This window comes from Vibrio sp. 1249-1 (assembly GCF_033340495.1).
Genome location: NZ_JAWOWJ010000002.1, coordinates 346,028 through 576,713, shown reverse-complemented (window position 1 = coordinate 576,713; position 230,686 = coordinate 346,028). Strand labels below are relative to the sequence as shown.

Below are 230,686 nucleotides of genomic sequence, written 5' to 3'. Positions count from 1 at the left end.
AAAGTACAATCAAATTAAAAAGAAACAATATATGAACTTTGCAAGAGAAGAAGAGGAAACCCTCTACCCTTCGATTCCAAAGGGTGAGTTTGACAAAACGTTATGGAACAAACTTGTCGTATCATCGTTTGGCCCGCAGAAAAAGTACAAAAACCCGCACTTTGTCCGTAAAGCCGATTTCTAAATAAACACCCCTAAAGTGAGGGGTGTTTATTTATACGTTAACTCACCAGTCGTAAGTTAAACTTGCAATAACATTTTGTCGGTCGCCATACCAACAAAAGCCATCACATGTCGCTATGTACTTTTTATCCGCGATGTTTTTAGCTGCGACTTGTAGCTTGTAATCGCCGATTCGATAACTGACCGTCGCATCCATTAAGAAATAACTTGGTACTTTTAGTCTCTCTTCATTGTCTCCGTATGACTCACCTGTATAGCGCGCGCCTAAGCCAACAGCAAAGCCATCAAGAGGTCCATCAAAGAAACGATAATGTGCCCAAGCTGATGATACGGTATTCGCCACTTGGGAAGGTGTTTTGCCAACCCATGCCTTATTGATGTCTTCTTTTATCTCTGCATCAACGTACGCAATGTTCCCGATCAATGTTAAGGATGGTGTCACATTAGCTACAGCTTCAAACTCAACGCCGTTATTTTCTATTTTTCCTATTTGCGTTAATTCACTCAAGTAGATACGAGCCAAGTTTTCTTTTGTTGCCCGATACGTTGCAATATTGAAATAGCCATCAAATGAATCCGGTTGGTATTTCATACCGATTTCAAATTGATCACCGCTTTCAGGCTTCGCTGGCTTACCATTGCTGTCTTCTTGAATAATTGGATCAAAGTACTGAGAGTAACTAAAGTATGGCGTGAAGCCAGAATCAGAAATATAAGCCGTTCCCACGCTAAACGTCCACTCTCCATTATCGACTTTCGTGCGAGCACCCGTGGTAACATTATGTACTTCATTACTTGTATCGTCGTAACGTGCGCCCAATAACATCGCCCATTTATCGTTGATCAGCATATGATCTTGAAAGTAGACGCCGAGCTGCTGATTATCGATTTTCGTTCTTTGCTTATCGGTTTCGCTCAATGGTTGTAGCGTATTCGGATCGAGTAACATTATGTTATCCGAATAAGTAGGATTAAATACATTAAACCTAGGATCGGGCAAAGCTCCCATTGGTGTGTTTAATAATGCATTACCATTAGCAACGATAGGGTCATTGGCAAAATCTTTACCATCGATACTGATCATTTGAAAATCTATGCCCAACATCAAGTTATGCTCAACACTTCCCCAATTTACTTGGTGCATCAAACGATTATCGATATTAAAAGCATCAGATGAGCCATCTTCTGTTGAAGCACCCCGAAGTATGGTTTTGCGTTCATTTGATGGGTCCAAAGCCGGCCCCAACGCAGGCACGTCAGCCGAGTAAACGTACGAATACATTTGTCTTAGCTTAACATCCATTTCGCTGTAACGAGCTGCTTGAACAAATGAAGTGGTATCATTAAATGCATGAGAAAACTCATAGCCTAAAGACACCTGCTCACGCTCAAACGTCTCCCAGTTAGGATTGCCTATCGCTAAACTATCACTGATCTTTCCATTTTTGTTTGGCGTTAACGTTCCTTCAACTGGCAAAAATTGCAGATAAGGATCTGAGTCGTCTTTTTGATAGCTCGTTAGAAAGGTAATTTCAGACGTCTCATTAAATTTGTACGTCATCGATGGAGAGAGAAGAATGCGCTCTGCTTCTACCCCACTAATTCTCGTCCCATTTTTTCTCGCTAACCCTTGAAAGCGGAAAGCTAGCTGCTCACTCACCTCAGAGTTTACGTCAAGAGAAAGTTGTTTACGGTCTTCAGAACCGTACTCCAAAGATACAAGTCCTGACCCCCCATCAAATTGAGGTCGCTTACTGACAACATTGATAACCCCACCTGGAGGGTTTTGCCCATAAAGAACAGACGCTGCACCACGTAAAACTTCAACCCTCTCTAACGCAAACGGATCTATTTGCCAACTATAGAAGCCAGAAGAATATAAACGGGTACCATCTTGATACAACCCGCTGTTCGCCTGTTTAAAACCACGAATAATAAACCAATCTTGCTTGTTATCTTCGCCAAAATAGTTAGTTTGAATGCTTGGTGTGTACTGTAGCGCGTCAGAAATGCTAATAGAGGCACGATCATCCATTTGCTCTCGCGTAACAACAGACACCGCTCTTGGAGTCTCATTGATGGCAATATCAGTTTTCGTCGCTGCCCGACTCTTCGCTCCAAGATAACTAAAATCAGGACCAACTGCACTGTCTTGCTGCTGTCCAATCACAACTATATTTTCATCTTCCTGAGCCAAGACATTTGGCGTTGATAAAGCTAATACAACCGCCATCGACGTTGGTGTCAGCATAAACTGCCGAGTCATATTCTTCTCCTTTTTGTCGGCAGCCAAACCAACCCTTCATGACTTCAGCGACCGCTGAAAGAAAAGCGAGTTACGGCATCGCCAGTTGTTTCCGTAAAAGACAAACCAGAGGTTTTGCATAAAGCACTCGCATAGGTTACGAATGCCACTACGAGTGCTTATTTGTATAAGTACTTTCTTGGTTGAGGCTTAGCTCATTTCTATAAGCGGCGTAAACCCCACATTAAATACAAACCGCCAATGAGAGACGCCATAAGCCCTGTTGGTATTTCTTGCGGGTAAAGGACCTGTCGTCCCAACCAGTCAGCCAACAACATCACCCCTGCCCCCAGTATCGCGGCGCATAACATGTGTTGTGACGCTTTGTTAAAACCAAATAAGCGAGCTAAATGCGGAGCCAACAACCCAACAAAGCTAATCGGGCCAACAACCAATGTCGCACTGACCGTGAGACAAGCAACTAAAAGAAGCAGTATTGCGCGTGAACGATCAACTCGAATTCCAAGTGCTTTAGAGGAAGCGGCACCGACAGGAAGAATATCTAGCCATCTTACGCAGAGAAAACTCAACCCTATAAAGACAAGCGCAGATAAAGACAATGGGAGTAACGTTTCAACCGAGACATAGTAGGTAGACCCAGACAACCAAGCCAATGCTTGATAACTTCTTGGGTCACCAGTGGCTAGAATAAAGCTCTGTATTGCATTCATCAGTGCGGTTATCGCAATACCAGTCAACAAAATACGCTCCGGCTGAAAGCCTGACTTACGGTTTAGCAGCACAATGACTAATACCGTCGCTAATGCGCCTACGAGCCCGCCTAGAGAAAGAGTGAAAATTGACGAACCAAACCCAGTAAACATCGCGATGATCAATCCCATCGCTGTCCCTGAACTGATACCGATCACTTCAGGACTTGCCATTGGGTTTCCACTTAGGCGTTGAATCATGGTTCCAGCAATCGCCAACATTGCCCCCGCAATTGCTGCTGCAAATAATCTAGGTGCGCGCCATTCCAAAAAAATCCAATTTTGGCTAGCAATTAAGTTTGTCCACCCTTCATTTTGCACAGCAACCGTGGCAAAAAGGACAACGGAAATTAACGTACCGATCAACGCCAATGAGATCGCTTTAGGGTTTAGCTTGTAAACATGTTGACGGTGTCGAGTTAACACTGTTTGAGTATGGCCCTGCGTCTTTTGTGATAAACGAGGTAACAGCCATAACAGTAACGGAGCGCCCAATGCAGCCGTTGCTGCTCCCGTTGGTATAAAACTCGCCATTAGCCCTGGCAGTTGCTGAATAACCAAATCGGTTAAAGTCAATAACATGGCACCAATTAGCATTGATACCCAAAGCTTATGCTGGACTTTATTGATACCTATCAATCGAGTAATCGCTGGCGCCGCTAACCCGATGAAACCGATGATTCCTACGGCAGAAACCACCCAAGAAGTGATTAACACCGCAAGCCCAAGACAGACAAAACGCAACTTAGCTAGCGAGACACCTAAACTCTTGGCACCTTGCTCGGAGAGTTCCAACAGACTTAACGGCTTTGCAATCACAAATGCAACGACCGTAGCAAGTGCGATTCGAGGGGCAAGATACGAGAAATCTCCCCATCCACTCTGAACAAGCGAACCGGCTCCCCATATCATTAACCCATTCAGCTTTTCGGTATTCATCATCAGAATAACCGTACTTAATGATGCAAAGTACAGGTTTATCACTAACCCAGAAACGACGACAACCGTTGGAGATAACGCTCGTCGCCATGACAACAGCATCACCAACCCCATCGATATCACACCGCCGATGAGAGCAACCAAATTAGGCGCGATATCCAACATCCAAGGTGCGAATAGCGTTGCTAACATCAAAGCAAAACTTGAACCGCTCGCCACACCAAGTGTCGTGGGTGAAGCGAGAGGGTTACGCAGCACTTGCTGCATCAATACCCCAGCAACCGCTAATCCAGCACCAGATATAATCGTGGTGAAGACTCGAGGCCACCAGCTAAAGTGAAGTAAAACTGAATCGATAGATTGAAAGTTAGGCTCCCATAAACTGCTTAGAGCTAACGAAAATGAGCTTACTTGGTACAATTGGAAAGCACCAATAGAAAAGGTAAATGCCGAAAGTAACACCACAAAGCTTAAAGGCATCGTTTTCATTGTGTTAACTCCTCGACCTTACTCGCCGTAACTAACTCTGCGAAACGGAGGGCTGAAGGCATAGAACCAAAACTCCAAACGGGCGCGACTTGCATGACCTTTTCACCAGATTGTTGAACAACATATTGCCAAAATGGGTCTTGAGAGAGCTGCTCCGCTCCACCATAAGGTAATGGCTCTACGATAACGATTTGAGCTTTTATGCCAGCTAACTTGTCGATGCCAACTAGGCTGAAGCCCCAGCTATTCGTCTTTTCATTCCATGCATTACTCAGCCCAATCTTTTCGATAGCCTGGGAGTAAAGACTATTTTGACCAAAAACACGTACGTGCTTTGTATCCATAAACTGAATCATTAGAAGTGGCGGCTGGCCTTTATTTATACGCTGTTTTAATAAAGACAAACGTTTTTCATATTGTTGGATAAGCGCCTCTGCTTCCGCCTCTCTTCCCAGCTCTTCACCAAACCTCCGAGTGAAACTGGTAAGTACCGACCAATCCGTAATCCCGCTTTCATATAAGTCAATGGTGGTAACCGGGGCGATATCAACTAAGCGATGCTTCATTGAGGAGAAGTACGGGGCAATAAAAATACGATCAGGTCTGAGCTCGTAAATGCGCTCTATATTGGGTTGAGTTCTTAACCCTACATCCTTCGTTTGAGGTGGTAACGGTGGCGATTTTACCCAAGCATCGTAATCTTGCCCTTGAGCAACGCCTACAGGTACGACCCCTAAAGCCAACATCGTTTCAGTTTGTGTCCAATCAACCGACATCACCCGAGGTGATGCGTCAGCTAGTGCTTGAAAAGAACTGACCAAAAGCGCACTAAGTGAGAGAGCGAAAGAGAAATGTTTAAGTCGAGTGTTTGTACTGCTCATTATTCCAACCTTTAGCTTGGCATCGCCACCGGATAACCCGCAGGGTGGTCAGAGATCATCATCTCTATCCCATATATGTCCCTCAACTTAGGTTCAGTAAACACCTGTTCAACATTGCCTTGTGCAATCAAATCACCTTGATGTAATGCAACGATGTAGTCGCAAAATCGTGCAGCCAAGTTGATATCGTGTAATACGATAATAACGCCCAAACCCAGTTCTTGACTGAGTTTAGAGATAAGCTTCAACATATCTACTTGATGGCTGATATCTAGCGCAGACAAAGGCTCATCAAGAAGCAAATACTCGGTTTTTTGGGCTAACAGCATAGCTAGCCACACACGTTGACGCTCTCCTCCAGATAACGTGTCCACTAAGCGATCTGCGTATTTTAGTGTGCCTGTCATCGCCATTGCTTCTTCAACAATGTCGTGATCTTTCTTACTCAAACGTCCAAGTAAACCATGCCATGGATAACGACCAAAACCGACTAAATCTCGACCTAAAATACTGTCGGTCACCGGAAGATGCTGAGGCAAGTAGGCAATATGTTGGGCGAATTTTTTCGCTGAGAGATCGTTAATGCTCGTTCCATGCAGAACCACGTCACCAGCTGTGTATTGCTGTTGCTGTGCCAGCAACTTTAACAATGTGGATTTTCCTGAACCATTGTGTCCAACAAGGGCGTATGTTTTTCCGGGTTCAAATGTCACATCAAACGCTTTTAGCAATGACTTGCCTTCAATCTCAAACTGGAGTGCTTTAGCTTCCAACATCCCTACTTCACCTAATAGCCATTTACGAATAACAGTTATTCAAAGCTCTCATTCGTTGATCACGTTTGCCGTTCTTATTCAACAGAGCGATTAATAAGGGAGGTTTTATATAACAACAAAGATACAAATGCAAACCGTTGTCATTATCATTACATAAACAAGATCATTGAGAGAATTGCTAAGTGTTAGTGATAATTTGCTCTGCTGAACTTCATTAGTAAATTATAGGCAGGTCAACGAGAGCAGCGGTCTCCCACTGCTCTCGCATAAATTTGAACGAATACTGCAGCGTATGAAGAAATGAAAAATGCCGCAGTGAATACATTAATGACGAGCGTCAGCGCCAAACTCTACTTCTTTATAGATATCGGCCAGCGACTTTTTACCTTGTTTGTCTTTGGCTGAACGCTTTTTCTTAGTTTGATAATGGTATTCTTGCTCCTGAAGTGCTTGTTCGTGCTCTTTTGCTGACTCAACAAACTCAGGATTTGCAAGTGCTTGTTGGCGTAAGCGGTTTACTCTTTCAAGGGTTTCCCACAACATACTTCACCTCCAAACTTATTACTGTATATAAAAACAGTATTGTTTAAATATTCCTCCTCGTCAACATTTCAACTTTGTTACTGCTCTTCACATTAACCCCAAGCCTGTATAGTGCTCGGGATATTTGTGGATGATTTGCTTTATATAACCTTGATGCTCTCGCAGAGCATCAACACATTCTCGAGATAACCACCCCTGATATACCCATTTTTCAAGTTCTAACAATGCGTATGGGATGGACCACGCTTGTCTATACGGATGGTGCGTTGTCATAAAATCAAAGGCATTCGCGGCAGCCGTAATTTGGGCGACTATTGGTATATCATCATTGGTTAAACCATAAGGATAACCAGTGCCATTTAAATTTTCGTACTGATAAATAATCATCTGCAAAAACAAAGTCACACTCGGGTGAACCGGATTTCCGATACGGGCAACTATGTCATCCGCTGAATCGATACAACGCTCAATATGTTGAATCAATATCGCCTCTTGTTCTTGAGAGTAATTTGTTCGGCGGCTAGCAATTTCAACTGGCAGCTGACTATCACCGAGCGCATGGAACTGAGCAAAAATACCAATATCTTCGACCATTTCGTCATTCAGGTGATAACGATCCGCTAACTGCGTTGCGATAATTTGACTGTAGTACTTCATGCGTTTGGTATGCGCGTAATACTCAGGTGAATAGCCTGGCATCATACATTGCATTCGGTTCGCTAGCGTTTCTATCGCATTGACTACTTGAGTTTCTGATTCAACCGCAAATTGAATCATTTCGAAATAAGGTTTAAGACCATTCAGCGCTTCTAAACTAAACGCATCACGTTGAGTGGAGTTCAAAAATACAAAACCAGTAAAAGCTTTATTGTCATAACAAGGAATAGCAGCCGACGACTGATATCCGTGTTTGAGTAAAATTTGAACCCGAGGACAGTGATTAATATCATGAAGGTCTTCGACGATACGAGGAACCGCGTTTTTAGAGGCAATATTGAGGTGGTGGAGTTTACGGAATGCTGATTCGTGATGGGCTAGACACCAAGTGTCGAACTCACTTTCTGCAAATGATTTGAGCACATCTTGGTCTGGGTGATATTTTGCAAATGACACCCTATCAATACATGGCAAGTGCGCCTGCATCCTGCCTTTTAGCGTTTGCAGTTGCTCGTTAAGCGGTTTTGCAAACGGGTAAAAACTCCGGTGCGCCATGCTTCACCTCCACACCAAAGCAGAGAAACAAGAAAAGCTCATTGTGTTGCAAATTCAATGGTATTTTGAGCGGTTTTCTCCACTTAAACTATCGATATACCACAACTTAAGTGTACGAAATAAAAGCACATTTCTACCAATTTTTTCACCGGATATCTTACGGTAATTTGATCCAGATTAAAAAAGCCAACGAGCAAAACTCGTTGGCTTAACAATACTGATTGATTACGATGGATTCAGTAACTAGAGGTTATTCAAAGAACGTTCTGAACAACTAGCCTAGAGCAGGAAGCACACCCAGCGTAATTAACACCTGAGCGAATACGATGCCAGTGCCAGCGATGCCCGTTATCACTAGCGCACCTTGACCACCTGCGACGCGGTACTCCCCAGTAAAATCATCCGATTTACGAACCTTGATCACCATAACCAAAGGCAAAAAGATGGCTAAAATCGCTAAGGCAATCGCTGCATAGCCCAAAGCCATAATAAAGCCTTGAGGATAGAAAAGTGCGAAGCCTAGCGGTGGAGTAAACGTCACTAGTGCCGCAATCAAACGATTAGGCTTATCGTTACTTCCTTTGATGGTATCACCCAAAAATTCGAATAGACCCAAACTCACGCCAAGGAACGATGTCAACAATGCCAAGTCAGCAAACACACCAACAATGCTACCCAAATTTGATTGGTGTACTGTCTGAGATAGTTGACCAATCAGTGCGCTCAACCCTCCGTTCTCAACAAGCGTACTTTGGCTAACCACACCCAACGTCACGATTTGCCAAAAGATATAAATAACGAGTGGAATCGTCGAACCAATAATAACGGCTTTGCGTAAAGAAGAAGTGTCACCGTCTAAGTAATTCACAATTGCAGGTATACTTCCGTGGAAACCAAACGAAGTAAAGATCACCGGAATCGCCGCTACAACAAGGCCTTGTTCGATTGGCATACTTAACAAGTAAGATTCCGTAACGTTTGGAGCAAGAAAAGAAAGCACCGCAACCATCGCAATGAGCTTCATCGCGAACAGGACTCGGTTTACTTTATCGACCGTACCGGTACCCACTGTCACAACTAAAGTCACAATCAAGGTAAAGATTATCGTTGATGTAGGCCCTGAAATATCGAGGTCAAACCATTGTGCAAGGCGGTCTCCGAACTGAGCACCACCGCCAGCGATATACGCTGCACATAATGAGTAGAAAAGAAACAACATCGCAAAACTTGCCACCCACTTGCCTTTTTGACCTAGGATCTGTTTCGCCAAAGTATGAAGTGTAGCACTACTCTCCGCATGTTGATGAAGCTCAAGCATAAGCAAGGCAGTGAAAGCCATCAGAGCCCATAAGCCTAGCATGATGATAATAGAAGTTGAAAAACCAATGCCGGCAGAGGCAAGTGGAAGCGCTAGCATACCAGCGCCTATTGTAGTGCCCGCAATAATTAGCGTACTACCGAATACTTTAGAACGACTCATTGTATATTAATCTTTACACTTTATTAGAAATTATCAGTATTAGATCGGGCAACGGCGGACCGAAACCAACACCATATTTGTATTGCCGTCGATATTGTAGGATCTTTAGCAGAAGATCAAGCAAAGTGTAAGGATAAAAAACCACACATGTAAACTATAATTTACACCTTGCTGATATTTAACAATAACTGTGTGCATTCTTCCCTGTTCATGAACTTGGGAACAGGGTAATTCCAGTGCGCCTCTTTCAGAATTAAATCAACAAGCGCATCAGCATCTTCACGTTGAATGAGCGCACTGGTTTGCTCAATATCAATAGTTGAAAACAAGGACTCCAGATTCGCCAAAAAATGCTGAGCACTTGCGTTACCTAACTGCCCCTCGGCCGTCAACTCATCGAGCTTTCTTAGTTGAGGCTCAATCTCTGATAATGAAAAGCGCAGCACAGGCAACAAGGCTAATCCGTTTGCCATACCATGAGGTATTCCATATCTCGCACCGAATGTGTGAGCAAAGGCATGAACATAACCCAAACTCGCTTTGGTAAATGCTAAACCCGCGTAATAGGATGCCATAGCCATTTTATGACGAGCTTCGACATCATCCCCTTGCATCACAGCCCTAGGAAGATATTTAAAAATGAGTTTAATAGCGGCAACCGAATAAGCCATCGTTTCTTGAGTAGCGTTTTTCGATACATAGGCCTCAATAGCGTGGGTTAATGCATCAACGCCAGTATCAGCCGTGATCTTAGGAGGTAAACCAATCATTAAATTCGCATCTAAAGCTGCCATTAGTGGCACCAACTTTGGATCCATTAAAGGGGTTTTAATGTGTGAGGAGGGATCTGACACGACCGCAGCGATAGTAACTTCACTTCCGGTTCCAGCCGTTGTTGGAATAGCAAAAAGCGGCGCTGGCATTCGCCATACCTTCAATAGTCCAGCTAATTTTTTTATTGGCCGTTTATTGGTAACTTTCGCAGCGATGACTTTTGCACAATCCATTGCAGAGCCGCCACCCAAAGCTAATATGCCCTCACAATGAAAACGATGATAAGCCTCTAGACCGCTCTCTACCTGATCATAGGTAGGATCGGGCTTAACTTGCGAGAAAACATCTAACTGTAAATCGAGTTGTGCTGCAGCCTCAAGCACCTTATCTACAATACCGACTTGGACTAACCCTTCGTCGGTAACTAACAAAACGCGTTTAAATCCCAGCTCGGTCATCGATTCTAATAGCTCATTCATCGAACCAGGGCCGGAAAACAAGGTTGGTCTCGGCATAGGAAGGATAAGGGCTGCTATTTTTAACCCTGCGGTGTAAGTCCGATATAAACGATGCTTCAACATACGAAATCCTTTTCATTTAGAGCTATCATTCTAGCTACTTTTACTACCTATGCTTACTTTGCAATCACACATTTTCAATAAACTTATCTCACTAAAAGGGCTAGCATCGCTGGGAAACCGTACCATTTTATTATCTTCCCTCAACGACATGAGCTACAGAGAAAATGTTTTCAACGACGCTCTATTGTCATGTAGTTAACAAGCTGCTTTCCCTATTACTCTGTTAGTTACAGAGCAAGCCTCGAAGAAGTCTTCTTATTTTTTGCCTTCAAAAGCAACAATATGAATTCTGTTAATCAGACATCAATACCGTGTGTCTCTGGTTGAGCCCGAACACGATCTACAAAAATAAAAATAAGAATGCGTTACATCATGATTTATTGTCGTTTTCAAATAAGTCAACAAGAGCAACAATAATCTTTCAAAACTTATACTTAGTTCAAATATCTGACTCTTAACCATGAGCTTCAGGTGATATTATTATGCAACTAGGATTATTATCCCGCCCATAATCAAAACTATGTCTAAACGCCCACCTTTTTGGGGTCTATTCGCTGTCGTACCCAATTTTTCCTATCACCTTCTGATTTGGGTTTAGCGTGGGCTAATTAGCAATGTCGGTATAAACCATGAATCATTCTTGCCATTCCCATACGGACATGGGCTTTGAAGTCGATCTGAAACAAGCACTTATCTGGGTTGCTCGAGCACTCGACTATGTCGGTGTTGATGATACGCACCATAGCCATCGTGTCGCTTACATCGCTTACCAATGTGCTCGGGTCATGAACTGGGAACCAGAAAAAGCGGAGTTTTGCTACTTCGCAGGGATGATCCACGATTGTGGGGTCTCCGAAACACAAGAACATAAAATGTTACTTGAGGAGTTGGTGCCACAAGATGTAAAAACACATTGCTTAAGAGGATACCGAAGCCTCAAGCAGTGTCGTTTGTTGCGTCAGTTTGCTACACCTGTTCTTTACCACCATACACATTGGAGTGAATTAAAATATCTTGATTTACCGCCTTTTGAAAAAGAGGTCGCTGCCCTACTCTATTTAGCCGATCGTCTCGATTTTATGCGTTCCAAATACGTCATGAACTGCCACTGTGACATTGTCACACTTCATGAAGAACTAATTGCAGAATGCATCATGGCAAACGCTGGAACTTTGTTTAATCCAGACATGGCTAAGGCAATGGTTAAGCTCGTTATGACCGACGCATTTTGGTTCGCGATGGAGTCTGAAAATATAGAAACCATCGGATTAAACTTTAAAAGCATTGATTGGCTTCAAAAACAGCTCACCATCCAAGATATGAATAGTTTGGGAATGTTTATCGCTCGAATTGTTGACGCAAAAAGCCCATTTACTTATCAACATTCGCAAAAAGTGGCGGAGTTATCTCGGTATCTAGCCATCAAGCTTGGGTTTTGTGAGCACGACCAAGAGATGTTATTTATTGCTGGGTTGGTGCATGATATCGGAAAGTTAAAAACACCAGATGAGATTCTTCATAAAGAAGGCTCTCTTAATAAACAAGAGTATACGCGTATTAAACGCCATACAATTGATACTCAGCTCGCATTACACAAAGTGTTTCCCAACGCTAAAATAGCGGAGTGGGCTTCTAATCATCACGAGCGTTTGGACGGTTCTGGCTATCCTTATCATAAAACAGGAGACGAACTCGATGTACCATCGCGTATTGTCGCGGTTGCCGATGTTTTTCAAGCTCTGTCTCAGGACCGGCCCTACCGAGGACGAATGGCTCAAGCACAAATCGCCGCGATTATGGGTGAGCAAGTCGCTAAACAAGAACTTTGTTCTGACGTCTATGCAGTGCTAGAGCGAAACATGACCGAGTGTTACGAGCTATCAACTAATGTTTAATCGATAAAGGGCGTATCTACGCCCTTTGCTGATTTTATGCTGGTTGCAAACCAATCATTTTGCAATATCAAGTACATTGTCTCGCACACCATTGATTCTGAACCAACCTGCAATACTGAAACGCTCAGCATTGGTCGGTAAAACCTCATGCGGGAATTGCTCAGATAAGAATAAAAGTAAGCGTCCTGATTGAGGAGGGATGGTTGCTATCTTATTATCATTTAGATCGTAAACCACCAATTCACCTGCATCCTTTTCCGTCCAAGATTCGTTCATGTAAAAAACGGTTGTCAATCGACGGTTTTCATTGCCCTTAAAACAATCTAGATGCTTTTGGTAGAAATCCCCTTCCTCGTACTTGGCAAAGTGAGCTTCATACTCAAAAAGTCCCAGAAACAAGTGACGGTTCACTTCTTGGCGTATTTCTTCCATCTTATCTAAGTAAGAAGTAACCGCGTGCCCCATATTGGGCGATAACCATTGAATTTTGTCACTTCGAATTGACTCAATACGTGTCACATCGTCATTACGACCAATACGCGCTTTTTTCCAGTTACTTGGAATGCAGTCTCGTAATTGAGCCACTTCTTGTTCAGAAAGAAAATCATCCCAGATGTAGTAGCCATGGGTTGCTAACGCATCGATCATTTTATCCATTATTGTCGTTCACTCATATTAGTTGGGCGGTCTATATAAAAAATCTTCAACCCCACAACAAATGCGATTTTTTGTCGAAACGACAACAAAATAAAAAGAGAGTAAAAATAGGTGATGACGAATATAAAAATGCCGCTCATATGAGCGGCAATATCTTTTATTATTGACGAGCTTCTAATCTGGTTGGATGAACTCGCAACGGACTAAGACGTTTAATAGTCGGGCGTTGTTTGTTTTTTAACTGGATATGACAAAGTTCCAGAATTAAGCCGAATGCCATCGCAAAGTACACATAACCTTTGTTGATATGAATTTCGAAGCCTTCTGCCATCAATAAACCACCTAACAAAACGAGGAATAACAAAGCAAGTGTCTTAAAACCAGGGTAACACGACACCAGGTTATTGATTTTTTCGGCTGTCATGACCATCACGATAGCAGACGAAACAATCGCTGCGACCATAAGTGGGACATCACTTGTCAAACCAACGGCGGTTATCACCGAGTCCATCGAGAATACAGCATCCACGGCAACAATCTGCAACAGAACTACCGCTAAACCAGTACGGGCGTGAGTTGAGTGAGCCGACTCGTTGTAATTTAACCAACTCCACAACTCTTTCAGGCTTTTAGCCAAGAGGAATGCACCACCCGCAATCATGATAACGTCTCTTCCGGTAAACGCATGGTTCGCCAAAGAAAATAGCGGTTGAGTCAGTTGCATGATCCAAGAAATTGAAAACACTAAACCAATACGAGCAATAACAGCAAGACCAATACCAAGGTTTCTTGCCAGCTTACGTTGGTGCAGCGGCAGTCTTTCACATAAGACAGAGATAAAAACGACGTTATCAACGCCTAAGACAACTTCAAGCGCAAACAAAGTGGCGAAAATAGCCCAAGCTTCTGGTTGCATAAAAAGTTCTAGCATGAGCATGTCTCCAATAATAAGAAGACATATGGTGAAGGGTTTTGTCGACTAAAGGGGTCGTCCATTAATTATTTATACCTTTGTTACTGAGGGATCATGAGTAAATCACCAAACAATCAACAAAACAATATCTATTTTAATTAACAAGGAACAAGTTTAATTCGTGTACAAATCAATCAACTCCTCCAAATTGATTAAAATTACATAGAAGCTTTAGAATTGAATAAATGAAAGCATTAAAGTCCAACAAAACTAAGATAAATTTCTAGACTTATAAGCACCATCAACCCTTATGCAACCCATTAAATGCATTGAGCTCAAAGAGAAACAGGCGTGTTTCCGAGATAAACAATAGTAAAAATTTGTTTCATGCTGATATACTGCCAAAAATCATAAGAAACCATGCTATTTATGGACTACATTGCTCTTTCGCGTATAAGCCTTAAACATCTAACTGTTTTACATATGTTGTTAACCACTCACAGCGTCACACTTGCGGCAGAACGCTTGTGTGTAACACCATCGAGCGTCAGTAAAACGCTCGGACAGTTGCGCGAAACGCTAAAGGATGACCTTTTTTATCGTGATGGCACTCGCTTAGTGCCGACAGCATTTGCGCTGCATATAGGCCCATCAATCCATGGCATACTCTCCAGTATGAATGGGTTATTACATCAAGGCTCTTTTAATCCGGCTTACTATCAAGGTAGTTTTTCATTAGCAATGCGTGAAAGTTCGTTTGAGCTCTTTGCGCCAGTTCTACAGCATCTGTCCCAACAACTGAGCAATCACGCGCACTTGAACGTCCATGCGAAAGAGGAAATGAGCTTCGATGCATTAGCAAGAGGTCAAGTGGATTTTTTGTTGCTTCCTCACGATCTCAGCCAACCACCCACACAAAATAAAGACTTGGTCTGGAAAACCATTTTGAAAGACGAAATGGTTTGCTTAATGAGAGCATCGAACCCACTCGCTGAGCAACCCCTATCTGTTGAAAGTTACCTTTGTGCAAGACACATCGGTATTCATGATAAAGATCTGTCACAACCTTATTTTGAGCAAAATCTCACCCAAAGGCATTCAAAGCGAAACTTGGCCATGCGTGTAGCCGACTTTGGTTCAGCTGCGGTGATGTGTCAGCACTCGGATTACTTGTTCACATGCTCCAAGCTTTGGGCAAGAGCGGCAATGCAAGCAAAAGGTTTGGTTGAACAAGCTCTTCCATTCGATTACGGACAGGTAGCCTACAGCCTCGTTTGGAACAAAGCGAGCTTAAACGATCCCGCTTTAAAATGGTTACAGCAACAATTACTCGACGCCTGCGCCATGTTAGATGCCTGTGATGCGTAAGTATAGATAAACAACGGTACTACGTGAGTACTGTCGGCACTGTGATAGGGTTACTCACGTAGCATCGAAGCTCTGATTTTAAGCGTTCGATATCATGATGAGAGCACATATCCCAAGTTAACGCCTCCCCCACTACTCCGTGATGCTGAAAGGCATTTAAACGGATAAGCACCGATTCAGGAAGAGTACTCAAGTAACGTCCAATTGCTACGATTTCTATATCTAAATCACTTTTTTGGGGAATATGCAGTAAGCGGACCTCGTACAATTTTTCGTGCTCAACAAGGTACTGAAGGGTTTTAAATACACGATGATTATCACGCCCAGTTAGCCACTGATGCGTCTCCGTCTGCCACGCTTTCAAATCGATCATTGCGCCATCCAGAAAAGGTAGAATACGCTGCCAACCAGCAACCGCTAAAGAACCGTTACTGTCGATGAAACAAGAGAGGTGCCGTAATTCAGGATCTTGTTTTATCCCTTTAAACAGCTCAATAATGAAAGGAAGTTGTAAGGTAGATTCCCCACCGGATACAGTAACACCACTGATGAAAAAGCGATGTTTGCGTATCAAATCGAGCATTGTTACTACAGAGTAGTCAGTAATTTTTGGATTAGATTGGTTCTGACATATCTCTATACAATGATCGCAGTGGGTGCACTCCTCTTTAAGCCAAACAACGTTGTTGTTTTCGTCGAACTTCAATGCGCCTGCTGAACATTCACTCACACACTCACCACAATGATTACAATGGTTTATCGTGTGAGGATTGTGGCAGTTCAAACACTGATAGTTACAACCCTGTAGAAAGATGACTAGACGATTTCCTGGCCCATCAACACAAGAGAAAGGAAGGATACGAGTGACTTTTGCCAAAAGGCTTCCACTTCGTCTAGACATCTTGTTCTTTCCTAAACCGAACTTATGCCTGCGTGTAAGTCGGTGTTACTTCATGACTCACCACACGTGGCGAGCGTTCTAAAATTTTGGTATTTTTTGCTGCTTCTGCACCTAGAAACGTCGTGTTGGTTCTCGAACCTTCTTTATCATGTTTCGCGACATCTGAAAGTTTGATCATGTAGCCTGTCACGCGAATTAAGTCATTTGAAGTGACATTCGCGGTAAACTCACGATAACCAGCATTTAGTGCCCCTTTACATAAATTGAACATCGCTTCTGGGTTAGATTTCACCGTTTCATCAATCGTCAAAATATCGCTGATACCCGCACGATAATACTGATGATGCTTCGCCGTTGCTTGTACATAAGTGACAGGGTCTGGCTCTGCACCATAAGGCAGACGTACACCTGGCGTAACATCATGATCTAAGCTAATGCCGCCTTGTGCATGTAAGAGCGCTTTGCCATCTAAACCATATTTCACCGGGGTTGAGTCCACCAGTTTAGCCAGTGTTGCTGAAACATCATGAGCAAAAGTATTTGCTCGATCATTTTTTCCGTATCGCCCTATTTGCCCTTCTTTTTCAAATAGAAGGTTTACCGCTTCGGCCATGCCGTAAACGCCATACATTGGCGCGAAATAGGACTCTTTTATCAACCCTTCTTGCGTCAAAAAGCCTTGAAAGAAGTTCGATTTTTCATGCAAGTGCGTGCTTCTTGCGTTTATGAGCTCGACCATTAATCGATGGTAAGAAGGCAACGCACTGTTTAAGAAGTCGTTACAGTCTGATGCTCGTTTTGCAACTTCTTTTAAATTCATTCGCACCAATGTGTTCGAGCCACCTGCTAATGGAAGCGAGTTGTAGCAACTTACAATACCAAAGCGTGAGCCGTTGTAGGCTTTCGCGTGCATTGGGTAATTGGCGATATGCGGTTTACTGCATTCACAAATGTTCTGTGTCGCTTGACGAAGTAAATCATCAGGTGTAACTGTCTCGTCGTACATAAAGGTGAGATTCGGTGCGATCTGCTTGAGCTCCGCATCTACTTTTAAAACAGTGCGACAAATAATGTTGTCTGTCGGTCCGACATTCACATGCATAAACGCATCTGGCAATGTGCGATCCAGCATGATCCAAAAATGTTTTAACTTTTTGTAAATCTGGCTCTCTGTTAGGTCGCCTATGTAAGGCAACAAGACATCATCTAACTGACCTAAGTAAACCGGAATGTTCGTTACCGAAGGAACATGATGGTAAATGATGGTAAGCATATTCAGCGCATCATCGAAATCATCAGCCGGAGACAACTCTAAATAGTCTGAGCCTTGCGATAGAAATTTAGCGTAATCAGGCAACACATAGCGAGGTTTAAACGGTGCATGACCTTCAAACATATCGCAGATGATGCCTTCATCCATTGCTTGTCTCAGTGATGGAGATACGGTCATATAAGGAATGTACGATTCCGCCTCTAAAGCTAAAAAACTCGACTTCTGTTTTGGAGAAAGACGGACGTCGGTCGCGATATCTAGCAAACGTTGTTGTAGTTTAGAAAGGCTTGTCATCTAAGATATTCCTACAAAGTAACCACAAGCCCACAAGACAAAATACGAGCTCTACCCCTAAAGAGTAACGTGATTTTACTCCTGCTTGGCTGTTGCCACTAATGAAAATAAACAAAACGTCTATTTCCATTCTGGAAATAAGACAAAGCTAAATTAGCGCATTCCAACTTACTATATGGGAAAACCTAACTGCGTACCGAAGTCTGTCTTATTTATCGGTTTGCCGTCGACAACATCACGCCTGCACCAATAAATACTCCACCAGTCAAACGATTGAACAACTTCGCTCTTCCAGCGACAAACAACCAATCGGAGGCTTTTACCCCTAACAATGCATAAAATGTTAGCCAGCTAAGCTCAAAAACCACAAATGTAGACGCGAAAATCGCGTATTGAGACAGTAGCGGTGCGGAAGGTTCTATGAATTGAGGAAACAAAGCGGTGAAAAAGACTATCGCTTTGGGATTACTAGCGCCAACAATGAAACCACTAGTGAACGCGCTAAACGCTGTCGCGGAACTTTGAGTCGTTGCCGTTTTATTAAAATCTGTCTGAGATGAGCGCAACGCTTGAATACCTAACCAGATTAAATAAGCGGCACCACACCATTTAATAATATTAAAAACCAACTCAGATGAAGCAATGACAACTCCCAGCCCGGTAAATGAGAGCGTAAGGATGATCGTAATCGCAGACAAACTGCCAAGCGCAGTCATGAAAGCAATACGAAACCCACTACTCACTCCTTTACTCAAACACAACAGTGAGCTTGGTCCTGGTGAAGCTGTGAGCACGAGAATGGCAAGAGTGTAAAAAATCCATGTATCTATTTGCATTGGCATCCCTTCCAGCAAAATGAGGTTTATAGCCCATTGTGTATAGAACTATTTTATCGCCCGGTTTCTATCCATGAAGCCGAGGTCTTAATAACCATCTTGCATCTAAACAACTTAGAAAAAATTAATAGATAGTTATGCAAATAAAATACGATCTACATGCAAGGATGTAAAGCCTGTTGTATAAGCTTATCTATTTCTCTTAATCATAAAAAGGCTTAGGATCGATCTCTAACGATGAAGGTGCTATCGCTCTTTCAATTTTATACGCACTCGTTTTTAAATCCACCATCGTGACATCAATGTATCGTTTATACTTGCGGGAGTAGAAACATTTCACTTCTGGCTTTAATGCTTGAGATTCATTTGAAGACCAAACAATACCAACACGCCCATCGTTCAACTCGACAATAGAGCCTACGGGGTACATCCCAATGCAATTAATGAATTTGTAAACTAAGTCGGCGTCTAAATGAAATGGCGTTAGACTCAACAAGATTTTAAACGCTTCGGCAGAACTCATGCCTTTTTTGTAACAGCGATCAGCCGTTAGCGCATCGTAGATATCTACAATACAGCTCATACGGCCGTGAATTGGAATCTCCTCCCCCTTCAAGCCTCTAGGATAACCATTGCCATCTAACTTCTCGTGGTGCATCAAACAAACATCACGGCTTACGTCACTAAGTCCTTTTACGTGAAGGATAATCTCACCTGCGAACACTTGATGTAGCTTCATATGTTCAAATTCTTCAGGCGTTAGCTTCGCTGGCTTGTGCAAGATCTTATCATCGACTTTAATTTTACCTACATCATGAATAATGCCACCTACAGCAAGCTGTTTTAGCGTTGGCTTATCCAAGCCCAAGTACTTACCGAATGACACTAAAAGACAAGCGACATTGACGGAGTGTTCCAATAAGTAAGAGTCTTTTTTTCGGAGTGCAGAGACACACTGCAACGCATCTGAGTCAATCAAAACACTTTCAATGACATCGTCAGCCCAAGCTTCTACTTCATCAACTTCAATGATTTTTCCTTCAAAAGTTTGATTCAATAGTTTCTGCGCCAAATCTTTTGCTTCGGCGATCAGCTTTTTGGCTCGCTTGTGTTGGATGTCTCTCGAACGATAAGTTCGTTGACCCCTCTTAAAATCTGAGTGTTTCTGCTCTCTCGTCTCTTTAGTGGCATCAGTTGATTCATCTACAGGCTTGAAGACACACTGCTGCGAAGATAATGTTTGATCTACCCAAACATACTTTACGCCACTTGTAGCAAGCTTCTTAATGCCTTCAGGGCTAGATATCCGCCCTGCATTGGCTAAATTGACGCGCTTGTTGTGCTCTATCGCGGTAACAAACATACCAACGCCGATATCAGCGAGCGCAATTTTGATTGAATTTTTCGGATCGTACTGCATATAAAGAAGGCTTACTCGATATTAACGTCCGCATTATAAGAGATTTGATTACTTGGCGTGATAATAAATTTGAATTGATTATAATTAATGAGCATCCTGTCAATTAATAATCGGTCGCGCTCATTAAGTCCTTTTTGTTATTATGGTTTTATCCAAGATAACATATATACAAATGACGTTAGAAAACAGCACATTGATACCGACACAACTGAAAATAACTTTAGGATAATTATTCATAAATATTTATAGATTGCGGACGGCATCAATAACTGTATTTTATAAATGATTTTTACTGTTGACTATTTTTTATAAATGTCGATGATTAGCCGCCTAATCTTAGTATGTTATTAACCTAGTAGCGCATAAAATGATAGCCAAACAATTTGAACTGACACTTTTGTGATTGTAATGTACGCCAGCAGATCCACTCTATGTTATCAACCCCAACACTCATCTCTGATGCTAAAAGGCTCGAGGAGGAAATATCTTGACCACCATATTTGACCAACAAGTCTCAGATAGTGACCGAGAGTTCCTAAAAATCGTCGAAGAACGATTCATTCATATCTTCGATGTATTTAACGAAGGCCTCTTTTACATGGATGAGTTTGGCACCATGGTATTTTATAACAAGGGCTTTTATGAGCAGCTTGGTATCAACGCTGGTCGAATCAGCTTAGAGCAATGGTTAGACCTTGTTCACCCTCTCGATCGAGAAAGACTCTCCACTCGGGTCGATGCTCACATCATTACCAACAACACGAGGGTCACAACGACCTACCGCGTGCGTAAACCCAATGGACAGTACGTCTGGATTGAAGGCGTAGCCATGACCAAAGAAACAGAACATGGTCATTATATGGTTGGTAGCCACCGTGATATTTCTGAACGCAAGCTGATGGAAAGCTACATTCATCAAGTCGCATTTCATGACAATGCGTCAGGTATGGCTAATCGCGCCCATCTCTTGCTGGATATTGAAGATAGTGTGCGAGCCACCGATTCTTGTGCATCTATCTGTTACATTCAGATAGAAGAGATTAAATCTTACTTAAATCAATATGGCAGCGAGTTGGTCGATGGGTTAGTGGAAAAATTGCTACAAACTCTCAGTCACCTACCTTCTCCAAATAGTTCTGTATATCGCGTACATGATGATGACTTTGCGATTTTGATTCACGATGAATGCTCGGTAGAAACGCTGCAAAGTTATGCCGAAAGTTTAAAGGAAACCTACCACGAGGCAGTGATTGAAGAGGGCCAATACTTAGGAAGTAACATTAGTATTGGTTTGTATCCTTGCATAGATCCAAGTCACTCAGCAGAGGAAATATTACGTAAAGCAGCACGAACTTGTCAGTACGCAAGCGAGCAGAATAAAGACCGTGTTGCGGTTTACAGTGAGAAAACTCAGCATGCCGTAGACCGTTATTTCTTTATTGAACAAGGTCTAAAAAGTGCACTAGAAAAACAGACATTAAGCGTTAAGTTTCAGCCAATTATTGACGCCAAAAGCTCAAAAGTGGTGAGCTTCGAATCTCTGGTTCGCTGGCGTAGCAAAGAGTTTGGCGAAATTTACCCAGACGAATTCATCCCCGTCGCAGAGAACAAAGGTTTGATTGTCGAGCTCGGATATCAAGTCTTTGCCAAAGCGTGTGAATTTATCAAAAACTACCGTGAGCGTTACCAAAACCAAGTTCGCGTCAACGTGAATGTTTCTGTACTTCAGTTAATGAACAGTGAATTCCCTGCGCGAATTAAAGCCATGGCGGATGAGGTTGGTGTCGATCCTGAGTCTATTGTGTTGGAACTAACAGAAACGTTTATTTTGGATAATAATCAGACAGCCATTGCCCCTCTGAATACCCTCAGGGAACTAGGATTTGCACTCTCTCTGGATGACTTTGGATCTGGTTACAGTTCATTAAATAGCTTCTTCGACCTCCCGATGACACAAATCAAAATTGATAGGTCGATGGCGTGGAAAACACTAACCAACCGCTCTTCACAAGAATATCTGAAGTTTCTTATCACTATGTGCCAGGAAAATAATATTGAAGTAGTGATTGAGGGAATTGAAGACGCCAAAATGTGTGAATTTTTTACCGAAATGGGCGTCGATTATCTGCAAGGTTATTGGTTCTCTAAGCCACTTTCTGTTGCCAGTGCAAGCCGCTATTCGTTGAGTTAAGCATACTATAGCAATATTCCGCACGGCCACGTTAAACATGCTGAACTATTCACTATAGATTTCAGACACTAACTGGCCGTGACGAAAACAAGCTTAATGTCCCCCGATTAACGTAGACGTTCAAACACCACACTCTGATCTAAATGTTCGTGATACTGAGTGTAATCTAAGCCCACATCAAAGATATATTGGGTCACCAGGTTTCTAACGCACTCTATTAATTGGCTTGCTTGCCATGGTTTTTCAAAGTAGCGGTCAATGCCTGCGGAGTTGATCGCATTAATCGTATCGGTGTGCGTCGCTTGCCCGGTAAGAAGCACTTTCCTCGTAAAGCCAAAACGACCGTCCTTTGATACATCGGTCAGCAGCTCTACTCCCGTTTTACCTGGCATCACATGATCGGAAATAATCAATGCGATCATCTCGCCTTCTGCATCAAATTCATCCATCAGTTCTAGAGCCTCACCTGCTGATTCGCAGTCTTCGACATTCAACCACTGATTTAACGGCTCTAAATCTTGTAGAACCGCGCTTAGTACCTCTCGTTGGTCATCAACGCAAATTACATTAAGCTTCTCCATGTTCACCCTCTACTGGTAACTTGATTCTAAAAATCGTTTTTTCACTGTCGCTCTTTACTACAATAGAACCGTTATATCCGGCGATAATGCGCTTCACAATCGACAGACCTAACCCTAAACCAAACGACAATCCCCCCTTTTTAGTGGTGAAGTTTGGCCGGAAAATTTTTCTACGTGTCGCTTCATCAATTTCTGGTCCGTTGTTAGCAATCGTGACCAAAATTTTACCCTTACTCTCCCGAGTATGTATTTCGATACCGGGTTTCTCCGTTTCACCAAGTGCATCGCACGCATTCTTTAATATATTTACCCAAACTTGGACGAGTTCGGTTTGAGAACCAATAAAAGCAGGTAAATCCGCAGGGCTAAAACGAACACTCACTCGTCTTAAGTCACTTTGCAATAGAGCCAAGGCGCGATTGATTGAATCATTGATGTTAATCGCTTCATCCAAGTCGATATCCGTGCGCCCCAATTGTTTTACGGATCGTACAATGCCAACGGTATGTTTAGAGGCAATGCGTAAGTCATGGAGATCTCGTCCCATTTGCCAGAAACGTATCGCTTCTTCTGGTCTTTTTAGCCAATGTTCCGAAAGGAAATTATTTGGAACGGCACGTGCAAGATCACGAGCAACCTCCTTGGTTAAACCGTAGTATTTTTCGAAGTGGCGCCCCCGCTTTCTCGCTTCGCTAGAAGAGACTTTCTGCCCTTGCATTAAACCAAAATCAAAAAATTGACTCGCTTCCGGATGAACTTCTTCAAGCAGTTCCATGATAACTGTCTCTAGCCGTTCTGATTTACTGCTTACAACGCCTATCGCATTGTTCAACTCATGAGCAATACCCGCTGCAAGCTGCCCCAACGTTGTCATTTGCTCTGCGGTATGAAGCTTTTGTAGTGCTTTTTCTTTAGCCAATGCCTCTTGCATTGCGCGCCGTTGACGACGAGATAATTCGTTAACCATCACAGGCATAAATTGTGTCGTCAATGGTCCGTATGTCGCCTCTTCCACGGCGGGCGTATCGCGCTGTATCCAAGCCAATTCAACATCGGTTTGAGCAATCACTGTCGAAGAGGCAGTCCACGTACCAGAAAAGAAACTGTGTACGCCAATAAACGCACCTTGAGACGCAGAAAATACCTGGATCGGTTTCTTGTCATCTTCCGCGTAATAGCCCGCCAGCTCTCCCGAAAGCACATAGTACAAGCGATCGTTGTAGCCTGCTTGCTCAATAAGCACCGACCCGGATAAAACCGTTAATCGGCGTTCAAGGTGATTAAAGTAGCGTTGTACTAACGCGTCTAACTTCGTTTCGTACATGGGTTATCCAATATGCCCAACAGTATGTAAAATCCACACCATCACAAAACTGAGTAATACGCCAATCACGCCTAGCACGGCACCGATACGAGCCATTTGGCTGCTCTCGACATGCCCTGTTGCATGAGCTAACGCGTTTGGTGGCGTACTGATTGGTAACGACATACCGAGTGAAGCGGCAAATGTCACGACCAAGATTAGAGTAACTTCACCGCCGAGAGGCGTTAGCGAAGCCATAGAAGTACCCAGCGCAGCCATAATCGGCATCAGCAAGTTTGCGGTGGCTGTATGCGACATAAAGTTTGCCATTAACAAGCACAAGAAAGCCGCACCAAACAAGACAACATATGGCGAGAACTGATCAAACGGTATGCTGTGTACCACCAGCTTCGCAAGCCCGGTTTTATCTAGAGCAAGGCCCAGAGCAATACCGCCTGACACCAACCAAAGCACATCCCAAGAGATTTTCTTCAAGTCTTCTTTGTTGATGATGCCCGTCAAAGAGAACACTGCGACCGGAATTAATGCTACTGTGTAAGAATTCATTCCATGTGCAGAACCCATCAACCAAAGAATAATCGTGCCGGCAAAGGTGACGTAAACCATTATTGCTTTGGGTGTTTTCAAAAACTTGCTTTTAATGTTCAGATCGATGGTGGTTTGTTCGGCTTTATACAAAAAGCCAATCAGAAACCAGGCTAACGCCATCATCACAATAACGAATGGCACACCAAATACCATCCATTCACCAAACGTAATTAAGTTGTCACCAACCAAATATTTTAGGGCGATGGCATTCGGTGGCGTGCCGATTGGAGTACCAATGCCACCAATGTTGGCCGCAACAGGAATACACAAAGCGAATGCAATTCGACCTGGGTCTTTAGGCCCGAAAACTGCTATCACAGGGGTTAAAATGGACAACATCATCGCTGTTGTTGCGGTGTTTGACATAAACATGGAAAAAACAGCTGTGATCAGCATCAACCCCAGCATAACGAACTTTGGTTTTTGTCCAAATGGTTTGAGTAACACTCGGGCTAAGTTGACATCTAACCTGTACTTTGTCGCCGCCATAGCCAAAAAGAAACCGCCGAGGAAGAGCATGATAATCGGACTAGCGAAGGTCGCCATTATCTCGTTATATTGTAATAGCTCACCAAAATGTGGCTGCCCTTCTTGCAAACGAAAGAGCACAATACCTTTATTTGATACAAGCAATAGCTCTAGGACAATGATCACAACCGAAGTGGCGTAGATTGGAATTGGCTCGAATACCCAGCAAAGTGCGGCAAGCAAGAAGATTGCAATCACTCTTTGCTGGACGATAGTAATGCCATCAAATGGGAACGCAGAGAGAGGCATTAACCAAACAAGCAATGGTATCAATGTTGGAACAACGTATTTGAGATAAGGGCGCATAGTACTACTTCTCTTCCTGAGATGGTTAGCCAGACACATTTGGCGTTTGGAACGCTATTACCCGCCGCAAAACCAAAACTTTCAGACTGTTTTTAAGCCTTCAGAGACGAAATGCGGTAATGGCGTTCCAGAGAAGATTATGTACACTGTTTTCAAACAAAACGTTGGTGCGAGATCAATGAACTCGTTTTCACATTGGAAAACATTTTATATCTGTGTTCAAGCTCACTAAATGCTCACTATTTAAGTTAAATATACTTTTCCATCATAAAGTTAGTTAAGGTTTCTCCCCTAACCTCAACACGTTGTCGAGACTTAACTGTGAAACCCATTTTCTCGTAAAAAGGTCGGGCGGTAATACTCACTTCAGAATACAGTCGTTTTATCCCCTGTACTTTCGCCTGTGAAAAAAGAAAAGACATCAAATCACGACCAACACCTTGTCCTTGGTATTCATGATGGCAAAAGAAATGATCAATCAAGCCGTCACCTTGCAAATCACAATAGCCAACGACCTGCCCTTCTATCTCCGCGACGTACGGTTGAATATCGTCCATTTTTCGTTGCCACACATCGAGGTCAAAATCTGATGGTGCCCAAGCGGAAACTTGTGATTCCGTATAATCGCGATGATTAATGATTCGCACAGTATGGTAAAAGAGTGCCCACAGTGTTGGGGCATCCTCGGTGCGATAGCTGCGTATTGAGAGCATCAATTTCCTCATTCCTATTCAATAAATACTAAGCATTAACGCAAAGTGATACTAGTGAACTCATCATTTTCAATGCCAATCACTAAAGGCTTCCCAATCTGATCACTGTTCATCAATACGGTTGTATTCAGCTCTCGTCTTGATCTGCGTATATTGCTTTTTCTTATGATATGAATATTCACAATATAATCGGAATACTCCTTTGTGATTCCGCCGGAAAATTCTACGTGCTCACTTTCATTGTCTCGGACAACATGAAATTTTCGATTGGCTTGAATATCAGTACTGATGGAGGAGTCACCATAGTTCAGCACAACGGACGTTGGTTCGCTATCTTGATTGGCAAAACAGCCAAATGCGAACATGCTTAATGCGAGTATACTTTTTGATTTAAACATTAATTATTCTATTTCTAGTTATTTTTCTGCTATTTGCATGACCAAACAGCACTTGTTCTGTGAGCGCCTATTTTGCCATAGCTGAACGCTGACTCTAAACGCGCAAAAAGATGAGCGATGAAAATTCCGTCCAAAACAAGCAAATGTGAGACAATGTGAGGGTCCCAAACTCACTCAACCAGTCAAAGGCCACTGTAAACCTCTGTTTTTTATGCTTTTAATTCATGTGACCGTGTAAGGAATACATACAACCTCTTACTTTTTCATACGCAACTAGACGAATCGTTCGAGAAATACGGCATCGTCTATGCCACATGTTACAAATCGGCTTACCTTATTATTACGTATGAACTGGAATTATGGCACTAACTTCCCTCTCTCTTTTAATAAGGAGAGGAGTTCAACAATCAGACTTGCCACGTTTTTATAGCTAAAATCAATAGAGCGTTACCAGCATCGGTTGGTCTAGGAGCAATAAATGAAAGACCCTCTCAACTTTACTCACCTTGTAAAAATTTGGCTCATGTCAATCGTGGTTATGCTGGGTGGATGCACTCAAGGAGATTGGCGTACCGCAAGCAGAGGACCTGCGGGTATCGCACCCGATCCTTCCAATGTTAAGCATGCTGTGATTGAGTTTTACGCCGCAGACGCGTTTGGTTGGCGAGGCTGGTTTGCCGTTCATACATGGTTTGCAATAAAGCCTGAAAATGCGAACGAATATACAGTGTATGAAGTAGTCGGCTGGAGAGTGAATCGCGGACAACCCGCTCTATATCAGTACCAAACTGGGACGCCAGATCGATATTGGTATGGTGCAAAACCAGAAAAGATCCTCTCCATACAAGGTGAAAAGGCCCGCCAGCTTATCCCTAAAATACAAAGTGTTATTAACCAATACCCTTGGGCTGAAGAATATACGCTGTTTCCAGGGCCAAATAGCAATACATTTCCGGCTTGGGTGGGTAAACAAATTCCAGAATTAGAGCTGAACTTGCCGTTTCGCGCAATTGGTAGCGGTTACGCCAGCGATTAACAGCAAAGATTAGTCACTGGCTCGTTTTATGTTCAGCATAAAGCGCAATATCTATTGTGCGTCGTCACCCAACTCCGTTCTATTTCTTCCATTATGTTTCGCTTTATACAGTGCATTATCGGCGTCTTTCATTACCGCTTCAATTGGTGTGTCATTGCCTTTCCAGTGAGAAACGCCCAACGAAACCGTGACCTTACCAACCACCTGAAAGTCATGTTGTTCCACGTTGTGTCTAATACGCTCTGCAACATCCATAGCGTGGTTTACGTCTGTTTTTTCCAAAAACATCATAAACTCTTCACCGCCAGAACGACACAGGTGATCATTAGAGCGAGCTTGGTCTTTCATTAACTGCGCAAACTCTCTAAGTAAGTTGTCACCCACGTCATGGCCATAGTTATCGTTTACGCTCTTAAAGTGGTCAATATCTAGCGCCAAAACAGAGAACGCGGTATTTTCCTGCTTAAACAAACCAAGAACTTTGTCTAATCCACGTCGATTCAATAATCCAGTCATCGAATCTGTTAATGTATCCAGTTGCAGCTTATCAATGGTTTTTGACACGATACCAAATGCTTTAAGAAAACTAAGCTTCAAATGTGAGACCTCAAAATACCAAGACTTAACCAGTTTGAGATCATCGATAGATGATGAATGTTCTTCGACACCTCGCACAGCACCCGCTAACTGCCAAAGTGGTCTAGAAATAAGAAGGGACAAGAACCAAATTAGCAACAAAGTTAATAAACCAATTGGAATCGACTTAAGGAAAACATTCCACATCTGTTCATCTAGCACAGATAACGTCATCGATTTCGGGCGCTGAGCAACAATTCCCCATCCTGATGACTTTACTGGCGCATAACCAGCAAGCATTTCGACGCCGCGAGAGTTAACAATTTCTTTGTTGCCGCTCTGCCCCATCGTCACCGCTTTGATTGCCTCATTATCGTCGATTACTTCACCAACCCTCGATTGATCTGGGTGATAAATCAGAGTGTTACTCTCATCGACAACGTAAAGGAAAGAACCATCTTTGTATGCGTGCTGGCTGAGTAACTCTGCGAGAATATTTTCTTTTTCTAGATAAATAGTGCCGCCGATATAACCTAAATATTCATTAGATTGAGAAAATATAGGGTATGAGATGGTTAACAAGTAATTTCCAGCGGGCGATATAAATGGTTCAGTAACAACTGGTGCTTGAGCGTTTAAAGATTGGCGTTTTCTTTCACCCACTAACCTTACACCTTTCACCTGAAGTGTTTCAGGTGATACGGAAATAATAACCCCTTTTGCATTAACGACAACCACAGAGTTAAATGATTTGGTTTGCGTTCTTAATCTCTCAGCCTCTTTATCAAGAAGCTGAGCGTCATGCATCTTGTCTTTTAGCACGTTCGCACTGTATTTTAGCTGCGACATTGAGCTTTCTATGAAAGAGTCTGTCATTTCAGACATTTTTTGGGCGTAAACACGGTTTGATTCTAACGTGTTATTGATGATGAGATCCCTTTGAACACGATAAATCGAGTAGAATGCGTTGATCAAAGTGACAAGCACACTGAACACACATAGGGTGACAATAAGATTTCTAAGATTGAGTTTTTCTTTTCTTCTAAAAGACATTGCCAATGGCCAACTTTGAAGGCTTTCTATATGAATGAGCGTATAGGTTATATGAAATTGATTTGATTTTCAGGTAGTAAGTTGGGATCAATGTTAATATTTGCTCACATTAAAGAACACTTTATGAGCTAAAAAGAGAATTCAGTAGCACGATAAAGAAACCGTGCTACTTTCATATTTGGCGTTTAAGAGGGTTTTGTCTCTGTCATCGTTTTTAATATATCCACAACTAGCTGATGATCATCTAACTGCGGTAAACCCGATACCGTCACAACCCCAACCAAACCAGACCCAGAAAGCCGAATTGGGAACGCGCCACCATGAGCACAGTACTCACGAGCATCGAGATGAGGCTGATTTTCGAAATCACGTTGCTTTTGCTTGTTGTACAGAGAAAGATAGTAAGAGCTGTGGCCATACCTTAATACTGAGTTTCGCTTCCTACGGACCCAATCTACATGATCAGCGCAGGTTCCTGCCATCGCGTATTGAAATAGCGTTTGTCCAAAGCCGTAAACCTCAATAGCAACAGCCGCGCCGCGAGCTTCAGCCTCTTCTTTTAGAGCGAGGCCGATAGACCACGCAATATGGTGATTAAATTCCGCCAACTGAAGTTCATGCTCTTGCAGGGCCACGAGTTCAAGCGTCAAACTCATGGTTTCACCTGAATCGTTTTACCCGTTTTACTGCTTTCCAATGCCATCTCAATCAGAGCGATATTCTGTACTGCCTGAGCGGCAGGAACTGGGTTATCAGTGCCCAAACGAATGGCATCTGCCACACCAACAAAGTAAGCTTGGTACGCGCCTCTCTCCGTTTTGATAGTTTGCGCACCGTCTTCGTCGTAACGGACGCCGTATAACGCCTCATCTTCTTCCGACCAAGCATCGTTTTCCGGCAAACGGCCTTCTTTTAAGTAGCCCTCTTGAGGATCTAATCCGAACTTTTCATATTTAGCTTCCGTACCCAATACTTTGTAGCGGAGATTCGGCTCTGGGCTATACAAGTTTGAATGCAAGTGCACAATATGCTCAGGGTAATGAAGTATCAAGTTGTAATAATCAATCGTTGTCGCACCCGGGCGCATCATTCGACATTGTGCGTCTATCGCATCTGGCAAGCCAAACAACACCAATGCTTGATCGAGAAGATGAGGAGCAAGGTCGAATAAAATACCACCGCCATCTTGAGCCTGCTCTCGCCAGCGTTGACGAACTTCAGGGCGGTAGCGATCAAAGTGCGACTCAAACAGCTTTATATCACCTAACTTACCTTGTTCGATAAGAGATTTAACCGTGAGAAAGTCTCCATCCCAACGTCTATTGTGAAAAACGCTCAGCACCAGACCTTTCTCTTCGGCTAATGCGATAAGTTCATTACCGTCTTCTATCCGAGTAACAAACGGTTTCTCGACGATGACGTGTTTCCCATTGTTCAACGCACGCTTTGCAAGTTCGTAATGTACGTCATTTGGCGCAGTAATGATTACGAGCTCTGCATCACTATCATCGAGTAAAGTATTCGCATCAGAAAACCACTTAGCATCTGGCCAATCATTTTGAACCGCCTCCTGTTGACGAGAGCTTATCGCGCTCAGCGTTAAATTTGGTAGCGATTTAATGAAGGGTAAATGAAACGTTTTTGCTGAATATCCGTAACCAATCACAGCGGTTTTTACGGGATCGTAAGCCATTGTAAGATTCCTTATTTCGGTGATACAACAATACATTCAATATCATTGTGATCGAGGAGTTGTTGAAAATCTGATTGAGGGGGATGGTCTGTAATAATGATGTCGATCTTTGACAAATCACATACGTGGTGGAAATTGTCGCTACCAATTTTTCGGGATTCACAAACGACGATGACCTGCTGAGCTTGAGCAATCATCGCTTGTTTCATTGTTGCTTCTAACAAACTATTTGTTGTCAGCCCTCGGGATGACAATGCACACACGCCAATGAACGCTTTGTTCACGTGATAATGCTGCATTTGCTGCTCTGCTTGCGCCCCTAAAACTGCTCTGGCATAAGGGTCAAAGTGTCCGCCTAAGAAATGAACGTCCATTGTGTCGTTTGTCTCAGCAGCAGTCAGCACATCAATGCTGTTAGTAACGACGTTGAGCTTGTTTTCTCCATAACGCGCTTTTCCTGCATAGAGTGGGAGCAGAGACAAAATGGTGCTGGTATCAATAACAAGATGGTCGCGCTCATCCAACAACGCTGCGGCAGCTTGAGCTAGTCGATGTTTAACGTCACTCACGGGTCGACTCGCGTATGCCTCGGTATGGGAAGAGATCGGCGCAAGCATGACACCACCTCGTATTCTTTGTAACCCAGGTTGCTGACTCAACTTAACTAAGTCTCGACGAGCTGAATCTCGCGAGATAGCAAAGTACTCACAAACTTCAGACAACGTTACTTTATTTTGCTGATCCAGCTTCGCTCTGAGCGCTACGAGTCTTTCTTCTTGTGTCATAACTTAAATTCACTTAAGTGATTTTAAGTAAACTTGCCACAATGATAGAAAAATTACCAACAAAACCACTTACAACCAACTCAATTGACCAAAAGTTAACCAAAGATAAATGAGCAGCAAGGCAAAACTTCCTAGGACGGTACGTTCACTCAAGCCCACATAGTTAGGCGTATGAAGTTTATTTATACCCGTTTAAAACAACTGGCTCATCTAGGCCTAACTTCACTCTATTTATTTTAATAAGCGCTTTTGGTAGTGGAATAAACCCAGCATTTCGTACCTGTTGTGTATTGTTGTCGGTTGTAAGGAGTTCAAATAGTTTTGATTTTGTGATTTTCTGATTGGTGTCGAATTGTTTATTTATATAAACGTAATAGACCACGGAAAATGGATAGCGAAGAGAATAGATGCAATCTGTGCTCAAAGAGCATGAGTCATCGTTATGATGAACAGAGAGAGCCTTGTAGCTCGACCACTGTTCTGAGTATTTAAAATCGGAGTATCGCATATAAGCTTTGGCTGAAAAGTCGTCGCTTAAAGCCCGTTTCAATCGGTCTTCATCAAGCATTTGAATCGATGATTGACAACCATTAGAGCTCACATCTGGGTTACTTAAACGCATCTCCCCGAAAGCATACGTATTTGCATCACAGCGTTTCAATTCACTAACGGAAACACTATCTACCGTACTCTTTTGACTATTGATTACGACAATAGCGTTTGCCATTAAAAACAAACGTGTAGGCCTGTGGCCTCTTTCTCGTTGAAATCGGGAGATGTTTTCATCTGACCATTTCTTAGATGTGATTGCAATAGAGGCTCCGTCATTTAGCATGTCGTTAAAACCACCAGACTGAGATGCAAGCGCTACATTTACACTTGGCTCATCTATCAATGTTTCTATCGTTTCTAATATTTCTGGTTCGACAAAAATCGATGTTCGAGCCTCAGAGTCAGCAAATGCCAGCGGTGAAATCAAACATGACGCTAGAGCAAAGAAAGGCAATACTTTAATTTTCATAATTCAACTCCAACTTCGAATTAGGTGTCAACTCGCTGTCCGAACTAAATATAGTCCACGCTTGTTCAGTACTTTCAGCTTTCGTGTTTACAACAGCAATTGTGCGCCTTTCCCGTTTTTTTAGTTGTACCGTCAATGCCGTATTCTGATAAAACTCTTGCTCTTCAATTCGATTGTCTTGAATGCCGTTTCTCACTAGCAATTCTCGTATAGCTGCCGTCCTTTTCTTTGCCAACGCTTTGTTGTATTCGAGTGACGCTTCAGGGCTTGTGTCTCCTATCAGTATGACTTGCGCATTTGGGTTACTCTGAAGCAGTGCTTTCAACTCGCTTAGCGGCATATCATGAGATGGCGTTACCTGATGCTCATCCATCGCAAAGAAAAAGCTGATCAGGTGTGTCTGCGAGTCGTTGACCCAATTCGCACAGCCTTCACTGTCAACAACCACACCTTTTGGCGTATCTGCGCAGTTATCTCGTTGGTTTATCACGCCATCACTATCATTGTCTTTAAGGTCGTTGTACTGGTAAGTGGTCAACGTCGTATTCGGTGATTCAGCACAGCCTGCTAACATGAAAACTAGAAGACTCGTCACTGCGAATTTATCCATTATTGTTCTCCTTCCAGTTCTCTGGATACTCAACTCGCAACGCATAAGTCAGAATCCCCATCGAGTTGAATAAACGGTAAGTGGCAACCAAATGATCGTACTTTGTTCGGGTGTAGTTCCGTCTCGCAACAAACGTTTCAACTTTGGCATCTAATACATCTAACAAACTGCGTCGCCCTACATTGAACTGCTGGATGTACCCTAATTCAGTTACTTTCGCCGCATCAACGTTGACTTTTAAAAACTCCATTTGCTGTTGAAGCAATGTATGTGCGTCCCATGCCAGCCTTACACCTTCATTCGCATCTAGTTCTGCATTTGCTCGAATAGCCCTCGCCTCCTCTACTCGCCAGGCAGATGACTCCACTCGGGAGTCTGTAGAAAAGCCTTTAAAAAGATCGTAGTTGACCGTCAGCATAACCTTTGCATCTTCGTTAATGCCTTCAATATTATCCACGTTGTCTGTTTTGTTGGCTGACAGCTCAAGCTTGAGCTCTGGGTAGTAATCCCCCTTTTCTCTTTTTACTTCATGTCGAGCCGCCTCTAAATCTTTCATCGCCGACTGTATGGATGGGTGCAACCTAACCGCTTGTTTGAGTGCTTCGTCAAGCTTATTCGGAAGCAATTCCTGCGGGTAAACAGGCTCAACTAAGTTTTGCGGCGCTCGACCAACCAAACGTACAAATCTTGTTCTAGCATCGGAAAGATTGTTTTGGGCGGCAATCAATGAGGACTGTGTTGTCGCGACACGCGAAGAAACCTGCGCTAAGTCGGAGTTGCTGGTTAAACCTTTTTCTTTTTTATCTAGAATGAAACGGTAGATCTCTTGGTGTTCATTTAGGTTTCTTTCTGTCAGTTTCATCAACTCTCGGGCATGTAAAACATCCACATACGCTCTGACAGTATCTAATGCAACATTTTCCGCAGATGCCAATAAGTCCAAGCGTTCAGCTTCAGCCTCGTAAGATAGGCGATCAACATCAGCACTTGTTTTAAATCCATCAAATAACAGTTGGGAGATTCTTACGCCCATCTCCGTTCTTTCTAATGTTCTATCTTCACTGTCGATGTAGTTTCCGTTGTTATATCGAGTACCTTCGTACCCTGCTGCTGCATACAAATTAACCTGAGGAAGAAATGAACCATTTATGGCATTTCGGTCTCGTACCATCGACTCATAGCGAGAATAGCGAGCAAGCAAACTGGGGGAGCTATCGAGAGATAACGTAACTGACTCTTCTAAAGTCAAAGCGTTTGGCGACGATGATACTGCAAACAAGACCAATAACGTTGATTTAAGCCGCATCTTATATCCTTATGTCTATCTTTCTCTGAGCGAATTCTCTTTCGCACGTAATATAGGTTTTAACCAATAATTCAGTACTGTTTTTTCTCCTGTAAGAATGTCTACCACAACCTGCATTCCCGGGATGATCGTAAACTTATCATCAACCTTGAAAGTAACGTTGGCACGGTAGTAGGCATTGCCCTCTTCATTTTGAAGTGCATCGGCGCTTACGTAGGTCACTTCTCCTTCTAGGCCTCCGTAAATGACAAAGTCATAGGCAGACAACTTTACCGTTGCCGGCAGGCCAGGCCTTATGAAGGCGATATTCTGAGGAGAAATTCTCGCTTCAACGATTAACGTGCTATTACGAGGGACTATTTCTAAAATAGGCTCACCCGGCTTAACCACACCTCCGATGGTTCTGACAAAAACATCTTTGATGGTTCCATCGACCGGAGAAAGTAACTGCGTTCGATTCAACTGATCCGCAATCGCCTGACGACTTTCATTGAGCTGCGCTAGTTGCGTCACAACTTCATTGAGCTGCCCTTGTGCCTCTGCCCTAAAAGCAAGCGCAGTACCACGATAATCTGCGATGGATTCAGAATACACAGCCCTTTGTTTTTGGGCAGCAGCTTGTGAACTCGCGATGTCTCCTTTGAGCTTTATAACGTCTCTATTCAGTTTTAATAATTCCACTTCAGCTACCGCGCCACTAGAAACCACCTCTCTCAGCATATCTCGCTCTTTCGAGACAATAACCAGACTGCTTTTTAGTGTTTGAATGGTATTCAAGGTATCTAGATAAGCTTGCGATTGTTGCTCAATTCGCAATTTAGCCTCCTCCAGCTCAGACTCCAGTTGGCTCAACCGCTCAAGATAGTTTGCTTTGGCATTCAGATAGGCAGAGTGGCCGGTCATCGAAATATCAAATGTCTGAGGCTCGATACTCACTTGTTGTTTCCAATCCAGTTGGAGGCTATTCACTTTTACCGTTTCTAATTCAATTTGAAGCCTCTGCTTTCTGGCGAGCAAAGATTCAACTTGTTCAGAGGTCTCCGAATAGGTCGACTTAAACCTTGTATCATCCAGAATAGCGATGGTTTGCCCCTTAGTGACGCTTTCACCAGGCATGACAAGTAACTCCTTTAGAATGCCTCCCTCTAAGCTCTGAATCGTCTGAACAGACAAAGTAGGAACAACCTTTCCTTCGCCGACAACCACTTCGTCTAACCTCGCCCACGAGGCCCAAATAATCACACTTAGCACTAACGCGGCAGACAACCAAATCAACGTTCTCGAACGGTTTGCTAAATGAGCATTACTCCAACGAACTGTGCTCATCATTGACCTCCTTCGCGTACAATTGATACTGCGCGTACTCTGTTCGTTTTCGCGTTAGACTGTTGTTTAGCAAAAATTTCTTGGGGCGCTCCTTCCCTCAAAATTGTGCCTTTATCAAACACAACAATTCGATCACAAAGCGATAATAAGGAATGTTTATGAGAGCTAATAATCATCGTCGTCGAGTGCGGCAACGATTTAAGAGCATTAAACAACGCATTCTCAGCTGGCTGGTCTAAGGAACTGGTTGGCTCGTCTAAAATTAATGCTGCAGGGTTTCGATAAAACGCTCTTGAAATCGCTACAGCTTGCCTTTGCCCCCCCGACAAATAACGCCCTCCTTCTCCGACTTGCGTTTCTAGACCATGAGGAAGGCGGCTCATGTACTGGTTCAAACCCGATAATTCTATCGCACGGCGTAATCGTTCTTGATCAATAACATGATGTCCTAATACTATGTTTTCCATAATGCTGCCGTATATAAGATGCGAATCTTGGCCAACCCAACCCGTTTTCTCTCTTATCAATTCGGCGGGCCAAAGCTGACTGTCAATGTCATCAAAATAAACGCTACCCTGTAAGGTACTGAGTTGATTGGTAATAATAGAAAGGAGTGTAGACTTTCCTGCTCCTGCACTACCAATAACGCCAACGCGTTCGCCTTGCTTGATAGTAAGATTAATATCTCTCAAACATGGCATATCAACATCTGGGTATTGGAAGCTCACGTTTTCTAAACGTATATTCCCTGCAAATTCGGCAGACGTAATGACCTGACTGCGTTGCACCTCCTGAGGTAAAGACATGATAGAATTTAAGCCTTCAACCGCTGTTTTTGTCTGTTGATAGCGAAGTAACAGCATAGCTAACTGGTTAATCGCCCCTGCAGCACGACCGCTAAGCATGACAATAGCAATGAGCCCCCCCATGCTGAGCAATCCCTCAGAAATTCTGTACACGCCTGTTACAAGTAACATTACGGTAATTATCTGCTGGCTAGATTGAATGGAGTAAGCAACGATATTCGAATAGTTTCGCGATTGATTTTGCCAATCAGAAAGCATGGATACCGTTTGCTCCCAACGCTTTTGTGCTTCTCCCGTAGCGTTATTTTGCTTAATCTCTTTTAAAGAGGACAATGAATCAAACAAGTGAGCTTGTCGCTTCATGGATAGTGCAGCACTTTCCGTATGTGATTGTTCTATTTTTGCTTTTACCGCAAAGCCAAGGATCAGCAGGATAAACATGACGGCAATAGGTATGAACATCATTGCCCCACCTAGCCAACCGATTAAGACTAAAAATAACAACGTAAATGGGAGATCAACTAAGGTCACAAGAGATGCAGAAGTAAAAAAATCGCGAACACTATCAAAATCTTGTAGTTGTCGAGCGAATGCACCGACTGATGCAGGACGGTGTTCAAGTTTCATCCCCATAACTTTAGAAAAAAGTATCGAAGAAAGCTTGTTATCGATGTACTTACCCGCGGTATCAGTGACAACTCCCCTTGCTTTACGCAATAGCCAATCAAAAATAATGATGACGGAGACACCAGCGACCAAAACCCATAATGTACTGAAAGCTTGATTAGGCACTACACGATCGTAAACGTTCATAGTGAAAAGCGGAATAACTAGCGCTAGCGTATTGATAAGGAAAGAGGCAATCAAAAGATCTCGATACCACGGAGACATTTCTTTCACTACGGCGAAAAGCCAATGTTCATTATAATCCGCTTGAATAGAACTTATCCGTTTGTCCAGCTCTGGACGCATAGAAACTTGCCATGCTTGAGGCTGGAATTGATTATGCAGTTCCTTGCTCGTGACGTATTGCGTTTCACCTTGATCTTCACTAAATAACGTGACTTGATAATCGCTGTTATGTCGCTCAGATATAATAGCGGGTTGTAACGTCTTCCTATTGATTACCACCAATGGAAAGCTCAACATTGCGGTGGATTTTAAATCGATTAATGTGAGTTCAAGATCGGCTCGCTCAGCGGCTCTGATGAATAAGTCACTATCCAATCTACCCTCAACAAGAGGTAATCCAGAAAGCACCTTTTTTGTATGGTGTCTAACCTCAAAATAACGCATCAACCAAGTTAACGATTGCCCCCAAGGATCGTTAGTCAGCTCACTTGATGAGGATGAGTGATGCTTCATGACATACCACCTACTAGCAAGTTGTTGTCATCAATCATCTTCTGTAAGACATTTTCTTCGGCTACGCCAGTCGAGTCACCTTTGTAAAGCTGATCGAGAGTGACGCCCTGCATAAGAATCTGTTGTTTTGTCCCCGTCTCTTCTGGTTTTATGTGAAGCGTTACGCCATCATCATTCTCTGTTAAATCGAGCTTATTATCGACTTCTGTTATCGAGGTAGCGGTGATTATCGAGGCGATGTCAATTGTGTCATTATCATCACCAATAACGGATATTTGGAAATCGTTGATCACATCGTACGAGGGCTTTAACTCGTTACCGAGCCCTGAACTGTCAAACTGGAATACATCGCTGCCACTTCCTCCAATAAGCAAATCATTAGCATCTGTCGCAAGTAATGTTTGGCCCCCTTCTTCCACTAAGGTAACATTGACTACCTGAGCAGAACCTTCTGCGACAGTGGCGCCCAGTGTTGCAATCGGTTTTATCGACAACGTAAAATCACTTGCACCGCTAAACCCGCCAACGATGGAAAGATCAGCGACATCCTCTTGATCAACAGCATAAATGCCGTTCAATCTTTCACCATGACTCAACTCTAGATCTGTTGGTAATCCGCGAATCTCCACACTTCCAAACTCTTCGGGTGCAGGGTTGACTAAATTCATGCTCAACCCTAAAGGAATACTCCCAGACGCTTCAGACACAATAGACTGATAATCGGCCGTTAGTGTTGGCTCATCAGCTTCAGGGGTAACAACAATGGTTAGATCGGTGGTTTGCACATCTCCAAAATCGGTTTCGAGTGTCTCTGACACTATCGCTTGATCAAACGTTCTAACATTGAGAGCAACATCCATCGTTCCAAATGCATCCTTCGGAACGAACTCCAAACCTGACACTTCATTTGCTCGCACTAATACCGTCGCCACGGCATTGCCCGCGTCATCGAAGGTAAAGGATGAGAATTGAGTTCCAATACGAATCCTACCTAAGCCTTCCAATGCAGAGGGTTCAGAGCTTGCTTTGATCAACATCGACACTTCTATATATTCGTTGCTATTTGTTTCAAAACCGCTCGCTAAAAAGTCAATCGAAATGGAATCACCTTCATCTCCAGTGAACGTGTTAGAGGTTGTATTCAACGATACATCATCGCCAATCGGTTTTACGCCGACGTTGAACTGAGAAGTGGTATAGTTATAGTCGTTTGATCCAGACTCTTGGGTAATAGCTTGCAGTGTTAATGAAATATCCCCACTAAAATCTAGTGGCGGTAGAAAGTAAACCTTATCAAGTTGTGCTTGAGTTAGCTGCCACTCCTTGCTCTCACCATCCGTTGAACCGTTATCAGGGAGTAATTCGAACGTCCCATTATTGTCCCAAACCAACACGGCTCCGACTGGCACTCCTGTCATGACCAAAGACATCGACTCAGAACCATCTTGATCGATTAATGATGCAGATAAGTTTCCTAAATAAATATAATTATCTTCATTACCAACTACGTCTTCTGTTTCCAGAACCGCTTTATCAACCACTGGGGCAATGGTAACGGTAACTTCTGTTGATTTAGTTTGAGTATCTTTCGCACTGTCAGTACTTAAACAACTTCCCGTGACTTCATCAGTAATGTTTGCGTCAACGGAAATAACAAGCTCTCCACTGTAGTTTTCAGGTGGGATTAACTGAATTTCGTTTAGACGCGTAACATCTGTCACTACCCATGTTCCATCACCGTTGTCAATGAGTAGGCTCGGGTCCACGGCAGTAAACCGCGCATTCTCGTCAGACACCGATAAAGAAACCCAATTGACACTTTCAAGGCCAGTCGCTGCGTCACCTTCTCCAGTAATGGACTGCATTGGCCCTTCACTATCGCCCAATACAAGAGCAAGATTCAGGTTGGTTATAGTATCTTCTTGAACCGTAACTTGGCTTGGTGCTATCGCGATATCATCGACAACAGGAGAGATTTGTACCGTAATGGTCTGAGCGGTTGTTTTCGAGTCACCATCGCATGGGGCCGTTTCTGTCACTTCTAAATTGAAAGTAATGCAACCAGCAAAGTCCTCATCCACGCCAGTAAGCGTCAAGGAAGACAATCCAGCGCTAGAAATTGAATAACCCAACAGATTGCCCGCATTATCATAAGCAGGTATCACACCTTCGCCAGTAAGCTCGACTCCTTCAGGTAAAGAATCTGCGGCGACAAAGAAGGAAACTAAGTTACCATCACTACTCGCCACATCAGGGTTTAAAAACGCCCCAATTGAGACATCTTCACCTTCTTTACCTACAATATCCCCACTTTGAACGCTTCCCGGTTCACCAGGATCAGCACACTGGTCTCCATCTCCTTCATGGCCAGTAATTTGAATTTGGAACTGACCTGTGATGTATTGAGCATCCGTTCCATCTCGAACATACGCTAACACATTCACATCAAGTATCTCTGTGTTAGATGGGCTATAAATCGATGCGCCAGCAAGCAAATCTTGAGCGGTTTCCAACATGCTATCACTTGTGATTCCTTCCATTGGAATCAGCCAGTTCCCATCGGCATCTTGAGAAGCACCATTCGGATGAGTAACAATGAGGTCTTGACCCTGCGGTATCTGTAAAACGATGTAATCGAGATACTCTGAACCATCAATATCCGCTTCTGTAAATGTAATGCCTCCACTCACGTCAACAGCAGACCCATCCGTACTTGTGAATACTTCAGTCGCGCCTTCTAAACGTGTTTTGTCAATATCTTCATTACCAATATCCACTTTTCCAGAAACCAAGACGCTCAAAGAGCCATTGATTGCCTTTACATCAGTCTCCATCGTAGGAGACGTGTCTGTCACTTCGTACTGAACTTCCAGGCTAAATGTCCCACTTAGGTCTTCATTAGCTTTTACAGTGATTCGTCCACTGTTTAACAACTCAGATAATGTTGCCGAGCTACCATCGAGTAGTTCATTGAGTTCTAACGGTAAATTACTTTCCTCTACTGCATTACCATCAAAGTAAAGTGTTAAGCCATCTGGAATGGATACAATGGTGTATCCTGTCAAGGACTCACTAGAATCTATATCTTGATTAACGACAGGCTCAAGATTTAGTGTGATGAAATTGTCCTCAATACCATTGCTTTGTAATTCTTGACCGTCAGTTTGATCAACAATAGGTGAGATTTCCATTTCCACTTTAAGAGGGGTTTCAGCAGAATCACCATCCGGCTCAGTTGAAACGACGATAACATCCATGCTCAGTGTTCCACTAAAATCTTGCTCTGTTTTGAGGTAAGTGTTTTCAAGAACAGCATTCGAGACCTGATAAACTGGCCCAGTTATTGGGTCCACGTAAGCAATTGGAAGAACAATAGGGTCACCATTTACATCTGTCAGTTGTGTTCCCAAAGGGATGTTCTGAAGCAAAATATTAATTTCTTCTGATAGATCGTCGTCTGATGTCTGGATGATAAAATCCAGTTGTATCAGGTTATCTTCGTCTAACGTAGAGAGATTACTAATTACTTTAGTCGCTTGATCATATTGCCAATTCCCCTGTCCACCATCTAGGACCATTGGTTCATCGACCACGCCTTTTAGCTTAATGTCAATGGTTGCAGATTGGCTCTCGGCGGTTTCATTAAGAGGTGCTAAGCCATCAATAGTCGACTCTGTTGAAATGGCGGTTACTTGAAGGGATAGAGATTCAGTAAATGAGCTGATATCCGATTTTGGTTGAAGTAACGCCTCTGAATTGGCTAGAGCATTGGAGGTCACTAGGTAGGTATTAATACCGATAAGCGTAATCCCAGCTCCGACAGGCAATGTCCAACCATCTTGAACTTCTATGCGATAAGACAGAGACTCCGAGCCATCTGTGTCAGTGAGCCGCCCTAGGATGTACTCTTTTAAGTCAATCGCTTGGTCTTCAAGCCCCTGAATGTTTTTAACGGTCAGCGTAGGCACATCGGCATCTGGAGATATATCGATAACAACTTGCTCAGTGATCTCCGCTGTTTTATCTTGCTCATCGGCAAACACACTACCCGACTCAGTCGTTACTGCCGTCACATCAAAAGTAAATCTTCCGGCTAAGTTTTCGTTAGATGTGATTTCAATTTGATCTAACTCGGATTGGCTATACGCTTTCCCTTCCTCAATAGCACTTCCGTTAAGTGTTAATATAAGTCCATCTGGAATATTCGAAATTTGGTAGTGGAGCGTTTCAGAACCGTCTTGGTCAAACTTTTCAGCAACAATATTGAGTGAAAGTGATTCAGCGGAATCTTCAACACTTTGATAAGAAAAGTCCGAATCATTAGACCACTCTGGCAAATCTGCAACCGGTAAAACGTTAACATTTAACGTGTTATTGCCTTGTAATACAAAACCATCTGGTTCGACATCAGATACGATTAATGCAGACACTGCTAACGAAACTTTGATAGTGTTGCCCGACAGGTTTAGTGCTGGTTGATAAGTGAGATCACCATTTGGAACAGTGAATATACCCACCCCCATTAGCTCTGTACCAGAAAGACTAATAAATCCGTCATTATCATCATCTTCAAGGCGCGCTCCGTCTAAAAACAGAGCCCCTCCTTGTAGAGATTCAATAGAGATCCTTATCGCTTCAACACGCTCATTATTCTCCGTATCCCCAGGAGAAACTCTAATCGGTAACGCGACTGGCGTAGGGTCTCCACTATTATTCGCGCCATTATCTTCTAACGTATCTACATTAACGGTTCGAATAAAGCCCCTGGCATCATCAAGAATTAATTGAGCTTCACTGCTTGCTTGGTCACCGTCTGCATCCGTCACAGTTATCGTTAGATCATCAAGCAAACCACCTACAGGCGTATTAACAATAAGCTCGGTAGTTAGCGTAAATGTCCCATCTTGAGCAATAGTCAGCGTTCCATATTTTAAGTTACCATCACTACTATTGATTAAATCGATGGTCCAAGCATCATCGCTAAATACCGAACTCGCCGTATCGTATGTTTCACCTGCATAGGTCAAACTTGAAATCAACGTGCCATCTGAACTGATTAAGTCGGCATTATTGCTAAACCAGTTTCCCGAAAACTCATCCCCCTCGGTAAGTTCAATTTCTATTGGTGAGCTTGTGTCTTCGGGGATATCATCCACTACACTTACGGTATATGTCTCAGCTTCAGACTGGTCGCCATCCTTATCAACGGCATAAATTGAAAAACTGAGTTCTAATGTGTTGTCGTCCGCTGGAACACCGTCAGGTTCATCGTGTTCAAGTGCACGGTATAGATCAAACTCGACAGTCCCATCGGTATTAAATCTAATTCTAAAGACGTCTTGCTCGCTTTCATCTCTTGCATATAACCAACCATTCGAGTCCGGTGAATCAAGCGAAACCAGGCTACCACTACTTGTTTTATAGCCGAGCGCATTGAACATATCGATATTCACGCTCACACTGGCGATAGAGTCTGAACCTTGTAATAGCGTAATGGATGGTGACGAGCCCTCGATGCCAGAATCAAGCGAATCATCATTCAACCCGCTTTCATTGACTGTGATTCCCTCTGTAATTACTAGTTCCGGAAACAAGCCATCATAGACCAGTATGTTGGACTCCGTAGAGATCTCGCTTCCATCAGAATCTCTCGCCACGATGGGCATAGAGATCGACAATTGCGTCCCATCACCTAAAACATGGTCAAGCGAGTGATAAAGCTCTACAGTTACATTAACGGTAGACGTATCATTTGATGGCAAAGAGAAGTCACTAGGTAACGTGACCCTAAATACAACGTCTCCAGTGTCTGAAATTGCGTCAAAGCTTCCATCATTGTTATCGTACCAAGTGACAGCCTCTCCGTTATAAGTAACAGCATCACCAAGCGTAGTTTTGACAGTATCTCCATCATTTATGTCAACACCCAGATACACAATCGGATCGAATGATGACGTAACTATCACATCCGTATTCGCTATGGCTGAAACCCCATCAGGAGCAATGTTTGTATCGACAGGTGTTTCGGTTAACTCGACATTGCCGCTATTGATTAGCGCTTGTCCATTGTCGTTATCTATCACATTAATGTCTAAAACGACCGACGTGTTATCTTGGTCTGAGTCCATTGCAGTAACAACGAGAGGTACGTTTGGATCAGTATTTTCTTGTTGGTCGAGAGCCTGAAAAAGCTCAAAGGAGTAGGTAATGTCGCTATTTGCATCAATAGGTAATGAAGCATTGAGGGTAGCTTGAAAGATGGGAATCTGAGTTTGCCCATCTTCGTCAAGAATATAACCATCAAGTGTTTTGCCATCCGCAGAGACTTGATAAAGCACAACTTGTTCACCACTCGTCAACAAGGGTTGTTCAGAGACGATGAACGACAAAGATTCGAGGTAATCACTGCCAACCTCAACTTGAAAATTCCCTGAGCTCAACACACTTCCATTTGCGAGATCAGATTCTTTTACTTCTACCCCATTCAAATTATTTAAAGTTGGGTCTGCGCCATCCTTTAGAACATAGTCAATTTCATTCTCTACAAGCGGTGTGGCATCTAAATCTACGCCACCAATGGTCAACGGGAAAGTGACCGTATCACTGCTATTGAATTGATCGATAGGGTGCTCAAGAGTAAGCGAAATTGAAGCTAATACATCGTTACCCGACTCAACGCCACTCAATGTTAACGTAAATACAGTGACACCATTCGCAAATGCTGTAATTTGCTTTCCGCTGGAACTTAACGTGTAGCTAAGCTCATTATCAGAGACTGAGCTTGTAAGCCCTAATGCTTCTAACTTAGTAATAGATGACCCACCGAAATACAAACTACTCGGATCAGGGTTGTCAGATCCCGCGACAATATTGACAGTTCCTTCAAAGTTCAATATCGGGCCATCCAAAGGGACTTCTGTTACGTCTATAGTCGCATTGCCTACGTAACCTGCTTGTCCATCAGTAATGTCAATGGTCGCGTTAGCCAAGCCATAGTCTTGGGAGTCATCTGCAGCTAAATAGCTGAAAGAAACACTTTGCTCGACCGAATGATCTAGGTTTCGACCTGCATCAAACAGCCAAGAGCCATCAGAAAATACGGTTAATTCGCCTTTTTCTAAATTAAAACTTACGGATCCCCCCTCTAGAATTGACTTCTGCTCCCCGCCAGCCTCTACAAATTTCACATAAAGTGTTCCATCAAGATCAATATCATTTTCAAGAACATTGCCCGTAATTGTTTGATCTTCTACGACTGAGTATGTGTCATCTCTAATCACCGGATCAGAGTCATAAATAGTAATCGTTAACGGTGCCACAACCGTCTCTTGTGTACCGTCAGCATCACTTTGAATGCTTTCAACCAATACGTTAGTCACCAGCTCATCTTGACCTACACCATGATCAATCGCTTCATAAAAAGTAATTTGAACCGTACCATCATCATTGACCTCTGCAGAGAAAACTAATCGGTCGTCAGTCGATGTTCCTTGTAAGCTCAACCCATCTTCTGCAACAACAACATTTATAGATTGACCGACCGATGTAAGCGCGCTCAAACTTGGTTGCTCTGCATGCAGTGCTGGCACACCATTTTCTATGTTGATGGCTGCCGAGCTGCTTTGCTCACCAAAAAATCCAACGATGTTTTCAGAAAATACCGTTGAACCGGGTAGCACTATTGTCGGCATGGTATCGACCGCATGGTTGCCGGCGGCATCCAACACTTCAGCTTCAATGGTCCACGTGCTGTTTAGATTGAGAGTGTTTACGTCAATTCCGGTTACTGTCCACGAACCTGATGCATCAACAAGGCCAGTAAAATTCAGCGTGCTGTCTCCGTCACTTACCCGAATCATCACTGCCAGACCTTGCTCTACACCACTGGTTGTCCCTCTCATTTCCGTGACTATACCCTCACGGAAATCATCAATGGCAAGACCACCGCTAATATAAAAATCCGTATCGATATCAATGGTGGGAGCAGTGGCATCTATGGTCGTAGCCTCATCCATTGCTTTCGCTTGGTTGCCCGCCACATCATTCACGGAGGCAGATACGGTTAACGCCCCATCGGCTAACGTGGATAAGTTCGCCCCTTCGACTTGCCACATACCATCAACGACAACGGCATTGAACGAGAGCATCACCCCTGAGCTGTCTTGAACCGTGACAGAAACCGTCTGACCATTTTCAACATCACTGACTTGCCCTGACAAAGTGACAGATTGGCGCTCTTCAATGTTTAAATAGCCGTCTCCGCCATCGTCAACGTCCACCGTCACACTTGCGAGCGTATCTTTGATGATGGTGTTTTCACTGGTTGCAGGGTTGCCCGCTATATCTATACTCTCAGCAACAACGGTCAGCGTACCTTCAGACAATCCAGAAAGGTCAACGTCGTCCAGAGACCAACTTCCACCAGTCACCACCGTTTCTAAGTTTATGATCGCTCCTAACGAGTCGGTTACCGTAACTTGGATACGCTGGCCATCTTCAATGTTTTCAATCGTTCCTTCGAGGCGAGTAGTCGCGATTTCGTACTGATTTAAATACTCATCCCCTCCACCATCAAAATTGACGTTCACCGTTGCAAGCGTATCTTTAATGGTCGTATCGACGGCGTTCAGGTTATTGCCATAAATGTCAGAAACCACAGAAGTCACCGTAAGCGGCCCTTCAGCAAGAGAAGACAGATCAACGCCTGATAGGGTATACGCCTCATTCTCTACGGTCGTTGTAACAGTAATGGAATTATTGAGGCTGTCGGTAATGGTGATAGTAACAAGCCACTCATCGCTTATCTTGAGTGCGTCACCTTGAATCGTGACACTAGGAACTTCAAACTGGTTTTCGTATCCATCGCCGCCATCAAGAATATCCACCGTTAAAGAGGCATCATCGTTCAAACCTTCAATTGCCTCTAAGGTAATATCCAATGTTACGGAGGTGGTGTCACCGTCTGAATCTGTTGCATTAACTAACAATGGTATATCCAGGATTTGATCTTTTGACAGATCGAAAGAGCGATATAATTCAAAGGAATACTCTATTTCACTACTCGACTCTAAAGGTAATGTGGATAATAGTTTCGATTGAAAAATATTTACTTCAACCCCACCTTCTAAGATATAGCCAGTAATTGTCGTACCGTCATCAGACAGCCGGTAAAGCAACTCACTTTCACTACTCACTAATGTGGGCTGGTTTAATTCGCTAAATCGAAGAGAGTCAACATAATCACTCCCGATATCGAGTTGAAGGCTCCCAGTCTTAAAGATTGTCCCACTTTCTAGATTAATCTCCTCCATTGCAACAACAGTCAAGTTGCTCAACGTAGGATCAACACCATCTTTCAACACGAAATCAATTTCATTCTCTACAAGCGGTGTGGAGTCTAGATCTGTCCCTCCAATGGTCAGCGGGAAGGTTACCGTATCACTACTATTGAATTGATCGATAGGATGATCAAGAGTAAGCGAGATTGAAGCTAGTACATCGTTACCCGACTCAATGCCACTCAATGTTAACGTAAATACAGTCACACCATTGGCAAATGCTGTGATTTGCTTTCCACTGGAACTTAACGTGTAGCTAAGCTCATTATCAGAGACTGAGCTTGTAAGCCCTAATGCCTCTAACTTAGTAATGGATGCCCCACCAAAATACAAACTAGTCGGATCAGGGTTATCAGAGCCAGCAATCACATTAACACTGCCTTCGGTGGTTAATAATGCCTCTCCCAGAGGTACTTCTGCTGTGTTTATAGTAGCGCTGCCTACATAACCCGCTTGGCCATCTATAATGTCGATAGTTGCGGTTGCTACACCGTAATCTTTTGAATCATCGGCTGCGAGATAATCAAATACGATACTTTGCTCAACCGTGTGATCTAAGTTGCGACTGGCATTCAACTGCCAAGAGCCATCTGAAAATACGGTTAATTCACCCTTATCTAGACTAAAACTTACTGAGCCACCATCAGGGACAGACTGGATCTCTCCTCCGGCTCTGACATATCGAATGTACAAGTCACCATCAATATCAATGTCATTCTCCAGTACATTGCCAGAAATGACTTGGCCTTCGGTTACACTATATGACTCATTTGCGATCACTGGGTCGGCATCACTGATGACGATTTCTAGGGGGGCCACAACCGTCTCTTGTGTACCATCAGCATCACTTTGAATGCTTTCAACCAATACGTTAGTCACCAGCTCATCTTGACCTACACCATGATCAATCGCTTCATAAAAAGTAATTTGAACCGTACCATCATCATTGACCTCTGCAGAGAAAACTAATCGGTCGTCAGTCGATGTTCCTTGTAAGCTCAACCCATCTTCTGCAACAACAACATTTATAGATTGACCGACCGATGTAAGCGCGCTCAAACTTGGTTGCTCTGCATGCAGTGCTGGCACACCATTTTCTATGTTGATGGCTGCCGAGCTGCTTTGCTCACCAAAAAATCCAACGATGTTTTCAGAAAATACCGTTGAACCGGGTAGCACTATTGTCGGCATGGTATCGACCGCATGGTTGCCGGCGGCATCCAACACTTCAGCTTCAATGGTCCACGTGCTGTTTAGATTGAGAGTGTTTACGTCAATTCCGGTTACTGTCCACGAACCTGATGCATCAACAAGGCCAGTAAAATTCAGCGTGCTGTCTCCGTCACTTACCCGAATCATCACTGCCAGACCTTGCTCTACACCACTGGTTGTCCCTCTCATTTCCGTGACTATACCCTCACGGAAATCATCAATGGCAAGACCACCGCTAATATAAAAATCCGTATCGATATCAATGGTGGGAGCAGTGGCATCTATGGTCGTAGCCTCATCCATTGCTTTCGCTTGGTTGCCCGCCACATCATTCACGGAGGCAGATACGGTTAACGCCCCATCGGCTAACGTGGATAAGTTCGCCCCTTCGACTTGCCACATACCATCAACGACAACGGCATTGAACGAGAGCATCACCCCTGAGCTGTCTTGAACCGTGACAGAAACCGTCTGACCATTTTCAACATCACTGACTTGCCCTGACAAAGTGACAGATTGGCGCTCTTCAATGTTTAAATAGCCGTCTCCGCCATCGTCAACGTCCACCGTCACACTTGCGAGCGTATCTTTGATGATGGTGTTTTCACTGGTTGCAGGGTTGCCCGCTATATCTATACTCTCAGCAACAACGGTCAGCGTACCTTCAGACAATCCAGAAAGGTCAACGTCGTCCAGAGACCAACTTCCACCAGTCACCACCGTTTCTAAGTTTATGATCGCTCCTAACGAGTCGGTTACCGTAACTTGGATACGCTGGCCATCTTCAATGTTTTCAATCGTTCCTTCGAGGCGAGTAGTCGCGATTTCGTACTGATTTAAATACTCATCCCCTCCACCATCAAAATTGACGTTCACCGTTGCAAGCGTATCTTTAATGGTCGTATCGACGGCGTTCAGGTTATTGCCATAAATGTCAGAAACCACAGAAGTCACCGTAAGCGGCCCTTCAGCAAGAGAAGACAGATCAACGCCTGATAGGGTATACGCCTCATTCTCTACGGTCGTTGTAACAGTAATGGAATTATTGAGGCTGTCGGTAATGGTGATAGTAACAAGCCACTCATCGCTTATCTTGAGTGCGTCACCTTGAATCGTGACACTAGGAACTTCAAACTGGTTTTCGTATCCATCGCCGCCATCAAGAATATCCACCGTTAATATAGCATCGGGATTCAACCGCTCAGGAGCCTGAGTCTCAGAAGTTGGGTTCTCTCTTTCTTGCACTGCTGGCCTAGTAACATAGCCATTAGAAACGAGTTGCTCAGGTAAAACAGCGCGAATATAGGCAACAAAACTTAACCCACCAGAAGACTCACTAAAATCTCGAACGCTCTGATTAAAAGTGGATTCAATACCGTTTTGAGATGCAATTAAAAGATCATTCGAACTCGATTCATCCTCACTTGTTGTATCTTCATTAAATGTAATATCGAGAATGTCAGTATTAAGAACAACCACCTCTACTTCTGGAACTAATTGTTCGTTGGGCAACATTTGGATCCAAGAACCGTCACTTAAAACCGCCCAAAGAACATTACCGATTTGAATGTAGAGTATTGGCTGCATAATTCGCCCCATATGAAACAACGAACTTTAAGTATGGTCGACGAATATGACTGTTCAAATGAAACTAGAAAAAACATGGCCCTAAATGGCTCTAATGAGATATTGAACCAAAAACATACCTCATGTATGCGAGAAAGAGCCATTGGGGTAAACTACTTCTGGCGTAATCCATCCACTGGAAATTGATTGAAATTCCCCTTGCTACAATCGGGCTCATATCCAAATGGAGCAGGGAAAGGAATCGTATCGCAGCTTGTTGAAACGGAAGATTCAAACTTTACTCTCTTTCCTATCATGATAGGAAATAACCATGTGGCATTATTTCTTAAATCAAACTCCTCTTTAGGGTCATCAATCAAATTGTATATTTCAGGGATCTGTAATGGGCGCCCTTTCTCCGGCATGATATCTTGATCAATAAAGTGCATCTTGTAATTTTCCCACTTATAAGCGTAGGTTTCAGAGCCATTGTTAACGATAAAACCATCTCGATTAGACTTTTCACTATCTCCCTTTAAAAAGGCCCACTGATCAATACTATCTATTGTTCTATCGCTTGGTAATTTGTATCCACCGACATGAGAAAGTGAGGCAAATAGATCCACAACATGGATAATTTCATCACTCACTCTGCCCGGTTTGATGTGGTTAGGCCAAGAGGCAATAAATGGTGTTCGGAGAGAGCCTTCAAGAGCCGTAAAGTACGCACCACGCCATGGTCCGCTAGAGCCTTGGTATGGCATATGCCACTCTGGACCGTTGTCAGAAAACCAAATCACTAGTGTATTGTCTTTAATTCCTGCTTTTTCTATTGCACCAATAACTTGCCCAGCTCGAAAATCTATCTCAGCTAACACATCTGAGTAATTTCCTTTGCCTGTTTTACCAATAAAATCAGGATGAGGTAGCGTCGGTAAATGTGGTTGAGTAAAAGTAATTACAGAGAAAAATGGCTTATTCTCTTTCACATTTCGATTTATAAAATCTGTGGCATGTTCAACTAGCTCACTGTCAATCGTTCTACGTGAGTCCAAATTATATTCTTTGACCCCTTTAGGATCCTGCCCTGCTCTAGCTGAAAGGATTTGAGGTTTAGGTAATATAGCTTTATAACCGGGTTGAGAGCTATATTCTGACTCATCCGTCGTATTTGCAATGCCATACCATTCATCAAAGCCTTGATCCGTTGGAAAGCGCCCTTTTTGGTCTCCCAAATGCCATTTCCCGTAAAGGCTCGTGTTATATCCTTGTTCCTTAAACTTCTCTGCAATGGTTATCTCCCAGTTCACCATACCGTAAGGCACTCCCCAAACAACCTTATCTGTCCCAGACCTAAGCGCTCGCCTCCCCGTCATGAATGAGGAGCGAGTTGGCGTGCATTGCGGTTCCACATTAAAATTAGTAAGGCGTACACCTTCTCTAGCAAGTTGATCTAAGTTTTTAGTTTCAACACCTCTGGTACTCCCATAGGAACTTAGTTCTCCCCACCCAAGGTTATCAACCAACATTACTACGACATTTGGTGTCTCTTCCGCAACCACTTCTAACGGGATACATAGAAACAGGATAGTTGCTAGTTTATTTTTCATAGTGTCGCCTTTCATTGAAATTTAATCCTGTAAGTGCGTCTTATCACACTTAAAACACACTAAAGTCTAGTTCATGTTAATTAACATTTTTGAAAAACAGGGATTACTTGGAAGCAACAAAAAACCTCTACTATATTCAACTAACTACATTGTCTCATTTGGTGTCATCTCACTCGACTTCGCCATGATGAACACAATTAGTAACGTTATATAACGATAATGGATTCATTTATCGCGGAGGATTTTCATGCGAAACTCGATTAAAAAGGTAATGGCATTGGTCGGTACATTAGCTGCGTCCACAACCTTTGCTGCCGATAAGCCCAACATCCTTGTGTTCTGGGGTGACGATGTAGGTGTATACAACATTAGTGCGTATCACAATGGTATGATGGGAGGGAAGACTCCTAACATTGATAAAATCGCCAATGAAGGTGCCATTTTCACAGACGCTTACGCACAACAGAGTTGTACTGCCGGACGAGCCTCATTTATTCTGGGTCAACATCCGTTTCGTACCGGTCTATTGACTATTGGTATGCCCGGCGCAAAAGAGGGTATTCAATCGAAAGATCCTACTATCGCAGAGTTACTTAAAAATCACGGCTATGTGTCTGGTCAGTTTGGTAAAAACCACCTTGGTGATCAAGATGAGCACCTACCAACTAACCATGGGTTTGATGAGTTCTTTGGTAACCTATACCATTTAAACGCGGAAGAAGAGCCTGAGTCTGAGTTTTATCCAAAAGATCCAGAGTTTCGTAAAAAATTCGGACCTCGAGGCGTGTTGAAGGCGACTGCGGATGGCAAAATCGAGGACACAGGTCCCCTTACTCGTAAGCGTATGGAAAACGTAGACCGAGAGTTCATGGATGCTAGCTTGGCATTTATGGAAAAAGCAGTAAAAGAAGACAAACCATTCTTTATTTGGCATAACTCAACCCGTATGCACGTCTGGACACATTTGAGTGAAGAATATCAAGGGAAGTCAGGTTACGGCTTATACGCCGATGGCATGATGGACCTAGATGATCAAGTAGGTGTCATGCTTGATAAACTTGAAGAGCTAGGCGTAGCAGATAACACCATTGTTGTTTTTAGTACTGATAATGGCGCTGAGAAATTTACCTGGCCAGATGGTGGTACTACACCGTTCAAGGGCGAAAAAGGTACGACTTGGGAAGGCGGATTCCGCGTTCCGATGATGGTACGCTGGCCTGGAAACATTAAACCAGGAACGGTTATCAACGATATCTTTTCACAAGAAGACTGGATGCCAACTCTACTAGCAGCTGTGGGCGAACCTGATGTGAAAGAAAAACTATTGAAGGGTCATAAAGCAGCGGGCAAAACCTTTAAAGCACATTTAGATGGCTACAACCAACTTGATCTGCTGACTGGTAAAGCTGATGAAGGCGCACGCAAAGAAATCTTTTACTTCGATGCTGGTGGTAATTTAAACGCCGTTCGTTATAAAGACTGGAAGATCCACTTCAGTATTATGGAGGGTGCCATTAATGAGGCATACCGCAAAACACCTAGTTGGCCTTTGATTGTAAACCTTCGTATGGATCCATTTGAGGTCGGTCCAGATGCAGCACTTTACGTCAGACATTTTTACGCTGATCAAATGTGGATGTTCGTTCCTGCTCAAGCTATCGTGCGTAAGTTCCTAGAGACATTTAAGGAGTTCCCTGCAACGAAAGGTAGCTCGTTAAGTATTGAAAAAGTGGTAGAAACAATGACACAGCAACCTAGAAACTAGACCCTAGGTATCGAAGCTACTGTGGAATTAACTAAGGCCTCAATTGTGAGGCCTTTTATTTCGTTGCAATTGTTTGGTTGCAGCAATTTATGGTCAAACAAAGATTATCATTTAGTGCTCTCTTTAAACACTTGATTCCAATCTTGTTTCATATCGACAAATAGCCAACCTTGCTCTTCACCTACTTTAAACGATTTATCTAACTTACCAACATGAGAATCTTTATCATACGCCCATTCGCGCTTGTCATCCGTGTGATGGATAATCGCAGAAAATCTTGGACCTGAACCTGCTTTCGTCCACTCTAACATCTGTAAATCACCATCAGAATTACCAAACGCCATGACCGGACGTTTGCCAATGAAGTTTTGGATCGTCACAGGCTTTACTGCTTTGTCATTGACGAAGTCTATTTCCGGCATGCGTTGGATGGTAGGTTTTCCATCAACACTTTGATATTCCGCCTTTAACGTCGTTCCCACGATGTTTTGCGTTGGAATGCCGTATACGTCCGGCGCCCAAACGCGCATAAATTCAATTCCGCCTCCAGAAACGATGTAGGTCTGATAGTCGTTCGCTCTTAAATAGTCGAGCAGTTCGAGCATAGGTTGATAGACCATTTCAGTGTATGGTCTACCCGTTGTTGGATGGACAGCCGTTTTCAACCATTCCTTAACTTCTTGATGAAACTGTTCAGTAGACATTCCAGAATGGGTTGCCATAACAAGCTTCATTACACCTTCGAGTCCTTGTTTACCAATCCCCTCCATGTCACCTTTTAATGCGGAAGCAAAGGGTTCGGTTGTCTTCCAATCAGGATGCTCAGAGGCCATTTCTTTTACTCTATCGATCGCAAAAAACAACTGTAGATAAACAGGCTTTTCTGCCCAAAGTGTTCCATCATTATCAAACGTCGCGATTCGTTGGCTTTCAGGAACATAGGAATCCGAACCTTGGGTCGTTGTTTTCGTAACAAACGCCACAATAGCTTGCTTAGCGTCAGTGTTGTTCCATGACGGAAGTGGATCTTGCATATCAGCAGCAACAGCGTAACTAGACAGAGCAAAACCTGTTGCTAAGACAATCGCCTTTAACTTTATAGCCATCTTAATTCCTTATATTGAGGTGCTAGGTGCGAATCCAATCAAAAGTATAGTTCAATTGAAACAGGCGCATATTGAACTGAAATATGCAACGGCTACCAAAAAGTGACAATGTCACTAATCTAGTCCACTATTTTATTAAAATAGAAACATGGAATTTAACGATTAGAGTTTAAATTCATTGGCTTCAACTGATGTAGGGGCACTTTTACGTCCCTTTTTCTGATTGAGCTCTTCAATAACATAGTCGGGAGCGACCTTCGTTAGCTCTGTTAAACAGTCATCCGTTTTAGGGTTGCCGTATCTAACATAGATGTCACACACGGCATACAATTGTTCTGGAGCACCGGATATCAAATACGCTTGCTCAAAAGCGTTGACAGACTTCTTCAAGTCTAACTCTTCTTGCAGAACACCATTTAAGTACCAAAAGTAACTGTTCGTCTTTGCCATCGTCGCAGCTTTGTCTATTTCAAACGCCGCTTCTTTCTTTTTGTCTAATCTAACCAAAGCGAGAGATTTAGAATAATGCAGCGAGGCATCTTCTGAATTTAGCTTGATACCCTCGTCAAGCACGTTGATAGCTTTTTGGTCTAGCTGTTGCGCTCGGAAGTTGTCTGCGTAGCTTAACCAAACTTGAGGGTTGTTTGGCTCAAGCTTAGTTAACTCTGGGTATATCAGCGCCGCTTTATCCCAATCACGATGCCAACGGTAAACGTCTGCAAGTAATAACTTGGAAACATTATCGTTCTTACTGGACAAGTGTGCTGTCAGCTCTGAAACAGGCCCTTCAAGTGACTGCTGTTGCTCTGAACTCAAATTGGCGTAATCTCGAACGAGGTTAATCGCTGCTGTAATTCGCACCATGGCGGCGTCATCACTCAATAATGGTGAAATCAAACGCCAACGGTGCTCAATCATATATGGCTGTGCTCCCACAATCGCAGCTTCGCGAATACCTGCATCTTCATCCTGCAACCCACGCGCAACTGCAACCAATGCATTTTGGCTTGGATAGTTGGCTAACTCACGTAAAGCATCAATACGTTTTTCTGAAGACAACTTTTTATTTTGCGAATCATAAGACAGCTTTTCGACTCGTTGCGCCGGTGTCATTTTCGCTTCTTGTGGAGTGACAACCGTTGTCGGCGATACTTGATCTGGGTCTAGCAATGTTGTTTCTTGTGCCACTGCTGCTTGACTCGCAGCAATGCCGATCGAGATCACGAGTAATGATTTAGAGAGCAGCTTAATTTTTTGCATTCAATAACCTATATTCTTTCATTTCCGGGCCTGTAGCAGGCGTAGTGACTATCTTAAAACTTCGTTTCAAACACAGTCTGTGTTTGAGTAGCTTGCTGGCGTAGAATCTGTTCACTGTATTTACCGTGAACAACTGGGTTACCTGTCGCTCGTAAGATGTACGCCATCGACTGATCAACATGGGTAAAAAACTTCTTCCAACCCGCGCAGAGATAATTAAGACCAGGCTCACCTTGCCTAGTACGGATAAAACGGTTTTTGGGACATTCTCCAAAACATGCAAATTGATAATCACATTGAAGGCACTGTTGGGGCAGCGTACGACTTTTAGCAAACCCAAATTTCTGCTGCTCAGAGCTATAAGCGAGCGTATCGAGCTTTTCGTGATGAATGTTTCCAACCTTATATTCTGGGTACACGTAATGATCACACGCAAACACATCACCATTAGGCTCCATTGCTAAGCCCTTCCCGCAGATTTCACCTAACGTACACAGTGGGTTTTTTCTGCCCATCCAGGTTTCGATACTGGCTTCAAAGTACTGCACAAACACGTTGCCGATATCGTGTAAAACCCATTCATTGAAAATCGCGATCAGAAAATTTCCCCATGCTTCATCCGCAACGCAAAAAGGCTCAACAACGGCATCTTTATGACCTGGGATCAACCGTTTATCTCCTTGCTTTAGTTGCTCGTTTGGCTCCCAAGTTTGAGGGGCGGTTGTTCTGAATGTTTTCTGCTCAACTATTGGAATAAACTGCATTTGAGGGGAGCGTACTTCATCTCGCAAGAATCGGTACACTTCAAGTGGGTTACGGCTGGTCAAGTTGTTAACACAAGTGAGCGTAGCAAACTTTACTTCGTGCTTATGTAATAGTTCAACCGCATTCATGACTTGCCGGAATGTGCCTCTACCAGCTCGGTTTGTTCGATAAGCGTTATGCATCATTTCTGGACCATCAATGCTTAAACCGACGAGAAAGTTTTTCGCCTTTAAAAACTCACACCATTCATCGTTAAGCAGTGTGCCATTAGTCTGGAGATCATTGGAGATCGTAATGCCATCGGGACGGTATTTATTCTGTAGCTCAACAATTGTCTTGAAATAATCCAAACCTAGCATTGTCGGCTCACCACCCTGCCAAGAGAAAATAATTTCAGGTGTATTTTGTCCCGCTATATATTGACGGATATAGGTCTCTAGCGTTTCCTCATCCATGACTGGTGAGCAGCCTGGCTTGTACTCAAGTAAATCTTGTTTGCTTAGGTAATAACAATAGGTGCAATCGATATTGCACACTGCACCGATAGGTTTCGCCATGACATGTAATCGCTTGGATGCTTTTCCATTGAACTGCGGACCTTGAGTTATGTGCATTCATCACCTTCTTAGTTGCTAGCCTGTGCCCAACGGCGTTAAGACTAATCATTAAGTTAATCGCCTAGTGTGATGATAATGTTCAATTATTCGTGGCGCTTGTTATAGTGTGTATAACTGTTTTTCATAGACTTGCCTGATAAAATTCTTTGATCATAAATGTTGATGGAGCTCCCCTATGAAGCATTCCAAAAGTAATACTCTTTACCTTGGTGCCGCTATTTCGATTTCGCTAATTATGACTGGATGTGCAACAACACAACCTAGCCCTCTTGCTCAAAAAATCGATCAAGATATGGTTCTTATTGAAGGTGGACAATTTATGATGGGCTCGGATAATCCATCAGCAAATAAATCCGAGCACCCGGCTCGCACCGTTCGCGTGGATGATTTCTATTTGGCAAAATTTGAGGTAACCCAAGAGTTATTCGAATCGGTTACAGGCTCTTCTCTGAGTTATTTTAGAAACCCAAATACGCCCGTGAATAACATTAGCTGGCAACAAGCCAATTATTTTATAAAGAAATTGAATGAAAAAACGGGAGAGCACTATCGTTTACCCACCGAAGCAGAATGGGAGTTTGCAGCGAAAGGGGGGAATCTAAGTCAAGGATTCACTTACGCGGGGTCTGATGATATTAACGACGTTGCCTGGTATGCCAGTAACTCAAACAATAAGGCACACAAGGTAGGTCAGAAAAAACCGAATGAGCTTGGCTTATACGATATGACGGGTAATGTTGGTGAGTTTGTTATTGATGCGTTTGATGAAGGCTATTACAAATCAGCACCAAGTGATAATCCGGTAAACGCAAAAGATGAAAAAGAAAGCCTTGCACACAAGTCTGTACGAGGTGGTAGCTTTGCCTATAATGCTGACGAATCCGAAAACTATCGTCGCGATTTTGCTAGCCAGTCAGTCATCATGTCCGACATGGGGCTGAGATTAGCGAAAGACGCTGATTAAACTAAGCAAGAAAAAAGTGGAGCGATAAAAGCTCCACTTTTGGTAATTAGCTCCTATTGACCCCGACAATAGAGGCTTTAAGCTGATCAATAGCTTGTTTAGGTGCATATTGACTAAGCTCTTGTATGCACCTATCGAAAGCAAAAGCGACAGCACCTTTTTTATGATTTCTCGCTAGAACCTCGCATTGAGCATACAAGTGCTGTGGATTGCCACCGACTTCAAATGCTGTTTGCAACGCTTTACTGGCTTCTAGAACATCGCTTTTTTCTAGAGCTAGACCGTACACGTACCAATAATGAGCATTAGTTTCACCAATTTCTGCGGCGCGTCTAAGTAGCTTTTTCGCATCATCAGCTTTGCCTTGACGCAACAAAGAAAGACCTGCGCTGTATGGTAACGTGCTGGATTTAGGTTGAGCTTTCATCCCTTGTTGTAGCACCGTGAGCGCAGCTTCTTCTTTACCTAGGTGACGATACAAATCTGCTAGGTTAACGTAGCTATTTTCGAAATAGGGTTCGATGCTGATCGCTTGTTTATACAGCTCGGCCGCTTTGTCGATTTCACCTAAGCTGCGGTACACATTCGCCAAATTGGTTCTTCCGAAACCACGATCGGCATTAAACTCTTGAATTTCCATGTACTCTTCTAAGGGCAATTTAATGATATCTTTTTGTAAAGGGGTCATTTGTTCGTAGTTCGCTACCAGCACCGAGGCAGCTTCCGCTCTCACTGAAAGCACCGGGTCACCAAGCAATGGCTCTAGAATCCGCCACCGATCATGAAATTCATAACCAGACGAGCCTGAAATTGCCCCTAATCGAACCATTTCATTCTCATTCTTAACGGCCCTAGCCAAAGATACTGTTGTATTTTGGTCAGTGTTGCCCCCCATTCTCTCCAGGGCTGAGGCGCGAATAATGTCTTTTAAAGACGAATCCTGAGCAGAGTATGCCAACGCATTTGCTGCTCCTTGATGACCAATTGAATCCGCATAAAATGCGACAGCAAAATGTTGTTGATTACGATACTTCGAATTCGGGTACCATTCTGCTATCTGTTCATCGGCCCATTGATTGCTTTTATCTTCATGGCATGACATGCAAACATTGGGCGTTCCAATGTGTTTGCTCAAATCCGGTCGTGGAATATGCCAACTGTGGTCTCTACGAGGATCGACTTGCATGTAAGTCGTTTCTGGCATGTGACAAGCCGTACATTGCGATGCTTCAGATCCAGCCTTATGAAAGGTATGCTTTTCAGGTGTATATTCCGATGCAATATGGCATTGCGAACATACTGCCTCTTCTGGGATCGTTAACTCTGCCGTGTGTGGATCATGGCAATTAGTGCACGTGACCCCCTTCTCCGCCATTTCAGATTGAAGAAACGAACCATAAACATAATCTTCGTCGTAAATCTGTCCATCATGATAGTAGAGTTCAGGTGTTATAAGACTTAAGCGATATTTATCAAAAAAAGAACCTTTAACATGATCACCTGTTTCATTTAACTGGGTTCGGCGACTATGGCATTGAGCGCATGTTTGCACTTGATTGGTTGCTTCAATTGATTTCGGCTGTAACGTACTATGGCCTTCCTCAAACACCCAATCCGACACTGCTTTAGACAAATTTCGATCAAAGCCATAATGGCCGTCATGCTCAAAAGAAGTGCCAGCATTTTTGTATTTCTTGGCCAGTTCTATGTGCTGACTAGCGGGACCATGGCATGCTTCGCATCCCACATTAATCTCTGACCATGAGCTGTTGTAAGTGTTTTTGTCAGCGTCGTAATTCTTCTTTAGGTTCGTTGAATGGCAATCAGCACACATGAAGTTCCAATTTTGCCCGGTATTGGTCCAATAGAATTCATCCGTTGTTGTCGTTTCTGGATAAAGATGAAACCAACGCTGTCCCCCTTCAACTTTAGCTCTTGTGTCCCAAGCAAAAGGAATAAGCTGCACGCGGCCATCTTCAAACTCGACCATGTACTGCTGCAGTGGCTCCCAGCCAAATGTATAGCTGATCTTATAGTCATGCCATTGCCCGTCAGAGCCTTGAATGTTGACCCAATATTCGCCGCCTTTTTTAAAAAACCGATTAGGCATTCCTTTGTGCGTTACAACATGGTTATCAAAATCACCACGTACAGAGGTTGTACTTGCATGCTTCATGGCCATATCGTGATGTGACCCCTTCCAAGCCTCCACCTCGTTTTGGTGGCACTCTGCACAAGCTTGTGTGCCAGCATATTCTGGATTTAAGCCTGAAGGAATATTTGGTTTCTCTGTGAATAACTCTTGAGAAAAAGCCATAAAACTGACAACAACGTTGACCAGCAATAAAATGCGAAACCGGCCTGCCCACTGACTCATAGATATCCTTATATTTATAATGTACAACCTAAATCAATATAGACACTAAATCACTGGTTATACAAATAATTACAAGCAATACATAACGACTTTAGTATTGCTTTAGGACCGTAAAACAAGCGAGCATCCTATTGTTTTTCATTTCCATCCCCTCTTCTACTACGCAATAAAAATAAGGCTCTTCAGTGATCTAAATCTACTTTACGAATCTCTACAAACTAACAGGACAATCCTATTTCTTCTTAATTAACAAATAGTTACCACCCAACAATAACTTATGGTTATATCGAGTATAAGAGGATTTTTCTATATACATCATTAACTTATGCAGCAACTAAGCATAAGGCTCACTTGTGCTTATCTTTACTCTCAACAATCTGGAGTTTTTATGGCAAATCAATTGAGCAAAATCGCTGTAGGCGCAGGACTGTTAGCGGCGTCCAGTGCTGCTATGGCAGCCGACAAACCGAATATTCTGGCAATTTTTGGTGACGATATCGGCTACTGGAATATCAGCGCATACAACCAAGGTATGATGAGTTACAAAACGCCAAACATCGACCGTATCGCGAATGAAGGTGCGTTGTTCACAGATCACTACGGACAACAGTCTTGTACTGCTGGTCGCGCGGCCTTTATTACGGGTGAAGAGCCATTTCGTACGGGTTTGTTAACAATTGGTATGCCAGGCTCTGACCACGGCATACCTGATTGGGCGCCAACCATTGCAGATCTGTTAAAAGAACAAGGTTACATGACGGGTCAATTTGGTAAAAACCACTTAGGTGACCAAGATAAGCACTTACCGACAAAACACGGCTTTGACGAATTCTTCGGTAACTTATATCACCTAAACGCAGAAGAAGAGCCTGAAACTTATTACTACCCTAAAGACCCAGAGTTTCGTAAAAACTATGGCCCTCGTGGTGTCATTAAGTCTTATGCCGACGGTAAGATTGAAGACACTGGCCCGATGACACGAAAACGTATGGAGCACGCAGATGAAGAGTTCCTAGAGAGCTCTTTGGCATTTATGGAAAAAGCAGTTAAGGCGGATAAACCCTTCTTTATTTGGCATAACGCCACTCGTATGCACGTTTGGACTCGCTTGCAGGAAAAATACCAAGGTAAATCAGGTGTAAGCATTTATGCCGATGGTATGCTGGAACACGATGATCATGTAGGTGTTTTACTCGACAAGCTGGATGAGCTAGGTGTTGCAGACAACACTATCGTTATCTACTCAACGGACAACGGCGCAGAAACCATGACTTGGCCAGATGGTGGCGCAACACCATTCCATGGTGAAAAAGGTACAACTTGGGAAGGCGGTATGCGTGTTCCTCAACTGGTTCGTTGGCCAGGCGTCATTAAGCCAGGAACCAAGATCAATGAAATGATGGCACACCAAGACTGGTTGCCTACATTATTGGCAGCTGCTGGCGTACCTGATGTAAAAGAAAAACTGGCAGAAGGCTACAAAGCAAATGGCAAAGAATGGCGTGTGCATTTAGATGGTTACAACTTCATGCCATACTTTGAAGGTAAGGAAGAAAAAGGCCCTCGTGAGTCGCTGCTTTACTTTACGTCTAATGGTGAATTAAACGCTGTCCGCTGGAATGACTGGAAACTTCACTTTGCAACGCTTGAAGGGAACCTAAGTAACGCAGTTCGTTTTGCTCCGAACTGGCCTAAAATCATCCACCTACGTGCTGACCCATTCGAAAAAGGCCCAAGCGAATCACAAATGTACTTGCGTTGGATGGCTGACAACATGTGGCTATTTGTACCTGTACAAGACGTTGTGGGAGAGTTCTTTAAAACACTTCCAGAATACCCAATGCAACGTGGCACAGCGATGAACCCTGCTTCACTAAACTACGACTCTCTAAAAATGCAAGAGAAGCTGCAACAACTAGACAAAGTTGAACAAGAAATCAGCAAGTTTAAGTAAACTAAGTTAACGTTAGTTAATCAGTAACATAAGCCAGCAGACCATTCTGCTGGCTTATGTGTATCGCCACATAGGAACTTACTTAAATCGCCTGTTTAGCCTATACAAAGTGGGCATTGTGAGTACAAACTGAAAAACAAAAAAAGGAGAGCTAACCTGCTCTCCTTTGTATTTTAACCGTGGATAAACTAAGCCACATTAACCGATTTAGCTAAACTGCTACTTTGGAAAAACTCATCATGCAATGCGCAAATCGCGTGCTGGTATTCCTTATCACCGACAACAAATTGAACATTTACATTTCTCAATGATGAGTGCAGTGCAACTGGCGTAACGCCATTATTCATCAATGCAAGCACACCTTTCGCCAACGTCTTATTGGTATCAATTTGAGAACCGATGGCTGAGATAAGCGCGACCATACGGCCTTTAATCGAGGCATTCGGATAACGTTTCTCTGCTTTGTACAATACTTTGTTTAAGCTATCAGTACTGCCACCTAGATAGTAAGTAATAGAGTTCGCGTTCATCTCTTTACCAACCAAACTTACACGAGCATCGGAGATGATTTCCATCAATTCGTAACTAACGTTATCGGCTTTTCCTACCATTGCTTGGTCAAACAAATGCAGTGCAAATACTTTTTCTTTACCTGCGATGATCTCGACTTTGTCTTCTTCCGGACGATAGCTTGAAGAGATCAAAGTACCTTCGTGTTCAGGTTCGAATGTATTTTTAATCTGTAGCTCAATACCACTTTCACGCAAACCCGCAGCGGCATTTGGGTGAATCGCTTCCATGCCAAGGTTGGCAAGTTGGTCTGCTACGTCATAGTTTGTACTACCAATTGGTAATACTTTTTCAGGGCCAACAACGCGTGGGTCCGCTGAGCTCAAGTGGTACTCTTTGTGAATTACTGCTAAATCCGCTTTTGTTATTGCTGCAATTCGGCTAAATGTCATCTCACTATAACCTCGGTCATAAGTGTGCATTAGGCCCTCTTTACAGTAAGCATAACCTGTCACGATTGGCAGTTCTTTTGATACATCGATATCAGCAAACGCGTCACTGATCGACTCATCAAGGCTTCTTGGCGCTTGATTATCCCAACCAGACAGGTCAACGAACTTAGCGTTAATACCCATATTTTTTAGTTTTAGTGCTGTGTTGTAAGCACTATGTGCCTCACCGATAGACGAGAGAAACTCTCGAATTTGAGGCAAGTACTGGCGCAACGAAAATTGACCGTACTGACAGGTTTCTAAAATATTCGCGATACAGTTTTTCGCTTCAGCAATACGGGAGCGAATGAATTTATCCGCACGGATACGATTCATTGGGTCCGCAAAAATATTTTCATTGGTCAGCAACATACGGCTTTCAACGTACGCTAACGCTTCTTCCCATTTGTCGTCGCGTTTCGCGATAAGCTGATAAACGCCTGGTTTACTGGTTTTTTTACACTCGAGCAGCGCATCGGTCATACCACCGTATGCAGATACGACAAAAATACGATTGTATGGTGTTTTGGGACGAAGAATAATATTGTCGAGAACAGCATCAAATGCTGTCATTGATGTACCGCCGATTTTTTCTACGGTAAATGTCATGATAAGCCTTTTTTGATTGGTAACTTTAAAAAGAAAAAAGAAGAGATAGTAAAGTGTGGGGTGGCAAAGCACCCCACCATCATCTTTTAGTCAACGAGAGGATAAACACCGTTTTCATCGTGCACTTCAGCGCCAGTAATCGGTGGGTTAAACACGCACGCCATTACCATTTCTTTATTCTTATAAGCTCTCAAGTAGTGCTCATCGTGTTTATCAAGGATGTATAATGTACCTGGTTTGATTGGGTACGTTTCTCCACCTACAACTTCAATCTCACCTTCACCACTCATACAAAACACCGATTCAAGGTGGTTTTGATAGTGAATATGAGTTTCTGTATCTTCATAAATCGTTGTGATGTGGAAAGAGAAACCCATGTTGTCGTCTTTCAACAACATGCGGACACTTTCCCAGTTATCTGAAACAACACGTCGTTCGCTGTTGCGGCATTCATCTAGAGTTCTGACGATCATAATTAAAATCCTTATTAAGATGCTTGTTTGAAATGTTTCGCAGCGATAGTCTCTACTGCATTTTCAAAGATGCTTAGTCCTTGATCTAGCTCTGATTCGCTGATGGTTAGTGGACAGAAGAACTTCACAACTTCATCGTCTGGACCCGCTGTCTCTATCACCATTCCATTCTCGAAACAGTTTTTCGCAATTTCAGATGCCATGTCACCATTGATACATTCAATACCAACCATCATGCCGCGGCCTTTTTTCTGCACAAACATTTGTGGAAAGCGACGAACACAACGGTCAATAACTGCACTCACCTTGTCTGAACACTGCTTGATGTGTGTTTCAAAATCATCGTTTGCCCAGTAAATTTCTAGTGCTTTTGCAGCAGTAATAAAGGCGTGATTATTGCCACGGAACGTACCGTTATGCTCGCCTGGCTTCCACTGGTCAAGCTCAGGCTTAAGTAATACGACAGCCATCGGCAAACCGTAACCACCGATCGACTTCGATAGCGTCACGATATCCGGTTGGATACCAGACGGCTCGAAACTAAAGAAAGTACCGGTACGTCCACAACCTGCTTGAATGTCATCGACAATCACAAGAATGTCATTGGCTTTACAGATTTTGCTCAAACGTTGTAACCACTCGTTTGAAGCAGCATTTAAACCACCTTCACCCTGCACAGTTTCAAGAAGTACAGCAGCTGGTTTATCCATACCTGCAGAGTTATCATTTAGCATGGTTTCGAACAGCGCGAGACCATCTACGCCAGCGTAACCTTCAAATGGAATACGAGTGACGTTACTTAGGCTAGAGCCGTTACCTTGTCTGTGGTGCTGGTTACCCGTTGCAGCCAGTGCGCCAGCAGTACAACCATGGAAACCGTTAGTAAACGCAACGACGCTGTCGCGGCCTTTTACTTTTTTAGCCAGCTTCAATGCCGCCTCAACAGCGTTAGTACCTGTTGGGCCCGTAAACTGAACCTTGTAATCCAAGTTTCTTGGTTTAAGGATGTAAGTATCCAACGCTTCCAGAAACGATGCTTTCGCTTCTGAGTGCATATCCAAACCGTGAGTAATACCGTCCATTTCAATGTACTCAAGCAACGCTTGTTTTAGTACTGGATTGTTATGGCCGTAATTTAGAGATCCCGCTCCAGCAAGGAAGTCTAAGTATCGTTCACCTTGTTCTGTTTCTAGCCAGCAGCCTTTCGCTTTACGAAAAACGACCGGGAAATTGTTTGAATATGAGCGTACGTTGGATTCCTGCTTTTTGAAAATATCCATGATGAGACCGTTTTTAATTCCTATTGTTTGAGGATTATTTGAGAGGAATGCGATACAAATATTCTGTATCGTGTTTGCCTTTAAAGTGGGCTTCTTCATCCAAAAATGTGCTTACTTGGCCAGAATTGCCGTTCATCGCATCTAACTTTTTGAATAGTGCCCAAGAGGCTTTATTATCTTCCGTGATGGTAGTTTCTACCGATTTAACACCGCCTAATTCCTCTCGGGTGAGAAGTTCTTTCAACATGCGGAATGCTAAACCATGACCTCTAAAGCGAGGTGAGACTGCAACTTGCCAGACAAATAAAACGTCTTGCTCGTCTGGTTTCTGATAACCGGAAATGAAACCTGCGATTTCGCCTTTTTGCTCAACCAAAATACTGGTTTTGCTGAAATGCGTAGACTGTAGGAAATTGCAATAAGATGAGTTCATGTCCAATGGAGGACAGTCTGCAATTAAGCTGTAAATGTCGTCACCATCAGAGATTTTAGGCTCACGAAAAATCCATTTTTTACTTGAGTCTTCTCCAATCTCTGGATAAAGGACCCAAGGTGCTGATGTGATCATGTGAAAATACATATCCTTTGAGGTCTAATTAAATTTCCTTTTTATTATGGGCATCCCTCGCGACTAAAAATCAAATAATCCGCCTTTTTATCGGTATTTTTGTGATTCGCATCACAAAAACAAGCCTATTAACCAAAAGTTAAAATAGTTCGAGGTCTAATTTATTAAATAGTCACCTAAATGCGCAGTACAAAAAACAACCAGAATAAGACCATTTTCCATGCTGTTCATTTCTCAGAGAAAAATAGAAATCCAAAAAAAAGCGGCATGCTTTCGCATACCGCTTTTATCAATAATTTAATTGCTGATACTAGTTATTTTGATTTCTTAGAAACCGCCTTTGGACGAGGTTCATCCATCAAACCTTTTATCAAAGATACCGTTGCAACAAGCAAAACAATAGTAAATGGTAAACCAGTCGTCACCGCCATTGCTTGAGCAGCAGCTAGACCACCACCCAACATCAATGCAATCGCAACCAAACCTTCAAACGTACACCAGAACACGCGTTGTGGCGTTGGTGCATCGACCTTACCGCCCGCAGCAATAGTATCAATAACCAGTGATCCTGAGTCAGAAGAGGTAATGAAGAACACCACGACTAAGATAATGCCGACAAAAGATGTTATCTCAGCCAATGGCATAACATCTAACATGGCAAAAAGTTTTAAAGGTAGTTCTGCGTTAAACACCGCCTCGTAGCCATCATTAACGTATTGGCTAATTGCGTTACCGCCAAAAGCCGTCATCCATAACACACAAACTGAAGATGGGATAAGAATAACGCAAATAATAAACTCACGAACTGAACGACCGCGAGACACACGTGCGATGAACATACCCACAAATGGTGACCAAGAAATCCACCACGCCCAGTAAAACGCCGTCCAGCCTTGAGAGTAATTCACATCCTCTCGTCCAAATGGCATAGATAAGGCAGGGATATTAGCCACATAGGAAACGATGTTCTCGAAGAAACCAGTTAAAATCGCAATCGTCGGGCCAACAACAATAACAAATAGCAATAGCAGCGCTGCAAGACCCATGTTGATTTCAGATAAGATTTTCACGCCCTTATCGAGTCCAGCCACAACAGAGATTAAAGCGAGCGCAGTAATACCAATAATCAATATAACCTGCGTGGTATTGGTCATTGGGACATCAAACAGGAAGTTCAAACCCGTTGCGGCTTGAGACGCACCGTAGCCTAGCGATGTTGCTAAACCAAAAACCGTCGCTACCACTGCAAGAATATCGATAATATGACCAGTCCAACCCCATACACGCTCACCAAACAAAGGGTAAAAAATTGAGCGCATGGTGAGTGGCAAACCTTTGTTAAATGAAAAGATAGCCAGTCCAAGAGCCAAGAGCGCGTATATTGACCACGGATGAAGTGCCCAGTGGTAAATCGTCGCAGCCATCCCTAATGCCGAAGCTGCAGTTGCATCGCCCTCTGCACCACCTAGCGGTGCCCAGTCAGTACGTACACCATTCTCAACGCTCACGCCACCAATCGCAGAACTAAAATGGGACATCGGTTCTGATACACCGAAGAATACGAGACCAATGCCCATACCTGCAGCAAATAGCATTGCCAACCATCCGGCATAGGAGTAATCCGGTGTTGCTTCAGTACCACCGATTCGCACACGGCCCAATGGTGTGAAGATCAATCCGACACAGACAATGACAAAAATATTACCTGAAGCGAGAAAAAACCAGTCTAAATTGTGTAACAAACCCGCTCGTAGGTCTGCAAAAAACGGCTCTACCTGTTCTCGGAATAATAGTGTTATCACAACAAACATGACGATTGCTAAGCCAGAAATTGCAAAAACACGGTTATGAATATCAAGGCCAAATGGGCCTACCTTTAGCGCAACGTTATCCTGACCAATTTGATAGTCAGTATCTATTGCGTTTACTTTTCCATCGGGGCGTTGAATGCCACCGTTATTATCGGTGCTCACGGATAATCTCCTTAAAAATACGTGACCAAGTTTAAATTACTTTCGTCGGAGTTCGAGTAATGAAACGTCTTCATCACTACCAAGCACATGTTCATAAAACATTGTTCTTATAAGCGGTTACTCAATCCGCCATCATAATCTTAAAGCCCCCTATCTCTCATTGCATTTTATTGTTTTCACCATAAATAACGCCTATTGCCAAACCGAAGATATTGGCATGTTTCGATTAAAGTGATACTGCAGTTGTGCTTGAAACAGCTCCGCAGTTGCTAACGCATCCGTCAGGGCATGGTGAGGTTGATAAGCAGGGAGGCCATATCTTTCACGAGCGTGCCCTAATCGTACAGAACCGGGTTTCTTGCCTTTCAACTTATTGATAAAACCTCTGCATTCACGGCGCTGTATCGCATACTCAATATCTAACGTATCAACAACAGGAAACTGTATCCCCTCTCCGATGCTATTTAGCAAGGCGTTATTAAAGAACTGCCTTTCAATGTTCTTATAGTGAACGAGAACCACTTTGCCTGACAACGCATCCAATATTTCACCCAAGATCTGAGACAGCTGCGGCGCGTTTTTAACCTCAGAGTCAGTGATACCGTGAATAATGACAGACTCGTGGTTTAACTCTCTGTTTGGGTTAACGACCCAATGAGCAGAGCCATTACATTGAACACGATCAATAGTAAACGGCACAAGTCCGATCGTGAGAATGACATCCTCTTCCGAGTTCAATCCTGTTGTCTCAAAGTCTACCGAGACAAATGGCACTTGTTCAATTGGTGTTTCCCCATTAACCATTGGTGTCGAATAATAGCGTTTGAGCCTCTGGTCTTTCGCTTCTTTAGCGAGTTGTTTGAACAACATTGACCACTCTGGCGTCTGGGATGTATCCAACAACGGCTGTTCTTTTTCTACTTTTTTTGAGAACCACATTATTTGCTACTTCTCTGGTATCGAAACTTAATGAAGTTCTGAGCGTTACTTAGAATTTGAAATGCTGCTTTTAAGTTTCGACGTTCAAATTCAGACATGTTCTCCGGCTCAATATTGTTGTCTGGCTCTTCTCCATTTTCTATATCAAGGGCTTGGTGACGAATTCGAACCATGTAGATTAGCTCCATCGCATCCCTTAAATCCAAACCTCGACCTTTCGGTAAAATGCCAGCATCATTAATGTCATCTAAACGGTCGAAAGAGTTTTGCGATCGCGAACCGATTGCCAGAGAATGCACCCGTATTAAATCGGCCAACGGAGCCGTCCCCCTTCGCTTCAAGTTAATCGAGTTGCGATGACGACCATCTTTCTCCATCACAAAGTCTTTGAAAAAGCCCAGTGGAGGCGTCCTACGTATTGCGTTATACGCCATACAAGCAAGAAAGCGGTTATTTCTTTTCGCTCGTCTCACAATAAAGCTGCTTAATTGCTCCGCCCATTTCACTCGCCCATGCACACCGAGGAGATCAAAAAAGATATTACTATTTAACAATCTCTCAGGGGTTGGATTGTCTATCCAGTTTCCAAAGCATTCTTCCCATTCTGCACGAGTTTTTCGCCATTCTGGGTTGGTAGCCATAATGTCTCCAGTACAATAAGCATAGCCGCATGCCGCTAAACCATCACAAACAAATTTAGCAAACTTTTCAAAGTACTCTCCGTGAATCTCAACGTCATAACTGTTATCGAGAATAAGGGCGTTATCTTGATCCGTTACAATTAGCTGCTCATCCCTCGCCATTGAACCCATTGCGACTAAACAATAAGGAATGGGCGCTGGGCCGAACTCTTGCTCAGCTAATTCAGCGAGGCGTTGTTTGAAACTACTGCCTATAACCGACATGGCTCGACCAATCATGTGCGCGTTGGCATCTTCATTGACCATTCTTACGAAACAGTCTTTTACTTGTTCAGAAACCTGCTTGAGATCCTCGACACTGGTTTGCTGAAAAATAGAGCTCACTAGCAATAGGCTGTTCTGAGATTCGTAACGAACGATGTCCGTCATGCCAATAATTCCTATCGGCTTTTTATCTTTTAAAATTGGTAAATGATGCACGTTGTAACGCAACATGGTTAACATGGCCTCAAACACATAGGCGTTATAATCCAATGAAACCACGTCATAACTCATGACCTCACTCACTGGAATATTGGTATCAATACCTTGAGCTAGTACGCGAATGCAAAGATCGCGATCAGTCAATATTCCAAGCAGCTGTTCATCATCTTCTTCTGTGAGCTCCTCTGTCGGGCGAATAATGAGCAGAGAGGTGACATTTTCCTCTGCCATTAGTATCGCAGCTTCCTGAATTGAAGCCGTTGCCTCCAGAGTTACTGGATCTCTTGCTAAGATTTTACGTGCCTTAGCGGTGGTAAAGTCATTGCTTTCGGAGCGGCTAGATATTGCGCTTCGCAAACGCGCGCTATCTTCCAGTTCCATGTAGTCCGCAAAGTTTTCAAACTCATCACAAAGTTCATTGAAGATGTTTTCCGGAATACAGTAAACGAGAGTGTCTTCTATCGCTTTGGCTGGCATACGTACGCGGTTGTTCATCAACAACCCCATCTGACCAAACAGTCCACCAGCATCAATCCTGTTGTAAAGTTCACCTTTACGTCGATAAATCTCTACCGCCCCACTTCTCACCATATACAAGTCGCGGATCGTATCTCCGAAGTTAAGGATTTTTGTTCCTTGCCGAAAGTATGCAACCTCGGCATTGAGAGCAATTTTTCTAAGCTGCTCTTCAGGTAGGTCATCAAAAGGTGGGTACTGGCTAATGAAATTGAGCACTTCTAACTGTTCGGCTTCCATTTTTTATTCCATACGTTGCCTAAACTACAGCGATAAATATCACCCTGAGTGAAATCAAGCAATAAATAAATCTAAGGATAACAGTACCTAACCGATTTCACAGGACCAAGCCTTAACCAAAAATTAGAGCTCTAACCTTTTTATATGTAGAGTTCTAAGCTATCACAGCTTATATCTATGCAAGCGAGTTGAGTTGAAATGTACAAAAAAATTCAAAATAAATTCAACCCTACGTCAGGGAAACGTTATGGCGGATAAAAACACATCACAAGCAATTGTTTTAAATATAAAAAATAAGAATTGAACATACCTTGCTCAACGAATTCTCTATGCACGGAAGAACTAGTTAACCAACCCCCTTTCGTTGAAAGTTGAACTAAAATTAATTAGAGTACAAATCGTTAAACAGTTATAAACACACGAAAAAGGACAGATAACATGGATCCCATACTGGAAGTTAAGGGACTGTATAAAGTGTTTGGAGAAGACCCAGAGAGAGCCTTCTCGCTTATCGACAAAGGCGTCGATAAAGACGGTATTTTTGAACAGACAGGTTTAACAGTCGGCGTAAACGATGTATCTCTCACCATAAATGAAGGGGAAATTTTCGTAATCATGGGCCTTTCTGGCTCCGGGAAATCCACCCTTGTTCGACTTCTTAACCGGCTCATTGAGCCGACTAAAGGTAGTGTTTATCTCAAAGGAAGAGATATCGCCCACATCTCCGAGAATGAACTTCGAGAAGTTCGTCGTAATAATATCTCAATGGTGTTTCAAAGTTTCGCACTCATGCCACACATGACGGTGATTGAAAATGCCGCTTTTGGTTTAGAACTGGCCGGCATCGATGTTAATGAGCGTCAGAAAAGTGCCCTTTCCGCCTTAGAAAGAGTGGGTTTAGACCCTTATGCAGAATCTTTCCCTGACGAATTATCCGGTGGTATGAAACAGCGCGTTGGTTTGGCGAGGGCGTTAGCTTGTGATCCAGACATCCTATTAATGGACGAGGCGTTTTCCGCTTTAGACCCATTGATCCGTTCTGAGATGCAAGATGAGCTTATTCGTCTACAGAACGATGACAAACGCACAATTGTCTTCATTTCTCATGATTTGGATGAAGCAATGCGCATTGGCGACCGTATCGCCATCATGCAAAACGGTGAGGTTGTTCAGGTTGGTACACCTGATGAAATATTACACAGTCCAGCAAATGATTATGTCGAAGCGTTTTTCCGCGGCGTAAACATCGCAAGTGTCTTGACAGCAAAAGATATCGCGCGCAAGAAGCCAGCGGCTGTTTTTAAGAAATCGGAAAATGACGGTCCAGGCTCTGCGATGCAGATTCTGATGGATCACGACCGTGATTACGGCATTGTCGTCGATAAATCTAGCCGATATTCCGGCATCGTATCTCTTGATTCACTACGTTTGGCTCATAAAGAAAACCGTTCGTTAGCCAGTGCTCAATTACCGGATGAAGTTACTCTTCAGCCTGATCAGTCAATTAATGACATTTTGGGTCTGGTTGCTGGTGTTCCTTATGCCGTGCCTGTCGTAGATGAGAAAGGAACTTACTTTGGTGTCGTGACTAAATCACGTCTTCTACAAACACTAGATAAGGATTAACACGATGTCTTCAGAGCAAACTAACAATGATCCCTGGTCAAATACTGCTCCTGCGCAAGATGATCCTTGGTCGCAAGGTACAGAGGCCGCGCCAAGTAATGATTGGCTCAACTCAGAAACTGTAGAGCAAGCGCCATTCGATATTATGAACCCATTCCAAGATGCGGTTTTACCCCTCGATAGCTGGGTAGAATCCGGTTTGAACTGGCTGGTGGAACATGGTCGACCTGTTTTCCAAGCAATACGAGTTCCAATCGACTTTATTCTAACGTCGTTTGAAACTGCTTTGGTGTCTACACCTGCGCCTATAATGGTACTCATTTTATTTTTGCTAGCGTGGCAGTTTTCCAATGTAAAACTTGGTTTTTCTACTCTTGTATCCCTTGTTTTCATCGGCCTAATTGGTGCGTGGTCACAAGCGATGACAACGCTAGCACTGGTGTTAACCGCCGTTTTCTTCTGTTTGCTTATAGGGCTACCAATGGGGATATGGTTGGCAAGGAGCCAAACCGCTGCCAAATTTGTTAGGCCAATATTAGATGCAATGCAAACGACTCCCGCGTTCGTTTACCTTGTGCCAATTGTTATGTTGTTTGGTATTGGTAACGTTCCTGGCGTAGTAGTAACGATCATTTTCGCCCTGCCTCCCGTTGTGCGCCTGACTATTTTGGGTATTCAGCAAGTACCTGAAGAGCTTATCGAAGCTGGCCACTCTTTCGGGGCAAACAAAAAACAGATGCTTTATCGCATCCAGTTACCGTTGGCGTTACCAACCATCATGGCAGGTGTAAACCAAACCTTAATGCTGTCACTTTCTATGGTAGTGATTGCTTCAATGATTGCTGTTGGCGGCTTAGGCCAAATGGTACTTCGTGGTATTGGCCGACTTGATATGGGTCTTGCTGCCGTTGGTGGCTTAGGCATCGTTATTCTTGCGATTTTGTTAGACCGTATCACCCAGGTGTTAGGGGTTAATGCGGGCAACACTAAACTTCGCTGGTATCACACAGGTCCTGTTTCATACCTATTAAAACTGAAAACAAAGACGAACCAAGACGATCTAAAACTTAGGAGAAACATCAATGAATAATTCATGGAAGAAAGCGCTCTCTGTTGGAGCTCTAAGTACTATCGCATTTTCAACTTATGGTGTGGCAAGTGAACTACCGGGTGAAGGTGTCACTGTTCAGCCTGTTCAATCAACCGTTGCAGAAGAAACATTTCAAACGTTGATCGTAAACCGCGCACTTGAAGAGCTTGGTTACGATGTTAAACCGACCAAAGAAGTGGACTACAACGTAGGCTACACCTCTATTGCTAAAGGTGATGCTACTTTCTTAGCGGTTGGTTGGTTCCCTCTTCACGCCGATAAGTACACGATGTCTGGCGGTGATGATAAGTTCTTCCGTAAAGGCCAATACGTAAGTGGTGCTGCGCAAGGTTATTTGATCGATAAGAAAACCGCGGAAAAATATAACATCACGAACATTGGTCAGTTAAAAGATCCAAAATTGGCGAAGCTATTCGATGCAAACGGCGATGGCAAAGCGGACTTAACTGGTTGTAACCCAGGTTGGGGTTGTGAAATGGTTGTTGAGCATCAGTTGGATGCTTTCAAACTTCGTGACACAGTAACACACAACCAAGGTAACTACGCAGCGATTATCGCTGATACGATCTCACGTTACAAAAAAGGCGATCCGATTCTTTACTACACTTGGACACCGTACTGGGTAAGTGGCGTTTTAGTTCCAGGGAAAGATGTTGTGTGGTTAGAAGTGCCATTCTCTTCACTTCCTGGTGAGCGTAAGGACATTGATACGACACTAGAGAACGGTAAGAACTACGGCTTCGAGATGAACTCTATGCGCATCGTTGCCAATAAAGAGTTTACAGAAAACAACCCTGCTGCTGCAAAGCTGTTTGAAATCATCAAACTAAATATCAATGATGTTAGTGCTCAGAATATGATGATGAGCCAAGGTAAGAACAGCTCAGCGGACATCGAGTCTCATGTAAATGGCTGGATCAAAGCGAACCAGAAAAAGTTCGACGCATGGGTCGAAGAAGCGAAGAAAGCCGCAATGTAATCATGCCTTTATCAACCTCTAGAGCCAGTTGGTGTTATCAACTGGCTCTTTTTTTACACAAACGCCCCTCCCCCTTACATAGACATACCAACACTTACACTACTCGACCATAAACCCACATTATAATTCACGTTTATTTCACGCTTGCTTTGCTAAAAACAACACAACATAACAATTAAACTATTCGAATAAATATGAAAAACTTATCAAGGAGCTCTGTGTGGGGGCCTTTGCAGCCAATTGCTGCCTTTTCTTTGTTTTCGCTTCTATTTCTGTCTATCTCAAGAGTTTTGCTAGCTTTTTGGCAGATTGACCGTATTGACTCTCTAAACGACTTAATTTACATCCTAGGTCAAGGTTTGCGCGTAGATATTGCAACGCTTTGCTGGTTATTTATTCTTCCAGCACTGTTTTCAACCTTCATGCCATTAACCGGTAAGATGGGAGAGTGTTGGAAGCGAATATTACGCATATGGATGGTTTTAGGGCTTTGGGTGCTTGTATACATGGAGCTCGCAACAGCGCCATTCATTCAGGAATACGACCTACGTCCAAACCGCCTGTTTGTGGAATACTTAATCTACCCAAAAGAAGTCTTGAGTATGCTCTGGACTGGCTACAAATTAGAACTGTTTATTGGTGCGTTAGGTACAGTTTTAACCATCACTTTAGGTTGGAAGTGGAGTAAGAAACTGACCGATAAGGCGCAGCAGGTCAACTGGAAATGGCGACCACTATTGGCACTGTTCGTTGTTCTTTTTGGGGTTGCTGGTGCTCGCTCATCTTTAGGTCACCGCCCGCTAAATCCTGCTATGGTCGCCTTTTCTAACGATCCACTGCTTAACGACTTAGCACTGAACTCATCTTACTCATTGTTGTTTGCGGTTAATAGCATGAAGTCAGAAAAGAGTGCTGAGCAGTTCTACGGAAAAATGGACACTCAAAAGATGTTGGAATTAGTTCGCACTTCATCAACAAAGTCCGACTTCACCCCTTCATTACTCCCAACCATGAACAGTAACCCCGCGACTTACCAAGGTAAACATAAAAACTTAGTGATTTTGCTACAAGAAAGCTTAGGCGCCCAATTTGTCGGTGCTTTGGGTGGTTTGCCTCTAACACCAAACCTTGATGAACTCATGAAGGAAGGTTGGCAGTTCACACAAATGTACGCCACTGGTACTCGTTCTGTTCGTGGAATTGAAGCCGTAACCACGGGCTTTCCTCCATCTCCGTCTCGCGCGGTAGTGAAGCTGAGTAAAAGCCAAACGGGTTTCTTTACCATCGCGGACTTACTGAAAGCTCAAGGCTATCACACGCAATTTATTTACGGCGGTGAAGCCAACTTTGACAACATGAAAACTTTCTTCTTTGGTAACGGTTTTGATCAAATAGTAGAAGAAGACGATTATAACAACCCAAGCTTTGTTGGCTCTTGGGGTGTTAGTGATGAAGATCTATATAACAAAGCAAACGAAGAGTTTGAACGCCTTTCAAAAAGCGACAAACCTTTTTTTAGCTTAGTTTTTACGTCAAGTAATCATAGCCCTTATGAGTATCCAAAAGGCAAAATTGAGCCATACGATTCAGAATATATGACGCGTAACAACGCCGTTAAATATTCCGATTACGCTTTGGGCACTTTCTTTGAAAAGGCGAAAAAGTCATCTTATTGGGATGATACCATTTTCATTGTAATTGCAGATCATGATGCACGTGTTTCTGGCGCTAACCTTGTTCCAGTTAAGCACTTTCACATTCCAGCATTGATCCTTGGTAAAGGCATTCAACCACGTAAAGATGACCGCATAGCAAACAACATAGACATGCCGCCTACACTGTTATCTCTGATTGGGGTAGATGCTAAAACACCGATGATTGGTCGTGATTTAACGAAGCCACTGGCTCGCGAAGATGAACGCGCAATGATGCAATACGACAAAAACTTTGGTTATTTAACGCGCGACAATCTCGTTGTGCTTTCCCCTGGTGAAAAGATATCGACCCTGGCGTACGACTTTAAAGACCAAACCATGAAGCCGCTAGAGGTGGACGAATCTATTATCGAGCGTGCAAAAGCAAACGCATTATTTGCATCTAAAGCGTATCAAAACAACTGGTATTCTTCCAAACACACTCATTAATACCAATGATTCCGCTGATAAAAAGGAGCTAAACGGCTCCTTTTTCTTATTCTGTCACTTACCTTCGAGAATGTTCTACTGACAACTCCTGTCGTTCCTTTCCGTTAGATTGCCCCTACTATTTCTAATTGATTAAGGAACAAACCATGCTGACTATCAATTCATTCGTTCTCTACGTTGAGGACATCCACATAAGCCAAGTTTTTTATTCGAAACTGTTCGAACGCAAAGTCACGCAGTTGTCTCCAACCTTCGCCGCTATTCCACTGACCGAAGGCTTAACGTTGACACTCAAGCAAAGAGATAATCTTTCACCCTACAGCGGAATTAGAGGTGGTGGCACCGAGTTGTCTTTATCGGTGCCCAATAGTCATATGCTAGAGCGCATTTACAAGCGCTGGAAAGACCTAGGTGTTGAGTTTGTTCAACCACCAGCGACATCAGTGTATGGGTTAAATTTTATGGCTATCGATCCAGATAAGCATCGCATTCGCGTTTTCATAAATGAATAAAAATGCGTTAAAAATGCTTTTTACCCATTCCCAATGTGACTTCAATAAATTAGACTCAAGGAAACATCAAAAGCGGCGTAGTAATAAGAAGGAATGCCCATGAGCTCAAGTATGATCCTTAGCGAATCCCTAATCGAGAGCGGAAGAGATATCCCCCTCAAAGAACTGCTTTATGCAAAGCGCGTGCTGGATAACTACATGGCAGTAGCCAAAGAAAGTAGCCCGCTTGAGCTATTAACTGAGATGAAATCGGCAGCAAAGCAAGTAGAATACTTTACAACGACGAGTAACCCGTGTGAGGCTCGTAATGTCATCAGTCAGATGATTGATAAAATCGACACCGCGGAATCTTTTGCTTCGTTCAAAGCATTAGCAGGTAAGCCATCTCAAGCACTCAATGAACTAATTGAAGATCGAGCTCAGCTGATTAAACACGAACGAGAGCTCCTGCTCGCCTCAGGCTATGACGCCTCACGAATCTAATATACGCGACAGGCTAAAAGTCATAGCTAACAACGAAAAAGGAGCTCTTAAAGAGCTCCTTTTGCTTTTCAAAACCGGATACAAAAGACTTAAAGGCCGATATCTTCCGTTATTGCTTTGATTTGTTTGAGGTCCATTTTATAGACTTCAATCATTTGATCGACCTGACTTAGTCGTGAATTAGCTTCATCATGTTTATCACACGCGTCCGACTTCACGTCCCAAGATTTGCCTTCTAAAAATACGTCACACTCTTTCTTGAGTTTCTCAATCTTAGGTAATAATTTCGACCGTTCTTTCTCGAGAGACTCTAATTCTTGCGAAATTTTTAGCTCTTTCTGGAATACTTCGCGGGACCGCTCAAACATAGTCGCTTGCATATCCGCTTGACGACTCAACTTCTCATTTTCTGACTTCGTCGTGTTGATCTTATCTGCCTGCTGCTTCAATTGAGACTCTAGTGACAAGTTGACCTTCTCGACCTCAGTCAACTGCTTTTGCAACTTCTTAAGTGCTTTCTGATGAGCTTCATCTTTCGCGGCGAGTAACTCACTAACTTGGTTTTGTATTTCTTGGTCAAGCGCCTCTTCACGCACTTTTACTTGAGATGCCAACTGGGTTTTATCTTGCGTTAGTGCTTGATACTTTTCTTCTAATACGTGGTAAGTCGATTCCCACTTGTTCGCAGTGACAACCGATCCAACAAGGCCACCAAATGCCAAGCCTAACACCGCAGCGATTGCGATATAGATATGCGTACGTTTGTCACGCTCTTCAATGACAACTACGTCGTCTTGCTCTTCCATTTTGTTCTGAGAACTCACCGTATACTACTCCAAGGACTCTTTTACTTTGCTAGCGGATCAATTCCGCAAACATAATTGATGCTGTATAAATCAGAAATGCGCCAATTAATGTTATAACGGTCGCTTTTTGGACTTTTTCATTGGTTCGATAACGAAACAACACAAATGCTACTGCAATCAACACCGCAATGGCTAATAATCTGGTCATACCGCCTCCTTGTCCACTCATGAAAAACTGCCTAGGTCCGTAGACTGTTTCACAAAGGTTCATTGTAACCCATTTATACGTACCATAAGGTCAACTTAGCGTAGATTTTAAAATAAGTGCTCCGATTTTAATCAATTTTGTGTCCTTAATTGAATAACTTATGTCGTAACAATCGAAACACATTTATCGTTCTGAAGTGTTTTTGGGTTCCATTCCCTAACCCAATAAATTTTATTTATGCCGTGACTCGCACAAAAAGATTGGCAAACATACCTTCATGAAAATAGATGAGGTTATTTCATTAAGAATAAATTGACATAGGGTGTTGAAATGGACCAAAAACATGATAAAGTTCACACGTTAATGATGACCAGCATCATTAACTAACCTTTACTCATTTAATTGAGTAATTGTTCCGATGAAGACTGCAGGAGAGTGGTTATTAATCAAATTTTAACATTTGATTAGCATAACTCGCCGAAGAATTAACTATTTCAGGTGCTACCTAGGTAGCGGGGACTGTAGTTGGAGGAACCTCTGGAGAGAACCGTTAAATCGGTCGCCGAAGGAGCAAGTCTTGCACTCACGCAAGGTGAAACTCTCAGGCAAAAGGACAGAGGAGTGGAAAGTTACAACCTAACTATTTTGCTTGGCCTTCCCGCCTACAACCAATAGCTTAGTTCTTTTAGAGATCGTTGATCTCGTCCTTTCCCTCTTCTCCTTATTAGTTGTTTTATTAAGGGGAAATCATGAACAACCTACAATCTTTACTACAAACCATCGATAATTTTGTCTGGGGTCCACCGCTGCTTATTTTGCTAGTGGGTACAGGTGTTTACTTCACTTTTAGCCTTGGCTTGATCCAGTTTAAACACCTCCCAACAGCGCTAGCGATGGTATTCAGTAAAGATAAGTCATCTAATACTCAAGGTGACGTTTCTAGCTTTGCAGCTCTTTGTACTGCACTCTCAGCAACAATTGGTACTGGTAACATTGTTGGTGTTGCCACAGCAATCAAACTCGGTGGACCAGGCGCTCTATTCTGGATGTGGCTCGCTGCCCTTTTCGGAATGGCGACTAAATACGCCGAATGTTTGTTGGCGGTTAAGTATCGAAGAGTCGATGATAAAGGCCAAATGATTGGTGGCCCAATGTATTACTTGCAATACGGTGTTGGCTCAAAAGCTCTCGCGATCATGTTTGCAGTGTTTGCTTTGGGTGTTGCTTGTTTTGGTATCGGTACGTTTCCACAAGTAAACGCGATTCTGGATGCAAGTGAGATATCTCTTGGTGTTAACCGTGAGCTATCTGCCTTTGTACTAACTCTTTTGGTTGCTTTCGTAACTTTGGGTGGCATCAAATCCATTGCTAACGTTGCAGGAAAAGTGGTTCCTACCATGGCTGTATTTTATGTGTTGGCGTGTTTAAGCGTGATCATCATGAATGCAGACCAATTGTTCAATGCCGTTGAATTAGTGCTGGTTTCAGCCTTTACATCAACAGCAGCGACTGGTGGTTTTCTAGGTGCAAGCATCATGTTGGCAATCCAATCAGGTATCGCTCGCGGTGTGTTCTCAAATGAATCAGGTTTGGGTAGCGCGCCTATGGCAGCAGCAGCAGCGAAGACAGACTCTTGTGTTAAACAAGGCCTAATTTCAATGACGGGTACCTTTTTCGATACCATCATTATTTGTACCATGACAGGCCTTGCTCTAATCCTGACCGGTGCATGGCAAAGTGACCTTGCAGGTGCCGCGATGACGACTCATGCTTTTGCGGTGGGTTTAAATGCAGATACATTTGGCCCTATGCTCGTCTCAATCGGTTTGATGTTCTTCGCTTTTACCACCATTCTTGGTTGGAACTACTACGGTGAGCGTTGCGTTGTGTTCCTGTTCGGAACTAAAGCTGTGCTTCCATACAAACTGATTTTCGTCGGCTTGGTGGCATCTGGTGCATTCCTTCACCTCGATATGATTTGGCTACTGGCTGATATCGTAAACGGTCTGATGGCAATTCCTAACTTAATTGGTTTGATCGCACTGCGTCACGTCGTACTGGCAGAAACCAAACTGTTCTTTAGCTCAACATCGCAATCAGGTGAAGTTGAAGCAGTGAAAGCTTAGTGAAACGGCAGGTTTGCGGTCACAAACTGTCAGTCACAGAGAGCAAAGCACATTAGAAATGGTAAAAACATAAAGCCCGCTATTATTTAGCGGGCTTTATTTATCTTCGGTTAAATGGTTAATCTCTCAACCATTGATGCTCAACGTTTTCTCCACGTTCTTCAAAAAACTTCGCATTTTTTTGCTTGAATTGATCCGCTTTCAACTCTGATAGCGGCCAGTCTAAAAATGCTTCTGTTACAAACGAGTCGCCGACACCAACCTCAATCGATTCCAGATGTTTCCCGATGTAGCGATAAAAGTAGCCTTGCCCAAACGCATCGCACACCATAGGTACATGCCTGACACGTTGATGATTGACAGAGACCGAAGCCCAAGTCGTCGTTTTAGGTTCACAGGTTTGCTCTTTTACAACGTCGACCTCAAATTTATTGTCCATAGTTGTCGAAACAAAAACGACAATAGCGTCATGCAAATACACACGCCTGAGCAATAACTGTTTAGTGTCTTGAGTTCGCGTTTGTTGTATTCCATTAGCAAAAGGCTCGAAGTAGCCCCAGTGCCAAGACCAGATCATGCCGCGTTGCGCAAACTGTACTTGTGGCCACGTATGCCAAGCGACAGCGGCACCTATCCCCACAATAAATACAGCGAGTAGTATCAACAATCGATAAATATTACGCATTAAACGGGTTTTTCAATTAATAACTTCACACCAAGTGCGACTAATACTGCGCCCGTCGCGCCTTCCATCCACTTCATAAAGCTTGCATTCTTTAGTAGATTTTTAGCCGAGTTAAGCGCGCCAGCTAAACCACACTGCCAAACCATCGCAATAGCAAAGTGTACAGATGCCATCATCATTGATTGAAGCAAGGGTGAACCTTCTGGATTCACAAACTGTGGCAAGAAAGCCAAATAGAAGACCGCCGTTTTCGGGTTCAAGACGTTAGAAAGAAAGCCCTCTCTAAAAGAGCGCTTACCATTAAACACTTCGTGAATCTGCTCGGTCACGGTCAATCCATCTTTCGACGACATTAGCGCTTTTAAACTGCTCAAACCAAGCCAGATAAGATAAGCTGCGCCAATCATTTTTACGATTTGGAACAACTCTGCAGATTGCGCAAGAATCGCCGAGATACCAACCGCAGAAAAAAAAGCATGTACGAATAAGCCAAAGCAAATCCCTAGACTGGTTGTACATCCATCTTTTAGGCCCGATCGGCTAGTGTTACGGATAACAAGTGCAGTATCTAAACCTGGCGTTAACGTTAAAATCGTAATGGCAATAATAAATGCCTCGAAATTCAAAATATCCATATTATCGTGATAATTAATTGTCAATCCTTCATCAATACCGCCAATCCACAAGATTCGCAAGCTTCTTTTTTAAGAGAGCTATACAACTGGGTGAGTTTATGGACAATGGGTTGGAGTTAATTGTTAATTATTAGTAAATTAACGCAGGTTGCTTAGTGCAACACCATATGAAGGACCCGTTATCGGGTGTTTAGGGAAAGAACAAAAGAATAAGAGTAGTCACATGAACGCATTTACAAAACTCGTTGAACATTCCAAAAAAGTGGCAAATTTTGAGCATCTATCTGCCATCATAGATTGGGATCAAGCAGCGGTCATGCCACCTGGTGGCGCTGAAGCACGATCGAATGCCACGGCAGAGCTCGATGTACATATCCATTCTTTAATGACTCAACCGCACTTGGGAGAGCTTTTCGCTCAGGCAGAAGAAGAGACGCTGTCTACAAAAGAAAAATCTATCCTAAGAGAAATGAAGCGTGGGTGGCAGCAAGCTAACTTACTACCAGAATCATTAGTTCAAGCTCAATCTCTTGCTGGCTCCAAATGTGAACATGCATGGCGTACGCAACGTGGAGAAAATGACTGGGCTGGTTTTGAAAAGAACTGGGCTGAAGTCGTAAAGCTATCGCAGGAAGAAGCGCAAATTAGAGCCGAAGCAAATGGCACGACTCCTTATGATGCCATGCTCGATGTTTATGAACCTGGCACAACGTCTGCGTCGTTAGACATTCTTTTTGCTGACGTGAAAACCTGGCTTCCTACTTTGATCGATGAAGCGCTTGAAAAACAACAATCAGACAACATCTTATTGCCAACTGCACACTACCCTGCGGAAAAGCAAAAAGCGCTCGGTTTGGAAGTCATGAAACTGCTTCAATTCGATTTTGAACACGGTCGACTTGATGAGAGTACCCACCCATTTTGTGGCGGTGTACCGACAGATGTGCGTATTACGACACGTTATAATGAAAACGAGTTTGTCCAATCATTGATGGGGATTGTCCACGAAACTGGCCATGCTCGATACGAGCAAGGGCTACCAAAAGATTTATCAGGAACACCCGCGGGAGAAGCTCGCTCTATGGGTATTCATGAATCACAATCACTCTTCTTTGAAATGCAAATAGGACGAAGCAGCGCGTTTATCGATCACCTCGCTCGACTGGCTTCTAACCATTTTTCTGGTAGTGAATTCGAAAAAGACAATTTAGCCAAAATTTACACTCGCGTAGAAAAAGGCTTTATTCGCGTAGATGCTGACGAACTCACATATCCTGCTCACGTTATTCTTCGATATGAAATTGAGCGAGATCTCATGAACGGCGTAATCAAACATACAGATGTACCAGAACTCTGGAACGAAAAGATGAAAGCGTACTTGGGGCTATCAACCGAAGGAAACTTCAAAAATGGCTGTATGCAAGATATCCATTGGACAGATGGAAGTTTTGGCTATTTCCCGTCCTACACGCTCGGTGCGATGTACGCTGCACAATTTATGGCAGCAATGAAACAAACCGTCGATGTAGATGCGGTTATTCGTTCTGGCGACTTAGCTCCGATATTCAATTGGCTCTCGGAAAACATCTGGAGTAAAGGTAGCTTATTCACCACTGATGAGTTGGTAAAACAAGCCACGGGTGAAACACTGAATGCTAAACACTTTCAAGCTCACCTAAAAGATCGCTACTTATAAAGCGAAAAGAATAGAAAGTAAAAGCCCAAGGTTCGTACGTTCCTTGGGCTTTTTGTAGGCTCTCTATGTGTTATGCCAAGCTAGGGATGAGCCTAGGCTTGTACAAACAGTCCTCACCCTCTGGTCTAGTTTTAAACCGACGATGAAGCCACATATACTGACTCGGACTTGCCATGATTGATGTTTCAACTATTTGATTCACGAATGCGGCGGCGCGTTGATGATCCTCTTTCGGGAAACCTTCGACGGGCGCACTAATGGTTAGGGTATAGTGTCCGTCTTTTCCTCTTACCATCGTAAAAGGCACAATGGCGCAATCTGTAGAATCAACCAACAAACTTGTACCTGTCGTAGTACAAGCATTTTTAACGGCAAATAACGGTGCAAATGTCGAGCGTCGGTTACCATAATCGTGGTCCGGTGCATACCAAACCCGCTCACCCGTTTTAAGTGCTTCAAGCATGGCTTTGACGTTTTTACGATCAATCAGTGTACGATTAGAGCGAGAGCGTCCCTTATACTGAAAATAATCAAAGCACGGATTATTGTTTGGGCGATAAACACCGGTTCCAGACTTTTTAATGCCAAAAGCTCGAGCACCTAACTCTAGATTCATTGAGTGTACGGCCAACATTAATGCACCTTTGCCTGACTTCTCTAAAGCCTCTAGATGCTCCATGCCTTTTATCGTGACGTGTTTGTTTACCCGTTTATCTGACCAAAACCATGCCATTGCGGTCTCAAAAAGTGCGATGCCAGTATTGTCGATGTTGTCTTTTAGAATTGCTTCGCGTTGGCATTTTTCCATATGAGGGAAGCAAAGCTCAAGATTGCGTCTGATCGTAACTTGACGTTTTCTCATGAGTCGCATAGCTAAACGACCAATGTTGCGTCCCAAAGCTAGTTGAACTTTAAAAGGAAGGAGGCTAAGTAAGTACATCACGCTAATGATAATTAACGTTCCCCAGTAACGAGGCAAAAGAAATTCGGCCTTGAATGCAGGCTTTTTGTATTTGTTCATGTAAGTATTGTCAGATGTGCCCATCTATAAGTGATAAAAACAATGATAATGGACTGCACTTTTATCATTGATAACGCTAATAACATAAATTAAAGCGCGCGGATTCTATGGTTCTTCGACACACTACACAATAAGAACTTTGCAGAAATATGTAGGGAATGAAAAAGCAGTGAAGATGAGTCGCCACGTTAACATCTATCGGAGTGATTTATCTACTGCCCTTTCCTAAAGTTTGAAGAAACATAACTTTGTATTTTCAATGCGCTAAATAATGCCTGTTTTTCAATCACATAATGCGACCGTGATGAATGCAACAATAAGACATCATATCAATACTCGCCATTAGCGATTGAATTTGCACTAAAAAGCCGCAGCAATTTCTCGCTGCGGCTTCTTATTCACTTAACAAGTAGAGTGGCGTTATTCGTACCCTACTGTTTTGGATAATAAATTTACGATCAACACACCAGCGATGATAAACCCAATACCAACTAGGGCTGGTAAGTCTAGACGCTGTCCGTAAACAAAGTAACCAACCGTCGCAACCAAAACGATCCCAGCACCACTCCATATGGCATAAACAACCCCGACAGGCATTGTTTGCACTGTGACGGAAAGCAAGAAGAAAGCGATGCCGTAACCAATCAAAACGACTGTGCTCGGCATTACTTTCGTAAATTGCTCTGTTTTGGGAATATAAGAAGTGGCAATCACTTCACATACAATCGCTATCGACAGCGCCAACATTGGTGGCATAGAGACAAGCATTTTGAACATAAGGCATTAACGCTCAACAGAAATGTAACCGACAACATGTCCGGATAATTAGGCCGCGCATTATACCCAACTCATCTCACGATGGAATACCACTAACGATGTTTACACACCATCACTTTCGCTTACTTTTTGATGACCAGGTGAAAGGCTGACGTTTTGGTGCTGACGAGAAATTTCAAAGTAGATATGCATATCAATCGGCTCAGGTGTATTGAGTAGCATCTTACCTACTTCACGTTGGAAATGACCATAATTACCTAGCTCATCCGTTAGTTCTAGGAGCTCGTAAGAGGCTTCATCGGCAAACATTCCATACGCATACTGATAATGACTGATATCCTTGCTCTTATCATAACCCAGCTTTTGAAGAGCTTGATCAATCTCTTCCGGCGTATAAATGTCTTTATCACCAAACGAATGCAGTAGCACGCAAGGAACTTCTTGAGCGATGCTCTGAATCTTTGTCTTTCTCTTGAAAATACCGAACATAATGTCCTCCACTGACGATGTTTCCAAACATGCACATTAATGCAAAATGGTGAGCTGATTGTTTTTAGTATGGCTCATTAATTTGAGACTTCCTTACTACGAAGTCACCTTCACATATTAACGTGATCGCATAATTACCAGCAAATAGTACACACTGCGTTTCAAACCTATCTCATCAGAAACTCTGCTTTAGTCACAATTGTGTGACAACCCCGAGTACGGTTTACCATAATGTAAAGAGTAGATTGAAAAGTCGGATTTCGTATCGACATCTAAACTTAATTAAGTTAGCTTTAGAAGTATAGACGTCTAGATTGACTATGCTTAGGGAGAGAAAGTCGTGCCAATTAGAATTCCAGATCAATTACCAGCTACCGATGTATTAAGGACAGAAAACATCTTCGTGATGAGTGAAACGCGTGCAGCGAGTCAGGAAATACGTCCTTTAAGAGTGCTGATCCTTAATCTGATGCCAAAAAAAATAGAGACTGAAACTCAGTTTCTGCGTCTACTCTCAAACAGCCCACTACAGGTTAACGTCGAATTACTGCGCATTGATAACCGCCCGAGTAAAAATACGCCAACTGAACATTTAGACACGTTTTATCGCCAATTTGAAATGGTGCGAGATAAAAACTTCGATGGCATGATCATTACTGGGGCTCCATTAGGTTTGGTGCAATTTGAAGATGTCATTTATTGGGATCATCTCAAAACCATCATGGAGTGGGCAAAAGATCATGTGACATCCACTCTTTATGTTTGCTGGGCTGCGCAAGCAGGGTTAAAGCTACTCTACGATCTACCTAAAAAAACGCGTAAAGAAAAACTTTCAGGCGTGTATCATCATCAAATCCATCATCAGTTTCACCCTATCTTACGCGGATTTGATGACACGTTTTTGGCTCCTCACTCGCGTTACGCAGATTTTTCGCCTCACTTTCTAGAAGAGCATACTGACTTAGACATTTTAGCGACATCGGATGTCGCAGGTGTGTACTTGGCCACCACAAAAGACAAACGAAATGTCTTTGTCACAGGACACCCTGAGTATGATTCTCACACTTTACATAATGAATACATCCGAGATTTAAGCGAAGGTATGGAGCCCGCTATTCCTGTCAACTATTACCCAAACAACAACCCAGATAACCCACCAATTGCAAGCTGGAGAAGCCATGGACACCTCCTCTTTTTAAACTGGCTGAACTACTGTGTTTATCAGCAAACACCGTACGACCTCGATCACTTCAGTGAAGATGCTTTCACTAAAGACGATTAGCTTCAAAATAAGCAAACAAAGCACTCATCATTACCGAAATGTAATATGTGAACCAAGCCGCCATATGGCGGCTTTTTCATAACAGTTTGCAAACCTGATCGCATAGTGTTTTTTCCTCAATAGGCTTTTGCTAAGTAATTCATATCATGCAGAAAGATTCAGGGATGTAGGGATAAAGAATGAAAACAGCAAAGCTCGGTGCACTAATATTATTGTCTCAGTTTGCACTCGTGGGTTGCGTGACGGTGAAAGAAGATGGAAGCCCTGTCGTTAAAGCCGATCCTGTGGCAATGGCAGAATCACGTATCGCACTTGGCCTAGGTTATTTAGACGGCGGTAACATGATTCGCGCGCATGATAACTTACAACAAGCCTTAAACCACGCACCTCAATACTATCGCGCGCAATTATCTATGGCTCACTACTACGAAACGGTTGGTGAAGATATTAAAGCCGAACAGATGTATAAACGCTCTCTACGCCAACACACTAAAAACGGAAATGTGCTCAATAACTACGGTACTTTTCTTTGCAAGCGAGGTGACTTCGAAAAAGCCGATCAGATGTTTAATCGAGCCATTGAGCAGCCTTATTACTACCTTATTCCAGCGAGCTATGAGAATGCAGCTTTTTGTGCTCTAAAATCACAAGATAAAGACAAAGCGAGATACTACTTTACTAGAGCCATCGATCATGATCCCCATAGACCAAAATCGATTTTGCAACTCGCTAAAATAGAAATTGATAGCGGTGATTATACTGAAGCTAGAATTCGATTAATGAGATTCAATCAAATGTATGGCGTGAAGAAGCCCTCTTTGCAACTCATGATTCAACTTGAACGTGCAGCAGGCAATGAAGCTCTCGAGAAAAAGTATCAAAAACAATTGGAAAAATTTTCTTAGTACAAAATAGCGATACAGATGGCGCATTAGCTCACAGCCAATACAGCGCTTGACCAAGAATCCAGTGAATTCAGACTCACGGTGATACATTCATCCTGTACATAAACGTCAAATTCGGTACTATTTGAACGGAATAAGTGACCAAGTCACATTATAAAAAGTGCGCACACAACGAAATTTGTACATCATACTGTTTTTAAGATTGATTTCGGCACATTGATAAATACTAAATACTACTGACATGCACCAGAAGGAAGTTGAAGCCGGATGAAACCTGCCTGCACTCTGTTATTACTCACTTTGCTGAGTTCACCTTTTGTCGTCAGTGCACAAGAAAATATTGAGAAAACATTCACGTTTGGCATTGTGTCCAATAAAGCCCAAAGCAAAATCAAAAAAGCGACGCCCCTTACTCAGTATGTAACTGAAAATATGTCTGAATATGGTTACGCAAAAGGGGCAGTAAAGGTATTTAAAAATTATCGTCAGCTCGCGGTTGCGCTTGAAAATGGCACCGTTCAAATTGCAACGGCGACCCCCTTTAATGCGATGACCTTAGAAAAGGAGTCTAATAGCCAAGTTCTTGCTATACGATGGAAAAAAGGCCTGCAAAAATATCATACGGTGTTCTTTACTAATAAAGAGAGTGGCATTGAGTCATTTTCTGACCTGCGCGGAAAAACGCTTGTTTTCGAAAAGCGCACGTCTACCAGCAGCTATTACCTACCTGCGATTACATTGCTGAATCACGGAGAAAAACTGCAATACCTTCCCTCTCCTGATGACAAACCGGCCAAAGACAGTATTGGTTATTTATTCCTTGATGAGCAACTCGCTCAGTCAAATGAAATCAACCTATCTGTATGGGTATATAAACAGAGAGTTGCAGCAGGAGCATTCAGTAACTTCAACTGGAACAATCCCAAAGATTTGCCAGAGAACATGAAAGACAAACTCGCGATTTTTTCTCGTTCTGTTGAAATACCCAGGGATTTAATTCTCGCTTCTCCAAGCATGAGCCTAGAGCAACAGCGTAAAATCACGTCCATACTGCTTGATATGGATACAACTCACGAAGGCTCTCTCGCACTTAAAAAGTTTCAGAACACCAAAAAATTCAGCGCGCTTACTCCAGAAATGCGAGCCTCCTTAAGTACAGTGCGCAAGTCAGTTCACTTGTTACCGAAGGTGGATTGATGTTTCAAAAGCTCTCACTCGAAACCAAATACATTTGCTCGACAATGTTCGTTGTCTTGTTTGTTGTGGTGATAAATCTTGCGTTATACATGCACGGTTACGATGCGTATTCAAATAGCTTAACTCAACAAATCACGAACAACTCTCAAGAAAAAACAGAATCTTACGTTAAGCAAAAAGGGTTGGTTTATGCAGAGCTATTATCAAAACAGCTTTTTGATCCACTCTATACAGACAATATCAGTCAAGCGTATGAGCAAATTAAGGCAACATTGAGCCAGCCAGATGTCTCGAAAATACATGTTGTTGACAATGAAGGGCTAATCTTTCACGACGGTACTACTCAGCTAAGGATGTTTGCCCAACCTCATTACCGCTCTCCTTTTATTTTGAAAGCAATAGAAGAATCTAGAACTCTCGTTTCCTTTTCCAAGCATCAGTTGGAGATCGCAGCGCCGATTCAGCAATCAAACATTACTCTTGGGGCGGTGTATCTTGAGCTTAACTTGATACATCTACTGGAAGAGAAAGAACAGAACATTGAACAAGTCCAAGCGATTACCTCAAACGATAAACAGAAGATGTTTAACTTGCTGCTAACGATCAGTGGGATATCCGTTCTATTCGGTAGCATCATCGCTTATGCTTTGGGGCGGTCGTTAACTAAGCCACTCAAGCAACTAAAAGATCAATTTTCAGAGTCAAATACCCAAGCGCTGCCAGTCACCGACATACAAAGCAAAGATGAAGTGGGAGAACTTATTTCGGCGTACAACAAAATGTCAAACAAAGTGAACCGATACACCAGCCGAGTTGAGTTCATGGCATACCACGATATTCTGACTTCCCTGCCAAACCGAGAAAAGTTACTCATTGATATTCAAACGCAAATAACTGACCACAAATCTCCCTCACTTGCGGTTGTGTTTATTGACTTGGATGACTTTAAGCACATTAACGATAACTACGGACATAACATTGGGGATAAATTGCTAGGCCATCTTGCTTCAGAGCTTCAAGGCCGTTTGCCGAGTTATTTTAAGCCGCTTTACCGCCTTTCTACCATCGTAAGTCGAGTAGGTGCGGACGAATTTGTACTGGCCTTTCCGTGCTCGGACAATCATGAAGCTAGAGAAAAAGCACACGCTATTCATCGCCAACTACTCTCTCCCTTTAGTTTGGAAGAGAACGATATTCAAATTACGGCAAGCCTCGGAATTGCTGTGTATCCAGAATTTGGTTCAAACGCTGAGTCTCTTTTACAGCTATCCTCTCTTGCGGCGCAGGAATCTAAAAGACGCGGTAAAGACATTATGACGATATACGATTCCACGTTTGATGAAACGATTAAACAACGTTTATACATAGAACGAGAACTGCGTCGTTCAGTACGTGACTTGTCTCAATTCGAGCTGTGGTATCAACCACAATTTGATCTAAAAACCTATCGCCTAATTGGGGTCGAAGCATTGGTTAGGTGGAATCATCCCGAGAAAGGTTATATCAGTCCAGAATCGTTTATCCCGATCGCAGAGCAAAGTGATTTAATATTGGAGCTTGGAGAACATATCATTGAGACAGCAGTTGCTCAGCGGGCAATGTGGGCAGAACATTTCGGTACTGATTTTCACATCGCATTAAACTTGTCCCCAAGACAAATCTATCGCCAAGATTTAAGTCAATTATTTTCTAAGTATTTACGACGACATGATGTCGCCCCTCAAACCATTCATGTTGAAGTGACAGAGTCACTTTTTATTGATGATACAGAGAAAGCTCAATATGTGCTTAAAAAACTACAAAGTATCGGAGTGGAAGTTTGGCTAGATGACTTTGGCACAGGATATTCTGCCCTTGCCTACCTGCAACATATGGCTTTTGACGGGCTCAAGATTGATCGTTCATTTATCGCTCAAATTCGAAAAAGCGATCAAGACGATTCATTAGTTCGCGCGATTGTATCCATGGCTCACAACCTAAGAATGAAAGTAGTCGCCGAAGGCGTAGAAACTCAAACTCAACTCACACGAATGGAGTCTCTCCACTGTGACGTCGTACAAGGTTTTTTCTTAGGTAGACCTGTACCTGCCGAGGAATTGATTGCATTTGAATACCAACGAGGGAGTGGCGCTCAAAGCGTCAATCACTTTGCTTAGAACGCCGTTTTGTTAACTATTGCCGCTTAGCGCGTTAGTACTCGTAATGCAATATCGGTCACACTTCCCCACCTCATTAATATGAATTTTCTCTTAAAATCTAACATCTGAGATAAATAAACTACACTTTTCATATCAACTTCTTGGATATGGAAATGCGCGTGGTAGGAATCTTTTCTTGGAACAACCTGTCGGTAAAACAAAAGCTATTTGGGTTGGTTTTGCTGCCAATTTTATTGTTGCTTGTCCTCGCGGGTAAACATGTACAAAGCCTTTCTATCCAGGCTCAGGAACTACAAAAAGCACAGTTATTCTCTGTCTACATAGACCGCGTATCTTCGCTTTATCACCTACCGAATAACCCTGATGTAATAGATAAGCAACTAAAAACTCAGCAGATATCTCAATTGTTACGCGACACTGCAGCACCAGTATTCGGTGAAAACGCTGAGATACTAAACCAGTTGACAAGCTTTGAGGAAGCAACCCTCTCGATGCTCTCTTCGCAAAATCAAGAAGAAAAGTTAGATGCGGCAGAGTGGCGCGCTGATACGTTCAAAGAAATCCTCATGAGCTTAGACAAAGTCTATTTTAGAAATGTGAGTTATGAAACAAACACTCACCTTTCTTCTTTGATGCAACTTGAATGGTTGATGTTTTGGTCCACTGAAGAGCATAGATTAAGCGAATATTTGATTCGATCTTCAGAGGAAAATAACGAGTATGACCTCACAACACAGGCTTCTATCCAATCTTTAATCCAGAACCAACAACTATTTCTAGAGCGTTTTGTGACGCTAAATGCCAATCAACAACAAGTAGATCTGCTCATTGAGACGTTTACGGGTGAAGTCTTTATCAAAAGCCAAGAGTTTCGTGCTTATTTATTGCAACCAGCTCAACTCAAATCATTAACCCCGGATGAGATTGATGCGGGGTTATCTGCACTCAACAAACGCTTATCGTTATTACAAAGTGTTGACGACAAAATGGAACAGCAGCTGAGTGATGATATATCAAAGACAATCAACACGACGACACAGCACCGCTTTACCTTTATCGCAATGATGAGCCTTTTAACGCTGTTGGTCGTAAGTTTAACGCTAAGATTGGTGCGAAAAGTTACTGGAAACTTGAATCTAGTCCTCAAATTTCTCAGTAACGAAAGCAATGAACAAAGTAACACTGAAAATTCACCTCTTGCTCAACTAATAAAGGGTAAAGACGAGCTGAGTAAGTTTGCTCGAGAGGTAAAAAAGCTTAGTGATGAGCGGATGTTGTCCAGACTAAAGCTCACACAAGCTAAAGAAGATGCAGAACAAGCAAAAGATGATGCAATTAAGGCGAGTAAAGCCAAAAGTAGCTTTTTGGCCAACATGTCCCACGAGATCCGCACGCCGCTAAATGGCGTTATTGGTATCTCTGAAGTCTTATCCGATACTTCCCTGACTGCCACACAACGCGATTACGTCGATACGATTGAAACCTCCTCCCAACTGCTTTTGAGTTTAATTAATGACGTTCTAGACTTCTCAAAAATTGAATCTGGGATGTTGCTCATTAGCCCACATTCAACTTGTGTTCGAGAGTCTATCTATGACATTGCTTCTATCATTTCACCGAAAGCAAAGGAAAAAGGCATCGATGTGCAAGTCAACATTAGCCGTAACACGCCTTACCACGTAATGTTGGATGACCATCGTATACGCCAAGTTGTCATGAACTTCATGTCTAACGCGGTAAAATTTACCGAACAAGGCAGTGTAGAGCTATCGGTCATCACCCGCGAAATAAAAAATGGTGAAGCGGTCATCGAGTTTTCCGTTAAAGATTCTGGGATTGGTATTGATGCCCAGCAGCAAAAGAAAATATTTGCTCCATTTGCCCAAGAGGATAACTCTACTACCCGACAATTTGGGGGAACTGGACTTGGGCTTGCCATTAGCACGCAATTAGTTGAGCTAATGGGTGGAGAAATTCAACTTGAATCCGAGAAAGGTAAAGGCAGTCGCTTCTTCTTTGAACTAACGGCTCCTGTTGTGACTCAAGAGTTTAACGCTTATCACGCTCTGAATCACAACGACATATGGATTGTATGCAGCAGTACTCAACTAGAACAAAAACTGCGTAACGAGTTAAGTTTTTTCAACATCAATATAACACAGTCAGTAGATACCTTAAGTGCGTTGCCAACGTGGATTGATAACGAGCGCGTTATCGTTATTCATGTAGAAGCATCACCAAATGCAGCGGCGATGCATATCGATGAGATAGAAAGCCTTTGTAAACGAAACATTCGTGTCTGCCTCATCAAGCACCTTCATAGCCCACAATTCGACTTTAGAAACAGTATCAGCGCCTTGGTCACTCAGCCACTACTAGGGCAGCGCTTAATTAAAGCACTTGAAAGTTGTGCGGCAAATTTCTCGCACGCACAACAAGAGAGCATTTCAGCGCAACATGTTAAATCTTTGCCGAAAATTTTGGTCGTTGATGACAATACGGTCAATCAAAAAATCGCGGGGCTACACGTCACAAAAGCTGGCTTCGACTTTGATGTCGCAGTAAACGGACAAGAAGCGGTTGAGAAATTTCAACAGAATCAATACAGCCTAATTTTAATGGACTGCATGATGCCCGTAATGGATGGATTTGAAGCCACCCAAATAATTCGTCAAATAGAAGTAAAAGAAAAACGCGCTTTCAGAATTCCGATTATTGCTCTAACGGCAAGTGTGGTCGATGACGATATACAAAAATGCTTTGACGTTGGAATGGATGACTATGTGCCCAAACCGTTTAAAGCAGGATTGCTTAAAGAGAAGTTAGATAAGGCAATTGGGTTACGTGTTTCCAACACGACGCCTGCTGAACCACACCAAGAGAACACTACTCTCGATACAACTCATAAACTACCTGCGAGTTCAGAGCAACCAGAAGCAACGGTAACGCCTATTCGCTCCGAACGTATCTTGCTTGTCGAAGACAATAGAGTGAACCAGAAAGTGGCTTCTCTATTGCTATCTAAAGCAGGCTATCAATTCGAAGTCGCAGAAAACGGACAAATTGCAGTCGAAATGTTCCAAAAAGATGGAAAGTTTGATGTTATTTTGATGGATTGCATGATGCCCATAATGGATGGGTTTGAAGCTTCTAGGCAAATTAGAGCTTATGAAGCGAGTAAAGGATTAGCTAAGACGCCCATTATCGCATTAACAGCAAGCGTCGTTGATGATGATATTCAACGCTGCTTTGATTCAGGAATGGATGCCTACGTACCAAAGCCTGTGCGCAAAGAAAAACTGTTGTATCAAATTGAACAAGCAATGTAGGTGGATTCTATGAGTAGAAATCATTCTCGCGTTGCTTTTCCTTTGCGTTACATAAAACGCTATCTGTTTATTCTGATTGCCCTTCTTTCATTAAATTGCCAAGCTCTCGCTGCAGAGAGCTACGCCGTTTTCTCATTTAATGACGAATTCTCTCCGCTCACTGTCAATAAAGCGCGAAAGTTGTACAGAGGGAAGACGCAACTTTTACAAGGCCAGCGAATTGAACTCTCTGACTGGCCTGCGACATCAACAGAAAGAGCTGAGTTCTATCGTTATCTTCTCAACAAAAATTTAGCGCAAATGAACGCGCATTGGGCAAGCTTGTCTTTTTCAGGTAAAGCTAGACCGCCAAAAGTGATTGCACGCTCCAGCATTGATGACCTCATAGCATGGATGCAAGAGAAGCCCAATAGAATTGGTTATGCCCCAACATCGAGCGTCCCTAGTAATGCTCATGTTTTATGTGTGGTTAGCTCGGAGAATTGATATGAAAAAATATTTAACCATGTTATCGCTGAGTATCGCGACCTTTCCGAGCTCAGCCACGATTGAACTAACAGAACAACTTTCTTTAAGTGGTTTTGGCTCTACTTCGTGGGCAAAATCCGATAACCCAACTACGTTACTAGTTAACCGCTTTATTGGCGATGAATCTTGTTTCGATTGCGATACCACTTTCGGCATGCAGCTCGATTATTTTCACAAGGCATTTCGGGCATCCGCACAAGTCGTAAAGCGCCCGCAAGACCATTGGAGCTCGCCTCAGCTCGAGTGGGCGTATTTGGCTTATACCTATCAAAACATAGAAATACGAGGAGGACGCTTAAGACTGCCACTGTTTTTGATGTCTGAGTACAACTATGTCGGCCACGCTTTTACCCAAGCCCGCCCACCGAATGAGGTATATGACAGCATTCTAGGTATCACGGCTTATAACGGCCTATCTGCACGCTGGATTCATGACCTCAATGAGCAAGTCGTACTTACTGCCATGCCGTTTGTCGGGTTTAAAGACAATAGTGACGTAACCATCAATGAACGTACTGAATTGGAAATTGAGTCAAACAATACTGCAGGGATGAACTTAACGCTAAGCGGAGAGAGCTATCGTTGGAATTTTTCCTACCTCCACGGCGATTATGATCAAACAACGACGCTCTCTAACATTGAGCAGTCCACTCCCGGTGGCGGAACCACAATCATTGACCGTCTAGTTGAAACAGAAAAAAACAACACGATCGATCTGTTCTCTCTAGGGTTAAGATACGAGCTCGATAACATTGTGATTATGGTAGAAGGACAGACCAGCAATCTTTCCTCATCTTGGTACGCGACAACAAGTTATAATGTAAACAAGCTGACTCCTTATATTGTTTACGGTCAGCAGTTTAATAGTCGGGATAAAAAAAGTGGAGACAGTTTCTTACTCGGATTGAGATACGACCTAGATTACAACGTTTCCCTAAACGCAGAATGGCAAAGGTTCAACGCCTACAATAATAGCTCTGGCGCGTTTTCATCAGCCCCAAAGGATGACAGTGCGAGCCTTTATACGCTAATGCTCAACTTCGTTTTTTAATGTTTCTTACAGTACCAACTTCCACAACACTGGGGGCTGTTTGTTGTATTAAGAAGGCTTTTTGCAACACGTAACTAAACGCTAAACAACTGGAAGGGATAGAATCGATCAGATAGGTAAGTGGCAATCCAAACAGAGACAAAGGTTACTCTATTTCGGTTTATTTTGATTGCCTTTTAACCGCTTTTCTTTGCGTCGCAGTGCCCGGAAAAACTTTGACTCTTCGTGGTACCAACCAAGGACACTAATTGGAAAGCCCACGAGCATCATAATAAAAACATCCGCTGGGAGTTGTTCCCAAATGTCGCTTAAAGAATGCAGCTCTCCAAAAATGAACAAACCGATGACTTTACCAAGCAGTAATGCACAACAAATCATAAAGAAGGACTTTAATATATAGTGCCATTTGCCTTTTTTACGCTCTTCTCTCCAATAGGCATATTTATATTGTCGATCGTACATTCATCCCCCCCTAAAGTAAACTTGCCGTAAGTTTAAGCATCTCGATAGCGTAAAGTGCGTTGGCACCTCTTTAATCATAGTGCGTATCTAAAGTGAATGCTTGTCGTGGCAATAAGAAGGAGAGGTATTCTGTAGTAAGAGCTACATAATCTCTGAACGTTATATGTCTTGTGTCATTCGGATGATGCCTGATTTTGCTTATCGCTAGTGTTTTCTGAACACCCAAATCGGGCCGATGAGTAGAAACTGTAAATCCTCAAAAAACGACGGTTTTTTACCTTCAATCTTGTGACCGATAAATTGCAATATCCACAATACGCCAAACAAAAGCATAGAAATATGCAGAACGGGCAACATCAATACCTCTAGAGACCAAATAAGGCCAATGCACGCTAATGTGTAGCCGATCATCATCATGAATACGCTCAGAGACAAACGAAAATAGAAAACCCAAGTGGGGATCACCGCTACCCAAACCCAATTAAGTTCGAAGCCTAATAATGAAATCTGGGGAATCGACCAAATAAGTCCAACCACAGAAAGGTAAATACCTGGAACTGCGATTGTGTGAATCTTTTGGTTGATAGGGTTTTGGTGACTCTCACCATATTCTTTTAGCCATTCAGATAATGCTCGCATATCATTCCCCTTTTCCACCTTCTTATTCTTATATAGCCCGAGGATGAAAAAGGTGCGAATTTTTCCGTAAAGGCTACGAGCAACGAGCGACAAGACAACAGAGGCCAGTGCGTTGCCGATTACTCACCAAGCAACGCTCGTTGTGCTTTCGGCAGCTTGGCAACGACAAGAGCATAAGAGCGTTCACACAAATCTTGAATCAACCCATCCTCGACATCACCGTTAAAATAAACCGTTATCCAATGACGCTTATTTAAGTGATAACCCGGGATAATATCCGTAAACTGCGACGTTAAGACTTCTCCATCTTCTGGTTTTACTTTTACGCTGACATACTCCCGACCGTTTCTCTCTGCAATGATGGCAAACATCTTGCCTTTGATTTTGTATACAAGCGCTTCAGGCCCAAATGGGAAATCACTTTCTGCACACATGAAGGTACTTAAGTATTGTTCTAGTTCTTTGCTTTTCATATCCCCTACCTCCTTCTGCGTTCTCACTCAAATTGTGGCAATAGCAATTTTAACGCCTGGTTAACCTGCTCTTTTTCATTGCCTTCTAAACCATCCAATAACGATTGCTGAACGTCTACATGCTCCAAAATTAGCTTGTCAATTAAGGTTAAGCCTTGCCCTGTTAGTTCAACGGTGACGCTACGTCGGTCTTCTTTACTATGGGTTCTGGTAATAAACCCTTTCTTCTCTAGTTTATCTAAGCGATTAGTCATCGCACCCGAAGTGAGCATCATCGACTCTATTAACGCTGAGGGAGTAAGACAATATGGTGAACCAGCTCGACGCAGTGTCGCTAACACATCAAATTCACCCATTTTCAGGTCGTACTTCTTATGTAGCTCGGCGACCCTAGATTCCATGTGTTTTGCAATTCGCATTAGTCGACCCATTATTGCCATCGGTTCAGTGTCGAGGTCTGGCTTCTCCCTAGCCCACTGCTCTACCACTCTATCAATTGCATCCATTATTTCTCTCCAAACATCATATATTTTTTATTTTAACATAAAGATACTTTACAAAAAGCCACCTTGCCGATATCGTTACATTTAATTATCTCTACATAAAGATATTTAACATGAACATTTTACTTGCGATGATTCCTGCCTTTTTTTGGGGGACGACTTACGCTGTTACTCAGTTTACTCTACCGGACTGGCCTCCCGTTTTACTTGGCGCTCTAAGGGCACTGCCTGCGGGTCTTTTGTTGCTGGCAATAAAGCCCTCGTTTCCAAAAAGAAGTGAGTGGAAGGTGCTGCTTGTTTTAGGAACCATCAACATCGCTTGCTTCTTTGGTCTTATTTTTGTCATGGCGTTAACGCTTCCTTCTGCCATCTCTGGTGTTGGTATGGTTTCGGTCCCCGTTTTTGCGATGCTGTTTGGTTGGGCGGTCTACAAACGTCAGCCTAGTGGCATTCAAGCGATAAGCGGCGCAACTTTGATTGCTTTAGCTTGGTTCTTATTTGATCCTAGCTCTATTTCTCTCGACCCCGTGGGCTTACTTGCGATGATCTCCGCCATTATGTGCATCGTGATAGGAAGTAGCGTAACAAAGTCACTAGGTACAAAAATGCACTGGTGGACAGTGTTAACATGGCAGCTCATTTTGGGTGGCGTGATTATGTCTATCGCAACAAGTGTGCTGGCGATAAACAATCCAGAGCCATATGTTACGGTCGTTCAGGACGTATCCATGACGAATATTCTAGGGTTACTGTGGGTAATTATTCTGAACACCGCATTAGGGTATGGCATGTATGTATGGTTATTACAGCGGATGTCGGTCGTAGATTTTACCTTTGGTGGTATTGCAAACCCAGTCGCAGGCATTGTTTCGGGCCTACTGCTATTGGGGGAAACGTTCACTCCTCTGCAATACAGCTTAATGCTAGGAATGATCGTAATGTCATTACTACCTCAGCTCATTACGTCAATCAAAACGAAAAGAGCCGCACTCTCCTCCTAAGTAACGTTAATTCCTAACACTCTAGAAGTAATGAGAGTGTTAGGAATCCTCAAGTGCAACCCCATCAGCAGAAATCAGCGCTAACCTAGGCAACTGACACCTTTAAAACGGTACGTTTTGACATTATGGCTGTTAAGCGCTTGCAAGGTTAGTCAGGGGCTCTGGTTTAGCGTAAACATAACCTTGAATAAGGTAAATCGCATGCTGAGCCAGATATTCGACTTGAGCCTGGCTCTCTACACCTTCTGCAATCATCTCACATTCCGCTTTGTTCGCTGCAGACACAATTGAGTCCAGCACTTTCAATTTTTGGTCGTCAGATCCTATTGGATCAATGAACATTTTATCCACTTTTACACACCGGATGCCCAAATCTTGTAGGTAAGAAAAGCCACCATATCCGGTACCAAAATCGTCAATTTTGAACTTGTAGCCTTTATTCGTTAAATACAAAATCTCTTTTTTCGCGGCCTCAGTGTCTTTTACTGGTATTCTCTCGGTCAATTCAAAATGAATTCTATTAGAGATTGGCCAATTTAACTCCGACAGTAACTTCGTTAATACACCTGACTCTAAATGGGAGGAAACAATATTGATGCTGACCCACGTATGCTCGGGTAAGTCACTTAAGTCTTGTATGATTTTACGAATAAGCTGATTGGTCATCGGGATAATCAGGCCACTTTCTTCTGCAGCACCAATAAACATATTTGGTGGCACCATTCCATCACGCCGCGACCATCGAATCAGAGCTTCATATCCTACTGTCTTACCATCGCGACTATCGACAATCGCCTGGTAGTAAGGAATAAATTCTGCATTACTAATCCCATTTTCAATTAGACCTGTAATGGATTTTCTCAAGCTTTTACCAGATATGTATGCAAAGGCAGTCACAAGACCAGCAAGCACACTTACAAGACCGCCCCACAAAAGTACTCTTTCCTGAGCATAATTTTTAAGTTTTTCACCGCTGTATATCTTGATGAGCATGTTGGCTTGAGACTCTCCTGAAAAGAAAAACTCTTTTGAGAGTGCGCTTTCTTCTCCTGCAATATTCGCTTTGCCACGGCTTATCGTTAAATCACCAAATATTGGTTCATCATACTTAAACTCTACAAATAGGCAGTCTTTGCAAGGCGTTTTTATTACCTCGTTAACCCAACTGTTATCAAGCACCCAGAAAACTTCAACGTGTTCATTATCATAAATGACCATCCACTCTATTTGGTCATTCTGTTGCGGCAAAATAAGTGATGCGAAAAAGTTCTCATCCATCTGAAATCGTTCACTACTAGATGGGCGAGACACTTCACTACCAACCGTGGAACACGTTTTTCCGCCTTCTGTGGTCATCGCAATAAAACGAATGTAACGGTTATAAAAACGTGAGTCGCGTAAAGTTCTTACATCACTATCACTACAAGTAAAATCTAACTGAGCAATCTGCTTCACTATTGCTCCGTCCAAATAGGCAGACCTTTGATTTAAATAATCTACGTAAGCATCTATTTTCGACGCTTTTACCGAGTTGACGTAAAAGTTGGTTATCGAATGAAAGGCCACTACAAATATGGCGATGGGAACTAAGCCGAGTAAAATGGCATACCTTGTATACTTTGTTATCAAAGTTCGTCCTGCTAATCTGTCAAGCAACCTAAGTGGGATATGAATACTATCTCATTTTTATAGTCCAAAAAGTGAGGAATGACGCTCAATAAAATTATAGACTCAAGTGGCTTTCAGATGTCGGGATTTAGAATGCGAGCACCAAACCACACTCGAGGAGAACAAAGTAGCGACTAAGTGGAAAGTAAGGACGAACCCAATTGTTAAGTCATCCGTAATAAAAGTGACAACTTGGAGCTTAAGCAATACTTTTTAGATAGGCAGCAGATACGCTAAAAAACAAAAAGGAAACGATTGATGCCAACCGCTTCCTTGATTTGTTATTGCTATTTAAAAGCGCGTGAATTACGCCACTTCAAGAATCACTTTTTCCAACTTATCTAAGCCTTCGTTCAGTACGTCAGATTCGATGGTCAGTGGAGGTAACAGACGAATCACGTTCGCTTTTACTCCACAAGAAAGCAGGATAAGGCCGTTTTCTTGCGCTTTAGAAATCACCGATTTGGTCATCTCTTGTAGCGGCTTACCTGATTCTGGGTCAGTAAATTCAATCGCCATCATCGCACCCGTAGTACGGATTTCACCAATAGCAGGCACAGATTGTTGCAGTTTGGTCATACGTGCATTGACCACTTCACCGATGCCCATCGCTTTAGCACACAAATCTTCTTCTTCGATGATTTTCAGCACTTCAAGACCAGCAACACAACCGAGTGGCGAGCCTGCATAAGTACCACCTAAACCACCAGGCAGTGCGGAGTCCATTACATCCGATTTACCAACAACAGCTGAGATTGGGAAACCACCAGCAATGCCTTTCGCCATTGTCATTAGATCGGGTTCAATGCCTAGGAGCTCCGTCGCAAACATTTTACCGGTACGGGCAAAACCCGTTTGGATCTCATCCGCAATCAGCATGATACCGTGCTTGTCACACAGCTGACGCAAGCCTTGTGCAAACGCTTCAGGCGCTTTGTAGAAGCCGCCCTCACCTTGTACTGGCTCGAAGATGATCGCCGCAACACGTGATGGTTCAATATCACAAGCAAATAGATCGTCGATCGCTTGTAAGCTTTGCTCAACGCTGATGCCGTGAAACGCATTTGGGTAAGGCGCGTGGTAGATTTCGTTCGGGAAAGGACCAAAGCCCGCTTTGTACGGCGCAACTTTACCAGTTAACCCCATCGTCATGTTTGTGCGACCGTGAAAGCCGCCTTTAAACGCTATCAGGCCGCTACGGCCTGTATGAGCGCGTGCCACTTTTACGGCATTTTCGACCGCCTCGGCGCCAGTGGTTAGAAAGATCGCTTTCTTCTTAGTCTCACCTGGTACAAGTTCTGTCAGCTTTTCAGCCAGCTCTACGAATGACGCGTATGGCGTAACCATCGCACACGTGTGTGAGAAATTGTCCAGCTGAGCTTTTACCGCTTCGCTAATGCGCTTGTGAGAATGCCCGGTGTTAGTTACCGCGATACCCGCTGCAAAGTCTATGTATTTGTTGCCTTCGATATCCCATACGTAAGCGTTTTCTGCTTTCTCGACGTAAAGTGGGTACAGTGCGCCCATGCCTTGAGCGATAACTTGGCTTCTTCTTTCGTGTAGTTGTTGGTTTGTCATTGTTTTGTCCTTAATTAGTTGCCGCCAAAGCAGAGATATTTCACGTCCATGTATTCATCGATACCTTGTTTTGCTCCTTCACGTCCGATACCGGACTGCTTAACACCACCGAAAGGAGCCACTTCAGTAGAGATCATACCTTCGTTAATGCCGACCATGCCGTATTCGAGCGCTTCTGCGATTTTCCAAACACGGTGAATGTTTTGGCTGTAGAAGTACGACGCGAGACCGTAGATGGTGTCGTTCGCCATTTCGATCAGCTGTTCGTCGCTGTCAAAACGAATCACTGGCGCGACAGGGCCAAAGATTTCCTCGGAAACAATCTTCATGTCGTGAGTAACGTCTTTGAGAACCACTGGCTGCATAAATAGACCATCGAGCTTTTTAAGTTCTGAAACCGGCTTCGCGCCTTGCTCGATAGCACCATCGATCAACGCTTGAATGCCTTGCTTCGCTGACTCGCTGATCACCGGACCAATGTTGACCCCCTCTTCCAATCCGTTACCGACGTTGAGCTGCTGAACCGCAGCGTCGAACTTAGCAACAAACTCGTCATACACTTTGCTGTGTACGTAGAAACGATTCGCACACACACACGTTTGACCTGCGTTACGGAACTTCGACGCCATCGCACCCGCCACGGCTGCATCAATGTCGGCATCATCAAATACGATAAACGGCGCGTTGCCACCGAGCTCCATTGAGGTACGTTTAATGTCCGCCGCGCTTTGCTGCATCAGCACACTACCAACTTGGGTAGAGCCAGTGAAAGACAACTTGCGAATCAACGGATGCGAAGTGAAGATAGCACCGACCTGACGGGAGTTTTCCCCCAATACCACTTGCAGCACATCGCGAGGGATACCCGCTTGATAGGCAAGCTCTGCGACCGCAAACGCAGACAGCGGCGTAGATTCAGATGGTTTTACGACAAAGCTACAGCCTGCCGCTAAAGCTGGACCTGCTTTGCGCGTGATCATCGCAATTGGGAAGTTCCACGGTGTAATCGCACAGGCGACACCAATTGGCTGTTTGATGGTCACCAAACGCTTGTCAGCACTTGGGGCAGGAATCGTCTCACCGTAGGTACGTTTCGCTTCTTCAGCAAACCATTCGATAAAACTCGCGCCGTAAAGCACTTCACCTTGAGCTTCAGCCAGCGGCTTACCTTGCTCTAACGTCATCAAACGGCCAAGGTCGGCTTTGTTTTCTAACAGGAGTTGGAACCAACGATTGAGCATGCCAGCACGCATTTTTGCTGGCAGTGCCGCCCACTCTTTCTGCGCCACACTGGCACGTTCAATGCCATTTAAAATGTCGTTTTCGGTTGAGACTGGTGCGTACCCGAGGAGTTCTCCGGTCGCCGGATTAGTCACTGCAATGCCCTGTTGTGGATTCGCTACCATAAACGAAACAAGGCTTTGGTTTTGTATCTGTTGCATGGTCATTCCTTTTGACAACTCATCATCGCCGCTAAGCTAGCGGCGAGTTTATGTTTAAGCAGGGATCTGCTGCGTAATGCAGTGAATGTTCCCTCCGCCAAGTAAAACCTCTCTCGACGGTATCGCGATGATTTGGTACTCCGGCATCGCGTTTTGCAAAATATCGATCGCCATAGCGTCGGTCTCTTCGTCCAGCATCGGCAAGAACACATGCTCGTTGACGATAAGAAAGTTGGCATAAGAGGCACTTAGGCGTTCGCCAGCTTGTCGACTCATTCCCGAACTGGCGTCAATGCCATTGGCTTCGCGCTCGCTGTAATGCAACGGACCCGGTAATGGCAAACGGACAATTTCAATATTGCGCCCTTTCGCATCGTGCTGAGATTTCAGTACTTGTTCCGCTTGACGAGATAACGCGTATTGCGGATCACTTGGGTCATCGGTCCAACTCAGTACCACCTTACCCGGAGCGATAACGTGCATCAGGTTGTCAACATGGCCGTCTGTTTCGTCATTGAATAAACCATTTGGCAACCAAATGACTTTTTCGATACCGAGATACGCCTTTAACTGCTCTTCAATTTGCGCTTTGCTCAACTGTGGATTTCGCCCCGGACTAAGTAAGCACTCTTCTGTGGTGTAAAGGGTGCCTTCACCATCGGTGTGAATCGCCCCACCTTCAAGTACAAACGGTGCGCGGTAATGATCAATACCGATGATGTCGCACACCGAACCAGCGACAAGATCGTCCTGCTGCCAGTTGTCGTAAAGGCCGTTGTATTCGCCGCCCCACGCGTTGAATTGCCAACTAATCCCACGGCGCTCGCCCGCTTGGTTAACAAGCACGGTCGGCCCGATGTCTCGCATCCACGCATCGTTAAATGGGATTTCCACCAAACGTACATCTGAGTGAAGCATTTGACGCGCTCGGTCAAAGTTGTGCGAGCACACCGCCACACACACTTTGGTCACTTCCGCGATTAAGTTCGCGATTCTGGCGAAGGTTTCTTGCGCGGGTAATGCGTCATCACGCCAATTGTCTTTCCTTTCTGGCCACGCTAGCCAAACTTCACTAACCGGCTGAAACTCAGCCGGAAAATAGAAGCCATCCTGCGCTGGTGTTGTCGATAACTTCATTTTAACGTCTCTTTAAACAGCTAGTTTGCCAACGCTGGTGTAAAGGTCTGGACGACGGTCGCGGAACAAGCCCCACGCGTGACGCGCTTTCGCTGTCGTAGCGAGGTCGATTTCTGCGTAGATGATGGTTTCACCTTCACGCGGTGCTTCGGCAATTTTTGCACCAGTGTGGTCAGTGATAAAAGAAGAGCCGTAGAACGTCGTCTCGATACCATCATCGACTTCAGTGCCCACTCGGTTTGACGCAATCACTGGAACGAGGTTTGCTGCCGAGTGACCTTGCATTGTACGTTGCCAGTGGTCACGTGAATCCAGTGTCGAATCTTGAGGCTCAGAACCGATTGCAGTTGGGTAAAAAATCGCTTCCGCGCCGTGCAGAGCCAAGCTGCGTGCAAGCTCTGGAAACCATTGGTCCCAGCAAATGCCAGCACCGAACTTACCGAACTTGGTTTGCCACACTTTGAAACCGGTATCGCCAGGGCTAAAGTAGTATTTCTCGCTGTAGCCCGGGCCGTCAGGAATGTGTGACTTGCGGTAGTTATCTAATACCGTGCCATCGGCATCTATCATCACTAGCGAGTTAAAAAACGTGTTGCCCGCTTTTTCAAAGTAGCTGACTGGAATAACCACGCCGAGCTCTTTAGCCAACGCACTCATCTCTTTAATAAGACGACAATTCTCCGTTTCTTCTGCAAGCTCGAAATACTTTGCTTCCTGTTTTTTGCAGAAGTAAGGCGCAGCGAACAGCTCTTGCGGAAGAATCACGTTCGCACCGTTTTGTGCTGCTTCACGAATCGCCTTTTTTGCTTTGGCCAAGTTGTCTTCCAGATCCCAGCTTTTCGTCAGTTGAAGGGCTGCAAATTTCACCACTTTGCTCATTGGATATTCCTTATCTCTTAAATCGCCAGTTTGTCACGTAGGTTGTAGTAAGCCGCACCCATTGCCGTAAACGGAATTTGGAAGTGGCGGCCACCTGGGAAGGAGTAATGTTTCAGTGCAGCAAACGCATCGAAACGTTCAGCGTGTCCGGTCAATGCTTCTGCCAGCAACTTACCTGCGAGGTGAGTACACGTTACACCGTGACCGCTGTAGCCTTGTAGGTAGTAAATGTTGTCTGCAAACGAGCCAAATTGCGGCATGCGTGAGTAAGTCAGCAAGAAGTTACCCGTCCAGGTATAATCAATCTTGATGCCTTTCAATTGTGGGAAGACTTTCTCCATCTTCGGACGAATCAATGCTTCAATGTTTTCTGGGTCACGTGCGCCGTAAACCACGCCACCTCCGAATAACAAACGCTTGTCGGCGGTTAAGCGGAAGTAGTCAAGCAAGTAGTTACAGTCTTCAACGCAGTAGTCACTGGTCAGCACTTGTTTTAGCTGCTCATCACTCAAAGGCTGAGTCGCCACCACTTGTGTGCCACACGGAATCGCTTTGTTGCTGATGTTTGGTGCCAACCCACCAAGATACGCGTTACCTGCCAAAACCACGTACTTGCTCTTCACGCTACCTTGCGCCGTTTTGACTACTGGGTTCATCCCTTTGTCAATCGACACGACCGCCGACTGTTCGAAGATTTGGCCACCCAGAGAAATAAACGCAGCGGCTTCACCTAACGCGAGTTTAAGCGGGTGAATGTGACCACCGCGCATATCCAACAAGCCACCAGTGTACACTTTGGTCCCTACCGCTTGTTCTACTTCTCCTGCGTCAAGCAGAGTCAGTTGGTCGTTGCCGTAACGCTCCCAGTTCTTCTTATGCTCTTCTAGCCCTTTGAGTTGTTTACTATTTAGTGCCGTGAACAAACCACCTTGCTTGTAATCACAGTTGATGTCGTATTTGTCGATCAGACCACGGATGATATCGCCGCCTTCAAAAATCATATCGCACAGAGCTTTAGCTTGGTTTTGGTCGTAACGGCTTTCAATCACGTCAACATCTCGACTGTAGCTATTAACGATTTGGCCGCCGTTACGACCAGTTGCCCCAAAGCCCACTTTTGCGCTTTCTAGCACAACAACTTTAAAACCTTTTTCCGCTAGGTGCAGTGCAGAAGAAAGACCAGAGAATCCCGCACCGACTACACACACATCGCACTCGATGTTGTCTTGTAATTGTGTGTATTCCGGCATGTTTGGCACAGAGTGCGCGTAGAACGAATCCGTATGCTTGTTCATAGAACTATTCCTTTATTTATCGTAATCGTCAGCAGGCTTAAGGATGGAGGCGAATCCAAGTGGTTTTGGTTTCGGTGAATTTTTCAATCGCGTGGAGAGACTTGTCTCGACCGTTTCCGCTCATTTTGAATCCACCAAATGGAACCGTCATGTCACCTTCGTTGTAGTTGTTAACCCAAACCGAGCCGGCTTGCAGTCGTTTTGCTACGCGATGAACGCGGTTGATATTGCTACTCCAGAGTGCCGCGCCTAAGCCGTACTTCGAATCGTTAGCGATCTCGATTGCTTGCGCTTCGTCTTTGAATGGAATGACACACAGCACCGGACCAAAAATTTCCTCTTGGGCGACACGCATCTTGTTGTCGACGTTGTCTAAAATGGTTGGGGAAACAAATGCGCCCTGCCCATCGACATCGCCGCCACAACGTACGTTTGCACCTTCTGATTCACCTAACGAGATATATTCCAACACTTTTGATTTATGATCATGGTCGATAAGCGCACCCATGGATGAACTTGGGTCCATTGGGTCTTTTGGCGTGAACGCTTTCGACGCTTGAATAACTTTTTCTATAAACTGCTCTTTGATGCTTTCGTGAACAAGCAGGCGGGTTGCCGCGACGCACACCTCACCTTGGTTGTAGAAACACCCTGCGGCGGTGTCTGCTGCTGCGCGGTCTAAATCATCACAATCTTCAAACACGATGTTCGCGTTCTTGCCGCCCGCTTCTGCAAACACACGCTTTAGGTTGCTCTCACCCGATCTGACCATCAGTTGACCTGCAATGCGCGTCGAGCCTGTGAAGGCGATGCAGTCTACGTCTTGGTGTTTCGCCAGCGCGTCGCCAGCTTCATGACCAAAACCCGTAACGACTTGGAAAACGCCTGTTGGTAAGCCCGCTCGAGAAGCAAGTTGACCTAGGAATATCGCGGTGAGAGAAGATTTTTCTGACGGTTTTAGAATCACGCTGTTACCAGCCGCTAAAGCAGGACCAAGCTTCCAGCACGCAAGCCAAAGGGGGAAGTTCCACGGTACAACCGCAGCAACCACACCAATTGGTTGATGAGAAATAAAAGCGTGTACATCTTTTTCAGTTGGGGCAACTTCGCCGTATACTTTGTCGATTGCTTCTGCGTACCAGCGTAATGCACTCGCCGCGCCAGGAATATCGGTAGAGAAGCTGTGAGAGATAGGTTTACCAGTATCAAGCGTTTCTAGCAGAGCCAATTCTTCTTGGTTTTGATCAATCAAGTCAGCAAACTGTTTAAGCACTGCTTTGCGATGAGCTGGGCTGCTCTCGCTCCACTGACCGGATTGAAATGCTTGGCGAGCGTATGAAACCGCGAGATCAACATCTTCATTTTGGCAACGGGCGATTTCGGTGAATATCTCGTCTGTTGCTGGGTTAACTACCGGGATGGTTTGCCCTGTTAAAGCGGCACTGTATTCACCGTTAATGTACGCCCTGTTTTCGATGTTTAGATTGTTTTTTAGTTCAATCCATTGCTCTTGGGTTTTCATACGCTCTCCTTGTGGTCACACAAGGCAAGCCCCCACTAAAATGTGGTTGGCGTATGCGCACTTATCATTCGACAAGCCTTGTCTGTGTGATTTGTAAATCGATGGGGCTTCGTCGTATCAATAATGTACGACTCGCCCGCTGTTATGACATGAGATTGCCCTTTATATTCCAGAGTGATTTCACCCTCTAATACGGTGCCAATCTCTTCGCCTTCGTGTTTGATTTCTGCCGCACCAGTGGTTCCATAAGGTGCGTATTCCTCGATCAAGAATCCGATGACTTGATCTTTGTCACCATTCGTTACCAGTTTCATGGACACCGTCTCGCTCCCGATTTCCACAAGATCTGACGGCTTGATGACTACTTTCACTTCATCGTTCGAAGGTTGTTCAAAAGTGAAAAACTCTGATAACGATAAAGAAAATACATTAACGATTTTTTGTAGTGAGCTGACCGACGGGCTCACTTTGCCATTTTCAATGGATGAGATTGCACTGTGGGTAATACCAGCGCGCTCGGCTAGTTCCCTTTGTGACAATCCATGTTTTTTTCGTAACTGAACAATATTTTTACCAATCTCTTGATTGTCCATTCATACAGCTCCAAACGTTTAACGAGAGGTAGCCATCATAAATTCATTGAACAAAATTTGAGAGAAATGATTGGTTTTTGCTTCCCATTCTGGGTGCCACTGCACGCCAACGAAAAATTTTTGATTAGGAAGACTAAATGCTTCTACCAAGCCATCCGGGGCTTTAGCTTCTACTTGTAATAGAGGAGCAAGCTGATCGATGCCTTGGTTGTGTAGTGTGTTCACTTCAAAGAAGGTGGTGTTTTCCCAATGATTTTGCACCAGCCATTGTTGAAATAAGCTCTGCTTTTGAACTAGCACAGCGTGTGCTGGCGCGTATTTTTGTTCGAAATCTTCAACAGGCGCTTCACGATGGTCATTGAAGCCGGAGTCATGAACGGCTGGGTTTAACGAGCCACCAAGTGCGACATTCATCTCTTGAAAGCCGCGGCAAATACCAAGGCACGGAATGTTTTGGTCAACCGCATGACGAATTAACGTGAATGAGAGCTCATCACGAGCTTCATCTTTGTAGCTCTCTTCGTGCGTTGCATTGTATCGATGTGGCGCAACGTTAGAGTGGCTGCCAGGAAAAAGAAAACCATCACATATGTCTAGGATGGTGGTTACGTCATCGCCCGACATGTCGGGAGCCAACATAATCGGTAGTCCTCCAAAATCCTTTATGGCGCGAAGGTAAAAGTCATTGACCGCTTGTATCTGATAGCCACCCAACTCTTTAGCGCAGCTAACCACACCAATGATGGGTTTGTGTGTATCTGCCATGATATGTCCATGTTCAATTTATTTAACACAAACCCTACAAACCATGTACAAAATTATCAACACAGATGACCATTATTATCGTCACAACGTGATCTGACGCACTTTTTAGGCTTCAAAACTGAATATTTATGCTCATTATATTGAACAAAACAAAACCAACTGTTACAAAATAGTTAACAGAAAGACATAAGAACCAGCCGTTAAACATCAAAAACACAGTGTAAGTGCATGTTTAAATTAAAAATAACCTAAAAAACAAACAACTCGCTCAGAGTACTGTAATTTATTTGTTAATTTGGTTATTTCTAATTTCTACTCGTCAGGCTATTTGGAGAAGAAAATGGAATCGTATCTACAGGAAGTACAAAATTTTAAACAAAAATGGCCCGATATTGAATTTATCGATCTCATCTTTACCGATATAAATGCCACCCCAAGAGGAAAACGCATCCCGATAGATGCTCTAGAAAAACTGAATAAAGGTGTTGCCCTCCCCCTTTCGACCATCACCCTAGATACCAAAGGTAACGTCGTTGAAACAGCCGGGTTGGGAGAAGATCTCGGAGAACCAGATAACCTCTGCTATCCAATCAGCGGCACCTTAATGCCGACGGCAAAAGAACAAGTTGGTCAGCTACTGCTTAGTATGATGGATGAAACCGGGCAGCACCCTAACCCACTGTTCATCCGAAACATTCTCGCTTCTATATTGCAAACACTGCATGCTAAAGACCAATATCCTTGTGTCGCGCTCGAGCTGGAGTTCTATTTAATAGACAAAACCCGCGGCGAAAATGGCGAACCATTAACGGCAATTAACCCCACGAAAAAAACTCGAGAAAAAGATACCGAGGTTTACGACCTTGATGGACTAGATGACTACGCTGATTTCTTGGCCGACCTTAATCGAACTGCATTAGAACAAGGTTTAAACACTTCCGGAGCCCTATCTGAATCGGCACCAGGGCAGTTCGAAATCAACTTCAACCATTCTAAAGATGTACTTCGAGCATGTGATGAAATCATCATCGCAAAACGCTTGATTCGCCAGGTCGCTCATCAGCACGGATTTGACGCCACATTTATGGCGAAACCTTTTAGTGAGCAAGCGGGTAATGGCATGCACATTCATCTCAACTTGGTTGATACAGATGGTAACAACCACTTTAGCCAATCAGACGGTCAAGCGAGCGCCTTCTTCTATCAAACCATGGCAGCGATGCTGTCACAAACATCCGATGCCATGGCTCTAATCTGTCCTAACGTTAACTCTTACCGTCGCTTTGTTCCTGGCGCTTACGTCCCAACCAAAGCCGATTGGGGAGAAAACCACCGCGGTGTTGCGTTGCGTGTGCCTATCAGCGATAGCAAAAATCGCCGTATAGAGCATCGTATAGCAGGCGCTGACGTTAACCCATACATTCTCGCTGCAGTAGTACTTTCCGCAGTATTAGCGAGTGAAAGCTACACCAAAGATCAATGTCCACCGACTCTCAGTGATGATGCAATTGAGTTACCTCTGCGTATGTCAGAAGCTCTAGAGCGACTGGAGCACAGTGAGCTGGCTCAATACATCTCAAGAGACTTTATCGATTTGTATCTAGCTTGCAAACAGAGTGAACTCGCAGAATTTGAGCGAGCGATTACTCCATTGGAAATCGACTGGATGTTGCACTCGGCATAAACAAAGGAAATGAACTTTATGACTACGCAGACCAAGGCGCTGGATGCGCCTCTTAAAATCAACTCTCAACACATTATTGTTTCTTTAATCTCGGTTGCGACGTTTGTCTTTTTTACCACAATCGGTTTGAACCATGAGGAAGGCGAAGCCTACGGATGGATGAGTCTTTTACCAACGGCGTTGGTATTGGTCTTTGCGCTGACAACACACCGAACTGTGGAAGCCCTCTTTAGCGGCGCTATTGCCGGTGTTCTTCTGCTTAACCCAACTGAAGCGGTAGAACAGATTGTTGATATTTCCATGAGTGTAATGATGGATGAAACTATTGCTTGGATCATCCTCGTTTGTGGTTTGATGGGCGGCCTAATTGCTATTTTGGAGAAAGGCGGCAGTATCTTGAGCTTCTCCGACATGCTAGTCACGAAAGTAAAAAGCCGTAAGCAATCGATGCTGATGACCTTTGCTTTAGGTATTCTGATCTTTATCGACGATTATTTGAATGCGATTGCAATTTCTTCCTCAATGAAAAAAGTTACGGACGGCTACCAAATCTCGCGTGAAAAACTCTCATATCTTGTGGATTCAACCGCCGCACCTATCTGTATCCTCGTACCAATTTCCACTTGGGCAATTTTCTTCAGTTCTTTGCTAGAAGCAAACGGAGTAGCAGAAGCGGGAGATGGTATCAAAGCATACATTGAAGCTATTCCATACATGGCTTACGGCTGGGTAACGCTGGTGATTGTTTTGCTGGTTGCAATGGAAAAGATCCCAGATCTAGGCGCGATGAAAAAGGCAGAAAAGCGTGCGAAGAATGGTCAAGTTCGTCCAGACGGTGCAACAGATGTCGACTTTGGTCCCGATGTCTCTGCACATACCAACCCAACCATGGGCCTTGTCAACTTCTTGTTACCAATGATCGTACTTGTTGCCGCAAGTTGGTATTTTGGTATCGATCTACTTGCTGGTGTTTTCGTCGCGTTAATCTTTACTATTAGCTTTTACGGCGCACAAAAACTGATCTCGATGAACGACATGTTCGAAGCTGTTTATGATGGCATTAAGGTTATGCTACTGCCGCTTGCGACCGTTATTGGTGGTTTCATGTTGAAATCGGTCAACGACTCATTGGGCGTCACGCAGTATGTCATTGAGACCGTCAGCCCTTACCTGTCAGCGTCTTACTTCCCTGCGATTATCTTTATGATTACGGGCGCGTTGGTATTTGCAACGGCATCGTCTTGGGGAACGTTTGCAGTAGCGATGCCAATTGTTCTACCTTTGGGCGAACAGCTTGGTGTGCCTCTACACTTAACCGTTGCAGCGCTGCTTTCAGCATCAGCGGCAGGGAGCCACTCTTGTTTCTTTAGTGACTCAACCGTGTTATCTGCACAAGGTTCGGGCTGTACAGCAATGCAACACGCAACCACACAGTTTCCTTATGCGTTGATTGGTATTGTTGCAACCGCGATTTTCTTCTTCATCATCGGTTAGCCCCTTTATCTAATTGCAAAACCCTGCTCAAAAATAGCGGGGTTTTGTTCTATCAAGTCAAATAATCCTCTTAAAACTACTTTACGCCCGTTCAGTATAAAAATACTCAAAGATATACAACTGCACTCAATAAGGGTTTGGTAAACCTAATATTTTTGGTTTACGCTTAGCGAAGCGTTTATTGTGTAGCAAGGCAGCTTTTGAGTAACTAAAATGCCGCCTTAATACAGTGTTAACGGTTGGAGAGACATGAAAAAGTTAGCCCATGAGATATGGATATTTGACGGAGATCCCGTCCAATTCTTAGGACTCCCATACACCACTCGTATGACTATTGTTAGGCTTTCTGATGGTGGCCTTTGGGTTCATAGTCCAATTCAGTTATCAAATTCGATTAAAGAGCAAATCAACAATCTAGGCCAAGTGAAATACTTAATCGCTCCTAATCATTTACACCACTTGTTCTTATCTGAATGGGTATTTGCCTACCCTAGCGCAGAAATTTATGGCACAGATGAAGTCATTAAGAAGTGCCGTGATATACACTTTCACGCTTCACTTAACCAAGGCGGTAATGCTTGGAACTCTGAGATTGAACAAGAACTATTTTCTGGCTCTCCATTAATGGAAGAGTGTGTGTTTTATCATCGACCTTCAAAGACCTTAATTGTTACTGACCTCGTCGAGAATTTTTCTGGCCAGGACTTTAACTACTGGCAGCGGTTTGTGGCTAAAGGAGCCGGTATTCTTGCTCCGAATGGAAAAATGCCTTTGGATTGGCGCCTAAGTTTTATGTTTAGCAAACAAGAGGCTCGAAAACACTTAAATAAATTGCTGTCTTGGAAACCTAATATATTGGTTATGGCTCACGGTGAAATCGTCCTTGATAATGCAGACGAGTTCTTACAGCGCTCTTTTAAGTGGCTAGTATGAGACAACATTGAAAACTCACACAACAGAATAGACAAGAAGCTATTTTAAAACATTAGGCCCTTTTAGCTTAGTCTTAGGGACGAATTTACAGCACTACACGTTATGTTTAACGATAAGATTCCCTATTCCTCTTAATTGAGCATTATGCAGCAATTTAAAATTCCGTTAGAATTGCACTTCAAAAACTTCAATGCGAAGAATTCTGGACATTGATACGGACATAAGTTCAAGAGTTAACATAACGCTATAGCAATCTCTTACTAATAATTTGTTTCGAGACATTGGCATACTCCCGAAACAAACCCTTCTACTCTAAAGGTTTTGTTAATAACAGTTGCCATGCTTGTTAGTTATTCTCGTTAAACTCAGTATCTTGAAGTTGTTTGAATATATAAATTTAAAAAAAGAGACATAAGATGCACAAAAAACTCATCATTCTAAGCTTGCCTATTCTATTAGCCGCATGTGCGGCACCAAAGTATACGGTAGAAACAATCTCGAAAGAAAATCAGAGCAAGGAAATCACCATCGTAAAAGACAACGCCACGCGAGATGTTTTCTTAGATTCGATGCAAGACTGGTGTTTGGATACCGCCCATAAATGCACAGTCGTAAGCGACGGCACGCCTCCTGTTAGCTCTGAGCTAACACTTACTTACGTATCACGCTGGAGCTGGGATTTTAGAACATTTATCGCTGATGCTCAGATTAAAGCCTACAAAAATAACGAAAAAGTAGGACAAGTTGAATTTAAAGCACCAAACAGCGCGAATCCAGATAAATGGGGTAAAGACAACAAACGAATCATTTCGATGATGGATTTGTTATTCGGTAAACAAACCGTGAGTGAGGTTCAATCCAAGATTAAGCTGGGCGAAATGTAATGAGCCGAGCAATTGCCCATTTAACCAGCATCATATATTTGTAGATAAAGATAGGAATGTTTAAGTGACTGAAGTCAAAACCATTGGGCTTTTCTTTATAACCGCCATTGCAGAAATATTAGGCTGCTACTTACCTTATCTCTGGTTAAAGGAAGATAAGTCAGTTTGGCTTTTGGTACCAGCAGCGCTATGCCTTGCTATGTTTGCTTGGCTTCTATCTTTACATCCTACCGCTACTGGCAGAGTTTATGCTGCTTACGGTGGTGTCTATATTTTTGTCGCAATTCTATGGTTGTGGTGTATCGACGGCGTTCGACCAACGCTCTGGGACATAGTGGGGGTTTCTGTCGCTATGCTTGGCATGTCAATCATCATGTTTTCACCCAGAGCATCCTAAACGTAGCCGAGGGAAACCCTTACGCTTAGTATTTTGGCTATGTGCTAGATTTATTGATTAATAACATTATGACGTAATTGCTACATAGCCAAAGTACGCTTGGGCTTCACCCCAAAACAGCGCTATTTATAGGAGATACCAATGAACCATGCAGTGAAGGCAAGATTTGATGAGTATCCAAAACATGTGCGTATTCGGATAGAAGAGCTACGAAATATCGTCTTAACTATCGCTTCTGAATTAAAACTGGGGGAAGTTGAAGAATCTCTAAAATGGGGAGAGCCAAGCTACAGTGTGAAAACAGGTAGCCCGGTAAGGATGGATTGGAAACAGAAAACGCCTAGTCGTTATTATCTGTTCTTTAATTGCCAAACTAAGCTCGTCGACACATTCCGCGAACTGTATAGTGACTCACTTGAGTTTCAGGGTAATCGAGCAATAATTCTATCTTTATCCGCTCCTTTGCCAGAAGCTTCAATCAAGACCTGTTTAGAATTAGCATTAACCTATCAAAAGCGAAAGAACTTACCTCTTTTAGGTATGTAAGATCTCTTAATAAAACTATTTACGGCCGATTAACCATATTCAACTACTATACCTTTGTATCCTTTTTAATGCTTACGCAGTAAAGTTTTAGATTAAGTGGTCACGTTAATAGCGCCGTTACCAAACTAGTAATATCGAAATAAAGAAGAGTTTATGAAATCAAAAATCTTGTTCTTACTTATGCTTGGAGCTCATTTCAATGCTTTTTCAGCGACGAACTATCAAGTCAATGTGGTAGTAACAGAGCCTCAATCAACATTCATTTTTCCGACTTTTGAAATATCCTCTAAAGGAAAAAGCAAAACCAGTTTTGTCGACGGCTGCGCGTACTTAGGAACCCTTTCAGAACCGAGCAAAAATAGCATACAGCTTGAAGCTACCATGTCATGCAACCGAGATGGCGCTACGTCAAGGATGGAAATGCCGGTATTTGTACTCAACTCCGAGGGTCAAAGCGCGAGCTATGATCTTGTAGAAAACGGGGTCGTGATGTGGAAATATTCTGTAGAAGTTAAGCCGTCACTTAAAAAGTGATATATCAGAAATACTAAAGTAACAATCAGCACTATTAACCGCCGCTTAAGTGTAATAGGTATATTCTTTACGACTTAATGACGTTACTTGTTGCCGCAAGTCTCCAACTCATGTACAAAACAGCCCTAATTTTAATAGGAGATAAGTGGCATGAATTTAATTGTACGTCAGGTAACTTTAGGTGATGCTGAAGGCATTACAAACGTCCTCAATCCCATCATTATTGAAGGTTTATACACTGTATTAGATACGCCTTTCACACCTGAAGAAGAAAAAGAGTTCATTACTCATTTCCCAGAACGGGGCGTGTTTACAGTCGCTTTATCCGAAAATAGCTCACAAGTCATTGGTTTCCAAAATATCGAGCCCTTTGCACAATATACAAAAGCTTTTGACCATGTTGGCATAATTGGTACGTTTGTTAGTGACGGTGCTCGTGGCCAAGGTGTGTCTAAACAGCTTTTCAAATCGACATTCGAAGTAGCCAAACAAAAGGGTTACGAAAAACTATTTGCGTACGTCCGCAGCGATAATGACCGAGCGTTATCAGCCTATCTCAAACAAGGCTTCGAAATCGTAGGGACCGCGAAGAAGCATGCAAAAGTTCGTGGGAAATACGTAGACGAAGTCCTCATTGAGAAGTTTTTGTAGGTGTTAAGCCGCTAAACACTAAGCACGCATATAAGAACATTTGAACCAAGACTCAATTTCCGTCGTAACAATGTCTTTTCTAAAATAGGTTATTTGAAATGAAACTGACCTCGGAAACTGAGTCAAGAATAATAGAAATGGCATGGGAAGACCGCACCCCATTTGAGGCTATCGAATTTCAATTTGGTTTGAATGAATCCGACGTGATTCAGTTTATGCGTAGCCGGCTCAAATCAAGTAGCTTTAAATTGTGGCGTAAAAGGGTTTCGGGGCGCAATACAAAACACAACAAGCTACGAAACTCAGACATCATTAGAGGTTATTGCCCAACTCAATATAAGCCGCGATAGCGAACTGCACTTGGCATAAATTTTTATTACGAATCGCAACATTTATCGCCCTACCTTTGAATCAACTCCATGATTGGAGGGGAATAGTCACCACTTAAATCAACCTAGGTGTTTCAGGGCGATAATAAATTCCATGGGAGTCATATTCAGACGCCATCAAACTAATGATTCCACAGAAAAGATTAACACCAAACGCCCACTAAAAATAACTCAGATTAAGGCGTCATTTAACCCGTGTATCAATCTTCTTTTACCTTCTGTTTAGGCACTAGAATCACTAACCTTCTATTTTATCTTTGAAGGCACAGGCAAAAAGCTGCATGATTAAAAAGGAAAAATAGCTGATAACGGTTTAACAAGCACTCGGAGCTTGGAGGCAATTTTGAACAAATTACTTATGATATTTGCGTTGGTTTCTTTACCTTGCTTGGCCTCTGATGATGTTGAAGATCCCTGCAAAGTAAAAGGCGGTGGCGTTATGGCTGGTTATCAGTGTGTAGAAAAGAAAATGGAATCTGCAGATAAAGAGCTTAACGAAAGTTACAAGGAAGCAATCGCTAGAATAGGTGAGGAAGAAAAAGCACTAAGGAAAACATGGTCTCAGACCGAACTGGTAGAGCCATTTCGAAAGGCCCAAAGAGCTTGGCTAAAATACAGAGACGCCGAATGTGAATTTACGGGCCTGTCTTCCACACCCTCACCCTGGCAAGGTGTCCAGATTGAAGAATGTAAGTTAAGAATGACGTTAGAACGCGTCGAATACTTCAATGGTGTATACGTAGGCTAAACGGATTACATCTAACAAGGCACTTCAATAAGATTCGCAACTCTTGGCAATTTAAGTTTAAATGTACTCTGTGTTTAAGATGCAAGCGTTCAGGTTGTGCGTAAAGCTTATATGGGTGTGAAATAATTATGGAAAAAGACGATTTAGTTGGGCTAGTAGTTAAGTATTTCGAGAAAATAGATGCCGGTGATCCTAGCTATCTGGATCTATTCTCAGAGGATGTTGACTTTTTCTTTCCTAAATTTGGGCAAGCGAAAGGAAAGAGTGCCTTAGTGGAGTTTGGCAATAGGATTAGTAGCTCGTTGATTAGTATCTGGCACGACATAGACGGCTTTCAAATAACGACTGCTGGAAACAAGGTCATTGTTGAAGGACAGGAAGGCGGCGTAATGAGTGATGGTACCTCTTGGCCGGACAACAAAGTTTCCACAGGGCGTTTTTGTAGTGTATTTGAGTTTGAAGGAAAAATGATAAGTCGTATGTTTGTGTACGTAGATCCTGACTTTCCGAGTCGAGATTTTGAGAGAATTTCCGTGCTGTCAGGCGAGAGCAACGTGCGACAAACTGTTCAAGCCTGAATACTACCGTTACCGCATAGCATCTTTGTTATGCGGTAGTATTCGTAGTTAAGGTGTGTTGAGGGCTTTGATATCGCTTTACTCACACCTTATCAGTGCGTTAGCCACATTCCCTTACTGATAGAAATGCTACTTTCTTCAATCGTCCTGTATTATGATAATGAAAAAGATTGCATTAATTTTAAGATTAAAATGAACCAAAAATTTTTTCTAAAACTACTCCCTGTCCCTTTTCTTCTAGCCGGTTGCCAGTCTACGCAAAGCCAGCTACAGCCTATACCTGAAAACGTATTATCAAACCTATCGACTCAATGGGCAGTGGTAGAGGCCTGTTTTCATTCCGATGCTTATAGCTTAGAGCAATCGGTAAACTATCGAGAGGCCATTAACTATTCTTTTTCTACTTGGCTAGTCGATCAGTCCGATATCGATCAGTCGGTAAATGAAGCTCGTGTAGCGTTATCAGAATATCAGTCTCAGAATGATGGTTTAGGAACAACATGTAAGGATTGGCACCTACCCCTAGAATCTGGATTGCGAGAAGTTAACAATCATAAGAATCAAGTGGCGATAGACCAACAGCGAGCACATGAAATACATAAAGCAAACGCTTCTAAACCTGTGACGTATTCAACACCAGCATCTACTTCGACTAGTAATGTTGTTCACTGTTACAAATTGGAAGACGTTAGCTTGAATAAGAACATTCAAACCTTTAATGGAATGATATGCCCTATAGGCTGGCTTAAATATTATGGCTATTAATGTATTTGATTAATACAGGACTTAAGAATGAACTCTAAGTTTAATTTTTAGTTCAAGATTGGGTTTCTTGTTTACAATGTTATGTTTCCAGTTGGATTACCGTATTCGAATAGATTGACGAAGTTAATCAATATATGTGTATTGATGCTTACTTTTTATCGAGTTATCTTTGTTTGATAGCCATTAAAACGAGTAAGGAAACAAAGTGACTGTGTTAACAAAAGGCATACACCACGTAGGTTTAACCGTATCTAACCTAGAAGCAAGCGCGAAGTTTTTCACTGAACAATTAGGTTGGAGTGAAGTAAAAAGAAATCCAGACTACCCGGCAATATTTGTGAGTGATGGGCATATCATGCTTACACTATGGGCGACTAAGGCTGATGCCGCCACTCCATTTGACAGAAAAACGAATATTGGTTTGCATCACTTAGCTTTACTCGTAGAGACTGAGAAGCAACTCTATGAGTTGCGTGATCAATTTATGGCGTCGGGAATCGAAATTGAGTTTGGTCCCGAGCTTGTTAAAACAGGACCTGCAAAACATTTAATGTGTTACGACCCAAGTGGTATTAGGGTTGAGTTTTTCTGGGCGGGCTCATAAAACAAACATAACAAAGTTTTATAATAGGGATTTGGTACACATGGCATTGTTAGTTTGCACCGCCTTTGGTATTTAAGGTGCTTAGCAGAAGCTTGTGTATCGAATGCCCCTCCCCTCCTACTACAGATTTTGCGACTTACGAGTAAGTCCAAAAGGATAAATGTTATGTATAAAATCGGCGTTGTTTTATTTGATGATTTCACGGATGTCGATTTCTTTCTTATGTATGACTTGCTGGGGCGCACAACCGACAGTTGGACAGTAAGTATACTTGGAACTAAATCTGAACATCATTCCCACCTCGGTATGAAAGTTAAAACAGACGGACACCTTTCTGAGGTGACGAATCAAGATGTCGTTCTTATTACAAGCGGCAAACGGGGTATTCCAGCCGCTTTAAAAGATGCTGAATTTATGTCGGCGTTGAATCTTGATCCAAATAGGCAGCTAATAGGTTCGATTTGTGCGGGATCATTCATCCTCCATGAACTCGGTTTACTAAAAGGCAAGCGATTAACAACAAACCCAGATGCAAAGGCTGTTCTACAAAGTATGGGAGGAGATGTTCAGGATCTGCCTCTCGTGATAGACGGTAATGTAGCGACGGCCGGTGGCTGTCTTTCACTGATGTATCTAATTGGTTGGTTAACAGAACGGCTATTTGACTCAAACAAACGAAAAGCTATACAAAATCAATTGATACCTGCTGGGCAATTAGAGCTATTTGAAGAGCTTATTGCCACAACTATTCAATCAGCAGAGTTAGCAAGCTCGGATAACAAGGCGTTAAATAATCATTCATAACATGTGGTGTTTTACATTACGTTAGTTTTAGTGTTTAGGGTAAGTCACACATCAGTCTTGTGTGACTTACCCTTGAACATAACGCCACTTGGGGAAATTAACTTACAGGGAGTAAATCAATTGGTAAAAATGTACGGTTCTGAAGAGACAAGAGCGTTTTGCTGTAATTGTAAAGAAGTAACGCTACATCGGTACGAAAGCTTCTCTAAAGCGCAGGAAAAGACCGAGAAAAAAGCTAAAGGTTTCTTCTCTGGTCTATTTGCAGCAATAATTAGCTCATTAATGGAAGGCGAAGCGACTGGTGACTACAAATGTACAATATGCGGCACCAATCTTCACACGCCAGATAATTTAGATTAGTAGTCAGTGTCTCTAAAGCCACAGCAAGTGGCACGCAACATAATTTATAGACGGCTCTAGTGGGTTTGAAGTGTATGCACCTTATGCATTGCATTTAGGGTTTTGAGGTTGTGTTGCGGATCAGGTAGTGCGCTTTTATCTTTAACAAGGGGCTAACGCAGAGCAAAAACAAGGGACAAGAAAAGAAGTAGTTTTACTTGAATATCAATGAATTACAGACACAAAAAAGCCCACCAAAAGGTGGGCTTTTTTAAAATTTGGTGGGTCCGGGCGAACTCGAATCGCCGACCCCTACCATGTCAAGGTAGTACTCTAACCAACTGAGCTACGGACCCAAATTTTTATGTTCCTAACCATTCAATTCAGAATGGTGCGTCCGAGTGGACTCGAACCACCGACCCCCGCCATGTCAAGGCGATACTCTAACCAGCTGAGCTACGGACGCATTTCTCTGGAACGACGAGGATATTAGCTATAAGCGAACGACGGTGCAAGCACAAATTTACCAACTTTGAACCGTTTGGCGAAAATGTAAACTCAACACGCGTTTTCAGATGATTTTATCGACAAGGACTGAGCCTGCAGGGTTTAAAAGTGTGATCTATATAACTTTTATTATCTCACTTAATTGTCGTAAGGCACTTCACTGAGCATCCAAATCTGTAAGGTTTGCGATACCTTAGGGCAAGTACCGAACAAAATCTGATATTTAGGTTTAAATGGTTCGCCGATATAGGTTGTACGGATCAACTCTCCTGTTTTGACGTCTACTTGAGTGCTCACCCTGCCTTTGAAGTTTTGAAATATGACAAACTGCTCACTGTGGTAAACCATTTGCTCTCGGTAAAACAAGAAATGATCTTGGGGTGTCTCTGTCAATTCACACTCCAGTGGTTTCAAATTAGGTATCGCACTAGCATTCGATGCGATGAACAACGCCGATAAAATCCATCCGTATCGCATATGGCTGCCCTATTCTGCCCTCTTTTTCAAAGTATAGGCCCTGCCTTGATGAATGATACAAAAAAGGCTTTGATCATCTCTAATCAAAGCCCCTTGTTTCTGCTGGTTAATTGTCGTGTTTAGTCGTCCGCCTCAAACACAACGTTATAATTTTCGGTGTATGTACAATTCGGCTGACGGCTACAAGTAAAGAAACGTCTCCCTTTGAACTCACCTTGGCTTGCGGTTTTAATGATCATCGGACTGCCGCATTTTTTACAAAAACGCACTTCTTTATCGGGCTCAATCAAATCAATGTGTGCCGCAAGCAAACGACGTAATCGCCCAACTTGATAACTGTGCTTTATCGAAGCGCCGATTAAAGGCAGGTTGGCCGTCTTACAAACATGAATCAATAACTTTTGTCTTTCTATCTTACCCTTGTTTAGCTCCTGCCCATTATCCAATTCAACGATAACGCGCGGCTCTAGTGTCCTTGGGTCACAAATAACGTAATCAAAATAGCTTCGAGATATACGATTGTTCGCGACAAAAAACTGCTTCTTATTTTTGATTTCTTTTGGCGTAACCAAACTGGACATGTTTACTTTCGCGAATACTACGGCATGCTCCCCTACCGCCGCTCTTAACGCATTATAGAACGCACCCTCTTGACCTCTGAGCAGAGGGCCTTTCGAGCGATAAGGATAATCACGCGTGTCATCGTGCTTAATCACGTACTTTTGAATAACAAAGAAGAATAAAACCAGAAGAACAACAATGATAAAAATGTTGGTCATAAATAAAGTGCATCCAAAACAACTCGTTGCTCAAAGCGTAAATGGAAATGTTATGCAGAGCAACAAAACCTCGCAATTTTGAGGCGCCACGACGATAGCGAGAAACAGAAAATTTTGCTCACCAATAAAAACGAGCCAATCACACACTTGGATTGGCTCGTTTAAATTTTGTTAATACATTATGTATGCTAAGAATCAACTATTAGCGTCTGGCTGATTCTCTGGCATCGCATCAATAAAAGCTGGCAGTTGATTGCATGACTGCACAACAGCGTTAATGGTTGGATAAAGAGAAGTATCTACACCAAAGCGTTGTGCGTTATAAAATTGTGGTACCAGACAAATATCGACAATAGATGGCGAGCTTGTCAGGCTAAACTTGCAATCACCATTTAGTTTACGATGCTTCTGAAGTTTCTCTTCTAATGCTGTAAAACCTTTGTGGATCCAGTGATGAATCCAAGCGACTTTGCGCTCTGGTTCGCAAGCTAACTCCCCCTCTAAATACTGTAGAACTCTTAAGTTATTCAGGGGATGAATCTCCATTGCAATATCCTGAGCCAAAGCTAGCGCTTGGTATCGAAGCGGCGTTTGCTCGGGGATCACAGTGAAATCCGGGTAGTGTTCTTCTAAGTATTGAATGATCGCCAGTGACTGGGTTAACTGAACCTCCCCATCCACCAGCAAAGGAACCAGTTCAGAAGCGTTTAACTCATGGTACTCGTCACTGTGTTGTTCGCCACCATTGCGCACCAAGTGTACCGATTTTGAATCATACGATAACTCTTTAAGATTCAAGCAAATACGCACACGATACGCCGCCGATGATCGCCAGTATCCGTATAAAATCATGCTATCGCTCATATCGTCTCCCAACCAGCATTGTTAGTGCTTGAGATATTGGCTAACTTGTTGGTCAATCGAGCCGAATATGTTGTTGCCATCCGCATCGAACATTTCCAATCTGATTGAATCTCCAAACGACATGAAGTTAGTCGACGGCTTGCCATCACGAATGGTTTCAATCATGCGAACTTCCGCGATACATGAATAGCCAACGCCACCCTCCTCAATCGAAGTGCCATGTTCGGTGCCTTGCTTATTAGATACCGTGCCAGAACCTATAATTGCCCCAGCAGATAGCGGGCGCGTTTTAGTCGCGTGAACAATTAAGTCTGCGAAATCAAACGTCATATCGATACCTGCATTCGGGCGACCAAACGGCTTGTGGTTGTAGGTCGAGACCAATGGTAAATGCACTTTGTTTTCGTACCACGCATCGCCTAGTTCGTCTGGTGTTACTGCCACAGGAGAAAACGCAGAAGAAGGTTTAGATTGGAAAAAACCAAACCCTTTAGCTAACTCTGCCGGAATTAGCCCACGCAGTGAGACATCATTCACCAGCATGATCAAACGAATCGACTCCTGAGCCTCTGCAACACTCGCGCCCATTGGTACGTCACCAGTTACCACAGCCACTTCACCTTCGAAATCAATACCCCATTCATCACTCGCAAACTCGATGTTGTCACAAGGACCAATAAAGGCATCAGAGCCTCCTTGGTACATCAACGGATCCGTCCAAAAACTCTCTGGCATTTCAGCGCCGCGAGCTTTTCGAACCAACTCAACGTGGTTTACGTAAGCACTGCCATCAGCCCACTGATAAGCGCGAGGAAGCGGCGACTCGCAGTAGTGCTCTTCAAACTCTTCATACCCTGCAACCGTGCCATTGTTCAGTGCAACGTATAGCTCTTCCAGTTGCGGTGCTAGCGTATCCCAGTTATCAAGTGCCACCTGCATCGTCGGTGCTAAGTTCATGGGGTGGAAAATTTCTGTCGCTGGTACGCAGCGCGTTAAGTCTTTGCTCACGACCATCAACAAACCGTCACGAGTGCCATTTTTCTTGGTTGCTAATTTCATCCTTGCCTCTTACTTCTCTTGCCAGCTATAGACGTATTCTTTGTTTTCTACTTTTTCCAGCTCATCCGCAAACTGAAGTGCGTGACGCGTATCGATCATGACCGCAACTTCGTCGGTAAAAGTCTTCTTGTGCTCTCGCCCTGCTTTGAATGCTTTCGGGTGAGGACCATGCGTAAATCCTGCTGGATGGAATGTCACCATGCCTGCTTCAATGTTGTCACGGCTGAAGAAATCACCTGCATGGTAGAACAAGACTTCGTCATAATCGTCATTGTTGTGGTAGAACGGTACTTTGAGCGCTCCAGGATCACTTTCAATTGGACGAGGAACGAAGGTACACACCACAAATCCTGCTCCTACAAATGTAGTATGTGCAGAAGGCGGTAAATGGTAACGATGTGACATAAGTGGACGAATATCACGCCAGTTCACTTTTACTACCGCCAAATCACCATGCCAGCCAATCGCATCCAGCGGGTTGAATGGGTAAGTGATAACACTGACTTTATCGTGGCGTTTCACCTGAACCTGTGTTTGATTCTCAGAATATTGAGCACGGAACTGATCGTTGATCGACGGCGTTTCTAAAACCGCCGGATCAAACACCGCGTGGTTTCCAACCATGCCTTTTTCGGGCAATGTATAAGCCGCATCGGTGTTTTCAATCATCAGAATGAACATCGGCTCGCTTGGTTCTAAACGCCAGCTCGTTGAGCGCGGGATCATGACATAATCCCCTTCGCTCACTTTCAAATGACCATAATCACAGTAGAGATCTGCCGTACCTTGGTGGATGAATAGCAGTTCGTCGCCATCTGCATTTCTCACCAAGAAGTCCATTTTTTCATCCATACGCCAAACACGAACTTTACAATTCGCGTTGTGTAATAGATGCGGGACTGCCCAAGGGGTAATATGGCTGGCTTTTTCGACTAGATTAAAATCAAACGCTCGTGGACGTAGCTCGCCCTCCCACTCAGACCACCCCGTTGGGGCATGTTGATGATGAAAATGTGTTGCGGGGCCGAAGAAGCCACTTCGACCTGCCTCACGTTCATAAATTGCCTCTTCCGGGAAGTCAGCATGTGCTTGTTTAGAGCACACTCCCTCCCGATGAGGGAATGTGATCCATTTATGCATCGCTCAATACTCCTCGGCGAATTTGGTCTTCTTCTATCGATTCAAACAACGCTTTGAAGTTACCCTCGCCAAAGCCTTCATTGCCTTTACGTTGGATGATTTCGAAGAACACAGGGCCGATAACGGTTTGAGTAAAGATTTGTAGCAAGATGCCATCTTTCGTTGGCGCACCATCAATAAGAATCTGCAAATCACGAAGCTTGCTTACATCTTCGCCGTGGCCTTCAACACGCTGATCGACTTTCTCGTAATAAGTATCTGGCGTTGGCATAAAGTCCATGCCTCGCTCACGCAAGGTTTTGACCGTTTCGTAGATGTCGTCAGTGGTCAATGCGATGTGTTGAATACCTTCGCCATTGTATTCACGGATAAACTCTTCAATCTGTGATTTATCATCTGACGACTCATTGATAGGAATTCGGATTTTGCCGCAAGGTGCGGTCATCGCACGGCTGACAAGACCAGTCAGCTTACCTTCGATATCGAAATAACGAATTTCGCGGAAGTTACCAATGCGCTCATAGAAACCTGACCAGACATCCATGTTGCCTTGCTTAACGTTGTGCGTTAAGTGGTCGATTTCGTAAAGACCAACATTCGCTTTTGATAAACGCTCATCAGCATCATCATAAAAACGAAAATCGACATCATAAATGCTCTGCTTTCCATAACGATCGACAAAATAAAGCAAGCTTTCACCGATGCCATAAATAGCAGGAATGCTAAGCTCCATCGGCCCAATTTCCGTTTTATATTCTTTACCGCCATTCTCTAACGCATGCGCCAGAGCAACGGTGGCGTCTTTCACACGAAATGCCATGCCACAAACCGACGGACCGTGAACTTTGGCGAATCCCTCAGCTTGGCTATGCGGCTGCGCATTCACAATAAAGCTAATGTCACCTTGTCGATATAACCACGCTTCTTTTGAGCGATGCTTTGCAATCTCCGCAAAACCTAACGATATAAACAGATCTTTAAGCTGTTGAATGCCTTTGTTGTCAGCAGCGGTATATTCAACAAACTCAAATCCGTCTGTTCCTAGTGGGTTATATGCATCAACCATGACTTTCTCCTTGTCTCAGTAGCTTTTGTTTGGACTTATTTTTCTAACTTGGCGCAGGTCTTGAGAAATTGGAATACGTGGGGAGAAATCTTTATCTTGGCGATTTTTACGCATAATTGTAAAACATATGTTACACATAGCGAGCACATCGAACCCACTTTCGTAAACATCAAACAAACTGCTTATTTTCAATATATTAGATTGATGTTTTCGGCTTTACGCCACCACATAAAATGTAAACAAGTTGTTACTTTGGCATTTTATCTTGGCAACGTAGCTCAAAAAGCAAAAGGGGATGGAAAGTCTATTGCACCCTATCTCTATCCGATTTATTCATTTGATCCTGCAAAACATCAAAAGTAATGTTTCGTGACGCTTCATACAGTTCGAAAGGCTCATCGGTCAGAATCGTGTCATGGATACCCCTTTATTGATTCACCTCAGTTTTATTCAAAAGTAACTGTGCCATAAGTGGTGCTCTGTTCCCTATCGAGCCGAGCCACAAGGCTTCACGCTCGATCAGAAAAAGAGACATCTAATGACACACATCAATCAAGAACGCTTAGTTGAACACTTTTGCCAACTAGTACGTATCGACAGCGAATCAAAAAACGAAAAACAAATTGCAGAAACACTGGCAGAACAGCTAGGCAAGCTAGGCTTTACCGTACGCAAACTTCCAGTACCTGAGCACATTTCTAACGGTTTTAACGTGTACGCCCGTTTAGACGGCAAAAAAGACGGCTCTATTCTAATGAGCTGTCATATGGATACGGTCACTCCAGGTATTGGCATTGAGCCACTCATCGAAGACGGCGTTATCCGTTCAAAAGGCAATACGATTCTTGGTGGCGATGATAAATCTGGTATTGCTGCCATCATGGAAGCCGTTCGTTGTATTCAAGCGGAAAACCGTGAGCACAAAACGTTAGAAGTTGCTTTCACCGTGTATGAAGAAGGCGGTTTATTCGGTTCACAATACTTCGATATATCACACGTCACTTCAACGGAAGCAATCGTGTTAGATACGGGTGGCCCTATTGGCACCATTGTGACCGCAGCCCCAGGCCAGCAAAAGATCATGGCAAAAATCAAAGGTCGACCAGCACACGCAGGGCTTGCGCCAGAAGAAGGCATTAGTGCGATCATGGTGGCGGCAGATGCCATCAACCAAATGAAGCTGCTTCGCATCGACGAAGAAACGACAGCCAACATCGGTATAGTGAATGGCGGTCAGGCCACAAACATTGTTATGCCTGAATTAAAAATCGTGGCAGAAGCACGCTCCCTGAATGGCGATAAACTAGATGCTCAGGTCAATCATATGATCTCAACATTAGAGTCTGTCTGTGAAAAACACGGTGCAGAAGTCGACATTGAATCTAGCCGAGCCTACGACGCTTTTGTTATTGAAGAAAACCACCCACACGTAAACGCTATAAAAGCAGCGTTTTCAGAGTTGGGAATTGACGCCTTCACAAAAGGCACTGGCGGCGGTAGCGATGCCAACAACTTTAACAAGAAAGGTCTCACAACGGTCAATCTTTCAACTGGCATGGCAAAAGTACACACGACAGAAGAGTTTATCGCGGTAAGTGATATGGTCAAAATCACTGAGTTCGTGAAACATTTCCTAGTCAGTTAACGTCATGCCTTTTGAAGAGCAGACTGACTATCTTCCCCTTCTAGCCTGTGCTTGAAGGGGATTTTAATTTGTATCGAAGCAAAATTACTTCCCGTCATGCCAACTTGATATCAGATCTTCAAAGAAATTCCCCTAGCTCACTTTTTGAGACCAGACAGCTCAACACCTGACACCCTGTTACAGTAATGTTAAAACTCGATTGTGTAGACAATTTATACAATATACATTTTTGACATCTTTCAGGATGAAAAGAGTGAGACAAGGATGAAATTACCTAAGTTGCTTTTATTAGCGTCGATGATGAGTCCAATACTGGCAACATCAAGCTATGCCGCACCATATCCCGCAGGTGTGACCCTCGATGAGATACAAGAAATTACGCTAAACAATGGAGCTGAAGTTACTTCTATTGACCCAGCCAAGCAAGCCGCAGAGCCCGCTTTTAATCTCGGTCGAGACCTGTTTGAAGGTCTGGTCATTCAAGATAAGCAAGGTAAAACCATTCCTGGTGTTGCTGAGTCTTGGTCAGTCAATGACAACAATACGGTTTATACCTTCCACTTACGTGATGCAAAATGGTCAAATGGCGAAACGGTCACTGCACAAGATTTTGTCTACAGCTGGCAACGCTTACTGAATCCAAGCACTGCTTCACCCTACGCTTGGTTTGCGGCCATTCCAAATATCGAAAACTCGCAAGCGATTATGAAGGGCGAAGCCGAACCCGAGTCCTTGGGCGTGAAGGCGCTGGATGAAAAAACATTCCAGGTAACACTCGAAGAGCCTATTCCCTTCTTTACGAAACTATTAAGTCATCCAGTGCTTGCCCCCGTTCACAAAGCGACCGTTGAAAAACATGGCAACCGTTGGACCCAGCCTGAGCATATCGTTACAAATGGTGCGTTTACTGTCTCTGAATGGAAAGTTAACGAAAAACTGGTGATGGTTAAAAACCCACATTACTGGGACGCAAGCAATGTAGTGCTGGAAAAAGTCACCTGGCTACCAATTGGTGATGCAAACGTAGTGCTAAACCGCTACCTAGCCGGTGAGATAGACCAAGCGGTTTCCATTCCTGCCGCTCAGAAGAAAAAGTTAATTCAACAACGCCCACAAGAAGTGGCAAGCACCAGTGCGTCTCTTGGCTCCACATTCTATTACCTCAACACTCAACAAGGACCAACAAAAGACGTGCGGGTCCGTAAAGCCCTCTCATATGCCATTGACCGTCAACTGTTAACGAGTGCTATCTTGAGAAACGGTGGGGTTCCAATGTATACCCTTGTGCCACCTCAAACAGATGGTTTTAAATCTCACACTCCTGAGTTCGCAACTTGGAACCGTCATAAACGTATCGAAAAAGCGCAGCAATTACTGTCAGAAGCTGGATACGATAAAAGCAATCCGCTTAAGTTGACGTTTACCGTACCAACTTTCTCGATGGACGTAAAAATGGCAACCACCATGGCAGGCATGTGGAAAAGCCGATTGGGTGCGCAAGTCACGATAAAACAGCTAGAACCGAAAGTGTTCTACGCACTTAAAGAGCCGACCGACATTACTCGCGGCGGCTGGACGGCTGACTACAATGAAGCCTCTACATGGTTGGATATCTTCGTTTCTAGTGGCGAGTACAACGATTCTCGTTATAACAACCCGCAATACGACGAGTTAATGGCTCGCTCAAAGACCATGAGCAACCCATCAGAACTGTATCTACAAGCAGAAAGCATGCTGATTGAAGACATGGCCATTATTCCTATTTATCGTCCGGGTAACGATCAATACCTCATCAAGCCTTACGTGGGCGGCTACGAACTGACAAACCCTGAGTCGTCGTACTACCGCAAGAATGTCTATGTAAAAGCCCACTAAAAGCATGTTTTCGGTCTGAGTCGGCAAGTTCAATGTTTACTTGCCGTTCCTCATATCTCTCGGTGGAGAAGGCAACCTGAGCTCAGACCATTTTTTATTCATAACCGTTCGAAGTGATTTCGGATGACCAAAGGATGATGGATCATGATTTGGTACATTGTTAAGCGATTAGCTATCGCTATCCCCACGCTTCTATTCATCGCACTCGTATCATTTTGGCTGATGCACATTGCACCAGGGGGGCCATTTGATATGGAACGGCCTATGCCAGAGGTGGTACGTGCGAATATCGAAGCAAAATTCCATTTGGACCAGCCCTTCCTTACTCAGTTTTGGATTTACATTGGTAATTTCATACAAGGAGATCTCGGTCCGAGCTTCGTTTATCAAGACTTCAGTGTTACACAGCTCGTCGCACAATCATGGCCAGTTTCAGCAGTATTAGGCGTACTCTCCTTTTGTATTTCCGTTCCACTTGGCATGTTGCTTGGCACCATTGCGGCATTGAACCGAAATAGCCGCCTAGATTACGGCCTGATGACACTTTCGATGACTGGAGTTGTGGTGCCGGCCTTCGTTCTTGCTCCAGTTTTAGTCATGATCTTCGCTATTCAGCTCGGCTGGTTCCCTGCTGGTGGTTGGGAAGGAGGAAAGCTGGCTTTTCTTGTTCTTCCCGTGCTCAGCCTGGCGATTGGCTCCATTGCGAGTATTGCACGCGTCATGCGTGGCGCAATGATTGAAACACTCAACCAACCATACATTCGAACGGCAAAGGCCAAAGGTTTGTCCACAACCTACATTTTATTCCATCATGCTTTGCGACCATCCCTTATTCCCGTCGTTGCGATGCTCGGCCCTGCGTTTGTGTCTGTTGTGACAGGCTCGGTGATTATCGACATTTTCTTTGGTACAGGTGGCATGGGACAACACTTTGTGTCTGGTGCTCTCAACCGCGACTACGGCCTAGTAATGGGCATTACTCTGATTGTCGCTTCACTCACTATCTTCTTTAACCTTGTGGTCGACTTGCTATATACGATTATCGACCCTCGTATACGCGTTTAGGAGTACGGCATGTTAACGATCAAAAAACTGGATACACAAGCTCTTCAAGATCAAGTCGTCGACAATATTGAAGCCGTCGAAGGTCGCAGTCTTTGGCAGGATGCATGGACTCGATTTCGTAAAAACAGAGCCGCGATGACATCAGTGTATGTTTTGGCGTTCATTACCTTATGCATCACCTTCGGCCCCTCTCTTGCCGCTTTTGGCCATGATGAAATTGACTGGGAAGTGCTCATCGATCCATACGAGCTAGGAAAACCTTCACTGAGCAGTGGTCATTACTTTGGTACCGATGATCTCGGGCAAGATGTTTTCGCTCGCACGATGCAAGGTGGCAGGCTCTCTATTTTGGTAGGTTTTGTTGGCGCCTTAGTCGCCGTTGTTATTGGTACGATTTGGGGAAGTATTTCCGGCTATCTTGGCGGCGTTGTCGATAGCGTAATGATGCGCATTATTGAGGTGCTCGATTCGGTGCCATTTATGTTTATGGTTATCCTGTTTGTTACCCTTTTTGGCAACAACATCTACCTGATTTTTATCGTGATCGGAATGGTATCTTGGCTGGGCATTGCCCGTGTTGTACGTGGCGTCACCTTCGGTCTAAAAAAGCGAGAGTTCATCGAAGCCGCACACTCTATTGGGGTTTCTAAATTGACAATTGTCCGACGCCATGTTCTGCCTAATGTTCTTGGGATCGTGATGGTTTATTCCTCCTTAATGGTACCAGGATTCATTATGTTCGAATCGTTTTTGAGCTTCTTAGGGCTTGGTGTTCAACCACCAGACACGAGCTGGGGAATCCTAATTTCCGAAGGCGCAAAAACGATTGACGTTGCATTGTGGATGCTGCTTTTTCCCTCTCTGTTTTTAGTTGCCACCCTCTTTTGTTTTAACTTCATCGGCGATGGCTTGCGTGATGCTCTTGACCCGAAAGACCGATAAGGACAAACCCATGCTATCTATTGAAAACATGAACGTGCGCTTCGATACGCCAGATGGGCAAGTGCAAGCGGTCAGTAATCTCTCCTACTCGATTAAAGCGGGCGAAACTCTTGGGATTGTTGGGGAATCAGGTTCGGGAAAAAGCCAGTCTGTTTTCGCATTAATGGGGTTAACCGCGGATAACGGCGCCGTGTCTGGAAGCGCAATGTTCCACGGTGATGATTTACTCGCGATGTCTAAAAAGCAGCTCAACCGCATCCGTGCAGAGAAAATCGGAATGATCTTTCAAGATCCGATGACGTCACTCAACCCATTTATGAAAATTGGCAAACAGCTTTGTGAAGTTCTCATGATTCATAAAGGAATGACCCGAAAACAAGCAAAAATTGAATCGATTCACATGTTGGATGCGGTGCGTATTCCCTCTCCCGAAACTAGGATGAATCAATACCCTCACGAATTATCTGGCGGAATGCGTCAGCGAATCATGATAGCGATGGCCTTGTTGTGTAAGCCCGAGTTGTTAATTGCAGACGAACCAACCACCGCGTTAGATGTAACCGTTCAAGCTCAAATTTTGACGCTATTACGAGACTTACAACAAGAGTTCAATACGGCTATTTTACTGATCACTCACGATATGGGCGTCGTCGCCGAGATGTGTGATCGCGTATTGGTCATGTATGGTGGTCAAAAAATGGAGCAATCAGATACCGAGACATTGTTCGCTCAACCTGCGCACCCCTACACTCAAGGCCTGCTAAAGGCGATTCCTTCCATCACTGAAGATATGCCGCGTTTACCAACCATCCCAGGTAACCCACCAAGTGCGTTGATTAACCATCAAGGGTGTCCGTTTAAAGAGCGGTGCGAGCATCGAGAGACGCGTTGCCAATACGAAACCCCACGGTTTTCTCCATTAAACACGAGCCAGTCCATTGCCTGTCACGTTAAAGCACCCAGTGTTATCACTCCCATTCAAATAAAAGCTTAAGGAGGCGTTATGAATAAAAAAGAAGTCCTCATGTCTGCTCGTGATTTAAACGTCCACTTTCCTGTTTCACGTCATCTTATTCCAAGTCGACGTAAAATCGTGAAAGCGGTCAATGGTATCGACTTAGATGTTTACCGAGGTGAGACACTTGGCATTGTGGGGGAATCAGGCTGCGGAAAATCAACACTTGCTCGCGCCTTACTTCGCTTAATTGAACCTACACATGGCGAGTTGACTTGGAAAGGTCAAGACATGCTCGGGTTTAGTAAAAAAGAGCTTTCCTCTCGACGCAGAGAATTTCAGATGGTGTTTCAAGACCCATCCGCTTGTTTGAATCCGAGGTTAACCATCTCAGAATGCATCGCCGAACCACTGCTCACCCACGAGCCAAAGCTTAAACGGGCAGAGGTAGAAAAGCGTGTCATCGCTATGATGGATAAAGTGGGTCTCTTGGCGAGCCAGCGAAACCGCTATCCACATGAATTTTCCGGAGGTCAATGCCAGCGTGTGGGCATTGCCAGAGCATTAATTCTCAATCCAGATTTGGTCGTGTGTGATGAACCCGTTAGTGCACTAGATGTCTCCATACAAGCTCAGGTCATCAATCTTCTAGATGATCTTAAACAAGAAATGGGGTTAACACTGGTGATGATTGCGCATGACTTAAGCGTGGTGCGCCATATCAGCGACCGCGTTATGGTGATGTATCTTGGTAAACCTATGGAAGTAGGACGTTACGATCAAGTATTTGATGATGCTCAACACCCCTACACCAAAGCACTGTTATCTGCTGTCCCGATAGCTAATCCGCAATTAGCACGTGACCGTGAAATACAACTATTGCCCGGCGATCTTCCTTCTCCACTTAACCCACCGAGCGGTTGCGTTTTTCGTACTCGATGCCCAGAAGCAACAGAAGTATGCGGGCAACAGAACCCAATAAAAACAGGCTCGGAGCAGCATCATATCTATTGCTCAAATATGACTTTAGGAACCATTTAATGAACAATACTAACTCAGTAAACCAACGCCTTACGTTATTGCGTGAGGCAATGTCCTTTCACAACGTGTCTGCATATATCGTGACCAACAATGACCCACATAACAGTGAATACTCAGCGGATCATTGGTTAGCGCGAAGCTGGATTTCAGGTTTTACCGGCTCAGCAGGCGATGTCGTCATTACCCAACAAGGTGGTGGCCTGTGGACTGATGGTCGTTACTATATTCAAGCTGAAGAACAGTTACACGGCACAGGACTTGAACTGTTTAAAGCCAAACAACCAGAAACGCCGACAGTTGCCAAATGGCTGGCTACCACGCTACCAGAAAACAGTATTATCGCGGTTGACGGGCGCGCCATCAGTTACGCTTTTTATCAAGGCCTCAAACAAACCTTTGAAGCGAAAAACATTAAGATCATTCTCGACCTGGATTTACTCACACCGATTTGGCTTGAAAGACCACCTCGCCCAAGTGCACCCGTATTCGAGCACCCCACCGCTTTTGCTGGCGTTGACACTGAAAATAAGTTAGCGAGAATCCGTTCTTGGTTAACCGAGAACCAAGTAGATAGCTTATTAGTGTCAACGCTAGATGATGTCATGTGGACAATGAATATTCGAGGTGGTGATACGAATTACTGCCCAGTTTCTGAAGCCTATCTAGTCGTAGAGCAATCACTTGCGACACTGTTTATTGATAAAGCCAAACTGCCTCAAGACGTTGAAAGAGCGCTGACCGATCAGAGTGTACACATTCGCCATTACAACTACGTAAGTCAGTATTTGAATCAGCAATGTGAGGGATTATCGCTCGCTTTTAACCCGACCCACACAGACAGCTTATTGGTGAGTTCGATTGAAGGGAATGTGAATCTAAAGCCAATGGCTTGCCCTGTAACGGCAATGAAGGCCATAAAAAATGCGACCGAGCTAACTAGCCTAGAACAGGCATTAACAGATGATGGTGTGGCAATCGTAAGGTTTATGAACTGGCTCGAAGAGCAAGTTCCAAGCGGACTCGTTACAGAATTGTCTGCTGAGGCACAACTGAATCACTATCGCCGTCAAACCCGACATTATGTGAGTGACAGTTTCCGCACTATCGCAGGCTTCGCAGCTCACGGGGCAAAAATGCATTATGCCGCCGATGAAGAAAGCAATGCGGCAGTCAATGAAAGCAACTTCTTTCTCGTCGATTCTGGTGGCCAATACCTTGGCGGGACAACAGACATCACCCGTACTTTCCACTTCGGGTCACCGACCATTAAGCAGCGCAAAGATTATACCTTGGTGCTCAAAGCGGTCATCCGACTGACTCAGACTCGATTCATGAAAGGCTCTACGGGTGCCAATCTTGATATCATGGCGCGTGGCGTCTTATGGCAACATGGTATTGATTACAAGTGCGGCACTGGACACGGCGTGGGCATTTGCTTGAATGTTCACGAAGGCCCACAAAATTTCTCGCAAAGCCACCACGAGGTTGAACTAAAACCGGGTATGGTCATTACTAATGAGCCAGGCGTTTATCGCGAAGGTGAGTACGGGGTAAGAATAGAGAACATTCTTAAAGTTGTAGAAGTAGAACAAAATGAGTTCGGCACGTTTTACGGTTTTGAGACCATCACTCTTGCTCCAATTGCGACCAACGCCCTTGATTTATCAATGCTAGATCAAGCAGAGCTAGACTGGCTCAATCATTACCATTCACGAGTCTATCAAGCACTTAGCCCTTTTCTTGATACGCAAGATAAAAACTGGCTTCAACGCACAACCCAACTTATTGAGAAATAGGATATCAGCAAGCTTTATAACGTTTTCATTTTCATCTCAAACTCCTTGTTTGCCAGCCTTCGGGCTGGTTTTTTTATAGAGATAACGGCGTGAAAAACAAAAACGCCCCGCAATGTTAGCGAGGCGATCAATTAAATTAAAATGATGCAGTTAAAATGCCCTACTGACGACACTTCTGAGCATCAAAATCAACGACGATGGCGGCATTCTCAAAGTCACCAGAGACTTTAACGTAGCCCCAGTAGTTACTCTGATTTGACAACGTAATACACTCTCCATTACCAATATTATCTGACCACCCGTGAAGATTAGCACCATCCGGCCAACCAGAGTTACTGTATTCAAGCTTTAGGTTGCCCATACCGTTCCCCGTCGTTATCGCCAGATTTGAGCTCTCATTCACCGCTGGCACGCTCAGCCAAATGGTTTGTTGATTTGCCAAGCAAACAGGCTCTCCTGCTGTTAGGCGCCCACCGCTTACTTTACTTTGCACCGCGCAGTCTTGTGGCAATGTGTCATTACCGCCCAACGTTGAGATAACAACACTATGAGTGGCGGTTGCCGTCAAGCCTTCACTGTCTGTCACACTTAGACTGACCGAATACTCCCCTTCACTCCCATATTGGTGCGTCGGCTTGGTTTGTGTACTTGTCGAGCCATCACCGAAGTCCCATAAGACCCTGACGATCTTCCCGTTTGGGTCTGTACTGTTTTCACTGCTAAATGTAATGCTTTCACCGACTTTCCCCTTGTTGTTTGCGGTTATGACTGCATTAGGTGCACCATTTGAGACAAGGGCTTGCTGCCACTGCTCAAACTCACTTTGATATAAATTCGCCCATTGGGTGATCGTTGCTTTGTAATTGCTCCAATTCCCTTGGCGTGTTTCCACCAGCATTTGGTTTACGTCATCTTTATGATTTTCAAACATAAAACGTACAGCTAAGTACCCCCAACGATAAATTCGATCGACATCAAACCCATCATAAGTAGTCTCGAAAATCTCACTTAAGGTATATGTCGAGCCGTCTAAAATCGTCTCAAGTGCTGCTTGGTTGTCATTTTCTTGAGCGACATACTCTGCAATGCCTTCACTCCACCACACTATTTTTTCAGTTGGATGACTAAACCCTCCATAGAGATCAAATCGACCATCTAAGTAATGCACGTATTCGTGCTCTAAGTTCCAGACAAAGTGATCCGCGTTCGCATAAGAGGCTTCATAAGCAATAAAGTTGGGAATATTCCCCGGCTGGGAAGGATCGCCTTCCAAGTACATACCGCCATTGTCAGTACTAATATCGAAAATTGGCCCTGCGTACTTACCATAATCGGTGCTTGAATCGAAGATATTGACTTGGAGCTGAGTATTGTGGTCATCTTTTACTGGCTGTTCACCAGTTTCTAATGACTGATGAAAGTAACCCTCTTCGTAACCCATTTTAGAACATGCGGCCGCGTGTTGCTCTTGCGTCATATTCTGGGACAATATTCGAATTGTTGGACTACAAGTATAAGTTTGCGATAGCACTAAGCCTTTTAGCTCAGTTTCGAAATTACAAATTCCGAACTCACTACAATCTGCGTAATATGAGGCAGTGTCCGCCGCCGCAAGCCAAACCGCGTCACCCCGACCATACATTTCATACTGTTCAAAGATTCGACTCAGCTGACTCTTCACAACAGAACTCGCGTTACCCGTATACTTGGTTAAACGCCCGAGCTCTCGCCCCGCATTCGCGGCCATGAACTCATCTTCAGCACCGATTGATGATGCCCTCAGAGCAAAATCGCCTAAAGCTTTGGCAAGGTCCGTTTGGTTGCCAATTATTTGCACAAATTGCTCGTTCCACTGCCCACCAAACAAAATAGTGAAAACACCGTTAACTGCATTGCGCATATACCAGTGCTGGGCGTATTGATCATTCCAACGTGTAAGCCACTGGGTCACTTGCGGTAAGTACGCGTGCTGCAAGCCCGCACTATCCATAGTGATGATGACTTCACTAAGCACTTTGCCGTGACGGTCGCTGTTCTCATAGAAGTTTGCGTTATTAACAAACGCATCCACGGATTCTTTCACCGCTAGGGTAACCCATTCAATAAATGAGATGTTGTCATTGTAAAACTCGGCGTAATAACCCGCGCGCAAGTATAAGAAAAACGTTTCGAGTTCATCGCTCCCGCCACCTGTATACCCCTTCGCCAATGTCGTAGTGCGCTTCGCAATGTTGTACATATGATCGGAGCTAAATACCGACTCCTGAATCCGACTTTCAGCAGAGAATAACTGGTTCACGCACGTCGCGCCCTGACTTAAAATTTCGCTGATCAATTGGTTACTGCTTTCGGTAACCAATGCTTCCAAATCACAAGCAGTGCTCGACTCATCAAGGCTTTCAAGTGACTGTACTCGAGTTGCCTTGGAGGGCTGAATAGGGAGAGTTGCGGTTGGTTGGTATTCAACTCGATTGGATTCAACACCGTGTGTATGAGCCGAATGTGCATGTTGCTCTGTAACTTGAGAAACTGGCTCGCTTAACGCAAATACGCCAGTGCTGGTTAATGTTGTCGCAATCGCGACACTCAAAGTCTTCAGTTCCATCTAATTTCTTCTATATTGAGTTTTCCTTAAATGCATTACGTCTTTTGCATCGCCACTGCCCTTATTACTGCAAGAGCATCTCCATATAATCTACTCGCAAGACAAGATGAAACATTTTGTTAACAACTGAACGTGACGGTGTCAGTTTTTGGTACTCGAGTTGCCGTTGCACGAGCTTGCCAGAAATCGATTTGCTTTAGTAATATTGATCAACTAGTTGTTTATCTTTCCATTCAAATATCTTTTATTGCTCCTCACAAAAGCGATAAAATGGTTTCTTTTCTTTTTGCTAAACAACTCCTATGACCGACGCTGATATTGAGCTACAACATCTTTGGTTAGAAGTCCAAGCCGAACGCTGGCAAAACCTGCCACGCTTTTTATTCAGTTACTACTGCTACAAGCACAACCTTGTCAGTAAAACCAACAAAGTTTGCTGGGAGACGGCACGTGCAAGACTGCCCGCTTCAACATCAATAAAAGAGCGAAAAAAGGCGGTGGTTGAACCGTTAGTCCCTGAGGAAGCCGTGGTTGGGTTATTGAAAGCCATCAGCAAAGATGGGGAAATGACATTTGACGTGATGGGAACCACACTTGATACGTTTTTGCATTATGTTGTGATTAGCAAGGAAGAAAAAGCGCGACTTAAATCAAACATGCCAGCTAGTTGGTATCAGCAATCAAACAAGTCGCCTTTGGCACGTTTCGAGCAAGCTGGCATTAAGCTACCAAAGTGATATGTCAGTCATCGCTGAAGATACACAAAAAAGACAAGCGCCTACAATGAGGCGCATTTGGTCAAAAATTGAGGTGCCCCTAAACAAAAGTGCAAAGTGACCAACAAAGAAAAAGTTTGGTTACTCTTGAATGCCTCGAATGCGTACATTACGTCTACGCAAAACTTCTAATGTCACGAGCAAACACACCGACATAAAAATCAACAACGTAGCGACCGCCAATATGGTCGGACTAATTTGCTCTCGAATTCCTGACCACATCTGCCTCGGAACGGTTTTTTGTTCTGCCCCAGTCAGGAATAACGCCACCACAACCTCGTCGAACGAAGTGCCAAAAGCAAACAAGCCGCCAGATATCATCCCCGGACGAATCAGAGGAAAGGTAATGTGTCTGAAAGTATAAACAGGGTTTGCTCCTAAGCTAGCCGCCGCTTTTACCAAGCTATGGTCAAAGCCGCTTAACGTCGCAGTAACGGTAATGACGACAAAAGGCGTACCTAACGCAGCGTGTGCCAAAATGACGCCTAAATAAGTTTGTGATAAGCCAAGGCGTGTGTAGAAAAAGTACATCGCAGCAGCAGAGATAATGACTGGTACGATCATGGGTGAGATCAACAGCGCCATAATCGTATTGCGAAAAGGCAAGTTACTACTTGCTAAACCCAACGCCGCCAGAGTTCCTAGCCCTGTTGCAACGAGTGTCGCCATAAAAGCAATAAACGTGCTGTTTTTCAGCGCCAACAGCCACTGATCACTAGTAAACATTTCTTGATACCAGCGAGTAGAATACGCTGCCGAGTCAAGGTTTAACATCCCCTCGGTAAAAGTAAAGTAAGGCGTTGCATTAAACGATAACGGGATGATGGTCAGAATTGGAGCGATTAAAAAGAACAGCACCACTCCACAAAAAGCTAAGTAACCTGCGTAAGCAACTCGCTCTACTTTTGATGCATAGTTTGGTAATGCCATGGTTATCCCCCTACCTTAAGGTTGTTAATGCCAACCACACGGTTGAACATATAAAACAGAACCAGTACAACGAACAAAAGCAGTCCACCCAATGCGCCAGCCATCCCCCAGTTCAGTGATGTCTGCATATGATAGGCAATCATATTGGAGATCATCTGTCCGCTTCTTCCACCAACCAAAGCGGGCGTAATGTAGAAGCCAATAGAAAGAATGAAAGTAAGCAAGGCCCCCGCACCTATCCCCGGTAACGTAAGCGGCATATAAACTTTGATGAACGCAATGAAAGGCGTCGCGCCTAGAGAACGAGCGGCACGGAAATAAGTTGGGCTAATTCCTTTCATTACGCTATACAGAGGCAGGATCATAAAAGGCAACAGAATGTGCACCATAGACACCACCGTTCCGAAGGTATTGTGAATCATCTGAATTCGCTCAGAAGTAAAACCCGACCAAATAAGGAGATCATTAATGACCCCTTGGTTTTGCAGCAGAACAATCCAAGACGTGGTTCTGACTAATAATGATGTCCAAAATGGCAGCAGCACAATGATTAAAAGTAAGTTCGCGCTTATCAGGTAAATTGGCAAGCAGGTAAGCAACGGGGTACGCCATCACCAAACAAATTAAGGTGATTGAAATAGACATCCAAAAAGTTTTAAAGAAAAGGTCGACGTATATTTGGCGTTTTTCTGGTTGGGGTTCAATGTCTCCAAACTCATTCACTTGCAAGTCTAGCGCTGCAAGATAGTGACTGAATGTTAATGCGCCACTAAGATTCTTAAACGCCGCCCAATATTTAGGATTAGTCCATCGCTTATCCAGCTTAGCCAACTGTGTCACCGAGCTCGGCAGCGACGTCAAACGAGACAACTTTCTGCCGGTTTTCATGAGTAAACTGCGCATACCAGACTCTTCAATATTCATCCGGTTGGCTATTTTCGGCAGCTCTTTGCTTTGATAAAGCGCAAGTACTTCAACAGAGAATGCCTCAATGACTTCTTGATGAGGCTGACCTTGATAATCCCAACTTTCTAAGGCTTGAATAGTTTGTGGTAGTGACAGGGATATTTCTCGGTTATCCACGCTTCGATAAAGCATGTCGAGGATAGGAAAAGCAAACGTAAGCAGAATAAAACACACCAATGGCGTTGTGAGCATAATGGAGCGAAGCTTTTTTCGGCGCTCGGCCTTTTGCAACTGCGCTTTCAAATTGGTTTCTTGCTCATGAACTTGGCGTTCGATTTCCAATACAGAATCTAATGCGGTTAGCTCTCGACTCATGCTGCTACCTCGCTACTTTGAGTTTGTGTCCCATCAAGAGCATGGCAATCGTCACTTTGCCAACCAATACGACAAATTGAGCCAGGCGTTAACTGCAAGTGTTTACGATTATCGTTAGGTACTTTAACGATGAAGTGACCAACGCTCTCTACTTCGACGACCAGACGATAATGATCACCGTGATAAATCAATTCTCGTAGGACGCCCGAGACTTGGTTCTCACAAGACGCTTTCTCTGGTTGAATAACAATCTTTTCTGGTCGAATGGAAAGTGTTGTTCTCTGCCCTTGCTCAGAGACTCTGACAGGTTTCGCAGTAAATAACTCTTTCCCAACGAGCACTTGGCAATACTTTCCGTTCCACTCTTTGACTAAACCTGAGAGTTGGTTGTTTTCTCCGATAAACTGCGCAACAAACGTATTACTCGGAGATTCATAAAGCTCGGTTGGTGTCGCGAGTTGTTGCACTTCGCCGTGATTAAAAACCGCAATACGGTCGGACATAGTGAGAGCTTCGTCTTGATCGTGCGTCACATACAAAATGGTAATGCCAAGCTTTTCATGCAAATGTTTAATTTCCATCTGCATTTGCTCACGCAGCTGCTTATCTAACGCGCCTAGTGGTTCATCCATCAACACGAGTTTAGGCTCAAACACTAATGCTCGCGCTAACGCAACACGCTGTTGTTGACCACCTGATAACTGCTTCGGGTATCGAGTCGCAACATGCTCAAGCTCGATCATTTCTAATACACTCTGAACTTTGCTTTGAATCGTGTCACTGTCGAGTTTTCGCACCTTTAAAGGAAACGCAAGATTCTCAGCAATGGTCATATGTGGAAACAACGCATAGTTTTGAAACACCATACCAATATCGCGCTTGTGCGGCGCGAGATGATTGACAGGAACGCCATCGATATAAATGTCTCCACCGGTCGCAGTTTCAAAGCCTGCTAGCATCATCAAGCAAGTGGTCTTGCCCGATCCTGACGGCCCCAACATAGTAACGAACTCTCCAGGAGTAATATCTAAGTTGAAGTCTTTCACCACCAAATTCGTGCCATCGTAGGTTTTCTTAACGTGTTGAAAGCTGACATAGTCCTTGTTTTCCGTGCTCATGACTTCCCTCTTCTCATTTTTTGAATATTACGAATGAGTAGAGCGTCAGTTAACGCTCTACTAAACAGCACAATTACAGATTGTATTTGGATAGGTCTAAGCGGGTTTCTAACGCATGTTCAACCATTTGAATGACTTGTTGACGCTCTTCACCTTGTAAGAGTTGGCGTGGCGCACGAACTTGTTCAGAGCCACGTCCGCAGACTTGCTCGGCCAATTTTATGCACTGAACCAGCGTAGGAATGGTGTCTAAACGCAGTAGGGGTAAGAACCAACGGTAGATCTCTAACGCTTCAGCATAACGACCTTGGCTTGCCAGTTTATAAATCGCAACGGACTCTTCTGGGAATGCGTTGGTTAAACCAGAAATCCAGCCGGTCGCACCTAGCATCAATGATTCAAGAGCGATGTCATCAACACCACTGAACACGGTAAAGCGGTCATCAAATTTATTGTAAAGCTCGGTGATACGACGAGTATCAGTGGTCGACTCTTTGATAGCTACAATACTTTCAAACTCAGCCAGTTTCGCCATGATGTCGAGGTTTACATCGACACCATAAGCAACCGGGTTGTTGTAAATCATGATTGGCATTTCTGGCGTTGCTTCTGCTAGTGTGCGGTAATATTCGAACGTTTCGCTCTCAGACGTGCGGTAAACCATGGCAGGCATCACCATACAACCATCGATACCAATTTTGTACGCATCCTGCATGTAATCAACAGCTGCTGTGGTAATAGACTCTGCTGTACCAGCAATCAAAGGCACACGGCCATTTACGACTTCTTTTGCCGCTTGCAAGACCTGGCGTTTCTCCTCCGGGTGCAACGCGCAGTTCTCACCGACGGTACCCAAGCAGATAATGCCATTCACACCATCTTTAATCTGGTTGTCTATAACGGTTTGCGTTGCGTCTAAGTCGATTGACTGATCTTGACGAAATTGCGTACTGACCGCCGGATAAACACCTTTCCAATCAATTTTCATGAACTACTTTCCTTATATGTATATTGTATGCAATTTAAATGAACGAGCGAAAATGCTCAGACATGGCTATCTATGCCATTTTCTAACAACACCGCCTTTACAGCGGCCAAATCAGCCAAACCACTGCCAACTGATTTGTATAAAGTAATGACCTCATCGTTTTGACGTACTGAGATTTGTTGGGCGCAAAGCTGCGGTAATTCCCCTTTGATATCGTCTGACGTGAATACGCCCTCTTGAATTGGAATGAGAAGATCGCCCGCTTCGGCTAATACATTAATACGGCTATCAACATACACCTGTGCTCGTTGCACTGCTTTAGAGTCGCATTCACGCTTGTCCAAGTCATGATTACCGACCAAATCAATATGGGTGCCCGGCTGCACGTCTGCGCCATTAAACAAAGGCTCTGCTGATGCAGTAATACAGCTGATGATGTCAACGTGTTTGATAACGTGGTCCACTTTTTCTACGACTGAAACGCGAAACCGACGCTCATCAGGAAGCGACTGATACTCTGAAGATGACACAATGGCATCTACCGTCGCCTCGGCTTTATCTGAGTTACGCCCCCAAATATAAACCTGCTTAAGTGGGCGAACCGCAGCGTATGCCCACGCAAAATAAGGCGCAAGATTGCCCGTTCCGCAGATCAACAGACGATCAGCATCGGGACGCGCCAAATAGTCCGCTGCCAACGCAGAAGCTGCGGCGGTGCGCCAAAACGTTAAAACTTTACCGTCCACGAGTGCGAGCGGCTCACCATCGTTTCGTCTAAAAACAAGCAGCTTAGATGCAAGCGTATCTTTGCCTTGCTCAGGGTTATGCGGGAAATACGTAAAGGCTTTCACCGCAATCAACTCCTGGTTCCAAGCTGGAAGTAGCGCAAACGCCTCGTATTCTCCCTCTTCTAAGGGCATGACTCGGCGTTGAGGTATTGTTGCTGGCCGCGAGTACATTTCACGCATCGTTTCAATAAGAGACTTCATTGTTAAACATTGCGCGACTTGCTGTGCTTCGATGACTTTCATCATTTCTCCGAAAACATAAATACAGTTGAGGAAAGTACGGAACCTCGCTTATGGATGAAAACTCGACCCCATACACAAATTAACGCCTAGTTAAGCAGCCAGGTATTGAACTCTTCATTGAGTTCATCCGCGTAGTCTGACCACCATTCATCGTTAATCAGGAAGGCGGTTTGGAAGTTTTGAGGTGCGGTAGGAAGGTTCGCTAAAATGTCTGGGTTCACCTCCGCCGAAGACGACTTACGCGTAGGCCCATAGGCAACGTACTTAGCTTGATCAGCTAATGGTTTTGTTCCTGAAGAAAAAGCAATGAAGTCCAATGCAAGCTTTGTGTTCTCACTCCCTTTAGGTATCGCCCATCCATTCATGTAACCCATTTGACGGTCCCATATAATCCGAAATGGTTGACCTTCATCCTTACGGGCATTGTGGATTCGGCCGTTAAACGCCGAGGCGATCACCACTTCTTTGTCTGCAAGCATTTGAGGTGGCTGGGCACCTGTTGTCCACCACAGTACTTCTGATTTGATCGTATCCAACTTAGCAAAAGCACGCTCACGCCCCGCTTCGGTTTCGAGCAGGCTGTAGACCTCTTCTGGCTTTACACCATCAGCCAATAGTGCCCACTCAAGATTGCCCTGAGGTTGTTTTTGCAATGCACGTCGACCTGGAAAAGTTTTTAGGTCAAAAAGATCGGTCAACTTGCTTGGCAAAGCCTTACCTTTAAACGCGTCTTCGTTCACCGCTAATACAGTGGACACTACGATGGTATTGATTGCGCACTCGTGAATCGCACCATCAATGAAATCCTCTTGTGCTGGTGTTCCATCTGCGCCCGGAGGCAAAATACTTGGGCTCACTGGTTCTAGTAACCCTTCGGCGCAACCACGAACAATGTCTGGCTTGTCGAGAGAAACCAAATCCCAGCGCACGTTGTTCGCTTCCACCTGCGCTTTAATTTCGGCTAATCCGCCGCTGAAATCCTCGGATACGATCTCGACACCTGTTTTTTTAATGAAAGGCTTGTGATATGCCTCCACTTGGCTCTTGGTGAATGCACCACCCCAAGATACGACCGTCAATTTGTCTTCAGCATAAGCAGAGGTCCCCAACAGCATTCCTGAAATCAACAGCGCCAATGGTGCTTTGGTCATTCGTGACATGTTTTACTCCTTTTGGTTGTTTTCTGGAGGCATCCGAATACGGCTGTTGGACACCATCTTTGTTAAAATTAAGTTAACATTAGCATTTAATATATTTTATACAATATTTAATATTAAATTTTTCAGGCGAATCGTTGTAGTGAAAAAGGTGAAAGATCAATCGATGTCGGCTTTCCTTCGATAAGCTCTAAAAGGAGATCTGCCGTAATCGCCGCTTGAGTTAATCCAAGGTGTTGGTGGCCAAATGCCAGTAATACATTTCCATCCCAAATGCTATCAATAACCGGTAACGAGTCGACTGTTGAAGGCCGATTACCCATCCACTTTTCTCCTTGCTTGAGTGGATGTAACCCCGATTCAAACATCTCATCACCTAACTTAAAAAGCATTTCTGAACGTTTCATATTGGGTGGTGACTCTACATCGGCATACTCAACAGTGCCTGCCAAGCGTAGCCCACCAGACATCGGAGTCATGATGAATTTTCTATCGGCAGAGCTAATAGGAAATGGCAGTACATCATGCTTGTCGTCCACCATTAGGTGATAACCTCGCTCGGCTTGAATAGGCACTTTGACTCCGGTTAGCTGCCGTATCAAAGGCTTAGAATGTACACCAGCGGCAACAATGATTCGGTCAAATGAATACGTTTGAGACTCAACCAGCACCTCGCCATTTTTCGCCAACGCAGATACACCGTTTTGTAAAACCTTACCGCCAAGAACTTCAAAAGCTTCACTTAGCTCAACACAGAGCTGATAAGGGTCTAGCGTATGACCTGTATCGGGAAAAAAGACGCCGACACGAACCTTATGGCTGAGATCAGGTATCCGCTCTCGAATCGCCTCTTGTGTCCAAACTTGATACGCCACACCGTTTTTAGCCAGTGAGTTAAGCGTGCTTTGATAATTCTGAAACAGTTTCTCGTTTTCAAAAGTGAGCAATGAACCATTCATTTTTATTAGATGTGCTTTTCCGATTGAATCAAGCACGCCACGCCAACTTGCCACTGACCGCTCGTTAAGACTCTTAATCGCGTTTTTTGCCCGCTCCGCGGCTGATGGCTTTGTTTGTAATAGAAAACGAATCATCCACCCGATTGTATTTGGAATATCTTGCCAACGGATCGAAACCGGACTTTTGGAATCTAGCAGCATTTTAGGTAATTGTGGAAGCAGCGCTGGCGTTGCAAGAGGGAAGATTTGCTCAGTGGCGATATGACCTGCATTTCCCTTAGAGCATCCATTCCCCACGCCATTGGGATCAAAAATCGTGACTTGATAACCTTGCTGCTGCAACTTCAATCCAATTGATAAGCCAATAATCCCCGCACCTATCACGGCGATCCTTTCCTTTTTGGTTTCATCCTTGACCAACATAAATATGCTCCGAGTCACACTTGAAAACGTAGATTGTATACAATATATTTTACATTACGTTAACATCACTATTGTTTAATTCAACCATTTTTTCAGCAAGGAGCGAAAAATGAGACAAGGAACTTTTTTCTGTATTGATGCCCACACCTGCGGCAACCCAGTTAGGCTGGTCGCAGGCGGTGTGCCTCCACTCGAAGGCAATACCATGAGCGAAAAGCGCCAATACTTTCTTGAGCATTATGATTGGATTCGTCAGGCACTCATGTTTGAGCCTCGCGGACACTCAATGATGTCGGGGTCAGTTGTCTTGCCTCCTTGCAGCGATAACGCAGACGCTTCAATTCTGTTTATTGAAACCAGTGGCTGCTTACCAATGTGTGGCCACGGCACCATTGGAACCGTCACTACCGCTATCGAGAACCGCCTTATCACTCCCAAAAAAGAAGGACGTTTGATACTTGATGTCCCAGCAGGACAAATCGAAGTGCACTACCAAATAAAAGGTGACAAGGTAACGTCGGTGATGATATTTAACGTACCAGCTTACCTTGCCCACCAAGACGTAACCGTGGACATAGAGGGCTTAGGTGAGCTCACTGTCGATGTTGCTTATGGCGGAAACTATTACGTAATCGTCGATCCTCAAGAAAACTATGCCGGACTTGAACACTACTCTCCAGATGAAATTTTGATGCTTTCACCAAAAGTTCGCGAAGCGGTATCTCGAGCGGTTGAGTGCGTACATCCAGAAGATCCAACAGTATGCGGTGTTTCTCACGTGCTATGGACCGGAGAGCCCACTCAAGAAAACGCCACCGCTCGAAATGCTGTGTTTTACGGCGACAAAGCGTTGGATCGCTCGCCATGTGGTACGGGTACTAGTGCACGCATGGCGCAATGGCATGCAAGAGGCAAACTCAATCAAGGAGAAGACTTTATTCACGAAAGTATCATCGGCAGCCTATTTCAAGGACGTATAGAAGGCATTACCGAAGTGAATGGCAAAGCCGCTATTTTGCCAAGCATTGAAGGATGGGCACAAGTATACGGTCACAACACGATATGGGTAGACGATGAAGACCCATATGCGTACGGATTTGAAGTGAAGTAATAAGGATAGTAAGGAAGAATGATGAACCCACAAGAACCAACCACTTTTTACGCAGTCAACGCCTTTACTGGTGAGCCTCTACCCACAGCGTTTCCGGTACATGGAGAGCAAGAAGTTAATCAAGCCGCCTCAGCCGCCCAAAGCGTTGCGCGTGAGTTTCGCCAACTAAGCAATGCAAAGCGAGCGAGCTTACTTTGCTCTATCGCCTCTGAATTGGAAGTGAAGAGTGAAGAAATCGTTGCTCGTGCTCATTTGGAAACTGCCCTTCCCGAAGCACGTTTAAGCGGTGAAATAGGACGTACCGCGAGCCAATTAAGACTATTTGCCGAGGTTGTGAGATCGGGTAATCACCATCAAGCAATTTTCGATACGCCAAACCCAAACCGTCAACCACTGCCAAAACCAGATATTCGCCGTCAACAAATCGCAATTGGCCCTGTCGCCGTGTTTGGTGCGTCTAATTTTCCGCTCGCATTTTCTACGGCAGGTGGTGATACGGCTTCGGCACTGGCAGCTGGCTGTCCTGTGATTGTAAAAGGCCATACCGCCCACCCTGGCACCAGTCAACTTGTTGCAGAGTGTATTGAGGCTGCACTGGAGAAAGAGTGCTTACCGCAAGCCATCTTCACGCTATTGCAAGGCAACAAACGCGCACTTGGCCAAGCACTCGTTACCCATCCAAAAATTAAAGGGGTTGGGTTTACAGGCTCCGTCGGTGGTGGCCGTGCGCTGTTCAATCTAGCTCAGCAAAGACCAGAGCCAATCCCCTTCTATGGTGAACTAGGGGCGATTAACCCAACATTTATTCTCCCTTCAGCCATACGAGCAAACGCCTCATTGGCTGAAGAGTTTGTTGCTTCTATGACTTTGGGCTGTGGACAATTTTGTACAAAACCAGGCGTTGTATTTGTCTTGAATAGCCCAGAAACGCAAGCCTTTATCGAAATCGCTCAAGGGTTAATTCGACAACAATCAACGGCCACTTTGCTAACGCAAGGAATCCGAGAAACGTATGAATCCGAAGTGGATAAGCGAGCTTCCGAAACAGGCATTAACGTCACTCGTTCTGAACAAGCAGAAACGACCAATGTCTCACCAGCACTGTTCGTGACGGACAGTAAAAACTGGCGTGAAAACCCGCAATGGGAGGAAGAAATATTTGGTCCTCAATCGTTAATCGTAATCTGTGAAGATTTCGATGACATGTTGAAACTGAGTGATTCACTGACTGGATCGCTCACCGCAACCCTTCACGCTACCGCTGAAGACGAAGAACAAGCCAAGCAACTGCTTCCAAGTTTGGAAGAAATCGCCGGACGCCTTGTATTCAACGGTTGGCCAACTGGCGTCGAGGTTGGTTACGCTATGGTTCATGGTGGACCATATCCGGCTTCAACCAATTCTGCCTCAACATCTGTCGGTGCGGAGGCTATTCATCGTTGGTTGCGTCCGGTCTCTTATCAAGCTTTGCCAGAATCTTTATTGCCGGATTCATTAAAAGCGTCGAACCCACTGGGTATTCAACGCGCCATAGATGGCAGTGTGTCCCAATAAGATCAACAAATGGCTCAAAAAGGCATCAACTGATGCCTTTTATTTCACTCTACTTCTCAAAACCTTCTTTCCTAGTTGGTTTGTGCCAGAAAAACAATAAACTACTAAAGTAAAATGGATTGGATACAATATTAATTTCACGGGAGACTTCAATGTCACAGAAACCTGTTTTTAAAACGCGCACTCAGCTCGTTGAGGAAGCAATTCGAACTCAGATCTTGAAGGGCGAGTTAAAAACTGGTCAACCTTTACGTCAAGATGCGTTAGCAAAAGAGTTTAATGTTAGCCGAATTCCTGTGCGTGAAGCGTTAGTTCAATTGGAAGCACAAGGACTCGTTAGCTTTGAACCTCACAAAGGTGCGACGGTCACTGAGCTATCTCCAGAGAAAATCAATGAGCTATTTGAACTGCGCGCTGTCGTGGAATGCCACATTTTAGAGCGCGCGATTCAAAATATGACAGACGCTGACCTTGAACGCGCGCGCGAAGTTCGTGAACGTTTCGAGTCAGTAGTGAACAGTGGTGACGAAGTAGAAGAATGGAGCAACTACAACTACGAGTTCCACAAAGCCCTATATGCGCCAGCCAACATGCCTGAAACTATGGACGTCATTTACAACCTGAACACAAAGTGTGACCGATACATACGCATGCAGCTATTGTTTACTACAGGCATTAAAAAGGCAGAAGAAGAGCACTTAAGCTTGTTTGAAATGTGCCAAAATCGCGATATCGAAGGCGCCAAGTACCTGCTGAAAAAACACATTCTAGAAGCGGGCACAGCGATTCGAAACCTGCTGCTTGAAAGGCAAAATATCAGCCAGTAAACGGAATAACGAATAAGGTGGTGTTCAAGGATGAATGTTGGACCAAAGTTTTTACTCGCAGCGCTACGACAAAAGATTAAAGAAGAAGGGCTTTGCTACAATTCCTTGTCAGAGAAAAGTGGCATCCCTTTATCTAGTATTAAACGCCACCTACATAATCCAGCTTTAGGTTTGGATAAAGTACTTATTTATCTGAACTACCTGAATACCGATCTCGTCGAACTCGCAACCTTAGCCAACGAGCTTCAGCACCAAAACGAGCAAATGCTAACAGATGAAGAGAGCGCCCTTTTCGTTGAGCATCCTTATTTACTTGATTTTATTTATATGCTGACTTCTCGTGATATTAAACCGCAAGAGATAGCCCAAACTTACGGACTTTCTGATACAAGCTTACGATTCTATTTGCGTATCGCGGAAATTCTAGGATATGTCGAAAACTTCGGAGACGGCTTGTTTTACCGTTCTGGTCGTCGATTTATTATGGAAGAAGGTACGGCATTAGACACCTTATTCAAAGAGCGATTTCAACAAGATTCGCTTTCTCATGATATCAACCCAGGCGTATGTATAGGTCGCATTAGGCTCACCGAAGAGCAGAAAGTGCAAATAGAGGACGAGCTTTGTAATAAATTAGCGAAACTTAACGCAGTTAACACTTCCAACAATGAAGGTGAACTAACAAATATATTAATGCGCTGCACTCCTGGTTCTCAGATATTTTTCGCTGATGATTTACCTAACATTGACGGAAGCCTATTAAAGCTCGTCGCTCAACTCACTAAATTAAGTTAAAGCATCAGACAAATAAATCAAACAAACCCCTGATAACATCATATATCCCTACCAAACTATTGATTCAAAGCGTTTCCTGAATCTAATTCTGATTTAGCAAGCATCGCTTAGTCAACTAAGAACTTGTCTTAATTTCACACTTATTAATTGTCTTGTTAGATCTTTTGAAATAGACAGAAAACTTAAGTAATGACTCATTTAGCTTAAGGATAAAAGACAACTTTTTTACGTTATTTACCTCACACTATTTAACTATAAATTTGCAGACGAACAAATTAAATTAATACATTCACCTAGCTAATAAAAACAAAAGCAAAACACATAATTATAATTCTATTATTTATAAGGACATAGAAAAGTGAAATTTAAGTATTCTTTAGCAACGGCAGTCACTCTCGCATTATTACAAGGCTGTGGCGGTGGCGGCGGTGATAGCTCATCACCTACTCCATCCACTAGCAGTGCAAACGGTCCAACATGGAAAGTTCATGATTTTAGCCAATCGTCGAAAACGTTTATCAACCAATGTGAAACGCCCCGCGTCGGACTGGACCCATATGACAACTATGCCGCCTATCCAGATAAATTGGGCTCTGCATTACACGAAAAACTCTTTTTAAGAGCTTTTACTAACGAAACGTATCTATGGTATGACGAGGTTCCTGATAATAATCCAGCAAACTACAAAACTGTTACTGATTACTTCAATACGCTGGTCACCTCTGCTACTACCGCGACGGGTAAACCAAAAGATCGCTTCCATTTTACCGTCCCTTATGAGGATGATATGAAATCATCGCAATCCGGTTTAGTTGCTGGATTTGGTTTTAACTGGGCATTCCTACGTGGCGTACAACCTCGAGACGTTCGTATTTCCTACACTGAAGAAGCCTCGCCAGCTGATAGAAGCGGCATTGCTCGTGGTGATAAGCTTCTGAAAATCAATAATATTGATGTGGTTAACACCGGTAGTCAGTCCGACATTGATTTTATCAACAAAACGCTCTTTAACCCTGACATCAATCAAGATTACACCTTCACATTTGAGAGTGTTGACGGTCTAGAGAAAACCGTGACGCTTACCGCCTCTGATGTCATGACCTCTCCAGTTAAAAATGCCAAAGTGATTACACACAATGGTATGCGGATCGGCTATCTGCAATACAACTCCTTTGAACCAAGCGCTCAAGCCCCGCTTATTGAGGCATTCAGTACGCTCTCAGCAGAGAATGTTGACGAGATCGTCGTTGATTTACGTTACAACGGCGGTGGCTTAGTCCTTCAGTCCTCGCAAGTAGGCTACATGCTAAGCGGTGCTGGTCAGAACCGAGTCTTCAGTGAGTTGATTCATAATGACAAAGTGATGCGTACCATTAAAGATGGGGATAACATCTATCGCTTTACGAATCTAGCAATAGACTGGGCAGCACAGAAATATTCGGATCAAGTGCTTCCGACACTGAACAAAAAGCGCGTATATGTGCTGACTTCAGGAGGCACGGCTTCCTCAAGTGAACTGCTAATCAACGCTTTGCGCGGCATTGACGTGGAGGTTATCCAAATAGGTTCAACAACCACAGGTAAACCGTATGGGTTCTCACCAGAACAAAACTGCGGCACTATGTACTACACTATTCAGTTCAAGTCGGCGAACGAGAAAAAATTTGGCGACTTCGCTGATGGTTTTATTCCTACTCCAAAGAGCCAAATCAATACCGAGCTAGGCTTAAACAATAGAGTGGAAGGTTGCTGGGTCAATGATGACCTAACAAAACCATTAGGCGATCCGTCTGAAGGTATGCTTTCTGCGGCGCTAAACTACATGGAAACAGGAACCTGTCCGCCAGTATCCCCTTCAAGTTTCAACGCCATGCCGCGTAACATTTCATCTCCGGAGTTAAGCGATCTTCGCTCTCCGCTACGAACAGAGGCAATTCATGTTGAGATCAACTAACTTTTTACGAATGCTAATTCGGGTTGCGCTTTTCCTAGGCACTTCAATTTCTTTGATAGGATGTCAAGCTATGTCACAAGAACCCGTTGAAGCATTGAGTAAAAAGAACTCTCCGGAAACAGTCATAGAAATTCAAAACGCGATCGCAGAAATCCAAGGGACACCAGCACCTAGAATCGCAAATAACGTATTTGAATCCTCACCGCATTTGTTGATTGAAAAAGGACGAGTAAAAGGTAACAACAATCAACTGCTGGATGGCAGCTATACGGATCTTCCAGACCAATATACGTTGCAGATAAGAGGTGAAACCTGTGGCTTGTACTACGCCAAAACAGATACCTTTGTCACTCTCAGTTCACTAGATTGTGAGCCCATCATTAAGTTTTAGATCTCCCAAAAAGAGAAGCCCGCTGATATCAGCGGGCTTCCTACTTTATTGTTCAGTGTGAAACGGTCAACGTTACTTTAGTTCAATCCATGCTTTGCGCTGTTGCTTATCCATGTATGACCAAGCTACAAAGCGGCTCACTTTCTGTCCTTGGCTCATTTCAACCACACGAATGGCTTTCACACCCAATTTTTCAAGCTGCTTACGCATCGGGCGAACGTTGTCTTTTTTGGATATAAGGGTTGTAAACCACAAGACCTGCGCGGCAAAAGCTTGGCTTTCATTCGCCATTTTTCGGATAAACGCCGCTTCTCCACCTTCACACCACAATTCAGCGTTTTGACCGCCAAAATTCAACGCGGGCTTACTTGTCTTTACTTGTGCGGTTTGAGGTTTTAGCCCTTTCTTACGCTGGTTTGCTTTTAGATTATCGATTTTACGCTGGCTGCCCATAGCGGCATCTTCCGCCGAACGGTGGAATGGCGGATTACATGTCGTCACATCATAACGATCATTCGGTTGAATGATACCTCGATAAATATTGGCATCATTGTGTTGCTGTATCAGTGCAATTTTTCCCGTCAAAACACGATTGTGCTCTACGATCGTTTGAGCCGATTGGATGGATTTTGGATCGACATCGCTGCCCGTATAGTGCCAACCGTATTTTGTTACACCAACAATCGGATAAATACAGTTTGCTCCCACGCCAATGTCCAACGCTTTCACTTTTTGGTGCGCGTACTGACCTTTTACTTCACTATCAAGTAGTTCTGCCACTCGGTGAATGTAATCAGCGCGGCCCGGAATCGGTGGGCAAAGGTAGGTGTCGGGAATGTCCCAGAACTCGACACCATAATACGCAGCAAGCAATGCTTTATTGAGCATTTTAACAGCATTAGGATCAGAGAAGTTTATGGAATCTTCCCCTTTCGGATTTTTGATAACGAATGGCTTTAACTGTGGTTCACTTTCCACGAGTTTTTTAAAATCGTAACGACCTCGATGAACATTACGCTCATGCAAACCATTCTTCGCTATTTTTATGAACTCGACTTCGCTCTTTCCTGCAGGCTGAGGGGATTTGCGCGCAACTTTGTCTTTAACACGCTTCGGCTTGTCTTTATTCGCGTCTTTCTTCTGAGCCGCCATTGAAGCCTTTGGCTTTGCTTGCTTCGCGTTGTGATTATTGTTCTTCATTCAAATTCGCTTTTAAATCGAGATAAATCATAAACAAACGAGCATCAAATTCGAGTTGGTGATACTCAGGCTCCATGTAGCAACATAACTGATAGAACGCCTTGTCGTGGTTTTTCTCACGAGTATGTGCCAACTCATGTACCACCAGCATCCTTAATAGTGGCTCGGGCGCATCTTTAAATACATTGGCAATGCGAATCTCGTTTTTCGACTTCAGCTTACCGCCATGGTTTCTACTGATTACACTGTGCAAACCAAGCGCGTTGTTTACCGCGTGAATTTTCTTATCGTAGACAACTTTACTGATTGGCGCGGCTTTCTTCATGTAGCGGTTTTTGATTGCCATGGCGTACTCATAGAGCGCCCTTTCGCTTTTGATTTGGTGCCTGTCGGGATAACGCTTCTCGAACCAAGGAACAAACTTGCCACTCGCTATCAATGAGCTCACCTGCTCTACGATGTTTTGTGGGTAGCCTTGAATGTATCGAAGTGACGGATGCATAGAATTAACGTCTGTTATGACAAAATAAAGGCGCTCAATATACCTGAGATAAAGGACAGTTTCACCTTAGCTTTCGCCTTTCATTTATTGTGAAAGGCCGTTAAACTTCGCCTCCCAATGATAATGGAGAGAAACTCAATGAAACGTGTCGTCCTTTACGTCAAAGACAAATGCCCTCACTGCAAAGATGCTCAACGTTATCTGGATTCGAAAAATATTAACTATCGTTTGTGCAATGCTAAGATGCAACGCGGTCGCAAAGAACTTGATGCGCTTGGTGCTCGTTCAGTGCCAGTTTTAAAAATTGGTGATCGGGTAATGATTGGCTGGAACCCAAAGAACTTCGAGAAGATGTACAAAGGCGACTAGTGCTCGGACGATGAATCTGCGCTGCGTTTAAACGTAGCGCTTGATAAAGTCGATAAACGTTCGATCTGCTATTGATAAATACCCCTGCTTGCGCCAAGCAAGTGCCAGATCCAGCGTCACTGGTGGTTCAAACGGTAAGCCAACAACGCCCGACTCATGTTGAGTCACCAATTCCAGTAACGCGGTAATCGCAAACTCTTGTTTTACAATACTCAAAATCAAAGGCAGTAAGTTGGTCTCGAATGATGACTTCATGGTAAACCCATGCTCCTCACTCACCTGATCCAAAAATTCGCGGTGAAAATAGCCATGCTGAAACATAACCAAATCGTGTTCAAAGAACTCATCAAAAGTAAGAGCGTGTCGCTGGGCTAACTCATGCTCAGGTGAAACAACTGCGACCATTTGGCTAGTAAACAAATGGTCAGTTTCTAGGTCATCAGGCACGTTATCACAACTGATCACACCGATATCGAGTTGACCATTGAGCAGCATACGACGAATCGATTGAGTCCCAGCTTCGACCAAGGTCAATTTTAACTCCGGGAACTGGCTTTTAAACGCCATCACAATTCGTGGAAAGAAATAACTGCCCATCATTGATGGCGTCCCTAGTCTTACTTCGCCTTTCGCTAAACCTTTCAACTCATCAATCGCGAGCTGCGCGTCGTGCAACTGTTGAATCACCCGCTTAGCATGCACAAGTAACGTTTCGCCCTCTTTCGTTAAGCTGATTTTTTTATCATCACGGCGAAATAGGGTAACGCCCAAAGACTGCTCAAACTTTTTGATAGAAATGCTTAATGCGGGCTGGGCAATATGCAGGGCTTTCGCCGCATGGGTAATGTTTCCATGTTCAGCGACCGCCAGAAAATGTTTAAGTTGTTTCGATTCCATTAGATCAAAAATATATGGTGTCCATATTTTTAATATATTTTTTTAATTTACAACGAACTGATAGATTGATCACAGTCTCTCCATTTGCTCACATTAGGCAGGATTCATGGTCAGTTTTGGCACACCGGAATACAAACGCATTACGCTCTCGCTAGCGCTTGGTTCCTTCTTGGTTTTTTCAAATTTATACCTACTACAGCCAATGCTGCCCACTTTTGCCCAAATTTTCACGATCTCAGAAACGCAAGTTAACTGGTTATTTGCGGCCTCAACACTCGCTCTCTCTTTTAGCCTCGTTCCGATGGCTGTGTTGTCAGAATCAGTGGGACGAAAGCCAGTCATGATGGCTGGTCTGTTTTCGATTCCTACCCTTTCCGCTTTGATGCTGTTTGGTGACTCATTTCTGTTTTTGGTGGTATGTCGAGCACTGATCGGTGTCGCGCTCGCAGCTTTTGCTGCGGTCGCCGTGGCTTACATGGCAGAAGAGCTCGACAAGCACGCTTTCTCGATGGCAATTGGAACGTACATTGCGGCTAACTCATTAGGCGGTATTGCAGGGCGTATTAGCGGCGGCTTATTGGCGGACAATTTCAGTGTTGATGTCGCCATAGAAGTTATGATGGTGTTCACTCTTCTTGGTGTCATTGGCGTTCACTATTTATTGCCAACACAGCGCAACTTCACCCCGTCATCAAGCAGCTTGCGCCATCAAAATCGTGCGCTTATTGGTCATTTTAAAAACCAACGCGTGTGGTTCGCGATGCTGATAGGAGGACTCAACTTTGCTTTGTTCGTCAACCTTTACTCCGTCATGGGTTTCCGTCTGGTGAGTGAACCTCACAATGTGCCCGTCGGGTTGGCCTCACTGATCTTTATTTGTTACTTGGGAGGGACTTTCTCCTCTCGTTGCGCAGGCCACTGGAGTAAACGTTATTCATCAATCCTCGGTATGTTCTTAGGCGCGATAGTGAGCATGACGGGGATGTGGATTGCGGCGGTTGAAAGCTTGACTGCAATGCTATTTGGATTGTTGTTGATAAGTTTTGGTGCCTTCTTTACTCATACCCTCGCCTACGGATGGGTCGGTCAGAATGCCACTCGTGCCAAAGCCACCGCGACAGCGCTCTACTTAGTACACTACTACGTAGGCGGTAGCTTAGGAGGATTCTTACTTCTTTATTGTTGGCAGCATGGAGGTTGGTCGAGTGTTCTTATGGGGGGAAGCGCAGTCTACCTAGCAATGTTTGCTGCGATTGCGTATTTGAAACACATTGCCGAAAGAAAGCATACTGACCAAACACCTGACGCTGCGAGTTTAAAGAGTAGCTAAGGTACGCTCATTTGCGTAATACCTCTCTGGTTACTTGGATAACCAACTCTGCTATGCTTGGGCTACTTTAATAAAAACCAGAAAGTCGTATGTCAACGCGTTCAACACAAAACACAGATATCGAAGCGATCACTCAACAGGTCGATCAATGGCTCAACGATGTGGTAATCGGACTCAACCTTTGTCCGTTTGCTGCCAAACCGCAACGTAATAAACAAATCAAAATTTTTGTTAGTGAAGCGACTCAAGAAGAAGCGCTTCTTGAAGATATTTTATTGCAGCTGATTGAGCTGAGTAACACAGAACCCGAACAACTTGAGACCACGTTGGTTGTGGTTCCCAACATGCTACAAGATTTCTGGGACTACAACTTTTGCATAGATTGGGTTGAAGGATTAATTAAGCAGCAAAACTGGGAAGGTATTTTCCAAGTAGCGACTTTCCATCCTGATTACTGTTTTGGCGGCGCAAGGCCTGAAGACGACGAAAACCTGACCAATCGTTCTCCTTACCCGATCTTCCATTTGATTCGCGAAGAGAGTATGGAAAAGGTACTAAAACACTATCCTGATCCTAAATCCATTCCCGATACGAACATCGCTCGTGTTTCCGCCCTTTCAGAGGAAGAACGTAAAAAGCTGTTCCCTTACCTATTTCGTTAAGCACCACCATTCCCCAAAGGCAGATTTATCACCAGTTAGATGCAATGCCCTTGGGGTTCAAAGTGCGGTTTGGTATCATTGCCGCTTCAATCGATTCAATGGAAATTAGAATGCAACTGTCAAAGCTAACCCAAGAGATTTTTGATCACTTATACCGTGATATCACCGAGTTCCGTAGTACGTTCGACTTACCAGTCGCAGACGCTGCAAGCCTTGATGCACAAGCAGATACACTACACACCTCTTTGGCGATCGAAGAGCTAACAGAGCTAGCAGAAGCAGATTGTAAAACTGAGCAAGCAGATGCCATCGTAGACAGCGTGTATGTATTAATGGGCCGTCTCGTTCATCTTGGCCACAGCAAAATAGAAGACAACCTGGCGATCAGCTACTTAATTGATCTTCTATTAAACGTTGCGGTAAACCGTGGTATCGAATTTATTCCTTGCTGGGATGAAGTACATTCAAGCAACATGAGCAAAGTATGCCGTAACGAGCAAGAGTACTCAGAAACAGAAGCATTCTACGCGGAACAAGGCATCAAGTTGATGGCGGTGCAGAAAGGTGAATACATCATCGCGAAATGCGCCGAAGATTTCGTATCGGAAGGTAAAACCATTCGTAAAGGCAAAGTACTCAAATCTGTTTACTACCGCCCTGCAGATCTAAAACCGTTAACTCAATAAGCGTTGAGTTTGGCTATCTCGATTAAAAAAAAACGACCTCAAGTAGGTCGTTTTTTATTGTCCCTAAACATTAATCAAAGATTAAATAAGGTTGCTCATCTACGATGACCTTTTTGACTTGAGTATTGAACACTTCCCCGAGAGCTTCTTCCGTTAGCACAGTATCGGCACTTCCTGATGAGTGCAGCACACCGTTGTTAAGCAGCAATACTTTATCTGCGTGCTTTAATGTGCGATTGAGATCGTGATTAGCAACCAATACTCCAATTCCCTGCGCCGCCATAGTGTTAATCAATTGATAGAGCAGACCCTCTTGCGCAATATCTAACGGTGCTGCTGGCTCATCCAAAATTAAAAACTGCGAAAAAGGATTAATGGTACGCCACACCTGCAAACATACACCTGCTAATCGGACACGCTGCCACTCACCACCGGATAATGTTTGAATACTGCGATGAAGCTTATCTTGCAGTTGTACCAGCTCCACCACCATATTGACAGCATCACGCACTTTGATATCCGCAATCTCAGCACCACTTGGCAGAGATAAAGCGAGATACTGAAACACATCAACATTAAACGCTGGGCGCGATTGCTGACACAAATAACCTCGAACATGAGCTTGCTCTGACAACGGTAAAGTAAGCAAGTTTTTGTTGCCAACGTACACTTCACCACTCATACCGTCTCGGTGACTTAACGTACCAGAAATCGCAGCCAATAAAGTACTCTTACCGGAACCATTAGGCCCAACGATATGTACGATTTCGCCAGCTTTGCATTCAAAAGAAAGAGGCAATAATCGACTACCAACCGACATATGTTTAACGTGCATCATGACTCTTCACCAGCATCCAGATGAAAATAGGTGCGCCAATCGATGTTGTCATGACACCTAAAGGTAACTCTGCGGAGTCCAATAACAGTCTTGCGCCGATGTCAGCAAATACAAGCAACGCAGCACCAGATATTGCAGAAAGTGGCAATAAATAACGGTTTTCAGTACCAAAAGCCAAACGCAACAAGTGCGGCACCACCAAACCAACAAAACTGATGATGCCACCCAACGCGACTGAGCTACCCACCAAAACAGAAATGGCGAGGATCAATTTCCAACGCATTTGATGCACATCGACACCCAATTGGGTCGCATGAATCTCACCCAGCATCAATTTATCAAGCGACTTGCCTTTACAACATAACCAGATAAGCACCGGTAACATCACCAAAGTAACGGTATGTTGATACCAACTTGCACCGCCAATACTGCCCATTAACCAATACATCAGTTGGCGTAAACTGAGATCATCACTAAAGTAAAATGCCCACGTCACAATCGCGCTCGATAAAATACCCAATGCGACCCCAACCAAAAGCAATCGAGCCGTCGTCAGGTGCATTGCCCTTGCTATCGCCACCAAAACAAACGTGAATACCATCGAGCCAGCAATCGCTGCCAACATAAAAACAATCGGGGTAGGAAGAACAGGTGACGCGAACATGATTAAGACCATTGCTAAGCTTGCGCCACCAGAGATACCAAGCACGCCAGGTTCAGCCAACACGTTCCCAAGCAACACTTGTAACGTCGCGCCAGATACCGCTAACGCAGCACCAATAATTGCCGCAGACACTAACCTCGGTAAACGCAAGTCCACCAATAACTTCTGTTCAAATGCAGATAAGGATTGAAAAGGAGAAAGGAAAATTTCTCCGACCATCAAGTGAATGGCAGAGAGTACAGCGAGCACGATCGACATAACCATCAGGTTACGTTGCCAGCGTCGTTCCTTGTTCAGGATAAGTTGTTGAAAATCCATAGCGGCCGATAAAAACAAACGAGGCTTAACCTTACAGTTAAGCCTCGGTAAATTGCAATTAACTTCTCAAAGCAATGTTGGATTAATCGTAAACCAACTCACCCTCTTCAAAACGGGTTTTCACTTCACAAACCATCAGAGCTGCACGTTGACCTATTGCGACGTGGCGGTTCGGGAAGACAATCGCTTCGTTTTCATTCTTCGCCATTAATGGTTTGTCGCCATCATGACCAAACACTTCGCCGTGAACAAATGAGGTGAAGTTTTCAACATTGTCGTCGAACATAAAGTCAAAGTCTTCGTTCAAACGAACGATTGTGCGACTTACGCGATACTTAATGCATGGTTTTGGTAAGTGTTCTGGCTTCGTTTCCGCAATCAAATTACGTAAAGACAAATCAAACGCGGTCAGTTTATCGAGGTCATTTTCACCGATACGAGCCACACGGCCAAGCTCCATTGTGAGAGCCTGCGCACCAAAATTCTCGGCACTGTACCAGCTAAACGTGCTCGATGGTGAGTTTGACAGGAGCACTGCTTCAATGTGTGCACTGTCCAAGAAATCGATCAATGCCTTGCTACGCACAGGATGACGAGTCTTAGGACTTACTGCAAACGTATAGTGCTTCGAGCCTCTAATCGCGCAGTGTAAATCAAGGTGCCAGCGTGTTGTCGGGTCGGTATCCTGATAAAAATCTCGAACAAGCAGCTTAAGCGTATCGGCGATAACAAGCTCTTTTGTCTGTTTGTGTTCTTTTTCGTCAAACAGACGGTTGAGATTTTCTTCGAGGAATCGCGTGTGCGCCAGAGTGGATTCTGGGTGAGCGATAATGAACAGACAACGGGTATCGACCGTCTGGAACCCAGATTCTATGTCTTGAATAATGGAATCCACCAGCTCCATCGGTGCGGTTTCATCTCCGTGAACCCCACAAGAGATGATGATGTTCTTCGTATCCTGAGTATAATTCGCAGGGATTACTTCTAATACACCACGCTGATAGAGTTTAAGTTTTACACCGTTAGAAAGCACCTGCTCCGCTGGTGCAACATCAATATGAACATCTAACGTGTCAGTTAAAAACGATTGGCGAAAGAGAGACTTCGTCATGCGTTACTCCTTAATAGCACGGCGGATATGTTAATAAATTGTACAAAGGATTTTTGTTGCTGCGATCTCACTTATGAGTAGAAATCACTATTTCCCTCGAAAATCCGATGCCTTTTCGCGCCAGGCACTCAAATCAAGCATTGAGGCGTTTAATTTTCAAACAATTACAAAGTGTTAGGGCTGTGAACTTTACCACAGCCCTGATTAAGATCATTATGATTTGATCAAATTTTTGTAGCTATAAAGCAGATTATGCATCAACACTGCGAAAAACTTAGCCGCGCTGTGCGAGCAAACGCTCAAACTCATCGACTTTTTCACGCACTAGCTCAACACTCTGCTGCCAAAACGTTGGCTGGGTTAAATCCATCGACAAATGCTTTTCGACGACATCTTCCGCCATCATGCAGCCTGTATCGCGCAGCAAATTGATGTAATCGGTGTAAAACGCTTCGCCTTTGGTTTCTCGCTGTGCATAGATACCCTTGCTAAACAAGAAACCAAATAGGTATGGGTAGTTATAAAAGCTCACGCTATCAATAGAAAAGTGCAGCTTGCTTGCCCAGAAGTACGGATCCGGTTCGCTCATTACGTCGCCATACCATTCTTTCCAAGTTTCTGACATCAACTCACAGAATTCATCTGCGGTTAACTCTCCATCCTGGCGGCGTTCATAAAACGATTTTTCAAACTCGTAGCGAACCGGAATGTTGATCATTAAAGCTAGCGCAGATGACAACTCTTCCCACAACATCTCGAGCTTTTCATCAACGCTCTCAGCTTTCGAAATCAAATGATCACGAACGATGTTTTCTGCAAAGATAGAGGCGGTTTCTGCTAACGTCATTGGGTAGTAAGTTTGGCAAAGTGGCAAATCACGAATAACCCAGTTATGGAACGCATGGCCAAGTTCATGTGCCAGAGTCATAAGGTCTGACCGGCTGCCACTCCAAGTCATAAACACAAGCGGTGTTCGCGTTGCTGGCAGTTTGGTGCAGTATGCGCCAAGACGCTTGTTAGCATTTGGCGCGGCATCAATCCAACCATTTTGTACCATCAAACGGACAAATTCCGACATCTCAGGGTTTACTGTTTCAAATGCTTCACAAATAACCTCAATCGCTTCATCAAAGTCGTAAACCTTCGCTTCACCGCTCAAAGCAGGCATAGCCGCCAGATGATTCCAAGGTTTCATCTCATCCAGACCATGTACTTGCGCCATCAATAAACCCGCTTTCTGACCAATAGCTCGACTGTCTTTGGCTACGGTCATCATCGCATTTAAAGTTTCAGCTTGGATTCGGCTACCATGCAAACTCGGCTCTAGGAAGTGAACTTCACGCTTCGTAGAACGCTTTTTGTTTTCAGTTAAGCGCCATCCTGCTAACGCATTCAAAATCGCAGCGAATGATTCTTGGTGCGTTTGCATTGCATCTTGTACGCCTCGCCACGCGGCTTCTTGACGCTCGAATTCAGAACCATAAAGAATGCTTGCCGCTTGAGAAAACCCAAGCTCTTCACTATTACCATCTGTGTACTCAAGCTTCACTTTCAATGAGCCAGTCAGGTTATCGTATAGGTTACCCCAAGCCGATTTGCCATCCACACTCATCGCAGCCAGTAACTGTTCTTCTGCGTTGCTAAGACGAGTATCCGCCAACTTTCTAGAATTCAAGATAGAAAAAGCTTGCCCACTGATATCAGGATTCTCATGGTCTAACACGCGCAAGATAAACTCTTCGTCGGCATGAGTTAATGTCAAATCAAAGGGACTGAACGCTTGGGAAAGCTCCGAAAAGATGCGGGTCATTTTACCAAGTAACGATTTCGCTTCGGCGTTTGTTGCATCAACAGAAGCATAACAACTCGCAAAATTTGCAACTGTGCCCGCTAAACGACTCGCAGCTTCATTGGTCAAAATCGCATTTTGCATGATCTCTACGTTGCCACAATCTGCTGATTGTTTATTCAAAAGATCAATACATTGTTCTACAAGAGCAATATCGTCTTGAATTCGTGGGTCAGAAAGGTCGTTATAAACGATGGACAAATCCCAACTCGGCGTTGTCATTTCTATATTTCCTTTTTATGTAACTGAGTCAATTTTCGCTTCCTGCACCTAGCAGATGGGCTTCCACTGACATCTTCCGTGACTATGCCCGTAAGCAATATCGTTCTGGGCATTTTAATATTTATAAATTAACGAGTTAAAAGAGGTACGCCAATCGAACGCACCGAGGCGTAAATTTGCTCATCTATGGTAATTGTTAAATGCGTGACAGAAGCGTTTCCTATCGACAACGTCGAATACCACTTTGGGTTACGCCAATCTAACTCCAATACATGAGCAAGAATCATACGAATGACGCCACCATGCGTGACGATAAGTAGATTGTCATTGATATCGTTGATGATTTGAGACCAAACGCGACATATGCGCTCAGACAATGTGCTTAAGCTCTCAGCATTCGGCAACGTATGTTGTGCTGGCGATTGCCAAAAAGCATCTAGCTTTTTCCACTGCTCAGTGAGCATATCAAAAGGCATACCATCAAAATCACCAAATGCCATCTCTTGTAAAGACTCATCCGTCATTACTGGTAATAATTGCTGTTCAGCAATGATGTTTGCCAGTTCTTGACAGCGTGAAAGCGGAGAAGAAATTATTCCACCCACACCTCGTCCACTCTCGGCCCAAGCCCGAGCAATACTCTCTTGATCAGCAGGCGTAACTTTTACATCTGTTTGGCCATGGAGTCCTGGTGGAGCGTCTACTTTTCCATGACGCACAAGATAGATATTGAGTGTTTTCATTTTGTTCCATCCTACTCTTTAAGAACCAACGGCAAACCAGCAGCAACAAAGGTAACGCGATGGCAAACACTGGCTAGTTTTTGATTCATCCGTCCTGCATTATCCACAAAATAACGACTAACCGCCCCCAAAGGTACAATGCCCATTCCAACCTCGTTAGAGACGAATATTAACGTCGCATCTGAGCCACGTACCACCTGTATAAGCTTTTCAATTTCTGCTTCTAGCTTCTCATTGGAACATTCATCACCTAACTCAAATATCCAATTGTTGAGCCACAAGGTTAAACAGTCGATCAATACAACATCGGTGATAGCGAAATTTGTCAGTAACTCAGATAAATGAAGGGGGCATTCATGCTCTTGCCACTCGCCCCCGCGTTGCTTTTGATGATGCGCTATTCGCTCTCGCATTTCTTGGTCAAATGGCAGCGCGGTTGCAACATAGTGTAATGATCGATGAGAAGCGACCGATAATTGCTTAGCTGTTTTTTCTGCCAAATGCGACTTCCCAGAGCGCGCGCCACCGAGTATCAATTGCTTCATGAGGAGTGATACAACCCAATCATAGTGAGATAAATAAGCAGTTCCGACAACTGTTGCGCTGCGCCAAGGCAATCCCCCGTAAAGCCGCCAATTCTCTTGGTTAACCAACGTTTGAACATCAAACGAAATACCACGAGAACAAGCGATATCAAGATCGCATCCGCGATACCAAGCACAAGCAATGTTACGCCACCAGTAAACAACAAAATGGAGACTTCTAGAGAAGACTGGCGACTTGCTAGCGGTTTACTTTTCGACGTATCACTGTCACTGACATAAGGCATGTCATAAATAAGCGTCGCTGCTAGTGCTCGGCTTGCGGTGTAAGCGACGACAATGACCAACCAAAAGTGCGGCAAGTTAGCCAGTTCACTCCAAAAAACATACTTAGCCAATAACGCCATAATGAGAGTGGCGGCACCATAAGTGCCAATACGACTGTCTTTCATAATAGAGAGGCGTCGCTCTACGGTCATGCCACCGCCAATGCCATCCGCCATATCGGTCAAGCCGTCTTCGTGAAAAGCCCCAGTTAACAATAAGCTAAACACCATCGTTAATACTATGGCAACCGACTCTGGGAAAAAAATTGAGGTGAGCGAGAATACCAAAGCGCAAAGTGCTCCAAGCACGAGACCAACTAACGCAAAGTAACGGCCTGCCTGATTCATGCGTTCTTCACTGTAAGGCAACGCTTGGGGCACGGGTAAGCGGCTAAAAAAACTGGTAGCTAATAGAAATAACTCCCACTGGTATCTTAACGATGACGGCGTGACTTTCTCAGAATTATCAGGGACTGACACTAAACTGTAACTCCTGCACTCTCAAAGCTCGCCATTTTGTTGTAAAACTGGGCAGCAGCTTTTAACAGAGGCAAGGCAAGAGCGGCTCCTGTTCCCTCCCCTAGCCGTAAACCAAGGTCGAGCAGAGGTTCTGCTTTAAGATGTTCCAATACAAATTTATGTCCATTTTCTTCAGAGCGATGGGCAAACAACATGTATTCACGCGTTTCTTCGTCTAACAACGTCGCAATATAAGCCGCTACCGATACGATAAACCCATCCACTAAAACTGGAGTTTTAAGCCGCTTGGCTTCTAAAAAAGCGCCCACCATTTGTACGATTTCAAAACCCCCAACCTGTGCGAGAATCGCTTTGGTATCAAGACCTCGACATCGGTTTACCCCCTGTGCTACCAGTTTATATTTGCGGCTCAACTGCTGTTGATTGATTCCGGTGCCAACGCCAACACAATAATCAATATCTAATGAGCTCAGCGCCGATAACAGTGCTGAGGCCGAACTGGTATTACCGATGCCCATCTCGCCGAACATTAAGAGGTTTGAACCATGCAAAATGGTATGCTCAGCAATCTTCGCACCATATTCTAAACCTAACGCCACTTGTTCTGGGGACATCGCGGATTGTTTAGAAAAATTAGCCGTACCGTTACCCAACCGTTGTTCAACCAAGTTGGGATGGGATTTAAATTCTGGAACCAGCACATCAATAGGAGCCAACATGCCGCAATCTATTACTTTGAGTTGAATGCCATTAATGTCGCAAAAACAGTTGATGGCTGCGCCGCCAGCGAGAAAGTTAGCCACCATTTGCTGAGTGACTTCGCTTGGCGCAATGCTCACACCCTCCTCTGCAACGCCGTGATCTCCAGCAAATACCAGCATGCTCGGTTTGCAGATAGCGATGGAATCAACTGGCTGAGGTTTATTCTGACTTTGAATAAGAGCTAACTGCAGTGCCACCTTTTCCAATAAGCCTAAAGAACCGACGGGTTTGGTTTTGTTATCTATGCGTGCTTGTATCTCCGCAGCAAAAGAGTCATCCATTTTTTACGTTCCTTTGATGTTGTCTGGGTGAGAGGTGTTCTGTTGTTCAAGAGGTCTTGTTCAGCGACAGTTTTTGCGCGCCCACTATTGTATACACTTGCATCCAATTGGGGCAGCGCTAATCAAGTTTATCTCAGGATAGTCTGCCGAGTTCGCAGAGCGTCTCACCTTTCTTGCACGAGATTATAAGTAACTCGTTGAAATCCGCTACAATAGCTTAGACTATGTTCCCATATAGGAGAAAAGATATGGATAACAACACCTGCGCAATCATCGCCGGTGCAACTGGCTTAGTAGGCTCAAAAGTCATTGCAAACCTCATAAATCAATCAGGTGTTGGAACATTATATTATCTTTCTCGCCGCCCACTCGATGGCGTCCTAGATGTGGACAACAAGCTTATTCCTCTCATTGATGCAGACCTTTCTATCCACCAATGGGATGAGAACCAACCAACACCAACCATCGGCTTTATCTGTTTAGGCACGACCCTTAAGCAAGCAGGCAGTAAGGATAATTTGCGTAGAGTAGATGTTGATCTGGTGTGCAAAGTCGCCCAACAAATGAAAACAATCGGAGTCAAACGCCTTGCGGTTGTTTCTAGCCTCGGTGCAAATAGTAAATCGCCATCCCATTACTTAGCTTGTAAAGGACAAATGGAACAACGAATCGAAGCTATGGATTTTGAGGAAATCGTATTTGTTCGCCCAGGCCCGCTTGTTGGTCAACGTCAAAACCCAAGAATGGACGAGAAGTTAGTACAAACTCTGTTTAAGGTAATTCGCCCACTTATGCTAGGCAAACTGTCCAACTTTTTACCTATTCGAGCAGAAGATGTCGCCAAAGCGATGATTTATCAACTTTTCAGTTATCAAGAAGACTCGGTGGTTTACTTACAAAGGAAAGAAATGCGTGACTTACTGCATCACTACGAATAACCATTTTGTACAATTAACGTGCTAATTCACACTCTCACACGACTTAGATCTCGTTTTTATATTCATTTTAGATCTAGCTAATACCCGTTTGTCATTTTTAAAGTTATATCACGAGCGTTATCTTACGCTCCATAAATAAATCCGTATAAAACCCCGTATAAAAAACAACCGCCACATCGGCTGGTTGATAAGGTCAAATTATGAATTTTGCAGTGATAGCCTCTCTAGCCGTCTTTGTTGGAATATTGTTCTTTCTATTTAATCAGCAACAAAAGAAACACACTCTTTCACGTCTCGTTTTGATCGGTCTTGTTACCGGTTCTCTTTTTGGTCTTGCTTTGCAACTCATTCACGGTGAAGGCAACAGCGCAATTGCTCAAACACTTGAATGGGTAGGCATTGTAGGCAGTGGCTACGTTGGTCTACTGAAAATGGTCATCATGCCACTAGTATTGGTATCGATGATCTCTGCAGTTGTTAAATTGGAGAAAGGTGGATCTTTAGGTAAAATTTCTGGCCTGACCATCTCTGTTCTTTTAGTAACTACTGCAATTGCTGCACTTATCGGTATCTTGGTGACAACGACATTTGGCCTTTCAGCAGAAGGGTTAACTGAAGGTGCGCGTGAAACCGCTCGTATCGCCGTTTTAGAAAGCCGTGCCGGTACAGTAAGTGACCTAACTATTCCTCAAATGCTAGTTAGTTTCATTCCAACCAACCCATTTGCTGATCTAACAGGTGCTCGCTCGACATCGATTATCGCTGTAGTGATTTTCGGCGTGTTAACCGGTATCGCCGCTCGTAAAGTGATGATGGAAAAAGCAGAGTTGGAATCACCTATTCGTACTTTCGTAGAAGCTGCTCAGTCAATCGTTATGCGATTAGTGAAGATGATCATGGCGCTAACGCCATACGGCATCGCAGCACTAATGGCGAAAGTGGTAGCGACATCAAGCGCAGGCGACATCCTAAACCTACTTGGCTTTATTGTGGCGTCTTATGTTGCTATCGCACTGATGTTTATTGTTCATGGCGTATTAGTCTCTTTTGTCGGCGTTAGCCCTGCGGAATACTTTAAGAAAATCTGGCCTGTACTGACCTTCGCGTTTACATCTCGTAGCTCAGCAGCAACGATCCCACTAAACGTAGAAGCGCAAATCACCAAGCTTAACGTTCCACCAGCGATTGCAAACCTATCAGCATCGTTTGGTGCCACTATCGGCCAAAACGGCTGTGCGGGTATCTATCCTGCAATGCTTGCAGTGATGGTAGCTCCGACAATGGGTATCAACCCTCTGGATCTTCACTTTATCCTGTCATTGATTGCGATTATCACCATCAGCTCATTTGGTATTGCAGGTGTCGGCGGCGGTGCGACGTTTGCAGCCTTGATTGTTCTTCCTGCAATGGGCTTACCTGTGACCATCGCGGCGCTGCTTATCTCTATTGAACCATTGATTGACATGGCACGTACCGCACTAAACGTTTCAGGTTCAATGACTGCGGGTACAATTGCTAGCCGAGTGCTGAAGTCACCAGAAAGTGAAGCAACATTGGAAGAAACACGAGCATAGAACTCAAATTCCTTCCAAAGCGATAAAACGTAAAATATCAAGCCGATGGTTCGCCATCGGCTTTTTTCATTTTCAAAAATTCAACTTGCATCTTTCGTTGCTAGTCAAGGCGTTGAATGGTCTAATACTGTCATCGGTTTTGTAAACGGTAAGCAGAATGCACCAAGATAATCAGCCCACTTTTTTCTTCTTTGATTATGAGACATGGGGAACCAACCCCGCGAAAGATCGCCCAAGCCAGTTTGCTGGTGTTCGTACAGATGAAAACTTTAATATCATCGGCGAGCCTTTAGTCATGTACTGTCAACCACCGGCTGATTATCTTCCGTCTCCTGAAGCTGCGCTTATTACTGGTATTACTCCGCAAAAAACGGTTCAAGAAGGCCTTTCTGAGCCAGAGTTTATCGCTAAGATTCACACTGAACTCGCGAAACCAAATACTACCAGTTTAGGCTACAACAGCATTCGCTTTGATGACGAAGTGACCCGTTATACTTGTTATCGCAACTTTATCGATCCATACGCATGGAGTTGGCAAAACGGTAACTCACGTTGGGATTTACTCGATGTACTACGCGCGTGCCATGCCCTTCGCCCAGAAGGCGTAGAATGGCCAGAAAACGAAGATGGCTTCACTAGCTTTAAATTAGAACACTTGTCTGTGGCTAACGGCATAGAACATAGTAACGCGCACGATGCCATGGCAGATGTGGTTGCGACTATCGAAATGGCAAAGAAAGTAAAAGCAGCGCAACCAAAATTGTTTGATTACTTTTTTTCTATGCGCCAAAAGCGCAAGCTCAATGATTTAGTCGACATCGTCAACATGACACCGTTGATGCACGTTTCAGGCATGCTAGGGCGCGAATGCCAATACACCAGCTGGATTGTGCCTGTTGCTTGGCATCCAACCAATAATAACGCCGTTATCACTATCGATTTAGCGAAAGACCCTCAACCTATTCTAGAGCTATCCGCAGAAGAGCTACACGAAAGACTCTACACTAAGCGAGAAGATCTTGGTGACTTGCTACCAGTACCAGTTAAGTTGGTTCATTTAAACAAATGCCCTATTCTCGCCCCTGCAAAAACGTTAACGGCTGAAAATGCGGAGTCTATTGGCATTGATCGCCAGCAATGTCTCGCTAATCTCGCTTTGTTGCGCCAACATCCTGAAATTAGAGAAAAGCTGATTAGCCTCTTTTCAGTCGAGCGTAAATTCGATAAAAGTGATGACGTCGATACGCAACTTTACAACGGGTTCTTTTCTCCAGCCGATCGCGCAGCTATGGATATCATTCGCGAAACCGATCCGAATAATCTTGCTGCATTAGACATTGAATTTGATGACAAGCGCATTAAACCTCTATTGTTCCGCTATCGTGCGCGTAACTTCCCAGGCACATTAGACGAGCAAGAACAAAGACGCTGGGCACTACACTGTCGAGAAGTGTTTGAAAGCCAAATTGAAGAGTACATGCTGAATTTAGAAAACTTAGTTCACGAACATGAAAGTGACGAAAAGAAGATTGCGATATTAAAATCCGTGTACCGTTATGTAGAGAGCTTAGCTTCCTAACTCCTCCTAATACAAGCGCACCTTATGGTGTGCTTGTTGTTTATATACTGTCAAAATGATTAAAGAACGATTCTTACAACTGATCCAACTGCTCATTTCAATCTTCCTCATCATGGGGGCACTTGGCATCGGAATTACCATTCAAAAGTTCACTGGCGTTTCCGTTCCAGGAAGTGTCATCGGTATGCTCGTACTGTTTTTCTCTATGACTCTTGGGCTTGTAAAGGTCGATTGGGTCAAACCGGGCGCCACGCTATTTATCCGCTACATGATTTTGTTGTTCGTTCCTATTAGCGTGGGATTAATGCGACATTTCGATATGCTACTCGCTAATGCCCTCCCTATCATTGCTAGCGCAGTTGGAGGCTCACTCATTGTACTAGTCAGCCTCGCTTGGCTGCTGGACTACTTGCTAAAGGAGAAGCACTGATATGTGGTTAGTTGTTACCATTGCGGTTTTTCTTGTCGCGCGCCAAATCGCAATCAAAGTGAATAATCCTCTAGCAAATCCTTTGCTGATCAGTATTGCAGTGCTCATTCCTTTGCTTACTTACTTAAATGTACCGTTTGAAACGTATTATGCGGATAACGAAGGGATCAGTTTTTTACTTCAACCAGCCGTAGTTGCTCTGGCTTACCCGTTATATGAACAACTACCACAAATTAAAGCAAACTGGCGAATCATCACTTTTGCTTGCACAGTAGGCAGTGTGATGTCGATGATGACAACCACCTTGATCGCAGTCGCTTTCAAAGCGGATATCAGTTTAATCGCAAGTCTAGTGGGTAAATCCGTCACTACGCCAATAGCAATGGAAATTTCGAGTCACCTCGGTGGTGAAGCTGCCGTTGCGGCGATCTTGGTTCTGATTGTTGGTTTATTGGGCGCGATTTTGGCATACCCAATTTACAACTTAATTGGAATTAAACACCCGATTGCACGTGGTCTGACAATGGGTACAGTCTCTCATGCCTTAGGCACCGCTACTTGTGCAGAGAAACAGCCCATAGATGCCGCGTTCTCATCACTCGCATTGGTTTTATGTGGGATCATAACTTCTATTTTGGCTCCAAGTTTTTTTGCTTTGGCGGTCTGGCTATATCAATAGTTAAGCGCTCTCGGTCTGCCCTCCTTCCGGCAGGCCGTAGCCTTTCCGTTTCTTACTTATCCCTTTTCAAAACCCTATCTTATCTATCAAACTCACCCAGTAATATCGTGAAGGGACTTGACTGAGATATACATTCATAGCATTAGCATTCTAGCTGCTACCACTCGCTCTAGATTACGTAAGTATAAAGTAGCATAGCGGTAAAAGTCGCGTTGGTAACATACTCCTGCTCCTTGGTCATATGAATATATACTGATATGGTTAATTGTGAGACGGAGATAACGCTTCACACCTGTGCAATCGAATACATGTGTGAGCTCACTCTAATTATGTAACAGAATTATCAATTGCATTATTTATCGTGATCTAACGCACGGAACATTTCTATCTTTCACATAGAATAACTGTCCATGCAATAACAAGGATTCAACATGAAAAGTCGCATTGAACAGGCGCTAGCAGGCGCTCCAGAAGCACTTTCCAAACAACTTGCTCCTATCATCCAAGCTGATGATTTTGATGCTACGCTTTCAGTTCAACAATTTGAGCAGTTGCTTTCAGCTACCGGTCTATCAGACAAAGAGCTTCGTGTTGCGCTACTTCCTTTTGCCGCAGCGTACTCCTATGCTCCCCTTTCTGACTTTTATGTCGGCGCTATCGTTCGTGGTCTTTCAGGTCGCCTTTACTTCGGTGCCAACATGGAATTCTTTGGTGTACAGTTGGGTCAAACGGTTCACGCAGAGCAGTCTGCGATTAGCCATGCTTGGATGAAAGGCGAACGTGGTGTTAAGGATATCACTATCAACTTCAGCCCATGTGGTCACTGCCGCCAGTTCATGAATGAGTTATCTACCGCAAACGAGCTTAAAATCCAGCTCCCAGAACGCGAAGAAAAGTCACTTCATGAATACCTGCCTGAAGCCTTTGGACCAAACGATCTCGGTATCGAGTCCGGCTTAATGGCAGAAGTTAAACACCAATTCTCATGTGATGATGAAGACGCACTCATCCAAAGTGCAGTTGAAGCGATGAACATGAGCCACTCTCCATACACCAACAACTTGAGTGGTTTAGCATTAGAGATGACTAGCGGCCGTGTATTCCAAGGCGCTTATGCAGAAAATGCAGCGTTTAATCCTAGCTTGCCACCGCTACAAGTTGCGCTAATCCAAGTTTTACTTGCGGGTGAAACCTTTGACAGCATCAAAGCCGCTGCATTGGTAGAAAACTCTGAAGGTAAGATCAGTCACTTAGCCGATACGCAATCAACGTTGGAAGCGTTGAATCCAGATATTCCGCTTAGTTTTGTCAACGTATAAACGACAAATTCAACAAAAAGCTCTACAACATGTAGAGCTTTTTTATTACCTAAAAACCAAAAGCAAACGTTTGCTTTGTCATGAAACTTCAGTATGATCTCCTGCAATTTCTGTCTCATCACTCTATTTTGTAAGGGAACACTATGTTTGGCACTGCAACTAGCGCAAATGCTACCCGTGTATTACTTTTAGGTTCTGGCGAACTCGGTAAAGAAGTCGCCATTGAATGCCAGAGACTTGGTTTAGAAGTGATTGCTTGTGATCGCTATGCCAATGCTCCAGCGATGCAAGTCGCTCACCGTAGTTATGTTATCGACATGTTAGATGGGAACGCCTTAGAAGAAGTTATTACGAAGGAACAACCTACTTACGTCGTACCAGAAATTGAAGCCATCGCAACCGGCAAACTGGTAGAGCTTGAAGAAAAAGGACTGAATGTTGTTCCAACCGCTAAGGCAACCAGGCTAACAATGAATCGTGAAGGTATCCGACGTTTGGCAGCAGAAGAACTGGAATTGACGACTTCACCTTATCGTTTTGCAGATAACTTTGAAGACTTCAAAGCCGCGGTTGAGCATGTGGGTATTCCGTGCGTGGTGAAGCCTGTGATGAGCTCTTCAGGTAAAGGGCAAAGTGTTATCAAGACCGAAGACGACGTTACAAAAGCATGGGATTACGCTCAGGAAGGCGGGCGTACGGGTGCAGGTCGCGTTATCGTGGAGGGTTTTATCGACTTCGATTACGAAATCACTTTATTGACCATCAGAGCCGTTGACGGTGTGCATTTCTGTGCTCCAATTGGTCATCGTCAGGAAGATGGCGACTACCGCGAATCATGGCAACCGCAAACTATGTCAGAAAACGCAGTAAAAGCAGCTGAATACACGGCTGAGAAAGTGGTAAACGCGCTCGGTGGCTACGGCATCTTTGGTGTAGAGCTATTTGTTAAAGGCGATAAAGTCATTTTCAATGAGGTCTCTCCTCGCCCTCACGATACGGGTATGGTTACAATGATTTCACAGGAAATGTCTGAGTTTGCTCTCCACGTGCGCGCGTTTACCGGAATGCCAATTAATAATATTGTGCAATATGGCCCATCTGCGTCTGCTGTTATTCTTGGACAAGGAACTTCCACAAACATTCGCTTTGAAAACCTAAGCAAAGCTTTAGCTCAACCTCAAACACAAGTTCGTCTATTCGGTAAGCCAGAAATCGATGGTCGCCGCCGTTTAGGTGTTGTCCTTACGCGACGAAAAACCACCGAAGAAGCCGTTCAAGATGCTGTTGAAAGTGCTTCAAAAGTGAATATCATTTATTAAATACGAACCACTCATACAAAAATAGCGCAGCTCAAATTGCTGCGCTATTTCGTGTTCCAAACCGAAGAGAGCCTATTCACTCTCGATTAAGTACACTTCTTCAGAGAAGCGACTTAAGCCTTTTTTCGCAATTTTAGGATGATTCTCGTCAGCTTCATCTACGTTCAAACAAGTAACTTTGTAACCTGAAAATAACTGCTCAATCTCTTCGACCGGCACGCTAAATGGAGGCCCCGCCATCTCTTCTTGAGGATAGTTGAGTGTAACAAGCAAAATACGACCGCTTGGGTTCAAAAGTTGCTTGAGACGCTCTACATACTCCTCTCGCATATCTTGCGGTAAAGCAACCAACGCGGCGCGATCATAAATGATATCGGCTTGAGATACTGGTGCAGTGAAAAAGTCCCCAGTATAAATAGAGAGCTCATCAAATTGATAAAGCTCGTGCATGCCATTAAGAGGCGTTACCGTTGGCGTGTAAAAATGTTCAGCAAAAAAGGCACGCACAGCAATATGGCTTAGCTCAACACCTTCAACCGAATCATGCTTCATCGCTAGCCAAATCAAGTCTTCTGACTTTCCACATAAAGGAACTAACACTTTATCTTCACGCTTTGGATTAGTGTGTTTCCAATATACTGGTAATAGCGGGTTTACATCTTCCAAGTGAAATCCGATCTGATTGCTGGCCCATTTGTTATGCCAAAATTCTTGGTCTCTCATTTTACTTTCTACTTGTCGGCTGTTTTCATTTTGAGAGGTAAGACTAACGTTTTTTTTCAATTTGTCTATGCCGTTCATCTTTGGTTAATACTGCGGTGATAGGATGTAATCGGTCTCATAGGAGACGCGCCTTTATCTGATAATCAGAATAAAGAAAAGAGAAATGGTGATCTAACGCACGATTCTACTTCAAGATAAAACTGAAACCTTGGAATCTTTCGTAATGGCCCCATTTATAAGTTAGTACCTGATTTGCCGAACTTAGCGACCTTTATGTTCCCTATTTTCTAAGTACAAGCAAGTTAAGGAGAGTGAATGAGCTTATTTCTTCGTACTACAGCATTGATGCTTTTGGTACTTAGCCGTGCACCGGCATTTGCCGCACTTCCAATTACCCCTGCGCCTAGTGGCGAACAAAATCGTTCAACCAGCCAAAACGAAGTTTGTTCGAAACTTTTTAAACACAGCCTTAGCGGTTTATATGGCATTCAGTCAATCGACACCACACCAACTCAGCCATATTCTGACTTCGACATCCTTTACAGCAAAGCTCACCAAGCACAATTTGAACTTGAAACTATCTGTAAGAGTACCGCACTTCTTAATGACGCTCAGCCATACTTCGCAGGCGTGAAATCCAAACAACGAGCAGAAGAAAAGATAGCTTTAGAGTTAGATGGGAAAGTTGAACGTATTACTGACCTAGCACGTGCAACGATTGTAGCTGAAGACGTCGCGAGCTTAGTCTCCATTTATGAAACGTTAGAGCGTGAAACAACTATTGTGAAAGTAAAAAATCGATTCAAAAAACCTGGCCCTTCAGGATATAGAGACTTGAACTTGCTCGTTCGTTTACCAAAAACAAACCTAGTAGCCGAAGTTCAACTGCACTTGAAAGCAATCGCAGATGTAAAAAGCGGTCCCGAACACGACCTATACGAAAAAATCCAGAAACTAGAACGTCAAGCGATGTTGGAAAAACGTGAGCTAAGCGAAATAGAGCTTGCCTCTATTCGCAACATGCGTACACAGTCTAAGAACTTGTACCAACAAGCATGGCAACCATACTTAACAACGCATCTAGAAGCGGCGTAACCGATATCATTAAGCGTCTCTCATAAACAGAAAAACCACCGCATTGCGGTGGTTTTCATTTGTATGCACACGAATTTTACGCAAAAAAAGACCACGCCTTAGCGTGATCCATTTATTCGGCTTACTGTACTTTCTTCAGGTTTTCTACACGAGCTTTTAACTTCTGACCCGGGCGAAAAGTCACTACACGTCGAGCAGTAATTGGAATATCTTCACCAGTTTTCGGGTTACGACCAGGTCGTTCATTCTTGTCACGAAGATCAAAGTTACCAAAACCTGACAGTTTTACCTGTTCGCCACTTTCCAGTGCCTTACGAATCTCTTCAAAGAACACTTCCACCGTTTCCTTGGCGTCCCGCTTACTAAATCCTAATTTATCAAACAGGTTTTCTGCCAGTTCGGCTTTTGTGAGCGCCATAAAACTTTCCTCAAAGCTATGTTAAACAATGCTACGTTAGTGTAGCGCCAGAGCAGTTTTACCCTACCAATTCAACAACATATCGGGGTTACATCAGGAAGTGTATGACAAGCTTATGATTTTCGCCAACTTTTTTCTTGGCGAACAAAAGGAATAGCACTACGTAAATTATTGTTAAACGCCAGAAATTTGATATTTTTGTTTTTGTTTCATCTTTATCAGGAAAAACATCCAGATTATAAAACTAAAAGTAGTTTAAATATCAACATTAAACACTATTTAATAAAAATATCAGATATTGGTTATTTAACAGACACTTGACATAGAACTTGTCGTAAATTCAGTGATTTGTATGTAACTCGATACGTAACAATTAGATTAAAAGGTATGACCACCTGTACTTTGCAACTGTGCTTTGAAAGCTTGATTAAACCCACGCTTCTCGCTGTTTAACGATGACGCCATATATAAAGATTGATAATGTGGAAGTTCGTGTATTTCCTCATTAGCTTCTTACACTGCTTCTAGGCGACCATGATTAATCAAATCATAAATATTCTTTTCCCTGTTTTTGCTCTTGTCGGAGTTGGCTATTTGGTCGGTCGTTACATCAAGCCTGACTTTCGCCCAATAAACCGCATTAATATTGAGGTTTTTACGCCAGCACTGGTATTTTCGTCACTCGTTAGCATGCCGCTCGATTCAAATCAGGGGCCGCTTCTTTTGGCGGCAATTGTTGCGGTTTTAATTCCCGCACTACTCATGATCCCGGTATGTCGATGGACGTCACTCTCGTTTAAAACCTGGGCGCCACCACATATGTTTCGGAATAGCGGAAATCTAGCTATTCCTTTGTTTACCTATACGTTTGGAGAAATTGCGCTGTCGTCAGCAGTGCTTTTATTTGTCGTGTCAGCATGCTTGCATATCAGCTTAGGCGTAATGCTGCTTAGTCATGGCAACCCTTTTAAGCAAATAGTCAAGATGCCAATCTTTTTAGCAGCGTCGTTGGCTCTGTTTCTCAACGTGTCAAATGTGGGTGCATGGGCGCCTTTACACGAAGCCACTGCTCTACTTGGGCAAGCGGCCGTACCCGTGATGCTTTTATCTCTGGGGGCACAAATGTGTCATTTAAGGTTGGACGGTTTAAAGATTGGTGTGTTGTGTACCGTGCAGTCACTGGCAACTGGTGCTGTCGCTTTTGCACTTATTTATTGGTTAATTCCCCTTCCAACGATGCAATTGCAAATGATGGTGCTCTTCACAATGCTGCCGCCAGCCGTCATGAATTACCTATTTGCGGAAAGGCTGAATATAGAACCCATGAAAGTGGCGTCAATGGTACTATTTGGCAACTTTTTCAGCATTCTTACGCTACCTCTTCTGCTTAGCTATACCCTCTCACTCGCTGCCTAACCGCCAACAAGCTATCGTTAGCGTGTATTAGCTGAAAAACAATACGTTCCTAATCTCGGGTAAGGGCCATCCCTAGTTTGGTCTAGTATTTTAAAGTAATGAGGGGTGGTGCGAGCAGTATGGAACTTGAACAACGATAAGGTAATCCTAAAAATAAAAAACCCTGCCAAACTGGCAGGGTTTTAATTTCTTAAGAAGATACGTTACGCGAGATTAGTCACGCAGAGACGCACCAAACTTCTCAGAAACGTGAGCAACGATAGCGTCAACCGCACCAGCGATATCTGCATCTTCAAGCGTACGCTCAAGTGACTGTAGAGTCAGAGCGATTGCTAGGCTCTTCTTACCTTCTTCAACGCCTTTACCTACGTAAACGTCGAACAGTTTCGCATCTTTAAGGAACTCGCCACCTTGCTCTAGACAAGCGTTAACGATGTCACCAGATGCAACAGCTTCATCCACTACTACCGCGATATCACGACGGTTTGAAGGGAATTTAGAAAGTGCTACCGCTTCTGGGATCACTTTGCTGTTGATTGCAGACCATTCGATTTCGAATACGATAGTGCGACCATTTAGGCCGAACTTACGCTCAAGCTCAGGGTGAACGGTACCGATCACGCCTACTTCTTTGCCGTCTACGATGATTGCCGCAGATTGACCTGGGTGAAGAGCTGGGTTAGCTTTTTTGCTTTCAGGTGACAGTGCAGCGAAAGAGTACGCTTTTTCGTTCGCAGATAGCTCTAGAATCGCTTCTAGATCGCCTTTAAGGTCGAAGAAATCAACCGTGTTAGTTTCGATATCCCAATGTTCTTCACCGCGAGTACCAGCGATAACACCCGCTAGCATAGGCTCTTGGCGCATGCCGTTTTCTGCAGATTCACATGGGATGAAACGTAGGCCGTATTCGAATAGACGAACGCGTGGCTGTTGACGCTTCTGGTTGTGAACAACCGTGTTCAGCAGACCTTGGATAAGACCAAGACGCATTGCTGACATGTCTGCAGAAATTGGGTTTGGAAGTACTAGAGGCTCAACACCAGGTACAACTAGCTTTTGCTGCTCAGGCTCAACGAAGCTGTATGTAATTGCTTCGTGGTAACCACGGTCAACAAGAAGATCACGAACGCGTTTCAGTGGAAGATCCGCTTCAACGTGGTTGTGCATCTTAAGTGCTGCTGCTGGGTGTTGGTTAGGAATGTTGTCATAACCGTAGATACGGCCAACTTCTTCAATTAGGTCTTGCTCGATAGCGATATCGAAACGCCATGTTGGCGCTACTGCCATCCAACCTTCTTCTGAAGCTTCAACCGTCAAACCTAGACGCTCTAGGATTTCTACTACGTCGCTATCTGCAATGTGGTGACCTAGCAGGTTGTCTAGCTTAGTACGACGTAGAGCAACTTTGTTTGGCTTAGGTAAGTCTGCTTCAGACTCTACTGCAACAACAGGTGCTACTTCACCGCCACAAATTTCAACAAGAAGCTGTGTTGCACGCTCCATTGCGCTCACTTGTAGTGCGTAATCCACACCACGCTCGAAACGCATTGAAGAGTCAGTGTGCAGACCGTAGCTGCGTGCGCGACCACGGATGTGGTCAGGTGCAAAGAATGCACACTCTAGTAGAACGTCTTTAGTCTCAGTTGTTACACCAGACTCTTCACCACCAAAGATACCTGCGATTGCAAGTGCTTTGTTGTGGTCAGCAACTACTAGTGTATCTGCGTTTAGTTCTGCTTCGTTGCCGTCAAGAAGCGTTAGCTTCTCACCTTGCTCTGCCATACGAACTACGATGCCACCTTCGATCTTCGCTAGATCGAATGCGTGCATTGGTTGGCCTTGCTCTAGAAGAACGTAGTTAGTGATGTCTACTACAGGGTCGATAGAGCGAATACCACAACGACGCAGTTTCTCTTGCATCCATAGTGGCGTTTCAGCTTGAACGTTTACGTTCTTAATAACACGACCTAGGTAACGAGGACACGCAGCTGGCGCTTTCACTTCGATAGACACTTTATCGTCGATTGAAGGGGCAACTGCTTCTACTGATGGCTCAGTCACGTCAGCACGGTTTAGTACGCCAACTTCACGAGCTAGACCACGAATGCTGAAACAGTCAGCGCGGTTTGCTGTTAGATCTACGTCTACTGTTACGTCGTCTAGACCTAGGAATTCACGGAAATCAGTACCGATTACTGCGTCTTCTGCTAGTTCCATGATGCCGTCTGACTCAACGTCGATACCTAGTTCAGTGAACGAACAAAGCATGCCGTGAGATGGCTGGCCACGTAGTTTCGCTTTTTTGATTTTGAAATCACCTGGAAGAACAGCACCAACTGTTGCGACTGCTACTTTCAGACCTTGGCGACAGTTAGGTGCGCCACAAACAATGTCTAGAAGCTCTTCTTCACCCACGTCAACTTTAGTTACGCGCAGTTTGTCTGCATCTGGGTGTTGACCACATTCAACAACGTGACCGACTTTAACGCCAGTAAAAGAACCAGCAACAGGAAGAACGTCGTCTACCTCTAGACCGGCCATTGTAATTTGGTGAGTTAGCTCGTCAGTAGTAACCGCAGGGCTTACCCACTCACGAAGCCATGATTCGCTGAATTTCATGTTGATGAACCCTCTGGATTACTTGAACTGTTTTAGGAAACGAAGATCGTTCTCGAAGAACGCACGTAGGTCGTTCACGCCGTAACGAAGCATTGTTAGACGCTCAACACCCATACCGAATGCGAAACCAGAGTATTTTTCAGGATCGATACCTACGCTACGTAGCACGTTCGGGTGAACCATACCGCAGCCTAGTACTTCTAACCATTTACCGTTTTTGCCTTTCACGTCTACTTCAGCTGAAGGCTCAGTGAATGGGAAGTAAGATGGACGGAAACGTACTTCTACTTCTTCTTCGAAGAAGTTACATAGGAAATCGTGCAGGATGCCTTTCAGCTGAGCAAAGTTTACGTTCTCATCAACCAGCATGCCTTCCACTTGGTGGAACATTGGCGTGTGCGTTTGGTCGTAGTCGTTACGGTATACACGGCCTGGTGCGATGAAACGGAATGGTGGTTTACCATTTTCCATCGTACGGATCTGTACGCCTGACGTATGAGTACGAAGCATCAAGTCTGGGTTGAAGAAGAAAGTATCGTGGTCAGTACGAGCTGGGTGATCAGCTGCGATGTTTAGTGCATCGAAGTTGTGAAATGCATCTTCGATCTCTGGGCCTGCCTCGGTGTTAAAACCAAGTTCGCCAAAGAACTTCTCAATACGCTCTACAGTACGAGTTACTGGGTGTAAACCACCGTTTTCAATACGACGACCTGGTAGTGTTACGTCGATTGTTTCTGCTGCTAGTTTCGCTTCAAGCTCAGCACGTTGTAGTGCATCTTTACGAGCTGCGATAGCTTGCTGAACTACGCCTTTCGCTTTGTTGATCTCTTGACCAGCTTCACGGCGTTCTTCTGGTGGTAGTTTGCCCAGGCTTTGAAGTTGAGCAGTTAGCTCACCTTTTTTACCCAGATACTGAACACGCACTTCATCAAGTGCGACTAGCGATTCGGCAGCTTCAATTGCAGTGCTCGCGCTAGCAATGATCTCTTCTAGATGTTGCATCGTTTCCTCATCTACCTGTAGGTAGTGTCCATAAGGGAGTGATTGGTTTTTTGATAGCTGTACATAGTAGCCAAACCGGGCACCAATGCCAAATTGAATTACGAAAAGAAGAGGTTATTGAATAAAAAGAGCACAAAAACGTCAAAAATGTCATCTTTAGTTAATCTGCCGTTTAGTTGTGCCCTTTTGTTTTAGAAATAGTATTGAATAGATAGCTCGATAAAATCGTCATCTCTAGCGAAGTAGAGCAAATCATTTGGTGTTTCATTTTTAAACAACCAAGCATCAATTTGCCACTTAACGTGATTCGATATTCGGCTCGATGCTTCTAACTTAGCATTGTAAACATTAGCGTTATCTAAATCCTTCGTGATTCCCGTCAATACTTCCGTTCCGTCCTCATCATTGAGCGCCCAACGAATACCTGCAAACACATCATTTTGACCGATAGTTTGTGCGTTGTTCCCACGACTGTCATAGAGGTACTCACCAATGACCCCCACATCCCAAACCGTGTCAAATGCACCGACGAAGGTATACTCAAAACCCGTCACAAGACCGACATGATTATCAGCGCTATCTCGATAAATACTTTCCAGTTTCCATAACCAATCGCCAACAATTCCTTGCACATCCAGACCGACATGACTCATCAGAGCGTAGTAAGGCTTTAATTCTCCGTACTCAAAACGAAAGTAAGGATCCCGGTTTGTTCCATATAAATAGCTTAGGCCTACGTCCCAATCGCCAAGCATTTTCGAATATCGAAAAGCCACATCTACGTGCTTCTCTTCTCTGCTTGATTCATAGATAGCATCATCAGAGACAACGGGTTCGATTCGCAAGCGGCCATCTGCACCCGCAAACGTTCGTTCCCTAAAGTAAGGTAACAACATTGCGTGGACGGTGCCCCAGTCTTTGAAAGAGGTAAAATGTAACATCGGCTGACCGAGTTTATCTTCACCATCGACGGCTTCAATGGCATCTGTTTGGTTTACTACATCAACTAAATGGGCTGATTCAGTCACTCCCCAAAAGACCTTACTAATCCCAACTCGAAGCTCATAATCATCCCAATAAGTCAGATAAAGTGCCTCTCGTATGTCGCCATGACTTCGCTCATCGTCTAGACCATCCAGACGATAGAAAGGTGTGAAAGTAAAGTTTGCATCACCATTTTGCATCTCCCAGTAAAATTCTGGCTGCAAAACCAATGACGTTTGCGCTTTGCTCTGACCCTGAGAGCCCGTTTTAAAAAACTGACGATGCTCAATATTGACTTGTCCTGCGAGCTCGACGGCAGTCAGAGGCATCGAGTAAAAAAAGGCTGCTGCACTAAGCAACAACCCAACATTTAATCGCTTCATTTTTCCTCCACTACCTCACTCGCTTCAACACATTCTTATGAAAGTCATTGTCTTGTAATCCAGTGTTAAAACGCATTTCGCTAGTCGTTAGCTCAGTACTTTTTCCTGTTTGATGGTTTGTCATCGCCATAGTGTGCGCTCGCCAATATTGGTTGAGATATTGCTTGTAATCGGAAAAAGAAAGCGTTTTTAACAACGAGCCTTTGCGGTCGTAAAACTCAACTTTAAGTGGACGATAATGCGCTTTATCTAACCACACCGTTTGCTTGGTATAACCTGAGTTCTTATCGGTCGGAATTTGCTCTACGACGAAAACATCTTGCCCGTTTATGCTGTCATCTTTTAGGTAGTTGAAACGGTATTTTTCAATCTCAAAGGAACTGAGATCCTCATACGCGAATTCACTGCCCATAAAAGGACCTGATTTGTTACGCGAGGAAATACGTTTCACACGTTTCAGTGCAGGAAGGTAAAGCCATTGGTCATCGGCATCCACCGTATGAGAATGGTTGAGAAACGCCGTGCCTTTTACATCTCTCGGTTCATCAAATATCGTGAGCCCTTTGTCACCATCGCCATCAACTTCGAGTGATTGTAAGCGCATTAAACGTGTGCTGCTTTCTCCTTGCGCGTTTCGCAGAATCATTTGCATCGTAGCAACAGAATCCCCCCACCCTTCATCACGGGCTTTGCGCTCTTGAGCAATTTCTAGTCCTTTGGCTTTATCCGCCAACACCGCATGACTCATAATAAGCGAGACAGAAAGTACTGATACTTTTACGGCATTTTTTACTAAATTCATGTTCAATCCTTTTATTTCGTTATGACTGAGTAACAGTCTTGGTTTGAGAGTCTATTGATTTAAGCTTATTTCGGCGCTCCACCTCGTCGTAAACGCCTTTGTCAAACAACATCAGTAGAGTCGGTAGGAAGATGAAATCCACAACAAGGGCAATAAAGATGACAATGGCACTCAGCTGTCCCATATCGGCATTTAAACGGAAGCTCGACATCGCCAGAACAGAGAAACCAGCAACAAGCACGACCGTCGTAATCCAGAGTGCGCGCCCCACGGTACGAAAGGCGTAGCGAACCGCTTGCTCCGCACTGTGGCCATCTTTACGAGCGTGTTGATATTTAGAAAGAAAGTGAACGGCGTCATCGACAACAACACCAAGCGTTAATGTCACAACGACAGACAATCCCAAGTTAATCTCGCCAGAAACCAGCGCCCAAATACCAAAACCAATAAGCGCAGGAGCAATATTCGGGACAAGACTAATTAAGCCAAGCTTGAACGAACGCAAGGCAAAGATCAGTAATGCAGAGATTAAGACAAGAGTAATGGGCAAGGTTGACAGCATGCTGGCCATATTCGTTTCACCAATATGCGCAAACATCAACGAAGGACTAGACGCAACAACATCATATTGAGGCGCGTTTTCGTTAAACCATTGGTAAATGCGATTTTCCAAATCAACAAGCTCGACGCTGCCCAAGTTCTCCACGGTGAGAACCATCTTGATCGACGACTTATCTACATTGATTTGGTTGTTCAAATCTAAACCATACGGTAGTGACATTTCATAAAGCAGCAGATATTGAGCCGCTAATTCTCTGTCTTGAGGGAGCGAGTAATAAGCCTGATCATCTCCATGCATGTTCTTGTTTAGGCGCTTATAAACATCGCTCAAGGTCGCAACATGGTCCGTTTCTGGCTGCAACCTTAGCCAGTCAGTAAATTTACCCACGGAATTGAGAAAATTAGGATCGGCAATGCCCTGCGATTCGTTGGTTTTTATCGCGATACTGATGTTCGCCATGCCACTGATTCGCTCTTCCATAAAATCAGCCGCTCGGCGAAATTCATTGCTATGGCCAAAGTACTCGACGGATTCATCATTGACTTTATTCAGTGGAATCAAGCTCGCACTCGCGACAATAACAAGCACCGACAACGGCAATAAAGCATTTCGCTTTGACACCACGAAATCTCCTAAATGATCCATAAAGTGCTTTCTTTCATCAGAAGTATCCGACTTCACCGCAACCGGAAGGATATTAAGCAAGGCGGGAAGTAACGTGATGGAAAGGAAACAAGCAACCATGACGCCAAGGGCTGATAGGTTGCCGAAATCTCTCAGGATTGGAGAATCCGACATATTCATCATTAAAAAGCCGATCGCGGTGGTAATGGAGGTAATCAAGATAGGCATGAAATTGAGCGCAATACTTCGCTCAATAGAGTGGGCTTTACTAAAGCCGTTTTGCATAGACTGACGCATTGTCGCGATGATGTGTACACAGTCTGCGACGGCAAGCGTCATCACCAAGGTAGGCACATTAACGGTCGCCGTGCTTAAGAACATACCAGCCCATCCTGACAAGCCCATTGTCACCATAACCGAGCCGATAATAACGATGAGCGTCGCGATGACGCTAAGCAATGAGCGCAACATGATGGTCAGAAACACCAATATCACTAGTAACATAGTAGGCACTAATGTTGCGCTATCATCTTGGGCTGCGGTCATAAACGCGTAGTTCATTGCAATAATACCAGCCTTGTGGAATTCCGTGTCTGGGTACACTTGCTGATAACGCTCAATCATTCCGTTTATGTAAGCAACCACCTCTTGTACTTCAGCAGTTTTATCTATTTCAGGGAGTTGGACCGTAATGTTTACGACCGTGACATCTCCTTTTTCAGAAATCAGTGAACTTTTCAAAACCGGCTCACTCAACGCAATACTTTTGACTTTCTCTATTCGTTGAGGTGTCAATTCATATTCGCTATACAGTAAATCTTCGACAAGAAGATCATCTTCAAACGCTTCGGTATGCTGGTAGTTGGCGAGGGAATCAACGCGGGTCGAGTATGGAACTTGCCACGCCTCGTCAGTGATCTGCTGAATAAGAGATAATGTGCTAGGAGTAAAAACAGTGCCGCTCTTTGGCGCTATAACCAAAGCAAGACTGTCAGATTTTGCAAAGGTGGTTTGAATTTCATCAAACGCAAGTAACTGCTCATTTGTTCCATCAAAGAAGATGTCGTAATCTCCTCTAAAGTAAAGATTTTTTCCTCCAATAGTTGCTATGACAATCAATAAAACGGTAGCAAGCATCACCAATACACTGTAATTCGTTGGTAGCTTACCCCACCCTGAACGGGCGTATTGTTGAACGTTGTGATGTGGCATCACACTCTCCTTTTGTGACGTTTCGTCAAATTTAAAAACTAAAAAAAACAGCAAATGCTGTAAATAACCAGACAAACTCGACATGCAAACTTTAGATCGAATGAATTTGGCTACATAAGTTAGTTTTTAGTAACTTCCTATGCTTCTCGTGATCATTGGCTGAACGCCAACCTTCGAGATTTAATGACGATTCGTCACAATAGTGCGATAAAAAAGCCAACCATAACGTCAGATTGGCCTTTCCAGTTTATTAGCGATTCACTGACTCTAAATAAGCAAGCTCTTCACTAAATAACTCCTGCTCCACTCGACGCCAGGTTTTACGGTAGTCCCATTCTGTAGATAAAGGCGACCAACCTAAACCATCAAGTAACATATTCGCGTTGTGCAGTACTGAGAATGGGTCTTGAATTCGCTGAATACATCGACTGTTCGATGCATTTTGCGCCAAAGCGTTTGAACCGAATGCAATAGACCAGTTGGCGAATACAATAGCATCAGAACCAATTGCGGGAGAAAACTTAAGATCACCACATTCTACCGCATTGTTCACCAGCGCATCAGCACCATCTATTACTTGTTCTTCCAAGTTATTCAGTTCATTCACACGTTTAGGCGAAGCCTTCTCTAGAACCCAAGGCGTCTTTGCAACAATCGCACAAGTTGATAGTACTGGCTCCATACGAGCGTAAATACGATAACCTACATGCATCGCAATGATTTTTTCTCTGGTATTGCCATTAAATTTGGCGGTACGTTCGAAAAATATTGCTTCGCTTTTCAGCGAATGAATACAAAGCGCAAGAATCACATCTTCTTTGCTGCAAAAATGATTGTAGATCGTCCCTTTAGAATAAGGGCTTGACGCTGTAAGCTTGTCCATCGTTAAGTTGGCAAAGCCTTGCTCTTGAACTAAAGACTTAGCCAATTGAATAAGCTCTATCTCACGATCAGCAATCGCCTGTTGCTTTTTTGTTAGCCCTGAAGACACACGACATCCGTCTTGCTTGCTATATTTTTTACAGCGAAAGTTAAACATAATCCTTTGATCCGTATACCAACACACTCCCAATAATTGTAACACGATTCTTTAATACAGGAACGCAACTAAAGTTGACGAACCGTCACAAATGACACTTCGTCATAATAGATCAAAAAACAAACATTTCAAGTATGAATTTATAATTAGAAGATAAATAGCTACCAATTATGCATACCCAAGTAGCTACAGGATGCTTGGTTCAACGAGAATGGTTTCTTTGTAGAGGAAGCGAGAGAGGCTTTGGGAGGAACAACGAAGGAAATCAGCATATTAAAAATGACGAAAGTAGATACTGAACAGGTATTATTCGAAATAAGCCCAAAACACTTTAAGTCTGAATTAAGAGCAAACACCGCTGAATGCCCTACTTACAAAGTATTTGCTGTCTTAGGCTTTTTCTTTTGCAACGCCCGTTCAGAAACTCTCTTCAAAAAAGGCTCAAAATCTATATAGATAGGCTTGGCTTATCACCTGCAGATGCGATGGCATAACGAATATCATCAATAAATCGCCCCTCTGTCTCAATAATGCCGTCAGAGAATGTGACTGGCTGATGTGGCCCAGCAAGTAGAACAATATTAGTAAAATCAGAGACATTAAAGTTCTCTGCTACAACATTTTTGGAATGAAAATCGATGACGGTCTTTGCGACTTGATCTTCCAGTAACAAAAGCTGTTCTTCGGTAATTTTCATACGCGCCAAAGCAACGCGAACACACTTATCGTGGGTAGTCGTCTGCTCTTTTATGATTTCGGTATATTTGTCGTTGAGCTTGGAGTTCTCTGCATAGCTATAATATAAAGGTCCGTGCAGCGTTATATTTTTATCTTCATCAACGTAAACGAGATCCAACAACTCTAATGCTTTTAAGTAATCGGACATGCTCTGCTCAGACAAGTCATACTTTTTCTTTAAAATAGAATAGCCGTCTTTACCTCGTAACATTCTCAATTCACGATAAAAGTCGTAAAGGTGAGGGAATTGAAAGAATACTTCATCCTGTGTGCGACTAAAGTAATCCTCGTCTTCACCTTGCAATTGATTTGCGAGCTTTTGTAGTTCATCTAACGTGCAATCAACCGCTCTACAATATTCCAGCAACTTATCTAAAGCGAGATTCGTGCTTGTAAGATGTCTCTTAAAGGTAGATAGTGGCATACCCATTTTCTCAGATAGCTCTCGATATGTTAGCCCTTTTGTTTTAATCGCTTGGCGTAATGCGGCTAGCAAGTATTCGGGAGTCAGATCTCTCATCTACAATTCCTTTTGGCAATGTTACAGCTGTATAGTATTTGTAACAATTTAGAACCGCTTGGCAAGGTATAAGTTCATATTTTTATAAGAAAAACATGAATTAATATACCGAAAAGAGAATTCACACAACAAATGAAAAATTCAATATGAATTCAATTTCATTATAGATATAAAATAATATGCAAAATAAAAGTGAAGCAATTACTCTAAATCATCGTGATTAATTTTAATAGTAACGTAAAGTTGAGAATATAAACCTATTCTCTCTACAAAAATCCAGAATAATTAACCTAAAAGGAACAGAACGGTAAATGCATAATAATTCACCGCTCTCTATTAGCATTTTTGCAATGCTATTCAAGTAGACTAGTCCGCTAGTTTCACTGCAGTACCAAATGCCAAAATTTCCGAAGAACCATCTACGATTGAGCTTGTGGTAAATCGAATCCCTACTATTGCATCGGCACCTTTAGATTCAGCGTCCGCCACCATGCGCTGTATAGCAATATCACGCGCGTCGGTCATCATTTCCGTGTAACCACGAATTTCGCCGCCAACAATGCTCTTGATACCCGCCATGAGGTCACGGCCAATATGCTTTGATTGAACAACATTACCAGTTACAACCCCTCTGATTTCAGAGATCTGCTTGCCAGGAATGCTTTCGGTCGTTGTGTAGATCATTTTTAATCCCTTATAAACGTAAAAATTTATACCCAAGCTACCTTATAACTAACATAAGATGCTAACCAATTAATTGAGAAGACTGATAAACAATACTCTAAATAGCCAAGCTAAAAGTCATTTGGGTATAAATTTTAGCAATAAAAAAGGAGAGCTAATGCTCTCCTTCTCTTAATCCTAAACTGCTAATTAAAGAGCAGCTTTCGCTTTTTCAACTAGAACTGCAAATGCAGCTTTGTCGAATACTGCGATGTCCGCAAGGATCTTACGGTCGATCTCGATAGATGCTTTCTTAAGACCGTTGATGAAACGGCTGTAAGATAGACCATTTTGACGAGATGCCGCATTGATACGTGCAATCCATAGTTGACGGAATTGACGTTTCTTAGCGCGACGGTCACGGTAAGCGTATTGACCAGCTTTAGTAACTGCTTGGAAAGCTACGCGGTAAACGCGTGAACGCGCACCGTAGTAACCTTTAGCTTGTTTTAGAACTTTCTTATGACGTGCACGAGCTTGTACACCACGTTTTACGCGAGGCATTATGCTTCTCCTAAACTAAACGATTGATAACTAAAAAGAATTAAGCGTATGGCAACATACGGATTACTGCAGCCACTTCACATTTTGGAAGGATTGCATTTGGACGTAGTTGACGCTTGTTCTTAGTAGTACGCTTAGTCAGGATGTGACGTTTTGTAGCGTGCTTGTACTTAATACCACCAGCAGTTTTCTTAAAACGCTTAGCAGCACCTTTGTTGGTTTTCATCTTAGGCATGATGAATAACTCCGCATTGAGTAGGTTTAATAAACAACGTAATTAGGGCGAACAAAACCCAGCCGTTATGCCTTTATCGAAAGGAAAGCGGCTAGGTTTTAATTACTTGATGAGCCGTTAATTACTTCTTTTTAGGGGCTAGCACCATGATCATCTGGCGACCTTCAATCTTCTTAGGGAAAGATTCAACTACAGCAATTTCTGCAGTATCTTCCTTAAGACGATTTAGAACGTCAACACCGATGTCTTGGTGTGCCATCTCTCGGCCACGGAAGCGAATTGTTACTTTCACTTTGTTGCCTTCTTCAAGGAAACGCGTCAGGTTGCGTAGTTTTACCTGATAGTCTCCAATATCAGTTCCAGGACGGAATTTTACTTCCTTGATCTGGACCTGCTTTTGCTTCTTCTTCTGCTCTTTAGCAGTTTTGCTCTTCTCGAAGAGGAACTTACCATAGTCCATCACACGACAAACAGGTGGCTCGGCGTTAGGACTGATCTCAACGAGATCCATACCAGCTTCTTCAGCAGCTGCAATGGCTTCTTGAATCGATACAACACCAACTGATTCACCGTCAGCGCCTGTTAGTCGAACTTCACGAATACCACGAATTTCACCGTTGATACGGTGCGGGTTTTGTTTTACCGGCTGTTGGCCACGTCTTCCGCCTTTAATAGCTTATTCCTCCAGATTGAGCTTACGGCTAGAGATCTCGTCTTGGATGTATGCAATAAAATCATCCACTTTAAATTTACCAAGATCTTTACCTTTACGAGTACGCACTGCAATTTCGCCAGCTTCCATTTCTTGGTCACCAACAACAAGCATATACGGTACACGCTTCAAAGTATGTTCGCGGATTTTAAAGCCAATCTTCTCATTTCTCAAGTCCGCTTTAGCTCTAATTCCACTTTTTTGTAGTTTTTGTACTATTTCTTGAACATAACCTGACTGTTTATCAGTAATGTTCATAAGAACTGCTTGTTCTGGCGCCAACCAAGTTGGGAAGAAACCAGCATATTCTTCGATAAGGATACCGATGAAGCGCTCTAGTGAACCTAGAATCGCACGGTGAATCATTACCGGTACAAGACGTTCATTGTTTTCACCTACATAAGTTGCACCTAAGCGACCTGGTAGGTTGAAGTCTAGCTGGACAGTACCACACTGCCACGCACGGTCTAGACAATCGTATAGTGTGAATTCAATCTTAGGACCGTAGAACGCACCCTCGCCTTCTTGAATTTCGTATGGGATATCCATCGATTCAAGAGACTGCTTCAATGCTTCTTCAGATTGATCCCAGATTTCATCTGAACCTACACGTTTCTCTGGACGAGTAGACAGTTTCACGACGATGTTGTCGAAACCAAATGTTTGGTACGTATCGTACACCATCTTGATACAGTTTGTTACTTCTTCTTGAATTTGGCTCTCAGTACAGAAAATGTGAGCGTCATCCTGAGTAAAGCCACGTACACGCATAATACCGTGTAGTGCACCAGATGGTTCGTTACGGTGACATGAGCCAAACTCAGCCATACGTAGCGGTAGGTCGCGGTACGATTTTAGACCTTGGTTGAAGATCTGTACGTGACCTGGACAGTTCATTGGCTTAATCGCGTATTCACGGTTCTCAGAAGAAGTTGTGAACATTGCATCAGCGTATTTGTCCCAGTGCCCAGAGCGTTCCCAAAGAACACGGTCCATCATTAGTGGACCTTTCACTTCTTGGTAACCGTACTCATCTAGCTTAGCGCGGATGAATACTTCTAGATCACGGAAGATAGACCAACCATTGTGATGCCAGAACACCATACCCGGTGCTTCTTGCTGCATGTGGAATAGGTCTAGTTGCTTACCAATCTTACGGTGATCACGCTTCGCCGCTTCTTCTAGGCGAGTTAGGTGCGCTTTCAGTGCTTTCTTGTCGTGGAAAGCCGTACCGTAGATACGTTGAAGCATTTTGTTGTCGCTGTTACCACGCCAGTAAGCACCTGCAACATTCAGCAAAGTGAAGTGTTGACAGAAGCTCATGTTAGGAACGTGAGGACCACGACACATGTCGATGTATTCTTCATGGTGGTAAAGGCCTGGACGATCATCACGAGATACGTTTTCGTCAAGGATTTCCACTTTGTATGGTTCGCCACGTGATTCAAACGTATCACGCGCTTCCTGCCAGCTTACTTTTTTCTTAACCACTTCGTACTTGGTTTTCGCTAGCTCTTTCATACGCTTTTCAATCTTTTCAAGATCTTCTTGCGTTAGAGATTCGTCTAGGTCGATATCGTAGTAGAAGCCATTGTCGATGGTTGGACCGATCGCCATTTTAGCTTGAGGGTAAAGCTGCTTAAGAGCGTGACCAAGAAGGTGAGCACAAGAGTGACGAACGATTTCTAGACCGTCTACTTCATCTTTAACTGTGATGATTTCAAGGCTTGCGTCTTCTTCAATTAGGTCACACGCATCAACGCGGTTACCGTTTACACGACCAGCGATAGTTGCTTTTGCAAGACCAGGACCGATCGATTGCGCAACTTCCATAGTAGATACTGGGTTGTCAAATTGACGCTGACTGCCGTCAGGAAGAGTAATAATAGGCATGCTATGTCCTTTACAGTGGTGTTGCACACCAAGCAACACATGTTATTCAAATTAGAAGCTATTTGTTGAAAATAGTTGAGAGTCAATAAAGGCCTCTCGGTAACACGAATACCGGACCGTTATCGAAAATGGGATTGTACCTAGCTCACATTTAGAATGCAAAGCGCGATTTTGTTTTGTCATAAGAACTTAACCGCAGACCCGTCACGACAATCTGATCATGCTTTTAAGGGACCAACGGAATTGCCCCTCAATGAACTTACACAACAAATTACAATATCCCCTATTACGTGTGAACCGATACAAAGCCTAACACGCTAGGCGAGAGCTCAACGTGCGATTTAGGTATATAGTTGTTTTATAGAGTAGTTTGTATGTAGGTATTCATCATGGTCTATTTCAAATCGCGCTTTATGGTGCTTCTAAGCACCTCGATATGTTCTTTGCAAGCCTTCGCATCAAATGACTTATATGGCCCGCTGCGTTCTTACGCACAATCCCCAATGCAAGTGGTTAATCACACCAACATACTGCGTTCAGGACATAGTCTGCCCTATGGTTTTGTCGAAGCCTATGGTTCAGGAACCGTGGCAAGTGTTTGGGCTCATACTGATGAATACGCACTGGATTATTACCACAATCAAATCGAATTAGGCAGCAAATGGCAAGTCAGCAACCGTTGGCAGTGGGAGCTCAACTATCGATGGGTCTTTGCCGCTGACAACCATTTAGATGGACTGACGAAAAGCTTCCATAAACTTTTCGGTATCGGACAAAATGGGCGGGATAAAGTAGACAGAGATCGTTTTTACATTTCAATGCCGCAATATGATGTGCTTGAAGATAATTTCGAAGGACAAACACTGGCCAATAACCTATCTACTTACTTACAGTATCAAGTGTTCCAAAATGAACATCACGGCCTATCGATTGGCGGCAGTTTGTATTTTAACGATGTGGCTCACGGCACTTTTCAAGGTAGCAGTTTCGAGCAAGGCTTCCAATTAAACTACAGCTACTTAAGTGATGCTCATGCATTTTATTCGATGATTGGCATGACTTTTCGCTCGGATGACCGTGCCTTGCTCGATCTGCCCTATCGACATAATACGATTGCCATTGCGGGTGGGTACCGTTATGCCTTAGAAGATAACCATCACCTGATGTTGGAATATCATTGGTATCAAGGGTCAACAGAAGGGCCCACAGAGTTTGCTGATGCCTCTAATGAACTGGTATTGGGCTATCGATATCTAATGGAAAATTCAGCGCTTGAGTTTTTAGCCGTAGAGAACGCAAGAAACATGGATAACAGTACCGATATCGCTTTCACAATAGGATATCGGTACATATTTTCATCAAGGTGATGAGAGCTATAGATTTAGCGTTGGTGCAACTGCGGCTGCGACTTGAGCATCAGTTGCATTGATCGGCAACGTAAACGAGCGATATTGGTCACCAGCCAAGCTGAGCGAACGGTCAATCTCTGCCAAACAATGCATGACCTGCCCTTCCAGAATAAAAGAGAGCTCAATTTCTTTTGATGAGATAAAGCCGCTGTTACGGAACTCTAGCTCTTGATAAATACCAGAGCGAGAGGCAAACGAGCCACCGCGCAAAAAGCCTTTTTCAACATCGGCTTTAACCATAGTGAAGCCAGCTTGCTCGATCGCTTGAATAACCCGAGATGCTACTGGTAGTGGTTTCACTTCAATATAGTCACGATCACGCGGATCAATTGCAAAATCAATATCTAACGTCGTCTCAACCCAAACATGACATTGATTCTTAAGTGCGCTAACCGCAGTAATTGGCGTTTCATCATGCAATTTTAGCTCAAACGGAACCTGCTTTTCTTCATTAGGTTGAATCACAAAAGGGTCAACTGCTTTCAATTGATCAATAGTGAACGTTTGGTAACTTACGCTATCATCCACTTCGACTTTCATTTCCGTGTTCAATTTAATCGTAATAGCATCAATTTGTTGTTCGACGTCTCCGCCTTTGATATGAACATGCCCTTTCAGCGTCGCTCCTTGAAACACGCTCATTTCGTCCAAAATGGTATCTACTTTTGCAGAGCCGATCCCCAGTGATGCTTTCAATTTTTTAAACATACTTTTCCTTTTTTAGCGATTTTTCTTCTAATAATCGTTTGTTTACACAATTGTTTTCTGCTGTGCAAGCAATAGACCACAAGAAAATGTTTGAATTCAATCATCAATCCAAATAATGCTCAGCAGCAAGAGTCATTCAGCTCTGCAATAGGATTGCTCGGTCACTAAGCGGTACATTCGTCGAGAAATGTTTGCAATTTGTACCTAAATTAAGCAGTATTTGTATAGTCAAATAAAGGAAAATGATTATGTCTGCACCACTCTACATTCAAATTAAACAATTTATCCTGGATAAAATTGAGGCTGGAGAGTGGGTAGTTGGTCATCGCATCGCCACCGAGATTGAGCTTACCGAGCAATTTGGTGTCAGTAGAATGACAGTGAACAAAGCAATTCGGGATTTAGTTAATGAGGGCCGATTACAACGTCGCCCACGCTTAGGCACGTTCGTGTGTGATCCTGGTGAAAAGTCAGAATCTCCCCTGCTAGACATTCGAAACATTGCCGAAGAAGTCAGCGATAGAGGGCGAAAGTATGGCAGTAAAGTGCTCAAACAGATTGCTATAAAAGCAGATGACAACATTGCGACAAAACTCGGCGTTATGTTAGGCACGACAGTGTTTTACAGTGAAATTATTCACTATGAAGACCAAACGCCGATTCAATTGGAGCTCCGCTGGGTGAATAGCCAATATGCCCCGAGTTATTTAAATCAAGACTTCACACAAATCACTCCAAATCAATACCTGTCAGATAATTGCCCACTCAGCGCGATAGAACATACTGTAGAGGCAATTGTGCCTGAAAGCCGTATTAAGCAAGACTTAAAAATGCAAGCCAATGAACCTTGCCTTCTCTTGAATCGCAGAACGTGGAGCCAAGATAAGTTAGTCAGTACCGCCCTACTTTATCACCCTGGTAACAAATATAAGCTGAGCTCAAAAGTGCTCATTTAAGGACAAGATTTGTCCTCTAGATCTACGTTTTGATCACATTTTAGCAACATCAATCTTGTCAGTATTCTTATTTTGCTCTATTTATTTGTATATACATTTAATGATACAAATAAACACAGGGACACAAACATGGATTTGCTGATTGAAAACGCACGTCTAGTTACCATGCAATCGGGAGAATGCGGATACCTTCCAACGCCTCCAGCGCGCATTGGTATTCAATCTGGAAAAATCGTTGCGATCAGTACTTGTGCCATTGGTGAAGACGCGCCACAAACCAAGTCCCTGTTGTCTGCCCAACATTACGCTCAGAGTATCGACCTTCAAGGCAAGTTAGTTCTGCCAGGTTTGATCGACTGCCACACTCATCTTATTTACGCGGGCAATCGTGCCAACGAATTTGAAATGCGCTTAAACGGCGTGCCATATCAAGAAATTTCCAAACAAGGCGGTGGGATACTTTCAACGGTGCATGCGACGCGTTCAGCAACCGAAGCGCAATTAGTTGAGTTAGCGTTGCCACGTTTAGACGGGCTACTCGCGAGCGGCGTCACTTCTGTCGAAGTGAAATCAGGCTACGGATTGACACTGAATGATGAAATAAAAATGCTCCGTGCAGCCAAAATGCTTGAACAAGAGCGCAAAGTTAAAATCACTACTACACTTCTCGCCGCTCACGCCATTCCGCCAGAGTTCCAAGGTCGTGCAGATGATTATATTGAGCACATTTGTCAGGACATAATCCCTGTTGTCGCAAAGGAAGAATTAGCTACGAGTGTCGATGTTTTTTGTGAATCGATTGGTTTCAATCTTGAACAAACAGAAAAAGTGTTTGTAGCTGCAAAACGCCACGGCTTAAAGGTTAAAGGGCATACTGAGCAACTTTCTAATCTCGGTGGTACAGCCCTCACTGCGCAATACAACGGTCTGTCAGCGGATCACATCGAGTTTTTAGATGAGCAAGGTGTTAAAGCACTTGCTCGATCAAACACCGTCGCCACTCTATTGCCTGGCGCTTTTTATTTTCTAAGAGAAACTCAGTTACCACCGATTGAGTTGTTGAGAGAGCATAACGTGCCGATGGCAATTGCTACGGACGTCAACCCAGGTACATCACCATTTTCTGATCTCACACTCATGCTGAATATGGCGTGCACGCTATTTCGCCTTACACCGCAAGAAGCACTGCGTGGTGTAACGCAACATGCAGCCAAAGCTCTGGGTTATCAAAACTCACGTGGCGAAATCAAAGTAGGGTTTGATGCGGACTTCTCTATCTGGGATATCGAAAGCCCTGCGGATTTAAGCTATCAAGTCGGAGCAAAACGTCTGGTAGGTCGTATAGTAAATGGTGAATACATTTCACACGGAGGCCAATAATATGTCTCAGTTCGACCTACACTCTCCCCTATTTCATTGGCAAGGTCGTCATGATGCCGAGGACGGCAAGCTTGGTCAGCGAATTCATCACGTTGTTCAACGCCAAAAAGCAGATGAGTTGAGTGCCGTTGCGCATGGCGTCTCATTACTCGGTTTTGCTACCGACGCTGGCGTTGCGAGAAACAAAGGACGCATTGGCGCGAAAAAAGCGCCAGACTTAATCCGACGAGCACTCGCTAATTTAGCATGGCACCAAGACGCCCCGCTATATGACTTAGGTACTGTGGTGTGTGAAGACGACTTACTGGAAGAGAGCCAAACTCTATGTGCAGCAACTATTTCAAGCGCACTGCCCCATACGCCAGTCATCGTGCTAGGTGGTGGGCATGAGATTGCGTGGGCCTCCTTTTCCGGCTTAGCGGGGTATTTTAAAGAGCACTATCCAGAGAAGAAGCCTAAAATCGGCATTATTAATTTCGATGCTCATTTCGATTTGCGCGCATTTGAGAGCAACCTCGCCGACATAAGACCGAGCTCTGGTACACCCTTCAACCAAATTCACCATTTTTGTCAACGTAACGATTGGGACTTTCATTACGCTTGTATTGGTGTAAGCCGCAGTAGCAACACTAAAGCGCTATTTGAAAAAGCAGATGCGTTAAATGTTTGGTATGTAGAGGACAATCAGCTCTGCTACTTAAACCACAGTTATCACTTAACTCAGCTTCAGCATTTTATTGACGACTGTGACTACCTCTATTTGACCATTGATCTGGATGTATTTCCTGCCGCAACCGCACCTGGAGTCAGCGCACCAGCAGCTCGGGGAGTGAGTTACGACACTATTGCACCCTTTTTAGATCGAATTCTTCATTACAAAAATAAGTTAATGCTGGCTGATATCGCCGAATACAACCCAAATTATGACGTGGATAGTCAAACAGCACGATTAGCTGCCCGTTTGTGTTGGGATATCGCCAACGCAATGGCGGAAAAACAGCACAAACCATAATGCATCCCAGATGCCACTGATTATTACGACCAAGCAAGTACTTGGTCATCACGAGAAACTAAAGGAGTCTGAAATGACACAGCGCCAGGGACAAGATCCACGACTTGATACAAGCAGAACAATTCGTGCACCTCACGGAGATAAACTGCGCGCAAAATCTTGGCTAACCGAAGCCCCTCTTCGTATGCTGATGAACAACCTTGATCCTGATGTTGCAGAACATCCACATTCACTGGTTGTATATGGCGGCATTGGCCGAGCAGCGCGAAACTGGGAATGTTACGACAAGATTGTTGAAGTACTTGAAAGACTCGAAGATGACCAAACGCTTTTAGTTCAATCAGGCAAGCCTGTTGGTGTTTTCCCTACTCATAAAAATGCCCCACGCGTGCTTATCGCAAACTCAAACCTTGTTCCGCATTGGGCAAACTGGGAACACTTCAACGAGCTCGATAAACAAGGCTTGATGATGTACGGCCAAATGACCGCTGGCAGCTGGATATACATTGGCTCGCAAGGTATCGTACAAGGCACATACGAAACGTTCGTATCTGTTGCAAAAAAACACTTTGACGGTGAAGCAAAGGGCCGTTGGATTCTAACAGGTGGTCTCGGTGGCATGGGTGGTGCTCAACCTCTCGCTGGTACAATGGCGGGCTTCTCCATGATTGCAGTAGAGTGTGATGAGTCACGTATCGATTACCGCCTACGTACAGGCTATGTCGATAAGAAAGCGACTTCTTTAGATGAAGCGCTAGCTATCATTAAAGAGTCAGACACACCAGTATCGGTTGGTCTACTAGGTAATGCAGCAGACGTTTTCTCTGAGCTGGTAGAACGTAATATCACGCCTGATGTAGTAACAGACCAAACGTCTGCACACGACCCGCTCAATGGCTATTTACCACAAGGCTGGAGCATGTCTCACGCAGCAGAAATGCGTTTGCAAGATGAAGCAATGGTCGTAAAAGCAGCGAAAAAATCCATGGCTGTGCAAGTTCAAGCGATGTTAGAGCTGCAAAATCGCGGCGCCGCAACACTCGACTACGGTAACAACATCCGCCAGATGGCCTTGGAAGAAGGCGTAGAAAACGCATTTGATTTCCCTGGCTTCGTTCCAGCCTACATTCGTCCTCTATTCTGTGAAGGTATCGGTCCTTTCCGTTGGGCTGCTCTCTCTGGCGATCCTGAGGACATTTATAAAACCGACCAAAAAGTAAAAGAGCTAATTCCAGATAATCCGCACTTACATAACTGGCTAGATATGGCTCGCGAACGCATCCAGTTCCAAGGTTTACCTGCGCGTATTTGCTGGGTTGGTCTTAAAGATCGTGAGCGTCTTGGTCAAGCATTCAACGAAATGGTGAAAAATGGCGAACTTAAAGCGCCCGTTGTCATTGGTCGAGATCACTTAGACTCTGGCTCTGTAGCAAGCCCGAACCGTGAAACCGAAGGTATGATGGACGGTTCTGACGCCGTATCAGACTGGCCATTATTAAACGCGCTACTCAACACGGCGGGCGGCGCAACTTGGGTTTCACTGCACCACGGCGGTGGCGTAGGTATGGGCTTCTCGCAACACTCAGGTATGGTTATCTGCTGTGACGGCAGTGAAGATGCCTCACAACGTATTGCCCGCGTGCTGCATAACGACCCAGCAACAGGCGTGATGCGTCATGCTGATGCGGGATACGATATCGCTAAACAATGTGCAGCAGAGCAAGGGCTAGATTTGCCAATGCTCAACGAAGAACTGAAGAAGCTCAAGTAAGGATGAAAGAGATGTTAAATTTAACGCTAAAGCCAGGTCATATTAGCTTAAACGAACTACGCCAAGTGAGCCGTTCACCAGTCAACCTTACTTTGGATCCTGAAGCCATTCCGGCCATTGAAGAAAGCACACAGGTCGTAGACCGAGTCATCGCGGAAGATCGAACGGTTTACGGAATTAACACTGGTTTTGGGCTATTGGCTAACACACGAATAGCACCAGAAGATTTAGAAACACTGCAACGCAGTATCGTTCTTTCTCATGCGGCAGGTATCGGTGAGTTTATGTCAGATGAAACGGTTCGTCTGATGATGGTATTAAAAATCAATAGTCTGTCTCGTGGCTTTTCTGGGATTCGCCTAAAAGTCATTAATATGCTGACCGACCTAGTCAACGCACAAGTTTACCCTTGTGTACCTAAAAAGGGCTCTGTTGGCGCATCAGGTGACTTAGCTCCTCTAGCCCATATGAGCACTGTATTACTGGGAGAAGGACAAGCTCGCCACAACGGTAAAATCATTTCCGGGCAAGAAGCATTAAAAATCGCAGGTCTAGAGCCTATCACTCTGGCGCCAAAAGAAGGCTTAGCGCTACTAAATGGGACTCAGGCATCCACAGCGTTCGCATTGGAAGGCCTGTTTATCGCGGAAGACCTTTTCGCGTCAGCAACCGTTTGTGGTGCAATGTCTGTTGAAGCCGCTCTCGGCAGCCGACGTCCATTCGATCCGCGCATTCACCGTGTACGTGGTCATCGCAGCCAAATGGACGCAGCACTCGCATACCGTCATTTGTTAGACACATCGAGTGAAATAGGTGATTCGCACACTAACTGTGAAAAAGTACAAGACCCGTATTCTTTGCGCTGTCAGCCTCAAGTGATGGGCGCGTGTTTACAGCAAATCCGCAATGCGGCGGAAGTATTACAAGTAGAAGCGAACTCCGTATCAGATAATCCGTTGGTGTTTGCTGAAGATGGTGACATCATCTCTGGCGGTAACTTCCACGCGGAGCCTGTTGCAATGGCAGCCGACAACCTAGCACTTGCGATTGCCGAGATCGGTAGCTTGTCTGAACGTCGTATGGCATTACTTATCGATAGCGCGCTATCAAAACTACCACCGTTCTTAGTCGACAATGGTGGTGTGAACTCTGGTTTCATGATTGCTCAGGTTACCTCTGCTGCGTTAGCAAGTGAAAACAAAACACTAGCTCACCCAGCGTCAGTAGACAGCTTGCCAACATCTGCAAACCAAGAAGATCACGTGTCAATGGCAACATTCGCGGCTCGCAGATTGAAAGAAATGGGCGAAAACACTCGCGGTATTCTGGCGGTAGAATACCTCTCAGCAGCACAAGGCCTAGACTTTAGAGCACCAAACAAGTCCTCTGAGCGTATTGAGATTGCGAAACAAATGTTGCGTGAAAAAGTATCGTTCTACGATAAAGATCGCTACTTTGCTCCAGACATTGAACAGGCAAATACTCTGCTTAAGCTGGCTATCCACAACACGCTCATGCCAGAGAGCTTGTTACCAAGTGTTCAATAACCAAGCATAACTGGCATTTCATCGAATAAACAGATAATGACTTGAAGGCTCTACGTTCAGCGTGGAGCCTTTTTACATACGATTAAACATGTTGATGGCACTATTTATGAACGCCTGTCTACTTTGATGGCTATACTTTAAAAGATAGGCGAGCGAAAAGGTCGTTGTTTATTGTTTTCACAAATAAAAGCGTTGCTAAAGTATGCGTTTTTAACGGTTTATCCGCCGAAATAGTGTCTTATTGTTAGGATACGGTGAAGTTTTCACTGGATGGACCATTGCTACGCAGATATTCGCATATAATCCCACACAGTTTTGGTTACTACGTAAAAATTATGTTTCTAACACCTTATTTTTCAAACACTAATCACCAGTTTCAGTTCACTCGCGAACAAGCAAGCCACTTTGCAAAACGTGTCGCAGATGACTACAACCCAATTCATGATGAAGACAACAAACGCTTTTGTGTCCCTGGAGATTTACTTTTCGCTGTGCTTCTTAGTAAAGAAGGCGTTAGCCAAAAGATGCGTTTTAACTTCTCTGGCATGGTAAACGATGGTGTAGCACTTCATATTGAAAATAAGTGTGACAAAGAAAGCGCTGTTGTTGACGAGGCAGGTAAAGAATACTTACACATGTCCCGTGAAGGTGAAACTAACCACGATCCGGCATTTATTGAGCATGTAGTGACAAATTACGTGCAATTTTCTGGTATGAACTTCCCTCACATCATGGTTCCTCTTATGGAAGAGAAGCAAATGATGATTAACTGCCAGCGTCCATTAGTTATTTATGAAAGCATGGAAGTCGAATTTTCACGCTTAGACCTTACGCATCCAGAGGTGGATTTCACTGGCGCAACATTCGACGTAGAAGGAAAACGAGGTGTAGTCACCTTAAACTTTGCGTTCAAAGAAGACAGTGAAGTCGTTGGTAAAGGTATTAAGCGCATGGTTGCAAGTGGCTTGAAGCCATATGACCAAGAAGCGGTTGACGACCTTGTACGCCGCTTTAATGAACGTAAGGATGCATTCCTAGCAAAGTTCGTTAAGGCAGCCTAGTCGACTGCCCTATCAGAAGCGCACAAAAAACGTGTTTACTAAAAGAAAGCCCAACGTCGACCGTTGGGCTTTCTTTTTATGTCTCATCCAAACAAAACTAAACGCAATGCTTAGAGCCAACGACGAACATGGTTTTTATAATCCACATACTCTTCACCAAACAATCGCTCTAAAACGCGTTCCTCAGGCTTGATTTGAAACCGATTCATATAACTGACAAATATCACGCCACAAAGCACCACACTCAAGTGCTGCCACCACAAACCAGTTGCTATGATTAGAAGCAATAATGCCGTGTACATAGGGTTGCGTGAAAAGGCAAACACACCAGTTCTTACAACAGAAGATGCCGCTTCAGGTTTTACTGGGTTCACTGTGGTTTTTACTTTGCGAAATTCATACACGCCAGCAATGCTCATGTAGCCAGACAACAAAGTTAATACACCTACTACAAATTCAACAAAGGGGACTCGAATGTTCATGCTCGGCGTCAAAACTTTAAGTCCGTACATCAAAAGTATGACTAGCAAAAACACCGCAACAGGTGGGACTTTGAGTTCAAGTTTTCTCAAGATTCATATCCTTTGAAAGGGTCTAAGTACGGTTTCTAAAAAGCCCAGTAAAACTGGGCTTGATTTAGTCCGATTACAACAAAGTTAACAATGCCTGAACGGGATGCTTGGGCTTCGTTCCTTCAAAGCGTTTCACTTGGCTGCGGCAAGAATAGCCTGTAATCAAACATCTCTCGCTATCCAACTTATCTAAGCTTGGCTTCCAGCTTAAATTGTAAATGTCTTTCGACATCGACAACTTATCAACCTCATGACCAAACGTACCCGCCATACCACAACAACCAACAGGTACCGTATTCAAAACTGCACCAAAGTGAGCAAAAATAGCGCCCCACTCTTTTTCCGCATTTGGCATTTTGGTTTTTTCAGTACAGTGCGCAAACAGATACCAAGGTTCCTGCGCCTTATGCTCTCCGCTTTCAAACGCTTCTAGTCTTGGGTAAAGCCATTCGTGGGCTGTTAGTACATCGAAATTACCTCGCTTACTGCCAAGCACTTCAGCGTATTCATCTCGATAACACAGCACCAAAGCAGGATCGACGCCAACTAATGGAATATCCAGATCCGCTACCATCGCCAAGAACTTCGCTGTGTCGGCTGCTGTGTCCTTAAACTGACGTAAAAACCCTTTAATGTGTTGTGCTTTACCATTCGGCTTAAACGGCAGAAGCACCGGATTCATACCCAGCTTTTTCAATAACTTAACGAAGTCTTCAACGACATCAGCGTCGTAGTAACTAGTGAATGGGTCTTGAACAATTAAAACATGCTTGCTCTTTTCAGACGAAGACAAACCACTGAGCGCTTGCAGATCATAAGGCGTTGTCAGCGACTCTACTCGTTGTTTCAAGGTGGGTACTGATAACAACGGCGCATCGACATACCCGACCGTAGATGCCGTTAAACTTTTCACCCACGACTGCTTCAAAACACCATTTACGACACCTGGCGCTTTCGCCATCATCGGCAGCATAGTCTCAATGTTCGCAACCAGATAGTCTTTTGCAGGACGTTGGTAACGAGAGTGATAGATGTTTAAAAAGCGCGAGCGAAAGCTCGGAACATCGACTTTAATCGGACACTGACTCGCACACGCTTTACACGCCAAACAACCATTCATCGCTTCATACACTTCGTGAGAGAAGTCATACTCGTGACGACGATTGATAGAATGACGTACGCGGTCAATCATGGTTTTGATTGATGTTTTGTTTTCTAGTGTTTGCTTTTCTAAGTCAAGAATATCAATGCCTTGCTCAGTAAGCTGACGCAACCACTCGCGAACCAAACCCGCACGACCTTTCGGTGAATGACGACGATCGGCTGTTACTTTCATCGATGGACACATTGGCGAGCTGGTATCGTAGTTAAAACACAAACCGTTACCGTTACATTCCATCGCTTGTTTAAAGCTGTCACGTACTTGAACGTCAATCTGACGGTCATAGTAACCACGTTTGGTATCGGTAACTTTGACAAGCTCTGCATCACTATCCAGCGGTGTACAGATTTTGCCCGGGTTCATTTTGTTGTGTGGATCGAATGCCGCTTTCACACGTCTCAGTTCAGTAAACAACTCATCACCGAAAAACTCAGGGCCATATTCTGAACGGAAACCTTTGCCGTGTTCACCCCACATCAAACCGCCGTATTTCGCCACCAGCTTAACCACTTCATCAGAAACTTCGTGCATCAATGCTTCTTGGTGCGGGTCACACAAATCCAACGCAGGACGTACGTGAAGCACCCCAGCATCGACGTGACCAAACATGCCGTAATTCAGAGACTTGCTGTCTAACAGTTCTCGAAACTCCACAATGAAGTCCGCCAGGTTTTCTGGTGGCACACAAGTATCTTCAGCGAATGCGACCGGTTTAGCACGACCTTTTGCTGCGCCTAACAAACCCACCGCTTTTTTACGCATGTTGTAAATACGCCCAATGCTCGCTACATCGTTACAAACTTGGTAGCCGATAATGCCCGCTTCTTCTGTTTCCAACATGGTATCGAGCTTGGCGGTCAATGCTGCAACCTGAGCAGCAACTTCCTCTTCGTCCTGACCTGCGTATTCCACCATATTGATGCCAAGCATCTCTTTATTTGGAACATCGGTAAGTAAATCGCTCACGGTGTGCCAAACGATATCTTGCTTCGCGAGATTAAGCACTTTTGAGTCAACGGTTTCTACAGACAACGCCTTCGCTTCTACCATAAACGGTGCATTACGCAGTGCAGAATCAAAGCTGTTGTATTTAACGTTAACCAAAGTACGCGCTTTCGGAATTGGCGTCAGGTTAAGCTTCGCTTCGGTAATGAATGCCAATGAACCTTCAGCGCCGCACAGTACTCGTGTGATATCGAAACGGTCACCGTCTTCATTCAAGGCATTTTTTAAATCGTAGCCCGTTAAAAATCGGTTAAGAGGAGGAAACTTATCTACGATCTGCTGGCGTTTTTCACGACATACGGATTCCGTTACACGTAGCGCCTTGGCAGCAAACTCGCCTTCTTTTGGGTAACCATGAGACAAGTCCGACTCTAAAATTGAACCATCAGCAAACACCGCTTGTAGCGACAAAACATGATCGGATGTTTTTCCGTATTTCAGAGAACCTTGACCAGAAGCATCGGTGTTGACCATGCCGCCAATCGTTGCACGGTTACTGGTAGATAAGTCTGGAGAGAAGAAGTAGCCATAAGGGCGAACAGCGTCATTTAACTGGTCTTTCACTACACCAGTTTGTACACGAACCCAGCCTTCTTTCTCATTAATCTCAAGCACTTTGTTCATGTGACGAGACATATCCACCACAATACCTTTGGTTAGCGACTGACCATTGGTCCCTGTGCCGCCACCACGAGGTGAAAAGGTAATTCGTTCGTACTTTTCTTTATTGCTCAGTTTCCCGAGGAGAGAAACATCTTCTGTCGTTTTGGGATGAACGACAGACTGAGGAAGTTGCTGGTAAACACTGTTGTCAGTGGCAACCGCTAGTCGGCTTGAATATTGGCTTTCGATATCGCCAGTGAATCCGGCGTGCTCAAGCTCTTTCAGAAAACTAAGAACAAGAGGATCGACATCAGTTTGCGAGTGTAATCTTGGTAACATTTGCTTCCTGCCCCTACGACGCTGATCCGATCAGCTGCGGGTTGTGTAATTATTTGCTCACTTCTCATACAAATTGGCGCTAAGCGAAAAAAAACACCACAAAAGAGTTAGTGAAGTAATACTCTTTGAATTTCGTCACTTTACAACATTTAAAAAGACGAGCAAATCAGAATCTCGATACAATAATTAAACTTATGCTTTATTTTTTCACGCTTGATGCCTTACATTGGGGAACGAATCGCGTTTCTAGATGAGTTTTCAGAATGAAAAAAAATAAAATTGTGACCACTGAAGATATCCTTCTCAAACTTTGCCAGTCTGTTTCTGGCGTACTTACTTCGGCGACATCTTCTCAAGTAAATTATTCAGCAATGGTGCAAAAAATCCACAAGACTAGCCTCAAACCAGATTTTGGCTGTTTTGTTCTGTTTGATGGCGGATTTACCGGGCTAGTTGTGATTAATTTTACGGCAAAAGCCGCACTGGAGATCTACACCAACTACATGCGTAATATGGGCATGCCAGAAGAAGAGCTGGCAATATCTCATACTTCTGACGAGGTAGGCGATGTTCTGGGTGAACTCATGAATCAACTGGTCGGAGACTTCACTAATAAAATTCGTAAAGACCTGCAAACGAACATCACACAAAACCAACCAAAAATGCTGGCGCTGAATAAGCAAGTTATCTTACAAGTTGATACCAACCTTGACCGCCCTCAAGCGCGCAGAGTGACGTTCTCCACCGAAAACAACAATATTTTCTATCTCGAGCTAGCAATGGATAAAACTGAGTTCATCCAACTGGAAGAGTTTGAAGTTGCTGAAGACGAAAACCCAGACGACATTTTAGAGGCAACACGTAAACAGTTGGCTGAGAAAGAATCTAAATCGTCGGGTTCAAACGATGATGCCGATGACTTGCTCAACCAGCTCGGGTTGTAATTCTAACGAATCTTAATGAAGAATGGCTTCTTAGACACAAGTACGACTTCATACTGATTACGACGAACTAAAACGCCAGCCTCGCTTAATGCGAGGCTTCTTTTTATGTGCAGAAATTATCTTCAGTCCCACCTTGTATTTCGTTTTTATGTCAAAAAAGGTAATATGTCTGACTTCATAAATTTTCTGCTTTCGTTACTGGTTGTCGATGGATAAACAAAAAGCTCTGAAAAAAATCGCCAAGTGCTTAGAACTGGGCAATTCCGCTAATGTTAATGAGGCTGCCAATGCTATCAAAATGGCACATCGCCTCATGCTTAAATATGGTCTCGATAAAGACGATATTGAGTTCATCAGAATGGGAAAAACACAATCTTCTCATCTGCTACCAGCGAACATCAGTTCTACCATATTGCGAGTGATTCGCGGCATTAACACAAAATTCGGTGTCGAAGCAGTATTGTTGAATCACAAAGGGCTCAAACGTGTCGAATTTATCGGTGAAGCAGATCGCGCTATTTTTGCTGCATTTGCTTTCGATATTGTTTATCGCGAGATGAACGAAAGTACCGGACAATTCCGAAACAGCTTTGCTGGCACAGGCACCTCTTCTCAGGAAGTGACTCGCCGTGTGAACTCATTTGTATCTGGCTGGGTGGAAGGCGCGATTGAAAAATTGCCAATTATTTCTCCAGATGAAGAGTCGGCCAATAAAATTAATGACTATATTGATAAAGAATTCCAAAACATTGACCGCGAAACGTTCAAGAAGCAATTGAAAGAAGCGATGAAAAACCTAACTGAAGACTACGAAGTGGGCTTAAAGAAAGGTAGAAAGGTTTCAGTTAACCGTGGAGTGGGCGGCGAACAAGCACGCAAAATGTTGGGCGATTCATCGAAATAGCCAGGATAGTAAAGGATTCACATAAGCAGCAATGACTTCGATGTCGATGGGGCTTACTTTGAGAGCTTTGGCAGTATTGATAGGAATTTTCTTACAGAAACTCTTATCAATCTTACTTTCTCATAACAAATATTAATGCTTGTTTATTCATAATTCGCATCCCATTATGAGGCATGGTTTCGCCTCAGTTTTATACGGAGATTTTCCCTTGAAAAAGATGCCTATTGCACTAGCTCTAGTGCTAGCTCTTACTGGCTGTCAAGCCACTCAACGCCAAAATGCAACAACGGGTGAATACGAAACTAACTCCACCACGCAAGGCGCGCTTATTGGTGCGATCGCTGGCGCAGCAATCGGCCTAGCAACGGGTGATGATGCTAAAGAACGTCGTCAGCATGCACTCATTGGTGCAGCCGCAGGCGGAGCGACTGGCGCTGGCGTTGGTTACTACTTTGACCAACAAGAAGCGGAATTACGTCGCGCTTTGCTAAACTCTGGCGTACAAGTTCAGCGTGTTGGTGAAAATCAGCTTTTACTGCGTATGGAAAACGGTATCGGCTTCTCTTCAAGCTCTTACCAGCTTGATGCTAGTATCCATAATACTCTACGCGGTGTTGCTCGCATCCTAGTTGAGTACCCAGATACCAGTCTCGTTATTGACGGTTACACGGATAGCACAGGTAGTGAGTCATACAACCAAACGTTGTCAGAGCGCCGTGCAGAGTCCGTACGTCAATTCCTAGTATCTCAAAACGTTGCACCTGGTCGTGCAATTGCACGCGGCTACGGCGAACGTAACCCAATTTGCTCAAACCAAACTTCTGAAGGTCGTGCGTGCAACCGTCGTGTTGAAATCCAGATCTTGCCACTGAAGTAATTTGGTTGCACCATAACGGTAATAATAAAAAATTACCGGAGCAGGCCTAACCATTATCGTTAGGCCTGACATATTAATGTCTGTCAAAACGTCTGCCCTACTCTGCTTATTTAGCCTCAGCTTTTCTGGTTACTCGCTTGCCTCTCAAGCTCCAATTGACCCCATCGAACAATATGAGTATGCACAGCAATTATTGGCATCACACAAAGCTGAAGCCTCACCAGAAACGCGTTACTGGCTAGAGCAATCCGCCAACCAAGGTTACCTCCCTGCGCAAAAACAGCTCGCGAACGACTTTGCTAAAGGGATAAATGGCGAAAAAAATGAAACACAAGCGTTATATTGGCTAACCTCTATCGCACTCAATGACCCAACCGATCGGGGCTTTCTTCTCGCTAACTTTATTCAGCGCAATCAAGATAAGGTCACAGCATCTCAATTGACTGAAGCTTTGTATCAAATGGCTTCTCAGCATAATCCAGCAGCAGAACAGGCTTATAATCAACTGTTAGAGCAGCGCTTCAACCAACTGCGAGCTAAACAAGTCTCGCAAATAAAGTCGCTCGATAAAAAGGCGGAGCAAGCACAGGAAGAGAAAAGCACAGTTGCAAACCCCAAAGTAGAACACTCGCCGTTTCTATGGCTGATTTGGCTAGCGGCGATACTCATCATCAGCGGCTTAAGTTTCCTCGTGATCAAAAAACTCAAGCAGAATAGAAAAGCGCGTGAAGCCAAAGGGGAAAGCCAAAATCAACGAATGGCGGAAAAAATAAAAGAGCTAGAGTTTACGAACAAGCAACTGAAGCGTCAGTTAGAGAAAGTATTCAGAGAATTTAAGAAATCCAAAACTCAGGCAGAAAACCATAAGCTAAGCGTCGCGTGTGCTATGTTTGGCTACACACCACAAACCATCCCTGATTTACAGGCAATCAAGCTACGCTATAGACAGTTATCAAAGCTTTATCATCCTGACACAAGGGGCAGTGAAGAAGAAATGAAGCGACTCAATCATGCCTTTAAGCTCGTCTCACAAAATGTTACAAAACAGTAAAAATAGGTCAGGATACTTTGGCTACCATGCTTTTATTCCCATATAATCAAACACCGCAATCGATCTCCCTCTCAAAGAAATTAACAGACATTTAACTTAAGTCGCGCTTTTATGCCATAATGCCCGGCGCAAAATAACACCTAACGACTCAAATTAATCTAGGTGGGGAGAAAATCAATGTTCACTGAAGAAGGCACCTGTGATTGGTGTAAAAAACCTAGTCTTGTAACTCGTCACGATTATTTAGATGGCAAGCACCACTACTCATGTAAAGCTTGTTACGATATGGCAAAAATCGACGTGCGCCTATTTAACCAAGGCGAATTGCAAATGCGCGAACGTTTGCAACGAGCGAGCTAAGCAAGACGGAATCAATGGAACTGATTTTCAAAAGCGCCTTTTATAAGGCGCTTTTTTGATCTCCCAAGCCTATTTCCAATCTCTATCTCGTATTCCCTCCTATCCTACATAGCATGTCGCATCGGTTATCAGCCCTCTTCCACTGTATACAAACCACTGTCCGTGAAAAACACCTGTATATACAGTAGTAAACCCCTGTATGTCTCTCGTCCAACTTTCTACTCACCTCACATTTTTAAATTGATGTTAGACATATCAGAAATAAAAAATAAACAAATAAATTCAATTACTTAAAGTAAAATTCTTTTATTTCCTTTTCAAAAAACCGCAAATAACTTTTGAGAAACTTGTTGATCAGGTCGCCAAAACAAACTACTGTATAGGCATACAGCATGTATAAAGGAACAGTAAGATGCAGTTACAAAGTCAATCTCATACATACTCTCGTTACAACGTATTGGCACAAGCAACTAAGCCCATGGCCGTTTCGGATCAGCTTCTATCTAAGCTGGCTGTTTTATCGCAGCAGAAACAATGGATTTTGTTTACAGCAGACTGCCCTCGTCCAGACTTTGAACAACTCACTGCTTCTAATATTTGCTGTAAAAACGTTATTCAAATGAAGCCCTCTCAACAGCTTTCAGAAGTCGAGATCGTGATAAAAGCCATCCGATCAGGCAATGCCAGTGCTGTTGTCGCATCCAATAAAATTGCACTTATGAATCAATCTATGTTGCGCGACATGGCGCAGCGCTATCAGTGTGAAGTCTTTTTCGTCGAAGGCAGAGTTAATAAGTACCACTAATAAGTTCGACGTTATCCATCCTGCATCTCGCCTCCTTTTTAAGGGGGCTTTTTTTGTATTAAAGAAAATAGGCAAACGTTTGCTTTTTCTCTGGCGAGTTAAAATAGTTCTGGTATGATGCCCACATTCGATTTATTCAGCGCCCACATTTTGCTGAATATCTTCTCTTTCTGACGTTTGATTAAGATGATAGGAATGTCGCAATGAGCCTTGCTAATCAAGTACTTGCCGTCAATGACGACCTGCCAATTCGCACCCATAAACCCGTTCATAGTGGAAAAGTTCGTTCAGTTTACTGGTTAACTGAAGAAGACAGCGCCCGACTGATCAAAGAAAAAGGATACAATGTCGCTCCAGATGCGCCTTTGGCTATCATGGTGATTAGCGACCGAATCTCTGCATTCGATTGTATTTGGCATGCTGAAGGTGGTCTTAATGGTGTCCCAGGTAAAGGGGCTGCGCTTAATGCAATTTCTAATCACTGGTTCAAACTGTTCAAAGAAAATGGCTTAGCAGATAGCCATATTCTAGATATTCCTCACCCTTTTGTTTGGATTGTACAAAAAGCCAAACCGGTAAAAATCGAAGCCATCTGCCGCAAATACATCACGGGTTCGATGTGGCGCGCTTACGCAAATGGCGAGCGCGAGTTTTGTGGAATCCAACTTCCTGAAGGGTTAGGAAAAGACAAAGCACTGCCAGAGTTGCTAATGACCCCATCCACAAAAGGCATTCTAAAAGGCATTCCCGGTGTGCCAGAAGCGGATGACGTAAATATTACTCGTCAAAACATCGTAGACAACTACGAAGCATTTAACTTCTCAAGCGCTGACGATATCGCACTCTACGAAAAATTGCTGAAAGAAGGCTTTAACGTTATCAGCCAAGCGTTAGAAGAAATCGACCAAATCTTTGTCGATACCAAATTCGAATTTGGTTATGTTCATGATGCTGCTGGCAATGAAAAGCTGATTTACATGGATGAAGTGGGTACACCAGACTCGTCTCGTATATGGGATGCTAAAGAGTACCAAGCAGGTCACATCGTAGAGAACTCAAAAGAAGGTTTCCGCCAGTTCCTACTTAACCACTTCCCTGACCCAGATATCTTGCTAAATAAAGAACGTATGCCAGAGCGTGAAGCACTCGCTCGTGATAATGCTTTACCCGTCGAATCTTTGATGGCGATTTCGAGCACCTACATTGGTATTGCCGAGAAGATTACAGGCAAGCCGATTCATTTGAGTGAGAATCCGAAAGCGGAAATCATCGAAGTTCTGAGCAAAGAATACGGATTGATTGACTAGCACTGTCGCTAGATTGCTAAATGCTTTCCAATAAAAAGTCCGCACTAGCTTGCGGACTTTTTTCGTATTAGGCTCAGTTTAGCCGATATTTAACGTAGTGCCATCTGTTGTAGAGGCTGACTTGGTCGTCACCTGATATGTTTTGTCTTTAATCGTTGATACGAAATACCAGGTCGCCTCTGCCTTGTCGGGCGTAAAAGTAACGCGCATAAAGCCACGCTGTTTGATGTCTGCCCACTGTAATTCTGACACTAAGTGCGGCAGCGTGTATTCCATTTGAGTGATCGCAACAGGGTCTAACGCGAGGTAGGCTTCTAACCCAGGGGAACTCACAGAGCTAGTCGCAAACTCTACCCCGATAGGATGCTTAGATACGTCTTTAAGCTCACTTGCCCATGCGTTGTGCGTATCTCCTGCCAAACAGACAAAGTTACCACTGCTGGCTTTGGCCAGTTGATAAACGTTCTCTCGCTCAACGTAGTAACCATCCCATGCATCTAGGTTATATGGCAAAGCAATGGTATCTAAACTTGGGTCAGAGAGATAACCCGTAATCGCAGAGTTTACCGCTAATAACGCCTCTGTTTTTTGTTCTTCAGTGGCAGTAAACAATTGAAACATCGCGGTCATAACCGAACTTGGCAACTCCATACGAGACATTAACACTTGTTGCCCTAGCACATTCCAAGTTGCGTCGTGCGTACTGAACGCATCCATCAGCCACGCGAGTTGGTCACCGCCTAACAGCTCTCGGTCTTGACTGCGCGACTGAGCAACTAAACCGCCAATCGCTTCCATCGTTGGTGAGCTGAGCGAGAAATAATCCAACGGTTTATCACGCCCCACAAGTCGCGTGTCGAGCATCATCAAATTGACTAAACTTCCAAACGAAAACTGACGGTAAATCAGCATGTTTGAGAAAGTGTTTTCACGAACGGGCAACCATTCTGTCCACGCGGCAGCCGCAGCTGCACGACGATCATTAAAGCTGCCTTCCTCTTCTTGATGGTTTTCCGCACCATTTTTCCAACTATCATTTGCAAGCTCATGGTCATCCCAGACTGCAATCATTGGTAGGCTCGCATGTAACGCTTGCAGATCAGCATCTTGGCGATATTGCGCATACCGTTTTCGGTAATCATCTAAGGTAATGCATTCAGTGCCTTTGCTTGGCTCTCGCCCTAGTGCCTCAGCATCTTCACTAGCGTAGCCACCAGCCCCATACTCATAAATGTAATCACCGAGATGAAGTACCACATCAAACGGTTCTTGCTCATGTTGATTTAAGATCTCTCGATACACATGGAAATAACCAGCAGGATAGTTTGCACAAGAAACAACGGCCATGGATGCCTTTTCTACACCACCCTCTGGTAATGTTTGAGTTTGCCCGACTTCGCTAGTGACATCTCCAACCATGAATCGATAGTAATAGTGAGAATTTGCGTTGAGGTTTTGAACATCAACTTTTACCGTAAAATCTCGGCTCGTATCTGTAGCGAAAGTGCCACTTTGCACGATATCAGTAAAATTTTCATTAGAAGAAACTTGCCAGCTTACATCTGCGTAGCTTGCTGAGGTCGTAACTCGAGTCCAAATGATTACTTGTGTTTGAGTAGGATCTCCACTCGCCACTCCGTGCTCAAAGGTAACCGCAGCAGATTCACTAGCATCGCTACCACAGCCCACCAGCCCGGTAACAATCGCCGTTGAAGAGGCAGCTTTCATAAAGTCTCGACGAGACAAAGACATATTGACTTCCTTTCTTATTGTGTTTGTTTTTATGCCCAAATGACGTGGTGACTCGATCATCCTTGTATGCCAATAAGGGACGTTAATTCGAACTTACAGTACCAACCACTTAGTCGGTAATTTGTCCTAAAAACACAAAGTTAGAAGCTAGTTATGACAATTGCATTTCCAAACGTTACATTTTTGTTAATTTAAGTGCAAATACTCTATATTCATCACATTTCCTAAGACCTGCGACAAAAACCTCAAAATAAAAAGCGACCTACTTTGAGGTCGCTTTTCATTGCACTATTGTTAAGTGGTACATCGATGAAGTGGAAATGTTCAGCCTAAAACTTGATGTTAAGGACATCTTGTTCTGACGTATCCACCTTCAACTGACTGCGAGATTCTATGTACTCGATTTGCTGAACATCGAGCGAATATGGCATAACGACTCGCAATTCATTGATCCCTTCATGTTTAGCTAGCTGGGTTAAGCGGACCAAATTGGATTCATCACTTTTACGAGAAGACATCGATTTTAATGCGGCATCCCACAACCGATCTTCAGGCTTGCTCAATTCCGCAATGTTCTGTTTCCACATCAAACCGAAAATAGGCGCGATGGTGGCAAATGCCTCTAAAAAGGTCCATTTCTTACTACCTGTCGCTCCTAAAAAGCTAGTGTAGTCGAATTCAATGCACGTCTTTCCTTGTTGATCCATTCTATGCCCCCGACACTCGAAAATGAGATATACCAAATATCGTTCAACTGTTTTGATATAGCAATGGGATATAAAACATTCGTCTTTTATGCCCTAATTTACATACAAAAGGAAATATTAAAACCAGCTTTGTAACAACTGATGTACAGCTTCGCCATATATAAGCATTCAATTGATTAATATTTCAATTAAGAAACTAAAAACAACACACAAGTAACGCTATCAATATGAAATAATTATAGATTCACCAAGAAAATATCAATTCTTGTCACAACGTCATCCGCCGACCTACTTCACATCAATCACTCGACTGGCCTTTTTATACTGTATCTTCCAACCAGCCCAGCGTGGCAGCTCCCAACGCTTCGGGTCTCCCTTACGGTTTCCCTCTCGATAAACGACCTGTACCAGCTTGCGAGACGCGTAATACTCAACATCCAGTTGGAGTTCTGGCAGCGAAAGTTCTAAAGGGTACTGCTCCGTGAAATCGTCGTATTCCCATTCTGGAACACCGTTAAATGTTAAGTCTTCCGGTTCAAATAACGCCATATCATCGACATTTTCAACGCCTAATGTTTCCAACTGATCCTTTAACCAGCTAGAAAATGTCAAGGAGGCCAAGTCGTTAACCTCTTCTCCTTCGACATTAAGGCCCAATGCGTTGTAGAGTTTCCAGTGTTGGATTTGTTGTTTTCTTTGAGAAGCAAAACCTGGTAACAGTGTCTCGTCTTCTATCATTTCGACAATAGACTGAACAGCAACATCACCTTGTAACGCTTGGTGTTCAGAACAGACTGTTCGCCCGGCGTAGACCAAATGCATTGTTGCTCTTGGCGTCTCTTCTTCATAATTCGTCTCACCTTGTCGCCACTCCCCAAATTCAAGTTCGCGTAATAACGTCAGCGGGATAGGCATCATAACCGATGCGAGGTTTAGTGTTTGCTTAACGCCTCGTCCTGGCACGCTATGGCTATCTAGCACGATGGCCGCTTCTTCTTTATCAGGAAAGCGGCTGTTACGCCCAACCAGCATCTCGACTACGCCATTTCCTAGAGCATCTCTTCGACGAGCTCGTCGGACAAACACAAGCTCAGGGTGCAATGAGGCGATGGAGAAAAAGAGCGCTTCACGTTTATATCGAGAGGCAACGTCAAGTTCCGGTAATTCAAATACTTCTCGCATTTGTTTCGCTAAACCTTGCGCCTCTTCGAGTGCGCTGGCATCAATGACAATGCCCGGAAGTCGCTCCCCCCGAACCAAACGGATAAGCAAAGAGGCATCACACCCGTATGGCTCCTCTTGAGATAGAAGCTCAGCAACTTCACCACTTTGTCGCTGATAGAGCTGCGCAGGCACAGATAAGGCGGCAGCCAAATCAATCATTGCTTCCTTCTCTGGCTTCGCTTGAATTCTGGTAACGAGATCGGCAAACAGTGCATCAATGGGTAGTGGATATACTTTTCTCCCATGCTGCGTGACATTGCCATCCTCATCAATCGCTTCCATAGATAACAACGTCGAATGAGATGCCTCTAGCGACTTTGGGGGAATTGAGTCGAGAAAATCGAGTGTTGAGAGACGGTACCCACAACAAGCCGCTGCCAGCATGGGCTCGACGAGCTCTTCTCTGTGTAATTCTGGAGGTGTCACCAACTCTAAAGGCGCGTGCTCACCATATAGACGAATACAAGCCCCTTCGGTAACGCGACCTGCTCGCCCCATTCGCTGCGCGGCACTGGCCTTAGAAATGTTGGTTAATGTCAGTGCTGTACGTCCATTTCGTTGTACAGTTCTGCGCTCTAAACCACTATCGATTACCACACGGATATTAGGAATGGTCAGAGAGGTTTCCGCGACGTTGGTTGCCAATACGACTTTCCGTTGCTTTTGTACCGTCAGCGCACGATGTCGTTCTTCATCACTGACCGAGGCATGAAGTTTAACCACCATGACATCACTGCTGCTTTGTAGCATCTGCGCGCATTGGGCGATCTCTTTACGTCCTGGGAGAAAAACAAGAATATCGCCATCTTCATCTTCCAGTGCTTCTTTTACCGCTCCGACAACTTCCTGTTCACATCCCTTTTTGTTCGGTAAATAGCGGCTGTCTGTGGAACGATGTGTCACCGTGACTGGAAAGCAACGTCCTTCCGAACGCAGACGCTTAGCATCCAGGTAACGCGCTAGCTTTTCGCCTTCTAAGGTAGCGGAAGTGACGATCAATCGATGTTGATTTTCTTGCTTCAAAATGGCGGTTAATAGATCAATATCCCAGCGTCGCTCGTGAAATTCGTCCACTATCACGACATCAAAGTCTGCTAGCTTGTTTTCCGAAAACCAACGCAGTGCAACCCCCGGAGTCACAAATACAACTTCGGTTTTTTCATCAAAGTAGGCATGAAGCTTGATCGCGTAACCGACTTTGCGACCTATTGGCTCTCCAGATTGCTCCGCAAGAAATTCAGCCAGCGAGGTACAAGCAATTCGACGTGGTTCAATAACCAGAACGCGTCCGTGTTTTGCCGCCCACATGGGCAAGCGGGTAGATTTACCCGACCCGGTTTCGGCTTCCACCACAAGATGGTTAAGGCTTACATGATGGTCAAACTCAGCTTGCAGGCTGTCGATAGGTAGTTGAAACATAGAAATTGGATTTGATTTGATGATGCAAAACATTATACCCAAGTAAAAAAATCCTGCTTTAGGTATCTCTAAACAACCAATATTGCCGATATTTTCGTCGGTATCTGAATTTTTTTGCGACATTACATTGATGTGCATCAACGCATGTTTACAACTAAATAGTGAACCCGTTAAAATTTGGTGCGCATCCTTCAACCCTACATAAGGCACCCAATGAACAACGATAAACGCCCACTATATATTCCATATGCGGGTCCGGCTCTTTTAGCAACCCCTCTTTTGAACAAAGGCAGTGCATTCTCTGCTGAAGAACGTAGTTCATTCAACTTAGAAGGTCTGCTTCCAGAGTCGACCGAAACTATCCAAGAGCAGGTGGAACGTGCCTACCAGCAATACAAAAGTTTCGAAAGCGATATGGATAAACACATTTATCTGCGTAATATCCAAGACACCAACGAAACATTGTATTACCGCCTAGTGCAAAATCACATTTCTGAGATGATGCCAATCATCTACACGCCGACTGTTGGCGCAGCATGTGAAAACTTCTCTAACATTTACCGTCGTGGTCGCGGTCTGTTCATTTCATACCCGAACCGTGACCGTATTGACGACTTGCTGAACAACGCAGCAAACCACAACGTTAAAGTGATTGTTGTGACAGATGGCGAACGTATCCTTGGCTTGGGTGACCAAGGTATCGGCGGCATGGGTATTCCTATCGGTAAACTGTCACTATATACCGCGTGTGGTGGTATCAGCCCTGCTTACACGCTACCAATCGTGCTTGATGTGGGTACCAATAACCCGCAACGCTTAGCTGATCCGATGTACATGGGTTGGCGTCATCCTCGTATTACGGGTGCAGAATACGATGCATTTGTAGAAGAGTTTATCCAAGCGGTACAGCGCCGTTGGCCTGATGCTTTGATCCAGTTCGAAGACTTTGCTCAGAAAAATGCGATGCCTCTTCTTGAGCGTTACAAAGACCGCGTGTGTTGCTTCAATGATGATATTCAGGGTACTGCTGCTGTTACTGTTGGCTCTCTACTTGCAGCTTGTAAAGCAGCAGGAACTCAGCTTTCTAAACAACGTATTACCTTCCTAGGCGCAGGGTCTGCTGGTTGTGGTATCGCAGAAGCGATCATCGCACAAATGGTATCGGAAGGAATTTCTGACGAGCAAGCTCGCTCACAAGTTTACATGGTTGACCGTTGGGGTCTGTTACAAGAAGGCATGCCTAACCTTCTTGATTTCCAACAACGCTTGGTGCAAAAGCATACCAATACGAAAGAGTGGGAAAATGAAGGAAATGGCTTCTCACTACTCGATGTTATGCGTAACGCCAAGCCAACGGTACTAATTGGTGTTTCTGGTGCTCCTGGTCTATTTAGCCAAGAAGTCATCGAAGAAATGCATAAACACTGTAAGCGTCCGATTGTCTTCCCACTGTCGAACCCAACAAGCCGCGTGGAAGCGACACCGAACGACATCATTCGTTGGACAAATGGTGAAGCACTGGTTGCAACAGGTAGCCCATTTGAGCCAGTGGTTCATGAAGGTCGCACTTACCCTATTGCACAATGTAACAACAGCTACATCTTCCCAGGCATTGGCCTTGGTGTACTTGCTGTCAATGCAAAACGTGTCACTGACGAGATGCTAATGGAATCAAGTCGCGCGCTAGCAACATGTTCTCCTCTAGCAATCAACGGTCGTGGTGCACTACTTCCACCACTGGAAGAAATCCACTTAGTATCGAAAAAAATCGCATTTGCCGTTGGTAAAAAGGCAATTGAACAAGGTGTCGCATTAGAAATTACTGATGAAGCATTGAACGTGGCGATTGAACAGTCGTTCTGGCAACCTGTTTACCGCCGCTACAAACGCACTGCGTTCTAAGCTTGAGACAATTCGTTTAATAATTAGCCCCTACCATGTAGGGGCTTTTATTTTTTTATCATCCTAACCAGATTTTGGCATAAATGGGCTTCTCTCTTTTTGTTTCTATCAGATATGATGAGAACTACATTTTTAGTTAAGGATATAAAACGTTTTGTTGTTTTCTCGCATAAGATCAAAGTGGAAGCTGAAATTTTCCTGGAAGCGATTTGCTTTGATTTTGTCGATCTCTGCACTTAGTCTGCTTGTTTCTGTTATTGCCATCGACCGGTGGGTGGTTTTACAAGCCAAAGAGAGCATTTTCACTGAATACGAGCAAATCCCTCAACATGAGGTTGCCGTAGTTCTTGGTACCAGTAAATACATCGGAAAGATCCTCAACACTTACTACACTCATCGCATTAATGCGGCGATTGAGCTTTACAACCAAGGCAAAGTAAAACAGTTTTTATTGAGTGGTGATAACGCCCACCGTTCATACAACGAACCGTGGACAATGAAACGCGACTTACTTAAAGCAGGCGTGCCTGAAGAAGTGATTCACCTTGATTATGCTGGCTTTCGTACCTTAGATTCGATTGTACGAGCAAAAAAAATTTTTGCTTCGGAGCGATTTCTGATTGTGACTCAGCGCTTTCACTGTGAACGCGCACTGTTCATCGCTGATGCTTACAGCATTGATGCGCAGTGTCTCGCGGTAGCAGGGCCGACGGCCAACAAGCAAAAAACATCGATGCGTGTTCGAGAACTGCTAGCCCGTGTGAAAGCGTTTTTAGACCTGTACATTATCAATACGCAGCCTAAGTTTCTTGGCCCTCAAGAACCTATCGTCGCAGTAAAAGAGCCAAATAAAGCAGCTAACGAGCCTCTTCAAGTCCCCGTCGAATAGAGGAATAACGTGGCTCACAAGCCTAGTAACATTTCTATAAAACAAATGGGTAGTTTTCTACCCATTTCCAATTCTCAACATCACACTTTCTAATTTGCTCTACGATTCAGGCAAAACTCTTTTTCGCATTCAAAGTAACATTTCATCAATAAATAACTACAAGTCAGTTACTTTGCCATAAAAAAACCGACAAAAGGCAATGCAAAAGGAGCACTACCCATGACCGCACTCGCTGTGACATTGAAGAATTGGTTCTTCACTCGCAACAGCATGATTTTGAACGCGAATATCCTATTGTTCATTATCTTGTTTAATACCTTACCCTTTGAACCACAAGTAGTAACCGGCCTGAGCATCTTAGTTTTTGTTGCTATTTTGTGGCTAACCGAAGCGATTCACGTCAGCATTACTGCGCTGCTCATACCACTACTTGCGGTATTTTTGGGTGTGTTCAACACTCAAGCCGCACTGAATAACTTTTCCAACTCCATCATTTTTCTATTTTTGGGTGGTTTTGCACTAGCTGCGGCTCTACATAAACAAAAGTTAGATCAAGCTATTGCAGATAAAGTACTATTGCTGGCAAGAGGAAAAATGTCTGTCGCTGTATTCATGCTATTTGGTGTGAGTGCTGGCCTGTCAATGTGGATTTCAAACACCGCCACCGCCGCGATGATGTTACCGCTTGTGCTGGGTGTGATGACAAAGCTAGACGCCAAGAAAAACCACAACACCTTTTTGTTTGTTCTACTCGGTATCGCTTACAGTGCTTCAATTGGTGGTATTGCAACACTGGTTGGTAGCCCACCAAACGCAATTGCAGCAGCTGAAGTTGGCCTTAGCTTCACTGAATGGATGAAGTTTGGTGTACCTATTTCCCTAGTATTAATGCCAATCGCTATCCTCGTATTGTACACGATGACTAAGCCTGACCTTAGTCACAAGTTTGACCTTGACCATCAACCAGTCGAATGGACAAACGGCAAAATGATTACGTTGGCGATTTTCTTACTGACCGTAACTTTGTGGATATTCAGTAAGCCTATTAACGCTATGCTGGGTGGCTTCGCGAAGTTCGATACTCTTGTAGCCATTGGCGCCATCCTTCTACTTGGTGCTTCTCGCGCCGTCGAGTGGAAAGATATTGAGAAAACAACCGACTGGGGTGTGTTAATCCTATTTGGTGGTGGTATCTGTCTGAGTAACGTCCTAAAAGCAACCGGAACAAGCGTATTTTTGGCTCATAGCTTGTCAGGCTTCCTTGAGCAAGCCGGTATTCTCTTAACGATTCTTGCAGTGGTTGCTTTTGTTGTCTTCTTAACTGAGTTTGCGAGTAACACCGCCAGTGCTGCGCTACTTGTCCCTGTATTTGCGACCATTGCAGAAGCCTTAGGCATGTCTCCGGTTATTCTCTCTGCACTGATTGCCGTCGCTGCATCTTGTGCATTTATGTTACCTGTTGCAACACCTCCAAACGCGATTGTGTTCGGTACGGGTCATATCAAGCAAAAAGAAATGATGCGAATTGGTTTCGTATTAAACATTGCCTGTATTGCTGCACTAACGCTTTTCGCTTGGTTGTTCTGGTAAAAATAGCAAGTTCGATTAGCACTACACTGCTGCTCACGGTAATCGTATCGATAACCCAAACTTCCCCCCTAAGTGGTGTTCAGCAGTTTCCCTCTTGGTGGCCAGTTGGCCACCTTTTTTCTTTCCTTTTAGTGAACGGCTATCAGGCTTGCTTCTTTTCGCAAGCAAGTAAACCATAATGAGCTTCCACTCGGTTGCGACCATTGCGCTTCGCCTGATACAGCACTTCGTCAGCTCTCGCCATGGTTTCTGAGACGCGTTCATTCTGCATTTGGGCAACGCCAATACTGCAAGTTAATGATTCACCGTGCACCCACAAATGATCCTCCACATTTTTGCGAATCATTTCTGCCTTCTCTAACGCTTGTTCAATATTGGTATCAGGGCAAAATACGACAAACTCTTCGCCGCCCCAACGAACGAGTCGATCGTCTGAGTAAATAGAAGTCGCTACCACCATGACAAATTCGCGCAATATGTCATCCCCCATTTGGTGCCCAAATTTGTCGTTCACCTTTTTAAACTTATCCAAGTCCAAATAGAGAATACTGAAGGTGTTATGCCCCCAGCGAACCTGACGAGATTGTTGTTCCAGCCAGTGTTGCACAGCATATCGGTTCATCGCGCCCGTCAAAGCATCTCGATGCGCTAGCTCTGCAAACTCATAGTTTTGAGCTCGCAAAGTATCATTCACCTTTTCCAAATGACGGTGACGCTTTTGCGCTTTTTCATAAGCCACTCTATTTTTTCGTAACTCATGCAGTGAAAAAGCCAGTCCAAGCGCCATCCAAGAGAGTAATAATGCATACAACAATGTTTCTTGCGCAAGGTAAGCGCCTTCAAACTCAATTTTATCAATCACAATTCTATGTTTACCAAGTGCCGCACCAGACCCAGTTGCAATATCAATACGTGTGATGTTTGAAAATTCAGGTGCAGAGTGCTCAATCGCGACTCCGTTATCTGCTAACCACCAGGTCATCACCTGAAGATTTTTAATCGGAATTTCGACAATATCGCTCGAACCCGACGGAGAAAACTGCATGCCATTATATTTAATGGTGTACTCGTCGTCCGGCTTGGAATACTCAGAATTATAATTGCGAAGATACAAACGTAGGTCGTGGCTAGGGTTAGCCCCTATTCCTGCCTCTTCATATCGCACCTTCAATCGAATCGTATGGTAGTTGGAAAGGTCAATACCCTGTGTTGGCGTTGCTGAATCGGTATAAACCGAGATTCCGCAGTAAGGCCAAGCATACGAGCTCTGCTTTAGTTCACAGCTAAGAACTAGGCTTTGCCGATCGTATGTGATATCTGCCTCACTCACACCTCCTTCACTGGCATCTTTAGTTGCATAGATATTGAAATGCTCAGGTGTAATGGTCAGCTTTCGCGTATCGCCAAGCACACTATAAAGGGCAACCAAACTGATAGTGCAAATAGAAAGAGCAAAGATAAAGTTATGGATCCACTTCATGGGCAAGTGACCTGCTGAGATTATATGCAATACGTGAGGTTCAATAATTTCAAAAATGAAATCAAGGTGATTTATCAAGAAATAAAATCACTTTCTCATTCAATTCTTAGTTTCGACACATAGTAACGGATTTTGAACCGTTATCACGTTTTAAAATTTCTAAAAAGTGCAGCTCAACTTCTATTTGCGAAGCATTTCACAGCCATAATTTTTAGAAAATAAAACACGATGCATAATAATTTAGTGCAAGACATTTACTTTAAAGCTCCTGTCAACCCTGCATCTCTTCTCCACTTAAGTATATACTGTGCAAAAACACAATAATGAGTAATGTCATGTCATTAATTGCAACTGGCACGCTAAACAAAATGCGTGCTTCTCTGGACGGTGCCGTCAACTACCGTCTTCCTGTCGGTGAGGAAGAAATCGACTTAACTCCGTTTCTGGGTAAAACGCTCACACTGACTCACACTGGCAATATTTTTTGTTGCTCATGTGGAAAGAAAACGAAAAAGAGTTATTCGCAAGGCCACTGTTTTGTATGCATGAAAAAGCTAGCAAGCTGCGACATGTGTATCATGAAGCCAGAGACCTGCCACTACGATCAAGGGACTTGTCGCGAACCACAATGGGGTGAAGAGAATTGCATGGTGGATCACTTTGTCTACCTGTCCAACACATCCAGCTTAAAAGTTGGTATTACTCGTCATACTCAAATCCCGACTCGTTGGATTGACCAAGGCGCGACTCAGGGCTTGCCAATTTTTAAAGTAAAAACTCGCCATATCTCCGGTTTAATTGAAGTTGAACTGGCGAAACATATCGCAGACAAGACCAATTGGCGCACACTGCTTAAAGGTGACGGTGAACCTATGGCATTGCAGGGCCGTTTTGCTGAGCTATTGCCTTTAGTCGAAGAGAAAATTGCCGAGATAAAACAGCAATTCGGCGAAGATGCCATTGAAGTATTAAACGAAAGCATTACCGACCTTAGCTACCCGGTACAACAGCACCCAACGAAGATCATTTCGCATAACTTCGATAAAAACCCGGTTGTTACTGGCACTTTGCAAGGCATTAAAGGTCAATACCTCATCTTTGATACTGGCGTTATTAATGTAAGAAAATTCACTTCCTATGAAGTTGAAGTTAGTGAGTAATCGCTTGTAAAACGCGTTGATTCAAATAAAAACGAAAAAGCTCGAGTTTGACTCGAGCTTTTGTTTTTCTATTAGGAAGAAATCGTTAGTTATGCGTCAAGGATGCTTTCTAGCACATCGAATAACATATCGACTTCTTCTATTGTGTTGTAATGCATACAACCAATTCGCACTACACCACCCGATTCTTCTAAACCAAGTTGACGAACTAAGCCCAACGCATAAAAGTGACCATTCCATACACAAATGTTATGTTCACCCAGTGTTTTCGCGATGAACTCTGGAGAATATCGGTCAAACGTTAGCGCAAAAGTTGGCGTGCGGAGTTGGCTATCTTCCTTTACGATACCGAATAGATTGACACCATCTAATGCATTCAAACGCTGTAAGAAACGCTCACTCAAGCGCTGCTCATGTTGTTCATACAGTTGGTAGCTTTGCTCCAATCGTTGGCGAAGAGGTAAACCGACTTCACCAAATTGAGCCAGATACTCAACCGCAGAAACGACACCAGCAAGACCTTCAAAACTTTGCGTTCCTGTTTCAAATCGACCTGGGCCTATATTAGTGGCAGGCTCGACTTTGTAAGGGCGAATACTGTGGAGCCACTGATCGGCTATGTAAGCAATACCAACGTGCGGTCCGAAAAACTTGTAAGCTGAGCAAGCTAAAAAGTCACAACCTAACGCTTGAACATCAACCAAATGATGAGGCGCATAATGGACGGCATCCACATAAACTTGTGCCCCAACATTGTGCGCCATGCTGACTACTTGCAGTACATCCACAATAGAGCCCGTCGTGTTCGATGCATAAGTCACAGCGACAAGGCGCGTTTTATCAGAAAGAAGGCGGCTTAAATGCTCCATATCCAGCGTACAATCTTCTTCGTTGATACGAACTTGATGAACCGTAACGCCTTTATCTTCTGCCGCTTGCTGCCAGCTGGATACATTTGAATAGTGATCCAAAGCGGAAACAATGATCTCATCTCCTGCTTGCCAATCTCGACTAATCGCGCGACTAAGCTGAAAGGTTAGCGAGGTCATATTGGCACCGAAGACAATATTGCCAGATGAAGGTGCATTAAGTAGAGCCTGAGCCGACTCACGCGCATTTTGCATTACGTCAACGGTCACTTGGCTAGAAAAATAATGCCCGCCTAAGTTAGCGTTGAAACGACCTAAATACCCTACCATGCTGTCTAGTACTGATTGAGGCACTTGTGAGCCACCTGGACCATCAAAAAACGTCACGGGCTTGTCGTTGTGGTATTGAGCCAACGCCGGAAATTGCTCTCTGATCTGATTAAGATTGAAGTTCATTACGCTTATCCGTAGCCGTGAGTACAAATACATCCATATGGCCCGCTTCGTCATCAATAACAGAGCGGATTGGGCACGCGTTATGCCACAGCTTGCTATCAGCCAAGATTGCGACCTCTCCGGTTTCTAGCACTTTACGGAAAAATGGGGCTTGGTTATGGCTGCTGTACAGCATGATGTCGCCACCGATGATGTTATGGCGTCCCACACCAACCATTGCAATGTGATCAAAACCGTCTTGGTGCACACCTTCAGGTGCTACTTGGGTTTCTTCTTCCAGTGCCCTGATACGGATTTGGTGAATTTCTATTTCTTGACCGTTTGGCAGATGATTCGCATTGACAAACAATTCACACATTTCTCGAAAGCCATCGCTGGTAAGAATATCCTTCTCAATTGGCTCGAATTGTCTTACAACATCACCTTGAAATCGGTTGATATCAGAGGATTGAACAAAGCTATTTTTATTTAAGTCGATGACTTTGCCGTTATCAAAACCAACCACAGAATAACGTCGTAGTCGATACTGACCATCTGCATGTTCGGTACGAGGCAGTTCTTCAAACGATGGGGAAAGCTGCTCAATTGCTGCCATGCTGAGCTGTGTTAAATGTAGAGTATTCTCACGTGAATGTAACATCATTTGCTCCTTTAATGAGGCACATTAATTAACATTTAATTTACACACTAGGTTACGCAAATATTCTGCAATTACCAGCTTTTAACGTTGATAGCTTCAACAAAACGACGAAAACAACATAACAAACCAAACCAAACCACAAAAACAGAGCCATGTTTCAGTTTTACGCTTTGACAATATTTGAAACTAGACTTCTCTACTACGAATAGAATTTTATGCTAGAAGTCAACGTTCTCAATCAATATTTAGTGGGTTCTAATCTATAACCAATTATTCGACCACAATCGTTGTTTATGCTTTTAAAGCACTAAGAATTTCCATACAATCGAGGGAAATGTTACGCCCTTTTTGGAGCCATAATGAGCGACGTAAAACACTGTAAATTATTAATTCTTGGTTCTGGTCCTGCAGGATACACAGCTGCCGTCTACGCAGCGCGTGCAAACTTAAACCCTGTGCTTGTGACGGGAATGCAACAAGGTGGTCAGCTAACCACCACAACTGAAGTTGAAAACTGGCCAGGCGATGCTGAGGGACTGACAGGTCCAGCATTGATGGATCGCATGAAAGAACACGCCGAGCGTTTTGAAACTGAAATCGTATTTGATCACATCAATGAAGTAGAGCTATCACAACGCCCATTTCGTTTAAAAGGCGACTCAGGTGAGTACACTTGTGATGCCTTAATCATATCTACCGGCGCATCAGCAAAATACCTTGGCCTTGAGTCTGAAGAAGCATTTAAAGGTCGCGGCGTTTCTGCTTGTGCAACCTGTGACGGTTTCTTCTACCGTAATCAGAAAGTTGCAGTTGTGGGCGGTGGTAACACGGCTGTTGAAGAAGCGCTATACCTATCTAACATTGCGTCAGAAGTTCACCTGATCCACCGCCGCGATTCATTCCGCGCAGAGAAGATCCTTGTGAAACGTCTGATGGATAAA

194 protein-coding genes, 2 tRNA genes, 1 pseudogene and 1 riboswitch (2 of these 198 cut by a window edge) are annotated in these 230,686 nt (G+C 43.9%); of the genes and pseudogenes, 86 read left to right on the top strand and 111 right to left on the bottom strand.

Going from position 1 to position 230,686, the window contains the following annotated elements; genetic code table 11:
* Positions 1-184 carry the end of a hypothetical protein gene (locus R7Z50_RS06000; RefSeq protein WP_085569861.1) on the top strand. It extends 365 nt beyond the left edge of the window, so only the last 184 of its 549 coding nucleotides appear in the window; its start codon lies beyond the left edge, outside the window; it ends in the stop codon at positions 182-184.
* Between the two features lie 42 nt (positions 185-226).
* On the opposite strand, the gene R7Z50_RS05995 is transcribed toward R7Z50_RS06000, so the two are convergent.
* The 8 genes from R7Z50_RS05995 to R7Z50_RS05960 form a co-directional block, all read right to left on the bottom strand.
* Positions 227-2,449 (bottom strand): TonB-dependent siderophore receptor, encoded by a 2,223-nt coding sequence (locus R7Z50_RS05995; protein ID WP_205390854.1) that lies wholly within the window; start codon positions 2,447-2,449, stop codon positions 227-229.
* 200 nt (positions 2,450-2,649) lie between these two features.
* A complete protein-coding gene (fhuB, locus tag R7Z50_RS05990; RefSeq protein ID WP_062730624.1) occupies positions 2,650-4,626 on the bottom strand; it encodes a Fe(3+)-hydroxamate ABC transporter permease FhuB in 1,977 nt (658 codons plus the stop codon).
* Positions 4,623-5,507 carry an iron-siderophore ABC transporter substrate-binding protein gene (locus tag R7Z50_RS05985; RefSeq protein WP_005377718.1) on the bottom strand — a complete coding sequence of 295 codons (885 nt, stop codon included), beginning with the start codon at positions 5,505-5,507 and terminating at the stop codon, positions 4,623-4,625. The genes fhuB and R7Z50_RS05985 overlap by 4 nt, the downstream gene beginning before the upstream one ends.
* Positions 5,508-5,518: 11 nt before the next feature.
* The gene (locus R7Z50_RS05980) at positions 5,519-6,283 is read right to left on the bottom strand and encodes an ABC transporter ATP-binding protein (protein WP_005389081.1); all 765 of its coding nucleotides are present in this window, start codon (positions 6,281-6,283) and stop codon (positions 5,519-5,521) included.
* Positions 6,284-6,607: 324 nt separating this feature from the next.
* Positions 6,608-6,826 carry a hypothetical protein gene (locus R7Z50_RS05975; RefSeq protein WP_005377723.1) on the bottom strand — a complete coding sequence of 73 codons (219 nt, stop codon included), beginning with the start codon at positions 6,824-6,826 and terminating at the stop codon, positions 6,608-6,610.
* An 87-nt stretch (positions 6,827-6,913) separates the two neighbouring features.
* On the bottom strand, positions 6,914-8,038 hold the full coding sequence (locus R7Z50_RS05970; protein WP_213885327.1) for an HD-GYP domain-containing protein: 1,125 nt from the start codon (positions 8,036-8,038) through the stop codon (positions 6,914-6,916).
* 274 nt (positions 8,039-8,312) lie between these two features.
* Complete coding sequence (locus R7Z50_RS05965; protein WP_033905238.1) at positions 8,313-9,518, bottom strand: aromatic amino acid transport family protein; 1,206 nt, start codon at positions 9,516-9,518, stop codon at positions 8,313-8,315.
* 161 nt (positions 9,519-9,679) lie between these two features.
* Positions 9,680-10,873: an iron-containing alcohol dehydrogenase gene (locus tag R7Z50_RS05960; RefSeq protein ID WP_025766701.1), complete on the bottom strand. Its 1,194-nt coding sequence runs from the start codon at positions 10,871-10,873 to the stop codon at positions 9,680-9,682.
* A gap of 629 nt (positions 10,874-11,502) precedes the next feature.
* Here R7Z50_RS05960 and R7Z50_RS05955 point away from each other — a divergent pair.
* On the top strand, positions 11,503-12,768 hold the full coding sequence (locus R7Z50_RS05955; protein ID WP_025766702.1) for an HD domain-containing phosphohydrolase: 1,266 nt from the start codon (positions 11,503-11,505) through the stop codon (positions 12,766-12,768).
* 54 nt (positions 12,769-12,822) lie between these two features.
* On the opposite strand, the gene R7Z50_RS05950 is transcribed toward R7Z50_RS05955, so the two are convergent.
* On the bottom strand, positions 12,823-13,425 hold the full coding sequence (locus tag R7Z50_RS05950; RefSeq protein ID WP_005377733.1) for a 2OG-Fe(II) oxygenase: 603 nt from the start codon (positions 13,423-13,425) through the stop codon (positions 12,823-12,825).
* A 160-nt stretch (positions 13,426-13,585) separates the two neighbouring features.
* Positions 13,586-14,356, bottom strand: a complete 771-nt coding sequence (locus R7Z50_RS05945; RefSeq protein ID WP_085569856.1) for a TerC family protein — start codon at positions 14,354-14,356, stop codon at positions 13,586-13,588.
* A gap of 411 nt (positions 14,357-14,767) precedes the next feature.
* On the opposite strand from R7Z50_RS05945, the gene R7Z50_RS05940 reads away from it, so the two are divergent.
* Positions 14,768-15,706: a LysR family transcriptional regulator gene (locus R7Z50_RS05940; RefSeq protein ID WP_005377737.1), complete on the top strand. Its 939-nt coding sequence runs from the start codon at positions 14,768-14,770 to the stop codon at positions 15,704-15,706.
* A 19-nt stretch (positions 15,707-15,725) separates the two neighbouring features.
* Here R7Z50_RS05940 and R7Z50_RS05935 read toward each other — a convergent pair whose 3' ends face one another.
* From R7Z50_RS05935 to R7Z50_RS05920, 4 genes are all read right to left on the bottom strand, one after another.
* The gene (locus tag R7Z50_RS05935) at positions 15,726-16,607 is read right to left on the bottom strand and encodes a YjjW family glycine radical enzyme activase (RefSeq protein WP_021033867.1); all 882 of its coding nucleotides are present in this window, start codon (positions 16,605-16,607) and stop codon (positions 15,726-15,728) included.
* Between the two features lie 22 nt (positions 16,608-16,629).
* Complete coding sequence (locus R7Z50_RS05930; RefSeq protein ID WP_053307064.1) at positions 16,630-18,174, bottom strand: YjjI family glycine radical enzyme; 1,545 nt, start codon at positions 18,172-18,174, stop codon at positions 16,630-16,632.
* A 212-nt stretch (positions 18,175-18,386) separates the two neighbouring features.
* Positions 18,387-19,010, bottom strand: a complete 624-nt coding sequence (locus R7Z50_RS05925; protein ID WP_025766704.1) for a LysE family translocator — start codon at positions 19,008-19,010, stop codon at positions 18,387-18,389.
* A 202-nt stretch (positions 19,011-19,212) separates the two neighbouring features.
* Entirely contained in the window at positions 19,213-20,430 is a 1,218-nt protein-coding gene (locus R7Z50_RS05920; protein WP_025766705.1) for an HD-GYP domain-containing protein, read from the bottom strand.
* 487 nt (positions 20,431-20,917) lie between these two features.
* On the opposite strand from R7Z50_RS05920, the gene R7Z50_RS05915 reads away from it, so the two are divergent.
* A complete protein-coding gene (locus R7Z50_RS05915; RefSeq protein WP_005377743.1) occupies positions 20,918-22,621 on the top strand; it encodes a putative bifunctional diguanylate cyclase/phosphodiesterase in 1,704 nt (567 codons plus the stop codon).
* A 107-nt stretch (positions 22,622-22,728) separates the two neighbouring features.
* Here the strand turns inward: R7Z50_RS05915 and R7Z50_RS05910 are convergent, their stop codons facing one another.
* The 5 genes from R7Z50_RS05910 to R7Z50_RS05890 all read right to left on the bottom strand — a co-directional run bounded on the left by R7Z50_RS05910 (position 22,729) and on the right by R7Z50_RS05890 (position 27,059).
* Positions 22,729-23,202, bottom strand: a complete 474-nt coding sequence (locus R7Z50_RS05910; protein WP_005377744.1) for a response regulator — start codon at positions 23,200-23,202, stop codon at positions 22,729-22,731.
* Complete coding sequence (locus tag R7Z50_RS05905; RefSeq protein ID WP_005389108.1) at positions 23,189-24,526, bottom strand: ATP-binding protein; 1,338 nt, start codon at positions 24,524-24,526, stop codon at positions 23,189-23,191. Before R7Z50_RS05905 ends, R7Z50_RS05910 begins: the two co-directional genes overlap by 14 nt.
* 3 nt (positions 24,527-24,529) lie before the next feature.
* On the bottom strand, positions 24,530-25,948 hold the full coding sequence (locus R7Z50_RS05900; protein ID WP_318148949.1) for an SLC13 family permease: 1,419 nt from the start codon (positions 25,946-25,948) through the stop codon (positions 24,530-24,532).
* A gap of 248 nt (positions 25,949-26,196) precedes the next feature.
* On the bottom strand, positions 26,197-26,661 hold the full coding sequence (locus tag R7Z50_RS05895; RefSeq protein ID WP_318148948.1) for a GNAT family N-acetyltransferase: 465 nt from the start codon (positions 26,659-26,661) through the stop codon (positions 26,197-26,199).
* Positions 26,662-26,696: 35 nt separating this feature from the next.
* A complete protein-coding gene (locus R7Z50_RS05890; protein ID WP_258660546.1) occupies positions 26,697-27,059 on the bottom strand; it encodes a hypothetical protein in 363 nt (120 codons plus the stop codon).
* A 478-nt stretch (positions 27,060-27,537) separates the two neighbouring features.
* Here R7Z50_RS05890 and R7Z50_RS05885 point away from each other — a divergent pair, with 478 nt between their 5' ends.
* Entirely contained in the window at positions 27,538-28,095 is a 558-nt protein-coding gene (locus R7Z50_RS05885) for a DUF3750 domain-containing protein (protein WP_318148947.1), read from the top strand.
* A gap of 51 nt (positions 28,096-28,146) precedes the next feature.
* Here R7Z50_RS05885 and R7Z50_RS05880 read toward each other — a convergent pair whose 3' ends face one another.
* From R7Z50_RS05880 to R7Z50_RS05830, 11 genes are all read right to left on the bottom strand, one after another.
* Entirely contained in the window at positions 28,147-29,724 is a 1,578-nt protein-coding gene (locus R7Z50_RS05880) for a sensor domain-containing diguanylate cyclase (RefSeq protein ID WP_005389121.1), read from the bottom strand.
* 185 nt (positions 29,725-29,909) lie between these two features.
* Positions 29,910-30,380 (bottom strand): heme-degrading domain-containing protein, encoded by a 471-nt coding sequence (locus tag R7Z50_RS05875; RefSeq protein WP_053306491.1) that lies wholly within the window; start codon positions 30,378-30,380, stop codon positions 29,910-29,912.
* The gene (locus R7Z50_RS05870; RefSeq protein ID WP_054579456.1) at positions 30,377-31,417 is read right to left on the bottom strand and encodes an oxidoreductase; all 1,041 of its coding nucleotides are present in this window, start codon (positions 31,415-31,417) and stop codon (positions 30,377-30,379) included. The genes R7Z50_RS05875 and R7Z50_RS05870 overlap by 4 nt, the downstream gene beginning before the upstream one ends.
* 11 nt (positions 31,418-31,428) lie before the next feature.
* Positions 31,429-32,202 carry a DeoR/GlpR family DNA-binding transcription regulator gene (locus tag R7Z50_RS05865; RefSeq protein WP_065274493.1) on the bottom strand — a complete coding sequence of 258 codons (774 nt, stop codon included), beginning with the start codon at positions 32,200-32,202 and terminating at the stop codon, positions 31,429-31,431.
* A 178-nt stretch (positions 32,203-32,380) separates the two neighbouring features.
* Entirely contained in the window at positions 32,381-33,223 is an 843-nt protein-coding gene (locus tag R7Z50_RS05860) for a phosphate ABC transporter substrate-binding protein (RefSeq protein ID WP_065274492.1), read from the bottom strand.
* The gene (locus R7Z50_RS05855) at positions 33,213-33,833 is read right to left on the bottom strand and encodes an OmpA family protein (protein ID WP_053303115.1); all 621 of its coding nucleotides are present in this window, start codon (positions 33,831-33,833) and stop codon (positions 33,213-33,215) included. The genes R7Z50_RS05860 and R7Z50_RS05855 overlap by 11 nt, the downstream gene beginning before the upstream one ends.
* Positions 33,826-35,139, bottom strand: a complete 1,314-nt coding sequence (locus R7Z50_RS05850; RefSeq protein ID WP_318148946.1) for a TolC family outer membrane protein — start codon at positions 35,137-35,139, stop codon at positions 33,826-33,828. Before R7Z50_RS05850 ends, R7Z50_RS05855 begins: the two co-directional genes overlap by 8 nt.
* A 15-nt stretch (positions 35,140-35,154) precedes the next feature.
* Entirely contained in the window at positions 35,155-36,468 is a 1,314-nt protein-coding gene (locus R7Z50_RS05845; protein ID WP_047102180.1) for an HlyD family type I secretion periplasmic adaptor subunit, read from the bottom strand.
* Complete coding sequence (locus R7Z50_RS05840) at positions 36,465-38,636, bottom strand: type I secretion system permease/ATPase (protein WP_065274489.1); 2,172 nt, start codon at positions 38,634-38,636, stop codon at positions 36,465-36,467. Before R7Z50_RS05840 ends, R7Z50_RS05845 begins: the two co-directional genes overlap by 4 nt.
* A complete protein-coding gene (locus tag R7Z50_RS05835) occupies positions 38,633-50,773 on the bottom strand; it encodes an Ig-like domain-containing protein (RefSeq protein WP_318148945.1) in 12,141 nt (4,046 codons plus the stop codon). Before R7Z50_RS05835 ends, R7Z50_RS05840 begins: the two co-directional genes overlap by 4 nt.
* A gap of 152 nt (positions 50,774-50,925) precedes the next feature.
* Positions 50,926-52,362 carry an arylsulfatase gene (locus R7Z50_RS05830; RefSeq protein WP_225478180.1) on the bottom strand — a complete coding sequence of 479 codons (1,437 nt, stop codon included), beginning with the start codon at positions 52,360-52,362 and terminating at the stop codon, positions 50,926-50,928.
* Positions 52,363-52,609: 247 nt separating this feature from the next.
* On the opposite strand from R7Z50_RS05830, the gene R7Z50_RS05825 reads away from it, so the two are divergent.
* Positions 52,610-54,127, top strand: coding sequence for an arylsulfatase (locus R7Z50_RS05825; RefSeq protein WP_172563290.1), 1,518 nt, complete (start codon positions 52,610-52,612; stop codon positions 54,125-54,127).
* Positions 54,128-54,234: 107 nt separating this feature from the next.
* Here R7Z50_RS05825 and R7Z50_RS05820 read toward each other — a convergent pair whose 3' ends face one another.
* The 3 genes from R7Z50_RS05820 to R7Z50_RS05810 all read right to left on the bottom strand — a co-directional run bounded on the left by R7Z50_RS05820 (position 54,235) and on the right by R7Z50_RS05810 (position 57,872).
* Complete coding sequence (locus R7Z50_RS05820; protein ID WP_172563291.1) at positions 54,235-55,233, bottom strand: HAD family hydrolase; 999 nt, start codon at positions 55,231-55,233, stop codon at positions 54,235-54,237.
* Between the two features lie 162 nt (positions 55,234-55,395).
* Positions 55,396-56,493, bottom strand: coding sequence for a hypothetical protein (locus R7Z50_RS05815; RefSeq protein ID WP_186584297.1), 1,098 nt, complete (start codon positions 56,491-56,493; stop codon positions 55,396-55,398).
* 53 nt (positions 56,494-56,546) lie between these two features.
* Entirely contained in the window at positions 56,547-57,872 is a 1,326-nt protein-coding gene (locus tag R7Z50_RS05810) for an anaerobic sulfatase maturase (protein ID WP_186584298.1), read from the bottom strand.
* Between the two features lie 238 nt (positions 57,873-58,110).
* Between R7Z50_RS05810 and R7Z50_RS05805 the strand changes: the two genes are divergently transcribed.
* Entirely contained in the window at positions 58,111-58,839 is a 729-nt protein-coding gene (locus R7Z50_RS05805) for a formylglycine-generating enzyme family protein (RefSeq protein ID WP_372009301.1), read from the top strand.
* A 46-nt stretch (positions 58,840-58,885) separates the two neighbouring features.
* On the opposite strand, the gene R7Z50_RS05800 is transcribed toward R7Z50_RS05805, so the two are convergent.
* Positions 58,886-61,216, bottom strand: coding sequence for a tetratricopeptide repeat protein (locus R7Z50_RS05800; RefSeq protein ID WP_318148944.1), 2,331 nt, complete (start codon positions 61,214-61,216; stop codon positions 58,886-58,888).
* A 388-nt stretch (positions 61,217-61,604) separates the two neighbouring features.
* Between R7Z50_RS05800 and R7Z50_RS05795 the strand changes: the two genes are divergently transcribed.
* Positions 61,605-63,170: an arylsulfatase gene (locus tag R7Z50_RS05795; protein ID WP_005377767.1), complete on the top strand. Its 1,566-nt coding sequence runs from the start codon at positions 61,605-61,607 to the stop codon at positions 63,168-63,170.
* A 188-nt stretch (positions 63,171-63,358) separates the two neighbouring features.
* Here the strand turns inward: R7Z50_RS05795 and R7Z50_RS05790 are convergent, their stop codons facing one another.
* The 7 genes from R7Z50_RS05790 to R7Z50_RS05760 all read right to left on the bottom strand — a co-directional run bounded on the left by R7Z50_RS05790 (position 63,359) and on the right by R7Z50_RS05760 (position 71,893).
* Positions 63,359-64,780, bottom strand: a complete 1,422-nt coding sequence (locus tag R7Z50_RS05790) for an aspartate kinase (protein WP_005377768.1) — start codon at positions 64,778-64,780, stop codon at positions 63,359-63,361.
* Between the two features lie 86 nt (positions 64,781-64,866).
* Positions 64,867-65,253, bottom strand: a complete 387-nt coding sequence (locus R7Z50_RS05785; protein ID WP_005377769.1) for an ectoine synthase — start codon at positions 65,251-65,253, stop codon at positions 64,867-64,869.
* Between the two features lie 14 nt (positions 65,254-65,267).
* Complete coding sequence (ectB, locus tag R7Z50_RS05780; protein ID WP_017820939.1) at positions 65,268-66,533, bottom strand: diaminobutyrate--2-oxoglutarate transaminase; 1,266 nt, start codon at positions 66,531-66,533, stop codon at positions 65,268-65,270.
* Positions 66,534-66,567: 34 nt separating this feature from the next.
* Complete coding sequence (gene ectA, locus R7Z50_RS05775) at positions 66,568-67,101, bottom strand: diaminobutyrate acetyltransferase (protein WP_005393379.1); 534 nt, start codon at positions 67,099-67,101, stop codon at positions 66,568-66,570.
* A 314-nt stretch (positions 67,102-67,415) separates the two neighbouring features.
* Positions 67,416-69,074 (bottom strand): BCCT family transporter, encoded by a 1,659-nt coding sequence (locus R7Z50_RS05770; RefSeq protein ID WP_005377772.1) that lies wholly within the window; start codon positions 69,072-69,074, stop codon positions 67,416-67,418.
* Between the two features lie 192 nt (positions 69,075-69,266).
* Positions 69,267-70,013, bottom strand: coding sequence for a 3'-5' exonuclease (locus R7Z50_RS05765; protein WP_005377774.1), 747 nt, complete (start codon positions 70,011-70,013; stop codon positions 69,267-69,269).
* Entirely contained in the window at positions 70,013-71,893 is a 1,881-nt protein-coding gene (locus R7Z50_RS05760; RefSeq protein ID WP_005377775.1) for a DUF294 nucleotidyltransferase-like domain-containing protein, read from the bottom strand. Before R7Z50_RS05760 ends, R7Z50_RS05765 begins: the two co-directional genes overlap by 1 nt.
* A 438-nt stretch (positions 71,894-72,331) precedes the next feature.
* Here R7Z50_RS05760 and proV point away from each other — a divergent pair, with 438 nt between their 5' ends.
* The 6 genes from proV to R7Z50_RS05730 all read left to right on the top strand — a co-directional run bounded on the left by proV (position 72,332) and on the right by R7Z50_RS05730 (position 78,748).
* Positions 72,332-73,519 carry a glycine betaine/L-proline ABC transporter ATP-binding protein ProV gene (proV, locus tag R7Z50_RS05755; RefSeq protein WP_005377777.1) on the top strand — a complete coding sequence of 396 codons (1,188 nt, stop codon included), beginning with the start codon at positions 72,332-72,334 and terminating at the stop codon, positions 73,517-73,519.
* A gap of 4 nt (positions 73,520-73,523) precedes the next feature.
* Positions 73,524-74,609, top strand: coding sequence for a glycine betaine/L-proline ABC transporter permease ProW (proW, locus tag R7Z50_RS05750; RefSeq protein ID WP_005377778.1), 1,086 nt, complete (start codon positions 73,524-73,526; stop codon positions 74,607-74,609).
* Positions 74,602-75,609 carry a glycine betaine/L-proline ABC transporter substrate-binding protein ProX gene (proX, locus tag R7Z50_RS05745; protein ID WP_005385703.1) on the top strand — a complete coding sequence of 336 codons (1,008 nt, stop codon included), beginning with the start codon at positions 74,602-74,604 and terminating at the stop codon, positions 75,607-75,609. Before proW ends, proX begins: the two co-directional genes overlap by 8 nt.
* 194 nt (positions 75,610-75,803) lie before the next feature.
* A complete protein-coding gene (locus R7Z50_RS05740) occupies positions 75,804-77,753 on the top strand; it encodes an LTA synthase family protein (RefSeq protein WP_054576468.1) in 1,950 nt (649 codons plus the stop codon).
* Between the two features lie 146 nt (positions 77,754-77,899).
* Positions 77,900-78,265, top strand: a complete 366-nt coding sequence (locus R7Z50_RS05735; protein WP_005377781.1) for a VOC family protein — start codon at positions 77,900-77,902, stop codon at positions 78,263-78,265.
* Between the two features lie 99 nt (positions 78,266-78,364).
* Complete coding sequence (locus R7Z50_RS05730; protein WP_005377782.1) at positions 78,365-78,748, top strand: hypothetical protein; 384 nt, start codon at positions 78,365-78,367, stop codon at positions 78,746-78,748.
* An 89-nt stretch (positions 78,749-78,837) separates the two neighbouring features.
* Here the strand turns inward: R7Z50_RS05730 and R7Z50_RS05725 are convergent, their stop codons facing one another.
* On the bottom strand, positions 78,838-79,572 hold the full coding sequence (locus R7Z50_RS05725; RefSeq protein WP_017820934.1) for a chromosome segregation ATPase: 735 nt from the start codon (positions 79,570-79,572) through the stop codon (positions 78,838-78,840).
* Positions 79,573-79,603: 31 nt separating this feature from the next.
* On the bottom strand, positions 79,604-79,762 hold the full coding sequence (locus R7Z50_RS05720; protein WP_005377784.1) for a hypothetical protein: 159 nt from the start codon (positions 79,760-79,762) through the stop codon (positions 79,604-79,606).
* A 527-nt stretch (positions 79,763-80,289) separates the two neighbouring features.
* Positions 80,290-80,389, top strand: a riboswitch (glycine riboswitch).
* A 122-nt stretch (positions 80,390-80,511) separates the two neighbouring features.
* Between R7Z50_RS05720 and R7Z50_RS05715 the strand changes: the two genes are divergently transcribed.
* Positions 80,512-81,888 (top strand): alanine/glycine:cation symporter family protein, encoded by a 1,377-nt coding sequence (locus R7Z50_RS05715; RefSeq protein WP_005377785.1) that lies wholly within the window; start codon positions 80,512-80,514, stop codon positions 81,886-81,888.
* Positions 81,889-82,006: 118 nt separating this feature from the next.
* Here the strand turns inward: R7Z50_RS05715 and R7Z50_RS05710 are convergent, their stop codons facing one another.
* Together R7Z50_RS05710 and R7Z50_RS05705 are read right to left on the bottom strand one after the other, a co-directional pair.
* On the bottom strand, positions 82,007-82,573 hold the full coding sequence (locus R7Z50_RS05710; RefSeq protein ID WP_005385713.1) for a hypothetical protein: 567 nt from the start codon (positions 82,571-82,573) through the stop codon (positions 82,007-82,009).
* The gene (locus R7Z50_RS05705; protein WP_017820932.1) at positions 82,573-83,208 is read right to left on the bottom strand and encodes a LysE family translocator; all 636 of its coding nucleotides are present in this window, start codon (positions 83,206-83,208) and stop codon (positions 82,573-82,575) included. The genes R7Z50_RS05710 and R7Z50_RS05705 overlap by 1 nt, the downstream gene beginning before the upstream one ends.
* A gap of 223 nt (positions 83,209-83,431) precedes the next feature.
* On the opposite strand from R7Z50_RS05705, the gene R7Z50_RS05700 reads away from it, so the two are divergent.
* Complete coding sequence (locus tag R7Z50_RS05700; protein WP_005377788.1) at positions 83,432-84,904, top strand: carboxypeptidase M32; 1,473 nt, start codon at positions 83,432-83,434, stop codon at positions 84,902-84,904.
* Positions 84,905-84,974: 70 nt separating this feature from the next.
* On the opposite strand, the gene R7Z50_RS05695 is transcribed toward R7Z50_RS05700, so the two are convergent.
* From R7Z50_RS05695 to R7Z50_RS05685, 3 genes are all read right to left on the bottom strand, one after another.
* Positions 84,975-85,925, bottom strand: a complete 951-nt coding sequence (locus R7Z50_RS05695; protein WP_085569628.1) for an LpxL/LpxP family Kdo(2)-lipid IV(A) lauroyl/palmitoleoyl acyltransferase — start codon at positions 85,923-85,925, stop codon at positions 84,975-84,977.
* 420 nt (positions 85,926-86,345) lie between these two features.
* Positions 86,346-86,681, bottom strand: coding sequence for a DMT family transporter (locus tag R7Z50_RS05690; RefSeq protein ID WP_169644527.1), 336 nt, complete (start codon positions 86,679-86,681; stop codon positions 86,346-86,348).
* A gap of 123 nt (positions 86,682-86,804) precedes the next feature.
* On the bottom strand, positions 86,805-87,191 hold the full coding sequence (locus R7Z50_RS05685; protein WP_005377791.1) for a DUF6559 family protein: 387 nt from the start codon (positions 87,189-87,191) through the stop codon (positions 86,805-86,807).
* Between the two features lie 340 nt (positions 87,192-87,531).
* Here R7Z50_RS05685 and metA point away from each other — a divergent pair, with 340 nt between their 5' ends.
* The 7 genes from metA to R7Z50_RS05650 all read left to right on the top strand — a co-directional run bounded on the left by metA (position 87,532) and on the right by R7Z50_RS05650 (position 97,642).
* Complete coding sequence (gene metA / locus R7Z50_RS05680) at positions 87,532-88,473, top strand: homoserine O-acetyltransferase MetA (protein WP_005377792.1); 942 nt, start codon at positions 87,532-87,534, stop codon at positions 88,471-88,473.
* Between the two features lie 179 nt (positions 88,474-88,652).
* Complete coding sequence (gene pilW / locus R7Z50_RS05675) at positions 88,653-89,378, top strand: type IV pilus biogenesis/stability protein PilW (RefSeq protein ID WP_017820928.1); 726 nt, start codon at positions 88,653-88,655, stop codon at positions 89,376-89,378.
* Positions 89,379-89,645: 267 nt separating this feature from the next.
* Positions 89,646-90,575: a phosphate/phosphite/phosphonate ABC transporter substrate-binding protein gene (locus tag R7Z50_RS05670; protein ID WP_213915756.1), complete on the top strand. Its 930-nt coding sequence runs from the start codon at positions 89,646-89,648 to the stop codon at positions 90,573-90,575.
* A complete protein-coding gene (locus R7Z50_RS05665; RefSeq protein ID WP_137281931.1) occupies positions 90,575-92,731 on the top strand; it encodes a GGDEF domain-containing phosphodiesterase in 2,157 nt (718 codons plus the stop codon). The genes R7Z50_RS05670 and R7Z50_RS05665 overlap by 1 nt, the downstream gene beginning before the upstream one ends.
* 155 nt (positions 92,732-92,886) lie before the next feature.
* Positions 92,887-96,063 carry a response regulator gene (locus tag R7Z50_RS05660; protein ID WP_318148943.1) on the top strand — a complete coding sequence of 1,059 codons (3,177 nt, stop codon included), beginning with the start codon at positions 92,887-92,889 and terminating at the stop codon, positions 96,061-96,063.
* A gap of 9 nt (positions 96,064-96,072) precedes the next feature.
* The gene (locus R7Z50_RS05655) at positions 96,073-96,549 is read left to right on the top strand and encodes a hypothetical protein (RefSeq protein ID WP_017633987.1); all 477 of its coding nucleotides are present in this window, start codon (positions 96,073-96,075) and stop codon (positions 96,547-96,549) included.
* 1 nt (position 96,550) lies between these two features.
* Positions 96,551-97,642, top strand: a complete 1,092-nt coding sequence (locus R7Z50_RS05650) for a hypothetical protein (protein ID WP_047100672.1) — start codon at positions 96,551-96,553, stop codon at positions 97,640-97,642.
* Between the two features lie 150 nt (positions 97,643-97,792).
* On the opposite strand, the gene R7Z50_RS05645 is transcribed toward R7Z50_RS05650, so the two are convergent.
* From R7Z50_RS05645 to R7Z50_RS05630, 4 genes are all read right to left on the bottom strand, one after another.
* Positions 97,793-98,104, bottom strand: a complete 312-nt coding sequence (locus R7Z50_RS05645; protein WP_005377799.1) for a hypothetical protein — start codon at positions 98,102-98,104, stop codon at positions 97,793-97,795.
* A 204-nt stretch (positions 98,105-98,308) separates the two neighbouring features.
* Positions 98,309-98,743: a DUF962 domain-containing protein gene (locus tag R7Z50_RS05640; protein ID WP_005377800.1), complete on the bottom strand. Its 435-nt coding sequence runs from the start codon at positions 98,741-98,743 to the stop codon at positions 98,309-98,311.
* Positions 98,744-98,862: 119 nt separating this feature from the next.
* A complete protein-coding gene (locus tag R7Z50_RS05635; RefSeq protein WP_017633985.1) occupies positions 98,863-99,216 on the bottom strand; it encodes an MmcQ/YjbR family DNA-binding protein in 354 nt (117 codons plus the stop codon).
* 23 nt (positions 99,217-99,239) lie between these two features.
* Positions 99,240-99,722 (bottom strand): MarR family winged helix-turn-helix transcriptional regulator, encoded by a 483-nt coding sequence (locus R7Z50_RS05630; protein ID WP_206970061.1) that lies wholly within the window; start codon positions 99,720-99,722, stop codon positions 99,240-99,242.
* A 110-nt stretch (positions 99,723-99,832) separates the two neighbouring features.
* On the opposite strand from R7Z50_RS05630, the gene R7Z50_RS05625 reads away from it, so the two are divergent.
* A complete protein-coding gene (locus R7Z50_RS05625; protein ID WP_064376927.1) occupies positions 99,833-100,720 on the top strand; it encodes a DMT family transporter in 888 nt (295 codons plus the stop codon).
* Positions 100,721-100,852: 132 nt separating this feature from the next.
* On the opposite strand, the gene R7Z50_RS05620 is transcribed toward R7Z50_RS05625, so the two are convergent.
* From R7Z50_RS05620 to R7Z50_RS05580, 9 genes are all read right to left on the bottom strand, one after another.
* Complete coding sequence (locus R7Z50_RS05620; RefSeq protein WP_081107508.1) at positions 100,853-102,175, bottom strand: EAL domain-containing protein; 1,323 nt, start codon at positions 102,173-102,175, stop codon at positions 100,853-100,855.
* Positions 102,176-102,694: 519 nt separating this feature from the next.
* Positions 102,695-103,966 carry a 4-aminobutyrate--2-oxoglutarate transaminase gene (gene gabT / locus R7Z50_RS05615; protein WP_318148942.1) on the bottom strand — a complete coding sequence of 424 codons (1,272 nt, stop codon included), beginning with the start codon at positions 103,964-103,966 and terminating at the stop codon, positions 102,695-102,697.
* A gap of 14 nt (positions 103,967-103,980) precedes the next feature.
* Complete coding sequence (locus R7Z50_RS05610) at positions 103,981-105,408, bottom strand: NAD-dependent succinate-semialdehyde dehydrogenase (protein WP_206970057.1); 1,428 nt, start codon at positions 105,406-105,408, stop codon at positions 103,981-103,983.
* 54 nt (positions 105,409-105,462) lie between these two features.
* A complete protein-coding gene (gene aguA / locus R7Z50_RS05605; RefSeq protein ID WP_017633979.1) occupies positions 105,463-106,545 on the bottom strand; it encodes an agmatine deiminase in 1,083 nt (360 codons plus the stop codon).
* 12 nt (positions 106,546-106,557) lie between these two features.
* The gene (gene aguB / locus R7Z50_RS05600; protein ID WP_206970055.1) at positions 106,558-107,424 is read right to left on the bottom strand and encodes an N-carbamoylputrescine amidase; all 867 of its coding nucleotides are present in this window, start codon (positions 107,422-107,424) and stop codon (positions 106,558-106,560) included.
* Positions 107,425-107,441: 17 nt separating this feature from the next.
* Complete coding sequence (locus tag R7Z50_RS05595) at positions 107,442-108,719, bottom strand: FAD-binding oxidoreductase (RefSeq protein ID WP_318148941.1); 1,278 nt, start codon at positions 108,717-108,719, stop codon at positions 107,442-107,444.
* A gap of 37 nt (positions 108,720-108,756) precedes the next feature.
* Positions 108,757-110,241 carry an aldehyde dehydrogenase gene (locus tag R7Z50_RS05590; protein WP_206970024.1) on the bottom strand — a complete coding sequence of 495 codons (1,485 nt, stop codon included), beginning with the start codon at positions 110,239-110,241 and terminating at the stop codon, positions 108,757-108,759.
* 35 nt (positions 110,242-110,276) lie between these two features.
* A complete protein-coding gene (gene puuR, locus R7Z50_RS05585; RefSeq protein ID WP_005377813.1) occupies positions 110,277-110,834 on the bottom strand; it encodes an HTH-type transcriptional regulator PuuR in 558 nt (185 codons plus the stop codon).
* A gap of 18 nt (positions 110,835-110,852) precedes the next feature.
* Complete coding sequence (locus tag R7Z50_RS05580) at positions 110,853-111,599, bottom strand: gamma-glutamyl-gamma-aminobutyrate hydrolase family protein (RefSeq protein ID WP_206970022.1); 747 nt, start codon at positions 111,597-111,599, stop codon at positions 110,853-110,855.
* Between the two features lie 340 nt (positions 111,600-111,939).
* On the opposite strand from R7Z50_RS05580, the gene R7Z50_RS05575 reads away from it, so the two are divergent.
* From R7Z50_RS05575 to R7Z50_RS05505, 15 genes are all read left to right on the top strand, one after another.
* Entirely contained in the window at positions 111,940-113,283 is a 1,344-nt protein-coding gene (locus R7Z50_RS05575) for a glutamine synthetase family protein (protein ID WP_318148940.1), read from the top strand.
* Between the two features lie 18 nt (positions 113,284-113,301).
* Entirely contained in the window at positions 113,302-114,777 is a 1,476-nt protein-coding gene (locus tag R7Z50_RS05570; RefSeq protein ID WP_005377816.1) for a Na+/H+ antiporter NhaC family protein, read from the top strand.
* A 249-nt stretch (positions 114,778-115,026) separates the two neighbouring features.
* The gene (locus R7Z50_RS05565; RefSeq protein WP_206970015.1) at positions 115,027-115,710 is read left to right on the top strand and encodes a DUF4336 domain-containing protein; all 684 of its coding nucleotides are present in this window, start codon (positions 115,027-115,029) and stop codon (positions 115,708-115,710) included.
* Between the two features lie 416 nt (positions 115,711-116,126).
* On the top strand, positions 116,127-116,594 hold the full coding sequence (locus R7Z50_RS05560; RefSeq protein ID WP_318148939.1) for an Sbal_3080 family lipoprotein: 468 nt from the start codon (positions 116,127-116,129) through the stop codon (positions 116,592-116,594).
* 64 nt (positions 116,595-116,658) lie between these two features.
* Positions 116,659-116,991, top strand: coding sequence for a YnfA family protein (locus tag R7Z50_RS05555; protein WP_005377819.1), 333 nt, complete (start codon positions 116,659-116,661; stop codon positions 116,989-116,991).
* Between the two features lie 141 nt (positions 116,992-117,132).
* Entirely contained in the window at positions 117,133-117,537 is a 405-nt protein-coding gene (locus R7Z50_RS05550; RefSeq protein ID WP_017633973.1) for a DUF1801 domain-containing protein, read from the top strand.
* Positions 117,538-117,690: 153 nt separating this feature from the next.
* Positions 117,691-118,071 carry a hypothetical protein gene (locus R7Z50_RS05545; RefSeq protein ID WP_047100679.1) on the top strand — a complete coding sequence of 127 codons (381 nt, stop codon included), beginning with the start codon at positions 117,691-117,693 and terminating at the stop codon, positions 118,069-118,071.
* Between the two features lie 150 nt (positions 118,072-118,221).
* Positions 118,222-118,722, top strand: coding sequence for a GNAT family N-acetyltransferase (locus R7Z50_RS05540; protein ID WP_137281925.1), 501 nt, complete (start codon positions 118,222-118,224; stop codon positions 118,720-118,722).
* 98 nt (positions 118,723-118,820) lie between these two features.
* A complete protein-coding gene (locus R7Z50_RS05535; RefSeq protein ID WP_005377824.1) occupies positions 118,821-119,072 on the top strand; it encodes a TIGR03643 family protein in 252 nt (83 codons plus the stop codon).
* A 397-nt stretch (positions 119,073-119,469) separates the two neighbouring features.
* Positions 119,470-119,859 (top strand): lysozyme inhibitor LprI family protein, encoded by a 390-nt coding sequence (locus R7Z50_RS05530; protein WP_064368196.1) that lies wholly within the window; start codon positions 119,470-119,472, stop codon positions 119,857-119,859.
* 128 nt (positions 119,860-119,987) lie between these two features.
* The gene (locus R7Z50_RS05525) at positions 119,988-120,437 is read left to right on the top strand and encodes a nuclear transport factor 2 family protein (protein WP_182016189.1); all 450 of its coding nucleotides are present in this window, start codon (positions 119,988-119,990) and stop codon (positions 120,435-120,437) included.
* Between the two features lie 192 nt (positions 120,438-120,629).
* Complete coding sequence (locus tag R7Z50_RS05520) at positions 120,630-121,202, top strand: hypothetical protein (RefSeq protein ID WP_225466652.1); 573 nt, start codon at positions 120,630-120,632, stop codon at positions 121,200-121,202.
* A 205-nt stretch (positions 121,203-121,407) separates the two neighbouring features.
* Complete coding sequence (locus R7Z50_RS05515; RefSeq protein ID WP_318148938.1) at positions 121,408-121,806, top strand: VOC family protein; 399 nt, start codon at positions 121,408-121,410, stop codon at positions 121,804-121,806.
* A gap of 165 nt (positions 121,807-121,971) precedes the next feature.
* Positions 121,972-122,610: a DJ-1/PfpI family protein gene (locus R7Z50_RS05510; protein ID WP_054574092.1), complete on the top strand. Its 639-nt coding sequence runs from the start codon at positions 121,972-121,974 to the stop codon at positions 122,608-122,610.
* 129 nt (positions 122,611-122,739) lie between these two features.
* On the top strand, positions 122,740-122,970 hold the full coding sequence (locus tag R7Z50_RS05505; protein ID WP_017820907.1) for a hypothetical protein: 231 nt from the start codon (positions 122,740-122,742) through the stop codon (positions 122,968-122,970).
* 258 nt (positions 122,971-123,228) lie between these two features.
* On the opposite strand, the gene R7Z50_RS05500 is transcribed toward R7Z50_RS05505, so the two are convergent.
* The 8 genes from R7Z50_RS05500 to hppD form a co-directional block, all read right to left on the bottom strand.
* Positions 123,229-123,305 (bottom strand) — tRNA-Val (locus R7Z50_RS05500).
* A gap of 33 nt (positions 123,306-123,338) precedes the next feature.
* Positions 123,339-123,415 (bottom strand) — tRNA-Val (locus tag R7Z50_RS05495).
* A gap of 179 nt (positions 123,416-123,594) precedes the next feature.
* Complete coding sequence (locus R7Z50_RS05490) at positions 123,595-123,933, bottom strand: hypothetical protein (protein ID WP_053303140.1); 339 nt, start codon at positions 123,931-123,933, stop codon at positions 123,595-123,597.
* A gap of 119 nt (positions 123,934-124,052) precedes the next feature.
* Positions 124,053-124,712, bottom strand: a complete 660-nt coding sequence (locus tag R7Z50_RS05485; protein WP_005377831.1) for a DUF2726 domain-containing protein — start codon at positions 124,710-124,712, stop codon at positions 124,053-124,055.
* A 195-nt stretch (positions 124,713-124,907) separates the two neighbouring features.
* Entirely contained in the window at positions 124,908-125,576 is a 669-nt protein-coding gene (gene maiA / locus R7Z50_RS05480; protein WP_182039000.1) for a maleylacetoacetate isomerase, read from the bottom strand.
* 21 nt (positions 125,577-125,597) lie between these two features.
* Positions 125,598-126,635, bottom strand: coding sequence for a fumarylacetoacetate hydrolase family protein (locus R7Z50_RS05475; RefSeq protein WP_318148937.1), 1,038 nt, complete (start codon positions 126,633-126,635; stop codon positions 125,598-125,600).
* A gap of 9 nt (positions 126,636-126,644) precedes the next feature.
* Positions 126,645-127,775, bottom strand: coding sequence for a homogentisate 1,2-dioxygenase (locus R7Z50_RS05470; RefSeq protein ID WP_054574088.1), 1,131 nt, complete (start codon positions 127,773-127,775; stop codon positions 126,645-126,647).
* Positions 127,768-128,841 carry a 4-hydroxyphenylpyruvate dioxygenase gene (hppD, locus tag R7Z50_RS05465; protein ID WP_005377835.1) on the bottom strand — a complete coding sequence of 358 codons (1,074 nt, stop codon included), beginning with the start codon at positions 128,839-128,841 and terminating at the stop codon, positions 127,768-127,770. The genes R7Z50_RS05470 and hppD overlap by 8 nt, the downstream gene beginning before the upstream one ends.
* Positions 128,842-128,901: 60 nt before the next feature.
* Between hppD and R7Z50_RS05460 the strand changes: the two genes are divergently transcribed.
* From R7Z50_RS05460 to R7Z50_RS05425, 8 genes are all read left to right on the top strand, one after another.
* Positions 128,902-129,204, top strand: coding sequence for a hypothetical protein (locus tag R7Z50_RS05460; protein ID WP_318148936.1), 303 nt, complete (start codon positions 128,902-128,904; stop codon positions 129,202-129,204).
* Positions 129,205-129,379: 175 nt separating this feature from the next.
* Positions 129,380-130,486: a M20/M25/M40 family metallo-hydrolase gene (locus R7Z50_RS05455; protein ID WP_206970013.1), complete on the top strand. Its 1,107-nt coding sequence runs from the start codon at positions 129,380-129,382 to the stop codon at positions 130,484-130,486.
* A gap of 264 nt (positions 130,487-130,750) precedes the next feature.
* Positions 130,751-132,361: a peptide ABC transporter substrate-binding protein gene (locus tag R7Z50_RS05450; protein WP_213876501.1), complete on the top strand. Its 1,611-nt coding sequence runs from the start codon at positions 130,751-130,753 to the stop codon at positions 132,359-132,361.
* Positions 132,362-132,505: 144 nt separating this feature from the next.
* Positions 132,506-133,426 carry an oligopeptide ABC transporter permease OppB gene (gene oppB, locus R7Z50_RS05445; protein WP_005377838.1) on the top strand — a complete coding sequence of 307 codons (921 nt, stop codon included), beginning with the start codon at positions 132,506-132,508 and terminating at the stop codon, positions 133,424-133,426.
* Positions 133,427-133,435: 9 nt separating this feature from the next.
* The gene (locus R7Z50_RS05440) at positions 133,436-134,368 is read left to right on the top strand and encodes an ABC transporter permease subunit (protein ID WP_005377839.1); all 933 of its coding nucleotides are present in this window, start codon (positions 133,436-133,438) and stop codon (positions 134,366-134,368) included.
* 10 nt (positions 134,369-134,378) lie between these two features.
* On the top strand, positions 134,379-135,362 hold the full coding sequence (locus tag R7Z50_RS05435; protein WP_017820901.1) for an ABC transporter ATP-binding protein: 984 nt from the start codon (positions 134,379-134,381) through the stop codon (positions 135,360-135,362).
* Positions 135,363-135,371: 9 nt separating this feature from the next.
* Positions 135,372-136,364, top strand: coding sequence for an ABC transporter ATP-binding protein (locus R7Z50_RS05430; protein WP_017633963.1), 993 nt, complete (start codon positions 135,372-135,374; stop codon positions 136,362-136,364).
* Positions 136,364-138,160, top strand: a complete 1,797-nt coding sequence (locus tag R7Z50_RS05425) for an aminopeptidase P family protein (RefSeq protein ID WP_017633962.1) — start codon at positions 136,364-136,366, stop codon at positions 138,158-138,160. Before R7Z50_RS05430 ends, R7Z50_RS05425 begins: the two co-directional genes overlap by 1 nt.
* A 160-nt stretch (positions 138,161-138,320) precedes the next feature.
* Here the strand turns inward: R7Z50_RS05425 and R7Z50_RS05420 are convergent, their stop codons facing one another.
* On the bottom strand, positions 138,321-140,765 hold the full coding sequence (locus R7Z50_RS05420; protein ID WP_318148935.1) for a collagenase: 2,445 nt from the start codon (positions 140,763-140,765) through the stop codon (positions 138,321-138,323).
* A gap of 302 nt (positions 140,766-141,067) precedes the next feature.
* Here R7Z50_RS05420 and R7Z50_RS05415 point away from each other — a divergent pair, with 302 nt between their 5' ends.
* A complete protein-coding gene (locus tag R7Z50_RS05415; protein ID WP_318148934.1) occupies positions 141,068-141,502 on the top strand; it encodes a hypothetical protein in 435 nt (144 codons plus the stop codon).
* A gap of 120 nt (positions 141,503-141,622) precedes the next feature.
* Here the strand turns inward: R7Z50_RS05415 and R7Z50_RS05410 are convergent, their stop codons facing one another.
* From R7Z50_RS05410 to R7Z50_RS05380, 7 genes and pseudogenes are all read right to left on the bottom strand, one after another.
* On the bottom strand, positions 141,623-142,471 hold the full coding sequence (locus tag R7Z50_RS05410) for an ABC transporter permease (protein WP_006741629.1): 849 nt from the start codon (positions 142,469-142,471) through the stop codon (positions 141,623-141,625).
* Positions 142,472-142,473: 2 nt separating this feature from the next.
* Positions 142,474-143,752 (bottom strand): annotated as a pseudogene (locus R7Z50_RS05405) (ABC transporter permease).
* Positions 143,749-144,870 (bottom strand): ABC transporter ATP-binding protein, encoded by a 1,122-nt coding sequence (locus R7Z50_RS05400; RefSeq protein WP_318148933.1) that lies wholly within the window; start codon positions 144,868-144,870, stop codon positions 143,749-143,751. The pseudogene R7Z50_RS05405 and the gene R7Z50_RS05400 overlap by 4 nt, the downstream one beginning before the upstream one ends.
* Positions 144,871-144,943: 73 nt before the next feature.
* The gene (locus R7Z50_RS05395; RefSeq protein ID WP_318148932.1) at positions 144,944-145,858 is read right to left on the bottom strand and encodes a dihydrodipicolinate synthase family protein; all 915 of its coding nucleotides are present in this window, start codon (positions 145,856-145,858) and stop codon (positions 144,944-144,946) included.
* Between the two features lie 56 nt (positions 145,859-145,914).
* Positions 145,915-146,889, bottom strand: a complete 975-nt coding sequence (locus R7Z50_RS05390) for an ornithine cyclodeaminase family protein (protein ID WP_318148962.1) — start codon at positions 146,887-146,889, stop codon at positions 145,915-145,917.
* An 86-nt stretch (positions 146,890-146,975) separates the two neighbouring features.
* Entirely contained in the window at positions 146,976-148,049 is a 1,074-nt protein-coding gene (locus tag R7Z50_RS05385) for a polyamine ABC transporter substrate-binding protein (protein WP_017633955.1), read from the bottom strand.
* A 122-nt stretch (positions 148,050-148,171) separates the two neighbouring features.
* A complete protein-coding gene (locus tag R7Z50_RS05380) occupies positions 148,172-149,428 on the bottom strand; it encodes an NAD(P)/FAD-dependent oxidoreductase (protein WP_182016181.1) in 1,257 nt (418 codons plus the stop codon).
* A gap of 109 nt (positions 149,429-149,537) precedes the next feature.
* Between R7Z50_RS05380 and R7Z50_RS05375 the strand changes: the two genes are divergently transcribed.
* From R7Z50_RS05375 to R7Z50_RS05350, 6 genes are all read left to right on the top strand, one after another.
* Positions 149,538-150,539 carry a 4-hydroxyproline epimerase gene (locus R7Z50_RS05375; protein WP_318148931.1) on the top strand — a complete coding sequence of 334 codons (1,002 nt, stop codon included), beginning with the start codon at positions 149,538-149,540 and terminating at the stop codon, positions 150,537-150,539.
* 21 nt (positions 150,540-150,560) lie between these two features.
* Positions 150,561-152,093: an aldehyde dehydrogenase (NADP(+)) gene (locus R7Z50_RS05370; protein WP_318148961.1), complete on the top strand. Its 1,533-nt coding sequence runs from the start codon at positions 150,561-150,563 to the stop codon at positions 152,091-152,093.
* 152 nt (positions 152,094-152,245) lie between these two features.
* Positions 152,246-152,920: a GntR family transcriptional regulator gene (locus R7Z50_RS05365; protein ID WP_005377862.1), complete on the top strand. Its 675-nt coding sequence runs from the start codon at positions 152,246-152,248 to the stop codon at positions 152,918-152,920.
* A gap of 30 nt (positions 152,921-152,950) precedes the next feature.
* Positions 152,951-153,715 carry a transcriptional regulator gene (locus R7Z50_RS05360; protein WP_065274416.1) on the top strand — a complete coding sequence of 255 codons (765 nt, stop codon included), beginning with the start codon at positions 152,951-152,953 and terminating at the stop codon, positions 153,713-153,715.
* A 358-nt stretch (positions 153,716-154,073) separates the two neighbouring features.
* Positions 154,074-155,669 carry a S41 family peptidase gene (locus R7Z50_RS05355; protein ID WP_053303156.1) on the top strand — a complete coding sequence of 532 codons (1,596 nt, stop codon included), beginning with the start codon at positions 154,074-154,076 and terminating at the stop codon, positions 155,667-155,669.
* A gap of 70 nt (positions 155,670-155,739) precedes the next feature.
* Positions 155,740-156,060 (top strand): hypothetical protein, encoded by a 321-nt coding sequence (locus R7Z50_RS05350; protein WP_053350410.1) that lies wholly within the window; start codon positions 155,740-155,742, stop codon positions 156,058-156,060.
* Positions 156,061-156,132: 72 nt separating this feature from the next.
* Here the strand turns inward: R7Z50_RS05350 and rlmF are convergent, their stop codons facing one another.
* Entirely contained in the window at positions 156,133-157,260 is a 1,128-nt protein-coding gene (gene rlmF, locus R7Z50_RS05345) for a 23S rRNA (adenine(1618)-N(6))-methyltransferase RlmF (protein ID WP_065274415.1), read from the bottom strand.
* Entirely contained in the window at positions 157,247-157,762 is a 516-nt protein-coding gene (locus R7Z50_RS05340; RefSeq protein ID WP_005377870.1) for a M48 family metallopeptidase, read from the bottom strand. Before R7Z50_RS05340 ends, rlmF begins: the two co-directional genes overlap by 14 nt.
* Positions 157,763-157,900: 138 nt before the next feature.
* Between R7Z50_RS05340 and R7Z50_RS05335 the strand changes: the two genes are divergently transcribed.
* Positions 157,901-158,131, top strand: coding sequence for a glutaredoxin family protein (locus R7Z50_RS05335; protein ID WP_005377871.1), 231 nt, complete (start codon positions 157,901-157,903; stop codon positions 158,129-158,131).
* Positions 158,132-158,158: 27 nt separating this feature from the next.
* Here the strand turns inward: R7Z50_RS05335 and R7Z50_RS05330 are convergent, their stop codons facing one another.
* Positions 158,159-159,028 carry a LysR family transcriptional regulator gene (locus R7Z50_RS05330; protein ID WP_109168432.1) on the bottom strand — a complete coding sequence of 290 codons (870 nt, stop codon included), beginning with the start codon at positions 159,026-159,028 and terminating at the stop codon, positions 158,159-158,161.
* Between the two features lie 106 nt (positions 159,029-159,134).
* Here R7Z50_RS05330 and R7Z50_RS05325 point away from each other — a divergent pair, with 106 nt between their 5' ends.
* The 3 genes from R7Z50_RS05325 to R7Z50_RS05315 all read left to right on the top strand — a co-directional run bounded on the left by R7Z50_RS05325 (position 159,135) and on the right by R7Z50_RS05315 (position 161,706).
* Entirely contained in the window at positions 159,135-160,358 is a 1,224-nt protein-coding gene (locus tag R7Z50_RS05325; RefSeq protein ID WP_006741641.1) for an MFS transporter, read from the top strand.
* A gap of 89 nt (positions 160,359-160,447) precedes the next feature.
* On the top strand, positions 160,448-161,020 hold the full coding sequence (locus R7Z50_RS05320; RefSeq protein WP_042521931.1) for a DUF1415 domain-containing protein: 573 nt from the start codon (positions 160,448-160,450) through the stop codon (positions 161,018-161,020).
* A gap of 110 nt (positions 161,021-161,130) precedes the next feature.
* Positions 161,131-161,706 carry a nucleoside triphosphate pyrophosphohydrolase family protein gene (locus R7Z50_RS05315; protein WP_042521933.1) on the top strand — a complete coding sequence of 192 codons (576 nt, stop codon included), beginning with the start codon at positions 161,131-161,133 and terminating at the stop codon, positions 161,704-161,706.
* 70 nt (positions 161,707-161,776) lie between these two features.
* Here the strand turns inward: R7Z50_RS05315 and btuD are convergent, their stop codons facing one another.
* The 8 genes from btuD to cobT form a co-directional block, all read right to left on the bottom strand.
* Positions 161,777-162,544, bottom strand: a complete 768-nt coding sequence (gene btuD, locus R7Z50_RS05310) for a vitamin B12 ABC transporter ATP-binding protein BtuD (protein WP_080773704.1) — start codon at positions 162,542-162,544, stop codon at positions 161,777-161,779.
* Complete coding sequence (btuC, locus tag R7Z50_RS05305) at positions 162,531-163,526, bottom strand: vitamin B12 ABC transporter permease BtuC (protein WP_042521936.1); 996 nt, start codon at positions 163,524-163,526, stop codon at positions 162,531-162,533. The genes btuD and btuC overlap by 14 nt, the downstream gene beginning before the upstream one ends.
* 82 nt (positions 163,527-163,608) lie before the next feature.
* A complete protein-coding gene (locus R7Z50_RS05300; RefSeq protein WP_005377878.1) occupies positions 163,609-164,637 on the bottom strand; it encodes a succinylglutamate desuccinylase in 1,029 nt (342 codons plus the stop codon).
* Between the two features lie 274 nt (positions 164,638-164,911).
* The gene (locus tag R7Z50_RS05295) at positions 164,912-166,708 is read right to left on the bottom strand and encodes a M3 family oligoendopeptidase (RefSeq protein WP_042521938.1); all 1,797 of its coding nucleotides are present in this window, start codon (positions 166,706-166,708) and stop codon (positions 164,912-164,914) included.
* Between the two features lie 128 nt (positions 166,709-166,836).
* On the bottom strand, positions 166,837-167,451 hold the full coding sequence (gene cobC / locus R7Z50_RS05290; protein ID WP_213915036.1) for an alpha-ribazole phosphatase family protein: 615 nt from the start codon (positions 167,449-167,451) through the stop codon (positions 166,837-166,839).
* Positions 167,452-167,462: 11 nt separating this feature from the next.
* Positions 167,463-167,996, bottom strand: coding sequence for a bifunctional adenosylcobinamide kinase/adenosylcobinamide-phosphate guanylyltransferase (cobU, locus tag R7Z50_RS05285; RefSeq protein ID WP_065274411.1), 534 nt, complete (start codon positions 167,994-167,996; stop codon positions 167,463-167,465).
* Entirely contained in the window at positions 167,993-168,799 is an 807-nt protein-coding gene (locus R7Z50_RS05280) for an adenosylcobinamide-GDP ribazoletransferase (protein ID WP_054576446.1), read from the bottom strand. Before R7Z50_RS05280 ends, cobU begins: the two co-directional genes overlap by 4 nt.
* On the bottom strand, positions 168,799-169,842 hold the full coding sequence (cobT, locus tag R7Z50_RS05275; protein WP_005377883.1) for a nicotinate-nucleotide--dimethylbenzimidazole phosphoribosyltransferase: 1,044 nt from the start codon (positions 169,840-169,842) through the stop codon (positions 168,799-168,801). The genes R7Z50_RS05280 and cobT overlap by 1 nt, the downstream gene beginning before the upstream one ends.
* Before the next feature lie 248 nt (positions 169,843-170,090).
* Here cobT and R7Z50_RS05270 point away from each other — a divergent pair, with 248 nt between their 5' ends.
* The 7 genes from R7Z50_RS05270 (at position 170,091) to purT (ending at position 177,680) form a co-directional block, all read left to right on the top strand.
* A complete protein-coding gene (locus tag R7Z50_RS05270) occupies positions 170,091-170,780 on the top strand; it encodes an NAD(P)H-binding protein (RefSeq protein ID WP_053350419.1) in 690 nt (229 codons plus the stop codon).
* 200 nt (positions 170,781-170,980) lie between these two features.
* Positions 170,981-172,354 (top strand): L-cystine transporter, encoded by a 1,374-nt coding sequence (locus tag R7Z50_RS05265; RefSeq protein WP_206957326.1) that lies wholly within the window; start codon positions 170,981-170,983, stop codon positions 172,352-172,354.
* A 157-nt stretch (positions 172,355-172,511) separates the two neighbouring features.
* Complete coding sequence (gene sbcB / locus R7Z50_RS05260) at positions 172,512-173,933, top strand: exodeoxyribonuclease I (protein ID WP_318148930.1); 1,422 nt, start codon at positions 172,512-172,514, stop codon at positions 173,931-173,933.
* Between the two features lie 55 nt (positions 173,934-173,988).
* Positions 173,989-174,363, top strand: a complete 375-nt coding sequence (locus R7Z50_RS05255) for a CidA/LrgA family protein (protein ID WP_318148929.1) — start codon at positions 173,989-173,991, stop codon at positions 174,361-174,363.
* Position 174,364: 1 nt separating this feature from the next.
* Positions 174,365-175,042 (top strand): LrgB family protein, encoded by a 678-nt coding sequence (locus R7Z50_RS05250; RefSeq protein WP_005377888.1) that lies wholly within the window; start codon positions 174,365-174,367, stop codon positions 175,040-175,042.
* A gap of 431 nt (positions 175,043-175,473) precedes the next feature.
* Positions 175,474-176,361, top strand: a complete 888-nt coding sequence (cdd, locus tag R7Z50_RS05245; protein WP_005377892.1) for a cytidine deaminase — start codon at positions 175,474-175,476, stop codon at positions 176,359-176,361.
* Between the two features lie 143 nt (positions 176,362-176,504).
* Positions 176,505-177,680: a formate-dependent phosphoribosylglycinamide formyltransferase gene (purT, locus tag R7Z50_RS05240; RefSeq protein ID WP_017633939.1), complete on the top strand. Its 1,176-nt coding sequence runs from the start codon at positions 176,505-176,507 to the stop codon at positions 177,678-177,680.
* Positions 177,681-177,752: 72 nt separating this feature from the next.
* Here purT and R7Z50_RS05235 read toward each other — a convergent pair whose 3' ends face one another.
* Positions 177,753-178,403 (bottom strand): thiopurine S-methyltransferase, encoded by a 651-nt coding sequence (locus tag R7Z50_RS05235; RefSeq protein ID WP_318148928.1) that lies wholly within the window; start codon positions 178,401-178,403, stop codon positions 177,753-177,755.
* A 315-nt stretch (positions 178,404-178,718) separates the two neighbouring features.
* On the opposite strand from R7Z50_RS05235, the gene R7Z50_RS05230 reads away from it, so the two are divergent.
* On the top strand, positions 178,719-179,498 hold the full coding sequence (locus R7Z50_RS05230) for a phosphoribosylglycinamide formyltransferase (protein ID WP_025766820.1): 780 nt from the start codon (positions 178,719-178,721) through the stop codon (positions 179,496-179,498).
* Positions 179,499-179,619: 121 nt separating this feature from the next.
* Here R7Z50_RS05230 and ihfA read toward each other — a convergent pair whose 3' ends face one another.
* Positions 179,620-179,916 carry an integration host factor subunit alpha gene (gene ihfA / locus R7Z50_RS05225; RefSeq protein ID WP_005377899.1) on the bottom strand — a complete coding sequence of 99 codons (297 nt, stop codon included), beginning with the start codon at positions 179,914-179,916 and terminating at the stop codon, positions 179,620-179,622.
* 534 nt (positions 179,917-180,450) lie between these two features.
* On the opposite strand from ihfA, the gene R7Z50_RS05220 reads away from it, so the two are divergent.
* The gene (locus R7Z50_RS05220; RefSeq protein ID WP_318148927.1) at positions 180,451-181,332 is read left to right on the top strand and encodes an AEC family transporter; all 882 of its coding nucleotides are present in this window, start codon (positions 180,451-180,453) and stop codon (positions 181,330-181,332) included.
* Positions 181,333-181,545: 213 nt separating this feature from the next.
* On the opposite strand, the gene pheT is transcribed toward R7Z50_RS05220, so the two are convergent.
* The 12 genes from pheT to thrS form a co-directional block, all read right to left on the bottom strand.
* Entirely contained in the window at positions 181,546-183,951 is a 2,406-nt protein-coding gene (pheT, locus tag R7Z50_RS05215; RefSeq protein ID WP_318148926.1) for a phenylalanine--tRNA ligase subunit beta, read from the bottom strand.
* Positions 183,952-183,969: 18 nt separating this feature from the next.
* Positions 183,970-184,953, bottom strand: coding sequence for a phenylalanine--tRNA ligase subunit alpha (gene pheS / locus R7Z50_RS05210; RefSeq protein ID WP_005385470.1), 984 nt, complete (start codon positions 184,951-184,953; stop codon positions 183,970-183,972).
* Positions 184,954-185,144: 191 nt separating this feature from the next.
* Positions 185,145-186,320 (bottom strand): hypothetical protein, encoded by a 1,176-nt coding sequence (locus R7Z50_RS05205; RefSeq protein ID WP_411979500.1) that lies wholly within the window; start codon positions 186,318-186,320, stop codon positions 185,145-185,147.
* Between the two features lie 10 nt (positions 186,321-186,330).
* Positions 186,331-187,122, bottom strand: a complete 792-nt coding sequence (locus R7Z50_RS05200) for an outer membrane lipoprotein-sorting protein (RefSeq protein WP_213915729.1) — start codon at positions 187,120-187,122, stop codon at positions 186,331-186,333.
* Positions 187,123-187,141: 19 nt separating this feature from the next.
* Positions 187,142-189,520, bottom strand: coding sequence for an efflux RND transporter permease subunit (locus R7Z50_RS05195; RefSeq protein ID WP_318148925.1), 2,379 nt, complete (start codon positions 189,518-189,520; stop codon positions 187,142-187,144).
* Positions 189,521-189,770: 250 nt separating this feature from the next.
* A complete protein-coding gene (locus tag R7Z50_RS05190) occupies positions 189,771-190,559 on the bottom strand; it encodes a TetR/AcrR family transcriptional regulator (RefSeq protein WP_005377913.1) in 789 nt (262 codons plus the stop codon).
* A gap of 448 nt (positions 190,560-191,007) precedes the next feature.
* On the bottom strand, positions 191,008-191,817 hold the full coding sequence (locus R7Z50_RS05185; protein ID WP_005377917.1) for a helix-turn-helix domain-containing protein: 810 nt from the start codon (positions 191,815-191,817) through the stop codon (positions 191,008-191,010).
* Between the two features lie 366 nt (positions 191,818-192,183).
* A complete protein-coding gene (locus R7Z50_RS05180) occupies positions 192,184-192,501 on the bottom strand; it encodes a heavy metal-binding domain-containing protein (protein WP_005377919.1) in 318 nt (105 codons plus the stop codon).
* 189 nt (positions 192,502-192,690) lie between these two features.
* On the bottom strand, positions 192,691-193,044 hold the full coding sequence (gene rplT / locus R7Z50_RS05175; protein ID WP_004727974.1) for a 50S ribosomal protein L20: 354 nt from the start codon (positions 193,042-193,044) through the stop codon (positions 192,691-192,693).
* A 40-nt stretch (positions 193,045-193,084) separates the two neighbouring features.
* A complete protein-coding gene (gene rpmI, locus R7Z50_RS05170) occupies positions 193,085-193,279 on the bottom strand; it encodes a 50S ribosomal protein L35 (RefSeq protein WP_005377932.1) in 195 nt (64 codons plus the stop codon).
* Between the two features lie 121 nt (positions 193,280-193,400).
* On the bottom strand, positions 193,401-193,952 hold the full coding sequence (gene infC / locus R7Z50_RS05165; RefSeq protein ID WP_080276913.1) for a translation initiation factor IF-3: 552 nt from the start codon (positions 193,950-193,952) through the stop codon (positions 193,401-193,403).
* A gap of 3 nt (positions 193,953-193,955) precedes the next feature.
* Positions 193,956-195,884, bottom strand: a complete 1,929-nt coding sequence (gene thrS, locus R7Z50_RS05160; RefSeq protein ID WP_005395892.1) for a threonine--tRNA ligase — start codon at positions 195,882-195,884, stop codon at positions 193,956-193,958.
* A gap of 389 nt (positions 195,885-196,273) precedes the next feature.
* Here thrS and R7Z50_RS05155 point away from each other — a divergent pair, with 389 nt between their 5' ends.
* Positions 196,274-197,251: a DUF3187 family protein gene (locus R7Z50_RS05155; RefSeq protein ID WP_318148924.1), complete on the top strand. Its 978-nt coding sequence runs from the start codon at positions 196,274-196,276 to the stop codon at positions 197,249-197,251.
* Between the two features lie 6 nt (positions 197,252-197,257).
* On the opposite strand, the gene R7Z50_RS05150 is transcribed toward R7Z50_RS05155, so the two are convergent.
* Positions 197,258-198,001 carry a sporulation protein gene (locus R7Z50_RS05150; RefSeq protein WP_017821818.1) on the bottom strand — a complete coding sequence of 248 codons (744 nt, stop codon included), beginning with the start codon at positions 197,999-198,001 and terminating at the stop codon, positions 197,258-197,260.
* Positions 198,002-198,249: 248 nt separating this feature from the next.
* On the opposite strand from R7Z50_RS05150, the gene hutC reads away from it, so the two are divergent.
* The 6 genes from hutC (at position 198,250) to R7Z50_RS05120 (ending at position 205,728) form a co-directional block, all read left to right on the top strand.
* Positions 198,250-198,957, top strand: a complete 708-nt coding sequence (hutC, locus tag R7Z50_RS05145; RefSeq protein ID WP_017634851.1) for a histidine utilization repressor — start codon at positions 198,250-198,252, stop codon at positions 198,955-198,957.
* Positions 198,958-199,086: 129 nt separating this feature from the next.
* The gene (hutI, locus tag R7Z50_RS05140) at positions 199,087-200,337 is read left to right on the top strand and encodes an imidazolonepropionase (protein ID WP_203345818.1); all 1,251 of its coding nucleotides are present in this window, start codon (positions 199,087-199,089) and stop codon (positions 200,335-200,337) included.
* A gap of 1 nt (position 200,338) precedes the next feature.
* A complete protein-coding gene (gene hutG / locus R7Z50_RS05135; RefSeq protein WP_054577916.1) occupies positions 200,339-201,349 on the top strand; it encodes a formimidoylglutamase in 1,011 nt (336 codons plus the stop codon).
* Between the two features lie 73 nt (positions 201,350-201,422).
* Positions 201,423-203,120 (top strand): urocanate hydratase, encoded by a 1,698-nt coding sequence (hutU, locus tag R7Z50_RS05130; protein WP_054578031.1) that lies wholly within the window; start codon positions 201,423-201,425, stop codon positions 203,118-203,120.
* An 11-nt stretch (positions 203,121-203,131) separates the two neighbouring features.
* A complete protein-coding gene (gene hutH, locus R7Z50_RS05125; protein WP_017821814.1) occupies positions 203,132-204,667 on the top strand; it encodes a histidine ammonia-lyase in 1,536 nt (511 codons plus the stop codon).
* A gap of 335 nt (positions 204,668-205,002) precedes the next feature.
* Positions 205,003-205,728 (top strand): DUF3581 domain-containing protein, encoded by a 726-nt coding sequence (locus R7Z50_RS05120; protein WP_176310895.1) that lies wholly within the window; start codon positions 205,003-205,005, stop codon positions 205,726-205,728.
* A gap of 110 nt (positions 205,729-205,838) precedes the next feature.
* Here R7Z50_RS05120 and R7Z50_RS05115 read toward each other — a convergent pair whose 3' ends face one another.
* Together R7Z50_RS05115 and R7Z50_RS05110 are read right to left on the bottom strand one after the other, a co-directional pair.
* On the bottom strand, positions 205,839-206,300 hold the full coding sequence (locus R7Z50_RS05115) for a methyltransferase family protein (RefSeq protein WP_054577918.1): 462 nt from the start codon (positions 206,298-206,300) through the stop codon (positions 205,839-205,841).
* A gap of 73 nt (positions 206,301-206,373) precedes the next feature.
* On the bottom strand, positions 206,374-209,409 hold the full coding sequence (locus R7Z50_RS05110) for an FAD-binding and (Fe-S)-binding domain-containing protein (RefSeq protein ID WP_064368092.1): 3,036 nt from the start codon (positions 209,407-209,409) through the stop codon (positions 206,374-206,376).
* A gap of 263 nt (positions 209,410-209,672) precedes the next feature.
* On the opposite strand from R7Z50_RS05110, the gene R7Z50_RS05105 reads away from it, so the two are divergent.
* From R7Z50_RS05105 to R7Z50_RS05075, 7 genes are all read left to right on the top strand, one after another.
* A complete protein-coding gene (locus R7Z50_RS05105; RefSeq protein ID WP_005388843.1) occupies positions 209,673-210,353 on the top strand; it encodes a DUF3334 family protein in 681 nt (226 codons plus the stop codon).
* A gap of 208 nt (positions 210,354-210,561) precedes the next feature.
* Positions 210,562-211,257 carry a DUF2786 domain-containing protein gene (locus tag R7Z50_RS05100; protein ID WP_005377954.1) on the top strand — a complete coding sequence of 232 codons (696 nt, stop codon included), beginning with the start codon at positions 210,562-210,564 and terminating at the stop codon, positions 211,255-211,257.
* 217 nt (positions 211,258-211,474) lie between these two features.
* A complete protein-coding gene (locus tag R7Z50_RS05095) occupies positions 211,475-212,134 on the top strand; it encodes an OmpA family protein (protein ID WP_005377956.1) in 660 nt (219 codons plus the stop codon).
* Between the two features lie 76 nt (positions 212,135-212,210).
* Positions 212,211-213,185: a J domain-containing protein gene (locus R7Z50_RS05090; RefSeq protein WP_054574051.1), complete on the top strand. Its 975-nt coding sequence runs from the start codon at positions 212,211-212,213 to the stop codon at positions 213,183-213,185.
* Positions 213,186-213,362: 177 nt separating this feature from the next.
* A complete protein-coding gene (locus tag R7Z50_RS05085; protein WP_005377960.1) occupies positions 213,363-213,545 on the top strand; it encodes a hypothetical protein in 183 nt (60 codons plus the stop codon).
* 412 nt (positions 213,546-213,957) lie between these two features.
* On the top strand, positions 213,958-214,350 hold the full coding sequence (locus R7Z50_RS05080) for a SulA-like leucine-rich domain-containing protein (protein WP_005377962.1): 393 nt from the start codon (positions 213,958-213,960) through the stop codon (positions 214,348-214,350).
* A 203-nt stretch (positions 214,351-214,553) separates the two neighbouring features.
* Complete coding sequence (locus R7Z50_RS05075) at positions 214,554-215,657, top strand: phosphoribosylaminoimidazolesuccinocarboxamide synthase (protein WP_005377963.1); 1,104 nt, start codon at positions 214,554-214,556, stop codon at positions 215,655-215,657.
* Positions 215,658-215,735: 78 nt separating this feature from the next.
* On the opposite strand, the gene R7Z50_RS05070 is transcribed toward R7Z50_RS05075, so the two are convergent.
* The 3 genes from R7Z50_RS05070 to R7Z50_RS05060 form a co-directional block, all read right to left on the bottom strand.
* Positions 215,736-217,409 carry an alkaline phosphatase D family protein gene (locus tag R7Z50_RS05070; RefSeq protein WP_318148923.1) on the bottom strand — a complete coding sequence of 558 codons (1,674 nt, stop codon included), beginning with the start codon at positions 217,407-217,409 and terminating at the stop codon, positions 215,736-215,738.
* A 329-nt stretch (positions 217,410-217,738) separates the two neighbouring features.
* Positions 217,739-218,116, bottom strand: coding sequence for a hypothetical protein (locus R7Z50_RS05065; protein WP_005377965.1), 378 nt, complete (start codon positions 218,114-218,116; stop codon positions 217,739-217,741).
* A gap of 288 nt (positions 218,117-218,404) precedes the next feature.
* Positions 218,405-220,759, bottom strand: a complete 2,355-nt coding sequence (locus tag R7Z50_RS05060; RefSeq protein WP_206949103.1) for a helicase-related protein — start codon at positions 220,757-220,759, stop codon at positions 218,405-218,407.
* A 213-nt stretch (positions 220,760-220,972) separates the two neighbouring features.
* On the opposite strand from R7Z50_RS05060, the gene R7Z50_RS05055 reads away from it, so the two are divergent.
* The 3 genes from R7Z50_RS05055 to R7Z50_RS05045 all read left to right on the top strand — a co-directional run bounded on the left by R7Z50_RS05055 (position 220,973) and on the right by R7Z50_RS05045 (position 225,140).
* Complete coding sequence (locus tag R7Z50_RS05055; RefSeq protein ID WP_005377977.1) at positions 220,973-222,661, top strand: NAD-dependent malic enzyme; 1,689 nt, start codon at positions 220,973-220,975, stop codon at positions 222,659-222,661.
* Between the two features lie 154 nt (positions 222,662-222,815).
* A complete protein-coding gene (locus R7Z50_RS05050) occupies positions 222,816-223,550 on the top strand; it encodes a vancomycin high temperature exclusion protein (RefSeq protein WP_005388862.1) in 735 nt (244 codons plus the stop codon).
* Positions 223,551-223,769: 219 nt separating this feature from the next.
* The gene (locus R7Z50_RS05045; protein ID WP_017634863.1) at positions 223,770-225,140 is read left to right on the top strand and encodes an SLC13 family permease; all 1,371 of its coding nucleotides are present in this window, start codon (positions 223,770-223,772) and stop codon (positions 225,138-225,140) included.
* Between the two features lie 142 nt (positions 225,141-225,282).
* Here R7Z50_RS05045 and R7Z50_RS05040 read toward each other — a convergent pair whose 3' ends face one another.
* Positions 225,283-226,620: a GGDEF domain-containing protein gene (locus R7Z50_RS05040; protein WP_031781257.1), complete on the bottom strand. Its 1,338-nt coding sequence runs from the start codon at positions 226,618-226,620 to the stop codon at positions 225,283-225,285.
* Between the two features lie 335 nt (positions 226,621-226,955).
* Between R7Z50_RS05040 and R7Z50_RS05035 the strand changes: the two genes are divergently transcribed.
* On the top strand, positions 226,956-227,780 hold the full coding sequence (locus R7Z50_RS05035; protein ID WP_206949104.1) for a DUF2797 domain-containing protein: 825 nt from the start codon (positions 226,956-226,958) through the stop codon (positions 227,778-227,780).
* A gap of 89 nt (positions 227,781-227,869) precedes the next feature.
* Here R7Z50_RS05035 and R7Z50_RS05030 read toward each other — a convergent pair whose 3' ends face one another.
* Together R7Z50_RS05030 and R7Z50_RS05025 are read right to left on the bottom strand one after the other, a co-directional pair.
* A complete protein-coding gene (locus R7Z50_RS05030; RefSeq protein WP_064368082.1) occupies positions 227,870-229,105 on the bottom strand; it encodes a cysteine desulfurase-like protein in 1,236 nt (411 codons plus the stop codon).
* The gene (locus R7Z50_RS05025; RefSeq protein WP_005377989.1) at positions 229,089-229,745 is read right to left on the bottom strand and encodes a 2OG-Fe dioxygenase family protein; all 657 of its coding nucleotides are present in this window, start codon (positions 229,743-229,745) and stop codon (positions 229,089-229,091) included. Before R7Z50_RS05025 ends, R7Z50_RS05030 begins: the two co-directional genes overlap by 17 nt.
* A gap of 359 nt (positions 229,746-230,104) precedes the next feature.
* Here R7Z50_RS05025 and trxB point away from each other — a divergent pair, with 359 nt between their 5' ends.
* Positions 230,105-230,686: the 5' portion of a thioredoxin-disulfide reductase gene (trxB, locus tag R7Z50_RS05020; protein ID WP_005377991.1), read on the top strand. 378 nt of this gene lie beyond the right edge of the window; the window shows 582 of its 960 coding nt (coding positions 1-582); it begins with the start codon at positions 230,105-230,107; its stop codon lies beyond the right edge, outside the window.

Excerpts from the sequence above, each read along its gene's own strand:
- R7Z50_RS05190 (WP_005377913.1), bottom strand. The coding sequence starts at position 190,559 with ATGTTTAACTTTCGCTGTAAAAAATATAGCAAGCAAGACGGATGTCGT.
- R7Z50_RS05700 (WP_005377788.1), top strand. The coding sequence starts at position 83,432 with ATGAACGCATTTACAAAACTCGTTGAACATTCCAAAAAAGTGGCAAAT.
- R7Z50_RS05255 (WP_318148929.1), top strand. The coding sequence starts at position 173,989 with ATGATTAAAGAACGATTCTTACAACTGATCCAACTGCTCATTTCAATC.
- R7Z50_RS05690 (WP_169644527.1), bottom strand. The coding sequence starts at position 86,681 with ATGCCACCAATGTTGGCGCTGTCGATAGCGATTGTATGTGAAGTGATT.
- R7Z50_RS05070 (WP_318148923.1), bottom strand. The coding sequence starts at position 217,409 with ATGTCTTTGTCTCGTCGAGACTTTATGAAAGCTGCCTCTTCAACGGCG.
- R7Z50_RS05800 (WP_318148944.1), bottom strand. The coding sequence starts at position 61,216 with ATGAGTCAGTGGGCAGGCCGGTTTCGCATTTTATTGCTGGTCAACGTT.
- R7Z50_RS05200 (WP_213915729.1), bottom strand. The coding sequence starts at position 187,122 with ATGAATTTAGTAAAAAATGCCGTAAAAGTATCAGTACTTTCTGTCTCG.
- R7Z50_RS05655 (WP_017633987.1), top strand. The coding sequence starts at position 96,073 with ATGAGTAGAAATCATTCTCGCGTTGCTTTTCCTTTGCGTTACATAAAA.
- R7Z50_RS05790 (WP_005377768.1), bottom strand. The coding sequence starts at position 64,780 with ATGACATTTACCGTAGAAAAAATCGGCGGTACATCAATGACAGCATTT.
- R7Z50_RS05860 (WP_065274492.1), bottom strand. The coding sequence starts at position 33,223 with ATGAAAATTAAAGTATTGCCTTTCTTTGCTCTAGCGTCATGTTTGATT.
- R7Z50_RS05395 (WP_318148932.1), bottom strand. The coding sequence starts at position 145,858 with ATGAAAATTGATTGGAAAGGTGTTTATCCGGCGGTCAGTACGCAATTT.
- R7Z50_RS05995 (WP_205390854.1), bottom strand. The coding sequence starts at position 2,449 with ATGACTCGGCAGTTTATGCTGACACCAACGTCGATGGCGGTTGTATTA.
- R7Z50_RS05330 (WP_109168432.1), bottom strand. The coding sequence starts at position 159,028 with ATGGAATCGAAACAACTTAAACATTTTCTGGCGGTCGCTGAACATGGA.
- R7Z50_RS05910 (WP_005377744.1), bottom strand. The coding sequence starts at position 23,202 with ATGGAGAAGCTTAATGTAATTTGCGTTGATGACCAACGAGAGGTACTA.
- R7Z50_RS05845 (WP_047102180.1), bottom strand. The coding sequence starts at position 36,468 with ATGATGAGCACAGTTCGTTGGAGTAATGCTCATTTAGCAAACCGTTCG.
- R7Z50_RS05890 (WP_258660546.1), bottom strand. The coding sequence starts at position 27,059 with ATGTTTAAATCAAAAAGTATACTCGCATTAAGCATGTTCGCATTTGGC.
- R7Z50_RS05640 (WP_005377800.1), bottom strand. The coding sequence starts at position 98,743 with ATGCGAGCATTATCTGAATGGCTAAAAGAATATGGTGAGAGTCACCAA.
- R7Z50_RS05470 (WP_054574088.1), bottom strand. The coding sequence starts at position 127,775 with ATGCATAAATGGATCACATTCCCTCATCGGGAGGGAGTGTGCTCTAAA.
- R7Z50_RS05380 (WP_182016181.1), bottom strand. The coding sequence starts at position 149,428 with ATGTTGGTCAAGGATGAAACCAAAAAGGAAAGGATCGCCGTGATAGGT.
- R7Z50_RS05100 (WP_005377954.1), top strand. The coding sequence starts at position 210,562 with ATGGATAAACAAAAAGCTCTGAAAAAAATCGCCAAGTGCTTAGAACTG.
- R7Z50_RS05230 (WP_025766820.1), top strand. The coding sequence starts at position 178,719 with ATGAGCTTATTTCTTCGTACTACAGCATTGATGCTTTTGGTACTTAGC.
- R7Z50_RS05080 (WP_005377962.1), top strand. The coding sequence starts at position 213,958 with ATGCAGTTACAAAGTCAATCTCATACATACTCTCGTTACAACGTATTG.
- purT (WP_017633939.1), top strand. The coding sequence starts at position 176,505 with ATGTTTGGCACTGCAACTAGCGCAAATGCTACCCGTGTATTACTTTTA.
- R7Z50_RS05925 (WP_025766704.1), bottom strand. The coding sequence starts at position 19,010 with ATGCAAATAGATACATGGATTTTTTACACTCTTGCCATTCTCGTGCTC.
- pilW (WP_017820928.1), top strand. The coding sequence starts at position 88,653 with ATGAAAACAGCAAAGCTCGGTGCACTAATATTATTGTCTCAGTTTGCA.
- R7Z50_RS05720 (WP_005377784.1), bottom strand. The coding sequence starts at position 79,762 with ATGACCAGATTATTAGCCATTGCGGTGTTGATTGCAGTAGCATTTGTG.
- ihfA (WP_005377899.1), bottom strand. The coding sequence starts at position 179,916 with ATGGCGCTCACAAAAGCCGAACTGGCAGAAAACCTGTTTGATAAATTA.
- R7Z50_RS05045 (WP_017634863.1), top strand. The coding sequence starts at position 223,770 with ATGACCGCACTCGCTGTGACATTGAAGAATTGGTTCTTCACTCGCAAC.
- R7Z50_RS05365 (WP_005377862.1), top strand. The coding sequence starts at position 152,246 with ATGTCACAGAAACCTGTTTTTAAAACGCGCACTCAGCTCGTTGAGGAA.
- R7Z50_RS05485 (WP_005377831.1), bottom strand. The coding sequence starts at position 124,712 with ATGACCAACATTTTTATCATTGTTGTTCTTCTGGTTTTATTCTTCTTT.
- R7Z50_RS05740 (WP_054576468.1), top strand. The coding sequence starts at position 75,804 with ATGAAAAACTTATCAAGGAGCTCTGTGTGGGGGCCTTTGCAGCCAATT.
- R7Z50_RS05510 (WP_054574092.1), top strand. The coding sequence starts at position 121,972 with ATGTATAAAATCGGCGTTGTTTTATTTGATGATTTCACGGATGTCGAT.
- R7Z50_RS05920 (WP_025766705.1), bottom strand. The coding sequence starts at position 20,430 with ATGCAGTACGATCCGAAAAATTCAATCAAAATTGCGCTCGCTGATATC.
- R7Z50_RS05025 (WP_005377989.1), bottom strand. The coding sequence starts at position 229,745 with ATGTTACATTCACGTGAGAATACTCTACATTTAACACAGCTCAGCATG.
- R7Z50_RS05625 (WP_064376927.1), top strand. The coding sequence starts at position 99,833 with ATGAACATTTTACTTGCGATGATTCCTGCCTTTTTTTGGGGGACGACT.
- R7Z50_RS05300 (WP_005377878.1), bottom strand. The coding sequence starts at position 164,637 with ATGACGAAGTCTCTCTTTCGCCAATCGTTTTTAACTGACACGTTAGAT.
- R7Z50_RS05315 (WP_042521933.1), top strand. The coding sequence starts at position 161,131 with ATGCAACTGTCAAAGCTAACCCAAGAGATTTTTGATCACTTATACCGT.
- R7Z50_RS05095 (WP_005377956.1), top strand. The coding sequence starts at position 211,475 with ATGCCTATTGCACTAGCTCTAGTGCTAGCTCTTACTGGCTGTCAAGCC.
- R7Z50_RS05455 (WP_206970013.1), top strand. The coding sequence starts at position 129,380 with ATGACACACATCAATCAAGAACGCTTAGTTGAACACTTTTGCCAACTA.
- puuR (WP_005377813.1), bottom strand. The coding sequence starts at position 110,834 with ATGGACAATCAAGAGATTGGTAAAAATATTGTTCAGTTACGAAAAAAA.
- R7Z50_RS05340 (WP_005377870.1), bottom strand. The coding sequence starts at position 157,762 with ATGCATCCGTCACTTCGATACATTCAAGGCTACCCACAAAACATCGTA.
- R7Z50_RS05870 (WP_054579456.1), bottom strand. The coding sequence starts at position 31,417 with ATGGCTTACGATCCCGTAAAAACCGCTGTGATTGGTTACGGATATTCA.
- R7Z50_RS05810 (WP_186584298.1), bottom strand. The coding sequence starts at position 57,872 with ATGCACATAACTCAAGGTCCGCAGTTCAATGGAAAAGCATCCAAGCGA.
- R7Z50_RS05965 (WP_033905238.1), bottom strand. The coding sequence starts at position 9,518 with ATGAGTCGTTCTAAAGTATTCGGTAGTACGCTAATTATTGCGGGCACT.
- R7Z50_RS05950 (WP_005377733.1), bottom strand. The coding sequence starts at position 13,425 with ATGGATAAAATGATCGATGCGTTAGCAACCCATGGCTACTACATCTGG.
- R7Z50_RS05410 (WP_006741629.1), bottom strand. The coding sequence starts at position 142,471 with ATGGCATTACCAAACTATGCATCAAAAGTAGAGCGAGTTGCTTACGCA.
- ectA (WP_005393379.1), bottom strand. The coding sequence starts at position 67,101 with ATGATCACATCAGCACCTTGGGTCCTTTATCCAGAGATTGGAGAAGAC.
- R7Z50_RS05685 (WP_005377791.1), bottom strand. The coding sequence starts at position 87,191 with ATGTTCGGTATTTTCAAGAGAAAGACAAAGATTCAGAGCATCGCTCAA.
- cdd (WP_005377892.1), top strand. The coding sequence starts at position 175,474 with ATGAAAAGTCGCATTGAACAGGCGCTAGCAGGCGCTCCAGAAGCACTT.
- R7Z50_RS05665 (WP_137281931.1), top strand. The coding sequence starts at position 90,575 with ATGTTTCAAAAGCTCTCACTCGAAACCAAATACATTTGCTCGACAATG.
- R7Z50_RS05835 (WP_318148945.1), bottom strand. The coding sequence starts at position 50,773 with ATGCAGCCAATACTCTACATTCAAATCGGTAATGTTCTTTGGGCGGTT.
- R7Z50_RS05960 (WP_025766701.1), bottom strand. The coding sequence starts at position 10,873 with ATGTTGAAGCATCGTTTATATCGGACTTACACCGCAGGGTTAAAAATA.
- R7Z50_RS05540 (WP_137281925.1), top strand. The coding sequence starts at position 118,222 with ATGAATTTAATTGTACGTCAGGTAACTTTAGGTGATGCTGAAGGCATT.
- R7Z50_RS05930 (WP_053307064.1), bottom strand. The coding sequence starts at position 18,174 with ATGACAAGCCTTTCTAAACTACAACAACGTTTGCTAGATATCGCGACC.
- R7Z50_RS05490 (WP_053303140.1), bottom strand. The coding sequence starts at position 123,933 with ATGCGATACGGATGGATTTTATCGGCGTTGTTCATCGCATCGAATGCT.
- R7Z50_RS05850 (WP_318148946.1), bottom strand. The coding sequence starts at position 35,139 with ATGCGGCTTAAATCAACGTTATTGGTCTTGTTTGCAGTATCATCGTCG.
- R7Z50_RS05425 (WP_017633962.1), top strand. The coding sequence starts at position 136,364 with ATGAACAATACTAACTCAGTAAACCAACGCCTTACGTTATTGCGTGAG.
- R7Z50_RS05475 (WP_318148937.1), bottom strand. The coding sequence starts at position 126,635 with ATGAAATTAGCAACCAAGAAAAATGGCACTCGTGACGGTTTGTTGATG.
- R7Z50_RS05795 (WP_005377767.1), top strand. The coding sequence starts at position 61,605 with ATGGCAAATCAATTGAGCAAAATCGCTGTAGGCGCAGGACTGTTAGCG.
- ectB (WP_017820939.1), bottom strand. The coding sequence starts at position 66,533 with ATGGATATTTTCAAAAAGCAGGAATCCAACGTACGCTCATATTCAAAC.
- R7Z50_RS05185 (WP_005377917.1), bottom strand. The coding sequence starts at position 191,817 with ATGAGAGATCTGACTCCCGAATACTTGCTAGCCGCATTACGCCAAGCG.
- R7Z50_RS05320 (WP_042521931.1), top strand. The coding sequence starts at position 160,448 with ATGTCAACGCGTTCAACACAAAACACAGATATCGAAGCGATCACTCAA.
- R7Z50_RS05570 (WP_005377816.1), top strand. The coding sequence starts at position 113,302 with ATGACTACGCAGACCAAGGCGCTGGATGCGCCTCTTAAAATCAACTCT.
- R7Z50_RS05610 (WP_206970057.1), bottom strand. The coding sequence starts at position 105,408 with ATGCAACAGATACAAAACCAAAGCCTTGTTTCGTTTATGGTAGCGAAT.
- R7Z50_RS05825 (WP_172563290.1), top strand. The coding sequence starts at position 52,610 with ATGCGAAACTCGATTAAAAAGGTAATGGCATTGGTCGGTACATTAGCT.
- btuC (WP_042521936.1), bottom strand. The coding sequence starts at position 163,526 with ATGGATTTTCAACAACTTATCCTGAACAAGGAACGACGCTGGCAACGT.
- R7Z50_RS05840 (WP_065274489.1), bottom strand. The coding sequence starts at position 38,636 with ATGAAGCATCACTCATCCTCATCAAGTGAGCTGACTAACGATCCTTGG.
- thrS (WP_005395892.1), bottom strand. The coding sequence starts at position 195,884 with ATGCCTATTATTACTCTTCCTGACGGCAGTCAGCGTCAATTTGACAAC.
- R7Z50_RS05905 (WP_005389108.1), bottom strand. The coding sequence starts at position 24,526 with ATGTACGAAACGAAGTTAGACGCGTTAGTACAACGCTACTTTAATCAC.
- R7Z50_RS05400 (WP_318148933.1), bottom strand. The coding sequence starts at position 144,870 with ATGAGCACGGAAAACAAGGACTATGTCAGCTTTCAACACGTTAAGAAA.
- R7Z50_RS05065 (WP_005377965.1), bottom strand. The coding sequence starts at position 218,116 with ATGGATCAACAAGGAAAGACGTGCATTGAATTCGACTACACTAGCTTT.
- R7Z50_RS05875 (WP_053306491.1), bottom strand. The coding sequence starts at position 30,380 with ATGAGTTTGACGCTTGAACTCGTGGCCCTGCAAGAGCATGAACTTCAG.
- R7Z50_RS05155 (WP_318148924.1), top strand. The coding sequence starts at position 196,274 with ATGGTCTATTTCAAATCGCGCTTTATGGTGCTTCTAAGCACCTCGATA.
- R7Z50_RS05660 (WP_318148943.1), top strand. The coding sequence starts at position 92,887 with ATGCGCGTGGTAGGAATCTTTTCTTGGAACAACCTGTCGGTAAAACAA.
- R7Z50_RS05385 (WP_017633955.1), bottom strand. The coding sequence starts at position 148,049 with ATGTCACGAATGACCAAAGCACCATTGGCGCTGTTGATTTCAGGAATG.
- R7Z50_RS05765 (WP_005377774.1), bottom strand. The coding sequence starts at position 70,013 with ATGTGGTTCTCAAAAAAAGTAGAAAAAGAACAGCCGTTGTTGGATACA.
- gabT (WP_318148942.1), bottom strand. The coding sequence starts at position 103,966 with ATGACAAACCAACAACTACACGAAAGAAGAAGCCAAGTTATCGCTCAA.
- R7Z50_RS05785 (WP_005377769.1), bottom strand. The coding sequence starts at position 65,253 with ATGATCGTCAGAACTCTAGATGAATGCCGCAACAGCGAACGACGTGTT.
- R7Z50_RS05560 (WP_318148939.1), top strand. The coding sequence starts at position 116,127 with ATGCACAAAAAACTCATCATTCTAAGCTTGCCTATTCTATTAGCCGCA.
- R7Z50_RS05820 (WP_172563291.1), bottom strand. The coding sequence starts at position 55,233 with ATGGCTATAAAGTTAAAGGCGATTGTCTTAGCAACAGGTTTTGCTCTG.
- R7Z50_RS05815 (WP_186584297.1), bottom strand. The coding sequence starts at position 56,493 with ATGCAAAAAATTAAGCTGCTCTCTAAATCATTACTCGTGATCTCGATC.
- R7Z50_RS05695 (WP_085569628.1), bottom strand. The coding sequence starts at position 85,925 with ATGAACAAATACAAAAAGCCTGCATTCAAGGCCGAATTTCTTTTGCCT.
- btuD (WP_080773704.1), bottom strand. The coding sequence starts at position 162,544 with ATGATGCACGTTAAACATATGTCGGTTGGTAGTCGATTATTGCCTCTT.
- R7Z50_RS05035 (WP_206949104.1), top strand. The coding sequence starts at position 226,956 with ATGTCATTAATTGCAACTGGCACGCTAAACAAAATGCGTGCTTCTCTG.
- R7Z50_RS05205 (WP_411979500.1), bottom strand. The coding sequence starts at position 186,320 with ATGAAGCGATTAAATGTTGGGTTGTTGCTTAGTGCAGCAGCCTTTTTT.
- R7Z50_RS05270 (WP_053350419.1), top strand. The coding sequence starts at position 170,091 with ATGGATAACAACACCTGCGCAATCATCGCCGGTGCAACTGGCTTAGTA.
- R7Z50_RS05645 (WP_005377799.1), bottom strand. The coding sequence starts at position 98,104 with ATGTACGATCGACAATATAAATATGCCTATTGGAGAGAAGAGCGTAAA.
- R7Z50_RS05420 (WP_318148935.1), bottom strand. The coding sequence starts at position 140,765 with ATGGAACTGAAGACTTTGAGTGTCGCGATTGCGACAACATTAACCAGC.
- R7Z50_RS05565 (WP_206970015.1), top strand. The coding sequence starts at position 115,027 with ATGAAAAAGTTAGCCCATGAGATATGGATATTTGACGGAGATCCCGTC.
- oppB (WP_005377838.1), top strand. The coding sequence starts at position 132,506 with ATGATTTGGTACATTGTTAAGCGATTAGCTATCGCTATCCCCACGCTT.
- hutI (WP_203345818.1), top strand. The coding sequence starts at position 199,087 with ATGGATTTGCTGATTGAAAACGCACGTCTAGTTACCATGCAATCGGGA.
- sbcB (WP_318148930.1), top strand. The coding sequence starts at position 172,512 with ATGCACCAAGATAATCAGCCCACTTTTTTCTTCTTTGATTATGAGACA.
- R7Z50_RS05880 (WP_005389121.1), bottom strand. The coding sequence starts at position 29,724 with ATGTCTTTTAGAAGAAAAGAAAAACTCAATCTTAGAAATCTTATTGTC.
- R7Z50_RS05985 (WP_005377718.1), bottom strand. The coding sequence starts at position 5,507 with ATGAGCAGTACAAACACTCGACTTAAACATTTCTCTTTCGCTCTCTCA.
- hppD (WP_005377835.1), bottom strand. The coding sequence starts at position 128,841 with ATGGTTGATGCATATAACCCACTAGGAACAGACGGATTTGAGTTTGTT.
- R7Z50_RS05830 (WP_225478180.1), bottom strand. The coding sequence starts at position 52,362 with ATGAAAAATAAACTAGCAACTATCCTGTTTCTATGTATCCCGTTAGAA.
- R7Z50_RS05085 (WP_005377960.1), top strand. The coding sequence starts at position 213,363 with ATGTTCACTGAAGAAGGCACCTGTGATTGGTGTAAAAAACCTAGTCTT.
- R7Z50_RS05575 (WP_318148940.1), top strand. The coding sequence starts at position 111,940 with ATGGAATCGTATCTACAGGAAGTACAAAATTTTAAACAAAAATGGCCC.
- R7Z50_RS05535 (WP_005377824.1), top strand. The coding sequence starts at position 118,821 with ATGAAACTGACCTCGGAAACTGAGTCAAGAATAATAGAAATGGCATGG.
- cobC (WP_213915036.1), bottom strand. The coding sequence starts at position 167,451 with ATGAAAACACTCAATATCTATCTTGTGCGTCATGGAAAAGTAGACGCT.
- R7Z50_RS05705 (WP_017820932.1), bottom strand. The coding sequence starts at position 83,208 with ATGGATATTTTGAATTTCGAGGCATTTATTATTGCCATTACGATTTTA.
- R7Z50_RS05855 (WP_053303115.1), bottom strand. The coding sequence starts at position 33,833 with ATGGATAAATTCGCAGTGACGAGTCTTCTAGTTTTCATGTTAGCAGGC.
- R7Z50_RS05805 (WP_372009301.1), top strand. The coding sequence starts at position 58,111 with ATGACTGGATGTGCAACAACACAACCTAGCCCTCTTGCTCAAAAAATC.
- R7Z50_RS05110 (WP_064368092.1), bottom strand. The coding sequence starts at position 209,409 with ATGTTACCAAGATTACACTCGCAAACTGATGTCGATCCTCTTGTTCTT.
- R7Z50_RS05945 (WP_085569856.1), bottom strand. The coding sequence starts at position 14,356 with ATGCTAGAACTTTTTATGCAACCAGAAGCTTGGGCTATTTTCGCCACT.
- R7Z50_RS05940 (WP_005377737.1), top strand. The coding sequence starts at position 14,768 with ATGGACTACATTGCTCTTTCGCGTATAAGCCTTAAACATCTAACTGTT.
- R7Z50_RS05220 (WP_318148927.1), top strand. The coding sequence starts at position 180,451 with ATGATTAATCAAATCATAAATATTCTTTTCCCTGTTTTTGCTCTTGTC.
- R7Z50_RS05895 (WP_318148948.1), bottom strand. The coding sequence starts at position 26,661 with ATGCTCTCAATACGCAGCTATCGCACCGAGGATGCCCCAACACTGTGG.
- R7Z50_RS05715 (WP_005377785.1), top strand. The coding sequence starts at position 80,512 with ATGAACAACCTACAATCTTTACTACAAACCATCGATAATTTTGTCTGG.
- R7Z50_RS05055 (WP_005377977.1), top strand. The coding sequence starts at position 220,973 with ATGAACAACGATAAACGCCCACTATATATTCCATATGCGGGTCCGGCT.
- R7Z50_RS05150 (WP_017821818.1), bottom strand. The coding sequence starts at position 198,001 with ATGTTTAAAAAATTGAAAGCATCACTGGGGATCGGCTCTGCAAAAGTA.
- R7Z50_RS05120 (WP_176310895.1), top strand. The coding sequence starts at position 205,003 with ATGTTTCTAACACCTTATTTTTCAAACACTAATCACCAGTTTCAGTTC.
- R7Z50_RS05635 (WP_017633985.1), bottom strand. The coding sequence starts at position 99,216 with ATGAAAAGCAAAGAACTAGAACAATACTTAAGTACCTTCATGTGTGCA.
- R7Z50_RS05670 (WP_213915756.1), top strand. The coding sequence starts at position 89,646 with ATGAAACCTGCCTGCACTCTGTTATTACTCACTTTGCTGAGTTCACCT.
- hutG (WP_054577916.1), top strand. The coding sequence starts at position 200,339 with ATGTCTCAGTTCGACCTACACTCTCCCCTATTTCATTGGCAAGGTCGT.
- cobT (WP_005377883.1), bottom strand. The coding sequence starts at position 169,842 with ATGGATGACTCTTTTGCTGCGGAGATACAAGCACGCATAGATAACAAA.
- R7Z50_RS05550 (WP_017633973.1), top strand. The coding sequence starts at position 117,133 with ATGAACCATGCAGTGAAGGCAAGATTTGATGAGTATCCAAAACATGTG.
- R7Z50_RS05710 (WP_005385713.1), bottom strand. The coding sequence starts at position 82,573 with ATGCGTAATATTTATCGATTGTTGATACTACTCGCTGTATTTATTGTG.
- R7Z50_RS05350 (WP_053350410.1), top strand. The coding sequence starts at position 155,740 with ATGTCACAAGAACCCGTTGAAGCATTGAGTAAAAAGAACTCTCCGGAA.
- R7Z50_RS05935 (WP_021033867.1), bottom strand. The coding sequence starts at position 16,607 with ATGTCTAGACGAAGTGGAAGCCTTTTGGCAAAAGTCACTCGTATCCTT.
- R7Z50_RS05730 (WP_005377782.1), top strand. The coding sequence starts at position 78,365 with ATGAGCTCAAGTATGATCCTTAGCGAATCCCTAATCGAGAGCGGAAGA.
- cobU (WP_065274411.1), bottom strand. The coding sequence starts at position 167,996 with ATGAAGCAATTGATACTCGGTGGCGCGCGCTCTGGGAAGTCGCATTTG.
- R7Z50_RS05335 (WP_005377871.1), top strand. The coding sequence starts at position 157,901 with ATGAAACGTGTCGTCCTTTACGTCAAAGACAAATGCCCTCACTGCAAA.
- R7Z50_RS05955 (WP_025766702.1), top strand. The coding sequence starts at position 11,503 with ATGAATCATTCTTGCCATTCCCATACGGACATGGGCTTTGAAGTCGAT.
- R7Z50_RS05440 (WP_005377839.1), top strand. The coding sequence starts at position 133,436 with ATGTTAACGATCAAAAAACTGGATACACAAGCTCTTCAAGATCAAGTC.
- rlmF (WP_065274415.1), bottom strand. The coding sequence starts at position 157,260 with ATGAAGAACAATAATCACAACGCGAAGCAAGCAAAGCCAAAGGCTTCA.
- R7Z50_RS05975 (WP_005377723.1), bottom strand. The coding sequence starts at position 6,826 with ATGTTGTGGGAAACCCTTGAAAGAGTAAACCGCTTACGCCAACAAGCA.
- R7Z50_RS05525 (WP_182016189.1), top strand. The coding sequence starts at position 119,988 with ATGGAAAAAGACGATTTAGTTGGGCTAGTAGTTAAGTATTTCGAGAAA.
- R7Z50_RS05105 (WP_005388843.1), top strand. The coding sequence starts at position 209,673 with ATGAAAAAAAATAAAATTGTGACCACTGAAGATATCCTTCTCAAACTT.
- rpmI (WP_005377932.1), bottom strand. The coding sequence starts at position 193,279 with ATGCCTAAGATGAAAACCAACAAAGGTGCTGCTAAGCGTTTTAAGAAA.
- R7Z50_RS05630 (WP_206970061.1), bottom strand. The coding sequence starts at position 99,722 with ATGGATGCAATTGATAGAGTGGTAGAGCAGTGGGCTAGGGAGAAGCCA.
- R7Z50_RS05580 (WP_206970022.1), bottom strand. The coding sequence starts at position 111,599 with ATGGCAGATACACACAAACCCATCATTGGTGTGGTTAGCTGCGCTAAA.
- R7Z50_RS05090 (WP_054574051.1), top strand. The coding sequence starts at position 212,211 with ATGTCTGTCAAAACGTCTGCCCTACTCTGCTTATTTAGCCTCAGCTTT.
- R7Z50_RS05650 (WP_047100672.1), top strand. The coding sequence starts at position 96,551 with ATGAAAAAATATTTAACCATGTTATCGCTGAGTATCGCGACCTTTCCG.
- R7Z50_RS05900 (WP_318148949.1), bottom strand. The coding sequence starts at position 25,948 with ATGCGCCCTTATCTCAAATACGTTGTTCCAACATTGATACCATTGCTT.
- maiA (WP_182039000.1), bottom strand. The coding sequence starts at position 125,576 with ATGAGCGATAGCATGATTTTATACGGATACTGGCGATCATCGGCGGCG.
- R7Z50_RS05250 (WP_005377888.1), top strand. The coding sequence starts at position 174,365 with ATGTGGTTAGTTGTTACCATTGCGGTTTTTCTTGTCGCGCGCCAAATC.
- proW (WP_005377778.1), top strand. The coding sequence starts at position 73,524 with ATGTCTTCAGAGCAAACTAACAATGATCCCTGGTCAAATACTGCTCCT.
- R7Z50_RS05195 (WP_318148925.1), bottom strand. The coding sequence starts at position 189,520 with ATGCCACATCACAACGTTCAACAATACGCCCGTTCAGGGTGGGGTAAG.
- R7Z50_RS05180 (WP_005377919.1), bottom strand. The coding sequence starts at position 192,501 with ATGATCTACACAACGACCGAAAGCATTCCTGGCAAGCAGATCTCTGAA.
- hutC (WP_017634851.1), top strand. The coding sequence starts at position 198,250 with ATGTCTGCACCACTCTACATTCAAATTAAACAATTTATCCTGGATAAA.
- R7Z50_RS05520 (WP_225466652.1), top strand. The coding sequence starts at position 120,630 with ATGAACCAAAAATTTTTTCTAAAACTACTCCCTGTCCCTTTTCTTCTA.
- R7Z50_RS05980 (WP_005389081.1), bottom strand. The coding sequence starts at position 6,283 with ATGTTGGAAGCTAAAGCACTCCAGTTTGAGATTGAAGGCAAGTCATTG.
- proV (WP_005377777.1), top strand. The coding sequence starts at position 72,332 with ATGGATCCCATACTGGAAGTTAAGGGACTGTATAAAGTGTTTGGAGAA.
- R7Z50_RS05075 (WP_005377963.1), top strand. The coding sequence starts at position 214,554 with ATGAGCCTTGCTAATCAAGTACTTGCCGTCAATGACGACCTGCCAATT.
- proX (WP_005385703.1), top strand. The coding sequence starts at position 74,602 with ATGAATAATTCATGGAAGAAAGCGCTCTCTGTTGGAGCTCTAAGTACT.
- R7Z50_RS05295 (WP_042521938.1), bottom strand. The coding sequence starts at position 166,708 with ATGACAACGCCGAGTTGGGATTTGTCCATCGTTTATAACGACCTTTCT.
- R7Z50_RS05360 (WP_065274416.1), top strand. The coding sequence starts at position 152,951 with ATGAATGTTGGACCAAAGTTTTTACTCGCAGCGCTACGACAAAAGATT.
- R7Z50_RS05885 (WP_318148947.1), top strand. The coding sequence starts at position 27,538 with ATGAAAGACCCTCTCAACTTTACTCACCTTGTAAAAATTTGGCTCATG.
- fhuB (WP_062730624.1), bottom strand. The coding sequence starts at position 4,626 with ATGAAAACGATGCCTTTAAGCTTTGTGGTGTTACTTTCGGCATTTACC.
- R7Z50_RS05060 (WP_206949103.1), bottom strand. The coding sequence starts at position 220,759 with ATGTTTCAACTACCTATCGACAGCCTGCAAGCTGAGTTTGACCATCAT.
- R7Z50_RS05325 (WP_006741641.1), top strand. The coding sequence starts at position 159,135 with ATGGTCAGTTTTGGCACACCGGAATACAAACGCATTACGCTCTCGCTA.
- R7Z50_RS05970 (WP_213885327.1), bottom strand. The coding sequence starts at position 8,038 with ATGGCGCACCGGAGTTTTTACCCGTTTGCAAAACCGCTTAACGAGCAA.
- R7Z50_RS05435 (WP_017820901.1), top strand. The coding sequence starts at position 134,379 with ATGCTATCTATTGAAAACATGAACGTGCGCTTCGATACGCCAGATGGG.
- R7Z50_RS05530 (WP_064368196.1), top strand. The coding sequence starts at position 119,470 with ATGATATTTGCGTTGGTTTCTTTACCTTGCTTGGCCTCTGATGATGTT.
- R7Z50_RS05415 (WP_318148934.1), top strand. The coding sequence starts at position 141,068 with ATGACCGACGCTGATATTGAGCTACAACATCTTTGGTTAGAAGTCCAA.
- R7Z50_RS05545 (WP_047100679.1), top strand. The coding sequence starts at position 117,691 with ATGAAATCAAAAATCTTGTTCTTACTTATGCTTGGAGCTCATTTCAAT.
- R7Z50_RS05595 (WP_318148941.1), bottom strand. The coding sequence starts at position 108,719 with ATGAACAAGCATACGGATTCGTTCTACGCGCACTCTGTGCCAAACATG.
- R7Z50_RS05450 (WP_213876501.1), top strand. The coding sequence starts at position 130,751 with ATGAAATTACCTAAGTTGCTTTTATTAGCGTCGATGATGAGTCCAATA.
- R7Z50_RS05370 (WP_318148961.1), top strand. The coding sequence starts at position 150,561 with ATGAACCCACAAGAACCAACCACTTTTTACGCAGTCAACGCCTTTACT.
- aguB (WP_206970055.1), bottom strand. The coding sequence starts at position 107,424 with ATGAGCAAAGTGGTGAAATTTGCAGCCCTTCAACTGACGAAAAGCTGG.
- R7Z50_RS05040 (WP_031781257.1), bottom strand. The coding sequence starts at position 226,620 with ATGAAGTGGATCCATAACTTTATCTTTGCTCTTTCTATTTGCACTATC.
- hutU (WP_054578031.1), top strand. The coding sequence starts at position 201,423 with ATGACACAGCGCCAGGGACAAGATCCACGACTTGATACAAGCAGAACA.
- hutH (WP_017821814.1), top strand. The coding sequence starts at position 203,132 with ATGTTAAATTTAACGCTAAAGCCAGGTCATATTAGCTTAAACGAACTA.
- pheT (WP_318148926.1), bottom strand. The coding sequence starts at position 183,951 with ATGAAATTCAGCGAATCATGGCTTCGTGAGTGGGTAAGCCCTGCGGTT.
- rplT (WP_004727974.1), bottom strand. The coding sequence starts at position 193,044 with ATGCCTCGCGTAAAACGTGGTGTACAAGCTCGTGCACGTCATAAGAAA.
- R7Z50_RS05030 (WP_064368082.1), bottom strand. The coding sequence starts at position 229,105 with ATGAACTTCAATCTTAATCAGATCAGAGAGCAATTTCCGGCGTTGGCT.
- R7Z50_RS05265 (WP_206957326.1), top strand. The coding sequence starts at position 170,981 with ATGAATTTTGCAGTGATAGCCTCTCTAGCCGTCTTTGTTGGAATATTG.
- aguA (WP_017633979.1), bottom strand. The coding sequence starts at position 106,545 with ATGAAGTTATCGACAACACCAGCGCAGGATGGCTTCTATTTTCCGGCT.
- R7Z50_RS05590 (WP_206970024.1), bottom strand. The coding sequence starts at position 110,241 with ATGAAAACCCAAGAGCAATGGATTGAACTAAAAAACAATCTAAACATC.
- R7Z50_RS05235 (WP_318148928.1), bottom strand. The coding sequence starts at position 178,403 with ATGAGAGACCAAGAATTTTGGCATAACAAATGGGCCAGCAATCAGATC.
- pheS (WP_005385470.1), bottom strand. The coding sequence starts at position 184,953 with ATGCAACATCTAGAAGAGATCATTGCTAGCGCGAGCACTGCAATTGAA.
- R7Z50_RS05760 (WP_005377775.1), bottom strand. The coding sequence starts at position 71,893 with ATGGAAGCCGAACAGTTAGAAGTGCTCAATTTCATTAGCCAGTACCCA.
- R7Z50_RS05505 (WP_017820907.1), top strand. The coding sequence starts at position 122,740 with ATGTACGGTTCTGAAGAGACAAGAGCGTTTTGCTGTAATTGTAAAGAA.
- R7Z50_RS05735 (WP_005377781.1), top strand. The coding sequence starts at position 77,900 with ATGCTGACTATCAATTCATTCGTTCTCTACGTTGAGGACATCCACATA.
- R7Z50_RS05375 (WP_318148931.1), top strand. The coding sequence starts at position 149,538 with ATGAGACAAGGAACTTTTTTCTGTATTGATGCCCACACCTGCGGCAAC.
- R7Z50_RS05430 (WP_017633963.1), top strand. The coding sequence starts at position 135,372 with ATGAATAAAAAAGAAGTCCTCATGTCTGCTCGTGATTTAAACGTCCAC.
- R7Z50_RS05865 (WP_065274493.1), bottom strand. The coding sequence starts at position 32,202 with ATGACACAAGAAGAAAGACTCGTAGCGCTCAGAGCGAAGCTGGATCAG.
- R7Z50_RS05390 (WP_318148962.1), bottom strand. The coding sequence starts at position 146,889 with ATGAAAGTCATCGAAGCACAGCAAGTCGCGCAATGTTTAACAATGAAG.